This window comes from Paenibacillus sp. 1SOY10 (assembly GCF_056836745.1).
The window spans coordinates 228,058-458,743 of the sequence record NZ_JBXENK010000002.1 but is presented as its reverse complement, the minus strand read 5'-3'; the positions used below and the strand labels follow the sequence as shown (position 1 = coordinate 458,743).

At 49.6% G+C, this 230,686-nt stretch carries 209 protein-coding genes, 1 other RNA gene and 1 other annotated feature (2 of these 211 running past the window's edge); of the genes, 34 read left to right on the top strand and 176 right to left on the bottom strand.

Annotated features, from left to right (window positions below; all coding sequences use genetic code 11):
• Positions 1-760: the 3' portion of a coiled-coil domain-containing protein gene (locus tag AC1VOR_RS07930; protein WP_482617055.1), read on the top strand. Its footprint begins 317 nt before the window's first position; only the last 760 of its 1,077 coding nucleotides appear in the window; the start codon falls outside the window, past its left edge; its stop codon occupies positions 758-760.
• A 16-nt stretch (positions 761-776) separates the two neighbouring features.
• Here AC1VOR_RS07930 and AC1VOR_RS07925 read toward each other — a convergent pair whose 3' ends face one another.
• Both AC1VOR_RS07925 and AC1VOR_RS07920 read right to left on the bottom strand, forming a co-directional pair.
• Positions 777-2,054 carry an ABC transporter substrate-binding protein gene (locus AC1VOR_RS07925; RefSeq protein ID WP_482617053.1) on the bottom strand — a complete coding sequence of 426 codons (1,278 nt, stop codon included), beginning with the start codon at positions 2,052-2,054 and terminating at the stop codon, positions 777-779.
• 201 nt (positions 2,055-2,255) lie between these two features.
• The gene (locus AC1VOR_RS07920; RefSeq protein WP_482617670.1) at positions 2,256-3,587 is read right to left on the bottom strand and encodes a PhoH family protein; all 1,332 of its coding nucleotides are present in this window, start codon (positions 3,585-3,587) and stop codon (positions 2,256-2,258) included.
• Between the two features lie 134 nt (positions 3,588-3,721).
• Here AC1VOR_RS07920 and AC1VOR_RS07915 point away from each other — a divergent pair, with 134 nt between their 5' ends.
• Positions 3,722-4,309 carry a YhcN/YlaJ family sporulation lipoprotein gene (locus AC1VOR_RS07915; RefSeq protein ID WP_482617051.1) on the top strand — a complete coding sequence of 196 codons (588 nt, stop codon included), beginning with the start codon at positions 3,722-3,724 and terminating at the stop codon, positions 4,307-4,309.
• 38 nt (positions 4,310-4,347) lie between these two features.
• Here AC1VOR_RS07915 and AC1VOR_RS07910 read toward each other — a convergent pair whose 3' ends face one another.
• The 6 genes from AC1VOR_RS07910 to AC1VOR_RS07885 form a co-directional block, all read right to left on the bottom strand.
• A complete protein-coding gene (locus AC1VOR_RS07910) occupies positions 4,348-4,800 on the bottom strand; it encodes a pyridoxamine 5'-phosphate oxidase family protein (RefSeq protein ID WP_482617050.1) in 453 nt (150 codons plus the stop codon).
• A gap of 108 nt (positions 4,801-4,908) precedes the next feature.
• A complete protein-coding gene (locus tag AC1VOR_RS07905) occupies positions 4,909-5,997 on the bottom strand; it encodes an LCP family protein (protein ID WP_482617049.1) in 1,089 nt (362 codons plus the stop codon).
• Between the two features lie 97 nt (positions 5,998-6,094).
• The gene (locus tag AC1VOR_RS07900; RefSeq protein ID WP_482617047.1) at positions 6,095-6,394 is read right to left on the bottom strand and encodes a YlaH-like family protein; all 300 of its coding nucleotides are present in this window, start codon (positions 6,392-6,394) and stop codon (positions 6,095-6,097) included.
• A 51-nt stretch (positions 6,395-6,445) separates the two neighbouring features.
• Entirely contained in the window at positions 6,446-8,287 is a 1,842-nt protein-coding gene (gene typA / locus AC1VOR_RS07895) for a translational GTPase TypA (RefSeq protein ID WP_482617045.1), read from the bottom strand.
• 160 nt (positions 8,288-8,447) lie between these two features.
• Positions 8,448-8,942 carry a hypothetical protein gene (locus AC1VOR_RS07890; protein ID WP_482617042.1) on the bottom strand — a complete coding sequence of 165 codons (495 nt, stop codon included), beginning with the start codon at positions 8,940-8,942 and terminating at the stop codon, positions 8,448-8,450.
• A gap of 160 nt (positions 8,943-9,102) precedes the next feature.
• Entirely contained in the window at positions 9,103-9,762 is a 660-nt protein-coding gene (locus tag AC1VOR_RS07885) for a TerC family protein (protein ID WP_482617040.1), read from the bottom strand.
• A 131-nt stretch (positions 9,763-9,893) separates the two neighbouring features.
• Here AC1VOR_RS07885 and AC1VOR_RS07880 point away from each other — a divergent pair, with 131 nt between their 5' ends.
• Positions 9,894-10,589, top strand: a complete 696-nt coding sequence (locus tag AC1VOR_RS07880) for a TerC family protein (protein WP_482617039.1) — start codon at positions 9,894-9,896, stop codon at positions 10,587-10,589.
• A gap of 85 nt (positions 10,590-10,674) precedes the next feature.
• Here the strand turns inward: AC1VOR_RS07880 and thiI are convergent, their stop codons facing one another.
• The 7 genes from thiI to AC1VOR_RS07845 all read right to left on the bottom strand — a co-directional run bounded on the left by thiI (position 10,675) and on the right by AC1VOR_RS07845 (position 18,447).
• Positions 10,675-11,910, bottom strand: coding sequence for a tRNA uracil 4-sulfurtransferase ThiI (thiI, locus tag AC1VOR_RS07875; RefSeq protein WP_482617668.1), 1,236 nt, complete (start codon positions 11,908-11,910; stop codon positions 10,675-10,677).
• A gap of 17 nt (positions 11,911-11,927) precedes the next feature.
• On the bottom strand, positions 11,928-13,067 hold the full coding sequence (locus tag AC1VOR_RS07870; protein ID WP_482617038.1) for a cysteine desulfurase family protein: 1,140 nt from the start codon (positions 13,065-13,067) through the stop codon (positions 11,928-11,930).
• 131 nt (positions 13,068-13,198) lie between these two features.
• Positions 13,199-13,963, bottom strand: coding sequence for a lytic transglycosylase domain-containing protein (locus tag AC1VOR_RS07865; protein WP_482617036.1), 765 nt, complete (start codon positions 13,961-13,963; stop codon positions 13,199-13,201).
• Between the two features lie 185 nt (positions 13,964-14,148).
• Positions 14,149-15,105 (bottom strand): nucleoside hydrolase, encoded by a 957-nt coding sequence (locus AC1VOR_RS07860; protein WP_482617033.1) that lies wholly within the window; start codon positions 15,103-15,105, stop codon positions 14,149-14,151.
• A 273-nt stretch (positions 15,106-15,378) separates the two neighbouring features.
• Positions 15,379-16,212, bottom strand: coding sequence for a carbohydrate ABC transporter permease (locus AC1VOR_RS07855; protein ID WP_482617031.1), 834 nt, complete (start codon positions 16,210-16,212; stop codon positions 15,379-15,381).
• Complete coding sequence (locus AC1VOR_RS07850) at positions 16,209-17,090, bottom strand: carbohydrate ABC transporter permease (RefSeq protein WP_482617029.1); 882 nt, start codon at positions 17,088-17,090, stop codon at positions 16,209-16,211. The genes AC1VOR_RS07855 and AC1VOR_RS07850 overlap by 4 nt, the downstream gene beginning before the upstream one ends.
• A 4-nt stretch (positions 17,091-17,094) precedes the next feature.
• Positions 17,095-18,447, bottom strand: a complete 1,353-nt coding sequence (locus AC1VOR_RS07845) for an ABC transporter substrate-binding protein (RefSeq protein WP_482617027.1) — start codon at positions 18,445-18,447, stop codon at positions 17,095-17,097.
• 175 nt (positions 18,448-18,622) lie between these two features.
• Here AC1VOR_RS07845 and AC1VOR_RS07840 point away from each other — a divergent pair, with 175 nt between their 5' ends.
• Complete coding sequence (locus tag AC1VOR_RS07840; RefSeq protein ID WP_482617026.1) at positions 18,623-19,372, top strand: helix-turn-helix domain-containing protein; 750 nt, start codon at positions 18,623-18,625, stop codon at positions 19,370-19,372.
• A gap of 71 nt (positions 19,373-19,443) precedes the next feature.
• Here AC1VOR_RS07840 and AC1VOR_RS07835 read toward each other — a convergent pair whose 3' ends face one another.
• From AC1VOR_RS07835 to AC1VOR_RS07825, 3 genes are all read right to left on the bottom strand, one after another.
• Entirely contained in the window at positions 19,444-19,863 is a 420-nt protein-coding gene (locus tag AC1VOR_RS07835) for a hypothetical protein (protein ID WP_482617025.1), read from the bottom strand.
• Positions 19,864-19,886: 23 nt separating this feature from the next.
• Complete coding sequence (locus AC1VOR_RS07830; protein ID WP_082673103.1) at positions 19,887-20,162, bottom strand: DUF1540 domain-containing protein; 276 nt, start codon at positions 20,160-20,162, stop codon at positions 19,887-19,889.
• 87 nt (positions 20,163-20,249) lie between these two features.
• Positions 20,250-20,753: a YpuI family protein gene (locus AC1VOR_RS07825; RefSeq protein WP_482617023.1), complete on the bottom strand. Its 504-nt coding sequence runs from the start codon at positions 20,751-20,753 to the stop codon at positions 20,250-20,252.
• A gap of 177 nt (positions 20,754-20,930) precedes the next feature.
• Here AC1VOR_RS07825 and AC1VOR_RS07820 point away from each other — a divergent pair, with 177 nt between their 5' ends.
• A complete protein-coding gene (locus AC1VOR_RS07820) occupies positions 20,931-22,835 on the top strand; it encodes a S8 family peptidase (protein WP_482617022.1) in 1,905 nt (634 codons plus the stop codon).
• Positions 22,836-22,927: 92 nt separating this feature from the next.
• Here the strand turns inward: AC1VOR_RS07820 and rnpB are convergent.
• The 27 genes from rnpB to AC1VOR_RS07685 form a co-directional block, all read right to left on the bottom strand.
• An RNA gene (gene rnpB / locus AC1VOR_RS07815) (RNase P RNA component class A) lies at positions 22,928-23,333 on the bottom strand.
• A 76-nt stretch (positions 23,334-23,409) separates the two neighbouring features.
• Positions 23,410-24,525, bottom strand: coding sequence for a Nif3-like dinuclear metal center hexameric protein (locus AC1VOR_RS07810; protein WP_482617021.1), 1,116 nt, complete (start codon positions 24,523-24,525; stop codon positions 23,410-23,412).
• A complete protein-coding gene (locus tag AC1VOR_RS07805) occupies positions 24,501-25,265 on the bottom strand; it encodes a tRNA (adenine(22)-N(1))-methyltransferase (RefSeq protein WP_482617019.1) in 765 nt (254 codons plus the stop codon). Before AC1VOR_RS07805 ends, AC1VOR_RS07810 begins: the two co-directional genes overlap by 25 nt.
• A 215-nt stretch (positions 25,266-25,480) precedes the next feature.
• Complete coding sequence (rpoD, locus tag AC1VOR_RS07800; protein ID WP_482617017.1) at positions 25,481-26,605, bottom strand: RNA polymerase sigma factor RpoD; 1,125 nt, start codon at positions 26,603-26,605, stop codon at positions 25,481-25,483.
• A gap of 45 nt (positions 26,606-26,650) precedes the next feature.
• On the bottom strand, positions 26,651-28,471 hold the full coding sequence (gene dnaG, locus AC1VOR_RS07795) for a DNA primase (RefSeq protein WP_482617667.1): 1,821 nt from the start codon (positions 28,469-28,471) through the stop codon (positions 26,651-26,653).
• A 69-nt stretch (positions 28,472-28,540) separates the two neighbouring features.
• Complete coding sequence (locus tag AC1VOR_RS07790; RefSeq protein WP_482617015.1) at positions 28,541-29,029, bottom strand: YaiI/YqxD family protein; 489 nt, start codon at positions 29,027-29,029, stop codon at positions 28,541-28,543.
• A 73-nt stretch (positions 29,030-29,102) separates the two neighbouring features.
• Positions 29,103-31,184, bottom strand: coding sequence for a glycine--tRNA ligase subunit beta (gene glyS, locus AC1VOR_RS07785; RefSeq protein WP_482617013.1), 2,082 nt, complete (start codon positions 31,182-31,184; stop codon positions 29,103-29,105).
• On the bottom strand, positions 31,177-32,064 hold the full coding sequence (gene glyQ, locus AC1VOR_RS07780) for a glycine--tRNA ligase subunit alpha (RefSeq protein WP_482617666.1): 888 nt from the start codon (positions 32,062-32,064) through the stop codon (positions 31,177-31,179). The genes glyS and glyQ overlap by 8 nt, the downstream gene beginning before the upstream one ends.
• Positions 32,065-32,110: 46 nt before the next feature.
• A complete protein-coding gene (locus tag AC1VOR_RS07775; protein ID WP_157686460.1) occupies positions 32,111-32,257 on the bottom strand; it encodes a hypothetical protein in 147 nt (48 codons plus the stop codon).
• Positions 32,258-32,441: 184 nt separating this feature from the next.
• Positions 32,442-33,191, bottom strand: coding sequence for a DNA repair protein RecO (gene recO, locus AC1VOR_RS07770; RefSeq protein ID WP_482617011.1), 750 nt, complete (start codon positions 33,189-33,191; stop codon positions 32,442-32,444).
• A gap of 20 nt (positions 33,192-33,211) precedes the next feature.
• Positions 33,212-33,349 carry a YqzL family protein gene (locus AC1VOR_RS07765; protein WP_482617010.1) on the bottom strand — a complete coding sequence of 46 codons (138 nt, stop codon included), beginning with the start codon at positions 33,347-33,349 and terminating at the stop codon, positions 33,212-33,214.
• 116 nt (positions 33,350-33,465) lie between these two features.
• A complete protein-coding gene (era, locus tag AC1VOR_RS07760; RefSeq protein WP_482617009.1) occupies positions 33,466-34,368 on the bottom strand; it encodes a GTPase Era in 903 nt (300 codons plus the stop codon).
• Positions 34,369-34,424: 56 nt separating this feature from the next.
• Positions 34,425-34,838, bottom strand: a complete 414-nt coding sequence (locus tag AC1VOR_RS07755) for a cytidine deaminase (protein WP_482617007.1) — start codon at positions 34,836-34,838, stop codon at positions 34,425-34,427.
• Positions 34,839-34,855: 17 nt separating this feature from the next.
• The gene (locus AC1VOR_RS07750) at positions 34,856-35,227 is read right to left on the bottom strand and encodes a diacylglycerol kinase family protein (protein WP_482617005.1); all 372 of its coding nucleotides are present in this window, start codon (positions 35,225-35,227) and stop codon (positions 34,856-34,858) included.
• A complete protein-coding gene (gene ybeY / locus AC1VOR_RS07745; protein WP_482617004.1) occupies positions 35,227-35,724 on the bottom strand; it encodes an rRNA maturation RNase YbeY in 498 nt (165 codons plus the stop codon). Before ybeY ends, AC1VOR_RS07750 begins: the two co-directional genes overlap by 1 nt.
• Positions 35,696-37,987, bottom strand: a complete 2,292-nt coding sequence (locus AC1VOR_RS07740; RefSeq protein WP_482617003.1) for an HD family phosphohydrolase — start codon at positions 37,985-37,987, stop codon at positions 35,696-35,698. The genes ybeY and AC1VOR_RS07740 overlap by 29 nt, the downstream gene beginning before the upstream one ends.
• Before the next feature lie 48 nt (positions 37,988-38,035).
• Positions 38,036-39,007 (bottom strand): PhoH family protein, encoded by a 972-nt coding sequence (locus AC1VOR_RS07735; protein ID WP_482617001.1) that lies wholly within the window; start codon positions 39,005-39,007, stop codon positions 38,036-38,038.
• 6 nt (positions 39,008-39,013) lie between these two features.
• Positions 39,014-40,195, bottom strand: coding sequence for a sporulation protein YqfD (yqfD, locus tag AC1VOR_RS07730; RefSeq protein ID WP_482616999.1), 1,182 nt, complete (start codon positions 40,193-40,195; stop codon positions 39,014-39,016).
• Between the two features lie 3 nt (positions 40,196-40,198).
• Entirely contained in the window at positions 40,199-40,486 is a 288-nt protein-coding gene (gene yqfC, locus AC1VOR_RS07725) for a sporulation protein YqfC (RefSeq protein ID WP_482616997.1), read from the bottom strand.
• 120 nt (positions 40,487-40,606) lie between these two features.
• On the bottom strand, positions 40,607-41,050 hold the full coding sequence (locus AC1VOR_RS07720; RefSeq protein WP_482616996.1) for a GatB/YqeY domain-containing protein: 444 nt from the start codon (positions 41,048-41,050) through the stop codon (positions 40,607-40,609).
• 16 nt (positions 41,051-41,066) lie between these two features.
• On the bottom strand, positions 41,067-41,240 hold the full coding sequence (gene rpsU / locus AC1VOR_RS07715; RefSeq protein ID WP_005547957.1) for a 30S ribosomal protein S21: 174 nt from the start codon (positions 41,238-41,240) through the stop codon (positions 41,067-41,069).
• A gap of 187 nt (positions 41,241-41,427) precedes the next feature.
• Entirely contained in the window at positions 41,428-41,793 is a 366-nt protein-coding gene (locus tag AC1VOR_RS07710; protein WP_482616994.1) for a histidine triad nucleotide-binding protein, read from the bottom strand.
• 855 nt (positions 41,794-42,648) lie between these two features.
• On the bottom strand, positions 42,649-46,086 hold the full coding sequence (locus AC1VOR_RS07705; RefSeq protein WP_482616992.1) for an AAA family ATPase: 3,438 nt from the start codon (positions 46,084-46,086) through the stop codon (positions 42,649-42,651).
• Positions 46,083-47,273, bottom strand: coding sequence for an exonuclease SbcCD subunit D (locus tag AC1VOR_RS07700; protein WP_482616990.1), 1,191 nt, complete (start codon positions 47,271-47,273; stop codon positions 46,083-46,085). The genes AC1VOR_RS07705 and AC1VOR_RS07700 overlap by 4 nt, the downstream gene beginning before the upstream one ends.
• 29 nt (positions 47,274-47,302) lie before the next feature.
• A complete protein-coding gene (gene addA, locus AC1VOR_RS07695; protein WP_482616989.1) occupies positions 47,303-51,289 on the bottom strand; it encodes a helicase-exonuclease AddAB subunit AddA in 3,987 nt (1,328 codons plus the stop codon).
• Positions 51,286-54,816 carry a helicase-exonuclease AddAB subunit AddB gene (addB, locus tag AC1VOR_RS07690; RefSeq protein ID WP_482616988.1) on the bottom strand — a complete coding sequence of 1,177 codons (3,531 nt, stop codon included), beginning with the start codon at positions 54,814-54,816 and terminating at the stop codon, positions 51,286-51,288. The genes addA and addB overlap by 4 nt, the downstream gene beginning before the upstream one ends.
• A 148-nt stretch (positions 54,817-54,964) precedes the next feature.
• Positions 54,965-56,338, bottom strand: a complete 1,374-nt coding sequence (locus tag AC1VOR_RS07685) for a class I SAM-dependent rRNA methyltransferase (RefSeq protein ID WP_482616987.1) — start codon at positions 56,336-56,338, stop codon at positions 54,965-54,967.
• A 137-nt stretch (positions 56,339-56,475) separates the two neighbouring features.
• Between AC1VOR_RS07685 and AC1VOR_RS07680 the strand changes: the two genes are divergently transcribed.
• On the top strand, positions 56,476-57,492 hold the full coding sequence (locus AC1VOR_RS07680; protein ID WP_482616986.1) for a Na/Pi cotransporter family protein: 1,017 nt from the start codon (positions 56,476-56,478) through the stop codon (positions 57,490-57,492).
• Here the strand turns inward: AC1VOR_RS07680 and AC1VOR_RS07675 are convergent.
• The 7 genes from AC1VOR_RS07675 to AC1VOR_RS07645 form a co-directional block, all read right to left on the bottom strand.
• Positions 57,483-57,920, bottom strand: a complete 438-nt coding sequence (locus tag AC1VOR_RS07675) for an NUDIX hydrolase (protein WP_059052119.1) — start codon at positions 57,918-57,920, stop codon at positions 57,483-57,485. The genes AC1VOR_RS07680 and AC1VOR_RS07675 overlap by 10 nt on opposite strands.
• Positions 57,921-58,048: 128 nt before the next feature.
• Positions 58,049-59,392, bottom strand: coding sequence for a tRNA (N(6)-L-threonylcarbamoyladenosine(37)-C(2))-methylthiotransferase MtaB (gene mtaB / locus AC1VOR_RS07670; protein WP_482616985.1), 1,344 nt, complete (start codon positions 59,390-59,392; stop codon positions 58,049-58,051).
• A gap of 3 nt (positions 59,393-59,395) precedes the next feature.
• Entirely contained in the window at positions 59,396-60,157 is a 762-nt protein-coding gene (locus AC1VOR_RS07665) for a 16S rRNA (uracil(1498)-N(3))-methyltransferase (protein ID WP_482616983.1), read from the bottom strand.
• A gap of 58 nt (positions 60,158-60,215) precedes the next feature.
• Positions 60,216-60,902, bottom strand: a complete 687-nt coding sequence (locus AC1VOR_RS07660) for a site-2 protease family protein (RefSeq protein WP_482616982.1) — start codon at positions 60,900-60,902, stop codon at positions 60,216-60,218.
• Positions 60,903-60,908: 6 nt separating this feature from the next.
• On the bottom strand, positions 60,909-61,874 hold the full coding sequence (gene prmA, locus AC1VOR_RS07655) for a 50S ribosomal protein L11 methyltransferase (RefSeq protein ID WP_482616981.1): 966 nt from the start codon (positions 61,872-61,874) through the stop codon (positions 60,909-60,911).
• Between the two features lie 120 nt (positions 61,875-61,994).
• Positions 61,995-62,168, bottom strand: coding sequence for a hypothetical protein (locus AC1VOR_RS07650; RefSeq protein ID WP_482616979.1), 174 nt, complete (start codon positions 62,166-62,168; stop codon positions 61,995-61,997).
• A gap of 27 nt (positions 62,169-62,195) precedes the next feature.
• Entirely contained in the window at positions 62,196-62,513 is a 318-nt protein-coding gene (locus tag AC1VOR_RS07645; protein ID WP_482616977.1) for a hypothetical protein, read from the bottom strand.
• Between the two features lie 244 nt (positions 62,514-62,757).
• On the opposite strand from AC1VOR_RS07645, the gene AC1VOR_RS07640 reads away from it, so the two are divergent.
• Complete coding sequence (locus AC1VOR_RS07640) at positions 62,758-63,189, top strand: hypothetical protein (protein ID WP_482616975.1); 432 nt, start codon at positions 62,758-62,760, stop codon at positions 63,187-63,189.
• 3 nt (positions 63,190-63,192) lie between these two features.
• A complete protein-coding gene (locus AC1VOR_RS07635) occupies positions 63,193-63,477 on the top strand; it encodes a YxcD family protein (protein ID WP_482616973.1) in 285 nt (94 codons plus the stop codon).
• A 94-nt stretch (positions 63,478-63,571) separates the two neighbouring features.
• Here the strand turns inward: AC1VOR_RS07635 and dnaJ are convergent, their stop codons facing one another.
• From dnaJ to lepA, 7 genes are all read right to left on the bottom strand, one after another.
• The gene (gene dnaJ, locus AC1VOR_RS07630) at positions 63,572-64,696 is read right to left on the bottom strand and encodes a molecular chaperone DnaJ (protein ID WP_482616971.1); all 1,125 of its coding nucleotides are present in this window, start codon (positions 64,694-64,696) and stop codon (positions 63,572-63,574) included.
• A gap of 155 nt (positions 64,697-64,851) precedes the next feature.
• On the bottom strand, positions 64,852-66,687 hold the full coding sequence (dnaK, locus tag AC1VOR_RS07625) for a molecular chaperone DnaK (protein ID WP_059052110.1): 1,836 nt from the start codon (positions 66,685-66,687) through the stop codon (positions 64,852-64,854).
• 52 nt (positions 66,688-66,739) lie between these two features.
• Positions 66,740-67,366 carry a nucleotide exchange factor GrpE gene (grpE, locus tag AC1VOR_RS07620; protein WP_482616969.1) on the bottom strand — a complete coding sequence of 209 codons (627 nt, stop codon included), beginning with the start codon at positions 67,364-67,366 and terminating at the stop codon, positions 66,740-66,742.
• A gap of 53 nt (positions 67,367-67,419) precedes the next feature.
• A complete protein-coding gene (hrcA, locus tag AC1VOR_RS07615) occupies positions 67,420-68,451 on the bottom strand; it encodes a heat-inducible transcriptional repressor HrcA (protein ID WP_482616967.1) in 1,032 nt (343 codons plus the stop codon).
• Between the two features lie 118 nt (positions 68,452-68,569).
• Positions 68,570-69,037 (bottom strand): N-acetyltransferase, encoded by a 468-nt coding sequence (locus AC1VOR_RS07610; protein WP_059052108.1) that lies wholly within the window; start codon positions 69,035-69,037, stop codon positions 68,570-68,572.
• Positions 69,038-69,236: 199 nt separating this feature from the next.
• Positions 69,237-70,445, bottom strand: a complete 1,209-nt coding sequence (gene hemW / locus AC1VOR_RS07605; RefSeq protein WP_482616965.1) for a radical SAM family heme chaperone HemW — start codon at positions 70,443-70,445, stop codon at positions 69,237-69,239.
• An 84-nt stretch (positions 70,446-70,529) separates the two neighbouring features.
• Positions 70,530-72,347, bottom strand: coding sequence for a translation elongation factor 4 (gene lepA, locus AC1VOR_RS07600; RefSeq protein ID WP_482616964.1), 1,818 nt, complete (start codon positions 72,345-72,347; stop codon positions 70,530-70,532).
• Between the two features lie 179 nt (positions 72,348-72,526).
• Here lepA and AC1VOR_RS07595 point away from each other — a divergent pair, with 179 nt between their 5' ends.
• Positions 72,527-73,720, top strand: a complete 1,194-nt coding sequence (locus tag AC1VOR_RS07595) for an AGE family epimerase/isomerase (protein ID WP_482616960.1) — start codon at positions 72,527-72,529, stop codon at positions 73,718-73,720.
• Here the strand turns inward: AC1VOR_RS07595 and AC1VOR_RS07590 are convergent.
• The 4 genes from AC1VOR_RS07590 to gpr all read right to left on the bottom strand — a co-directional run bounded on the left by AC1VOR_RS07590 (position 73,714) and on the right by gpr (position 78,115).
• Positions 73,714-74,790 (bottom strand): LacI family DNA-binding transcriptional regulator, encoded by a 1,077-nt coding sequence (locus AC1VOR_RS07590; protein WP_482616959.1) that lies wholly within the window; start codon positions 74,788-74,790, stop codon positions 73,714-73,716. The two genes, AC1VOR_RS07595 and AC1VOR_RS07590, sit on opposite strands and share 7 nt — an antisense overlap.
• A gap of 80 nt (positions 74,791-74,870) precedes the next feature.
• Positions 74,871-75,323 (bottom strand): hypothetical protein, encoded by a 453-nt coding sequence (locus tag AC1VOR_RS07585; RefSeq protein ID WP_482616957.1) that lies wholly within the window; start codon positions 75,321-75,323, stop codon positions 74,871-74,873.
• A 19-nt stretch (positions 75,324-75,342) separates the two neighbouring features.
• Positions 75,343-76,650 carry a stage II sporulation protein P gene (locus AC1VOR_RS07580; protein ID WP_482616955.1) on the bottom strand — a complete coding sequence of 436 codons (1,308 nt, stop codon included), beginning with the start codon at positions 76,648-76,650 and terminating at the stop codon, positions 75,343-75,345.
• A gap of 448 nt (positions 76,651-77,098) precedes the next feature.
• Positions 77,099-78,115, bottom strand: a complete 1,017-nt coding sequence (gpr, locus tag AC1VOR_RS07575) for a GPR endopeptidase (protein ID WP_482616953.1) — start codon at positions 78,113-78,115, stop codon at positions 77,099-77,101.
• A gap of 208 nt (positions 78,116-78,323) precedes the next feature.
• Here gpr and rpsT point away from each other — a divergent pair, with 208 nt between their 5' ends.
• Positions 78,324-78,596 (top strand): 30S ribosomal protein S20, encoded by a 273-nt coding sequence (gene rpsT, locus AC1VOR_RS07570; protein ID WP_482616951.1) that lies wholly within the window; start codon positions 78,324-78,326, stop codon positions 78,594-78,596.
• 108 nt (positions 78,597-78,704) lie between these two features.
• Here rpsT and holA read toward each other — a convergent pair whose 3' ends face one another.
• The 6 genes from holA to AC1VOR_RS07540 form a co-directional block, all read right to left on the bottom strand.
• Entirely contained in the window at positions 78,705-79,724 is a 1,020-nt protein-coding gene (gene holA / locus AC1VOR_RS07565) for a DNA polymerase III subunit delta (protein WP_482616950.1), read from the bottom strand.
• A 313-nt stretch (positions 79,725-80,037) separates the two neighbouring features.
• On the bottom strand, positions 80,038-81,273 hold the full coding sequence (locus AC1VOR_RS07560) for an anti-sigma factor family protein (protein WP_482616948.1): 1,236 nt from the start codon (positions 81,271-81,273) through the stop codon (positions 80,038-80,040).
• Entirely contained in the window at positions 81,270-81,818 is a 549-nt protein-coding gene (locus AC1VOR_RS07555) for an RNA polymerase sigma factor (protein WP_482616947.1), read from the bottom strand. Before AC1VOR_RS07555 ends, AC1VOR_RS07560 begins: the two co-directional genes overlap by 4 nt.
• Positions 81,819-82,006: 188 nt before the next feature.
• The gene (locus tag AC1VOR_RS07550; protein WP_482616945.1) at positions 82,007-84,694 is read right to left on the bottom strand and encodes a ComEC/Rec2 family competence protein; all 2,688 of its coding nucleotides are present in this window, start codon (positions 84,692-84,694) and stop codon (positions 82,007-82,009) included.
• Positions 84,695-84,802: 108 nt separating this feature from the next.
• The gene (locus tag AC1VOR_RS07545; RefSeq protein ID WP_482616944.1) at positions 84,803-85,324 is read right to left on the bottom strand and encodes a deoxycytidylate deaminase; all 522 of its coding nucleotides are present in this window, start codon (positions 85,322-85,324) and stop codon (positions 84,803-84,805) included.
• Between the two features lie 18 nt (positions 85,325-85,342).
• Positions 85,343-85,909 carry a ComEA family DNA-binding protein gene (locus AC1VOR_RS07540; protein ID WP_482616942.1) on the bottom strand — a complete coding sequence of 189 codons (567 nt, stop codon included), beginning with the start codon at positions 85,907-85,909 and terminating at the stop codon, positions 85,343-85,345.
• A 343-nt stretch (positions 85,910-86,252) separates the two neighbouring features.
• On the opposite strand from AC1VOR_RS07540, the gene comER reads away from it, so the two are divergent.
• Positions 86,253-87,146, top strand: a complete 894-nt coding sequence (gene comER, locus AC1VOR_RS07535) for a late competence protein ComER (protein WP_482616941.1) — start codon at positions 86,253-86,255, stop codon at positions 87,144-87,146.
• Here comER and leuS read toward each other — a convergent pair.
• Positions 87,143-89,584 (bottom strand): leucine--tRNA ligase, encoded by a 2,442-nt coding sequence (gene leuS, locus AC1VOR_RS07530; protein ID WP_482616940.1) that lies wholly within the window; start codon positions 89,582-89,584, stop codon positions 87,143-87,145. The genes comER and leuS overlap by 4 nt on opposite strands.
• Positions 89,585-89,705: 121 nt before the next feature.
• Positions 89,706-89,922, bottom strand: a binding site (T-box leader).
• A gap of 249 nt (positions 89,923-90,171) precedes the next feature.
• Here leuS and AC1VOR_RS07525 point away from each other — a divergent pair.
• A complete protein-coding gene (locus tag AC1VOR_RS07525; protein WP_482616939.1) occupies positions 90,172-90,321 on the top strand; it encodes a DUF1540 domain-containing protein in 150 nt (49 codons plus the stop codon).
• Between the two features lie 214 nt (positions 90,322-90,535).
• On the opposite strand, the gene AC1VOR_RS07520 is transcribed toward AC1VOR_RS07525, so the two are convergent.
• From AC1VOR_RS07520 to AC1VOR_RS07495, 6 genes are all read right to left on the bottom strand, one after another.
• Entirely contained in the window at positions 90,536-92,803 is a 2,268-nt protein-coding gene (locus AC1VOR_RS07520) for a glycoside hydrolase family 3 C-terminal domain-containing protein (protein WP_482616937.1), read from the bottom strand.
• A 2-nt stretch (positions 92,804-92,805) separates the two neighbouring features.
• On the bottom strand, positions 92,806-94,497 hold the full coding sequence (locus tag AC1VOR_RS07515) for an alpha-glucosidase (protein WP_482616935.1): 1,692 nt from the start codon (positions 94,495-94,497) through the stop codon (positions 92,806-92,808).
• A gap of 60 nt (positions 94,498-94,557) precedes the next feature.
• Positions 94,558-96,057 carry a glycoside hydrolase family 32 protein gene (locus AC1VOR_RS07510; protein WP_482616933.1) on the bottom strand — a complete coding sequence of 500 codons (1,500 nt, stop codon included), beginning with the start codon at positions 96,055-96,057 and terminating at the stop codon, positions 94,558-94,560.
• Positions 96,057-96,881: a carbohydrate ABC transporter permease gene (locus tag AC1VOR_RS07505; RefSeq protein WP_059052088.1), complete on the bottom strand. Its 825-nt coding sequence runs from the start codon at positions 96,879-96,881 to the stop codon at positions 96,057-96,059. Before AC1VOR_RS07505 ends, AC1VOR_RS07510 begins: the two co-directional genes overlap by 1 nt.
• Positions 96,881-97,762: a carbohydrate ABC transporter permease gene (locus AC1VOR_RS07500; RefSeq protein WP_482616930.1), complete on the bottom strand. Its 882-nt coding sequence runs from the start codon at positions 97,760-97,762 to the stop codon at positions 96,881-96,883. Before AC1VOR_RS07500 ends, AC1VOR_RS07505 begins: the two co-directional genes overlap by 1 nt.
• 98 nt (positions 97,763-97,860) lie before the next feature.
• Entirely contained in the window at positions 97,861-99,174 is a 1,314-nt protein-coding gene (locus AC1VOR_RS07495) for an ABC transporter substrate-binding protein (protein ID WP_482616928.1), read from the bottom strand.
• 261 nt (positions 99,175-99,435) lie between these two features.
• Between AC1VOR_RS07495 and AC1VOR_RS07490 the strand changes: the two genes are divergently transcribed.
• Positions 99,436-100,428 (top strand): LacI family DNA-binding transcriptional regulator, encoded by a 993-nt coding sequence (locus AC1VOR_RS07490; RefSeq protein ID WP_482616926.1) that lies wholly within the window; start codon positions 99,436-99,438, stop codon positions 100,426-100,428.
• A 52-nt stretch (positions 100,429-100,480) separates the two neighbouring features.
• Here the strand turns inward: AC1VOR_RS07490 and AC1VOR_RS07485 are convergent, their stop codons facing one another.
• The 6 genes from AC1VOR_RS07485 to AC1VOR_RS07460 form a co-directional block, all read right to left on the bottom strand.
• A complete protein-coding gene (locus AC1VOR_RS07485) occupies positions 100,481-101,416 on the bottom strand; it encodes an ABC transporter substrate-binding protein (protein ID WP_482616925.1) in 936 nt (311 codons plus the stop codon).
• A 39-nt stretch (positions 101,417-101,455) separates the two neighbouring features.
• Positions 101,456-102,487, bottom strand: coding sequence for a FecCD family ABC transporter permease (locus AC1VOR_RS07480; protein ID WP_482616923.1), 1,032 nt, complete (start codon positions 102,485-102,487; stop codon positions 101,456-101,458).
• A 1-nt stretch (position 102,488) separates the two neighbouring features.
• Positions 102,489-103,493, bottom strand: coding sequence for a FecCD family ABC transporter permease (locus AC1VOR_RS07475; protein ID WP_482616921.1), 1,005 nt, complete (start codon positions 103,491-103,493; stop codon positions 102,489-102,491).
• Between the two features lie 118 nt (positions 103,494-103,611).
• The gene (locus AC1VOR_RS07470) at positions 103,612-105,258 is read right to left on the bottom strand and encodes an AraC family transcriptional regulator (RefSeq protein WP_482616919.1); all 1,647 of its coding nucleotides are present in this window, start codon (positions 105,256-105,258) and stop codon (positions 103,612-103,614) included.
• A gap of 146 nt (positions 105,259-105,404) precedes the next feature.
• On the bottom strand, positions 105,405-106,172 hold the full coding sequence (locus AC1VOR_RS07465) for an ABC transporter permease (protein WP_482616917.1): 768 nt from the start codon (positions 106,170-106,172) through the stop codon (positions 105,405-105,407).
• 20 nt (positions 106,173-106,192) lie between these two features.
• Positions 106,193-106,906, bottom strand: coding sequence for an ABC transporter ATP-binding protein (locus AC1VOR_RS07460; RefSeq protein WP_482616916.1), 714 nt, complete (start codon positions 106,904-106,906; stop codon positions 106,193-106,195).
• Positions 106,907-107,161: 255 nt separating this feature from the next.
• Here AC1VOR_RS07460 and AC1VOR_RS07455 point away from each other — a divergent pair, with 255 nt between their 5' ends.
• A complete protein-coding gene (locus AC1VOR_RS07455) occupies positions 107,162-107,251 on the top strand; it encodes a putative holin-like toxin (protein WP_482616914.1) in 90 nt (29 codons plus the stop codon).
• Positions 107,252-107,460: 209 nt separating this feature from the next.
• Here AC1VOR_RS07455 and AC1VOR_RS07450 read toward each other — a convergent pair whose 3' ends face one another.
• Positions 107,461-108,387, bottom strand: a complete 927-nt coding sequence (locus AC1VOR_RS07450) for an FUSC family protein (protein WP_482616912.1) — start codon at positions 108,385-108,387, stop codon at positions 107,461-107,463.
• Between the two features lie 418 nt (positions 108,388-108,805).
• On the opposite strand from AC1VOR_RS07450, the gene AC1VOR_RS07445 reads away from it, so the two are divergent.
• From AC1VOR_RS07445 to AC1VOR_RS07425, 5 genes are read left to right on the top strand one after another with little or no spacing between them, the layout of a single operon-like run.
• The gene (locus AC1VOR_RS07445; protein ID WP_482616910.1) at positions 108,806-110,404 is read left to right on the top strand and encodes a spore germination protein; all 1,599 of its coding nucleotides are present in this window, start codon (positions 108,806-108,808) and stop codon (positions 110,402-110,404) included.
• Positions 110,405-110,411: 7 nt separating this feature from the next.
• On the top strand, positions 110,412-111,518 hold the full coding sequence (locus AC1VOR_RS07440; protein WP_482616909.1) for a GerAB/ArcD/ProY family transporter: 1,107 nt from the start codon (positions 110,412-110,414) through the stop codon (positions 111,516-111,518).
• Entirely contained in the window at positions 111,515-112,756 is a 1,242-nt protein-coding gene (locus AC1VOR_RS07435; RefSeq protein WP_482616908.1) for a Ger(x)C family spore germination protein, read from the top strand. Before AC1VOR_RS07440 ends, AC1VOR_RS07435 begins: the two co-directional genes overlap by 4 nt.
• Before the next feature lie 9 nt (positions 112,757-112,765).
• Entirely contained in the window at positions 112,766-112,996 is a 231-nt protein-coding gene (locus AC1VOR_RS07430; protein WP_482616906.1) for a hypothetical protein, read from the top strand.
• 6 nt (positions 112,997-113,002) lie between these two features.
• A complete protein-coding gene (locus tag AC1VOR_RS07425; protein ID WP_482616905.1) occupies positions 113,003-114,088 on the top strand; it encodes a GerAB/ArcD/ProY family transporter in 1,086 nt (361 codons plus the stop codon).
• A gap of 51 nt (positions 114,089-114,139) precedes the next feature.
• Here the strand turns inward: AC1VOR_RS07425 and AC1VOR_RS07420 are convergent, their stop codons facing one another.
• The 6 genes from AC1VOR_RS07420 to AC1VOR_RS07395 all read right to left on the bottom strand — a co-directional run bounded on the left by AC1VOR_RS07420 (position 114,140) and on the right by AC1VOR_RS07395 (position 119,818).
• Positions 114,140-115,246, bottom strand: a complete 1,107-nt coding sequence (locus AC1VOR_RS07420) for a GerAB/ArcD/ProY family transporter (protein ID WP_482616904.1) — start codon at positions 115,244-115,246, stop codon at positions 114,140-114,142.
• A gap of 17 nt (positions 115,247-115,263) precedes the next feature.
• Positions 115,264-115,488, bottom strand: a complete 225-nt coding sequence (locus AC1VOR_RS07415) for a hypothetical protein (protein ID WP_482616903.1) — start codon at positions 115,486-115,488, stop codon at positions 115,264-115,266.
• Positions 115,485-116,702 carry a Ger(x)C family spore germination protein gene (locus tag AC1VOR_RS07410; RefSeq protein WP_482616902.1) on the bottom strand — a complete coding sequence of 406 codons (1,218 nt, stop codon included), beginning with the start codon at positions 116,700-116,702 and terminating at the stop codon, positions 115,485-115,487. The genes AC1VOR_RS07415 and AC1VOR_RS07410 overlap by 4 nt, the downstream gene beginning before the upstream one ends.
• A gap of 36 nt (positions 116,703-116,738) precedes the next feature.
• Positions 116,739-118,202 (bottom strand): spore germination protein, encoded by a 1,464-nt coding sequence (locus AC1VOR_RS07405; protein ID WP_482616901.1) that lies wholly within the window; start codon positions 118,200-118,202, stop codon positions 116,739-116,741.
• Between the two features lie 133 nt (positions 118,203-118,335).
• Positions 118,336-119,118, bottom strand: coding sequence for an SDR family NAD(P)-dependent oxidoreductase (locus AC1VOR_RS07400; RefSeq protein ID WP_482616900.1), 783 nt, complete (start codon positions 119,116-119,118; stop codon positions 118,336-118,338).
• Between the two features lie 37 nt (positions 119,119-119,155).
• On the bottom strand, positions 119,156-119,818 hold the full coding sequence (locus AC1VOR_RS07395; protein WP_482616899.1) for a bifunctional 2-keto-4-hydroxyglutarate aldolase/2-keto-3-deoxy-6-phosphogluconate aldolase: 663 nt from the start codon (positions 119,816-119,818) through the stop codon (positions 119,156-119,158).
• Between the two features lie 307 nt (positions 119,819-120,125).
• On the opposite strand from AC1VOR_RS07395, the gene kduI reads away from it, so the two are divergent.
• From kduI to kduD, 3 genes are read left to right on the top strand one after another with little or no spacing between them, the layout of a single operon-like run.
• Positions 120,126-120,959 (top strand): 5-dehydro-4-deoxy-D-glucuronate isomerase, encoded by an 834-nt coding sequence (gene kduI / locus AC1VOR_RS07390; RefSeq protein WP_482616897.1) that lies wholly within the window; start codon positions 120,126-120,128, stop codon positions 120,957-120,959.
• Positions 120,960-120,990: 31 nt separating this feature from the next.
• Positions 120,991-121,740, top strand: a complete 750-nt coding sequence (locus tag AC1VOR_RS07385) for a DeoR/GlpR family DNA-binding transcription regulator (RefSeq protein ID WP_482616896.1) — start codon at positions 120,991-120,993, stop codon at positions 121,738-121,740.
• 53 nt (positions 121,741-121,793) lie between these two features.
• Positions 121,794-122,546, top strand: a complete 753-nt coding sequence (kduD, locus tag AC1VOR_RS07380) for a 2-dehydro-3-deoxy-D-gluconate 5-dehydrogenase KduD (protein WP_482616895.1) — start codon at positions 121,794-121,796, stop codon at positions 122,544-122,546.
• Positions 122,547-122,748: 202 nt separating this feature from the next.
• Here kduD and AC1VOR_RS07375 read toward each other — a convergent pair whose 3' ends face one another.
• From AC1VOR_RS07375 to AC1VOR_RS07335, 9 genes are read right to left on the bottom strand one after another with little or no spacing between them, the layout of a single operon-like run.
• The gene (locus AC1VOR_RS07375) at positions 122,749-123,561 is read right to left on the bottom strand and encodes a metallophosphoesterase (protein ID WP_482616893.1); all 813 of its coding nucleotides are present in this window, start codon (positions 123,559-123,561) and stop codon (positions 122,749-122,751) included.
• The gene (locus tag AC1VOR_RS07370; protein WP_482616890.1) at positions 123,558-124,556 is read right to left on the bottom strand and encodes an ABC transporter ATP-binding protein; all 999 of its coding nucleotides are present in this window, start codon (positions 124,554-124,556) and stop codon (positions 123,558-123,560) included. The genes AC1VOR_RS07375 and AC1VOR_RS07370 overlap by 4 nt, the downstream gene beginning before the upstream one ends.
• On the bottom strand, positions 124,553-125,548 hold the full coding sequence (locus AC1VOR_RS07365; RefSeq protein ID WP_482616889.1) for an ABC transporter ATP-binding protein: 996 nt from the start codon (positions 125,546-125,548) through the stop codon (positions 124,553-124,555). Before AC1VOR_RS07365 ends, AC1VOR_RS07370 begins: the two co-directional genes overlap by 4 nt.
• 13 nt (positions 125,549-125,561) lie before the next feature.
• Positions 125,562-126,380 carry an ABC transporter permease gene (locus tag AC1VOR_RS07360; protein ID WP_482616888.1) on the bottom strand — a complete coding sequence of 273 codons (819 nt, stop codon included), beginning with the start codon at positions 126,378-126,380 and terminating at the stop codon, positions 125,562-125,564.
• Positions 126,381-126,389: 9 nt separating this feature from the next.
• Positions 126,390-127,334 (bottom strand): ABC transporter permease, encoded by a 945-nt coding sequence (locus AC1VOR_RS07355; protein ID WP_482616886.1) that lies wholly within the window; start codon positions 127,332-127,334, stop codon positions 126,390-126,392.
• Positions 127,335-127,351: 17 nt separating this feature from the next.
• Positions 127,352-128,932: an ABC transporter substrate-binding protein gene (locus AC1VOR_RS07350; RefSeq protein ID WP_482616885.1), complete on the bottom strand. Its 1,581-nt coding sequence runs from the start codon at positions 128,930-128,932 to the stop codon at positions 127,352-127,354.
• A gap of 50 nt (positions 128,933-128,982) precedes the next feature.
• A complete protein-coding gene (locus tag AC1VOR_RS07345; protein WP_482616883.1) occupies positions 128,983-129,774 on the bottom strand; it encodes an MBL fold metallo-hydrolase in 792 nt (263 codons plus the stop codon).
• Complete coding sequence (locus tag AC1VOR_RS07340) at positions 129,753-130,610, bottom strand: MurR/RpiR family transcriptional regulator (RefSeq protein ID WP_482616882.1); 858 nt, start codon at positions 130,608-130,610, stop codon at positions 129,753-129,755. The genes AC1VOR_RS07345 and AC1VOR_RS07340 overlap by 22 nt, the downstream gene beginning before the upstream one ends.
• Positions 130,597-131,367: an HAD family hydrolase gene (locus tag AC1VOR_RS07335; protein WP_482616881.1), complete on the bottom strand. Its 771-nt coding sequence runs from the start codon at positions 131,365-131,367 to the stop codon at positions 130,597-130,599. Before AC1VOR_RS07335 ends, AC1VOR_RS07340 begins: the two co-directional genes overlap by 14 nt.
• Before the next feature lie 212 nt (positions 131,368-131,579).
• Between AC1VOR_RS07335 and AC1VOR_RS07330 the strand changes: the two genes are divergently transcribed.
• Positions 131,580-132,122, top strand: a complete 543-nt coding sequence (locus tag AC1VOR_RS07330; protein ID WP_482616879.1) for a methylated-DNA--[protein]-cysteine S-methyltransferase — start codon at positions 131,580-131,582, stop codon at positions 132,120-132,122.
• Between the two features lie 59 nt (positions 132,123-132,181).
• Here the strand turns inward: AC1VOR_RS07330 and AC1VOR_RS07325 are convergent, their stop codons facing one another.
• The 25 genes from AC1VOR_RS07325 to spoVAC all read right to left on the bottom strand — a co-directional run bounded on the left by AC1VOR_RS07325 (position 132,182) and on the right by spoVAC (position 156,107).
• Positions 132,182-132,673, bottom strand: a complete 492-nt coding sequence (locus tag AC1VOR_RS07325; protein ID WP_482616877.1) for a PTS sugar transporter subunit IIA — start codon at positions 132,671-132,673, stop codon at positions 132,182-132,184.
• 24 nt (positions 132,674-132,697) lie between these two features.
• Positions 132,698-134,578, bottom strand: coding sequence for an oxidoreductase (locus AC1VOR_RS07320; protein WP_482616876.1), 1,881 nt, complete (start codon positions 134,576-134,578; stop codon positions 132,698-132,700).
• A gap of 5 nt (positions 134,579-134,583) precedes the next feature.
• Complete coding sequence (locus AC1VOR_RS07315) at positions 134,584-136,035, bottom strand: 6-phospho-beta-glucosidase (RefSeq protein WP_482616875.1); 1,452 nt, start codon at positions 136,033-136,035, stop codon at positions 134,584-134,586.
• A gap of 13 nt (positions 136,036-136,048) precedes the next feature.
• Entirely contained in the window at positions 136,049-137,083 is a 1,035-nt protein-coding gene (locus AC1VOR_RS07310; protein WP_482616874.1) for a LacI family DNA-binding transcriptional regulator, read from the bottom strand.
• 115 nt (positions 137,084-137,198) lie between these two features.
• A complete protein-coding gene (locus tag AC1VOR_RS07305) occupies positions 137,199-138,593 on the bottom strand; it encodes a PTS transporter subunit EIIC (protein WP_482616872.1) in 1,395 nt (464 codons plus the stop codon).
• A gap of 293 nt (positions 138,594-138,886) precedes the next feature.
• On the bottom strand, positions 138,887-139,861 hold the full coding sequence (locus AC1VOR_RS07300; protein ID WP_482616870.1) for a sugar kinase: 975 nt from the start codon (positions 139,859-139,861) through the stop codon (positions 138,887-138,889).
• Positions 139,862-139,944: 83 nt separating this feature from the next.
• Positions 139,945-140,565 (bottom strand): Fic/DOC family protein, encoded by a 621-nt coding sequence (locus AC1VOR_RS07295; RefSeq protein ID WP_482616868.1) that lies wholly within the window; start codon positions 140,563-140,565, stop codon positions 139,945-139,947.
• On the bottom strand, positions 140,562-140,741 hold the full coding sequence (locus AC1VOR_RS07290; RefSeq protein WP_482616866.1) for a hypothetical protein: 180 nt from the start codon (positions 140,739-140,741) through the stop codon (positions 140,562-140,564). Before AC1VOR_RS07290 ends, AC1VOR_RS07295 begins: the two co-directional genes overlap by 4 nt.
• Positions 140,742-140,891: 150 nt before the next feature.
• A complete protein-coding gene (gene rnjA, locus AC1VOR_RS07285) occupies positions 140,892-142,610 on the bottom strand; it encodes a ribonuclease J1 (protein ID WP_482616864.1) in 1,719 nt (572 codons plus the stop codon).
• Between the two features lie 24 nt (positions 142,611-142,634).
• Positions 142,635-143,285 carry an SGNH/GDSL hydrolase family protein gene (locus AC1VOR_RS07280; protein WP_482616861.1) on the bottom strand — a complete coding sequence of 217 codons (651 nt, stop codon included), beginning with the start codon at positions 143,283-143,285 and terminating at the stop codon, positions 142,635-142,637.
• Positions 143,286-143,316: 31 nt separating this feature from the next.
• Positions 143,317-144,090 (bottom strand): class I SAM-dependent DNA methyltransferase, encoded by a 774-nt coding sequence (locus AC1VOR_RS07275; protein WP_482616859.1) that lies wholly within the window; start codon positions 144,088-144,090, stop codon positions 143,317-143,319.
• Between the two features lie 36 nt (positions 144,091-144,126).
• The gene (locus AC1VOR_RS07270; protein ID WP_482616857.1) at positions 144,127-145,032 is read right to left on the bottom strand and encodes a CvfB family protein; all 906 of its coding nucleotides are present in this window, start codon (positions 145,030-145,032) and stop codon (positions 144,127-144,129) included.
• Complete coding sequence (gene rsfS / locus AC1VOR_RS07265; protein WP_482616855.1) at positions 145,029-145,376, bottom strand: ribosome silencing factor; 348 nt, start codon at positions 145,374-145,376, stop codon at positions 145,029-145,031. The genes AC1VOR_RS07270 and rsfS overlap by 4 nt, the downstream gene beginning before the upstream one ends.
• Positions 145,377-145,964 (bottom strand): bis(5'-nucleosyl)-tetraphosphatase (symmetrical) YqeK, encoded by a 588-nt coding sequence (gene yqeK, locus AC1VOR_RS07260; protein ID WP_482616854.1) that lies wholly within the window; start codon positions 145,962-145,964, stop codon positions 145,377-145,379.
• Positions 145,948-146,541, bottom strand: coding sequence for a nicotinate-nucleotide adenylyltransferase (locus AC1VOR_RS07255; protein WP_482616853.1), 594 nt, complete (start codon positions 146,539-146,541; stop codon positions 145,948-145,950). Before AC1VOR_RS07255 ends, yqeK begins: the two co-directional genes overlap by 17 nt.
• A 15-nt stretch (positions 146,542-146,556) precedes the next feature.
• A complete protein-coding gene (yhbY, locus tag AC1VOR_RS07250) occupies positions 146,557-146,853 on the bottom strand; it encodes a ribosome assembly RNA-binding protein YhbY (RefSeq protein WP_059052042.1) in 297 nt (98 codons plus the stop codon).
• 44 nt (positions 146,854-146,897) lie between these two features.
• The gene (gene aroE / locus AC1VOR_RS07245) at positions 146,898-147,797 is read right to left on the bottom strand and encodes a shikimate dehydrogenase (protein WP_482616851.1); all 900 of its coding nucleotides are present in this window, start codon (positions 147,795-147,797) and stop codon (positions 146,898-146,900) included.
• 50 nt (positions 147,798-147,847) lie between these two features.
• The gene (gene yqeH, locus AC1VOR_RS07240; protein WP_482616850.1) at positions 147,848-148,975 is read right to left on the bottom strand and encodes a ribosome biogenesis GTPase YqeH; all 1,128 of its coding nucleotides are present in this window, start codon (positions 148,973-148,975) and stop codon (positions 147,848-147,850) included.
• Positions 148,972-149,499 carry a YqeG family HAD IIIA-type phosphatase gene (locus AC1VOR_RS07235; RefSeq protein ID WP_059052040.1) on the bottom strand — a complete coding sequence of 176 codons (528 nt, stop codon included), beginning with the start codon at positions 149,497-149,499 and terminating at the stop codon, positions 148,972-148,974. Before AC1VOR_RS07235 ends, yqeH begins: the two co-directional genes overlap by 4 nt.
• Positions 149,500-149,606: 107 nt before the next feature.
• Positions 149,607-151,886, bottom strand: coding sequence for a DUF4129 domain-containing transglutaminase family protein (locus AC1VOR_RS07230; RefSeq protein ID WP_482616848.1), 2,280 nt, complete (start codon positions 151,884-151,886; stop codon positions 149,607-149,609).
• Positions 151,883-153,115 carry a DUF58 domain-containing protein gene (locus AC1VOR_RS07225; protein WP_482616846.1) on the bottom strand — a complete coding sequence of 411 codons (1,233 nt, stop codon included), beginning with the start codon at positions 153,113-153,115 and terminating at the stop codon, positions 151,883-151,885. Before AC1VOR_RS07225 ends, AC1VOR_RS07230 begins: the two co-directional genes overlap by 4 nt.
• 2 nt (positions 153,116-153,117) lie before the next feature.
• On the bottom strand, positions 153,118-154,074 hold the full coding sequence (locus AC1VOR_RS07220) for an AAA family ATPase (protein WP_059052037.1): 957 nt from the start codon (positions 154,072-154,074) through the stop codon (positions 153,118-153,120).
• A gap of 153 nt (positions 154,075-154,227) precedes the next feature.
• Positions 154,228-154,578 (bottom strand): stage V sporulation protein AE, encoded by a 351-nt coding sequence (gene spoVAE, locus AC1VOR_RS07215; protein ID WP_059052036.1) that lies wholly within the window; start codon positions 154,576-154,578, stop codon positions 154,228-154,230.
• Complete coding sequence (gene spoVAD / locus AC1VOR_RS07210) at positions 154,578-155,597, bottom strand: stage V sporulation protein AD (protein WP_482616843.1); 1,020 nt, start codon at positions 155,595-155,597, stop codon at positions 154,578-154,580. The genes spoVAE and spoVAD overlap by 1 nt, the downstream gene beginning before the upstream one ends.
• Before the next feature lie 3 nt (positions 155,598-155,600).
• Positions 155,601-156,107: a stage V sporulation protein AC gene (gene spoVAC, locus AC1VOR_RS07205; protein WP_059052035.1), complete on the bottom strand. Its 507-nt coding sequence runs from the start codon at positions 156,105-156,107 to the stop codon at positions 155,601-155,603.
• A 417-nt stretch (positions 156,108-156,524) separates the two neighbouring features.
• Between spoVAC and AC1VOR_RS07200 the strand changes: the two genes are divergently transcribed.
• Complete coding sequence (locus tag AC1VOR_RS07200) at positions 156,525-157,598, top strand: M42 family metallopeptidase (protein WP_482616841.1); 1,074 nt, start codon at positions 156,525-156,527, stop codon at positions 157,596-157,598.
• A gap of 88 nt (positions 157,599-157,686) precedes the next feature.
• On the opposite strand, the gene AC1VOR_RS07195 is transcribed toward AC1VOR_RS07200, so the two are convergent.
• A complete protein-coding gene (locus AC1VOR_RS07195; protein ID WP_482616840.1) occupies positions 157,687-159,717 on the bottom strand; it encodes a beta-galactosidase in 2,031 nt (676 codons plus the stop codon).
• A 348-nt stretch (positions 159,718-160,065) separates the two neighbouring features.
• Here AC1VOR_RS07195 and AC1VOR_RS07190 point away from each other — a divergent pair, with 348 nt between their 5' ends.
• The 3 genes from AC1VOR_RS07190 (at position 160,066) to AC1VOR_RS07180 (ending at position 161,859) form a co-directional block, all read left to right on the top strand.
• Positions 160,066-160,899 (top strand): AraC family transcriptional regulator, encoded by an 834-nt coding sequence (locus AC1VOR_RS07190; RefSeq protein WP_482616839.1) that lies wholly within the window; start codon positions 160,066-160,068, stop codon positions 160,897-160,899.
• A 164-nt stretch (positions 160,900-161,063) separates the two neighbouring features.
• Positions 161,064-161,309 (top strand): WYL domain-containing protein, encoded by a 246-nt coding sequence (locus tag AC1VOR_RS07185; protein WP_482616837.1) that lies wholly within the window; start codon positions 161,064-161,066, stop codon positions 161,307-161,309.
• Between the two features lie 145 nt (positions 161,310-161,454).
• Positions 161,455-161,859: a VOC family protein gene (locus AC1VOR_RS07180; protein WP_482616836.1), complete on the top strand. Its 405-nt coding sequence runs from the start codon at positions 161,455-161,457 to the stop codon at positions 161,857-161,859.
• A gap of 94 nt (positions 161,860-161,953) precedes the next feature.
• On the opposite strand, the gene AC1VOR_RS07175 is transcribed toward AC1VOR_RS07180, so the two are convergent.
• The 6 genes from AC1VOR_RS07175 to yicI all read right to left on the bottom strand — a co-directional run bounded on the left by AC1VOR_RS07175 (position 161,954) and on the right by yicI (position 172,546).
• A complete protein-coding gene (locus tag AC1VOR_RS07175; RefSeq protein ID WP_482616835.1) occupies positions 161,954-164,323 on the bottom strand; it encodes a glycoside hydrolase family 95 protein in 2,370 nt (789 codons plus the stop codon).
• 102 nt (positions 164,324-164,425) lie between these two features.
• Positions 164,426-166,156 (bottom strand): ABC transporter substrate-binding protein, encoded by a 1,731-nt coding sequence (locus AC1VOR_RS07170; protein WP_482616833.1) that lies wholly within the window; start codon positions 166,154-166,156, stop codon positions 164,426-164,428.
• 176 nt (positions 166,157-166,332) lie between these two features.
• Positions 166,333-167,235, bottom strand: coding sequence for a carbohydrate ABC transporter permease (locus AC1VOR_RS07165; protein ID WP_482616831.1), 903 nt, complete (start codon positions 167,233-167,235; stop codon positions 166,333-166,335).
• A 13-nt stretch (positions 167,236-167,248) separates the two neighbouring features.
• Positions 167,249-168,229, bottom strand: coding sequence for an ABC transporter permease (locus AC1VOR_RS07160; protein ID WP_482616830.1), 981 nt, complete (start codon positions 168,227-168,229; stop codon positions 167,249-167,251).
• 92 nt (positions 168,230-168,321) lie between these two features.
• Positions 168,322-170,100 (bottom strand): sensor histidine kinase, encoded by a 1,779-nt coding sequence (locus AC1VOR_RS07155; RefSeq protein ID WP_482616828.1) that lies wholly within the window; start codon positions 170,098-170,100, stop codon positions 168,322-168,324.
• Between the two features lie 127 nt (positions 170,101-170,227).
• On the bottom strand, positions 170,228-172,546 hold the full coding sequence (yicI, locus tag AC1VOR_RS07150) for an alpha-xylosidase (RefSeq protein WP_482616826.1): 2,319 nt from the start codon (positions 172,544-172,546) through the stop codon (positions 170,228-170,230).
• 149 nt (positions 172,547-172,695) lie between these two features.
• On the opposite strand from yicI, the gene AC1VOR_RS07145 reads away from it, so the two are divergent.
• Complete coding sequence (locus AC1VOR_RS07145; protein ID WP_482616824.1) at positions 172,696-173,589, top strand: AraC family transcriptional regulator; 894 nt, start codon at positions 172,696-172,698, stop codon at positions 173,587-173,589.
• A 13-nt stretch (positions 173,590-173,602) separates the two neighbouring features.
• Here AC1VOR_RS07145 and AC1VOR_RS07140 read toward each other — a convergent pair whose 3' ends face one another.
• From AC1VOR_RS07140 to arfA, 13 genes are all read right to left on the bottom strand, one after another.
• Positions 173,603-176,446: a glycoside hydrolase family 3 protein gene (locus AC1VOR_RS07140; RefSeq protein WP_482616822.1), complete on the bottom strand. Its 2,844-nt coding sequence runs from the start codon at positions 176,444-176,446 to the stop codon at positions 173,603-173,605.
• A gap of 425 nt (positions 176,447-176,871) precedes the next feature.
• Positions 176,872-177,369 carry a hypothetical protein gene (locus tag AC1VOR_RS07135; RefSeq protein ID WP_482616820.1) on the bottom strand — a complete coding sequence of 166 codons (498 nt, stop codon included), beginning with the start codon at positions 177,367-177,369 and terminating at the stop codon, positions 176,872-176,874.
• Between the two features lie 37 nt (positions 177,370-177,406).
• Positions 177,407-178,063 (bottom strand): hypothetical protein, encoded by a 657-nt coding sequence (locus AC1VOR_RS07130; protein ID WP_482616818.1) that lies wholly within the window; start codon positions 178,061-178,063, stop codon positions 177,407-177,409.
• Between the two features lie 664 nt (positions 178,064-178,727).
• The gene (locus tag AC1VOR_RS07125) at positions 178,728-180,284 is read right to left on the bottom strand and encodes a response regulator (protein ID WP_482616816.1); all 1,557 of its coding nucleotides are present in this window, start codon (positions 180,282-180,284) and stop codon (positions 178,728-178,730) included.
• A 212-nt stretch (positions 180,285-180,496) separates the two neighbouring features.
• The gene (locus AC1VOR_RS07120) at positions 180,497-183,046 is read right to left on the bottom strand and encodes a LamG-like jellyroll fold domain-containing protein (RefSeq protein WP_482616815.1); all 2,550 of its coding nucleotides are present in this window, start codon (positions 183,044-183,046) and stop codon (positions 180,497-180,499) included.
• A 21-nt stretch (positions 183,047-183,067) separates the two neighbouring features.
• The gene (locus AC1VOR_RS07115; protein WP_482616814.1) at positions 183,068-184,570 is read right to left on the bottom strand and encodes an alpha-N-arabinofuranosidase; all 1,503 of its coding nucleotides are present in this window, start codon (positions 184,568-184,570) and stop codon (positions 183,068-183,070) included.
• Positions 184,571-184,597: 27 nt separating this feature from the next.
• Positions 184,598-185,443 (bottom strand): carbohydrate ABC transporter permease, encoded by an 846-nt coding sequence (locus tag AC1VOR_RS07110; RefSeq protein ID WP_482616812.1) that lies wholly within the window; start codon positions 185,441-185,443, stop codon positions 184,598-184,600.
• Between the two features lie 47 nt (positions 185,444-185,490).
• A complete protein-coding gene (locus AC1VOR_RS07105; protein ID WP_482617665.1) occupies positions 185,491-186,366 on the bottom strand; it encodes a carbohydrate ABC transporter permease in 876 nt (291 codons plus the stop codon).
• 2 nt (positions 186,367-186,368) lie between these two features.
• The gene (locus AC1VOR_RS07100) at positions 186,369-187,622 is read right to left on the bottom strand and encodes an extracellular solute-binding protein (protein WP_482616811.1); all 1,254 of its coding nucleotides are present in this window, start codon (positions 187,620-187,622) and stop codon (positions 186,369-186,371) included.
• A 64-nt stretch (positions 187,623-187,686) separates the two neighbouring features.
• Positions 187,687-188,520, bottom strand: a complete 834-nt coding sequence (locus AC1VOR_RS07095) for a carbohydrate ABC transporter permease (RefSeq protein ID WP_482616809.1) — start codon at positions 188,518-188,520, stop codon at positions 187,687-187,689.
• Positions 188,521-188,522: 2 nt separating this feature from the next.
• Positions 188,523-189,416 (bottom strand): carbohydrate ABC transporter permease, encoded by an 894-nt coding sequence (locus AC1VOR_RS07090; RefSeq protein WP_482616807.1) that lies wholly within the window; start codon positions 189,414-189,416, stop codon positions 188,523-188,525.
• A 445-nt stretch (positions 189,417-189,861) separates the two neighbouring features.
• Complete coding sequence (locus tag AC1VOR_RS07085) at positions 189,862-191,193, bottom strand: ABC transporter substrate-binding protein (protein ID WP_482616805.1); 1,332 nt, start codon at positions 191,191-191,193, stop codon at positions 189,862-189,864.
• Between the two features lie 182 nt (positions 191,194-191,375).
• On the bottom strand, positions 191,376-192,902 hold the full coding sequence (gene arfA, locus AC1VOR_RS07080; RefSeq protein ID WP_482616803.1) for an arabinosylfuranosidase ArfA: 1,527 nt from the start codon (positions 192,900-192,902) through the stop codon (positions 191,376-191,378).
• Between the two features lie 314 nt (positions 192,903-193,216).
• Between arfA and AC1VOR_RS07075 the strand changes: the two genes are divergently transcribed.
• From AC1VOR_RS07075 to AC1VOR_RS07065, 3 genes are all read left to right on the top strand, one after another.
• Entirely contained in the window at positions 193,217-194,134 is a 918-nt protein-coding gene (locus AC1VOR_RS07075) for an ArsR/SmtB family transcription factor (protein ID WP_482616801.1), read from the top strand.
• A 269-nt stretch (positions 194,135-194,403) separates the two neighbouring features.
• The gene (locus AC1VOR_RS07070; RefSeq protein WP_482616799.1) at positions 194,404-194,619 is read left to right on the top strand and encodes a heavy-metal-associated domain-containing protein; all 216 of its coding nucleotides are present in this window, start codon (positions 194,404-194,406) and stop codon (positions 194,617-194,619) included.
• Between the two features lie 18 nt (positions 194,620-194,637).
• Entirely contained in the window at positions 194,638-196,503 is a 1,866-nt protein-coding gene (locus AC1VOR_RS07065; protein ID WP_482616798.1) for a heavy metal translocating P-type ATPase, read from the top strand.
• A 35-nt stretch (positions 196,504-196,538) separates the two neighbouring features.
• Here AC1VOR_RS07065 and AC1VOR_RS07060 read toward each other — a convergent pair whose 3' ends face one another.
• The 14 genes from AC1VOR_RS07060 to AC1VOR_RS06995 form a co-directional block, all read right to left on the bottom strand.
• Positions 196,539-198,842 (bottom strand): glycoside hydrolase family 3 N-terminal domain-containing protein, encoded by a 2,304-nt coding sequence (locus AC1VOR_RS07060; RefSeq protein ID WP_482616796.1) that lies wholly within the window; start codon positions 198,840-198,842, stop codon positions 196,539-196,541.
• 40 nt (positions 198,843-198,882) lie between these two features.
• Complete coding sequence (locus AC1VOR_RS07055; RefSeq protein ID WP_482616795.1) at positions 198,883-200,541, bottom strand: response regulator; 1,659 nt, start codon at positions 200,539-200,541, stop codon at positions 198,883-198,885.
• Positions 200,531-202,336 carry a sensor histidine kinase gene (locus AC1VOR_RS07050; protein ID WP_482616793.1) on the bottom strand — a complete coding sequence of 602 codons (1,806 nt, stop codon included), beginning with the start codon at positions 202,334-202,336 and terminating at the stop codon, positions 200,531-200,533. The genes AC1VOR_RS07055 and AC1VOR_RS07050 overlap by 11 nt, the downstream gene beginning before the upstream one ends.
• 97 nt (positions 202,337-202,433) lie before the next feature.
• Positions 202,434-203,264: a carbohydrate ABC transporter permease gene (locus AC1VOR_RS07045; RefSeq protein ID WP_482616792.1), complete on the bottom strand. Its 831-nt coding sequence runs from the start codon at positions 203,262-203,264 to the stop codon at positions 202,434-202,436.
• A 17-nt stretch (positions 203,265-203,281) separates the two neighbouring features.
• Entirely contained in the window at positions 203,282-204,157 is an 876-nt protein-coding gene (locus AC1VOR_RS07040) for a carbohydrate ABC transporter permease (RefSeq protein ID WP_482616790.1), read from the bottom strand.
• Positions 204,158-204,266: 109 nt separating this feature from the next.
• Positions 204,267-205,583 (bottom strand): extracellular solute-binding protein, encoded by a 1,317-nt coding sequence (locus AC1VOR_RS07035; protein ID WP_482616788.1) that lies wholly within the window; start codon positions 205,581-205,583, stop codon positions 204,267-204,269.
• 358 nt (positions 205,584-205,941) lie between these two features.
• Positions 205,942-206,961, bottom strand: coding sequence for a glycoside hydrolase family 130 protein (locus AC1VOR_RS07030; protein WP_482616786.1), 1,020 nt, complete (start codon positions 206,959-206,961; stop codon positions 205,942-205,944).
• Positions 206,962-207,224: 263 nt separating this feature from the next.
• Entirely contained in the window at positions 207,225-207,938 is a 714-nt protein-coding gene (locus AC1VOR_RS07025; protein ID WP_482616784.1) for a GntR family transcriptional regulator, read from the bottom strand.
• Between the two features lie 11 nt (positions 207,939-207,949).
• Positions 207,950-208,969, bottom strand: a complete 1,020-nt coding sequence (locus AC1VOR_RS07020) for a sugar kinase (protein ID WP_482616783.1) — start codon at positions 208,967-208,969, stop codon at positions 207,950-207,952.
• Positions 208,962-209,717: a 2-dehydro-3-deoxy-phosphogluconate aldolase gene (dagF, locus tag AC1VOR_RS07015; protein ID WP_482616781.1), complete on the bottom strand. Its 756-nt coding sequence runs from the start codon at positions 209,715-209,717 to the stop codon at positions 208,962-208,964. Before dagF ends, AC1VOR_RS07020 begins: the two co-directional genes overlap by 8 nt.
• A 1-nt stretch (position 209,718) precedes the next feature.
• Positions 209,719-210,825 carry a DgaE family pyridoxal phosphate-dependent ammonia lyase gene (locus AC1VOR_RS07010; protein WP_482616779.1) on the bottom strand — a complete coding sequence of 369 codons (1,107 nt, stop codon included), beginning with the start codon at positions 210,823-210,825 and terminating at the stop codon, positions 209,719-209,721.
• A complete protein-coding gene (locus AC1VOR_RS07005; protein ID WP_482616777.1) occupies positions 210,791-211,909 on the bottom strand; it encodes an amidohydrolase/deacetylase family metallohydrolase in 1,119 nt (372 codons plus the stop codon). The genes AC1VOR_RS07010 and AC1VOR_RS07005 overlap by 35 nt, the downstream gene beginning before the upstream one ends.
• Before the next feature lie 202 nt (positions 211,910-212,111).
• Complete coding sequence (locus AC1VOR_RS07000) at positions 212,112-213,023, bottom strand: oxidoreductase (RefSeq protein ID WP_482616776.1); 912 nt, start codon at positions 213,021-213,023, stop codon at positions 212,112-212,114.
• Between the two features lie 127 nt (positions 213,024-213,150).
• Entirely contained in the window at positions 213,151-213,312 is a 162-nt protein-coding gene (locus tag AC1VOR_RS06995; protein WP_482616774.1) for a Spo0E family sporulation regulatory protein-aspartic acid phosphatase, read from the bottom strand.
• A 213-nt stretch (positions 213,313-213,525) separates the two neighbouring features.
• Between AC1VOR_RS06995 and AC1VOR_RS06990 the strand changes: the two genes are divergently transcribed.
• Positions 213,526-213,873 carry a helix-turn-helix domain-containing protein gene (locus AC1VOR_RS06990; RefSeq protein ID WP_482616772.1) on the top strand — a complete coding sequence of 116 codons (348 nt, stop codon included), beginning with the start codon at positions 213,526-213,528 and terminating at the stop codon, positions 213,871-213,873.
• 220 nt (positions 213,874-214,093) lie between these two features.
• On the opposite strand, the gene AC1VOR_RS06985 is transcribed toward AC1VOR_RS06990, so the two are convergent.
• The 19 genes from AC1VOR_RS06985 to AC1VOR_RS06895 form a co-directional block, all read right to left on the bottom strand.
• Positions 214,094-215,449 (bottom strand): helix-turn-helix domain-containing protein, encoded by a 1,356-nt coding sequence (locus AC1VOR_RS06985; protein ID WP_482616771.1) that lies wholly within the window; start codon positions 215,447-215,449, stop codon positions 214,094-214,096.
• 165 nt (positions 215,450-215,614) lie between these two features.
• On the bottom strand, positions 215,615-215,893 hold the full coding sequence (locus AC1VOR_RS06980; protein ID WP_059051993.1) for a holin: 279 nt from the start codon (positions 215,891-215,893) through the stop codon (positions 215,615-215,617).
• A 17-nt stretch (positions 215,894-215,910) separates the two neighbouring features.
• Positions 215,911-216,846 (bottom strand): peptidoglycan recognition protein family protein, encoded by a 936-nt coding sequence (locus tag AC1VOR_RS06975; protein WP_482616769.1) that lies wholly within the window; start codon positions 216,844-216,846, stop codon positions 215,911-215,913.
• A gap of 23 nt (positions 216,847-216,869) precedes the next feature.
• On the bottom strand, positions 216,870-217,103 hold the full coding sequence (locus tag AC1VOR_RS06970; protein WP_482616768.1) for a hypothetical protein: 234 nt from the start codon (positions 217,101-217,103) through the stop codon (positions 216,870-216,872).
• A gap of 103 nt (positions 217,104-217,206) precedes the next feature.
• Positions 217,207-218,400 carry a tail fiber protein gene (locus AC1VOR_RS06965; protein WP_482616766.1) on the bottom strand — a complete coding sequence of 398 codons (1,194 nt, stop codon included), beginning with the start codon at positions 218,398-218,400 and terminating at the stop codon, positions 217,207-217,209.
• Positions 218,393-218,968, bottom strand: a complete 576-nt coding sequence (locus AC1VOR_RS06960) for a YmfQ family protein (protein ID WP_482616764.1) — start codon at positions 218,966-218,968, stop codon at positions 218,393-218,395. The genes AC1VOR_RS06965 and AC1VOR_RS06960 overlap by 8 nt, the downstream gene beginning before the upstream one ends.
• Positions 218,961-220,079, bottom strand: a complete 1,119-nt coding sequence (locus AC1VOR_RS06955) for a baseplate J/gp47 family protein (RefSeq protein WP_482617664.1) — start codon at positions 220,077-220,079, stop codon at positions 218,961-218,963. The genes AC1VOR_RS06960 and AC1VOR_RS06955 overlap by 8 nt, the downstream gene beginning before the upstream one ends.
• On the bottom strand, positions 220,079-220,540 hold the full coding sequence (locus AC1VOR_RS06950) for a DUF2634 domain-containing protein (protein ID WP_482616762.1): 462 nt from the start codon (positions 220,538-220,540) through the stop codon (positions 220,079-220,081). Before AC1VOR_RS06950 ends, AC1VOR_RS06955 begins: the two co-directional genes overlap by 1 nt.
• Positions 220,533-220,910 carry a hypothetical protein gene (locus AC1VOR_RS06945; RefSeq protein WP_482617663.1) on the bottom strand — a complete coding sequence of 126 codons (378 nt, stop codon included), beginning with the start codon at positions 220,908-220,910 and terminating at the stop codon, positions 220,533-220,535. Before AC1VOR_RS06945 ends, AC1VOR_RS06950 begins: the two co-directional genes overlap by 8 nt.
• A gap of 13 nt (positions 220,911-220,923) precedes the next feature.
• Positions 220,924-221,925 carry an XkdQ/YqbQ family protein gene (locus AC1VOR_RS06940; protein WP_482616760.1) on the bottom strand — a complete coding sequence of 334 codons (1,002 nt, stop codon included), beginning with the start codon at positions 221,923-221,925 and terminating at the stop codon, positions 220,924-220,926.
• A complete protein-coding gene (locus tag AC1VOR_RS06935) occupies positions 221,922-222,575 on the bottom strand; it encodes a LysM peptidoglycan-binding domain-containing protein (RefSeq protein WP_482616758.1) in 654 nt (217 codons plus the stop codon). Before AC1VOR_RS06935 ends, AC1VOR_RS06940 begins: the two co-directional genes overlap by 4 nt.
• A gap of 16 nt (positions 222,576-222,591) precedes the next feature.
• On the bottom strand, positions 222,592-224,220 hold the full coding sequence (locus tag AC1VOR_RS06930) for a hypothetical protein (protein ID WP_482616755.1): 1,629 nt from the start codon (positions 224,218-224,220) through the stop codon (positions 222,592-222,594).
• Positions 224,221-224,873: 653 nt separating this feature from the next.
• Positions 224,874-225,347 (bottom strand): phage tail assembly chaperone, encoded by a 474-nt coding sequence (locus AC1VOR_RS06925; RefSeq protein WP_482616754.1) that lies wholly within the window; start codon positions 225,345-225,347, stop codon positions 224,874-224,876.
• 457 nt (positions 225,348-225,804) lie between these two features.
• Positions 225,805-226,221 carry a phage tail tube protein gene (locus AC1VOR_RS06920; RefSeq protein WP_059051979.1) on the bottom strand — a complete coding sequence of 139 codons (417 nt, stop codon included), beginning with the start codon at positions 226,219-226,221 and terminating at the stop codon, positions 225,805-225,807.
• 22 nt (positions 226,222-226,243) lie between these two features.
• Complete coding sequence (locus tag AC1VOR_RS06915; RefSeq protein WP_482616753.1) at positions 226,244-227,701, bottom strand: phage tail sheath family protein; 1,458 nt, start codon at positions 227,699-227,701, stop codon at positions 226,244-226,246.
• A gap of 2 nt (positions 227,702-227,703) precedes the next feature.
• Entirely contained in the window at positions 227,704-227,958 is a 255-nt protein-coding gene (locus AC1VOR_RS06910) for a YqzN/YkzM domain-containing protein (protein ID WP_482616751.1), read from the bottom strand.
• Positions 227,959-227,963: 5 nt separating this feature from the next.
• Positions 227,964-228,470, bottom strand: a complete 507-nt coding sequence (locus AC1VOR_RS06905) for a hypothetical protein (RefSeq protein WP_482616749.1) — start codon at positions 228,468-228,470, stop codon at positions 227,964-227,966.
• A complete protein-coding gene (locus tag AC1VOR_RS06900) occupies positions 228,467-228,622 on the bottom strand; it encodes a hypothetical protein (RefSeq protein WP_482616747.1) in 156 nt (51 codons plus the stop codon). Before AC1VOR_RS06900 ends, AC1VOR_RS06905 begins: the two co-directional genes overlap by 4 nt.
• 282 nt (positions 228,623-228,904) lie before the next feature.
• The gene (locus tag AC1VOR_RS06895) at positions 228,905-229,408 is read right to left on the bottom strand and encodes an ArpU family phage packaging/lysis transcriptional regulator (protein ID WP_059051975.1); all 504 of its coding nucleotides are present in this window, start codon (positions 229,406-229,408) and stop codon (positions 228,905-228,907) included.
• 302 nt (positions 229,409-229,710) lie between these two features.
• On the opposite strand from AC1VOR_RS06895, the gene AC1VOR_RS06890 reads away from it, so the two are divergent.
• On the top strand, positions 229,711-230,064 hold the full coding sequence (locus AC1VOR_RS06890; protein ID WP_482616745.1) for a helix-turn-helix domain-containing protein: 354 nt from the start codon (positions 229,711-229,713) through the stop codon (positions 230,062-230,064).
• Positions 230,065-230,149: 85 nt separating this feature from the next.
• Positions 230,150-230,686 carry the 5' portion of an ImmA/IrrE family metallo-endopeptidase gene (locus tag AC1VOR_RS06885; protein ID WP_482616744.1) on the top strand. The gene runs 57 nt beyond the window's last position, so only the first 537 of its 594 coding nucleotides appear in the window; the start codon lies at positions 230,150-230,152; its stop codon lies off the right edge, out of view.

The window sequence follows — 230,686 nt, the reverse complement described above, 5'->3', positions numbered from 1 at the left end:
GGCCGGCAGCTTAAAAGATTTCTTTGCCATGATTGATTATTATGCCATTATTTTAGAACGTGACCGTATCGTACTGCAGGACTACAAAAATGAGTATGCCTCACTGTCGACCATCAAACAGCAGCTAGAACATCGTCTGCTTGAATTAGAGCGATCGAAGGGCGAACTTCAGCACCAACGAAGCAGAGTAGCCTCATTACGACAATACGTAGATGAGTCAGTAGCACTTAGTGCAGATCCCGAGAAGCTGCAAGCCATGATTGAAGAGTTGACTGCCTACTGGGAGCATACCGGATTACTTGAGTTGCGCAAATATTTTCAAGCCTTGGCCTCTGCGATGTCACAGTTCCCGAGCTTCCTCTCTCAATATGAGAACAGTCTTATCTCTGAGAAGGGCGGATACCAGCTTGTGATCCAAGAACATGAACTTAATGAATTTCTACATCGTCAAAATGAGCTTCTGCAAGATATGAATTTCCAATTTGAGCAAGATAAAATTGTTGTCCAAGGCAATCAGGAGGGGTTAGAGCTTCGGGTCGAGGGCCATTACACAGTTGAGCAGGAACCGGTGAACTCCATCACCTTCCATGTTAACCGCTTGCTGTTCAACGGGCTCGCCTTGCCCGATACGACACGCCGGGAGCTGGAGCATGATTTTGATTTGGGCTTTTATCCCAAAAAAATAGTCCCCTTTGTGGAGGCAACTGCCGTGGCCGTCTCTAAGGGAACTCTAATTGTTAAGCTAAAATTATCATTATAATTACGACTGCGCTGAGCTATTTACCAATTTGAATTAATGAAGCGCGATATTGCTTGGCATTAATCTCCGCCAGAAGATAAGTTGATGTGACTTGTGCCAATTGCTCCATTTGCTTCGGCAATGAAGGCCCAGCAGGCAAAGCCCCGCCAGAACCAGCAGCGAGCGCAGGTGGAACCCAGCTTGGCATGATAGGATTGCCTGCTTCATAATACATGGTCTTCAATACAGGAAGATGTCCTGTAGCCTCATACCAGCGAGGCTGATTTAACGCAGAGGTCATCTCGGAAATCCATTTCCCTGCGGCTTCGGGATGATCTGTCTGCGAGGATACTACATAACTTCTTCCGGAGATCCACGTTGTTCTCATGTTCGGTTTGATATCAGGTAGCCAAATCGATACGGAAGCCGGGCCGGCCATTTGCTTACTTATCTCTGAGGCTGGGGCCAGAATCATCGGCAATTCACCAGTCAATAAGGGCTGCCAGGCATCCGCTCCGAATGATTGCTCTCCGTTCAAATCAACCATGCCGGGCCGCAGCAGTTCCAACTGTTGCACCAGCAAGGGTACATTCTCCTCCGCTACAAAGGGAAACGTCGTATATTCTGAAGCCACACCGCCTCCAAGCTGCCACAATAAGGTCATAGCCGCATACGGATCGTGATAATCCAGACCCAGGAGAGGCTTGTCAGGACTTTGTTTCTGATAAGCTGTGATTAGTGTTGTCCACTCCTCCTCCGAGGACGGGACTTGCTCCAAGCCAAATGGCTTTAACTGAGCAACGTCGTACACAAACACATAAGGATCTATATCTAGCGGTACTCCCCAAACATACCCATTCCATTCGTTAGGAAGTAAAGATAAGCCAAGTACCTCCCCCGACAAGGAACCCGCATAGTAACCTTCCGTCGGCAACAGGTATCCATCCGCCGCAAACCGGCGAATTGATATATTATTCATTAACAGCACATCAGGAGATTCCCCCAGCTTCATCAATCGCCGTTGATAAGTCTCATAGGTCTCCGTAGAAGGAACGTTAATCAGCTCGACTTCTACCGTGTAAGTGTCCATAAATTGACGGTTCATCTCGTCAAGCCGCCTGAAGTCAGACTCGTCCATCTGTACAGCTACTCGAATTCGACCCGTCTCCTCCTGAATTTGCTGCTCTTGAGGGCGAACAGGCTGAGACTCTCCACGATCTTCGGAACGGATCAATGTGGTTTCTTCGCTAGGAGACAAGCTAATCAATGCGAGCAGCAAAACAGCAAACAGCAATCCATGGTTTTTTCGCTTCACACCAGTTCTTCCTCTCCGCAATGTAGGAGCGTGAGCCAATTTGTTATCCGATACTCCACATTGTAGCAAATCGAAGCTTGCCTTGTCCCGTAAATAATTGCTATATCTCCTAATAGATAGAGCCCGGCAAAAGGCAATGCTGCCAATTTGTCAGGCTCTTTTATACAGGAAATGTATTTAAACCTTTGTATCAAGTAGTGTCTACAATAAATCAGCAGCTTGTTGCGCCAGCTTGGAGCGTTCCCCTTTCTCCAGTGTAATATGCCCACTAAGCCCCTGATCACGGAAACGGTCCACCAGACTCGTTAGTCCATTGCTGGAGAAATCCAGATAAGGGTGATCAATCTGTTCAGGATCGCCCATCAAGATTATTTTACTCCCCTCTCCAACCCGTGATACGATGGTCTTCACTTCGTGACGTGACAAGTTCTGTGCTTCATCCACGATAATGAATTGTCCGGGAATCGAACGTCCCCGTATATACGTCAACGCCTCAACCTGAATGCTGCCGAGTCCCATCAGAATTTTATCGATGTCCCCGGATTTCTTGGTATCGAACAAAAACTCCAGGTTATCATAGATCGGCTGCATCCAGGGCCGCAACTTCTCCTCTTTCTCTCCCGGGAGGTAACCGATATCCTTGCCCATCGGGACAACCGGCCGGGCAATCAACAATTTCTTATACTTGTGCTCATCCTCGACCTTGAGCAGCCCGGCTGCCAAGGCTAGTAATGTTTTCCCTGTTCCTGCCTTGCCAGTTATGGTGACCAAGGGAATATCATCATTCAGCAGCAACTCCAGAGCCATTCGCTGTTGGGCATTCCGCGCGCTAATTCCCCAAACTGGCTCATTACTTAAATATAGCGGCTCCATCCTGGTAGCATCTTCGTTAACCTTCAGCAAAGCAGATTTTCCACTGCCCATTTCATCTTTTAAAATAACAAACTCATGAGGGTAAAGGGTATAATTCAAACCCATCGGCTTGATTGGTAATGAACGATACGTATAGAACTCATCAATGACCGATGGATGCACCTTAATGGTTGAATAGCCTGCGTACATATCGCTTGGTCCTACAGTACGGTCGGACAGATAATCCTCGGCGGTCAGCCCCAGAACATCGGCTTTGATTCGAACCAGGACGTCCTTGCTAACGAGCACTACCGCACGGGGCTCAGGTTGCTCGGCTTCCTCCATATGATAATTCAGAGCCACGGCAAGAATTCGGTTATCATTCGTGGCTTCACCAAACATTTCCTGAACCTTGACGAAGCTGCGATGATTCATCTCTACCTTGATTCGTCCGCCCCCCTTAAGCGGGACCCCATCATGTAAATGACCCGTCTCACGAAGTCCATCCAGCAAACGGGATACGCCCCTAGCGTTGCGTCCAATTTCGTCCGCATTACGTTTCTTGGTATCAATTTCCTCCAGCACAACGGCCGGAATAACCACCTCATGCTCCTCAAAGGCGAATATAGCATTTGGATCATGCAGCAGAACATTGGTATCCAATACAAAGATCTTTTTCACCATTATCCCCTCCACCGCGGTCATTGCAGCCTCTTTGAATTCGTACATAATTTTTGCCGTCCCGGGAAATCTAAGCTTGACTGTTAGAACCTGCGAATATTCCAAGAGCTCAATTCCGAAAGGACGGATGAAATATGCGAATTTGGCTGTGTTTGCTATTGTTGGCTTCCCTGCTGACGAGCTGCGGTACTAATACTGAAAAGGCATCACCCTCTCCAAGAGATCAAATGGAGAACGTTCCCCGGGCACAAAGTGCAGATATGAATACCTACAATTTGACCGACCAAGAGAACCTGAAAGATCGAGACAAACAAATCTATTTAGAGGAGCTTGTCACCAAGGTACCTGGCGTTCAAGGCGCACATTGTGTCATCATGGGCAAGACCGCCGTCGTTGGCATCGATGTAGACAGCAAGCTTGAACGGGCTCGCGTCGGAAGCATCAAATATACGGTAGCCGAAGCTCTGCGCAAAGATAAACACGGTGCTAACGCCATTGTTACAGCGGACATCGATTTGAATCAACGGATTGCAGAAATTGGGCAGAAGATTCGGGAAGGTCACCCGATCTCCGGCTTCGCCACCGAGTTGGCAGACATCATTGGTCGAATTGTACCTCAGATGCCTAGCGATACCCAGCCACCAGAAGGTATAAACCCGAAGCAACTGCCTAAAACCCCCGGAGGGATCAAACAACAACAGAATCCGAAGAATCAACGTTAGTTTGTTCCTTAACAGGAAAAAGCCCGGCGAATAAATCGCTAGGCTTTTTTCATTGCGGCAAAGACTTGAGCATCCAGCATGTCCGCAGCACGCTGATCATAAGTTTTAGAATATTCCGGAGCAGACACCAACTGCGCACCGTAGAACAGCGCATTGCGCACCGCATCGATTTGAATGTCAAAGCAACACATCTGGAAGGACACTCCCTCCAGCGGGTCCTGAACTACCCTTGCCTGACCGTTAATAGCATAAATCGTATCCTTGCCAAACACCGTCACCGTCACACGTGGGTTGGCCTGAATGTTGCCAACCAGCCGGGAGCGATGATCCAATGCCAGACGCAATGTGGCAGGGTCGGCTGCATAAATCCAGGATATAGCACTGGATGTAGGCCCACCGGATTCCTGATCAATCGTGTTCAGCAAAACAAATGTTTCGGACTGGAAAGTGGCAAGAAGTGAATCGGATAATTGAGTAACAATCTCAGACATAACGACCAGCCCTCCTGTACATAGCCATTCATGGATTGAACTGAAGACGTGTAGCTGTCCTGTTAAGTTAATTGTATTATATCATGGACCAAAACTTGCATTCAATCGTCAGTTGCCTGCCGGAGGTTCCGCACCTTCGCCATCATCCGCTACGTTTACCGTCTTTGTCCCGGCAAGCTCATTGCTCAAAGCTTGCTTTGCCGCCTCCAGTTCACTCTGATGCAAGTAAACATAAGGGCTCTTCCAATCACCTGTAACCGGCATAAAGTCAACATTTTCCTTCGATATGCTCCAGTACGCCTGAATCATATTTTTCATTTGCTGCGATTCCAGATCGGTCTCCATGTTCTTACCGACCGACTCAATCACCTTTCCGGCCCCCATCACACCGTTTAATGATTTAGCCTGATCGATCAAGCCATGAAGCACCTCATTCTGACGACGGTTGCGATCGAAGTCGTCGGACCCCTTGGTCTTTGGCTTACAGTTCGACTTACGATAGCGCACAAAGCCGAGGGCATCTTCTCCATCCAAATGCTGTGGACCTTGCTTCAAGTTGATGTCCGTGCCGTCAGCACGATCCCGATAGCACATATCCGCATCAACATTGACATCCACACCACCCAGGGAGTCCACTACATCGCGGAAGCCCTGAAAGTTCAACACGGTAATATAATCAATCGGAATATCAAAAAATTTGCTCATCATCGTCTTCATTTCCTGCTCCGCAGAAATTCCCGTTTTCTTCTCGGCTGCCAGGAAATTCGGATAGAACGCATTAATCTTGTTCGTCTTATACCCGTCAAGTTCAAGCTTGGTATCCCTCGGCAATGAAACAACCGTTGCCGATTTGGTCTCCGGATTCATCGAGATGACCATCATGACGTCGCTGAGATGCGTTCCCGTCTCCGGGCGATAATCTGTACCCAGCAGTAGCATTGTAATGGGCTTGACCTTAGCCGATTTCTCCGGCGCCACGTTCTCAGACGTACCGGTCGCATCTATCACTTGATCAGCCGTATAAAATAAATACCCCGCATATAATCCAACCCCGATTATTCCGATGATCATGAGCGTCAGCACAAATTTCAAAAAACGAGCAAAACCGCCGGATTTCTTTCTTTTTCTTCCCGGTTTTTTTGAAGGGCTTTTTTGCCCTTTGCCCCGGGGAGGTAGAGCCTGATGGTTAGAACTCATGAAATCAAACACCTTTTTCTTTAAAATTATGTCGCATTTATAAAGACGTGATTATCATCGGAAAAGTTACCGGGTATACCTCAGGGCTAATCACACTCTAACTACCGGAAGCCGAATCCGATTTGTCCCGTTTGCTTCGACGTCCCTCGACAAAGTAGCGAATGCGCACCATTAGCATGAGAATAACCGCGACAAGCAGACATTGAATAATAGGCAACTTGTCTATTTGGAAAATAAGCAGCATAAATGAACCGAGCGCCATCAGAAGGTACAGGATGATCTCTTTCCACAGCGGAAGTTTCTGCTGCGCGCGGAACACTTTGTTATAGACAAAGACCACTAGCAAGAATATCAACACATAGGAAATCACCGGATGTTGCGCAAGCCAAGCCTGCAAGACAATCCCCCTCCTTCAAATGGCGCATCAAGTTTTCGTTATATATAATTATTATAGATTGGACTCGGACATTTTGCGATGTTTTTCAGCCCGTTCACGTTCATTCTTGTTCAGGATCTTCTTACGCAAGCGAATGGATTTAGGCGTAATCTCGCAATATTCATCATCGTTTAAATACTCCAGAGCTTGCTCCAACGAGAACAACCGTGGTGTTTTCATCTTGACCGTATCATCCTTGGTAGCCGAGCGAATATTCGTCAATTGCTTTTCTTTACAAATATTTACGACGATATCGTTATCCCGGGTATGCTCGCCCACAATCATGCCTTCGTAGATATCCGTAGACGGCTCTACGAATAGAATACCACGATCCTCAATGGACAATATACCATATAGCGTAGACACACCATTATCATTTGAGACAAGAACTCCTTCATGACGTCCACCAACCTGGCCACCAACAAGCGGACCATAGCTGTCAAAGGCATGGTTCATGACACCGTAGCCACGGGTCAAAGTAAGGAAGTGAGTGCCATATCCAATCAAACCGCGGGCAGGAATAAGGAATTCCAGACGGACTTGGCCATTGCCGCTATTGATCATATTAACCATCTCAGCCTTACGGGAACCCAGGCTTTCCATAACAGCGCCCATGCTCTCTTCAGGAACATCAATCATAAGACGTTCAATTGGCTCCATCTTGGCGCCATCGATTTCCTTCACAATAACCTCAGGTTTGGATACCTGCAACTCATAGCCTTCACGGCGCATATTCTCAATCAAAATACCAAGGTGAAGCTCACCACGACCGGATACGATAAAAGCATCGGGGCTGTCTGTTTCATCAACGCGCAGGGAAACATCTGTTTCCAGCTCTTTGAACAAACGTTCACGGAGCTTCCGGGAGGTAACCCATTTGCCTTCGCGACCAGCAAACGGACTGTTGTTTACGAGGAAGGTCATTTGGAGCGTAGGCTCGTCGATCTTTAATACAGGCAAAGCTTCGGGTTGATTCGGATCGGCAATGGTTTCACCAATGTTAATATCCTTAATCCCCGCGATGGCCACAATGTCACCGGCTCCCGCTTCTTCAACTTCTACGCGGCGCAAGCCTTGGAAGCCGAACAACTTCTCAATACGGGCTGATTTCTTCCCGCCATCTCGGGTCATAACAGCAACGGCCTGTCCTTGGCGAATCACGCCACGGTTAACGCGTCCAATCGCCACCCGGCCAAGATATTCATTATAATCCATCAGCGTCACCAGGAACTGCAAAGGCTCCTCTACGTTCTCTGTTGGAGCTGGAATATGTTCAATAATAGTCTCATACAAAGCCAGCATGTTATCATCTTGCTGCTCTGGAACCAGACTTGAAGTCCCGTTCAAGCCGGAGGCATAGACCACAGGGAATTCCAATTGATCGTCACTGGCTTCCAGTTCAATGAACAGGTCCAATACTTCGTCAATGACTTCAGCAGGACGCGCGGCAGGACGGTCAATCTTGTTAACCACGACGATCGGTGTCAAATGATGCTCCAGGGCTTTGCGCAATACGAATTTCGTTTGTGGCATACAGCCTTCGTAAGCGTCAACGACCAACAACACGCCGTCAACCATCTTCATAATCCGCTCCACTTCGCCGCCGAAATCGGCGTGCCCTGGGGTATCCACGATGTTGATCAAAAAGTCTTTGTAAGTAATCGCCGTATTTTTGGCCAAAATCGTGATCCCGCGCTCTCGCTCTATATCGTTGGAATCCATAGCCCGTTCCTGAACCGCTTCATTGTCCCGGAAAATACCAGACTGTTGCAACAGCTTGTCAACCAGGGTTGTTTTCCCATGGTCAACGTGGGCAATAATCGCAATGTTGCGAATGTGTTTTCTTTCATGCATAGGTTTATCTCCAAATCCTTTCCATCTATCTGTATTTGACACCAACTGACAAAATGTATCAACATGACCACAAAACAAAGCGTCGACGAAAATGCCGACGCTCTTTCACATCCCCTATATTATACGCGAAATTTCGAATAATTCAAGAACTTGGCAACCATCACCAAAAACTTCTACGATTTCCGCGAGCCGCAATCAGCCAAACTCCTCCAATGATCAGCAATGCCGCCAGTAAATAGATCACAGGCAAGGAGAACAATGTCCAGCCCAGCAGAATTAACGATAGAGCACCCAGGATCAACGAGACTATCAGAAGGCCTTTTTGCCGTCGGGGCGAGAAGTAATCATATTCAAATAATCCCGCCGCAATTCCGAACACGAAGAATGGCCAAGTGAATTTCAAAGTTTGAAAGCCGCCGATAACTCCGATGAAGAACACCACACTATAAACGACCAGCACCGCGCCTGGCAACAGCAACTCGGAGGGTCCCTTTCGCCAGAAATACCATAGATGCAACAGAATGCCCGGAATCAGCAACAGCAATGGCCATAACGCTTTTCCAAGAAAGCTGAACACCCCTAATTTCCCGAGCAGGATAATAACTCCGGCAGCCAGAATCAGTACGCCTGTCATTAGCTTGTTGTTGTCGGACATATCCACCACACACCTTCCAGAAGACAATGAGGGACAAGTCACAGCAAAATGCGACACCCTCTTTACTTCCAGTCTATATGAAAATGAGTCAAAAAACCACTATCCCGGTAATCCGGGACAGACGTTTTTTTGTGGTGAGTATGGTAAATGACCCATCCCCTTAGCCTCGTCCGGCGTTATATTTCTTCAGCCACCCGACCATAATCACGGTCACGGCCAGCATAGAAGGAACGGCCTGATCCAGCCGGGGAACAAGAGAGGCAATGATCGGCCCAAGCTGGGGATCTTGCAGCAGCATATCGCCAGCCGTGTAACCAAGAATTCCCGCTCCGGCATACGTCAGAATAGGGAAGCGCTGCAGCCAGCCCGCAAGCAGATTGCTGCCCCAAACTACAATTGGAATACTGATGGCAATGCCGATGACGAGGATGGACAAGTCGCCCTTGGCTATTGCAGCTACAGCAAGTACATTATCCAGACTCATGATGAGATCGGCCGCCAGTATGGTACGTATGGCTCTCCACAATGAATCCGCACCCGTCACTCGGGAATGTTCCTCTTGGGGCAGCAATAGTTTGAACGCAATGGCGGCCAGCAGCACCCCGCCAGCAGCATGAATGAATGGAATCTTTAATAAGATGATGGCAATCCAGGTCAATACACAACGCAGCAACACCGCCCCCATGGCCCCCCACCATACCGCCTGCTTTCTTTGCTTTAACGGCAGGTTTTTGCTGGCCATCGCTATGACAACGGCATTGTCGCCGCTTAGCACTAAGTTGATGATAAGTATTTCGGATAACAGTAGTATATGTTCCACGCCTATCCCTCCCCTACAACTTGTATGAGGAAATAGACCAAGCTATACCAATTTCAAAAAAAGATCACTGGACAAATGAACCCTTTTGATTAATAAATACGTATATACATCTACAGAGGAAGTGACCTAAAGTGGAATTATTTAGTGCTGCATTTTTCCTTTCGCTGATTAATATCGTTTTTATTGATCTTATCCTCGCGGGAGACAATGCAATTGTAATCGGAATGGCGGCGAGAAAACTCCCCCATACCGTTCAGAAAAAAGCGATCCTGTATGGAACGGGCGGAGCTGTTATCCTTAGAATCGCGGCAACTCTTGTCGTCGTCTGGCTGCTGGGGATACCGTGGCTGCTGGCCATCGGCGGGCTAATGCTCATTTATATCGCCTACAAGGTATTGGCGGATGATGGCAACCACGACAACATCGAAGCCAAGGACAAATTATGGCCGGCCATTCGCACTATCGTCGTGGCAGATGCTGCCATGGGACTCGATAATGTGATTGCCGTAGCTGGTGCCTCTCAGCAGCACACCGTGCTCGTTATCATCGGCCTTCTGATTAGCGTACCTATTGTTGTCTGGGGCAGCACCTTATTCATTAAGTTGCTGGACAAGTTCCCCTGGATCGCTTACGTTGGAGCGGCTGTACTTGCCTACACTGCTGCCAAGATGATTACCGAGGAGCGGCATTTCCTTCATTTCTTCGAAGCCCATATGGTCCTCCGTTATCTGGTCATTGCTGTGGTCGTCTTGACTGTCCTGTTAGCCGGATATCTTAAGAAGCGCCAACAAGCAGCCCATAGCCAGGTCCATCCGATTCCGCGGTAACTCTGATATAATGACAAAACCTCGCGTGGGATCACATCTCGATGATGTGTTTCCACGCGGGGTTTTGCTATATTTATTTACTGTCCTAGAACCAATTTTCTTGAATCACGTTATCTTCGGTGAGTTCACGGCGTACAACGCTGCGCCCTGGACGAATAACTAACGTCTCCGTATCCTCCACCGCCTTGATAATCATTTGCTCCAAGTCGGGCAGCGTTTGCTCGGTATTCTCCAGCACGCGCAAGTTAGGATTCGTGGAAGGAGATTTCGGGACAAACAGAGTGCAGCAATCCTCATAGGGCAAAATCGATAGCTCATAAGTGCCGATTTGCTGAGCCATCGCAATAATATCCGTCTTGTCCGTCATAACCAACGGACGGAGCAACGGCAATTCTGTGGCACGTCCTATGGCATTCATACTGGATAAGGTTTGGCTGGCAACTTGCCCCAGACTATCCCCGGTAACCAAGGCCAACGCCCCGTTCTGATCAGCTAACCTACTGGCAATGCGTAGCATCGCTCTACGCATCAACGTGATGATCAGGCTCTCTTGTCCCGTTTGTGCGAGCGAGGTCTGAATGTCCGTGAACGGCACGAGATGCAGCTTGACTGATCCGGCATAGCGAGCTAATACTTCGGCCAAGTCAATGACCTTCTGTTCCGCTTTTTTACTGGTGAACGGGTAGCTATGGAAATGAACGCACTCAATCTCCAAGCCACGCCGTAGCGCAGACCACCCAGCCACAGGACTGTCGATGCCTCCGGACAATAGCAACATCGCCTTGCCATTGGTTCCAAGTGGGAAGCCTCCCGCTCCCGGAATGACTTCACAGTACATATAAGTCCCTTGCTCACGAATCTCCACACGCAGATTCAGCTCAGGATGATGCACGTCCACCTTAAGGGCAGGACAAGCATTCAAGATGGGACCGCTAACCAGTCGATTCATCTCCTGCGTCGAGTGAGGAAATGGCTTCCATACCCGGCGGGCGCTCACCTTGAAGGTCGTGTCTGGAGCAGCGTTATATTGCTGCATAAATACCACGGCCGTTTGGAGGATATCGTCCAGCCGGGAGGGAGTTACCTTTACCGGGGAGATGGAAGTAACGCCAAACACATTTTTCATAGCTTCAATTATGGGCTGCATAGGTTCTCCATTCAGCACCACATAAATCCGGCCGTATTCCTTAATGATCTCTGTCCGGGGAAAAGGATGCAGCAACGCCTTGACATGGTTGTAAGCTACCTTCTCAAAGCGCGAACGGTTGCGTCCCTTAATCGCAATTTCCCCAAAACGCAACAGCAGCATATCATATTCCAGCATATTTCATTTCTCTCCTATCGTAAAACCTGCAACCGCTGAACCGATTGTCTCAGCACGGCCAACAAGGCATCAATATCCGCTTGCTTATGTTCATCACCCAGGCTGATGCGTATGCCCGACGAAGCCACTTCTTTAGATTTTCCCATCTCCAATAAAATTCGGCTTGGTTCACTTCGCTTGGAAGAACAAGCCGAGCGGGTAGATACATAGAACCCTTCCTCTTCCAGCATATGCAGTAAAGCCTCAGCCTTCATACCCGGAAAAGAGAAATTCACAATATGTGGTGCTCCTTGCTCCGAAGAGTTAATAGTAAGTTGTGGCACTTCCTCTAACCCACGCAGCAATCGGTCCCTCAATTTGTAATACTTCTGCGCTCTCTCCTCCTGACCTTCCACTGCCAATCGCAGCGCCTTGGCAAAAGCTACGATATAGGGGACATTCTCTGTGCCGGAGCGGAATCCCCCCTCTTGGCCTCCGCCCGCCATCAATGGCGTAAGCTTCAGACCTTCACGGATATATAATAGCCCGACACCTTTGGGTCCCCGAAGCTTATGTCCAGAGAGGCTATACAAATCTATACCACTCCCCTGGATCGACAATTTCAACTTGCCGAATCCCTGTACACCATCTACATGAAATAACACTCTTGGTGAACAACGCTTAAGCATTTGCCCGATATCTCTAACAGGCTGAATCGTGCCCGTTTCATTATTAACATGCATGACGGACACCAGGACCGTGTCCTCTCGCAGCGCCTCCTGAACTTGTTCGGGGAGGACTTGCCCTTCAGCATTGACTGGCAAATAAGTCACTTCCCAGCCCATGGACTCTAGCTGCTTCATACTTTCCATTACTGAGGGATGCTCTGTGCGTGTGGTAATCAGATGCTTGCCTCGATGGATAAACTGCCATGCAGCTCCCTTAATGGCAAGGTTATTACTTTCCGTAGCCCCGCCGGTAAACACCAGTTCTTGTGACTTCACTCCAAGAGCCCCTGCACTAACTGCCCGTGCTCTATTGAGCAGCTTCTCGCTGTCTTCGCCCAGCCGGTGCAGCGATGAAGGATTCCCATAATGACGCGCCATCACCTCTGTTACCGTACGAATGACTTCTTCATCCGGCGGCGTCGTGGCAGCGTGGTCGAAATAAACCATGGTCAACTTCACCCCTTTGCTTAATTATCTCAAAAAAAGATCAAAAGAAAAAACGCAAAAACCTGGAGAAGCCGGTTTTCAAACGTTTTCTCGATTGATCTTCCGTTACAACGCCATATCAATCAAGCATCTCAGACTTCAAACTTAGCCTGAGCATTCATAATTTTACCGATGTAGTTTTGTGTTTCTTGCGGCAACAGATGGAGCTTCTCCATCAATTGCTCATCATTGCTGATACCAAGGCGTTGCAAGCGGCCTGGTCCAGCGTTGTACGCCGCGAGTGCTGTCTTCACTTCACCGCCAAAACGGTTCAACTGATAGGATAAGTATTTCGTCCCACCGTCAATATTCTGTGCCGGATCAAATGAATTGGTAACACCAAGCCCCCTGGCCGTTCCGTCCATAAGCTGCATAAGCCCCTTGGCTCCCGCTGAAGACATGGCCTGTGGATTAAAGGAAGATTCCGTCGCAATAACGGCTTTGATCAAACTTTCCGGCACACCATAATTGCGGCTAGCCTTAGCGATAAGATCCTGCAGGTCTCCCGCACCTGCGCGAGACCATCCGGAGATTTCCTCACTTGAGAAATCCGTCATGCCGGATGCAGACGACAATGTGCCAGACAGCAGACCTTCCCAATCGGAAGTGCCGTCCAGCCCGGCGGACAACATATAATTTTGCAATAAAGAAAGCATGGAGGAGGAATCCGGCTCAGTAGCAACATTAGCCTTATCTCCTTGCTCCGAGAGCATCATCTCTTGCAACAATATATCAAACAACGAACCCTCGGTATCGCCGGTCTGACTTTGGCTTTGTACCGCAGTTCCTTGCAGATCGATCTGGTTCATAGATTGAAGCTGAATCATCTGTCCTAGCGTGCGCGGGTCTATTTGCATCGCAACTAAAGCTCCTCTTGTTTTGGAAATGACAAGCTTGATGCTTCCATTTTACACGTTATGTGCTGGGTTCACCACCACTTTTTTGTGAACACGCATTAAAAGCAAAACGAGGTTATCCGGCTTGGTCAGCTTTTCCTGCCTGCCGGATAACCCCGATAACAAATATGTTCTTACGAATTCGCCTAAGCCAGTACGGTGGTCATAACGAGCTTCAAGAAGCCTCGATAATCGGCCTCACAGGCCACCTGCACGTCCGGTAGATCGTTCCAGACATGATGATGCCGCGAATCCATAACCGTCATACCCAGCGTCAATTTTCCCTGTGTCTCGACGCCAACCTTAGCTGTAATATACTGAACCAGTGTAGGGTCGATGACGGCAGCTACGGCCATGGAGTCGATTAACACGCAATACGATTCAAATCCCCGTCCTACTACGAAGGATATCATTCTCCGCAACACGTCTGCTTCTGCTCTTGGCGATGCCTCCAGCTCCAGCAGCTCCGCCTCGGTGAAGTTCACGTCGAAGTGCGTGGATACGTCCAGACCGATGGCCTGCAACGGAATACCCGATTTGAAAATCATTTCAGCGGCTTCCGGATCAACGTACACATTCCATTCACTTTGCGGATTATCGCCAGTAGCGTTAGCCGTTGAATATTTATTCAAGCCATAGGAGCCGGCAATAGCTGTAATGCTAGCGATCATAGGTGCGATTTCAGGGGCCTTCATTAGTGCCATTGCAATATTGGTTAATGGACCTAGAGCAATCAAATGCATTTCTCCCGGATACTGCTTAACCTTCTCCACAATCAAATCAATAGCATGTCCGTTATAGAGCGGGGTCACCGGCTCTGGCAAATGCACTTCAGCCTGGCCATCCGAGCCATGTGAGAAAGGGTCTGACGCCAAGTCGCGAACCAGCGGCTTGCCCATCCCTTTGGCAACAGGAATGTCGGTGCGTCCCATCAACTCCATAATTTTAAGAGCGTTGATACTCGTGACCTCAATCGGATAGTTGCCTGCAACCGTCGTAACCCCTTCGATCGACAGTTTGTCAGATTTCAAAGCAAGAATAAGGGCCAGAGAATCGTCCATTCCCGGGTCACAGTCAATAATTACTTTTTTCAATGATTTCATCCTTTCAATGCGTGTTCAAAAAGTCGGGTTTTCAGAACCGAGAAGATTGGATGAAGCTAGGGACTGAGTAGCGGAGCTACACGTTTTCGCAGAAAACGACTTCGGAAGCATGGGTACGTGAGCAACTCAAATGTTTCTGCAAGAAACATGCTACGTAAGCATAGGCTAGTCCCGGCTGAATTCAAGATTCGATGTCGAATGTACTTCTCGAACAGCTTCGTTCTGGGAAGACGAATTTTTGAACAACTTCTTTCAAGTGCCTAATCGAGATGACTATTTTAAGCTCCCCTGTGTCAGCCCGTTAACCAGATAGCGCTGGAAGAATACGGTGAGCAATACGATCGGCAGGCTGGATACGACACCGCTTGCCGACATCAACCCGCGATCCAGACCTTTCTGACTGACAAACGTACTGGTCAGAACCGGCATGGTTTTGGTCTCCTGACCCGTCAACGTGACAGCAAAGAGGAATTCGTTCCAGCAAAAAATAAAGCAAATAAGTGCCGTTGCGGCAATCCCCGGCATAACCACCGGCAGCACGATCCGCCAGAAAGCATGTAGGCGTGAGCAACCGTCAATCATGGCTGCCTCCTCCATGTCCGCTGGCAGCGAGGCAAAGAACGAACGCAGCAGCCAGATAACAAGTGCCATATTCAAGGCCGAATAAGCGGCAATAATGAGAAAATAGGTGTCCAGCATTTGCGTGCGGAAGGCCATCAGAAAGATAGGCACAATAACGACCACAGGCGGAATCATCCGGGTCAGCAGCAGCAAATTGGGCAACAACGTTCCACCAACACGGAAACGTTCAATGCCATAAGCCGCCAAGGCGCCGAACAGGACCGTGATTAATGTGGCTGTACCGGCAATCAGTAGACTGTTGAGCAAACTCGTCACAAAGTCGGGATGCCGAAACAGTTCAAGATAAGCATCAAATACCGGGTTCTCCGGGAACCAGACCGGCGGAATAGCCATCTGATCCACGGGGCGTTTGATCGAAGTCAGGAATACCCAAAGAATCGGCAGGGTGAAGAAAACAAGAAACAGGCATAACACGGCGGTTCTCAGTCCCGTGCCTAGATTTCTGCGAATGACTTTGGCCCTCATCTTGTTTTCCCTCCCCGGTTCGCCAAGCTAAGCAAGGCAAAAATCACAATTCCGACTACAATCATCACACCGGTCGAAACGGCAGATGCGTATCCCATATCATAACGACTAAATGCAATTTTATAGTTGTAGATAGAGACCAATTCGGTAGCCGTTCCCGGACCACCACTGGTCAGAATGTATACAAGGTCAAATGTCCGCATCGCGTCCATGGCGCGCAGGATGCCTACAGACAGCATACCCGGCAAGACGAGCGGCAGTGTAATCCGCCAGAATTCCCGCCATTTGGAAGCACCGTCCATTTGTGACGCTTCATAAATCTCATGCGAAATCCCTTGTAGATTAGCTAGCAAAAGCAACATCACAAACGGCGTCCACTGCCACACATCGGCAAGAATGACCGAGAACATCGCCCAGCCGGGTTCAGTCAGCAGCCGTGATGGATCAAACGGAATACCTAGCCGATCGAAGATAGGTCCCAGCGGAGTGAAGTCCGGCAGCAGGAATAGCCGCCAGGACACCCCAACCACGACAGGCACCATCATCATCGGAATCATAAATGCCACCTTGAAGATGGATTTCCCCCATACCCGGCCGTTCAGCAGTAAAGCCAGAATCATCCCAAGCACCAACTCTCCAGCTACGGCACCTAAAGTGAACAGCATACTTTTGCCTAACGAGTTGGTAAAGCTACGGTCAGACAGCAATTTGATGAAATTATCCAGCCCCGTAAAGCGAATGCCCAAATCGGGACGTTGCAGTGGATAAGAGAAGAAGCTAAGCCCGAGCGCCGCGCCAATCGGAATCAGCAGCACGATCACGATAATCAGGACGCCGGGCAGCACGACGCCCCATTTTTTCAGTGCTTTAGATGACACGATTTTAATACCCTCTGGAGCTCATAAGCTCGTCATATTCCGCAGCAGCCTGCTTAAGCGCATCCTCGGCCGATTGCTCTCCGTTCAGGAACCTAGAGACCGCACTTGGCAAGATATCACCAGTCACAGTTGCGCCTTCTGGAATCAACGGTAACGGCTCAAGACGGAATGAATTCATAATATCCGCATGGGGCTCATAGAAGCTGTATTCGGAAGCCAGCGCGCCTGTAAGTGCGGAGGTGCGTGCAGGAATGTTGCCGACGGGTGCCGCCTTCTCCATCATTTCCTGGCTAGTAGCAAATTCAATCCAGTCGAACGCCTCGTCCTTTAACTCTGAGGAGCCAGTTACAACAAATCCAAATGGCAGGTAGAAGCGTTTCACGTCAGCCGTATTCTCATCGACACCCGGAATCGCCGAGAAGCCCACCTTGCCAACCACTCGGGATTGATCCGGATCTTGCGCGACTTGAGCAATGGTTGTAGCCATTTCCGCCATAGCACTGCGTCCTTGCAAGAATTCACCTGAAGCATCAGACCATCCATATTGCTTGGATGCAGCAGAGGTGAACTGGAACAACTCCTGCAGATCGTTCAGCGCTTTGACGCCCGCTTCGTTGTTGAATTGTTGCTTGTAATCCGCGTCGTACAAGTCCCCTCCATAATTAAAGAGACGGTTGTAGAAAGCAAAGCCGAGCAAAATGCTCTTTTCACCCATGAGAGTTACGCCGCTCAGGTTTTCGTCTGGACGGTTAAAGAATTCGGCGATTTGCTTGTACTGCTCAATAGTGGCAGGCGGAGCCAGTTCATAACCGTATTTTTCTTGGAAGGCTGCCTTCTCTTGCTCATCCTCGAACAAGTCCGTCCGGTAAAGGATGCCTTGCGTTTCATTCATGTAAGGCACGAAGTATAGCTCGTTGTTTTCGCCAAAATAGGCATTTTCAATACCCGGAAAGTCGTCCAGCTCCAGTTCGGCCAATTTGGCTTCATCCGTGCTAACAGGTACGATATAGTTGGGAACTTGAAGTTCAGGCACCCAACCGATTGGCACATACGCCAGATCAAAATCGGCTGAACCGGAGGTATATTTCAGCGTCAATTGCTGATGGTATTGATCATAAGGCAACTCAACTACGTTCACCTTTACGCCAGTTTTGGCTTCAAAATCTGGAATAATGCTCTTGAACGCGTCAGCGTGCGAGCTTTTTTCCGCCATAATTGTCAAGGTTTTGGACTCTCCGGCAGTCGAATTACCTGTAGTACCCTCACCAGGCGATGCGTTATTGCCCGAGCATGCGCTGAGAACGACCGTTAAGCCGAGCACAAGCGACATCATCCATCCCATTTTCTTTTTGTTCATTTCTGCCCCACTCCTCATGTCGTTTACGATGTAAGATTAGCTGACATAAAACCTGCATTTATTGCGGTTTATTGCAGCAACTGTTAGGATAGTACCAATAAAACGCGCTTCGCAGTACCCCAATTCGGCCGCTTTTTTTAATGATTCGGCTAACCTGTGCCTATGGAGGCCTAATATGGATAAATTATTGTTCCTGTTTCATACAAAACATCCCAAAAACACCTATATACAGATGCATCACCACGAATGCTACGAGTTGGTTTATTATTTCAGTGGTAGTGGAATAACCAATATCGGCTCGGATAGTTATCGTATCAAGCCTGGCAGCTTTGCTTTCATCTCTCCGCGAGTCCTGCACGACGAGAAACATAACGAGGAATCAGAGTTGCTTTTTATTGGCTTTCACAGTCAGCAAGACTACGCTGTTCGGCATGGCAACAAGCTGTTTGAAGATGACGAGAAGCAGACGATTCGTCAGTTGCTTCTGCGAATGGAACACGAGTTCAATGAGCAGCAAGAAGGTTATTTTGCGATGCTGAATCTGCTTGTCTCTGAGCTTACCACACAGGTTCAACGGCTATCCCAGTGGAACAAGCCAGTCCGTTTTTATGGTGAAAGATTGCAATACGTTATCAACTTTATGGACGAGCATTTCCGGCAGCCATTATCCGTGGAAACGCTGGCGAAAATGTCGGGCTACAGTTACGACCGCTTCCGGCATCTATTCAAGGAAACGGCGGGCGTTCCCCCGCAGCAGTATTTGCAGCGCAAACGGCTGGAGTACGCCAAATTGCTGTTGCTGCGAACTGAGCTTCCCGTGTCCGAAATAGCGCAAAAGTCCGGTTTCGTTAAGGATTCCCAATTTTGCACCATTTTTAAACGGGAAACTGGTCTGACACCGCTTAAATTCAGAAAAGCCAATTAGCTGTATTGCAAACGGACCGCTTCCATTAAGAAGCGGTCCGTGCAATGAACGGCAACTTGCCGCACCCTTGATTAACGAGTAAACGGCATGAGTACGAAATAGCTTAAGGTGGATACGATGCCAAGTCCGATGCCCCAGGCTCCGGATGTCTTGTGGCCTTGACTATAGGCGTAGAAGCCCATCACCGCTGCAAGTGGACCCAAAATAATCGACCACATGAACAATGCGGCGATCCCTAGCCCTACACCGACATAACCCACCGTACGGCCTGATTGGCTTGCCTGCACGGGTTCATGTGAGTCCGCGGCGTGGGCATCAATCTCAGCACGCTCAGTCCGCCCTTCACCTATAACGTTACCGCTGTACGTACCCGCAGGCGTTACCTCGGCAGCATATTCTTCGAGATGCTGCCGATCTGCTTTACGGGGGTAATCTACGCGTTCCTTATCCGTTGAAGCTGGGGTCGGTTTGCCATGTTCGGATTCAGTCATTGCTTATGTCCCTCCTTCTAACTTTACGAAGATGCTGCTGCTTTGGGCTTAAACGTGTGGCAACAGGTGGCTGAAGATGTAGATGCCTCAGACTGATGCTCGGTGTCAAAGGTTTCGCCCGCAAATTCTTCCTGATAACGGCTGTCCGCATGTCGATCGATATCAATCATGATGACATCGGCGTTGCATACGTTTTCTTCTCCCCAATAGCTGCAGTTAGCTACACTGCATTTCACCATCGGTTTATCGCCATTTGGCATATTGATCACCTCGGATAACATTTTCCCCGCTTGGACCATGCCTTATGCAACTCCACACTTAGTAAATGGTACAAAAAAAAGATGCCAACGCGGCATCTTTTTGTAAACTTCCATCCTGTAGTTATTTTAATTGGAGGCTGCCTTCTTCAGGCGAAGCTTTGTCAAATAATCGCTCTCATAATAAGTCAAATCATCACGCAATTCCTCAAAAATGCCCGTGATCTCCAAAATGATATCACGCGCCGGCCGGACCGGCTTCTTGCGGAAGCGAATCGCATCCTGCCCTGTGTAGGCATACCTGCCATCTTCAGAATAACATTCGCTCTTGGGGTAGAAGAACGTATTTACACAGTCATGGTACACCTGATACAAAATTTTCTCGCTTGCCTCTTCATCAAAAGTACCGCGTCGCAGAGCTACCCCCAGCTTCTCGTAGCAAACCTCTGAAAACACCAGGAGATGTCGTAAGTCCGACAGAAATCCGGCATAAAACAACATCGTTTCTTCATTGTCTTCTGTGAACTGTGTTAACGAAAAATGATTTAAAAAGGCTTCAAGTTTCTCCTTTGCGCTGTTGAGCTTCTGTCTCGTGGCTTCACACAGCGGCCTGATGTTGTTGGCTTGTGGCATGCTTACGATTCTCCTTCACTTGTAGTGATCGGTATGCTCATGTCGGTTGCTGATTTTTGTTGAAAATATCGTAACACAATTCATGGAAATTCGGTATCCCTCAAGGAATAAAATCGGCTGGTTCACCTCACGCTATAGCCAATACAATACCAATACCCTTGTAGGAGGTTTTGACCGATGAACAGGCACAAACCGCTCCTGAACAGGATAGCAGGTATCATCGTGCCGATGATGGTGCTTACCCTGCTAGTTCTGCCTGCATGCAGCAATCGATTCTCACAGCAATCCAAGCAAGAGACGGTTCCCAAGCCAGCCGAGGAACAAAGATTAAAGCAGAACATGCTGAGAAGAGACATGACAGCCACGGAGCGATTATCCCGCATGGATGCCCGGGGACATCTTCGTGAGCTTGCCAGCTCGCTGAAACCAGGGGCTCCTGATAAGCTATCTTCCTTGGTAAAATCTCTGCAAAAGGATCATAAACAGTTCCAAGCTATTTTGTCTTATAACGCAACGACGGGGCAGGAGAATCAGTTCCGCCGTGCAGATTTCTCCCCGAGCTCCAAGCAGCAAAAGGAGTTAAATACGTATGTGTCCTACGCCAAACGAGCATTGAAACAATCGAAATCTTATGAATCCCCGGCCTTTCCGGAGGATCAACCTAAATATTTTGTCGCTGCCGAACCATCCAAGCAGGGCAAGCAAGGCATCATCGCGGTGATGGATGTCCGCATTCTTCAACGGGTCCAGGATCATCAACACAAAAATTTACGTCTCATTCCTTATCCTAAGGAAGGTAAATTCAAAATTGAATCCGTGCATGCCGACACATTGCAAGATATTACAGTCAAGACCGGACATGACAATGAAAAAGCCAGTCACTACTATGAAAATGAACTCGTAGTCACTTTCCGGGAAAATCCGAATGGCGCGCAAATGCAAAAGATCCAGCAAGATATCCAAGGTTCTGCACCAAGCCAATTGAGGAACACTTACATTTTTCGATCAAAGACCATGAGCATGAAGCAGCTCAAACAGTATTTCGAGAAGCGATGGAATCCGCAATATGTTGAGCCCCATTATTTGTACCTGACTAACGAGAGCATCGATAGCAGCTATGGCTCAACATTTGAGGAATCGGCCCCGGAAATCCCTAACGACCTCTTATTCTCGGAATATCAATGGAACCTGCCAGTCATTGAAACCAACCGGGGCTGGCAGCTATCCAAGGGCAACGATAATATCATCGTGGCCGTGGTGGATACTGGAGTCGACTTGAACCACCCCGATCTGCAAGGGAGACTGCTGCAAGGTTACAACGTAATTAATCCCGAGCAGAAACCCTTCGATGACGTTGGGCACGGCACCCATGTAGCAGGGATTATCTCGGCTAATGTCAACAACGGTGAAGGAATTGCCGGAATGATGTGGGGAGGCAAGATCCTACCAGTCAAAGCGCTTGACCAATCGGGAGCAGGTACGACCTATTCCGTCGCTCAAGGGATTATCTGGGCGACCGATCACGGAGCCAAAGTCATTAACATGAGCCTGGGTAACTACGCGGATGCCGAGTTTCTGCACGAGGCAATCAAGTATGCCTATGAACGTGATGTCGTCCTGATCGCCGCCACCGGTAACGATAATACAGAACGTCCTGGCTATCCTGCCGCTTACCCAGAGGTTCTGTCTGTATCAGCAACCGACTATAATTTGCAAAGAGCTGCCTTCTCCAATTATGGGGATTATATCGATGTAATGGCTCCGGGTGAAAGTATAGCCAGTACCTACCCTGATAATCAGTACGCAGCATTGTCAGGCACCTCCATGGCCAGCCCTCATGTGGCTGCTTTGGCCGCATTAATTCGTTCGGTCAACCCCGATCTGAAGAATACGGAAGTCATGGAGCTTATTCGCAGTAGCGTCATCGATTTGGGGCCAACCGGACGGGATAAATATTATGGCTACGGTCAAATTGATGTCTATGCAGCACTGCAAGCGGCCAGAGGAGGGAAAGCTCCCCTCCAGTTCTGGCCCCAAGCTATTCAACGTAAGATGGAACGCGTGATAGAACGTCTGAAATAGCATTTTGCCAAAAAAAAGCCTTCGCTTACCGGAACAAAATTCCGAAAAGCGAAGGCTTTACTCATAGATAAAAACATGATGTTCCCTTTAGTGTTGAAAGCTTGCCGTAAGCCGGGTTCTGTGCTCATTGCGGTATAACGGGAACAACCCTCCCGCAGTCAAGCGACAATCATCTATCTAGGCCGCACATTACTGGGCGGCTCCAGCAACCAACCCGGACGCGCCTCGGGCTAAGGCTACTTCTGTTAAGAAGCTGCGTCCCATTAGGTCTTGCTCCAAGTGGGGTTTACCAGGAACGAAGTCACCAGCGTTCCTCGGGGTCTCTTACACCTCGGTTCCATCCTTGCCTGTACGCGCCTAAAGCGCGCCATCGGCGGTCCATTTCTGTGGCACTATCCTTCAGCTCGCGCTGACTGGACGTTATCCAGCACCCTGCCCTATGGAGCCCGGACTTTCCTCCCGCGGCTTAACGCCGCCGGCGATTGTCTGTCAAACTTTCGAAGGCAACACTTGTATAGTATACAGACATTGCAAGGCATTGACAAGAGCGATTAAATGGCAAGGCTTGAAATGGCTACATGAATTGAAATGGCTCGGTGTTGACCGCCGAGATATGCACCTCGGTAGCATATTTGCCTGCCTTCAGTTGCTCTGCAAGCCAGGCCGCCACACGAGGCTTCATGATCTTCTCTGCGTTATGGCCGGGATCAATCAAAGCAATTCCTGCCATCTCGGCATCCTGAGCCGTGTGATAATCCACATCCCCCGTGACCAGTACGTCTGCACCACGAAACTGTGCATTCTTCCAATAACGACCACCTGAGCCACCCAATACCGATGCTTTCTTGAGAATTCGGTTCGGGTCGCCAACCACTCGCACCACCGGTACGTCGAACTGTTGCTTGACTTGTTCTGCAAATTCCTGAAGCGTAACCGGCTCCTTCAGCTTGCCAACCCGGCCAAGACCCAAGGTACGGCCTTTTAAATCCAAGGGATACAGATCATACGCCACCTCTTCATAGGGATGCTGTCGTAGCATCGCCTGCACGACCTTACTTTTTAAGCTCTGGGGTACGACGGTCTCTAAACGTACTTCCTGAACCCGCTCCAGCTTGCCTTGGCTGCCGATATAAGGCTCGCTCCCTTCACCAGGCTTGAAGGTGCCGTATCCCTCCAGATTAAAGCTGCAATGGCTGTAATTGCCGATAGCACCGGCTCCCGCCTGTAGCACGGCATCCAGCACCTTCTCATGATGGTCCTTAGGTACAAATACCACCAGCTTGTACAGTTCGTCCGTGTGCAAGTCCTCCAAAGAGCCTGTGCTATCTATACCCAGCACCTCAGCCATCCAGTCATTCATCCCGCCGTCCGTGATATCCAGGTTCGTATGGGCAATATAAACGGCAATTTCATGCTTGATCAGCTTCTCGTACACCTTGCCCATCGGAGTATCACTTTGTAAATTGGCAAGTGGGCGATAAATAATGGCATGATGGGCCACAATCAGATCCACTCCAAGCGCGATGGCTTCATCCACTACAGCCTCGTTCACATCCAGAGCCACCAGCACATGCCTAATCTCTTTCTGCAAACTACCTAGCTGCAGACCGATCTTATCCCCCTCCATCGCTACATGTTTGGGGGCCAACTGCTCCATATATTGTATTATGGTTTGACCTTTGGCAAACATGCCAGCACCTCCTTAAGCTGTCTCGATAATTGGACTAACTCTGCTTCCTTCTTACGTGATGCCTCCAGATTTGAGGCTGTCAATGAACGACGTATCTGTTCCAGCTTCTCCAGTTCCGAATCCCATTTGGCAAGGAAGGCTTCATTAGGTGCTGCCGTCAAATGAGGGCCCATCATCAGCAGCAATTCCTTCGTTAGCTGTACATTATTACCCCCTGGCAGTTCACGCTCCCGGTAGAGCTCTTCATTTTGTCTAGTCACATCAGAAGGCCTCTCTGCCAGCATGACTTCATAAATCTTACCGTCTTGCTCCAAAATCGCTTCCTTGGCCAAAAACCATCCGTGCCCGAGCAGCCAGCGACGCACGAACTCTCCCCCGACATTGGGCTGCAATACAAGGCGCTTCACGCCTGCAAGCTTCTCTTCACCTTCACCTAGGATAGTGACGATCAGAGCACCACCCATCCCTGCTATCGTAATAGCATCCACCTCTCCTGGGGCAAGGACAGCCAAGCCATTTCCTTTACGAACTGAAATTCTCGCCGATTCACCAGCTTCCGCTACCTGGCGACGTGCCGCTTCCAGAGGACCATCATTGACTTCTCCGGCGATGGCAAAGTTGGCCTTGCCGCTTTGCACAGCGGATACTGGCAATAGCCCATGATCGGAACCAATGTCAGCAAATCGACATCCACTGGGAAGCCAATCGGCAATTAGCTGCAATCTAGCTGATAATTTCATAACCGGTCTCCACCACCCATAGCTCGTTTTTCCCATGTACTAATCATCAACGCAAGCCATTTGCATTGCCCGAGAAAAAACGCTAAAATAAAATCAATAAAGAAAAAGAAGGAAAAACATCCAGAATATTCTTCCGGCGGATTCCTTCCTGTATGTAACAAAAATGACCTTGCTGCTTCGCAGCAGAAGGTCAAAGTTGCCTGCCCGCATCCAGCTTATTCGAGGAAATCTTTCAGCCGTTTACTGCGGCTGGGATGACGCAGTTTGCGAAGTGCCTTCGCTTCGATTTGCCGAATTCTTTCGCGCGTCACGCCGAAGACTTTACCGACTTCCTCCAAGGTTCTTGTCCGTCCGTCATCAAGACCAAAGCGTAAGCGAAGTACATTCTCCTCGCGTTCCGTAAGCGTATCGAGTACGTCCTCCAGTTGCTCCTTAAGCAATTCATAGGCGGCTGCATCCGCAGGAGCGAGTGCTTCCTGGTCCTCAATAAAGTCGCCCAGATGAGAATCGTCTTCCTCCCCAATCGGCGTTTCCAATGAGACCGGTTCTTGGGCGATTTTCATAATCTCTCGTACCTTCTCCACGCTGAGTTCCATCTCGGCTGCAATCTCTTCGGGTGCCGGTTCACGGCCCAACTCTTGTAACAGTTGCCGGGATACCCGGATCAGCTTGTTGATGGTCTCCACCATATGCACGGGAATCCGAATCGTTCTGGCTTGGTCGGCAATCGCACGCGTGATCGCTTGGCGAATCCACCACGTAGCATAGGTACTGAACTTGAAGCCCTTCTTATGGTCAAATTTCTCCACGGCTTTAATCAAGCCCATATTGCCTTCCTGAATGAGGTCTAGAAATAACATTCCTCGACCCACGTAGCGTTTTGCAATGCTGACCACAAGCCGCAAGTTGGCTTCAGCCAGACGCCGCTTGGCCTCTTCATCCCCATTCTCGATACGCTTGGCAAGCTCCATCTCGTCATCTGCCGACAGCAAGGGTACCCGCCCAATTTCCTTCAAATACATCCTTACGGGGTCATTAATCTTGATTCCCGGGGGTAGCGACAGATCATCTTCGAAAGTGAACTCTTCTCTTTCATGGGATTCGTCCCCATCTCCACGCCGCCGTTCTTCATCGCCCTCACCCGTGACGTCAACACCAAGGTCAGCCAATTGCTCAAAAAACTCATCCATCTGGTCGGGATCCTGATCAAAAGGCGAAAGCTTCTCCATAATTTCTTTATAAGTTAAAGAAGATCTCTTTTTGCCTTGTTCTATCAGTTGATCCTTCACCTGATCAAGTGTCAATTCCGTTTCTAGTTCAGTATGCTGGTCATTCGTCATATCGGGCTCCCTCCTCCCTAGAAACATCGCCGAAACTCCATCGTCTTACTGTCTCTCTAGGGCAATAATTTCACTTGCTATTTGTGCCGCACGTATAAAATCCCCGGCTCGTTCGGCCGACACCATTTCTTCCTTCTTCTGTTTGATCTGTGCAAGCAGCGGTACCCGCCTAATCTCCCGAATGCAACCATCCAGTTCTTCGGTCGTCCAATCGGCCGGAATTTCCATCATGGCGATAGAAATTGCCGTCTGCTCCAGCCGTTCATCCTGAAGCGTCTGGATGAAGCGACTTGCATCCGGGGTCTTCCCTTGTGCATAATAGGCGTATAGATAAGCGGCAATAGCCACATGATCTTCAATGTTAAAGCCGGTTCCCACCCGTTCACTAACATAGCGGGACACCTCTTCGTCCTGCAACATAAAAGCGAGCAGTCTCCGTTCTGCTACATGATAAGCAGGTAGCAGAGTTGGCATTGACGGCTGCCTTTTTTTATGCCTACCATTATTCCACCTTTCGGGCTTATTATCCCCAGCGCTTGCCTTTTTTTGCATAGCAGTCCTAAGTTCATTGCATTCCTGCTTCAAGCTTTCGAAGGAGACCTGCAAATCAGCAGATAATTCCTTCAAATAAATTTCACGTTCGCTTGGCGATGAAAGCCCTGCAATGACGGGCATCGCTTCTTTGATATAAGCTACCTTTCCGTCTTCTTCTAGCAGTATATGGTTCTTTTTGAGATATATAAGCCTAAATTTGACGGATGAAACGGCACCGGCCAAGACCTGCTCGCGAAATCTCTCAGCTCCGTGCTTTTGAATAAATTCGTCTGGGTCCATGCCTTCGCTAAGCAGGGCAATTTTGACCTGGAAGCCGACGTTTTCCAAAATCGGAATACTCTTCAATGCAGCCGCTTGTCCAGCAGAATCGCCATCATAGCAGACCATAATCTCCTCGGCCATCCCTCTCATAATCGCCGCATGACTTTCCGTCAATGCAGTTCCCATGGTGGCCACACCATTATGAACACCGGCTTCCCAAGCGCTGATAACATCCCCGTAGCCTTCAAAGAGCACGATCTGGCTGGTTTTACGGATTTCATTCTTTGCCAGATGCAGGTTGTACAGGATGCGGCTCTTGGTAAACAGCCGACTTTCCGGTGAGTTCAGATATTTGGGTTGTCCTTCGCCTAAGACTCTGCCTGCAAAGGCAATCACCTTGCCACTCCGATTGTGCAATGGAAAAATGATTCGGTCGCGAAACCGATCCACGAATCCAGAACCATCCTGCCTGGAGGACAATAAGCCACCCTTCTCCATCTCTGTCAGGTCAAAGGAGCGTTTCTCCAAGAACTGCACCAGCGTATCCCATCTGGAAGGAGCGTATCCGATTTGAAACGTGTCGATTGCTTTGTCCGTAAACCCCCGGGATTTCAAATAATCCATCGCTGGTTTACCGAACTCCGTATTTTTCAGCAAATAATGATACAGCTTGGAGGTCCATTCATAAGCCTGTAGCAGTTGTTCAAGCTCCCGACTTCGAGGAGTATCCTCAAAGGTCCTTCCCTTATCTTCATAAGGGATGTGCGCCTCGTCTGCCATGATTTTTACAGCTTCGGGAAAGGTTAACCCTTCGATTTCCATCCTGAATTTGATGGCGTTCCCGCCTTTGCCGCAACCATAGCAATGAAATATTTGGCGATCGGGAGTCACAGTAAATGAAGGGGTTTTCTCCGAATGGAACGGACATAATCCCTTCATGTACTTCCCCTGCTTTGTCAGATGAACGTGCTTGCCGACGGTATCGACGATATCATGCTGACGCAAGACGGCTTCGATAACTTCCTCCGGTATACCACGCCCGGTACTCATCCAAACCACCTTCATCCTTGGAACTTTCCTTGTGCAATGCTCCTTGACGTAAATAATAATTCGCTAAAATTATACATTCTCCTGCAAATGTTCTAAAAGTTTTGTCAGTTGAGCTGAAAAATGCTCACGATCTGCTGCTGTAAACGGTTTAGGCCCTTTCGGGTAACGTCCGCTGCGCCGCGCTTTGGCATGAAGGTGTCGACTTTCCAGTAATTCGTCAATTTGATCGGGGCGATAGAGTCGGCCCCGTGGAGAAAGACACTGGCAAGATTTGGCGATAACCAAAGCGGCCAAACCATAGTCCTGTGTAACGACGATATCTCCCTTGGACACATGATTGGCAATGTACATGTCGGCACTCTGGCTGCTCCGGTCCACCTGAACCACCGTAACACCTTCTTCGGCCTGCAACACATGGTCATAGGAGGAAACCATCAATACCTGTACACCAAACCGACCCGCAATTTCGACAATTTTCGCCTTTACGGGACAGGAATCCCCATCGACGACGATCTGCACCTTCTTCCCTCCATTCTGCGAGCTTGCTTGTTCAACCATACACCCAGCTTGTAAGTGAGGCGAGCGCAGTGACTGAGCTAATCGCAGCCACCGCGCCGTCTCCCTCGTATTGTTATGCCCAAACCAGCTTGCTAAAGTCAGCAAATGTCTTCAAATCATCATTGATAACGGATAGCAAGGCCAGCCGATTCGCACGTACCGCCTCATCCTCAGCCATAACCATAACCGCATCAAAGAATACGGTAATGGCTTCCTTCAACTCGCTAAGCCGTTCCAATGCTCCCACCGCATCACGTGCAGCCAGAGTCTCCCGGTAATGACTTGAAACGGACTGCCAAGCTTCATACAAGGCCTGTTCCGCAGACTCTGTCAGAAGATCTGAGCGGACCTTTCCTCCAGTCGATTTAGCGGCAAGATTACTAACCCGTCCAAAGGATTCGACCGTCAGCTTGAAATCCCCCTTGGCATGAACTGCCTCCATCAAGGCTTGCCCTCTGGCAACTACGGAGACGACATCATCATAGCCGGCAGCGATCACCGCATCGACCACATCATAGCGCAGTTCACTGTCTGCCAACGCTTTTTTAACACGAAGTCCGAAGAATTCCATCATATCTTTCAGGATTTCTTCTTCCCCACGCTTCAAGCCGTGGAATTGCTGATGAGTCTCCAAAGCCAACTTGAACATATCGCTTAGAGAAATCGACAGTTGATGTTCCAGTATAATCTGCACGATACCAGCCGCCTGACGGCGCAGTCCATACGGGTCCTGTGAACCGGTTGGTATAATGCCGATTGAGAAGCATCCGGCAATGGTATCCATCTTATCAGCAATACTTACAATAGAGCCTACCGTTGATGCTGGTACTGCATCATCGGCAAAACGAGGCTGATAATGCTCGAACACGCCACGAGCAACAGCTTCTGCTTCCCCCGCCTTGCGAGCATAGTCCTCGCCCATAACGCCTTGCAATTCAGGGAACTCGTATACCATTTGCGTAACGAGGTCAAATTTACAGATTTCTGCGGTGCGTGCAGCAGCTTCGGATGTTCCCGAATCTACCTGAAGCATACTTGACAGCTTCTCTGTATTGCGGCGGATACGCCGAACCTTGTCGCCTACCGTACCCAATTCATCGTGGAATACGATGCTTTCCAGCTTGGACAAGGCATCCTTGATGGCCAATCTCTGATCTTCTTCATAGAAAAATTTCGCATCGGACAGACGTGCACGGAGCACCTTCTCGTTCCCACGGGCAATGACATCAAGCGACGCATTGTTCCCGTTACGCACCGTGACGAAGTAAGGCAACAGACTGCCTTGATTGTCAAGGACAGGGAAGTAACGCTGATGCTCACGCATAGAGGTAATCAACACCTCCTGCGGAATGTTCAGGAACGATTCCTCAAACGTACCAAAGAGCACGGTTGGCGTTTCGACCAGGAATAAGACTTCCTCCAGCAAATCATCCTTGACTGCAATATCCCAGCCTTTTTCTGCCGCAAGGGTGGCAATCTGCTGCTCAATCAATGCCTGACGTTCATTAACATCGGCAATAACGTGCTGAGCGCGCAATGTCTCTACGTACCCGGCTGGCTCGGAGATCATCGCTTCGCTGCCCAGGAATCGATGACCACGAGTCACGTTACCAGCTTTAACCCCGGTAATCTCCACATTGATGATATCTTGTCCGAACAAGGCAACCATCCAGCGAATTGGGCGAACAAATTTGAAATCATGGTTGCCCCAACGCATATTTTTCGGAAAATTCATTGCTTGTAAAATACCAAGCAACCCCTCAGCCACGATACTCGCTGTTTCAACACCAATACGGCTCTTGTTGACGTACACGTATTCTGTGCCGCCAAGCTCGCGGAAGGTAAATTGTTCAGGACTTGCTCCCTGACTACGGGCAAAGCCCAGCGCTGCCTTGCTCCAGTCCCCGTTCTCATCCAGAGCGATTTTGCGAGAAGGTCCCTTTACTTCCTCATGTACGTCATCTTGCTTCTCCGCAACATCCTTCACCAGCACCGCCAAGCGCCGCGGAGTTGCATAGGTCTCCACCGGTCCATGAGCGATGACGGATTCCTCTAGCCATTTCACCGTGCGATCCTTCAATTGCTCCGTTGCATTGCGAATGAAGCGGGCCGGCATTTCTTCCAGGCCAATCTCGAACAATAGATCCTTAGCCACGAGCAGCGCCCCCTTTCTGAAGCATCGGGAACCCGAGCTTCTCACGCTCTTCCAAATACGTAGCTGCCACTTGACGGGCCAAGTTCCGCACCCGGGTAATGTAACCGGTCCGCTCCGTCACGCTGATCGCTCCTCTTGCATCCAGCAGATTGAACGTATGCGAACACTTAAGCACATAATCATAGGCAGGGAATACCAGCCCCTGATCCATCGCTTTACCGGCTTCTTGCTCGTACATATTAAACAAAGTGAACAGCATCTTGACATCGGAAATCTCAAACGTATATTTGGAATGTTCAAACTCAGCTTGGTGGAACACATCGCCATAAGTTGTCCCCTCAACCCATTCCAACTCGAATACATTTTCCTTATCCTGAATGTAAGAGGCCAGGCGCTCCATTCCGTAAGTAATTTCTACAGCTACTGGATTAGCCTCGATTCCACCTACCTGTTGGAAATACGTGAACTGGGTAATCTCCATTCCGTCTAGCCATACCTCCCAGCCAAGTCCCCAGGCGCCCAGACCGGGATGTTCCCAGTTATCCTCAACAAAACGGATATCATGCTCCAGTGGATTGATCCCGAGGCGCTTCAAGCTCTCCAAATAAATCTCCTGAATATTGTCCGGGGATGGCTTCAGAATCACCTGGAACTGGTGATGCTGGTACAGGCGGTTCGGATTCTCCCCATAACGGCCGTCAGCCGGACGCCGGGAAGGCTCCACGTAAGCCACATTCCATGGTTCAGGACCAATGGAACGCAGGAACGTCATAGGATTCAGCGTACCTGCCCCCTTCTCCACATCATAGGGCTGAACGATAATACAGTTTTGTTCCGACCAGAACTGCTGCAGCGTGAGAATCATTTGCTGAAAGTTAATACTCATTGAACCACATCTCCTAACCTCTAATGGAATCAGCTAGCTGTTACGAGGCAATATAAAAAGCTCCCGCCTCTACGCCTGCTGTCAGACGTAGGGACGAGAGCTGTAAGTTCCCGCGGTTCCACCCTACTTGATTTGCCCCGCTGCGAAGCAGCAGCTTTCCCAGGCAAATCCGCTTTTCAAGTTCCATTCATGCTCCGGGGATGCCATGTTCACAAGGACGGCTTGGCCGGGCTCTCACCATTCCCGACTCGCTAGATCAGTACGCTAGGTGCTGATTTTAACAAACTTCAACCTCGTTACTTTTCCCGTTCAACGCATGGACTCTCTATGAAGAGAAATCTTATATATATTACCTAATATTATGCCATTCGTCAAATCTCATATTTATCGAGTTGATCAAGAAAATGTTGCGATTTTAGCTTAAGGCCAAGCTGTACGTCCATAAAGGCACGCATCAACGTTTGCAACTCTCGCTTCGTTTCCTCTTTGACCTCCACATTGCCCAGCCGTCTTAAATCTACCTTCTCGAACAAAATCAGCAGCTTCAGCACACCGGGAGAAGCCTTGGTGGCCGCCGGGTCCTGATGCCGGCACTTCCGGCACAACCTGCCGCCAAGCCTTGGACTTATGTAGGGTGAGTCATCACTAATCCCGCAGGAGACGCAGCTTGCAAAGGATGGACCATACCCCGCTGCCTGCAAAATTTTCATTTCGAACAAGTGTATTACAACTTGCGGGTCCTTGCCCGCCGATAAGCCGTCAAGACAAGCTTTTAATTGGGAGAACCAGAAGCTTCCTACCTCATCATCCTGCAAAGTGCGGTCCAGCAGCTCGCAGGCATAAGCAGCATAAGCCGTCAGGAATAGATCTTCACGCAAAGAAAAGTGAGATTCAATGATCTCACCTTGATTCAGGGTTCCCAAGCCACCGTTCTGACGGAAGAACATATACTCTCCATACGTAAAAGGCTGCGTCAGCGCGGCATGGCGGCTTTTGACCTTTTTTGCTCCCCTTGCCAAAATCCCGATCTTACCGTGCGTATCCGTGCTCAAAGTAATAATTTTGTTGCCCTCGCCATAGTCCATGCTACGGATGACGATGCCTTGCACCCTGTAGAGCATGTCTCTTCCCCCAAACGGAATTACTCGGCCTCTTCCACCGCAGCTAGTTCATCTGCAGCTACGTTCTCCTCTTCGGAATTGCCGTCAACTTCTTTATAGAACAAGTAAGCATCGACATCTCCAGTTATTGCAAAATACTTCCACGAAAAATCTCGCATTCGTATTCACCCTTTCTTCGGAAATGACGCCTGCATCTTCAAAGATAGGATGTGCGCATAGAAGCGATCTATGCGTTGCAATAACTCCCAGTACCAGATGACCCGGCCCAGCTTATTTAAGCATCTTTATGAAAGCCTAAATCCTTCAGCACGCGGTCCTGGTTACGCCAATCCTTCTTGACTTTAACCCACAGCTCCAGGAAAATTTTTGAGCCAAGCAACTTCTCAATGTCATGACGAGCCAGCTTGCCGACTTCCTTCAGCAAAGCTCCCTGCTTACCGATAATAATTCCCTTTTGCGAATCTCGCTCGACGAAAATAACTGCCGAGATATAGACTACACCGTTCTCCTCCGCTCGCATGTCCTCAATCGTCACAGCGATGGAGTGTGGTACCTCCTCGCGGGTAAGATGCAGAATCTTCTCACGAATCAACTCGGCGCATACAAATTGCTCAGGGTGATCCGTCACTTGATCTTCCGGGTAGTATTGCGGGCCCTCTGGCAAATATTTGCCGATCTGCTCCATCAACGTGCTGACATTGTTGCCCAACATCGCAGAGATTGGTACAATTTCGGCGAAGGGATAGAGCTTACTGTATTCCTCAATCAAAGGCAGAAGTTGCTCCGGCTCAATACGGTCAATCTTGTTCATGACCAGAATGACTGGCGTCTTCAAATCCTTGAGCCGCTCAATAATATAGCGGTCTCCCCCTCCAAGTCCTTCAGCAGCATCTATAAGAAACAATACTGCCTCTACCTCGCCAAGTGTACTCAAAGCCGTTGTATTCATATAATCGCCCAGCTTCGATTGACGTTTGTGGATACCGGGTGTATCCAGGAAAACGACTTGCATCGCCTCCGAAGTAAAGACCCCATGGATTTTGTTCCGCGTGGTTTGCGGTTTATCCGACATAATAGCGATTTTCTGACCTATGATTTGGTTCATGAGCGTGGATTTACCCACATTCGGCCGTCCAATGATCGCCACAAAGCCTGATTTGAATTTTGCTTTTGCCATTAGCACACGATTCCTTTCCGTTCATATCGGCTGTTCCGCCTATGTTCAATCCATCTTCAAGATTGAGGCTCGTCCAAATGGGACGGAGCAAATGCGAAGGGAAGCAGTTCCCCCACCGTTGTACGGCGGATATTTCCCTTAAGATTACCCAAAATCACCGGCATATCCGGTCCGCACAATTCCAGCAATACCTGCCGACAAACCCCGCAAGGTGCAATGGGTTCGTCCGTATCTCCCACTACAGCCAAAGCGCGAAATGTTCCTGGTCGGTGGCCGTCGGCGATGGCCCGGAATAATGCCGTCCGCTCCGCGCAATTCGTTGGGTTATAGGCAGCATTCTCCACATTACATCCGCGATGAACTTGCCCCTTTTCATCCAGTAAGGCGGCCCCAACACCAAATCCCGAATAGGGAATATAGGCCGCCTTCCGGGCTTGTATTGCTTCCTGTATCAATTGATTGTCATCCATCGATTTCTTCCCTCTCCTCACAACCCAAGCAGGCGGGTTACCGGTTCATAAAATAACAGAAGGCCGATCACCACGGCAAACACCGCGGCAACCAGCACTGCTCCGGCTGCAGCATCCTTGGCGATCTTCCCCAAACGATGCCAATTCGGCTCGGCTAAATCCACTGCCGCCTCAATAGCCGTATTGACCAGTTCCAGCGAAATGACCAACGCGATGACCAGCAATAGCAAAGCCACATCTCTGACAGGCAAAGATAAAGCGATGGAAGCGATAATCACCAGCACCGCAACCACACAATGGACTCTTAAATTGCGTTGAGTTCTGAGGGAAGATACAATTCCCTCCAGCGCATAACGAAAGGTTGAGCTCCAATGGCGGGTCGGCTTCATCAGCGCATCAACCCGACGCGGGCCAATGCCGCTTCTTGCTTGCCCATCATTTCCGCCTCACTCTCGGCATCCTGATGATCATATCCAATCAAATGCAAGAAGCCGTGGACAAATAGAAAGCCTATCTCCCGCTCCAGGGAGTGCCCGTAATCTTCACTTTGCAGCTTGGCCCGGTCCACCGAGATAATGATGTCCCCCAGCACATCGGTCAGACCATCCACTTCCTCATCTTCTTCCAGTTCGTACACAATTTCCAATTCATCATCCATCGATTCATTCATGGCAAAGGATAGCACATCGGTAGGCCGGTCGATTCCCCGGTAGTCCCGATTCAACTCATGAATAGCCTCATCATCCACAAAGGTCAGTGCTACCTCACCTTCCGAAATTCCTTCCGCCTCAGCGGCGATTTGCAACGCTTTATTCAGCAGATCAATCAGATGCTCATCGATCTCCATCTTATCCTGCTCATTGCTCCAAGCCAGTTCCAGGCTCATTCAGCTTCTGCCCCCTGTCTTTCTCCTCGTTCTCCTTATGCTTCTTCATTTCTTCCGGGTATTCAATCCGAGAGTGGAAGATCCCCATTACCGTCTCCTTCAACGTCTGGGCAATCAAATCAAGCTCTCTCATCGTCAAGTCACATTCATTAAATTGATGATCATCAAGACGGCTCTTAATAATCTTCTCAATCATCGACTCTACTTGCTCCACCGTAGGCTTGCGTAAGGACCTAACTGCGGCTTCCACACTGTCGGCGATGCCGACCACTGCGGCTTCCTTGGACTGTGCCTTAGGACCCGGATAACGGAAATCATCCTCGGTAAAATCAGGCTCAACCCCTTGCTCTTCGGCCAGACGCAACGCTTTATGATAGAAATAATGCAAGAACGTTGTCCCGTGATGCTGCTCCGCAATATCCCGAATCGGCTTAGGCAACTTATAATCCTTCTGCATTTCCACGCCATCCCGGGCATGGGCGATAATAATCGATTTGCTTAACTTGGGATCGATAAAATCATGCGGATTTTCCATATTGTTCTGATTCTCAATAAAATAACTCGGTCGCTTCGTCTTGCCGATATCATGATAATAGGACCCGACTCGGCAAAGCAGTCCATTGGCACCAATTGCTTCAGCAGCCGCCTCTGACAGATTGCCTACCATGACACTATGGTGATACGTGCCCGGCGTTTCCGTCAGCAGCTTACGAAGCAACGGATGGTTCGGGTTCGACAGCTCTACAAGCTTAAGTGCAGATAGAATGCCAAAGGATGCTTCGAAGAACGGCATCAGACCGATAACCAGAATGGTCGTCAATAGGCCCCCCGCAATGGAGAAACCCAAGGCATACAAGGTGCTTTCCTGCGTCCAGTCCTTATTTCCGATCAACAGTATTGTAAAGATCGACAAGGAACCGAACAGGCAGATCATGATCCCCGCCTTAAGTAGTGAGGAACGCTGGCTTGCCCGATGAATCGCAAAGATGGAGGCAAACGAAATCACAAAGGCAAAGAAGCCAAATTGAAAATCAAAGATTTCATTTTGCCGCTGATTCAAAATAATGCTTGCCAGAATACTGAACAATATCGAGCAGATATAAGCCAGCGGCAAATCCAGCAATAAGGTAATCAGCATGGCCCCGGTAGCGATAGGAGCCAGATAACCGATATATGGCCGCTGCTCATTCTGCAAAATATTTATAACATGCATAGAAGTAATGGTGATCAGGATAATCAACAACAGCATGACAAACTGTGAGTTGTTATACTTGAACCGACTTGCCCCCTCGGACTGACGGATATACATAATGAGTCCGATAGCCATTAATAGGGAAAACAACACCAAGCCAAACTGTGGTGAATAATTGACCTCATCCTTCAACAGTCCGTTTTTTTCCAGCAGCGTGTACATTTCCTGGGTAATTTTCTCACCCTTGCCGACGAGCACATCCCCTTGCTTGATATAAACGGTCGGCGTATTCTCCCGTGCCTCTACCTTCGCTGCCTTGGTCGCCTCTTCATCGTAGAACTTGTTGGCTGTAATCGATAGACGGGCCAACTCTTGCACGACTTCACGTGAGGTTCGCTTACTCAGTGAGCTTGTACTCACCATCTCCGCTACCTTGGCGCGTGCCGCCTGAGCCTCCACAATCGGATCAGCAGTAAGTCTGGCAACGATATCTGCAGCAACCGGCTTCATCTCATTGATGTCCTCGGCTGTCAGACGCGGAATTTTGATAAAGGTTTCCTCCGAGATGTGATATTGCTGCTCATCGACTCGTTGCGTAACCTCTTCAAATAGCGTCGCAGAGTATGTACTGGAATTGCGATTGTTCATAATAAAGTTCTGAACATGATCCTTGACGCGCTGTGGCAATTCCTCGCGATAAATCTTGATCTTGTCATCCTCAGACACCTGATCGTCCTGATTCAGACGAAAAATCCGGTCAAGCATTTGCCCGACCAACGCTTCATTACGAAGAGGAAGAATGGTAAACACCTGGCCTTCTTTCTCAGCCGCTTCCTCCTGCGCCTTCAATGTAGCCTTGGTGTCCGGAATGTCCATAGGTGCCATAATTTCCTTGTCGCTTGGCATCCCTATTGCAAGATCATAAGTTTCCGGAAGCAATTTGGGCGCCAGGCTGACGTACAGCATAATAACAAGCACCACAAACAAAGCATAACGGACCGCTACACTATGTTTCCAACCTGTAATTTTGGAAGGAAAATTATTTTTCTTTTGCTGATCGTGATTCGTCATAAAGACAGCCCTCCTGAACAAAGCAAACCTCCAGCCGCAACCCGAAGCTTACCCTTGATTTTCGGCAGCACGATCGTATGCAACGATGATCTTCTGCACCAGCGAGTGGCGAACAACGTCGGATTCGTCAAAATACACAAACCCGATCTCTTCGATCCCGCTTAAGATAGTCTTTGCCTCAACAAGCCCGGACTTCTTCCCCTTGGGCAGATCAATTTGTGTGACGTCGCCGGTAATCACCATCTTGGACCCAAAGCCAAGACGGGTCAAGAACATTTTCATTTGCTCCGGCGTGGTGTTCTGCGCTTCATCCAAAATAATAAACGAATCATCCAGCGTCCGTCCGCGCATATACGCAAGCGGCGCAATCTCGATCAATCCACGTTCTAGCGCCTTGGCCGTCTGCTCCAGACCCATGACATCGTATAACGCATCATATAACGGCCGCAAATACGGGTCTACCTTCTCTTGCAAATCGCCTGGCAGAAAGCCCAGACTCTCCCCGGCCTCTACGGCAGGGCGAGTCAACACGATTCGCTTGACTGAACCCTCCTTGAGGGCAGTAATCGCCAAAACAACAGCAAGGTAGGTTTTCCCCGTCCCTGCCGGTCCGATACCAAATACGATATCCCGTTTCTTGATCGTCGTTACGTAATGCTTCTGACCGATCGTCTTGACCCGTATAGGCTTGCCTCGGTAAGTAACAGCAATTTCACCTTTATATAAATCCAGCAGTTGATCGGCTCGGAAATCCTTGGCCAAATCGATGGCATAAAGCACATCTCTTTCGGTCAGAATATAGCCGTTCCGAATCAACTGGAGCAATACCGCAAACAACTGCTCCGCCTTTTCTGCTTCCCGTTGTTCCCCACGAATCACAATTTCGGATTCCCGTAAAACAATATTCGCCTGCATATGCTGTTCGATTAATTTCAAAAACACATCCTGAGGGCCGAACAATGACAGTCCTTCAGCCGCACTCTGAAGCGATAATTTAAGGTTCACCAGTTGTTCCGACAAATAGACTCATTCTCCTTGATCTTGTACTATAGGCACCTCTTCAGCAATATTTTGCTCTACTTCGAAATGCACTTTCATATAAACTTTACCATTGTCCGTCTTCTCATGCAAAATTTTTTGGTTCAAAATAACGCTATCGACCCCATATTTAGCCAGAATATCGCGTTTCACCCGTTCGATTCCCTGCTGCCGTGCCTGCTCGTCCGTACGCTTTAACTCCATCTCTGCCGTCTCCAGGATCTTTTCTGACATCCAGCCGATCGGAAGCTGGAAGCTGCGCCAGGTTAACGGGTCCATTTCGGTTAACGTTTCCGCTTGAGCAAAGGGCACCTTGCCATACCCGGTTAACTGAACTGCCGTTTTGCCGAAATATAAATAACCGCGTTGCTTGCGGTCGCCTGTATATACTTTTTGCTTATAGACTAGCGGTACCTCAATCTTATATTCATGCCAAACCAAGCCACGGATCTCCGCCTTGGATACTACAGCCTTCCCGCCTTGAATTCCCGATACAAGCACCTGACCTTTTTTGACCCGATCATTCTTGCCCACCTCGGGTTGCCCCTTCTCTGCATAAATATGCGTAATGACGGCATCATACTTGCTGACTAAATGATGCGGATTACGCAGCGCCTGCTCCTTCGGTCGGGTCGACTCTACCAATTGAATTGTAATCCGGGTGCCGCTTCTCGTCACCCCAACCCAGGATGCCCCAGGCAGCTTACGAGTCATACTTGCAGATAGCTTGTCCTGCTCAGGCAAACGAAATATCCATTGAAATGGATATACCCCCTCCTGCTTGGCCACCTGAAGAACGTCCTCGACAGGAATTAACTCATTCCCTTTCACCTCAACGTCCCATACAAGCGAAGACAAACCTATCACAGCGGCAAGGAATAGCGCAAAACCGATAATAAAGCCTTTCCGTTTCCACATCTTGGCCCACATAAAGGGCAGACCAGAGCGATGGCGCACTCTCATACGACAGCCTGTCCTTTTCAGAAGCGGACGCAAGCGAAAGAAATCAGCAAGCGGAAGCTTCATGTCCATCCGCCCTTCAGACAAAGGCTTGACATCCCATACGCCGATCCCTTGCCTGGACAGTTCATTGACAAACCCCTCAAGCGACTCTCCACGAATCGTGATGGTAACGACGCCTCGGACTAAAGAAAGAATGGATGATTTCACGGGTTATTCCTCCGTTTCACGATATTTAATGCCGAAGATTCGGCCTTCCACGACCACCTCTTCAGGCATAATTGCCTTAATCACTAAGTCCTGTCCCTCTACTTCCAAAGTCCCTTGACGCAGTGCCAGCTTCAGCACCTCGGCAGAGAAATGAATCACGCCCCGATGATTTTCTATGTAAAGCTGCCGTCCTCCAACTAAGGTGAGCCTGGGCAGATCAAATACGAGATCGCTGGGCAGGTCGAGCGCATCGACCGTCCATTTACGGATTTTCCGGGCAAACCGGCTCATATGAGGCAATCCTCCTTCCCCTACTGTACAAATTATGCGAGGGCTCGCAAATTTATGAGAAAGGAGCGCAAACCAAAAAACACCTCCTACATAAATGTAGAAGGTGTTAATCTGTGAGAGTTATGGCAGGAGTTGCTGAACTACCTGATTGACAAGTCTGCCGTCCGCCAGGCCTTTGACCTTAGGCATCAAGGCACTCATCAGTTTCCCCATTTCGGCTTTAGAAGAAGCACCGGTTTCCTGGATGGTCTGCTGTACAATGACTTTAATTTCTTCTTCAGAAAGCTGTTCCGGGAGGTATTCCGCAAGAATCTCCGCTTCCGCTTTCACTTGCTGGGCAAGATCGTCACGACCCGCTTTTTCAAATTCTTGGAGGGCATCTTTGCGCTGTTTGATTTCACGACCTAGGATATCAAGCACTTCGTTATCGTTCAAAGTTCTTTTCAAATCTATTTCAAGATTCTTTATCGTAGCACGAACCATTCGTATGGTGGAGAGCTTGAACTTGTCTTGATTCCTCATCGCCTGCTTCATATCTTCGTTCAATCGCTCGCTAAGATTCATCGTTGACTAAATCCTCCTAAAACTTTCTCTTACGAGCAGCCTCGGACTTTTTCTTGCGCTTAACGCTTGGCTTTTCATAATGCTTGCGTTTCTTCACCTCAGCCAATACTCCATCTTTCGCGATGGAACGTTTAAAGCGACGAAGTGCAGCATCAATTGTCTCGTTTTTGCGAACTTTAGTTTCAGACACCAGTTTTCCCTCCCTCCGACCAGACCGTCCAAGAGCATAACACGGTTCATCAAACTTCATTATAGGGGAAAGGGAAATAACGTGTCAACCTGGGCGCCCGGTTTTTTCTCTTCCAATTTCCCTAGTAGTGTGTGAGTTCAAAAAGTCACAGCGAATCTACTTCCAGAATCATTTCGTGATCAATCATTCATAGTGCATGCGAATTTGAGGACTGTACCAACGCGCCAAGCTTGGCGCCCCCTAGCAAATGATAATGAATATGCTGAACGGCTTGTCCACTATCAGGTCCGCAGTTATTGATAAGACGGTAACCACTCTCCGCAATCCCCAGCTTGCCAGCCAGGTCTTGGGCAATTCGATGCATCTCCCCGATAAGGACAAAATCCTCGGGAGCAACCTCATTCATCGATCCGATATGCTGCTTGGGAATAATCAATACGTGAGTCGGTGCCACCGGCTGAATATCATGAAATGCCAGAAAACGTTCATCCTCGTAAACCTTGTTTGATGGAATGGATCCTTCGACAATTTTGCAAAACAAACAGTTATCCATGAGAAAGTCCTCCTAGTTCTGTTACTAGGGCGTTCTCAGACACGCCCCAACACCACTACTCGTATGATACCGAAAAAAGGCAAAAAAAAGAAGCACCCTGCCGCCTCAAAAATGAGTTGGCTGATCGCACGGACGTATTGGACGGAAAATCAAGCATAGCTCTCTGTAACCAATACGTCCGGCGGGGTGCTTGCAAAATATGATGTCGGCTAACTGTAGTATAACAGGGGGGTGATACTGTATCTGTGATATACATCACCCCGAAGAATCTATTTTTGGATTACTACAAGTACCTGTTCAAAAAATCAGGTTTTCAGGACCGAAGCCTATGCTTCCGTGGTGCGTTTTTTTCAAAACGCTTGAGCCCCGATGAAGCCAGGGACGTCAGTAGCCGAGCTACACGTTTTCGGAGAAAACAACTTCGGAAGCAGGGATACGTTAGCAACTCAAATATATCGGCTCAATTTAAAAATGATCGGTTGACCGTTAGCGAGAGCGGATAAGCAAACTCACGTAGGGTCAATGAACTGGAGATCGCGTTTCCCCGAGGCCTATCCGGGCTTCTCTTTTCTGATTATAGGGAAAAACTCCCGTTAAACCGCTTAAATCCGCCACAAAGCGGGGTTTATATGGATTTCCTCCTGCTAATCTTGATAGAATCGTCTATTGCTGGGAAAATCTCAAAATTAGCAGGAGGATTTCCCGTTAAATAGGATATTGAGTGTAATATAGGGAAATTAGAGGGATGGTTTCCTGTTACAGAAGCATATACTAGGCCCGGCTGAATTCAAGATTCGATGCCGAATCCGCTTCCTGAGCCCCTTCGTGATCAAAAGTTGACTTTTTGAAGTACCTCTACAACCGTTCTGTTTCGATGCGTGAGCCAGCGCCTCCACTATCCGCCGGAATCACAATCAGCTTACGCGCCAGCCTTGACCGTAGTTCAGCTACATGGCTGATGATTCCTACAGACAGATGGTCGTGATGCAAATGCTCCAGAGAGGTAATCACCGTATCCAATAATTCAGGGTCCAGCGTTCCAAATCCTTCGTCCAGGAAGAAGAATTGCAGCGGATACTGACCACGAAGTTGAATTTGGGCGGATAAAGCCAAGGCCAACGCCAACGAGGTCAAGAAGGTCTCGCCGCCCGACAAAGTGGCCACCGGACGTTTTACACCCCCATTGGCATCATCACGGATCACAAACCCGCCTCCGGAATCGGTCTCAAGTGCATAACGCTGCTTCGTCAAGGAACGTAGGCGCTGGGAGGCGGCATGGCTAACATTCATCAATTGCTCTTCGGCGACATATTCAACGAAGGCATTGCCGCGCAGCGAGGATTGCAGTTTGCCTAGCAGGCCGGATTCCCGCTCCAGCTCGCTACGTCTTTGCTCCAGCTCTTGCCAGCGGACGTGGCGAACCTGCAACTCCTCCCAATCTCGCTCGGTGCGCGCCTGGAGTTGCAAGGCTGCCTCGTCCAACTGCTTGGCAGCAGCCAATGCATCCACACTCGCTTGCCACTGTTCACTGCCAAGCGTCTGTCCCTGCAGCTTGGCATCCAGTTCGCTGATTGACAATACCAGTTCTTGTTCCCTGCGCCGGTGATGCTGGACCTTTTCCCCCAGTTTCTCAGCCTCACCGGGAGCAAGCAAGCTCTCTAATACTTCTTCCTTCACCGTAAACGGTGAAGCTTCAAGCTCGTTCAGCCAGCGCGTCTCAAGTTGCTCAGCTTGCTCCTTAGCCGTTAATGCTGCCTGAAGGGCAAGAGCCTCCACTTTGGCCCGTTCATGGCTTTCAGCTACTGCTGTGGCCTGCTGGTGACGTGTAGTCTCTACCTTGCGGCGTAGTTCTGCCAGCCGCTCCCTTGCTTCGCCAAGCTGCGCCTCAACCGGACGTTCTCCAGCCCAAACATGCAGCCGTTCTTGTTTCTCACGCAGCAGTTCTCCCTTGCCCTGTTCCTGTGCCTCCCATTGGACCAATTGCTTATCCAGTTCTATCGCTTTCTGGGCCAGCGCTTGCAGTTTGGCTGCTCTCTCTTCAAGGTAAGGAATACTGGCATCCAGGCGTTGCCGAAGCTGCTCAGCCAACCGATCCTTGGCCGACAGCTCCTCCAGATAACGTGATGCTTCGTCCGGCATGATTCCGGGGAATAAGCCCTCCCATTCCTGACGTCCCTGAACCAGGGCAGACTCAAACCCGGCGCTGCGCTGAACCGCCTGCTCCAAAAGCTCGCTGGCTGCGGCTACAGCGGCTTCTGCGGCAGCACGCTCCGGCTGCAAGGCCGCAAACGCACCTATAGTCTCGCGGACCTCAAGTTGCAACGCCGCTAATTGTTGGCGCACGGCCTCATGCTGGCCGGCATAATCATCGGCCTGCTGACGCAGTTCGGCCAGTGAGGAATCTGCCAATTCCAGCAAAGAAGGGGCCAAGGTTGCTGCCACTTCAACTTCGCCAGTGGAAGCAGCCTGTGGTTCTCCTCCGTCCTTCCCGCCCTTCTCGACACCAAGGGAATCAAGTAATCCCTGGCAATTCTCCCGATCTCGGGATACGACCAGCAGAAGATCACGGCAACCGGAGATCAGCGCAGTCCATTCCTCCAACTCGCTCTCCCCGATTTGCTGCGGTCCTTGCTCCTGTCCAGCAAGAACAGGATGATGCGCTGAGCCGCACACAGGACAAGGCTCCCCTTCGGCCAGCTCTTCCGCCAACCGTGACGACCATAGCGAGCGTTCCTGTTCTTTCAGCATCTGACGCAATGCGGTTTCATGCGCAGTCCATTGCCTTATTCGGGCGACCAGCAGCTCTTCCAGTTCGGCAAGCTGCTGCTCTGCAACAACTACTTGTCGACTCAGGGCCTCCATGGCATCCTGAGTCCGCTGCGTATCTTTAACGACACGTGCCAGCCTGTCGTCTGTCTCCTTCGCTCTCAAGCGGCTCTGTGTCTCCTCCGCAGCCGCCTTGGCCCACTGCTCCTGAAGTCCTGTGAGTCGCTGTGCATGTTGAACTGCCGCTTGTCTCCGCTCCCGCTCCTCAGACTTGACAACTGCTCCCTGCAATTGCTGTTCCAGTTCACGCTGAAGCCCCTTGGCCTTGCCGAGAAGCTCCTCTTCTTTCGCCGTCTGCTCCGTCAGGGCAAGCCGCTGGCGCACACCTTCCTCGCGTCGCGCGGCCAACTGCCGCAATTCGGCAGCTAGTCCTTCCGCTTCCGTCTGCAGGCCACGGGCCTGCTCCAGTTGCTCCAGCTTCACGAGCAGCTCGGGTTCGCTCTGCTCCAGCGCCTGCGTGGCGGCCAGAGCATCGGCCTCCGCCTGCCGAGCCTGGGCTGCGCTAACCTGCGCAGCCGCCTGCGCCTCGGCAGCACGCTGCTGCCGCTCGGCCGCGCCGCGCCGGGCGTCCTCCCAGGCCGTCAACACCGGCCTGATCGTCTCCGCGGCGGCTCCGCGCGCCAGCTTCGCTTCCAGCGCCGCCACGGCGCCGTCCTGCGCGCGAAGCGCAGCAAGCTGCTCCACGCGCTGGCCGCGCTCTACAGACAGCTCGCGTACGCGAGCGAGCTGTTCATGGCGCTGCTGCGCCTCCAGCAGCTCGCGTCGCCGCTGAGCGGCCTGCGTAGCCGCCTCTCGCAGGGCAGCCACCGCCTGCTCCAGCGCCTCAGCCGAGGCATGGCCCAGCCCCTGCTGCTCGGCTGCTGCTTCTGCCCGGCGCTGCTCGGTCTCCTTCACGCGCCGCGACAGCTTCTGCGCCAGCAGGTCGCCGTATTGCTCCAGATGGAACAGCCGCTGTAACATAGCGCGCCGTTCGGCTCCCTTTAAGGATAAAAATTCAGCGAACTTGCCTTGCGGAAGCACAACCGCCCGCGTAAAGTCATCCATCTTCAGTCCAATCTTCTGCTCGACATAACGCGTCACATCAGCCAGCTTATCGGCAAGCACCTTCTCCCCCTCTGGCATTACCTCAATAAAACGGCTGATTGTATTGCTTACCGTCAATTCGCTTTGTCGTTTAAAGCGCCGCTCCACGCGGTAGCACTCCACCCCGGCCGCCGAAGCCAGCTCAAAGGTGAAGGACACAAACAAGCTATCTTCCGCGTGGTTCATGATGCCTTGCGTACCGCCGGAGGCTCGTCCCACCTTACCATAAAGGGCCAGCGTAAGTGCGTCCAGAATGGTCGATTTGCCGCTTCCCGTAGGACCAAAGATACCGAACAGTCCTGTCTCACAGAGTTCAGTGAAGTCGATGGTCTGTAATTCCCGGTAGCTCTGTAATCCCGATAATTTTAACGTAATTGGCTTCATCCCCGGTCCACTCCTTCCTCGGAAGACTCGTCCTCATTGTCCTCAGACACCAGGGACATAAACAACTCCACCAATTCCGCTTCGGGCTCAGCTCCACCGGTCTGCCGTTGGTAGAACTTACGGAACAGCTCCGGCACTGGCATCCCCGCCCGGGATACAAAGGCTTCCTCGGCATCCCGTCCCGGGTATACTGGACGAATATGTACGATTCCTTCATGTGCCTTGCGAAGCGCTTGAATGTCGCCCAGAGACATCGCCTCGCTTAAGCTGAGCTCAAGGTCAATAAATGCCTCGGCATCTCGTCCTTCCGCAAGCCAGCGGTACGTTTCCTCCAGACCACCGCGGCAATTCCAGCGAACAAGCGGTCGTCCGCTGTGAAGGAACAACTCTTCAAGCTGAGGCTCGCGCCCTGGCTGAATATCCAGCAGCATTACTGATTTGGCTTGTCCCGCTTCGGAGAAGGAGTAAGCGAGCGGAGAGCCGCTGTATCTCGCAAGGCCTGCCCCCTTCACGGCTTGTGGCCGATGGAGATGGCCGAGCGCAGTATATTGGGCCCCTGCATCTAACGCTGAAGGATCAACCGTATATGCCCCTCCGACTTGAATCGGACGTTCGGAATCCGACTCAAGTCCCCCCAGAACGTAAATATGGCTCATGGCCAGATTGACCGTATCCGGGCGAAACGCCCGGGCCAGCTCCTGCATCAGCTTGCCCACCTTGGCGCTATAGGCCAGTCTGAGGCCAGATTCATCCTCGTCCCCCGCAAGCACTTCCGCTAGCCTGGCCTCCGATGGATAGGGCAAAGCTGCAATGACGGCCAGTTCCCCGGTCCGTGCCACAGGAATTCGCAACGGCTCAGCGGCAGGTAATCCCACCAGCGAGATGCCTTGCCGGAATACGAGCGGCGACACAGCCGATACCCGTTCCGGCTGATCGTGATTACCGGCAATCACCGCCAGATGCCCTCCCGCATCGGTCAATCTGGCTGCTGCATCATAGAACAGGGCCTCCGCTGCCGCCGGAGGGTTGACGCTGTCATACACGTCTCCCGCCATCAGCACGAGATCAATCTGCTGTTCCCTCACGATTTGCACCAGTTCATCCAGGAACTGCTCCTGTTCCGCCAGACGGCTGCGCCCTTCGAGCGTACGTCCCAGATGCCAATCACCTGTATGCAATATCCGCATGTTTTTCCTCTCCCCTCAAGACCACACTTCTATAACCGAACGGCTTCACCGCTATCAAAGAAATACAGCCATTTCTCATCTATAGTAAGGCCCGTAATTTGTCCGACCGCCCTCGCGTACAGCTCAAGCTGGAAACGATACGTTTCCGTGAGCGCAGCTACACCACCACGATGCTCCAGCACACGATCACTCTTGTAATCCAGCAAAAAGAGCTTCCCATCCACGGAGAACAAGCAGTCGACAATCCCCTGAATCAGCACGGTTTCCCCTGCCAGTTGCCGAGCCTCAAACGCTGAATCATTCGTATTCTCCGTAACCAATCCTCCTAATTGAGGCGTCGCTTCCGCTGCTGGCAAGCCATAGCTGAACGGGAGCTCTCGCTTCACCCAATCTGCGCGGCGTAATAACTGACCGAGCGGGCTTTGCAGCAGCCCCGCAATCGCTGTCCCATTAATAGCAGCGACTTGCTCCGTAGTCATGATTTGCCGTTCAATTAGGCGATTCAAGGTGGCCTGGACGATATCTTCTGCTTCTCCCTCACCAAAGGGCAGATGCTGCATCAGTGTATGGTAAGCCGTCCCTCGTTCGCTTGGGGTAAGCTTGCGCTGCTCCATGAAGCGCGGGCGGCGTAGATGGAGGGTAAGCTCAGGCTCGCCCGATGCTTCCTCTCTACTCAGTTGCTGTTGCAATTCCACCTGGGCCATAGCATCATGAGCAGGCTCCTCCTGCATGGCCAGCAATGCCTTCATCTCGGTTACGGTCGTCTTCGCAGCAATACGGCTGGCAGTCTCATAAGGATAGCTCCAGCCCAGCCGATCTGCTACCTGTGTACCCAGCCCGGCTGTCCCAGGATCTTGCGGTAACATGACCGATGGCTGGCCGGTCAAGAATGCCTGAAGTTGCGCCGGATCAAAACCGGCATGCTCAGCGGTTGGCGCCACGGCTTCCGTCCCGCTCGTCCGCCCCGCATCACGTGAAGATAGAAAAGCGATGTGCCAGTCCGAAGGACTGTCTGCAAGTACGGAGGACGCCATCTCTGGTAATCCCGCAAACCGGCGCAACTCACCCGCACTCCGATGACGAATCAGGGACGGACCTATCCAGTCCAGATAACAACGTCCTCTCGCCAGCACATAGTCAGGCAACTGCTCATCTTCATCTTGCAGCACACTGGTCCACGATTGAATGGAGCGCGATAAATTTTTCACCGAAGACACCAGCACCAGCTTATCCTTTGGACGGGTTAACGCCACATACAGCACACGCATTTCCTCGGCCAGAAGCTCCATCTGTGCCCGCTTCCGAATCGCAAGGTTGGGTAATGTAGGGTAGCTGACACGGGTATCCGCATCCACAAATTTGGGACCAAATCCCATTTCCTTATGCATCAAGAAGGGAGCGTTCAAGTCCTGACGATTGAACTGTCTGGACAAGCCTGCCACAAACACAACCGGGAACTCCAGTCCTTTACTCTTGTGGATGGTCATAATCCGTATCCCGTCTCCCTGCTCTCCCGCAGCGGATGCAGCCCCGAAGTCGCCCCCATTCTCACGCAAACGATTGACGTACCGCAGGAATCGGAACAGACCCGGTGCAGCGGCGGACACCTCATATTGCCTTGCCCGATCGAGCAAAGTCAGCAGATTGCTCTGCCGCTGGCTTCCCCCAGGCAAGCCGCCAACCCATTCGGGGTAGCCAGTTTGCCGGTAAATATCACGTATCAGGCTGACCAATTCGCCCTCCCTGGCCATCGTACGCCAAGCGTGTAGTTGCTCCAGAAAAGTCTGCAAGCGAATACCCAGCTTGTCCGCAGGCGCTTCGGGCAACGAGTTCAATTCCTCCTGTTCCGGTTCGCTGCCGGAATAGGCTGGTTCTCTTTCTGAACGGGCCAGCACCGCTTCATAGTATCTGCCGCTAGGAACTGCCAGACGAATATCGGCCAGTTCTTCTTCAGAAAAATCATATAAAGGTGATCGCAGTACCGCTGCTAGTGGAATATCCTGCAACGGATTATCAATGACTTGCAGCAAAGATAAGATCGTCTCCACTTCAGATGCCTGAAAGTACCCCTGGCTCAACTCCCCGTAGGCGGGAATCCCCATAAGCCGCAGTTCCTCGATGATTGCCGGAGCCCAAGTCATCGTTGATCTTAGCAAAATGACCATGTCCCGGTAGGCCACCGGACGCATGACTTCAGCTTGCTTGTCATAAATATGCAAGGGCTCGCCGCCCTCACCCAGCATCCCGCGAATACGTGAGGCTATAGCCCGTGCCTCCAGCTTCACCGCCTCAAGCAAGGCAGTCTCATCCTCACTGTCAGCCCCCGAACCTTCCTCACCAGCATAATCACTGCTGCTCCCGGCATCCCGGCCTTCTTCACCAGTGCCACCCGTATCCCGATCCACCAGCAGTAATTCTGGACGATAATCCTCTGTCGTGTTTGGCAGGAAGCCTTCCCCATATACCAGTTCCGCCCGAACATCGTAAGAGATTTCCGCCACACTTTCATTCATGATTTGACGGAACAACAAATTAACCGCATCCACCACTTCACGGCGGCTGCGGAAGTTCCGAGCTAGGTCGATACGTAGTCCTTCACCAGCAAAATCTTCACCGTAAGTCTGATATTTTGCCTGAAACAAGCCTGGCTCGGCCAAGCGGAATCGATAAATGCTTTGCTTCACATCGCCAACCATAAAGCGGTTCCCCGGACCAGTTCGGGAAATCAGACGTACGATATTTTCCTGCACAGTGTTCGTATCCTGATATTCATCGAGCAGTACCTCTTCAAACTGCTGCCGGTATTCCATAGCCGCATCGGATGGCCGCAGCTCGCCAGGAACGGAATCGGGATGACGCAAAATTTTCAGACAATAGTGCTCCAGGTCGGAGAAATCCAGCCAACCCTTCGCCGCCTTGTGCAGGCGATACCGTTCCCCAAACTCAATAACGAGTGTAGACAGGCCCGTAAGTAACGGAGCCATCGCATGCATCTCCTGCAAGAATACCTCCGCAGGCCGACTGTACAGTTGAACTCGCAAATCCGCTACGGTCTTCTTGGCTTCTTCGCGCATCGCTTTGACCCTCTCTTGCATCTCCGGATCGGTCTGATCCTTCTTGCAAGGCTTCAGCTTGCCAAACTGCACCGTTTGAAACTCCGTGTATAGGGAAGCCCAGGTCCCCGCATGAACGGCATCCCGAAGCGTCTGTACCATTTGCATATCTTGTTCCAGCGTTATGGCATAGGGTTCCGGTCCTCCCGGCGATAGGGCTACTAATTTCGCTTGAGAGAGCAAACTGTACGCCCCGTTCAAGGACAAGGCTGTATCTGCCAAAATACCAGCTACCCACCCGCTTTGCTCCAAAGCGGAGGCATCAGGCACCAAAAAAGCTTCTGCCGACTGGCGAAGCCAGTCCTCAGGCCATGGATGACTACGGGCGAAATCATACAGTCGCTGAATCAGCGCAAACACAGCTTCATCGCTCCGCTCTCCTCCGAACAAATCGACTAGAGCCCAAAAGGGACTGTCTGCCGGCTCGCTACCGTATTTATCCTCCAGCAATTCTTCCAGCACCTCTTGACGTAGCAAGGCCGTTTCATTCTCCGCTGCGATGCGGAAGCCAGGATCGAGAGGAATCAGGGTATAGTATCGCTGAATGACCTCCATACAGAACGAATGAAGTGTCGTAATGGAAGCTCTGCCCAACATGGCAAGCTGACGACTTACATATTCATCACCGGGGTCTTTGGATAGTTCCTTCTCCAGCGCCTCCGTAATCCGTCCTCGCATCTCGGCAGCGGCCGCTTTGGTGAACGTAGCTACGAGCAACCGATCTACGCTCAGCGGCCGCTCGCGGTCCGTCAACTTGCGGATAATCCGCTCAACCAATACAGCGGTTTTACCCGAGCCCGCCGCAGCAGCCACCAGCATGTCTCCGCCAGACAAAGCAATAGCGCGCCACTGGTCGTCACTCCAATAGCTTCCCTGGGGTTTTGGTTTCATTGTCATGCTCATGATCGATTGTTCTCCTTTCCGTCATCTTCACCAAGAAGTTGCCATATTTCCTGCTTGCCGGGCTTGTTCAACACATGGTACGAGCTGCCCTCCAGCGATTCTTCAAAGCGGCATACCGGCTTGTAAGGACAGAAGGTACAAGCCGTCTCCAGCCCCAAGCGATAGGGAGCTATTTGTACGTCCCCATCCGTAATACGCGTACCGATATCAGCAATCGTATGGCGCACCGTCCCGAGCAACGTCTTCCACTGCTCAGGCGTGGCTACCGATGCGCTGCTGTAGAAGCCGCCATCGGCCTTAAGAGCCACAGGCAAAATATCTGAATGCCCCTTCTCCAAACCACTGTCCATCTTGGCAATAACCTCACGGTCCGCAAGAAGCAGTCCCTTCATTTTAAAGCGTTTCAACAGCTCCTGTCGGGCTTGTTCGGGGCTCATGCCATTGCTGCTTTGCAGCAGCGGATTGTGCACATGGAAATACAACGTTCCCGCCGGTAAGGCACTTTCGCCCAGCCATTCCTCTGCTGAGGACACCAGCACATCCAGATACGTCAGCATTTGCAAGGACAGACCGTAATAGACCTCATGCAACTTGAGATCAGTCTGGCTTGATTTATAGTCAATAACCCGCAGGAGCAAGCCTTCTTCGCCCTCGGCCACATCCACCCGGTCAATTCGGCCCACAATTTCCATTACGCAGCCGTTGGGCAGCTCGAAGATTAGTGGCGGCAGCGGTCGGCCCGGCCCAAAATCCAACTCCAGGCCAATAGGTTCAAAGCTACCGCGACGCGCCTGCTCACCGAGAATCAAAGAGGCCCGGCCCACGATATTCTTCAGCTTGCGTGAGATGTAGCCATAACGCTTGGAACTGAGCAATATTTCCCCTTGCAGCTTCGGAGCCAGATCATCCACTGCCGCATCGGCTTCACGCAACACTTCCTCCGGAGTCAGACTTCCCCAACTGAGGTTCTGCTCCCGAAAGTTAATGGCCATCTGGCTAAGTGCAGCATGGAACAGTTGGCCGATATCCGGCGCCTTAAGCCGGTAAAGCTGTCTTTCTTTCAGCTTCAAGCCATGGGAAGCGAAATGCGCGAACGGGCACGCAGAAAATTGCTCCATGCGTGATACGCTGGTACGTAGCCGCTTACCATATAGCTTGCGACTCGTAGCCGGGGTAAGTCCACGCACCCGGTTGCGGTAATTGAGCGATCCTACCAGTCGCACCGCCCGACTCTCCCATTCCGGCTTGTCCTTGTACCACTCCAGCACATGCCACCAGAGCGGCGATATCGATTCGCCTGACTTCCAGCGGCGCAGTTGCCTGATCAAGGTAGCCAGGGCAGGTCCAGGCTTGGCAACAAAAGCAAGCTCCTCCATGTCTGTTCCTCCGATGGGAGACGAGCTTATCACCTGCTCCTTTAAGGAGGAATGGGGGAAAATCCGCTTCACCTGCCGAATCACTTCCGACGGCAGCAAGGCTCCACCTTCTCCGTCAGATATCGCGTAGCTCAGCCACAGAGAGTCACTGGCTCCGGCCAGCGCTCCATAGATCAGGTAGCGCTCATCCAACAGATCCCGTGTTAGTCCCGGAGCCAGCTCCAGACCAACTTCGGACAGCCGCTGCTTCTCCTGTTCGCTGAGCAAGCCTTCTTCCTGAAGCCCGGCTGGCATTACTCCTTCATTAATGCCCAGAAGGAACAGATGCTTGATGCGTCCTGACCGCGTGCGGTCCGTACTGCCGACCAGCACCTGGTCCAGCGAAGGCGGTACAAGTGCCAGCTTGAGTCCCTTCATGCCTGTCTCCAGCACTCCGGCGAATAGCTCTGGCTCCAGACGCTCGTCCCCCATCATTTCTGTGATCTGATCGAGCAAATCAAGCACCGCTCCCCACAACTGGCGGTGTTCCATCGCCTGACGTGGTTGTCCGCTTTGGAGCAACCGATGCGCCAGAAGGTCAAGATGCTGAGCCGCTTCCGCATCTACCAGGAGCTGATAAACCGCCGCACACATCTCGGTGGCTGTAGCGGCCTGCTTCAACCGCTTCTCAAATTCGTATAGCGGGGCGACCACCGTAGATCGGCAGCGTTCCAGCAAATCCAGTTGCTCCTGTGCCTTGCCGGAAGCCGCTGCCTCTCCCTGCTCCAGTGACAGGCTTGGAGCGCCCTTCCAGGGCCGTCCATCGAACCAGCGATAGCCTTGAATGCCACTGGCAAGCACATAATTCTCCAGGACGTCCATATCCTCACGAGTAACTCTGCCATCCAAAGGCAGTAGAAATTCACTCTTGATGCAACGAAATACATCGTCGTATTTCCAGAAGCCCAGTACAACATCCAGGGCCGAGCGAATAAATTCAATAAGCGGGTGATGCAGCATGCTCGTTTTTTGGTCGAGAAAAAAGGGAACTTCGTATTCTTCCATCAGCGGCGCAATGAGTTGATCATAATCCTCAAGGCGGCGCACCAGCAGACCCATCTCCCGCCAGCGTACCCCTTCTTCCCGCGCCAGACGAACCATTTCCCGTACCGCCCCTTCCACTTCAGCACGGCGGCCGTCGGCCCGGTGAATGGATAAGGCGCGGCTCAAGTCCTTTGGCGGCTCCGTATGAGGCCACGGGGTTCGCCGCTCATAGGCGGATTCCAGGAACCCCAGTGTCTCGCTGCGCTGAAACCGGGGGTATGGGCGCTGATCGAGCAGTTCCGCTGCAGCAACATCAATTCCTGCTTCCTGCGCCAACTGGCGTAGCTTCATATAAGCCGCCGCGGGAGTATGGAACAAGTTCAATTCCTGAGGCAGGTTGCCATCATTATAGGGACGATTCAAAGTCAAGGATACCGTTACCGAAGCAGAAGCTTTTAACAGGGCAACGATGGCTGTGTATTCCTGGGGGGTAAAGGTATGGAAGCCGTCAATCCAGATTTTAGCTCCGCGTAAGTAGGCCGACTCTGGCGCTCCCTGAGCCAGCTTGACAACATGATCCTCATTGTCGATGTACAACTTGGATAATTCCTGGTCAAATTCGGCAAAAAGGAGAGCCAGGTCATGCATTTTATCTATAAGTAACGGGGATTCGTCGATCCGGCTTTCAAGAACAGTCTCAAACCCGGATAAATCGGCAAAATCCACGTTGTATTTCTTCATCTCCGTATATAAACCAGCGATTCGTTCAATAAGGCCAAACTGGTCGCCACCTTGTCCAAACAACCTCAGGTTATCGCGGTGCCTCCGCAGCAGCTTGTACAGCAGCATTTTCTTGCCTTCATCATGAATAGGCACGAGCGCCGAGCCGCCAGTCTCCTGCATAACACGTAACGCCAAACGACGGAAACCCAGCACCTGTGTGCGCACGGTTCCAGGCAAGCCAGAGGCTCCGGCAATTTGCTGCTCCATTTGGAAGGTACCTTGCTCCGGTGTCAAAATAATGAGCGGTGGACCGGTCGGGTCCGCTTTGAGCTCCTCCGCTACCCGGGACAGAATCAAGCTGCTTTTACCACTGCCAGCGCGGCCAATTATGAAATGTAAAGACATGGAATAACCTCCTGCAACGGACAATTCTATCGTTCCCAGTATAGCACAGATGCGAGCAAACATTCGCATCCCTTACAATTGCTGTTTCCTCAAAAAAAAGCCCGTCCCGCATTCATTCACGCGAGGACGGACCCTTTGCAGCCATATATCAATAAGCGTTCTTACTGCGAACTTCAAAGATAGCAAACTTCAAATAATGTCCTTCGTCTACCCCCAGGATTTGCGGATGGTCTTTCCCGGCAGCCCGCCATTCCACAAGTCGCAGCACTTTGCCTGCATCCTCAGCCGCATCCAGAATGGTCTCCAGGAACAAGTCCGGACGCATGTGATAGGAGCAACTGGCCGTGACCAGATAGCCTCCCTCATTCACCAGCTTCATTCCGTGAAGGTTAATATCCTTGTATCCACGAACTGCCCCCTTGACTGCCGTCTTCGTCTTCGCGAAGGCTGGAGGATCTAGAATGACAACATCCCAGGTCTGCCCTCCTCCGGCCGTCAATGGTACGGAGGTATCGACCTTGTTGGTACCTGCTGCTCTAAGATGACGCTCTTCCAAGCCCTTTACTTGACCCCGTAAATACTCAAAGGCATCCGCTACAACAAACTCCACGCGATCGGTAAAATCATTCAACTGCACATTGCGCTTGGCACTTTCAATGGCATGCTCGGAAATATCCAGGCAAGTGACCTTCTTGGCCCCATACTCACAGGCGTGCAGCGTGAAGCTTCCCGTATGCGAGAAGCATTCCAGCACTGTAGCACCATCCCAATACGGGAAGCCAACCTCTTTTCCCTTACGGTTCACGGGTACACGCCGTACCTCGCCCACCTCATTAGCGATCTCCTGTAGTGTAATGCCACTTTTAGCGCCCCAGCCCGTCATAAGTGGCCGAATGGAGGCCCTGTTCTCACGCTGGTCGAAGAAATACCCCGTCTTCTGTCCTTGTTCAATATCCACCTCAATCTTCAGCCCGTTCTCCGTTACGGTTACATAGCGAGGAGGTTCACCATAAATGGCTCCCTTCACCTGTTCCAGCCCCTCCATTTGCCTTACGGAGACATCGCTGCGCTCATAAATTCCCACAGGCCGCAGCACTTCGGTAAGCGCGGTAACAATTTGCTCGCGGCAACGGTCCATGCCTAATGTCAGCAATTGCACCACAAGTACATCACCAAATTTGTCCACAATCAGTCCGGGCAGAAAGTCAGCCTCTCCGTAGACAAGCCGATAAGAAGATTCGTTGACAAAGCGTTCCCGGTGCTTGAGACATTCGGTAAACCGGCGGACAAAAAAGGACGTATCCATCTCCGTTAATGGTATATAGGATACGACCCGTACTGTAATTTGCGAGGCCGGGTTGTAGTATCCCGTTGCCAGGTAACGCCGCCGATAATCCATAATCTCGACGAGTCCACCAGGTACGGGCTCACCCTCTACCGTCTCGATCTCATTTTTGAATACCCAGGGATGCCCCTGCTCCAATCGTTTCTTCCGGCTGCGCTGTAATACGACCGTTGCCATTCATTATTCACTCCTAAACAAGATTGTAAATTCCAATAACTATATCTTCATGCGGGACTACACAGGTATGATCGTTATCCCGGCATCATATACGTAACTTGTACACATTTTTTCAAGGAAAGGGGGGCAACGCCGCCATGTTTCAGGAAATCTGGTTGCCCGTAACATGGGGTCTGGTCCTATTCCTGCTTGGCATGAAAATCATGGAATCTGCCCTGCACACCTGGGCTGGCCCCAAACTGATGGCCTTCCTGCACCGGACGACTCGCACTCCCTGGACCGGACTTGTCTCCGGTACGTTTATTACGGCCTTGCTTCAGAGCAGCACCGCCGTCACGGTAATGACCATTGGACTTGTCAACGCCGGACTCCTCTCCTATGCTCGAACATTAGGGATTATTCTAGGGGGCAACATCGGCACCTGTCTCACGACAGAACTCATTGCCTTGAACCTGACACGCCTCGGTGCTCCCCTGCTTATTATATCGCTAATATTGTGGGCGACAGCCGTACTTGCCGAGGACATGTTGCCCTCCTACATCAAGCGCAAGCTTCCATTTCTGCTGCCTTTACAATATGGGGCCTTGGCCGGCGCTGGCTTCAGTCTGGTCATGGTTGCCATCCGTATGATGCAATCCATTGGTCCCGCTCTGGAGGAACGAGGTATCATTTCCTGGCTGCTGACGCATGCCACTGGCAATTTACTCTGGGGTGCGCTGGCAGGTGCCACACTTACAGCCATCATCCACAGCAGCGCAGCCGTTGTCGCCATGACCATGGGACTAGCAGCCAGCGGTGTGTTACCGATTGAATTCGGCATCGCCATTGTCATCGGCTCCAATGTAGGCACCTGCCTCACAGCCTTGATTGCGGCGATTGGAGGAACCCGGTCTGGGCGGTTTGTTGCCTGGTCGCACGTAATCTTGAATGTGCTGGGGGCCATCTTGTTCCTTCCATTAGTACCTCTATTAGAAACGGCAGCTAGCTTGCTGACCAGTGATCTTGCGGCACAAATTGCTCACACGCAGACCATCTTCAATGTCGTCTGCTCCCTGCTTGCCTTGCCAATTTGCTATCTGCCGATTTGGTCCAGACTAGACTCCCCTCGTCAGGGCTCCCCCAAGTTCGGACCTGGTAACGCCCATCAGACCTGAGGTTCAATGCCCAGTAGCCTTAACGCTTTCTCCAAGATAAAGTCATTGTTGTCGTACCCTGCCTTACATTGCTGGCGCCAAGCCTCCTGCGGCTCGTACCAAGACACACTGCGTATCTCTTCGAGTTGGGGGCACAGGGCACCACTTTGCCACTTCACGAGGTAATAATGCACTTCCTTGTCTACACTGCCAAGCTGAGGATGGTGATACGTATAAGGGATGATATCTATCAGTTCATCAATTTTGCCTACGATCCCCGTCTCCTCCAATATTTCACGAAGCGCTGTCTGCTCTACAGTTTCTCCCGCTTCCTGCTTTCCTTTGGGGAACGAAATTTTCCCATATCGGTCGGTAATGAGCTGAACTTGCATCCGGTTATTCTCGATGCGATAGACAACGCCCCCCGCAGAGATTTCTTTGAATGACATTCTGGCTGTACCTCCTTCAGTAGTAAGAACGCTGGCCGGGCGTAAAAAAGCATAAACATATATGTAACAACAAGGATTTCAGCTTGGGCTGAAATCCTTGTCATGCCCAGAGAAGCGGGCAAACCTTATTAAGCCAAGGCTTCAGAAGCCTTGGCCAGAACACGGACAAGTTCGCCTTCACTTGTGTTAATATCCGCCTTGGTCAGCTTGACCCGACATATTTTACCCGTCAATGCAGAGGTTCCCGGGAATCGAACCTGCAAGTAATTGTCGCTAAAACCAGTCACAAGGCCATCGCCCGAAGTCCCCTTCTCATCATTCTCGGGGATAACGTCGAGTACCTGACCTACAAATTGCTGGGCATAGGCTAGTTGCATTTGCTCCGACAAATCGATCAATTCATGCACACGGGCATGCTTGACCTCCTCGTCTACCTGATCCTCCATCCTGGCTGCCGGCGTGCCGGTCCGCTTGGAATAAGGGAACACGTGCATCTCAGAGAAGCCGATGCGCTTAATGGTCTCAAAGCCCTCACGGAATAACTCGTCAGTCTCTCCGGGGAAGCCGACAATGACATCGGTCGTGATGGCTACATCCGGCATGAACTTGCGAATCATAGCTATTTTCTGCTCAAATTCCTGGGTGGTATATTTTCTTCTCATCCGTTTGAGCACTTCATTGCTACCAGCTTGCAGCGGAATATGAAAATGACGGCACATCTTGGCAGAGCCCTTCAACACCTCAAGCATACGTTCGTCAATTTGGCTAGCTTCAATAGAACTGATACGGATGCGACCCAGTCCTTCTACCTTGTCCAATTCCCACAACAGGTCTGCCAAACGGTAATTCTCCAAGTCATCCCCATACCCACCAGTGTGAATACCCGTCAGCACGATCTCCTTATATCCAGCAGCCACTAACTGACGTGCTTGTTGCACAACACTTTGGGGCTCCCGGCTACGGGACAAGCCCCGTGACCACGGAATAATGCAGAAGGTGCAAAAGTTGTTGCAGCCCTCCTGTATTTTGAGGAACGCACGGGTATGATCGGCAAAGTCCGGTACATCCAGTTCCTCGAACTCCCGCGTCTTCATAATATTGCGCACAGCATTGATCGGCTTACGCTGATCCTGTATTTCCTTAACATAAGGAATTATCTTCTCACGATCCTGGGTGCCGATTACGAGGTCGACACCGGGAATATCAAGAATTTCCGCCGGGGATGTTTGTGCGTAACAGCCTGTTACCGCCACGATGGCATCCGGATTACGGCGCACGGCACGTCGAATAATTTGGCGGCTCTTCTTATCCCCCGTATTGGTTACTGTACAAGTATTAATCAGATAGACGTCCGCAGCAGACTGTTCAAAATCCACCTGCTCATAGCCTTCATTTTTAAATAATTGCCAAATGGCTTCGGTATCATAGAAATTCACTTTACAACCCAAGGTGTAAAAAGCGACTTTTGGCATCGCTTATCCCCCCATTTCTCCAGATTCATACATGATGCAAGTTAATGCAGCCATCGCTGCTGTTTCCGTACGCAGAATCCGTCGGCCCAAACCAACGGATTTGGCCCCTGCAGCCTCTGCTTCCTGAACCTCTTCTTCGCTAAAACCGCCCTCTGGACCCACTACAACGGCGATGTTGTAAGTTTGTTCAGCATCCAGTTCCGCCACCATTGGCTTCAGGACCTCCCGCAAGGCGCGGCCATCCTCTTTCTCATAACATAAGCATACCAAATCATACTCTTTAAATGCAGCAAGCAGCTCATTCCATTTTACAGGCCCATCTACCCCAGGAATTTTGCTGCGATGTGCCTGCTCTGCCGCTTCCTTGGCGATTTTCTGCCAGCGAGCAAGACGTTTCTCTTCTTTCTTCCTATCGTATTGCACTACCGTTCGTGCGGATAGAAACGGAACAAAACGCGAGGCGCCAATTTCCGTACATTTCTGAATCACGACCTCCATCTTGTCGCCCTTTGGCAAGCTTTGCGCTACCGTCACTTGCAGCCAAGGCTCTCCCGAGGAAGGCAAGACATCCAGAATCTCTGCCGTCACTTCATGAGATTCTATCGTCTTAATTTCCACCAGAACCTCACGGGACACGCCATCGCTTACTATTAATTTATCTCCCGGCTTGGAACGCATGACTCGCCCGATATGGCGGGCATCCTCACCGGTAATCATTACATCTTGCACGCCGAATTGTTCCGGTTCCACAAAGTAACGCTGCATCTTCATCCATCCTTACTCTACAATGTTAAAATCCAGCTTGCCATACGCTGACGTGCTACTAGTAGCCCCCGAACAGAATCAGGAAAAAATCAGCAAATTGAAAATACATCGTCTGAGCTGCTTGATACAACGGCGTGATGGTGTACGCTTGCAATACAGGAATAAACAAGATCAGCAGGAAGAGCAGCATTGACCATTGCTCAAATTGATGCAATTTGCCCTGCACCGAACGCGGCGCTAAGTCCTCTAACAGCCGATAGCCATCCAGAGGAGGCAACGGAATCAGATTAAACAAGAACAAGAAGAAGTTCAAAACAGTAAATACATTAAAAAATATTAAAATCGCTTGCAGCAATCTTTCATTGCTTATAGTATCAAGGACACCAAACCTGGCCAGCATCACATAGATCAACGTCCCCAAAACACCCAGCAGCAAGTTACTAAGCGGACCAGCTACAGATACAATAGCCCCCATCAAGCGAGGATTGCTGAAATTCTCACGATTGACAGGAACCGGACGAGCCCAGCCAAAACCGGCAATTAGCAGCAATACAATACCAAAAAAGTCAAAGTGCACAACGGGATTCAAGGTTACTCGGCCCAGTAGCTTGGCCGTAGGATCTCCAAATTTATTAGCAAAATACGCATGGGAAAATTCATGCAGTGTGAAGGCAATGACCAGAGTAATCAGGTAAAAAGGAAGCTCGTGCAACGGGACCCGCAATATGCGATCCAAAAAATCCATGGCTGGTTACCTCTTTCTTGCCACAAAAGCTACCCAATCTTCTTCCCGGGCGGTCTGTTCCAATTCAAAACCCGCGGCAATTAGCGCTTCTTCTACGGCTTGTTCTTTATTTTTATAAATACCGGAGGCAATATAATAGCCCCCAGGCGTCAAAGCTTGATAAACATCATCAATAAAGAGCAAAATAATTTCGGCCAAAATATTGGCAACCACAACGCGGACCGGTAACTGTACCATAACGTCTGCGCTGCCTTCACCCTTAATGACAGACAACAAATCGCTTTCTACGACCTGAATACGCTCTGCAAGCTTGTTTAGACGGCTGTTCTCCGTCGCACTGGATACCGCTACAGGGTCCAGGTCCAGGGCAAGCACACGCGATGCGCCAAGACGACAGGCACCAATCGCCAAAATGCCGGAGCCTGTGCCGACGTCAATCACTTCGTCTCCCTCGCGGATAACATCCTCCAGCGTGCGCAAGCAAAGGGAAGTCGTAGGGTGCGCTCCTGTACCGAAAGCCATTCCCGGATCGAGCTCGATAATTTGCTCACCTGCTTCGGGAGTGTAATCTTCCCAAGTTGGCTTAATGGTCAGTCGTTCCGACACGCGCAGGGGCTTGAAATATTGCTTCCAGTTGTTCGCCCAGTCATCTTCGCTGACACCGCGGACAGAGATTTCTGCAACCCCGGGGTCAATATCATACCCCTTAAGTTCTTGAATCCGGGTGCTTACCTCCTGAACGACTTCTTCAATGTTAAGTCCTTCCGGGAAATAGCCGCTAATCTTGGCCTCTCCTTCAGGAATATCGTTTGGCGGAATTTCGAACCATTGTCCAAGCGAAGTATCCCGCGGTTTATTGTTATCAACATGTTCCTCGATGGTCACTCCACCTGCTCCCGCTTCATGCAGGAAATTTGAAATCATCTCGACGGCTTCTTCCGTTGTATGTATAGTTATTTCCTTCCAAATCATGATATGTTTTTTCCTCCTTGACTTACATGCATAAGATTTATTGTACTATAGAATGAACATAGTGACAAAGCAAGGCGGAGGCAACCGGGACTCCGGTTCCTCCGCCTTATATTTAGTCTGCTACAGCTTCAACCGCTCGCGCTTCTGTGCTTCCGTCCGTTCATCACGCTCCAGCGTCTCCCAATCCTCATAATCTGCAAGATCCTCCAGAGCTTCAGGCTCCCTGTCATAATCTGCGAACGGCTTGTCCAGATTAATCTTTACCTGGCGATTCCGTCGTTCTTCGCGGCTCATACCTGCTCCCCTCCTTCCGGTCGGTATTTATACCATGCCCCCTGCTTCCTCAATAATGCGAAGGGCCTGATGATGAATGGCATCGTTCACGACTACCGTGAGTAAAATATCACGCCCGTTTGGTCCGCCTTCTCCATCATGACTGAGTCTGCTTACGGACGAATCCGCTACCTCCACTATCCCTGCCGTAAAATGAGTAATCCCGGCTGAATGCTCCGCCTCGGCACCGTACCGCTGAAAACGGTCAATAGTCAAATCCGCCACCCTCAAAGTGCTTAACTTACGAGCCACTCCCTCCGCTTCCTCTGGGCTTTTGAAATAAGCGAGTATGTTCTTCTCGGTCATACTACCTCCCTGCCTTCCTCGGGGCTTCATGGGACTTCGTACAAAACAGTCCGCTACGATGATAGGATGCAGCCAGTGCAGTAGCTTTATACTTTATGAGGTTGTTCAAAAAGTCGACTTCCCAGAACGAAGTTGTTCGAGGAGTGGATTTTATTTAAAATTTGAAACTTACCTAGAACTTACCCCGTATTACTAGCTAGGAAACAGAAGAAATCTATATTTCACAGGAGGGTTCCTACGTCCCATGATGAAGAAAGTAATGTTAATTGTAATGGCTTTTACTGTACTATTTACCTTCGTTGCTCCGGATTTAGCGGATGCCAAACGAGGGGGCTTCAAATCAGGACCACGCAGCTATAATCCGGCTCCCAAGAAGCCCGCACAAAATGAAAATCAGAACATGACCGGGAACCGGGCCGGAGCCAATACGGCAAATACGACCGCAAACCGTGGCTTTTTTAGCGGAGGCAGCTTGATGCGCGGGTTGATTGTTGGCGGCCTTGCCGGGATGCTATTTGGCAGCTTGTTCACCAACATGGGCTTTTTTGGTAATCTATTGGGACTTGCCGTGAACCTGCTAGCTATCTATCTGTTAATTATTGCTGCCATGGCTTTATACCGTCGCTTCAAAAAACAACCAAGTCACGACGATTACCGTCGTGGAGGTAGATACTAAGCCATGATTTTGAGCATGGATGAAATCATCAATGCCGTATGCTTGAATACAGCCGAGCGTGTTGGCGTGCGCCCCACCGATGTCCAGGTCGAGTTAAGCTGGGATGAGGATACGGGATATACCGGTGAAGTTTGGGCAAACGGGCGTAGCCGTTACCTGGTTGAAGCCAATCTGATGGAAGCTATCATGCAGTACATGCACCGGGAATACGGTCGCCGCGTATTTCGGGACGACATTCGTCTGGAATTGAATGAAGAGATTATCGCAGTCATTCAGGATAAGGCTTAAAGTACAAGATCAAAATATGTAAAGTCTCTCAAAACAAACAAGCGCGAGTCCAGGAATGAGATTCCCCTGGACTCGCGCTTTTGTTATAGTTCGACTAATCTCCGCGAAACGCCCGTTTCATGCGGTCAAAGAAAGATTCCTCATGTTCTTGCGTTTGCTCACCATCAACAGAAGCAAATTGGCGAAGCAGTTCTTTTTGCTCTTCACTCAGCTTACGTGGCGTAACAATCACCACTTTGATATGTTGATCGCCTTGACCAACCCCTCTAAGCCGCGGGACTCCTTTGCCTTTGAGGCGGAAATAAGTCCCGGTCTGGGTTCCGGCAGGAATTTTCAGCTTAACCTTCTCCGTTAGCGTAGGTACCTCAATCTCATCACCCAGTGCCGCTTGAGCAAAGGTCAGCGGGAATTCAAGATAGATGTCATCGCCTTCACGCTCAAAGAATTCATGGGTTTTGACGCGAATAATAATGTAGAGATCGCCAGCAGGACCGCCGCGAAGTCCACCTTCACCTTCCCCTGACATCCGCAATTGAGCACCGTCATCTACCCCCGCAGGGATGCGAACGTGAATTTTACGTTGTTTCTTCACGCTGCCGCTTCCTGCACAGGTTGGGCATTTCTCCTTAATGACTTGCCCCTTGCCACCGCAATGGCTACATGCCCGGCGATTGACCATCCGGCCAAACGGCGTATTCTGTACAACTTCCTGTTGTCCCGAACCATGACAGACCGAACAGGTCTCCGGTTTCGTTCCTGGCTTGGCACCTGTACCAAAGCAGGTATCACAGCCTTCCGTACGCGGAATATTAATATCCGATTCTTTGCCGAATACCGCTTCCTGGAATTCAATCGTCATCGTATATTGCAAATCATTGCCGCGCTGCGGAGCATTCGGATCGCGTCTACCCCCGCCGCCGCCAAAGAACATATCAAAAATATCACCGAAGCCGCCAAAATCGCCGCCTCCGGAAAACCCACCGCCCATGCCTCCATTAGGATCGACATGACCGTATTGATCGTAACGCGAGCGTTTCCCCGCATCGCTCAGGACATCATAGGCTTCCTTAACCTCTTTAAACTTCGTTTCCGCATCTGCGGCTTTATTCACGTCTGGGTGATACTGACGAGCCAGCTTGCGGTAAGCCTTCTTGATGTCATCGTCAGAGGCATCCTTGCCCAGACCCAGCACCTCGTAGTAATCGCGTTTATCTGCCATCCTTCCACCCCCGTCTGACTAATGAGTTCTACTGCCTTCTTTAAGACAGCGACCCCTATATCCGGCAAAAGGAAAGTCAAAGTGCGGAACAGCCCGCGCTTTGACCTTCCCAGATTACAATCTATGTGCCTGCTTCTACTTCGTGAAGCTTAACCTTATTTCTTGTCTTCGTCAACCACTTCATAATCGGCATCAACGACGTTGTCGCGGCCAGGACCACCTGCATCCGCTGCCCCGCCTTGAGCTTCCGCATCTTGTGCCGCTTGCTCATACAACTTGACGGACAACTGCTGAACGATCTCGGTCAATTTCTCGGAAGCTGCGTTGATTTGCTCCAGGTCTTCGCCTTCCAAAGCCTTCTTCAACTCTTCCTTGGCTGCATTGGCTTTATCTGTCTCAGCAGCATCTACCTTGTCACCAAGTTCCTTGATCGTTTTGTCCACGCTATAAATCAATTGGTCTCCATTGTTCTTCGCTTCAACCAATTCTTTGCGCTTCTTATCTTCATCAGCATGCAATTCAGCATCCTTCATCATGCGTTCTACTTCTTCGTCGCTCAAGCCGCTGGACGAAGTGATTGTGATCTTTTGGCTCTTACCGGTACCTTTGTCGGTCGCCGAGACGTTAACGATCCCGTTAGCATCAATGTCAAAGGCCACTTCGATTTGCGGAACACCGCGCGGTGCCAATGGAATATCCCCCAGCATGAAGCGTCCCAGCGTTTTGTTGCCAGCGGCCATCTCACGTTCCCCTTGCAGCACATGGATCTCAACACTTGGCTGATTGTCTGCGTAGGTAGAGAACACTTGCGATTTGCTGGTAGGAATCGTGGTATTACGCTCGATCATCTTCGTAAATACGCCACCGGCTGTTTCAATACCCAGGGACAATGGTGTAACGTCCAGCAATACGACGTCCTTCACATCCCCAGTCAATACGCCCGCTTGTACGGCTGCGCCCAACGCAACAACTTCATCAGGGTTAACGCCTTTATGAGGTTCCTTGCCAGTCAGCTTCTTAATTGCTTCTTGTACTGCAGGAATACGGGTAGAACCACCTACCAGTACAATCTTGTTGATATCAGCAGGAGTCATGCCTGCGTCGCTCAAGGCACGACGAGTTGGTCCCAAAGTACGTTCTACCAGGTCTGCTGTCAATTCTTCAAATTTGGCACGAGTCAGGTTAAGCTCCAAATGCTGAGGAACTCCGTCAGCCACAGTAATAAACGGCAAGGAAATCGTGGTCGTCAATACGCCAGACAATTCCTTTTTCGCTTTTTCCGCAGCATCCTTCAGACGTTGAACCGCAGCTTTATCCTTGCTCAGATCAATGCCTTGGTCTTTCTTGAATTCGGCTACCAAATAATCAATGATCTTCTGGTCGAAGTCATCGCCGCCCAAGCTGTTGTCGCCACTGGTTGCCTTTACTTCGAAGAATCCATCGCCCAATTCCAGGATGGAAACGTCAAATGTACCGCCCCCAAGGTCATATACGAGAATGGTTTGATCTTCCGACTTCTCCATACCATATGCCAAAGCTGCAGCCGTAGGCTCGTTGACAATCCGCAATACTTCCAAACCGGCAATTTTCCCGGCATCCTTGGTTGCTTGACGCTGGCTGTCATTGAAATAAGCTGGAACCGTAATAACCGCTTGGGTTACCGGTTGACCCAGGTAAGCTTCTGCATCACTTTTCAGCTTCTGCAAAATAATAGCCGAAATTTCTTGCGGAGTATATTCCTTGCTATCAATCGACTCTTTATGATTGGAACCCATATGTCTCTTAATGGAACTAATTGTGCGGTCCGGGTTAGTGATAGCTTGACGTTTGGCCGTCTCCCCGACTACCCGTTCTCCGTCTTTCTTGAACCCTACTACAGAAGGGGTTGTACGCGCTCCTTCTGGGTTAGGAATGACTACCGCCTCGCCGCCTTCCATCACGGCAACACAGGAGTTAGTGGTTCCAAGGTCAATTCCGATTACTTTGCTCATTTGCTTATGTCCTCCTTAAAATGGGTGCTTATCCCTATAATATCTGTGTAAATTAACCGCTAACCTTAACCATAGCAGGGCGCAATACCTTATCCTTCAGCATGTAGCCCTTCTGAACCTCTTCCACAACAATGCCTTCCTCATGTTCCTCAGACTCGACCTGCATAATGGCTTGATGGAACTCCGGATTAAACGGTTGTCCTACAGCCTCCATGGCAGTAAGTCCTTCTGCACTCAGTACACCTTCAAGCTGGCGGAATATCATTTCCACGCCCTTCACATAGGAAGCAGACTCGGGATGATCTCCTGCTGTACTCAGCGCTCTCTGGAAATTATCAATAACGGGCAATAGCTCCGTAATCAGCTTCGCAGAAGCGTATTTCCCCAGCTCTTCCTTCTCCTTAAGAGTACGACGCCGGAAATTATCAAAATCAGCCTGCGCCCGAAGCAACCGTTGTTGTCCTTCTTCATTCTCAGCACGAAGCTTCTCTACTTGGGCAGACAAATCCGCCGTATCTTCCACTTGATCGTGACTTGTCGGCTCCTGACTGCTCGTTTCTTCTTGCCTCACATCCTCATCGGAAGATTGGCGCAAATCCTCTTGTACCTTATCATTCATGTTCAATTCGTCCTCTTCACTGTGATTGATGTTGTCTTGAATCGGCTGTGATTCCTTCAAGATGTTCACCTCCTTAAAGCACATGCGTTAAACTTCCAAGTTCCAAGTCGTTGTTATTGCATTCTGGACAGAAATTCACTCAAATCCTTCGATAAAATATCCAGAATCCGAATGACTCTGGCATATTCCATACGCGTTGGTCCCAAAATACCAATCGTTCCAACCGCCTCGCCTTCAATCCGGTAGGTTGCCGTTATCAGGCTGCAGTTGGCAAAGGCTTCATGATCATTTTCAGTACCAATACGCACCTGGACGCCTGATCCGGCAGATGCGGATGATATCATCTTGGTTAATGTCGGCGTTTCCTCAAGCAGGTCAAGAATGCTCTTCACCTTGTCAACATCACGGAACTCTGGCTGTGTGAGCATGTTCGTCGCTCCACTCAAGAACAACCGTTGCCCCTCCAGGCCCGCACCCAGCACTTCGTCCAGCATCTTCATCAATTCTTCGAAATGCTCGATATGTCGCTGCATTTCCTGCCCGATCTCGCTATACAAGGCCGCCTTCAGCCTGTAAATAGGCACGCCGGCAAGCTTGCGGTTCAGCAGGTTCACCACCCGCTCCATTTCAGAAACGGAAACCCCGGCTGGCAGTGTAACTGTCTTGTTCTCCACCTGCCCGGTATTGGTCACTACAATAGCTACCGCCGTATCTTCATTTAACGGAAGGAGCTGGAAGTGGCGCAAAGACGTCTGGAAAACCTCCGGTCCCAGCAAGATGGAGGTATAGTTGGTCATATGGGATAATATCGTTCCGGCATGCTGAATCACCTGTTCCGCCGCATTCAGCTTCTCGGCAAAAAAGGTTTTGAGCGTAACAAGCTCTTCCTTGGCCAAGAGATTAAACGGAGTCAGATGATCTACATAATAACGGTATCCCTTATGTGAAGGAATTCGACCGGCCGACGTATGCGGCTGCTCCAGAAAGCCGAGTTCCTCCAGATCGGACATTTCATTACGGATAGTAGCCGGGCTATACCCGACATCGCCCCGTTTGGAAATGCTTCGGGACCCCACCGGCTCCGCCGAACGGATATAGTCATCCACAATGGCTGTCAATATCATTCTTTGGCGTTCCGTTAACATGGCAATCCCTCCTGAATTTAATTGATTAATGACCCATCTCTTCACTTCGTTAGCACTCGTTAACGTTGAGTGCTAATCGCTAATACAAAAATACCAAACCGACCTGACGATTGTCAAGTCAGTCCAGTATCTTAAGTACGGCTATTTCATCGCAGCAAAGTTGCTTCGCACAATTCACACAATCCGTCCACACTTTTTCAGGGAAAATCTCTTTGCTTACAACATCAAATCCGTTCTTTACAAAGAAGGAAACCTCATAGGTCAAGGCCATGAGCTTGGGAATCCCCTGCTTGCGCGCTTCTTTCTCCAATTGCTCTACTAACCGCGAACCAAGCCCCTTACCCTTATGACCTTCGGCAATACCAAGCGAGCGAATTTCCACCAATTCATCACCAAGCTTGCACAGCGATCCGCAGCCGACAACCTCGCCATCTACTTCCGCAACCACGAAGTCCTTGATCTGGCGCTCCAGCACCGCCCGGGAACGAGGCAGCATAATCCCGCGCTTGGCATAATCCTCAATCATAATATATAGAGGCTCAACGTCCATTAAATTCGCTTGTCTGCATACAATCACCGCTGGCATGCCCATTTCCCCCTTGCACTTTCAAATAATATGAATAAATATACATGATACAGTATAAAACTTCAAGAGGGTTAACAACCGTTGTCACAAAAAAAATAGCCCGTGCATTTTTCCCCAAGTAGGAAAGCACGGGCTCCATATTCATAATCCACTTCCCGAATCGCTTCGTGATCAAAGATTACTTTTTAAACAACCTCTATTATGGTACGAGGACGCCTATAAATTCGGCGAATACCTCATTACCGAACAGCACACCTTGATGACTCAGCTTATAACCTCCGTCATCTTCATGGGCTTCCAGCAAGCTGGTCTTCAACATTCTGGTCAGCGGTCCCGTAAACACATCATCAAGCTTCTCGCCAAATTGTTTGTAAAAGTCGGCTTTGCGGATGCCATCCAGCATGCGCAGACCCACCATTACAAAGTCCTCCATCGCTTCCTCGCGGGATACTTCGAACTTCTCCAGTCGGGGTAATCCCTGCTTCGCGGCCTCTACGTAAGGATTAACGCCCTTAATGTTAATATGGCGTTGTCTGCCCAGGTAGCCATGCGCTCCGGCCCCCAGCCCGTAATAGTCCTCATTACGCCAATAGGTGATGTTATGGCGGCTCTCATAGCCAGGCTTGGCGAAATTACTGATTTCATATTGCTTGCGCCCTGCGCTCTGCATTCTTTCCATCAGCAGCAAATACATGTTCAGCTCATCCTCTTCGCTTGGCAACGGAAGCTGGTTCTTATGATACATGGTATGGAACAATGTATTTTCCTCCACCTTCAAGCTATAAATCGAGTAATGCGGCAAGCCCAGTTCAAGCGCTCGCGTAATGCTGTAATCTAGCATCTCCACCGTCTGGTTAGGCAACCCGAACATTAAATCGATGGACAGATTATCAAGCCCAACAGCATGGGCATTCTCCAGACTTCGGTAGACATCGTCCGTATTATGAATTCTGCCGATTCCGCTCAGCAGCTCATTTTGAAATGCCTGCACGCCAAAGCTAACCCGGTTAACTCCCCCATCCTTCATCACGCGCAGCTTCTCGCGATCAGTAGTACCAGGATTGGCCTCCATCGTAAATTCAATGTCATCCGCCCAGCGAGGATAGTGGCGTTTGATAGAGGCGAGGAAGAATTCCATTTCCTCCGGCTTCAGCACCGTTGGCGTTCCGCCTCCCACGAAGATGGTACGAATCTCGGCAGGCGGGGTCTGTTTAACTGTGAGTTCCATTTCCCGGTCCAGGGCCTTCAGATAATCCATCACCGGTTGATCCTTCAATACGTAGGAGTTGAAATCGCAATAAAAACATTTATTGGTGCAAAACGGAATATGAATATAGACAGCCTCCGGTGCATGCGTCGGCACTCCCTGCGCTGCTCCTTGTTGGTTATACTGGTTCACTTTGGTCATGCCCCCTCTATACTAATAGTAGATAAAACACCGGACTTTCTTAACCAAACTTGGAAAAAAGGAAAGCCTTGCGGCTTCCCCCTGTTAATCTTCGTCAATTTTCAGTACAGCCATGAAGGCTTCCTGCGGCACTTCCACGTTGCCGACCTGCTTCATCCGCTTCTTGCCTTCCTTCTGCTTCTCCAGCAGCTTACGCTTCCGTGAAATATCACCGCCGTAACATTTGGCAAGCACATTCTTGCGCATGGCCTTTACGGTTTCGCGGGCGATAACCTTCTGTCCGATCGAGGCCTGAATAGGCACCTCGAACATTTGACGCGGTATAAGCTCACGTAGCTTCTGGCAAATAATCCGTCCGCGATGATATGCACGTTCACGGTGTACGATGAAGGACAAGGCATCAACCTGTTCTCCGTTCAGCAAAATATCCATCTTCACCAAGCTAGACTGGCGGTATCCGGATATCTCGTAATCAAACGAAGCATACCCCTTCGTGCTTGACTTCAATTGGTCGAAGAAATCATAGACGATTTCTGACAGCGGCACCTGGTAAATAATCGTTACCCGCGTCGTGTCGAGATACTCCATATTTACGAACTCGCCGCGTTTGTTTTGGCAAAGCTCCATAACCGTGCCTACATAATCGTTAGGAACGATAATCGAGGCTTTAACAAAAGGCTCCTCGACATATTCAATCTTGCCGACCTCAGGATAGTTGGACGGATTGTCGATGGTGATCATTTCTCCATTAGTCAACGTAACGTGATAGATAACACTTGGCGCCGTCGTAATCAAGGGAATGTTGAATTCCCGCTCGATTCGCTCTTGAATGACGTCCATATGCAACAGGCCCAAGAACCCGCAGCGGAAGCCAAAGCCAAGCGCACTCGAAGTTTCCGGCTCGAAGCTGAGCGAAGCGTCATTTAATTGCAGCTTCTCCAGTGCTTCCCGCAAGTCGTTATAATCCGACGTCTCAATCGGATAGAGACCGCAATACACCATAGGATTAATCTTACGGTAACCCGGCAACGGTTCTGGTGTCGGATTCTTCGCATCCGTTACGGTATCCCCGACACGAGTATCACCGACCGTCTTGATTCCGGCTACGATAAAGCCAACATCACCAACGTTCAGTTCGTCCACTGCCGTCATGCGTGGCATAAAGGCCCCAACCTCGATCACCTCAAAGGTTTTGTTCGTCGCCATCATGTGAATTTTGGAACCCGCCTTGATCTGCCCGTCAATGACGCGGACATAAACGATAACCCCTTTATAAGGGTCGTAGTGGGAGTCAAAGATCAAAGCCTTCAGAGGGCTTTCAGGATCTCCCGTTGGAGCGGGAACCTTGTGAACAACCTGCTCCAGAATCTCCTTAATGCCGATCCCTGCCTTGGCCGAAGCGTGTACTGCCTCGCTGGCGTCCAGGCCAATGACATCTTCGATCTCTTCCTTTACCCGATCAGGATCAGCGCTTGGCAAATCAATTTTGTTGATGACCGGCAAAATCTCCAGGTTATTATCCAGTGCCAGATATACGTTGGCCAAAGTTTGTGCTTCAATACCTTGAGCCGCATCCACGACCAGCAAGGCCCCTTCACAAGCAGCCAAACTGCGGGACACCTCATACGTAAAGTCTACGTGTCCAGGAGTATCGATAAGATTAAGCAGATACTCCTCACCATCGTCAGCACGATAGCTCAGACGCACCGCCTGCAACTTGATCGTAATTCCCCGTTCGCGCTCCAAGTCCATCTTATCCAGTACTTGCTCCTGCATTTCCCGGGATGTAAGTGCACCGGTAAATTCAAGAATACGGTCAGCCAAGGTCGATTTACCATGGTCTATATGTGCAATAATACTGAAATTCCGAATTTTCTCTTGTCTTGCCTTAATATCCTTCATCCTTACCCCCACCAAAATCCTCGAAGTAATACAATCAATTTATTATATCAGTTGCAAGGGCAAGCAGCAATCACAGTAGCAATTTAGCGTAAAGATCGTAGTAGATGATGGGGTTCATTTTTGTTATCCTATATTATATAAAATATAATAACAAAACAAACAAAGGAGGTTTACCGTTAGTGAACCAACTAGTGTGGAGCGAACAACTACAGCAGGAATTGCAAGCAAATATTTTAAAATTCTGGGCAGAACGTACCGTGGATAACAAGAATGGCGGTTTTATTGGCTTCATAGATTCCTTGGGGATGATTGATGACCAAGCGGACAAAGGGCTGGTACTCCATGCCCGGATTCTCTGGACATTTTCTGCTGCGAGTCGCCAGTTTTCTTCCGTCCCTTATTCGGATTTGGCCGAGCGGGCTTACTTATACCTTCGTGATTATTTTCAGGATCAAGAACATGGAGGGTTCTATTGGATGCTCAATGCCCAAGGTCAGCCTGTTCAGGATAAGAAGCAAGTCTACGGTCAAGCCTTTGTCATTTATGCTCTCGCCGAATTTTACCGGGCTACTTCGCGGCAAGAGGCGCTGGATCTGGCTATGGAGCTTTACCGCTTGTTGGAGAAATTCAGCTACGACCCGGTGCATCAGGGATATGTCGAAGCTTTGGCCCGAGACTGGGGACCCACCGATGATTTGAGTCTGAGCGATAAAGACTTGAATGAGAAGAAATCCATGAATACTCATCTGCATGTGCTGGAAGCCTACACGGGGTTATACCGGGTCTGGCCGTCTTCTCCTGATTTACAACGCAGCCTGACCGAGCTTATTAACGTCACACTAGATCATATCGTGGATTCGCAAACAGGTCATTTTCATCTCTTTTTTGATGAAGTCTGGCAAGTGAAGGGGCATCATATCTCCTATGGACATGATATTGAAGGAAGCTGGCTGCTGGTTGAAGCAGCCGAAGTGTTAGGCGATACAGCTCTGCTCCAGCGGGTCAAACAGACCGCTCTACAGATGGCCGAAGCCGTATACACCAAGGGGATTGACGATGATGGGGGCATTTGGAATGAAGCCGATCCCAGCGGTCTTACCGATGCCAACAAGGATTGGTGGCCGCAGGCTGAAGCAATGGTTGGTTTCTATAATGCCTACCAGTTAACAGGGAATGAGAAATACCATCAGGCGGCAGAGAACTCCTGGAGCTTCATTCAGAACCACCTGATCGACAGTGAATATGGGGAATGGTTCCTTGCCATCGGTGAGGATAAACTTCCTGTACCGAACCTGCCCAAGGTCAGTCCCTGGAAATGTCCTTACCATAATAGCCGTGCTTGTCTGGAAATGCTGGAGCGCTTGAATTATTGAGTTCCGGTGATCGGTGCGGCTGTAGTCTTGCGATACACCGCTTCTACAGAAATCATAATTTTCTCTTGCGGGGCTGAGGGCTGATTCAGCCGCTCCAGCAGCTTTTTTACCGCCCGCTGCCCCAATTCCTCCTTCGGCACATTTACGGTCGTGACCGGAGGAATATGCTGAGCGGCATCAGCAATATTATCAAAACCGCTCACCGCCACCTCATCTGGCACGGCTATCCCTAGCTCGTCCAGTACCGAACAGGCGATTAGAGCGACAGCATCATTCGCGCATACCAAGGCCGTTGGCATGGTTCCTGCCTGCTTGCGCTCCCGTACCCAGTCACTCAGCTTCTCCCGATATGCGCCATTCTCGATTCCTTCCAGCTTGAGCATGGGATCATGCCCCGCCTCAGGGAGCAAACCGTTCTCTTCCAAAGCGCTGCGAAAGCCAAGCCAACGATCCCGGAAGCTTCGAGAGAAAGAGGAATTGCCGAGAAAGTACAGTTCCCGGTGTCCAAGACCAATCAAGTGATTGGTCAGCCTTGCCATGCCATCCAGGTTGTTGGCGAAAATGGTATCGCAGGGAATGAGCGGGTCCTCATGGTCAACCAGCACCATCGTCAATCCAAGGCGATGGACCTCAAGCAGAAAAGGCGTGGCAATTTGTCCAACGCCAATCATCCCCAGGATGCCTGCCGGATTCAGAATATTAATAAAATGATCACTGCGGGGATCAGACACGATAATCATCCCGAGTTCCTGAGCCTCCAGCTCTCCGGAAATCCCCTCCAGCAGCCTTCCCCAATACAGGGAATCCTTATTTTGAAAACGAATATTCGGCATCAGCACCAGCACGGACTGTTTGCCTGTCTGAGCTAGCTGAATGGAAGTGGTAGGTGCCGGTATCGTATTTTTGACATACCCGTTCTTCTGATTGAAATACCCGAGCCTTGAAGCGGCTTGAATAACTCGCTCCCTGGTCGTCTCATTTACGCCTCCCTTGCCGGATAGCGCTCTGGAAACAACGAATTTGGACACGCCCAGATGATCGGCAATTTGTTGCATCGTAATTTTCTTCAAAATTCATAACCTCCGGGTTGACCCGTAACACTAACGGTTTTAATAACAAGCTAACAACATTATAACATAGGCCAGCCTCGTTATTCGTTCGGATCAAACCATGAAGCGACCCAATGAATGCTTTGTTGTGATACGCGCTGTAACAAATGAGCCGCCTTGTCGGCAAAACGGTCCACAGCCGGTGCAGAAGGGGGTGGCAGCAGTAAATCTGCAGGAGTTTGCATCACCTGATCTCCACCCTGAGGCTGCTTCTCAGTTCCGACTTCGTAGTCCTGATCGGGAGGGGTTAATACCTGCGGCTGACCCGAGCTAAGGGGGGCGTTGCTCTGCACCATCACGTCTCCTTGCCCATTGGTCCAGACGTAAGCGGGATTCAGGCCTTGCACCGTCTGCTCGGTAGAAGCCGTCCTGTTCGTATCAAAAGAGGGTCCATAGATGGAGGCTGTTCCATTCTCCGCAAGCTGCATGCCAAGCGTCACTCCCCCGACCAGTAGGAAGCCATATAATAAAGTGTTACGTAGCATTTTTGCCATAACAGCCTGTCTCCTTCACTCAGGATTTTTTGTTCGATGCTTGATCGGTCGCCTCGGCATCTCCGCTCCGCGTCAACGTGCCTGCCTTCTCGGCATCCTGGTTCTCCCAATACAAATCAGCAATGATGCTAGCCAATACCTTGGCCGTACGCTCCAACTCTTCCTGGCTGTTATCTATGCCACCAACTTCAATCAGAATGCTGTTAGGAGATAACGATTGGTTATATTCTCCGTTACCCTGAGAAGAGGTCTTCCCCCAAATGCCGCGTGAAATACCGGGGTAGCTCCGCTCCAGACGATCATGAATCGAACTTGCGAACTTCTCGTTCTCCCTCCAGTTCTCGTTGCCATGACCGATGATAAAATAGACCTGCGCATAATTAAGCCCGTCGATAGATGTTGTCGTTTTGTCGTGACGCTGTGAATCCCGGTGAATATCGATGAAATATTGGAGCTTGCCGTTCTCAGCCATGGCTCGTTTGACTGTCTCTCGTGAATATTTATATGAGTAGTTATAGCTATAATTGCTTACCTTGGCTGCATAATTCTCGAAGGAGTGCAGAGCAGCAACCCCTTTACGCTCCAATTCCTTTGTCAAGGCCTCTCCTACCAGCCCTACATTCTTCATATTTTCAGCCGAGCTCGGGTTGTCTATGTCCGTTCCAAGCACAGGGTTAAAGGATTCCTGCGGATGTGAATGGTAGACCATAACGATGTTCTTGTTCCCCGGCTGCACGGAAGGTTCCCCATTCTCTTCCCCTGCACCGTTGCCCGGTGTGGTGGTTGATGGAGGGACTTCACTTCCACCATCCTGCCCTGGTTCTGCCCCAGGATCGTCTCCCTCATCCGGATCAGAATGATCAGGTGCGCTTCCGTCTGCTCCGGTGCCTGGCCGGTAATCTTCTGGCGCACGAGCTGTATGATTCCCTGAACCCGTCCGAAGTAAGATTGGATTATCCGCTCCAAGTCCCGGAACCTCTCTGGCTACCAAACTTTTAGGATCAGTAGGATTTACGTCTGTTAAGAGCTGAAATACAAAATTCGTCATTTGCTTCCCCGAGATGGTGGGGGTCTGCTTCTCACTCGCGACATGAGGGACTTCCATGCCAACCATATCCATAAAGAAACCGCTGGACAGCGAAGCCGCCAGGCCCTTCATGGAAGACACCGGCGATGTATTCAGGCTTTTCTCGGCAATTCCCAGGACGCCCAGCATGATAAAGAAGATCATCGACATGACCGCCAAGAGCAAGAAGGTCCGTCCTAGCGCCAAGGCATGCAGCAAATTTCGTCTCATCTTTCCTACGTTCCAAGCTTTAAATCTCATAGGTAAAACCTCCTCCAGCCGCTTTCAAACTGTATATTCCAAATCTATGAACCTAGTTTGGCGGCTAGAACCCCGAATCTCATAAAAAAAAGAAATCCGCTAGATTTGCGGATTTCCATATATTTGGGTTGGTGCGATGCCGAATTCACTTCCTGAGCCGCTTCGTGATCAAAAGATGACTTTTTGGACTACCTCTTAATTATAATGTTCAAAAAGTCAGCTTTTCAGCACCGAGAAGGTTGGATGAAGCTAGAGACTGAGAAGCGGAGCTACACGTTTTTGGAGAAAACGACTTCGGAAGCACGGGTACGTGAGCATCTCAAATGTTTCTGTAAGAAACATACTACGAAAGCATATGCTTGGCTCGGCTGAATTCAAGATTCGACGCCGAATTCACTTCCTAGGCCGCTTCGTGATCAAAAGCTGACTTTTTGAACTACCTCTAAGATTAGTGGGTGTAGGAGGCTACATTATCTGGGGTTACCGCCTCATGCAACGCAATATTAAGGCCGCTGGCAATCACGTTGGCTACATCTTCGATGAATTCATCGATTTCCTTCGGCGTAACGATAAGGTCATGTCCGAGAGGCTCCAAGACCTCCCTTACTAGCCCCAAGCGTTCTCCTTCACCCAAGTCATTGAGCATACCCATGATTTGTTTGGTGGGTGCCTCATCGTCACCGCTTTCCTGATTAAAGTGATTTTTCATTAAATCAAACACATTGTTGACGATAGTAGACGCGTAACAGACGGTGGGAACTCCGATCGCGATACATGGCACGCCCAAAATTTCCTTGGTAAGCCCCCTCCGCTTATTGCCGATGCCCGATCCCGGATGTATGCCGATATCAGCGATCTGAATGGTCGTGTTCACCCGTTCCAGAGAGCGGGATGCCAAGGCATCGATAGCAATAATCAAATCGGGCTTGGTCCGGTCAACGATGCCCTGAACGACCTCGCTGGATTCAATCCCCGTAATTCCAAGCACTCCCGGTGCAATGGCACTCACCTCGCGATAACCCGGAGCTACCTGGTCCGGCGTCAACTCAAAGTAATGACGGGTCACCACGACATTCTCCACGACCAAGGGTCCCAGCGCATCCGGCGTGACGTTCCAGTTGCCCAGCCCCACGATTAAGGCTTTGGCTCCGGGAGCAACACCGATCTTGGGCAGGAATGCCGTAAATTCTTGGGCGAACGCAGCGGATACCTTCTCCTGAAGTTCTGTATCTTTGTTCCGCAGGCCGGGCACCTCCAGCGTGATGTAATGCCCCTGAATTCTCCCAATTTGCCTGGAGGCAGCCTCACTGGTTACGTCCAGACGAGTGATTTTGATGCCTCCATCCAGTTCCTCAATCTGTTCATGAACACCTGGCACAGGTCCACCATGGGCCGTCTCTGCTATTTCCTTCGACTCGACAGCAAGATCAGTGCGTACGGAATATTTGCGCAAATCCAAATTCATGCCATAAGACCTCCATTTGCTCTTGTTGCCTTTATTGTGCGGGAGAGGGAATCCGTTTATACATACAGCCTTTTCAGCGGGCTGCTGGCTTGCCAGAAAACGAGAGATTAAGTATGATGATCTTATTGCTTTTTGCTACCTTGCGTGATAAACTATTTTAAGTTGTGAATCATCTGGGTTGATATATGCTTTACAGGAGGTGAATGCAATGCCAAACATTAAATCCGCAATCAAACGTGTGAAAACAAACGACAAGCGTCGCGCTTTGAACGCTTCGCAAAAGTCCGCCCTGCGTACAGTAGTGAAAGCTGCTGATTCCGCACTGGCTAACAACGAAGTAGAAGCAGCTAAAACTGCCTTCGCTGCTGCAGCCAAAAAATTGGACAAAGCCGTAACTAAAGGTTTGATCCATAAAAATGCAGCTGCCCGCAAGAAATCCCGCTTGGCTAAAAAATTGAACGCCCTTACGTCCCAAGCGTAAGCGTCGTTATTATATCAAGTTTAAGCTCAAGAAGACCTGGACGATGTTCGTTCAGGTCTTTTTGGTTCATCCGTTGATTTTGAGATTATCGCTAGGCCTTGGGGGGGATTAGGCCCCCAACTTCAACAAGAACAGTTCCAAGCCTAGTACCTTGTCAACCTTCCCGCTCTTCATGCGGTAATCCAACTCAGCGAGGTCAGACATAATTGTGCGCAACCGTTCGGGTTCGAATTTTCGCGCCTGCTCTCCTGCCAGCTTGACTACATAAGGATGCAAACTCAGCCTGGAAGCAATCTGTTGCTGCGAATAGCTTTGTCGTCCCAGATCCTTAACTTGCAGCATAATCCGGAATTGACGAGCAATTAATGCAGCGATCTTGATCGGCTCCTCACGTTGCTTAAGCAGCTCATAGAAAATGCCCAAGGCCTGCTCCAATCTCAGGGCGGCAATATGTTCAACCATAACAAATACATTTTGCTCCGTACTTCGGGCTACCAATTGCTCTACGGCAATGGTATCAATCATCCCGCCCGCTCCAGCATACAAGCATAGCTTGTCCGTTTCGGCCGCCAACACCGCCATCTGCACACCACTGACGGCGATTAGTGCCTCTGCGGCATCTGCGGCGATTCGGCAGCCTCGTTTCTCCACCTCTTGCACCACCCAGTGGACAAGCTCACGCCCTCCCATCGGCATAAAGGACAAAGCCGTACCAGAGGCCTTCATGGCCTTGACTACCTTCTTCCGCTCATCCAGCTTTTCATGATGCACAACAAATACAATCACGCTATGGTCAGCGGGGTTACTTATGTAGGATAATAAAGCCTCTACCTTATGCTCGATCTTCCCCCCGTCCTTGCCTGCGGTGAACACGGACGAATCACGAACAATAATCAATTTGCGCTCCACCAGAAACGGCATCGTCTCCGCTTCCTCCACCACCATCTCTATCGGTGTTTCTGCCAAGTCGAAGGAGGCTAAGGCAAAATCCTTCTGTTCCCGATCCACCAGCTTATCCTGCAACAAGCGGGTGAACTCCTGAATTTGATATTTCTCTGTGCCGTAGCACAAATATAACGGGGAGATACGCCCCTGCTTAATGTCTTTTACCGCTTGCTTTGCGTCCATCCGGCTTCTCCCTTTCGTCTCTTGCCTCTTACCATCATACTTCGAGTCCCCCTTGTTCTTCAAGGTCTCTGCCGATTACGCAACAAAGGGACCTCTGCCTCACGGCGAAAGATCCCTTTGTCCCGGAGCATCTATATAAACGCACGCCGAAGAGCTCTAGAAACTCTCCGAATGGCGGTCATACGACGATCAGGGGGATATAACATTGTCTCTACTCTATATAACCTATTCCATATCTCCTGAAAAGGTGACTGCTTTCGCATATTTAGGAAATCGCCTGAGCTCGAACCCAGCTAACCACCATGCTACAGTTCTATGGCTGTTCTCCCTCAGCATTTGTCTCGGCCCATTTGCCTGCCTCAAACTTGTGATTAATCGCAGCTCCATCTTTCTCTGTCTGATACGTAAATATATGGTCTTCCGCTGACCAGCCACCGGTCACCCAATCCCCGCCAAGTGGCTCGGCATGAACCTGCTTACGCTCCTCGGATTCCCATTTGTAAATATACAAATGTTCCTCTTTCACTTCTGCCTCAAAGACTCCGTCCGGAGAAGACCAGACAAGGGGTTGCCCGGTGAGCAAATAACTACCATCCGCCGTGTCACCGACTATAGCCTTATCACTTGGCTCCTGTTGCTGCGTCTGCTGATTCGGATCAGCAGAGTCTGCACCCCCCTCGGCATTCTTAAAAATTTCTGTACGCATGGCTTCCTGATCTTCAGGTTCCGCCTGATCTGCTCCTGACGAATTCCCGCCAGAGGAATTGCCCGGCGAACCCATCTGAAGCTGATCTGAAGCCGAATTGCCACCGGAACGCGCATTAGGTTGACTGGCTTGCGGCGGATTATCCGGCTGGTTAGAATCTCCCGCTGCCGGACTACCATCCGTGGAACTTGGCTGCTTATCTAACACAGGCGCTTTCGCCGTTTGATCCGGTAATTCAGACGACACCTCATGATTAGTATTACTGCTCTCCTCAGCCTTGAACTGAAGAGACATCTCCTCGGTCACCTCATCGGCTGCCGAATCGTTGCTGGTATGCTGGTCATTCAGACTTTCACTTTGCTGTATGGCAGAGGACACCTCGGCGTCCGACAACGTGCGTGGCTCATACTGATAAATAAACACGCTTAAAATAATAACTGCCGCCGCCCCAAGTGCACCATAACGGTATATCCAGCTTCGTTGCAGTGTTCTTCCACCACTCCGGCGTCGCACATCTCTGCCACTCGGGTCTCCCGGGACTTCGTCCGATGCGCTCTTATCCAGCGACATGATCGGCAAAGCCGAAGTCTCAGCAGTGCTCCCTTCCTCCAGTCGGGCCCGGTCGATTTCTTCCAATTGCGGAAGAATTGCGTCCACAAGACTAAAGTTAGGCATGACTTGGGGCAACTTCTCCAGCCGGGCAGACAGATCGCTTAATCGTTCAAACGCTTCGGCACAAGCCTCGCAACCGTGAATATGCTCGAACAGCAACGAGCGATCTTCTTCATTTAAATCATGGTCCAGATACCGCTGCATCCATTCCTCCGCCTCCTGGCATTTCATCCTGATACACCACCCTTCTGATAATCTTGGAGTAGATGCTGCAACTGTTGCCTAGCCCTGAATAAATAGGATTTCACTGTATTCAGGGGTAAATTCAAGCTGTCAGCAATTTCGTTATACGAGAAATCCTGCAAATATCTAAGCACAACCACCGACCTGTGATGTTCCGGTAATTGCTCAATAGCATCCCGAATATCCTCGGCCAAATATCCCGCCATCACTTCCCGCTCCACACTTTCCTTACCTTGGAACACCATTTCATGCTCGTCAATGGATACGGTTGGCTTTTGTCTACGGAATTTATCAATGCAGATGTTGGTCACAATCCGTTGCACCCAGGTTTTGAACTGCGCCTTCTCTTCATAGGAGTCAATTTTGGTATAAATACGAATAAGGGCTTCCTGAGCCGCGTCATGCGCATCCTGCTCATTGTTCAAAATATAATAGGCCGTCCGGTATACGTGATTCTCGATCTTGCGCAATAGGGTGATTAGAGCGTCGCGATCGCCCGTTTGAGCGGCTCTGATGAGATCCTGCTCTACCACTAAAGGCTCCCCCTTCCTTGCATCTTTACAGACGCTAGAGTCCAACAATATGTTGCAATGTTGTTACTATATAATTAAACTTTTAATCCATGCTTCATGCTCTCTTAATCTCACCTTAGAATATCAGAAAAGAAAGGCCCCGTCATCCTGCTGTAATAAGCTAACCGTTTTGCTTGATTCTGCTCCCTTTACTCGGGCTGTACGGGCAGTTTGAACCTTGCTTCAATGGGTCGACCCCTGCGTACTTTCATCTGTACCTCCCCTTGCTGATCTGTACGATAAATCTGCACCTTATGCTCGGCCAGCCGCTCAACTACGGTTGGATGAGGATGACCATAAACATTCGTCGCTCCCGCCGAAATGAGCGCACGCTCCGGCTGCCAGTAGCCAAGCCATGCCGCTGATGTCGATGTTTTGCTGCCATGATGAGCGACCTTCAAGACATTAACAGGTCTCTTGTAGGCAGGGTTCTCCACAGCATTCTCCAGAGCTATCGCCTTTCTCTCTGCTGCCTCATCCATATCTCCGGTAAATAAAAAGGAAGAGTGGTTCATTTGAAGCAAAAAGACAATGGAGCGGTGGTTTTGCTCTTTATCTACAGGTAGTGTTCGGGATTCTCCGATGTCTGGCTGCGGATACAGAAACTCCAATCGGGTATCCTTGTCGGGCTTAAGCTGCATCCCCCGGCTCACCGAATAGACAGGGATCCCCTTTGCTATAGCCGTTTCCATCAGTTTTGTCATGGTCGCCGATGGAGACAGGCTGCCATTAATAAGCAAGGATTCGACACGAAATTGCTCCAGCACGGCCTGTATCCCACCGATATGATCCTGGTCGCCATGAGTCAGAATTACAGCATCCAGTCGATGGATACCTCGCTTTTTCAGCAGGGGAGCCAAAGTCTTGGTCCCCACCTCGAAGGGCTCCCGGCGTTCCCTCCAGTTATCCTTGGCTTTGCGAAAAGAAACGGTACCTCCACCATCCACCAGAATGTGAACCCCCGAAGGTGTTGTAATCAAGGTGCTGTCTCCCTGACCTATATCAATAAACTCCACATATCCCGTTCCCTTCACATATGCCGTGCCATAACCAACCACAAGTAACAGTACCAGCCCGGCAATAGCGGCTAAGCGTAGCAAAGGGGTGGTTCGTCCCATAGCCAAGCGATAGATAGCCGATGTCCATTGCCTTGCACCCCGTGGGAACTTTCGCCCCCTTCCATCCCTGGCTATTCCAAATCCGTAGGTTGTAGAAGGTACAGAGTCGGCCGCAGCCTGTTCACAGGCTCCTGCTGCTCCTGGTCCGAGAGGAACCGTATCCCCCACCATTCCTCCGTTTACCCGCCAAATATCCGCTTGCTGTTGACGCTCCCTGCCCTTAGCCAGCACATAATAGCAAAACCCGTAAAAAGCGAGAATCCACCCTATATTCGGTGATCTCCAATAGGTCATAAAGCCACTACGCCCGCTAAACCATTCTGTAACTATAAAAGTAGCGCTATTTAGCCAACGTACCGGTATCGCAGCCCATAATCCCAGTTTGGTAGGCAGGAAGCTAAGTAACAGTGCTCCCGTGCCAAGCGGTAATGCAATTGCGCCAATAACCGGTACCAGCAACAAATTAGCCAGAATCGACAGAAGGGAAAATTGATTAAAATAAGTAATCGTTAGCGGAAATGAAACCATTTGTGCTGCTAACGTAATGGCTACAGCGCCTCCGATCTTGGGAGGCAGCCACCGGAAATAACGACTTAATAGAGGAACAAAGATAATTAACCCCGCAGTAACAGCAAAGGATAGCTGGAAGCTGACATTCAGTAAAAAGTAAGGCTCCCACAACAGCATAAGCCAAGCAGCGGTAGCTAATATGTTCAAGCTATCCTTCCATCGACCTTGCTGCAGCAAGTATATCCCGAGCATCGTCATGAGACCGGATCGGATCACGGACGGGGAAAATCCGGTCAACAGCATGTAAATCGGAACAAAACCCATGACGACATTCAGCGAGGTTTCCCTGGTCGCCCGACATAACCGCAGCAAACCAAACAGAAGCCCCACGTTTATAGCTACATGACTGCCGGAAATAGCCAGAATATGTGTCAATCCAAGGTTAGTAAACTCGGTGTATTTGTCAGGCTCAAGCTCATCCTGCAGGCCGATCAGCAGCCCCTTCATATAACCAGCCTGCCAACCTGGGAACAGTCGCTCAATGCGGTCACCCAAGGCGTAGCGAACTTCGTCGACCTTACCGAAGAAACCGGCTATTCCATAGCTGCCACCCTCTACCCTCAGACTCGAAGCTCCTTCGGCTTTGAACAGCCAGTGGATACGTTGAATATGTAGATAGCGACGATAATCAAAACCACCGAAATTCCGAGCGACTTGCGGCTCCTGCAAGCTTCCATTTAAGCTGATTCGCTGACCCCGCTTCCAAAGCCTTGCCGTTTGAATCTCTTCTTTTGCAGCAAGTCTCAATTGTACAGCCACCCGTTCTCCGCCTCGAATTTTTTGTTCTGTCTCTTGTCCTCGTACCAGCCGAAATACCTCCAGGGTAAAATCAGCCCGGTCGCCATCGACCTCTACCATCGAGACAACCATTCCTTCGACGCGCCCCTGCCATATCTGCTCGTTTGACGGCATTTCTATATGAGTAATATTACGTGCCTCATTATAAAGCCAATAAGAAGCTCCCAGCGTAAATACCAGCCATAATAAAATAAGCTTGCGCCACGGCATCCTTAAGACAAGCACTGACACCAGCACCAAGAGCGAGACGCCCAGCCACAGCCACCAGAATATCCCACCGCCGCTCCCTGCCGCCAGACCGCTGCCAAGCAGCCAACAAACCGTCATCGCTGTTAAGGGTCTTCTTCTCATCTTCACTTCTCCTCCCTTCCCATTGAATCACTAGCAAGCCCCGCCAACTAAAAAAAGCACCCCATCCGCCTTTAAGCGAATGAGGTGCTTCCCGCATTCCAGTCCTACTTATAATAAGTCAATTTGCTCGGCCGTTTCCTGTGGGGGCTGATAAGCCTCCAAACGGCGAAAGGTAATACCGATTTGCTTCATCATGGCCGTAACCTTTCCGGTATCCTTCGGATAAGGACGATGGAACACGATTTCCGTAATGCCGCTGTTAGCTAGCATATTGGCGCATGTCCAGCAGGGCTCATCGGTAACATATACGCTTGCCCCTTCCCGATCCGTACGATCAGTGAACAAGAGCAAATTCTGCTCGGCATGAATCGTACGAATACAACGCTGCTTCTTGACCATCTTCTCCTGCCCGTCTTCTTGCACCAGCTCAACTTCTTCCGAAATCATGCAACCCGCCTCCGAGCAGTCAGGCACGCCAGAGGGAGCTCCATTGTAGGCCGTCCCCAGCAATTTCTTCCCTTGCACCAGCACTGCCCCCACATGCCGCCGGCTACAACGTGAACGCGTAGATACCATATAAGCAATATCCATGAAATACGTATCCCAATCTTTGCGTTTGTCCGGATTCATCTCCTAGCTCCCCCTGTCTTACAGCCTAATGTATGGCTTCATCTTCGCCAGCATCTTATCTCCGATTCCCTTCACTTCCGTCAGTTCCTCAATCGAAGTGAACCCTCCGTGTGTATCGCGGTAATCCATAATGGCCTTGGCCTTCTTCTCGCCGATACCCGGAATATCCTGCAATTCCACCAAACCCGCCTGATTGATACTGATCAAGCTAGCATCAACGACTGGCTGATTTGTCCCTGCCGTATCGCCGGAAGCGGTGACGCTGCTTGCCACTCCCATATTCTCCTGACTGCCGCGTGGAGCAGCCTCCTCAGCAGGTAGCCGGGGAACTTCTACGGATGTCGGGGGAGACTGGCCTTCCGGGGTCTCCACCGTAGCTGCTACCGTCGCCTTCCCATTAACCTGAACTTTCCCGCCAGAAGCAGCCTGCTCACCCTCGGCAGCTTCCTCCAACGTGGCAGCAATTGCAGCATTAACAGGAGCCCAACCTTCAATGCCCGCAGGTTTACTTCCTCCTGTTGCCAGCAGCATCAGGCCCGCTCCGATCATTGCAGACACGGCGGCTGTCATGACCAACTTGCGCATACCCACACCCCAATCTTAAGAGGTAGTTCAAAAAGTCATCTTCCCAGGACGAAGTTGCTCGAGAAGCAAATTCGACATCGAATCTTGAATTCAGCCGGGCCAAGCGTAGGCTTCCGTAGTATGTTTCTCGCAGAAACATTTGAGTTGCTGACGTACCTATGCTTCCGAAGTAGTTTTCTCCGAAAACTTGTAGCTCCGCTACTCAGTCCCTAGCTTCATCCAACCTTCTTGGTCCTGTAAACCTGACTTTTTGAACTCGCATTTAAAAGAATCTACTCTTATGTCATGAAGATCCAATCAAGATGCATACATATTGTTACAAGTGGAATAAACATGCCTAGACATGCTTCATACCAGAAAGGTGCAACAACGCACGGAAAGGGGAACCCGGATGAAAGTCGCCTTCATCGGAACCGGATCCATGGGAAGCTTGCTCATCGATGCTTTTTTGCGTTCAGGCGCGCTGCTCCCGCATCATATTTGTGCCAGTAATCGTTCTCCCTCTAAGGCCAAATCACTCGCTTCACGCCACCCTGGACTGCAAATTAGCGATAGCAATACCCAAGCGGTGCAAGGAAGCAAAATCGTCTTTCTTTGCATCAAACCTCTGGATTATCCCGATGTCATCGCGGAAACCCGGGATAGCCTTGATGAGAAGCAAATCATCATATCTATCTCAAGTCCTGTTCAAATTGAAGCATTGGAGAACTGCATTCCCTCCAAAGTTGCCAAGATCATCCCAAGCATTACGCATATGACCCACAGCGGAGCTTCACTTTGTATTTATGGTAGTCGAATCCTTCCGGAGGATCGGCTGCTGTTAGAGCAGCTCATGTCCTCCATCAGCGTCCCGCACTCTCTGCGAGAAGGCGAAACGCGAATTGCCTCGGACTTGTCCAGTTGCGGACCCGCGTTCATGGCTTATGTACTGCAAATCTGGACGGACACCGCCGCCGAGCTTACCGGCATCAGCCAAGCCGAGGCCCGTAGGCTCGGCTCAGAGATGCTGTTAGGAACAGGCAAGTTGTTGACCGAAGGAGGACTCACCGTAGAATCACTCAGAAAGCGAGTGGCAGTACCGGGTGGAGTTACCGCCGAAGGCATCGCCGTTCTTCAAGATGATTTACAACGTTTGTTCGCTCGCTTGATCCAAGCAACTCACCGTAAAAACGATGAAGACGTCAACAAGCTTCAGGAACTGTTCCGTTCCGTCGTCAAAGAAGCTGCTCCGGATTAGCCAACGACAATGTTAACCAATTTGCCAGGAACCGCAATCACCTTGCGGATGGCTTTACCTGCCATAGCCTGCTGCACATTAGGCAGACCCAAGCTATGCTCTTGCATGGCCGCCTGATCCAGATCCTTGGAAATTTTAGTGCGATCGACAATCTTACCGTTCACCTGAACGACGATTTCCACTTCCGCTTCCACGGTCCAGACCTCATCATAAGCTGGCCATGGTTCATAAGAAATCGTACCTTCATGCCCAAGCCGCTCCCATAATTCTTCCGATATATGTGGAGCTAATGGGGAGAGTAGTTGCACGAAGTTCTCGGCTGCCTCTTTCGGAACTGCGTCAGCCTTATAGGCTTCGTTCACAAAGATCATCAATTGGCTGATCGCCGTGTTGAAGCGCAGATTGTCAAAATCTTCGGTCACTTTCTTGACCGTCTTATGCCAAGTCCGTTTCATCTCGTCGCTGCCGCCATCTGCCGTAATTTTGGCGTTCAGGCTTCCATCCTCAGCCACGAACAAACGCCATACACGGGACAGGAAGCGGTGAACCCCCTCCACTCCATTGGCATTCCAAGGCTTGGTAGCTTCTAGCGGCCCCATGAACATTTCATAAACGCGCAGCGTATCCGCTCCGAATTCATTCACAATTTCATCTGGATTAATGACGTTGCCGCGGGATTTGCTCATCTTCTCATTGTTGGTGCCAAGGATCATCCCTTGGTTCACCAGCTTGTGGAACGGCTCCTTGGTAGACACGACGCCCAGGTCGTAGAGTACTTTGTGCCAGAAGCGGGCATACAGCAGATGAAGCACGGCATGCTCGGCTCCCCCGATGTACAGGTCAACAGGCAACCATTCCTTTTGCTTGTCTTGAGAGCACAGCTCTTGATCATTATGCGGGTCAATGTAGCGCAGGTAATACCAGCAGCTCCCCGCCCATTGCGGCATCGTATTCGTCTCACGACGGGCTGGAAGCCCTGTCTCCGGATCGGTTGTGTTGACCCAGTCCGTAACGTTAGCCAGTGGCGATTCTCCTGTACCTGATGGCTTGATCGCATCCACATCCGGCAGGACAAGCGGGAGTTGGTCCTCCGGTACCGGCTTCATCGTGCCATCCTCCAGATGCAAGATGGGAATCGGTTCGCCCCAATAGCGTTGACGGCTGAACAACCAATCCCGCAGACGATAGGTAATCTTGCCTTTTCCTTTGCCGTTCTCTTCCAGCCAGCTAATCATCTTCCTGATGGCTTCCTCATTGTGCAAGCCGTCGATGAATCCGGAATTAACGTGGGCTCCGTCACCGGCATAAGCTTCCTTGCTCAAATCGCCGCCGGACACCACTTCAATAATCGGCAGCTCAAATTGCTTGGCAAAGGCATAATCACGTTCATCATGTCCCGGGACAGCCATAATCGCTCCCGTTCCATATCCTGCCAGTACATAGTCGGCAATCCAGATCGGCAGCTTGGCCCCATTCACCGGATTGATAGCATAGGCCCCGGTAAAGACGCCCGTCTTGTCTTTGGCCAAATCCGTCCGCTCCAGATCACTCTTGCGAGCAGCCTGCTCTTGATAGGACTCAATGGCTGCACGTTGCGCTTCGGTTGTAATCTTGCTAACCAATTCATGCTCCGGCGCCAGCACCGCATAGCTTGCTCCGAACAAGGTATCCGGACGCGTGGTGAACACGGTCAATGCCGCGCCTTGCCCTTCAATGGCAAATACAACCTCGGCTCCTTCCGATTTTCCGATCCAGTTACGCTGCATATCCTTGATACTTTCGGACCAATCCAGTTCCTCCAGATCCTCAAGCAAACGTTCCGCATATTCAGTAATCTTCAGCACCCATTGACGCATCGGCTTGCGAATGACCGGATGGCCCCCGCGTTCGCTCTTGCCATCAATGACTTCCTCGTTGGCCAGTACTGTTCCCAGCGCCGGACACCAGTTCACTGGTACCTCGGCAACATAGGCCAAGCCGCGTTTGTAAAGCTGGATAAAAATCCACTGCGTCCATTTATAGTAAGACGGATCGGTCGTGCTAATTTCACGGTCCCAATCATATGAGAAGCCCAGCGACTTAATTTGACGCCGGAAATTATTAATGTTCTTTACCGTAATATCCCGGGGATGTTCACCCGTATCAAGCGCGTGCTGTTCCGCCGGAAGTCCAAAGGCATCCCAGCCCATCGGATGAAGTACGTTGTAGCCACGCATCCGTTTGAAGCGGGAGACGATATCCGTCGCCGTGTAACCTTCCGGGTGGCCTACGTGCAGGCCCGCACCCGAGGGATAAGGGAACATATCAAGCGCATAAAATTTCGGTTGACCCTGTTCCTCCCGTGTTTTGAACGTATGATGCTCATCCCAATAAGCTTGCCATTTCGGCTCGATGGCCTGAGCCCGATAGATATCTTGGGGCACGTTATGATCCGCCATATTCCAAAATCCTCCTTGATTAACCATAGTTTTGTACAAAATCCAGGATCGTGGTACCGCTATAAGTGTTGAAGAACCTCCTGAGATAAATAAAAAACCTCCCGATCCATAGCGTATCATCGCTAGGGACGAGAGGAAATTTCCCGTGGTACCACCCTAGTTAGCATCGGACATACTTTGTCCTAGCTCACTTTGACCCTTAACGCGGGCAAGACGACGATGCTTTTGAGCATCATGACTCCAAGGCGAGTTCATTTTCATTTCCCAACCGACTTGCACCTGACGTCGGCTCTCTGAATGGTGAAATTAAAATTACTGTTCCTCTTCAAAGTTATCGTGATGTATGCAATTTTGGCTATCAGTTATTATATCCAATTTACCGCTATAAAGTCAACGGCGGACCCGGTTTATCCGGTAACCGCAGTTGAAGCCTTGATTATTCTATCTAAATTTTGTTATTATAAAGATGTGTACACAACGCAAAAAACCTCGACAATTCGAGGCAGACTCCTGGACAAGCACCACCTTGCCCGAGGACCTTTATTTTGCAGTGTGTTTTACTTTATATAGAGAGGAGGTTATCACTCATGGCAAAGGATGTTCTCTGCGAAGTGAATTCATGTCGTTTCTGGGACAGCGGTAACAAATGCGCTGCTTCCTCCATCTACATCGTTTCTCATAAAGAAGCCAAAACTTCTGAGGAAACAGATTGTAAAACATTTGAGCACAAAGCATAATTGATTCATTGGAGAAGGGACAACCCATGTTCCTTCTCTTTTTATTTTACCAAAGCTGAGAATGATTATCAAGATCTAAATGCGATTTTGTATTCATGCTCTGGCCGCAAGGCAGTCTTGGACGCCAAAACCCAAGGAACTAAGCAAGTAAATCGCTTTAGCTTCTTGGGTTTTGCCAAATACTTCTCTATTTTGTTACTGTGGATGTTCTATATTAAATACGATTGATTCGAGCGAGCAGGGTCTCCATATCACTCTCGCGAAGCCCCCTCTTGCTGAGCCATACCAGCGCCCGTAGCGGCAGGAAGTGCAGGTCCGCCTCGGCGATATCCGCCGGCTTGTCCGCCGGGAATATGCCACTATTAGCTTTGAACTGCTCAATGAGTTCCAGAGTAGCCGAGTCTGGATTTCCCCAAGTCAGCAAATCCCCCAAGGTTGAGTTGCGAGTGAAAACACGATTTCGCTGAGTCCCACTCTCCACAAAGACTTCTGCCGTTGCGGCGATATCACGGGACGAACGCCCAACCATAATGTCAAACAGGCCACTCTCCACATGCCAATCCCCTAACTCGACGTCGTAGAAGGCAAACGCTCTTTTACTCAATTCGAAGGTGACGGTCTTCTCTTCCCCTGGCTGAAGTTCGATTTTCTCGAAACCCTTTAGCTCGCGAAGCGGGCGAGCAACAGAAGCTTCGCGATCTCCCACGTACAACTGGACGATTTCTTTACCTGCAAGCTCGCCCGTATTTCTCACTTGCACGCTCACCGTTAAGGTGTCTGACTCCTGAATACGCGTACCACTCAAGGATAGGCCAGTGTATTCAAACCGGGTATAGCTCAAGCCATGTCCGAACGGGAATAAAGGCTCCAAGGCTTTGGTGTCATAGTAGCGATATCCGACAAAGACTCCTTCACGGTACTCCGCCCGGTCATGCTCTCCCGGGAAGAACAGGTACGATGGGTTATGCTCCAGCGCAGCGGGGAAGGTCTCGGCTAATTTACCGCAAGGGTTAGCATCACCGAACAGCAAATCAGCCAGTGCCCCTCCACAGGCTTGTCCACCAAGGTAAGCTTCCAGCACAGCCTGGGTCTTGCCAATCCAAGGCATTTCCACAGGTGAACCATTGCTTAGAATAACTACCAGGTTAGGTTGAACCTGAGCTACTTCCTCAATCAGGCGGATATGATTCTCCGGCAGACGCAGATGCTTGCGATCATACCCTTCCGTCTCATAACGGTCCGGCAAGCCGGCGAATATCACGGCTACTTCCGACCGCTTGGCAGCTTCGACCGCTTCGGCCATCAGCCCTGCATCCACTTCGTCCTCATTCGTCCGATACCCTGGCGCATACGACAGTTGTGCCGTATTCTCCATTTTGCGATGGATTTCTTCGAAGGCATTGTCCAACTGAGTAGGTACGATGTGTGAGCTGCCGCCGCCCTGAAATCTTGGTTGCTTGGCAAAACCACCGATTACAGCAATATTGGCAGACTTGGAGAGCGGCAAAATAGCTTGCTCATTCTTAAGCAATACCATGCTTTCCCGCGCCACTCTTCTAGCCAGACGATGATGCTCCTCCGCGTCAAAAGAAGCTTGCTCCCGCTTGGCTTCATGTCCCTTGAAGGCGAGCTTCAATAATACGGTGACAGCTCTGTCTAGCAGTGCTTCATCCAGTTCGCCATTTTGCACAGCCTGGACAATCCTGGCATCGCCTTCTCCTAGGCTGAACGGCATCTCCAGATCAAGACCAGCGCGCAGGCCAGGTACCCGTTCATTAATCGCACCCCAATCCGATACGACCACGCCTTCAAAACCCCATTCATCCCGCAGAATATCGGTAAGCAAGGTCTTGTTCTCGGCGCAATATTCGCCATTGACCCGATTATATGCTGTCATTACGGTCCATGGCTGGCCCTCCTTAACAGCCCCTTCAAAGCTGGCGAGATAAATCTCCCGCAACGTCCGTTCGTCCACAACAGCATCCACTGTCATCTTGCGGTATTCCTGATTGTTCAAGGCGAAATGCTTAAGCGAAGTGCCTACCCCTTGACTTTGCACACCTTGAATATGACTGCCCGCCATCTCTGAGGATAGGTAAGGGTCTTCCGAGAAATATTCAAAGTTTCTGCCGCACAGCGGGCTGCGCTTGATGTTGGCACCCGGGCCCAGCAGAACGGATACGCCCGCAGCCTGACACTCAGCACCTAACGCCGATCCCATCTCGCGGATTAATGAACGATCCCAGGAACAAGCCAAGCCAGCGGCAGAAGGAAAACATGTAGCCGGAATACTTTGACCCGCAATCAGATAATCTGCATTCTCTACTTCCTTGCGCAACCCGTGAGGGCCATCCGCAACCATAATGGAGGGAACTCCCAAACGCTCCACCGTCTTCAACCGCCAGAAGTCCTGACCCGAGCAAAGGCTGGCCTTTTCCTCTAAAGTCAATTGGCGGACAATTTCCTTAATCGACCGTTCCATTCTTATTGCTCCCCTCCTGTTCCGGCGGCTGACTGGAACACCAAAGCCTCATAAGGCTGCAGCACGTCTGATTTCCGTTCCTTATAATTAGACAGAAGCAGTTCCCCAACGGATGAAAGCTCAGCTAATTCGGTCAGTGCTACTTCGTGATCCGTAAAGTTGCAAATAACAACGAATTGCTCGTCTCCATAAACCCGGCGGTAAGCTCCAATTTCATTGGATTCTTCGTAAAGGTCCTCGTAAAATCCGTAGACCAGAGCCGAATGTTCCCGTCTGAGTGCAATTAACTGGCGATAGAACTGGAGAACAGAATCCTGATCCTTCATATTGTCATCCACGTTAATTTGTTGATAGTTAGGGTTTACCTTGATCCAAGGTTCACCGCTGGTAAATCCAGCTTCTGCATCACTGCTCCACTGCATGGGGGTTCGCCCCTGATCGCGGCTGCGCCGGCCCAGATAATCCATAATTTCTTCGGCCGAACGCCCCTTCGCCGTTTCCTCGCGGAACAGGTTGATGCTGCCGATATCACGATATTCATGGATGGATTCGAAATGACAATTCGTCATGCCGATTTCCTGACCTTGATAGATAAACGGAGTACCGCGCATGAGGAAATAATAGGCTGCCAGCATTTTGGCCGCAGGCTCACGATATGGACCGTCACTCGCGAATTTCGATACTGAACGCACATGATCGTGATTCTCCAGGAACAACCCCATCCAGCCTTGACGATTGGATTCCTTCTGCCATAGCGACAAGGCATCCTTGAATTTCTTCATGTCCCAGTCAATAAATTCCGCCTTGCCACCAGGCTTGATATCCAGATCCACATGCCCGAACTGGAACAACATCGTAAATACTCCATCCGTTTCATCCACGAAATCCGGAATTTGCTCCAGCGGTACGCCGGGTGCTTCAGCCACTGTAATTGCCCCGCGAGGTTCCAGGGCCTCCTGCTTCATTTCCCGTAAGAAATCCAGAATACCATCCTGGTTCAAGCTAGCCTTCTCGATTGGAGCAAAGGAGCGACCATTTTCAAGTTCAAGCTGAGGATAAGCAGGGTCCTTCTTGATGTAAGTAATGGCATCAACGCGGAAGCCTGCGATGCCTTTATCCATCCACCAATCAATCATATTGTAGATTTCCCGCCGAACCTCTTCATTCTCCCAGTTCAGGTCCGGCTGCTTCTTCGAGAAGCAGTGAAGGTAATACTCGCCGCTCGCCTCATCCCATTCCCAGGCAGAGCCCCCGAATGCGCATTCCCAGTTGGTTGGCTCCTTGCCGTCCTTGGCCGGACGCCAAATATACCAGTCTCTCTTGGGATTATCCTTGGAAGAACGCGACTCGATGAACCAGGCATGCTCATCCGACGTATGGTTAGCCACCAAGTCCATAACGAGACGAATGCCTCGTTTCCCCGCTTCTTCCAGCAACTCGTCCATGTCTTCCATCGTTCCGTACTCCGCCAGAATGCCATGGTAATCCGAGATATCATACCCGTTATCATCGTTCGGGGAATCATAAACCGGACTTAACCACAACAGATCAATCCCCAGATACTGCAAATAATCGAGGCGCTGGATAATCCCTCGCAAATCCCCGATTCCGTCTCCGTTGGAGTCTTGAAAGCTGCGTGGATAAATCTGGTATGCCACGCTTTCCTTCCACCACTGCTGCTTTTGCTCTCTCATTGTTCGTACCCTCCGTACCCGATGAAATCATGAAATTCAAAAGATAATACCATGTATAATTTACAGCCAGCAGCTGTCCATTTCCCATTTATTAAGCTTCTCCAGTACGGCTGATCCGTCGCCAAAGAACAAAATTCCGTCGGAGTCTTCCCCCGGATAAAATCGAGCGCTCATTACCTGCTCGCCATCATTAATGAAGATTTCGATGCATGAGTTGTCAATAAAAATACGCAAGAGCAAACGGCCATCCTGCAATTGCACCGGGGCTTTGCGTATTCCTCCCACTCCTTGTCCAGAACGAGTGCGGTCCAGAATCAATTTGCCTTCCGGTCCGTTAAAGGTTAATAACGTCTTCTCCATACCATCCGGACTACAGCCGATCTTCACCCCAAACACCGAATTGGCCTCGGCCTCAATAGCCAGTTCCAATTCAACACTATTCCCCCGGACACCATCAAGTGCAAACTCTTGGTCCAGAGTTATATTGCCATGACTGACATACTCCTTACGCAAGCTCTCCATTTCGGGTAAAGGCGTGCTATACAACTGCTCACCCTTCAGCGTTAGCATCCGCGGCATCGTCATTGCTCCTGCCCACTCATGGGCTTCTTCCGGCTTATCTCCGTCCCATAAGGACATCCAGCCAATCATGACTCGTCTTCCTTGGCGGTCCAGCACCGTCTGTGGTGCATAAAAGTTAAAACCGTAATCCAGCAAATGAAAATCATGATGCTCGAACGAACCCTGCATTTCATCAAAATGTCCAATCAGGTAACCCGATTGGCTTTTGTTATGATATAGATCGCCTTCCGGCTGCATGCCTTCCGGCGAAATAATAAGCACATGTTGATTGGCCAGATCGAACAGATCGGGACATTCCCACATGAAACCCAGACGCTCATCCCCTTGTGCCAACACGTTAACAAACTCCCAGTCCAGCAAATCAGATGATTTATACAATAAGGCCTGTCCACGGTCATCCTGGCTACGTGAACCAAGCACCATGTAATAATGTTCTCCTTGCTGCCATACCTTGGGGTCGCGGAAATGATAAGGATGAATATTGCCCTTCGGCGCCGATTCGATCAATGGATTTTGCTCCAGCTTGGTGAAGGTGATGCCGTCTTCGCTAACCGCCGCGCACTGCACCTGAAGCAATTCCTGCGTCCAGTCTGAACCGGTCCATACATTGCCGGTATACAGCAAGTACAGCTTGCCGTCCTTCTCGATGGCACTCCCGGAGAAACAACCGTCCTTGTCGTACTCCTGGTCTGGCGCCAAGGCCACGGGCAGATGCTCCCAGCGTACCAGATCACTACTCTTCATATGACCCCAGAACATATTTCCCCATTTAGGAGCGTAAGGATGATGCTGATAAAATAAATGATAGTCTCCCTTATATGCGCTGAATCCGTTCGGATCGCTCAGCCAATTGGCCGACGCGGAAACATGATAATTGGGCTTCCACCGGCTCTCATCGGCCACGGGCTTAACCCGTTCCAGATATTCTTCCGCCTTCATGATGGAATTGTCCAAATAATTCGTTGGTTCATATGACATTATTTAACTGCTCCTTCAACGACACCGCGAATAATTTGTTTTTGCATAAATAAATAGAAGAAAATAACCGGAATCATGGATAATACTAACGCCGCCATAGCTACTCCGTAGTCGGATGTGTATTTCCCGAAGAAATAGAAGGTGGACAACGGCAAGGTTCTGTCGTTCTCCCCAATCAGGACCAAGGATGGCAACAGGAAGTCATTCCAGATCCACAAGACATCCAAAATAGCCAACGTGGTTGAGATAGGCTTAAGGATGGGGAAGACAACTTGGGCAAATACACGTAATTTACCCGCTCCGTCGATCAAAGCAGCCTCTTCCAATTCCTTAGGCACACCTTTGACAAAGCCGTGGAACATGAAGGTCGCCATGGCCAGTCCAAATCCCAAGTAGAAGTAGGCCAGCCACCACTTGCTGTTCAGCATGTTCAAATCCCCATAAATCGAAACAAACGGAATCATAACCGCCTGAAACGGAATAATCATTGAGGATACGAGCACCATCAGGATATAGTTATTGAGCTTCCATTTCCAGCGAACCAGAAAATAAGCGAGCATCGCTGCAAACACAATAATGAGTGCCACCGATAGTACCGTAACGATGACGGAATTAGATAAAGCATGCAGAAAGTTCATCGTTTCAAAGGCTTCCTTGTAGTTGCCGAAGCTCAGGGTTTCGGGCAGACTCAGCGGGTCCCGAACGATATCCAGGCGTGGCTTCAAGGAATTCAAGAAGATCATTAATAACGGGAAAATGAACAAAGCGAGCATCAGCGCGCTTACGACAAATAACAGTGACTTTCTTATGACTTTGCCGCTCATCACGCTTCCACCTCCACTTTTTTCATCGCTCTAACTTGCAAAATGGCAATCAGTGCCACGATCAGGAATAATACAAATGCCTTGGCTTGTCCTGGCCCGTAATTCTGATACACGAACGCTTCATTGTAGACGTGCATCGCAATCATTTCCGTCGAACGGAACGGTCCCCCCTTGGTCAGGGACAAGTTGGTATCATAGACCATAAAGCTGCGTTGCAGCGTCAGGAACAAGCTGATTGTAAAGGCAGGTACCATCAACGGGATGCGTATGCTAATCAACTGTCTGAAGTAACCGGCACCATCCAGATTGGCCGCTTCGGTCAGCGATTCGGAAATCCCCGTCAACCCGGCAATGTAGATCAGCATCATATAACCTGCATTTTGCCAAACGCCAACCACGACGAGAGACCAGAAGGCCGTACCCGGGTCGGCAAGCCATGATGAAGAGAAGATGCCTAAGTGCAGTTCAGTACCTACATATACAAGGACTTTGGTGAAAATAAACTGCCACACGAAACCGAGAATGATTCCGCCAATCAGGTTGGGCGTGAAGAATCCGGCACGGAAGAAGTTCTGGCTGCGCAGCCCACTAGTTACGATGAGTGCGAGGGCAAAACCAATCACATTAGTCAAAATCAACGTAAAGAATACATAACGGATCGTTAACCACATGGAGTCCCAAAATATAGCATCTTGCAGAGCCGTTACGTAGTTGCTCAGGCCCGTAAATTCGAAACTGCCAGTCCCCTGCCAGTTCGTCAAGGTCATGAACAGCCCGGCAAAGAAGGGCACGATGATGACCGTGGTGAATGCAAATAGCGGGATGGCCGCAAACAATCCGAAAACTTTTAATTTACCTATCCAAGTTTTTTCATTATACATAGGGTTGGATAACCTCCAAGAAGGGCTCTGAATAATAAGGTAGGGGAAAAGCCGGATGGCCTTTCCCTCTATAGTTCAACTTTGTTATTTCTTTTTTGTTATTTCTTTGTTTTCCAATAATTCTCGAATTCCTTAGCAACACCGTCACGGTCAAGCGCACCTGTCAGATATTTCTGCAAGGCGGCTCCCATGGTTGGGAAGCCATCTGGTGGGAAGTACAGGTTCATCCACTCCAGAGTTTGCTGCTTGTCCATGTAATACAACACCGATTGCGACAAGCTATCTTCCGGTTGGACCTGGAAGTTACTGAAGGCAGGAATTGCGCTGAATTGGTTCACGTAGTAATCCTGACCTTCTGCACTGCCAATCATCCAGTTCAGGAAATCTTTAGCTGCGGCTTGCTCTTCAGGTGTGGATTGCTCTTTGTCAATTCCCCAGTACAAGGATACACTGGCCGAGATTTGGCTGTTACCATAGTCATCAGCATTATTGCTAATTGGTACCGGCAGGAAGCCGTATTCGCCATCAGGATCGGCTTCTTTGATCTGTGGATATGCCCAGTTGCCCATGAACCACATCGCTGCGCCTCCATCAGCGAGCAACAATGGAGCTTCGTCATATTGCGCTGCCAGTGGAGCATCTTTTGCCGTGTTATATTGCTTCATCAAATCGAAAGTGTCCATCCAGCCGTTGAATACGGCGTTGTTAGCAAGATCTACGGAGCCTGCGGACACATCTTCGAGGAACTTATGACGCGCATCCCGATCCTCCGATTGAGTAGCGAACAGAATATTCGAGAAGTGAGCACCAAGCGACCAATCAATTGGAGTTACCGTAATCGGTGCAACGCCGCTCGCTTGAACCTTTTCAAAAAGCGCTTTCAAGTCGTCAATAGTTTTGATTGTTGCAGGATCAAAGCTACCTCCGGTTGCTTTGTCCAAAATAGCTTTGTTGTAGATAAAACCAAAAGCTTCTACGGACATTGGCATACCGAGTACTTTACCATCAAAGGTTGCGTAATCCAGCGTACCGGCAGATGCATTCTTGACCCACTCTTCATTGGTCAGATCCAGCAACTTGTCCTTCATCAGCGGCATTTCTTGCCCGATACTGATTACTGTTGGCGCATTGTTCGCGGCATACAAAGTTGTCATTCTTTCGTATCCGTTTGCACCAGACAATGGAATGATAGTGACTTTCGCCTTATCTTGCGATGCATTGTAATCCTTGACCATCGCCTCAAAAGGCTTGGCAATTTCCTCTTTACCAACCAGCACCGTAATATCTACAGCCTTACCAGTCGTATTACCAGCCCCTTGGCCTTCAGTACCTTCCTTGCCATTTCCTCCACAAGCCGATAGCACTGTAACAACAAGTGCCAAGGCAATGGAGAGTGACATCCACTTCTTCATTTTGTGTTCCCCCAGTCTGCTTTTTTTGAAATCGGTTCATGAACGAACTCATGAACTTATTATATTCCTTTTTGATTTTATGTCAAACGTTTTCATATAAAAAAATCGACATAAAACAAGGACATTAGGAAATAATATGACGCATAAACCATAAAAATGTGGTAACGTTAACACATCGATGCTATAGTTTACAAGGAAGGATTTAAGCCCCTTCTATAGAATTTTTACAAAGGGCAACAACAACAAACGAAGGATGATCTTATGTCAAGTATTAAAGATGTGGCCAAAAAGGCCGGAGTTTCCGTTACGACTGTATCCCGGGTAATTAACAATCGCGGCTATATCGGCAAAGAAACGCGCAGAAAAGTGGAGGCGGCTATGGAAGCCGTGGATTATCATCCTAATCTGATTGCCAGAGCTCTGCAAAAAAGCCAAACCTTCTTTATCGGGGTCATCGTCCCTGACTCCAATCACCCGTTCTTCTCCGAGCTCATCAAATATATCGAAATCCAGGCCAATGACCGTAATTATAAAGTGCTGGTCTGCAATTCGCTGGACGATCCCGAGAAGGAAGCCAATTACATCAGCATGCTCCGGCAAAATCAAGTTGACGGTATCATCATGTGTAGTCATACCTTGGATATTGACCAATACAAGAAGGCTACCTTGCCAATTGTCTCCTTTGACCGGATGATCTCCCCCAACATTCCATGTATCGGCTCAGACAACTATCGTGGGGGGGAGCTTGCTACCGAGCATCTGATCAAGCAAGGCTGCAAGCGGATTCTGCACATTTCCGGTCCGCTTGATCTGGATATGCTCTCCAACCGACGGGGAGATGCCTTCATCCTTACTTGTATGAAATACAAGGTGGATTACGACTTTGTTGAAGGCGCCCGCAATAAATTGACCTTCGACTATTTCTGGGATTTCATCACCCATGAATTGTCTACAATTGAGTTGTCTGGTTACGATGGGGTTTTCTGCAGTAATGATATTGTGGCATATGCCCTCTATATTTATGCACAGCAGAAGGGGATTAAAGTCCCTGAACAGTTGAAGATCGTCGGCTATGACCATCATAGCTTCACCCGAATGCTGCAAAATCCCAAGCTGACAACCATCAAGCAGCCTATTGACCGAATCGGGCGCCTGCTATTAAATACGCTCATTCAAATGATTGAAAATAAAGATGATGAAATTAACAGCACGACCATTGTGGACGTAGAATTAGTTGTTGGGGAAACGACCTAGGCAGCAGCTTAAAGGGGAGCCACAATGTGGCTCCCCTTCTGTATCACAATGATTACTTACTAAATAATTTCTCAGCATCATCCAATGCCATACTATGTCCAATGGAGGAGTAATCCAGCCATTTCTGTCCGTCAAGAACATAGACATGATTATTTTTTACCGCTTTGAGATTTTGCCAGATTGGATTTTTTGTTAACTCTTCATAATTACTCTTTGCTACATCACCGGTACTAACGATTACAAAGATAGCATCCGCATCATAATCTGGTAATACTTCTCTGGATATGACTTGGTAAGGCTCGTCGGCAGGAATTTTCTCCACCCCATCTGCCATCTTCAATTCCAAATCCTCAAACATTATAGGTCCGAGAGGCCGTCTTGTCCCCATAACGCGTAATTCCTTTGCGGTCATCCGAACTGCCATTATTTTGGCATCTGCTCCTAGTTCATCTGCTATTAACCCTTTAACCCGCTTTGCTTTTGCCTCGTAATCCTGAATAAAGTCCTCTGCTTCCTGTTCTCGTCCAACATGCTCGGCAATACGTTTTAAGTGTTCCCGCCACGTGCCACTATCCATATCAATCGTAATTGTTGGAGCAATCTTCTCGAACTTTGCTAAATCTTGTCCAGAGTACACTTCATCAATGTATACAACATCAGGCTTTAGCCCCAGCACAGCCTCCATATCCGGATCTGTAACTACCCCAAACTTAGCGACTCCTTCTAACCGGTCTTTTACATGAGGTAAAAAGTCTTTGACATCTCCTCCAACAACAGACCCCGCTGGAGTAATTCCGAGTGACAGCAAATTGTTAGTGATGTGAATAGACATAGACGCAATCTTGGCATTTGGATCATGTGAAATGATATCTGCCTCCGAATTAGTCGGAGTCGAAGACGAAGATTCAGTCTGCTCGTTAGATTGCCCACAGGCAGAAAGTATCGCAACCAGCAAAAATGAAACAAACATAAATGTTATCTTTTTCATATGAAATCAGTTCTCCCAGCATAATTATTGTGTATTAAATCAGTTTTTACTCTTAAATAAAAGATATAAAAAGTAGGGACCACCAACAAGTGCAACTACCACACCTGCCGGTATCGCATTCGGCCGAAATATGGATCTGCCGATGGTATCTGCCGACACCAAAATAACAAGCCCAATCAATGCGGCGACTGGTAAGAAGTAACGATGCTGTGGACCTGTCAGACGTTTCGCAATATGAGGAGCAACCAACCCAATAAATCCGATTCCTCCAGCCACCGACACGCTCGCGCACGTTAAGGCAACCGCCGTACCCAAGAGAAGTAGACGCTCACGGGTTACATGACTGCCTAGACTATGAGCTATTTCATCACCTAGAGATAGAATGTCCAACGTTTGAGAGCGACTATATATACATGGGACAAGTAGAGCAACCCATGGTAGTAGTGACCATACATGAATCCAGTCTCTGCCCCATACACTGCCGGCTAACCAGCGGGCAGCGAACGAATAAGTTTCTTCATCCAGCTTCAAGGATAATATGAGAGTAACTGCACTAATTCCGGCAGCAACTGCGATTCCTACTAGGATTAGACGGATAGGTAATATTCCATGGTGGCGATCATAAGCAAAAAGAAAAATGATGAATGCTGACAAAGTTCCCCCAGCAAACGTGAATATCGGGATTAGCAGTGATAAGGGCCCCTCCATCGTCCGAAAAAAAGAAACGAAAATAATAAGACCCAATGCAGCTCCAGTATTAATGCCCAGGATACCCGGATCAGCAAGAGCATTTCTGGTTGTCCCCTGAAACGCGGCACCTGAAACGCCAAGACCAATTCCCGCCAACATGGTTATAATAATTCGGGGCAAGCGGTAATCAAATAAGATCATTTTCTCTTCGTTCGTTCCGTAACCCATCATCGTCTGCCACACGGAAGCAGGGGACAGCGAAATACTGCCAGTGTTCAAACTGATTAAAACAACAATGACAGCAACGAATGAAAAAATGAGGCTAAACGCTACCGCACGCCGAAATCTTTTTCTCGCCAAGATTTCTTTGTGTGCATTCATTTCAAAGCTCCCTCCCTTCTTTACGCGCCAGGTAAAGGAAGAAGGGAACGCCAACCAACGCTACCATTGCACCTATTGCAAATTCTTGAGGAGGATTAACCATCCGCGAAGCGAAGTCAGCCCAAACCAACAATACGGCTCCAAGCAATGCAGAAAATGGGATTAAGACACGATAATCCGGACCCAGCAATCTGCGTGCAATATGAGGAACCACCAACCCTACAAAACTAATTGCTCCAGCCACGGCGACCGAAGATCCAGCAAGAATAACCGCAATGAACAATCCGACAATTCGTATTCGTCCAGTGTTCACCCCCAAATTGACCGCGGTTTCTTCTCCAAGAGACATGAAAGTAATCGGTCTTCCTATCATAACTGCCCAGAAAATAGCTAGCAGAACAATGGGAGTGATCACTCGTAAGTGCTCCCAGTTAACCCCTGCTACTCCGCCGGCATACCAGAAAGCCAAGTCCTGGCTGAGATCGAAATAAATGGCAATTCCTGTACTTAACGAATGTAAAATAGCTGCTACTATCGCACCTGCAACCGTCAACCGCAAGGAGGTCAACTGCCCTGGTGTTGATGAACCCAGTACAATAATGAACAGGGTAGTAACAGTCGCTCCAATGAAGGAAAAGAAAATAATCCCCCAATAAGACAGCCCTGGTGCTATAGCAAAACATATAGCAACTGAAAAGGCAGCCCCTGCATTAACACCAAGAATTCCACTATCAGCCAAGGGGTTACGGGTTACACCTTGCATAATGGACCCTGCTACGGAGAACGCCATTCCAGTTATCACTGCCCCAAGAACCCGAGGAAGCCGAAGTTCATGTATGATTTGATGCGCGGTTAGGGATGAATCATACTGAAAAACCGCAGCCCACACACTCTGAAGCGATATATCCTTGGCCCCATAAGACACCGCTAAAAACATGGAAATTAACAAACTTATGGCCGCCGCGATAAACCATAGATAAGTACCTAATCTAGAATATGATTTCATTATCCTGCGCTCTAAGTGGCTCCCCCTTCCTTTTGATTATGAGAATCATTATCATTAATTGTATCCATTATTTCAGTGGGGTACATATCAAATTCTTAGATTTCCACATGGATTTTTCTTAGATTGATTCTCTAAGGCTAGGAGATTGCATAAGCAACCTTACTGCCTCATCCATTTGTTGGCCAATTACATGAGGTGCGTAAATAAGCCATTTGTTCCAATCGATAAAAAAGAAGCGCTGTTTGTGTATAGCCGAGTGCCGCCTCCAGGCTGGAAGCCTTCTTTGCATCTCCAAGACGCGACGTTTATCCCCTTCTGTTTCCACAGCGAAAAATATAAAGTCTGAGTCATATTCTTGGAGTTCATCGGGTTGAATGGCAGTCCAGTTATAACCCGTTCCAGCGGAATGTTGACTTATCTGTTGCTGTATCTTTTCAGGTGGCTTTAACTGCAGGGACCGATACAGCACATGCCCGATATTTCTGGCTCCATACATGCGAAGTTCATGTTGACGGCAAACACACACAGCAACAGTCCCTGAACCTGTTACAGAACGAAGCTTTTTACGGTAACCTTCAGCCGTCCGTTCATGTGCCTGAATCCATGACTCCGCTTCTTGTTCCCTGTTTACCAGTTCAGCAATCTTAAATAAATGGCCGTACACGTCCAGGCTAAGCCAAGGAATAGCTATAATAGGCGCAATATCATTGATATGCTCTCTGGCTTTGGACAGCACATTATCCTTGCATAAAATCAGGTCTGGCTGTTCGCTTAAGAAGGCTTCTCTGCTAATCCCCCAGGGATCCGCGGCATGCTCAGGCAATGTCAGACCTTTAGTTCTTAGTGGAAGAAAGCGGTGTAGCTGGGCGGCACAGGGTGTCAGACCAAGAGTATATAAATGATCTGTATATGCTTGTGAAAGAGAAATTATCCGCTTATCCCTCTTTCGGGCAAAAGACTTTGGAGCAATGCCACTTGTTTCCTTAAATCGCCTGCTGAAGTAGAATTCATCTTTATAACCAACCTCAGTTGCGACATCTCGAATTGTCTTATCCGTCAACAAGAGCATTTCCTGTGCTCTATTTATCCGTAAATGCGTTAGGAAGGATACTGGAGATTTGTTCATTAATTGCTTGAAGAGTTGTGAATAATACGAAGGGTGAAGTTCTACCATTTTGGCCAACTCATTGACCCTGATATCTTCACGGTAGTGATTCTGCAGATAATCCAGTGTTACTTTTAACCTCATATCCGAATCGCTTAGAATCGGCTCCGCGTAACGTAGCAGACCATCCAGCATATCATGCAGGTATTGCTGACTAGAAAACGGATTTTGATCTCGCCATAGCTGCCCTTCTGCAACCAGCAAGTCAAATAACTGTTTAAATTGGCTGCCTCCTAGGCGAATAAGACCTTGTAAAGGAAATTGAGGTTCACGATGGTATTCCCTTACTTGCTGTTCTTTCTTCATAAGCCTATAAATGTCAAAGCTGATCCAGTAGAGCTGAAGTTCCTCTTTTGTACTGACACTCATTTTTATTTCAGTGCCTGGAGAATATATATAAAGAGCTTGTCGCGTCTGCTTCTCCCATCGTCCATCCGCCTCAAGCTTAACGTTTCCTCGAGCTATATAGATCAATGTATGATGCTCCATCTGTCGACCGTCTGCCCATGTTGGAATCTGTGAAGCTTGCCACGCTTCTGCAATTTCATACACCACCCCTTGCAGAAAAGGGCTGCTATTCACAAGAGTAATCGTAGACATAGACTTCTATCCTTTCCTTATTCAAAAAATGATAAAACACCACCCCATCGGGTAGTGTTTTGTAAAAAAAATCTTGATAATAATAATCAATATCAATTATAAACAATCTACAAATTTGTGTCCATCATATTGTAAGTCAAGTGAAGTTAAAGGATGTTCCCACTTGCAGGTATCCTAAGACGCAGATCTTTAGTGAAGAAGAGGGGATAAATTAGGGTACTGATCAGAATGCTTGTCATGGCAGCCGATGCGGTAAAAGAAAAAACGATTAGAATCTGATAACGTACTGCTATGACAGGATCAGCTCCGGCAACAATCATCCCTGTCATCATTCCCGGCAGTTGAACAAGCCCTACCGTTTTCATTCCATCAATCGTTGGAATCATGCTAAATTTTACAGCACTTGTTCTGACCCTTTGCATAGCTTGCTTCGCGGTTGCCCCTAAGGATAGCAGCGTTTCAATTTCTTCTTTGCTTGCAGCAACAGCCTGCTTTAAATGATTAATGAACAAACCGGAGACCACCATGGCGCTACCGATTGTCATCCCGCTAAGTGGAACAATATATTGCGCTGTAGGTTCAATAATATGTAAGCCAAGCAGAATGCTCATCATCACAATCTCTGAGGCCGAAATTGCCACAGCTATTTTCAAATACAACCCGGGCAGTCCCTTGCCACGCTTGGTTGCGTTCCATGAAGCAATATTAATCATAAGAAATAGGATAAGAACGATAAGCATAAAATGATCAGATTGAAAAATGAATTGTAAAACATACCCTATAATTAATAACTGCGCCGCCGAGCGAATTGTACCAACAGCAATATCCCTCTCCAAACCAAGCTTCTGCCAGATTGAAACAGCCATTGTTCCTATAATAAAAAGAAGTGTAAAGCTAAGTGCGGTTAATGACATGGCTCTTCTCATCCTCCATGCTATGAAAGCTCTTCCTTGGAATGCTGAAAAAATTCGGAAGTGTTATATTCCCTCATCGTCCTATTCTCCATAAACCATAATCGATGGCTACTTCTGCGAGCCTGTTCCAAATCGTGTGTAACCCAAATCAGAGAGGTTCCTTCCTGAGCATGCCATTGCGTGAGCAGTTCCTCCACTTTTTGGGTGCTGTTCACGTCAAGGGAGGCCGTGATTTCATCTAATAAAAGGATACTGGGCCGCATGAGTAGAGTACGTACAAGCGAAATGCGCTGTTTTTCACCACCAGAGCAACTCTTTGCTTGTTTATTAAGGTCCAAATGATCCAGTCCTACCTGTGCCATGAGTTGCGAAGCAAGTGTGGAATCATAGGGGAAATTATGCAATCTGCTCACTGTATATAAATTGTCATTTATACTGCCCGGTAACATTACAGCCTGTTGCGAAACATAAGCAACGGCCATTCGCCACAAACGCGGATCAGTGTCTCGAAATGAAACCCCATTCAATAACAAGTCGCCTTCATCAGGCTGATCCAGTAAAGCCATTATCCGAAGCAACGTGCTTTTCCCTTGACCAGATGGACCAATCAGCGCAATTTTTTCTGGTTTTGTCCATTCAGCAGACAACCCCGAGAATAGCCAGTTATTGGATTGTTCCCCTTCCAGGTTCCAAGCTAATTTTGCTATGTTATGCATTGTAAATATAGCATTCATTAGAAGATCCTTTCCTTACATATCTTAATTCGCCTATATTATAAGCGCTCTTTTTCTGATACGCCATGGAACATTTAAAGATAATAACTTGGATTTTCTTCAGACCAAGAGGCGCAATTCAATCCTGTTGCCTTGATTTTTGAGAATTTAAAAAAAGCGGCCAAAGGGCCGCTCCTCTACAATATATGGTATAATTTAGAAAGCAATAGAACAGGGCTTATATGGGCGGTCGGCTAACCTCTCGGAAGGGAGGTGATGCCTGTGGACATTAAGGACACTCTGACGCTAATGATTTCATTCGCGACATTGGTCGTTCTTATATTGTCATTTCACAACAAAAAGTAGACCGCCCGTGACAAGGTAATTGGCCTACTTTTCGTCCATCATCCTTTGGTTTAAGCCACCGCCCTTAAAAGCGGCTATTGCTAAGGAGTCGTGTGTCCAGCACGGCTCCTTTTATGATCTAGTTCAAGTTTAACTCAAAGTTGAGTTACTTTCAATCCGGTTTCCCTTGAACTGTATATATTTACCTTCTTTTAATTCAAAATGTATCTCTACATCGCTCTCCCGGGGAGTTGCTGTAGATCAGGCGCCCAATGAATTCGCTCCTTGAGCGGGACAGGAAGGCCCAATTGCTGCAACTCGTTAAAAATCCAATTCACATGATAGTTATATACGATATCAATTCGTTGGCTTATATCCTCATCCATGCTGTCAACCACGCTGTGATCTGCACCATCCTCTAAATGAAGCACCGGATGGGACTCATTAACCAGTCGCCAGACGATGATCAAGTGCTCATAAATATGTCGATAAGACTCAATCTCCTCACCGATTTGGTCCATGGTCGCATTTTGGTCCTTTGTCAGATGGAACTCTTCCTTACAAAGACGATAATACTTCTCCAGCGCATTCAGTTCGTCGCGCAGTCCTTTTAGATTAGCTCTCTCCCCACGTTCTACCACCTGGTCAAATACCTCGGCCACCTTCTTGGCCGCTGCCTTTCTTGCCTTTTGCAGATAAACCTCATGCTTGGGTGGAAAGATCACCAGGTTAACCACAACAGCCACAGCGATGCCGATGAGTGTATCCGTAATACGATTTAACCCATAAAATATCGCACCTTCGCCAACATCCAAATTTAGCATAATAGCCAAAAACACAATGCATCCAATCGATATCGATTTATTCCATTTCAGCACGTTACAAATATATATGACAATAACTACGCCAATGGCGCAGTACACCGCATTCCCTGGAGCAACCATAGCAAAGGAAGCGCCAACGATCGCGCCAACAAATGTCCCCATCGTCCGATGCTTGCCAGCGGTAAACGAATTGGTCACCGAGTTCTCCATCGAGATGATGGTGGCAATGGCTGCGTAGAAGGGATATTCCAGGCGCAATAAAGCCGCCACGATCACACAAATGCAAATGGCCAACCCTGTCTTTAAGTTACGCAAACCAATCGTCCATCTCACCAAAACTCAGCTCCTCACCTTAGCTCAGAACCGTATTATATCGGATGTGCTTCAATTGCTCAAACTCCAAATAACACTAGAAGACGAAAACAGGCTCATATCACGAAAATTTCATGAAAATTTCATTAATAGTGCGTGTTCAAAAAGTCGAGTTTCTAGGACCGAGAAGGTTGGATGAAGCTAGGGACTGAGGAGTGGAGCGTACGTAGTGGGTACGTGAGCACCGGAAGGCCCGGGTGAATTCAAGATTCGATGTCGAACCCACTTCTCGAATAACTTCGTTCTGGGAAGACGACTTTTTGAACTACCTCTAATAAGCAAATACACGCTTCCTCTGTTGCTTGCTTCTTCTCTTTCAGGAAGGATAAGGGACTCACTCCCGGGTATACTACAACATCATAGAGGAAGGAGGATATCCATGAAGCCGCTCTTCTCGTTCAGTAATACGAAAAAGAAGCCCAAGCATGAACAGGGAAATACCTCGGTTCCCTCCTCACGGGCCTTAACGCATTCGTTGGCCTTCAACTTGCAGCATTTAAGGGATACGATCGGACAAAGTTCCGACGTCATCTTCCGCCGCGTCAATGAGCCTGGAATCAAGCCCGAAGTGGCCTTGGTATATATCAGCGGACTGGTCAATCAGGATACGCTGAATCAGGATATCCTGCTGACACTGACCAAGCATCCCGCTTTGCGGGAGCCTGATATGTCCCCGGAATGGATGCTCGCGAAGATGAAAGACGAGGTGCTCGCCATTGGCGAAGTATCGGAGTGTAAAACCTTTGAGGTCCTCCATGCGATGCTGTTCGAAGGACATACCATTATTCTCATCGACGGGACCAATCATGCCCTGTCCGCAGATACCGCAGGCTGGGAGAAGCGCAGCATCAGTGAACCCAGTTCACAAGGTGTTACTCGTGGGCCGAAGGAATCCTTCACCGAGGATCTCCGTACAGGCACTTCTCTCATGCGCCGCCGAATCAAATCGTCTGATCTGCGGATTGAAGAGTACAAGATCGGACAGCGTACGCATACCGATATCGCCCTAGTTTATCTGAAAGGGATTGCCAGCGACAAGGTGCTGGGCGAAATCCGCAAACGACTGAATGCCATCAATACCGATGCCATACTGGAGAGCAATTATATTGAAGAATTGATTCAGGACGGAAGTCTGACTCCGTTCCCGACCATACAGAATACCGAACGTCCGGACGCCTTGGCCGGAGGAGTGCTGGAGGGACAAGTCGGCATTTTAATTGACGGGACTCCCTTTTCCTTGCTGGCCCCTTCGACCTTCTTTAGCTTCTTCCAGTCGAGCGAGGACTACTATCAACGCTTTGATATATCCTCTTTCCTTAGAATGATCCGGTTCACATCCTTCTTCGTATCGATGATGCTACCGGCATTATATATCGCCATCACGACCTTTCATCAGGAAATGCTCCCGACCACGCTTCTGGTCAGCCTGGCCGCCCAACGTGAAGGTGTTCCCTTCCCTGCGCTGATTGAAGCGCTAATGATGGAGTTAACCTTCGACGTGCTGCGTGAGGCGGGCGTTCGGATGCCGCGGGCCATCGGTCCCGCCATATCTATCGTAGGGGCACTAGTACTTGGACAAGCCGCTGTGCAGGCCGGGCTGGTCTCTGCCGCCATGGTTATTGTGGTATCGTTTACCGCGATATGCAACTTAGTTATTCCGGCACAAGTCATTGCGAACTCCATTCGGCTGATTCGCTTCGTAATGATGCTGATTGCAGGGTTCCTGGGGTTGTTCGGCATGATGTCTTTCCTGATCGTTTTATTAATTCATATGGCCGGACTACGCTCCTTTGGCGTGCCTTACCTGTCGCCAGTTGCACCACTGACCTTCCGATACTGGAAAGATATTTTCATTCGTGCTCCGCATTCCATGATGAAGATCAGACCCCAGATCTTTGCCGCTGAAGAGGCAAGAAGACAAGCTTCACCAAGCAGCAAGCATGCCAATTCGAGCCATCATAAGCAACCGGAAAGGTGATTTGAACATGGATTCCAAAATCAGCTCGTGGAATGCAGTCCTCTTGATCTTTAACGCGATTGTACCCACGGCCTTTATCGTTCTGCCCACAATTATTGTGACCTATCTTGACCAAGATTCGCCTTGGGCGGTCTTGTTTGCTTACGCAACAGGAATTGCCATGGCGGTCATCATTGGACTCATCATCAAGCATAACGATGGTGCTCCGTTCCTCGAATGGGTCAGCAAGGTCAGTTCCCCGGTTGTATCTACGTTGTTGGGACTGATTTTACTGCAGTATTACCTGGATGCTTCCTCCTCCATTTTGCGGGAGTTTGTTAATTTCCTTAAAGACAACGTATTGTTTAAAACTCCGGTATTCGTGATCATTATTATTTCCCTACTGATTGCTGCCTATATGGTGCACCAGGGAATTGCCACACTCAGTCAAGTCAATAGCATGATTTTTTTGCTATACTTCATTGTTCTGCCAATTTACTGGTTTGGGTTGAAGAATTATCTGGATATTCATCGGCTGCTTCCAGTCTTTGACCATTCCTATCGGGAATTGCTACTGGGCAGCATGACTCCGGTGACCTGGTATTCCGAGGTGGCAATTTTGCTGTTCCTTGCCCCTTATCTGAAAGATCCCAAACAAGCAGGACGCATCGGCCACAGGGCCCTGCTCATTATTACCGTACTTATGACTATGAACCTGTGTGAAATGCTCATGATTTTTGGGTCCAACTACATCAAGGCTACTTCGTATCCTGGCTTTATCTCGCTGAGCGTCGTCCATATCGGCAACTTCCTGGAGAATCTCGACATTTTGTTCATATCCTATTGGATGCTCTCCATCTACTTCAAGCTGGGTATCTTCTTGTTCGTTACTCTCGAATGCTTCAAGCAGACGTTTCGCGTCAAAGAGAAGGAGCCCTACCTCATCGGTATTCTCATGGTCATTTGCGCAGAATGCCTGTACACCTGGAAGGACCCATCCAAGCTGACCGCCTTGAATGCAGAGGGGCGTTTTCCCATCATGATGCTGGTGAATCTGATCCTGCCCACACTTATCTATTTGTACAGTTTAATGGCTGGCAAATTAAAATCCAAAAGAAAGGAAACTCCATCATGATAAAGCTGACTTGGGCACGCGGCCAAAAAGTCCTGTACCTGGGTTTAAGCCTATGTCTAGCGGCAGTAACGCTCAGTGGTTGTTGGGATGACCGTGAGCTTGACGAGTTAGGCATTGTCTCGGGCACGGCATATGACTGGGAGGACGGCCAATGGCGCGTCACCTACCAGATCATCAACCCCAGCTCGACCAGTAGCATGGGCGGTTCTAGTGGAGGCTCGTCGATCTCCCCACCCTTTCTAACCTTCACCGAACGAGGATCAACAGTGACCGAAGCGGTGGCCCGAAGCAACCTTACAAGTACCCGGCAGCTCTTTTTCTCCCATTCACGTATTTCTATCATTAACGTCAAAGCGGTGGATCAGGGCTTACCTGCCCTGCTGGATCTTTTCCTGCGTAAGCCGGATGAAAGCGAAACCCTGTTTGTCTTCTTGAGCGAACGGGAAGCCAGCGATGTGCTGGAACAATTAATGCAGGTAACGAAGAACCAGGGAATGGGCATTCAATTAATGATTCAGCAGGAGAGCAGGCTGACCTCCTATTATCCTGGTACACGAATGTTCGAATTGACCATGGCCCTGTCTTCTGATTCACATTGTGCCACGGTGCCAGAGATTAAGCTGACGAAGGCCGAAGTCATGGATAAGGTCGAGGATACTCAGGTCACGGATTTACCTAGCCGTATCACCTTGGGGCGGCTTGGGGTATTGAAGGAAGATCGTTTTGTCGGCTGGCTGAATACGAAGCAGGCATTCGGCCTAACCTTTCTGCGGAACCAGATCAATGCTGCCAGCATTCCGTTCTCTTCGGACCCCAAGAAGGAGAAGAAGGACTCGACCTTCTCGTTGGTAGAATCCAAAACCGTGGTCAAGCCCGTTTGGGACAATGATCATTTTGTTATGCATGTTGGCATCAGAGGAGAAGGCATGTTGATAGAGACCGGAGGTAAGGCTGATTTGAGCAAAGCCAGCGAATTAGCCCGGCTGGAGAAGAGCATTGAAGAAGAAGTTCTGGAGTACGTCAATGCGGGATGGCGGGCCGTGCAGGAGCTTAATGCCGATGTCACGGAATTTGCTACGTTAATTCATTCCAAATATCCGAAACGCTGGAAGCAAATTCAGGCGGATAACAGTTGGGATCAGGTATTTAAGGAGATCGAAATCCGTCCCTCCGTGTCCATAGATATCAATCGTTTCGGCCTAAGCAGCAAGTCTTATAAATCGGTGGAACAGAATTGAGGATTGGCCATGCTGATTTGGATTATCGTCATTGATGCTGCCCTGCTGATATGGGGATTTCGAAAAATTAAAGGTAAGCGGCGGTTGTTAAAGTGGTTGCTATACACTGTCTTGATTGGCTGGAGCACTTACCTGCATGTATGTAACATCATCGGTGTGCCACATATTAGCTTGTCCACGCCTTACTTAAATGTGTTCCAACCCCTTGGACGAGCGATTATCCGTTGGTTAGGAGGATAAAGTCTTGTGAAAGAACATCAGGAGAGGATCAGCTCTGTTCAAATCTTCTTTATGGTCATTTTATTTGAGATTGGCAGCACCCCCCTGTTTCTGTTAGGCGGGAAAGTCAAGCAGGATTCCTGGATCGCCATGTCTATTGGTTCGCTTGCCGGCTTCCTGCTGCTGCTGGTGTTCCTCTGGATTCAGCAGCGTTCCCCCCGTTCAAGCTGGATAAATATGTTGCAGCGCGGGTTCGGGCGTATTGCCGGTATCACAATCGGGATACTTTACTGCCTTTATTTTGCCTATGAGTCCATGCGTAATGTGCGTGACCTGGGAGAACTCGCCAAGCTGGTGATGCTGCCGGAGACCCCCATGTTTCTTACTATGCTCATCTTTGTCAGCATAGGAGGATATGCCATTTCTAAGGGAGCGGAAATCGTATTCAATTTGCCTGAGTTGCTGCTCCCCTTTATGATGTTGTCGTATGCTGTGCTGATTACCTTGCTACTGACGTTAGGAACCGTTGACTTCACCAAATTGCAGCCGGTACTGGAGCAAGGCTTCCTCCCTGTCGTCCGGGCTGCCCTGCCAGACATTGTTTCCTTTCCCTTCGGTCAGATGCTGGTCTTCCTGATGATATGGCCCTTGTGGAATCAAGATGGAGTCCCTGTCAAAAGCACGCTGCTCGGCTACTTCACCGTCAGCCTGTTCTTGATCTTCATGAACGTCCTGAACATGGCGATTCTGGGTCCAGCCATCGCGACAACAAGCCAACTTCCCTTTTTGAAGTCGGCCCGTACATTATCCCATTTTCTGTTCATTGAACGGCTGGATTTAGTGGTTACGATTTTGCTGTTCTATGGACTGCTTATGAAAATGACCTTATTTTTCTTCTGTGCTGTTCGTGGCATCGCTGAGCTTACTCAGCGTTCGGGCAAGCTCTGGGTCATTCCCCTTGGCTTGCTCATCTATGCCTCTTCCTTTATTGAACGGAATTATGCGCAGCACTTCGCCGTAGGTCTGGGCCCTAGCCTGAAGGTGGACATGCTGTTCCAAATCGCCATTCCTGTGCTCATTTTATCGTTGCTGCTAATTCGTAGACGTTCGTGACATTTACGTCTAAAAGTGTGGCTAACAGCCTGGATGTCCCGCTTTTTAGATCTAGGCTTTTTGCCCTTTGCGATGCCTTGCCATCCGAGTACGGACGAATCCAACCAAAGCAAGGGCGAGCGGAATGAGCAACAGATGTAACTGGGCGTAACCAGCCCATACGCGCTGAATGATATCAGCGACATACACGGTGTTAATATACGTATGCCAGGCAACTAGTAGAAAAAGAACAGCCATCGGCGTAATCAAGGAACGACTATCTGATAATCCAAATACCTTCTCTAGGCCTTTCAATAAAGAGAGATAGAGCAGTGAAATTTTGATGAAAAATGTACAGATCCAAATCGTAATTAAAATGCCCTCCAAGCGTTGTAGAAAGTTGCCGACATTGATTGTCTTGGCCAGGGCATAAGTCGGGAACGTGGCGTTCTCCGCTTGCTCAATACCCAGAACCAGCACGCTCAGTACCACAACAATGGCCAGGAACAGAGCCCCCAGCAAGGACCCTCCCAAAAATCCTGCCTCCGCTTTCTTCCCTCCGCTGCTCATCGGCAAGAACACCAGCAGCACAATAAGCTCCTGGAACATTGCAGAATGATATCCCGCCTTCAGAGGGGGCATCGGGCCCGCTTCGAGAACTGGCTTGATATGATTCCATTCAATTTGCGGCAGTAAAGCCAGCACCAAAATCAAGAACAAAACCACGATCCAGGGGAACATCAGCTGACTAACCCGCGCCAGAATGACCGTACCTAGCCGAGCGCACATGATTGCGGCCATAAGAAAGATGATTTGTACAGCCTCGATGGGTGTCTCCGGCATCATCTCGCTCGTCAGAAAGAAGCCCAGATTTCCTAGCAACGTGCCCGTCAGAATCAAAAAGTAAAAGAGATATAGCAGGGAAAGCAGCTTGCCTACCCATTTGCCCATAACAGCTTCGTTGATTTCGAACAGATTCTTACCCGGATACATCCGTGACAAGAGAATGTAAAGGCCCACCAACAGCAAATTGATCAATAAGCTGAACAAGGAAGCAAGCCAGGCATCCTCCCTGGCGACATGCGCCAGCCCCGACGGCGTGACCAATATCGATGTACCCACCGTAAGCCCGAACGTAAGTATGAGCATCTGGCCGGGGGAGATTTGCTTAGATTTCATTGAGATATCTCCTGACTTTATTTAGGGTTGAGCATGTTAAGAGGCTCCATGGCAATACGAATCCAATCCAGCGGCCTGAGGCTGGGTCCCTCAACAAGATCATTGAACAGCCATGCTATGGTTATCCCCAGGAACACACAAAACAGAACAAGATCACGTTTGGAGCGGTTCTTAAGCAAAAAAGGAATTTGCACAGCTCCGGCAACCACCAGCAGCAGTAATAGCATCAATCTCCACATCATCTGCGTTCCATCTCCCTTCTGGCGGGCTGAACGATGGAACCAATGCGGCGAATTTCTGCATCAGCATATACTTGAACCTTCATACTGCGGAAGCTGTCCTCCCAACGTTCTCTATATTTCTCCCACACTTTGGGATACTTTCGGTGTAGCGCTTCTCCAAAGCCGAATATATCTGCACCGTATTTCTGCTGAACTTCATGGATGCCGCCCTCCAGCAAAGAGGTTAGCTTATGTTCTAAATTTCTGCTGATTTGCTCGATAGATTCTACCTTACTCAAATCGGCAGAGCATTGAGCGGCATCCAGATTGGCTTCAGCCTTCAAACGAACAACGAACTGCGGGCGCTCCTCCTTGTCCAGGTGAACTTCCAGTTTGCTCCTCGCGCTGGTGATTTCAACACCGATGATGCCTCCGCCGGGACAGGGCACGTATCCTGAAGTCATCTCTACTTCATTCAAGACATAATTTGTAGCCTTGCTCCCGGCTTCCCCCACCCAGCCAACTAGGCGATCCTTAACAAATACCGCCAAGCCCGCATTTTCCAGCATGGTATCCGGTTTAATTTTCTTCACGTTGTTCAGCTTGTTACCTGTCTTCGGGTCCCCATGAAGTTCGACCCCTGACATAATCGGATTGGAGCCGCTTTGATCCAGTTCCGTAATGAATTGTTGAAGTGTAATCTTGCCCATCGCAGCCCATTCCTTGTTGGAGATCAATATGGAGGAATACAATGAATTCGATGGAATATGCTCGAAGGGCGTAACGACCTGAAGAATCTCCGCAGCATCCATCCCTTTGGCTACCAGCAAATAGAAGTCTGTACGCAGCTCATGATTACGTGAGATGTAATCCAGCACATCGCTGATGCCTTGACGGGCCATCTCCTCACCGAATACCAGCACACGCATATGCGATAAATACAACATCCGCGGCGTAACATTAAGCATACGCTGAAGGGCATCCGGAATGGTCTTGCCCACTGCACTATACGTAACGGCTGGCGAATTGCCTGAGGAACCCGACTGTTGAGAACCGACCTCGCTTGGGTTCATCACTTGGGCAGACACCACATAGCCGCCATCTTCCTGCAAATCGACCCCGAGCGCCATCACCACAGCCAATTCATTAAGCTCCTTCTTACTCCAACACCCTGGTAAAATAGCAAGACTGGCACAGAGTATCACCGTTAGCCAGGCATATCTCTGCATCTTCATTCATCCATCACCCGCTTATAGAGGTTGTTCCTTATATTAAGCTTTGCCGAAGTATTTCTTCGCCTCCCGGCGAGATACGCGCAGCAAGGTATCCTTCTGAGCCTTCCAACGAAACGGAGCCATCGATGTCATATAGGGTACCCCCAATGATTCCAGGCTGCACAGGTGCATCCCCAACACAATCAAGGCAATAATAATACCGTACATCCCGAATGAAGCGGATATTGCCATAAGTATAAACCGTAGCATCCGGGCCGATATCCCCACGTTAAAAGCTGGAAGCGCAAAGTTGGCTATCGCCGTAATAGAGACAACAATGACCATGGCTGCCGAGACCAACCCCGCTTCAACTGCCGCTTGGCCTATAACGAGTGTCCCTACAATCGATACGGATTGACCGATGGACTTGGGCAGACGAATACCGGCTTCCCGCAATATTTCAAATGTAATCTCCATAATCAAAGCCTCAATAAATGCGGGAAAAGGAACCCCCTCGCGCTGACCGATCAAGCTCACCAGCAGATTAGTAGGGATCATTTCCTGATGGAAGGTAGTAATGGCGATATACACCGATGGTGTGAGCAGGGCGATACCGAAACAGAGGTAACGGAGAAGTCGGACCATACTGGCGAAATCACCGCGCTGATAGTAGTCCTCACTGGATTGGAAGAATTGCGGGAACAGGGCCGGGACAGCAAGAACAAAGGGAGAACCCTCCACAAATATGGCGATGCGTCCCTCCAGAATTGTTGAAGCAATGACATCCGGACGCTCGGAGTTATACACCGTTGGAAACGGACTGTATCGCCGATCCTGAATCATTTCTTCAATATAATTACTCTCCAGAATGCTCTCCAACTGAATTGCGTCCAGCCTCCTTCTTAATTCCTCCAAAACACCCTGATCGGCCACTCCATCCAGGTACATCACGGCCACATCCGTTTGAGTCATTTCACCCAGCCTGCGCTCTTCAATTCGCAACCGGGGGTTCTGAATTCTTCTACGTACCAGCGCCGTGTTCTCACGCAGCGATTCGGTGAACCCTTCCCTGGGGCCACGAACCACAGATTGCGAAGTAGCCTCCTCTACGCCGCGCTGTTTCAAATCACGGGTGCCCACACTAATCGCGCATGCAGCTCCATCTATGTAAACGATCGTATCTCCGGATAGAAGCTCGGCGGTTATCTGCGAATAAGAATCGACGCCAGCTACCCGTCCCAGCGGAATCATCTCTGTACGCAATACCTCAAGATAGCCTGCGGGAGAATGCTCTTGAGGTGCGAGCCGACTCTCATGATCCAAGATAGCCTCCAGCAAATGTCTGGGCTCAGCCATGCCATCCACATACACGATAACAGCCTGAATTCCCCACACCATCATTTCCCGGTAAATAATATCCGGACTTTGCCCCAAAATGCCCTGCACATCTGCGATAAAGCGACGAATATCGGCCGAAATGCCTTTCTCTTTCTGTTCTGAGTGCGCTCGCCCCTTCGGCATATCGTCTCCTGCCTTTCTTTTTTTGCTATTATCACCCGGGTACGAGCTTCGTATGCATGAATGAATCGGGCAATACAAATAGTCCCGCCCTCTCCCGGGCGGGACTACGTTGTCTCATCATTCTATCAGAAAGCTACAAGACGGCAGATGTTCCCCCGTCAATATTGACCGCTGTCCCCGTAACGTACGAGGCGGCGGACGATACCAGAAAAGCGATGACTCGCGCAGCCTCCTCTGTCTGGCCTATGCGCCCAAGCGGAATACCGTGGCGCGGATCGGCGGCGAACTGCTCCCAGGTGAGCTGAGGCGCTATCTTCTGCCATCTTCTCTCGATTTGGGCACTGCGAATCAGACCGATGCAGACAGCATTCACACGAATGTTATCGCGGGCCAAATCCTTGCTCATCGCCTTGGTCAAGGCCAGGCCTGCCGAGCGGCTGACAGAGGTAGGCAATGAGGAAGCTCCCGGCGTTTTCCCGCCGATGGCGGTCACGTTCAGGATAGAACCGCCACCAGCCTTCCGCATATATGGAATAGAAGCCTTAGCGAAATGAATACCTCCAAATACTTTAAGATCCAGATCAGCAGTCCAGGCTGCCGCATCAAGCTGATCGAACGGCTGGGCAGCAGAAGTACCCGCGTTGTTCACCAGAATATCAATGCCTCCGAATTCTCTGGCCGCCTGTTCAACAGCACGCCCAGCCTCCGCTTCCTGGGAGACATCAGCCGTGATGAGTAGCGGCGCTGTTCCTGTCCGCTCCCGAATGAGCTCCGCCGCCTCTTGCAACGGCCCTTCGTTCCGAGCTACGATAGCAACCCGGGCTCCTTCTTCGGCCAGCAGCAATGCAGTGGCTCGGCCAATTCCCTGGCTACCACCGGTAATGATGGCTCGCTTGCCACGTAGGCCTAAATCCATGCTCTATCCCTCCTTAGCCTCTACCCTTTAATTTGCATTAACCCCTTGCTTTCAGGTAAGCAGCTTTATAATCCGCCGCCTTACGGGCAATGAGTGAGAAATTCTGCTGTTTGACTGCTTCGTTGGTCAGATCCGACCCGATCCCGACGGCAACTGCACCCGCGGCAACCCAGTCGCCAAGATTATCGAGCGACACGCCGCCGGTAGGCATAATGTTCGCTTGCGGCAATGGACCCTTGATGGCTTTGATCATGGATGGATCGTACAGGTTGCCCGGAAAGAGCTTCACAATGTCCGCACCCAGTTCCAGCGCCTCTTGGATTTCCTTAATAGTCATGCACCCCGGCATAACCGGCACGCGATACCGATTACACAAAGCAACCGTCGCGGGATTCAAGGATGGGCCTACGACGAATGTCGCCCCGCTCAGGATGGCTGCCCGAGCCGTCTCCGGATCAAGCACAGTTCCTACGCCAATGATGGCATAAGCCGATTCTTCCTCAGCATCCCAGGCATATTTGCGGGACAATTTCTCAATAGCCTGCAAAGCAAATGGAGTTGTCATCGTGATCTCAATAACCTTGATCCCGCCGGCAATCGCTTGCTCGGCCATCAACACAATTTCTTCGGGAGAGTTACCGCGTAATACGGCGACAACGCCTTCCTCCACAATTTTCTGAACAAGTTGCAGCTTCTTCATCTGACATTCCTCTTTTCCCTATGAAATATATGTAACCCTATTCATGATGAATGAATAGCACGCCATTTCCGTTGTCTTGCCAATATATCATTCGCTGCAAGCGGCTATTTTCCTTCTGAAATATTGCGGACCTGAAGGACAAGCTCAAAAGGTCAGGTTTTCAGCATCGAGAAGGTTTGTCTTCTATTTTAAATATTAATTATCTCCTTGTCAGTGTGTAAAGCACTTGTCAAATAAACCAAAAGAGATTAATATGAACATATATAAACAAAATAAACATAAACGAACATAAAGAGGAGGTTTTCGTATGGAACGGCGTTATGCTTCCCATCCGAATGAAGTCAAGGCATTTGATACTGAGCGTTTGCGTAAGGAATTCCATGTACCCAAGCTGTTTACTCCTAACCGTCTGGAGCTGGTGTTGACTCATGAGGATCGCTTCATTATCGGCGGAGCCGCACCGGTTGATCAGGAAGTTAAGCTGGAGACAGACTTGAAGGAACTGGGAGTGTCCTTCTTCCTTGAACGGCGTGAACTCGGCGCGATCAATGTAGGTGGCCCTGGACTGGTTGATGTCGATGGCAAGGAATACGAGTTGAACAACAAGGATTGTCTGTATGTGGGTCAAGGCTCGAAGGAAGTAATTTTCAAGAGCAAGGATGCCGCTAATCCGGCCAGATTCTATTTAAATTCCGCTCCGGCGCATCAAGCGTTCCCAACTGCCATCACCACGCTGAATGACGCAGAATCCGGCGCCCTGGGCTCTATTCAGAACTCTAACGAGCGGACGATACACCGTTTCATTCATGAGACGGGCATTCAAAGCGCGCAACTGGTTATGGGCATGACTCAACTCAAGACCGGCAACATGTGGAATACGATGCCTGCCCATGTCCATCCCCGCCGCATGGAAGCTTATATGTACTTCGATCTGCCAGAGGATGCCGTTGTATTCCATCTTATGGGTGAGCCTGACGAGACCCGCCACATCGTTATGCACAATGAACAGGCCGTCATTTCGCCAAGTTGGTCGATTCATAGCGGAGTAGGCACCAGCAATTATACCTTTATCTGGGGAATGGCCGGCGATAACAAGGCGTATGCCGACATGGACAGCGTTGCCATGAAGGACTTAAAATAAGGGCATTACCTGATGGAAGAGTGAAGTAGATATGAGCCAAATTCGACGGCACGAGAAAATTATGGAGGTTCTGCTGACGCACAAAGAAGTAACAGTGGCAGAATTAAGCGAACAGCTAGGCGTTACCGGCAAGACCATTCGCGAAGATCTGGCCAAGTTGGAGGAGCAAGGCTTGCTGATGCGGGTGCATGGCGGCGCGATACTCGCCCAAAGCGATCAGTACGGCATTTTACCCTCCAGGGAGCCGCTAGCCAAGCATGGCGAGGAGAAAAAAGAAATTGCCCGCAAAGCGCTTCTTCATATTCAAGATGGGGATATCATTGCCCTGGATGGGGGAAGCACTACGCTGGAGATCGCCCGGCGACTGGATAATCGGCCGCTCACCGTGGTCACTAACGACGTCTACATTATCAGTGAGTTGGCTGCCAAGGATCAGATTCGGCTGGTCGTACCCGGTGGCTACCGGGTTCGCAACATGCTGGCTGGTCCGGAATCTGCGACTTATATCCGGCAGCTTAACATTCAGAAGGCGTTCGTCTCAGCAACGGGCATCCATCCGGAGCATGGCTTGTCCATCTATACCGGCGATCTCATCGCCTTCAAGCGTGCCTTGATCGAAACCTCCCGCGAGGTCATCGCCGTTATGAACCACCAGAAATTCGGCCAGACGGCACTACGTACCTTCGCTCGGCTAGACGAGGTGACCCGCATTATTGCGGATCAAGGATTAACTCCCGCAACAGCTCGGTTATACGCAAACTCCAACGTGACCATCGAATAGAAATACATGCTGAAGGCACTAATTTATCATTTTGAAATGGAGAGTGTAAGCCAATGAAACTGTTTGACCTGTCAGGAAAGACAGCTCTCGTTACGGGAGCGGCAAGCGGACTCGGACAAGGCATTGCCGTCGGACTAGCTGAGGCCGGTGCCCATGTTGTGAATGTTTCTCTGGGCAGCAGTGCAGAGACAGTGGGCAAAATTGAAAGCTTGGGGCAGAAGTCTACCGAGATTATTGCGGATTTGAGTAACCATGACCAGCTTCAATCCATTTTTGATCAAGCCCTTCAATTGACCGGGCAGATTGATATCCTGGTCAATAATGCAGGGATTATTCGCCGCGCTCCGGCGAAGGACCATCCGACGAAAGACTGGTTCGATGTTATTGATCTGAACTTGAATACGGTATTTCTACTATCTCAAATCGCCGGTCGCCATATGATTGAACGTGGCAGTGGCAAGATCATTAATATCTGCTCGATGCTATCCTATCAAGGGGGCATCAATGTTCCGGGCTACACCGCCAGCAAGCATGGCGTAGCTGGCTTAACCAAAGCCTTCGCCAATGAATGGGCGGCCCATGGCTTGCAAATCAACGCCATCGCGCCAGGTTATATGGCCACGGATAACACGGCCCAAATTCGCGCGGATGAGAACCGGAAGAATTCTATCACCGATCGCATCCCCGCAGAGCGTTGGGGAACCCCTGAGGACCTTAAAGGTCCGGCGGTATTCCTGGCTTCCCCGGCTGCCGATTATCTGAACGGCCATATCCTCTGCGTGGACGGCGGCTGGATGGCACGCTAGTTCTTACATTTACACTTACACTAACGTTTAAAAGTGTGATGAACCCTTGGTCGAAGAGCCGATATGGAGCTGGAACAGCGAATGCGGTCGCCTTTAAACTCGGATTTTACCCTTGTCAGATTCAAGCATTGAAGAAAATCCGGGTTTAACAGCGAGTGGAAGCCCATATCGGCCGCAGGCCCCTAATAATTCATCGCGCTTTTTAAACAGAGATTATTTGCAGGCAGCTCCGTATCTCTTCGACGGCGGCTGCCTGTTTCCATTCTCTACGATATCCCAGGCAAGCGCAGATCATCTCCGTATTCTGATGAACCTGCTGCTTCCGATAATGTACATGCCCCATCACAGCGTATCGAACATTATACTTTTCATATAAATCCGTGTATTCTGTACTCCCGAGAAAGGCATTGAAGTATTCCCAGCGTGGATGCGGCATCGGCACCTTGAAGAAGGGATGTCCCAGCATATGGGTAACGAGAATAATCTGCTTGCCCTGATGCTTGATCAACTCCTGCTCCAGCGTTTCGTAGAAATAACGATGCATCTCCACGTTGCTTCTTCCCCATTTTACGTAAATGCTATCCTGCCAGGTACGTTCCCCCAGCATCATTTCCTCAAAATCAGCCGTTCCATATTTAGGCTCCCCCATCGTGTAATCATACCATCCGGTATTACCAATGACGGCCCATTGCTCATTCAACGTATAAGAACGTTCGCTTAAACAGCCGGAAAAGTTCTGATAGGCTCTATAAATCTCCCAGGTATCCGTAATTCCATTTTCTTTGCTCCAGTAATCATGGTTGCCAGGCACGAATAATACCGGAATGCCACTGGCCTCACGCAACTCCTCAAGAACCTTCAAGCTGATGTGCAAGTCATTGGATATATCCCCGGCGATAATTAATTGATTCAATTCCCGTTCCCGGACTACTTGCAACAACGCTTGCTCAATCGGGATATCTCCTTGCTGTTCGTTTAAATCTACATGAAGATCTGATATAACTCCGATGTTCATCCTATCTCTCTCCTTAGGTCTGATTCTGTTCCTGCATATAGATGGCAACTCACCATATTCCCTGCCGATTGAGGCGTTAGCTTGGGCTGGTCCTGCCGACATCTCTCCATGGCAAAAGGACACCGCGGATGAAAGGCGCAACCGGGGGGTGGGTCAACCGGACTTGGCAGGTCCCCCTGGAGTAAAATGCGCTCGCCCGCGACCTTCTTAACCCGGGGAATCGCGGAAAATAAGGCTCGCGTATACGGATGCAGAGGTTCGTGACTTCCTTGCGTCACATCCATAATCTCCACCATCTTCCCCAGATACATGACTCCAATCCGATCGCTCATATACTGCACGACATTCAGGTCGTGGGAGATAAATAGATACGTCAGCCCCAGGCTCTGCTGCAACTCCTTCAGCAGATTGAGAATCTGTGACTGAATGGACACGTCCAAGGCGGACACGGCCTCATCAATGACGATAAATTTGGGATTGAGGACAAGGGCTGCGGCGATGCCGACCCGTTGCCGCTGCCCACCGCTTAACTCATGGGGATATCGCTTCAGATAGCTCTGATCCAGTCCTACCTGCTCCAAGGCAGAAGCTACAATTCTCTGTCTTTCCTCCCTATCACCCATCCGGTGAATGACCAGGGGCTCTTCTAAAATCCAGCCAATCTGCTTCTTGGGATTCAAGGAGGCATACGGGTCCTGAAATACAATTTGCAGGTCGCGGCGCAGCGCCCTCATTCCCCGGCGGTCCAATCCGCCGATATCTGTTCCCTGGTAACGAATACTGCCTTCCGTCCGCTCTAGTAGCCGAACCAGCATTTGCCCTGTTGTAGACTTGCCGCAGCCACTTTCTCCCACTAGACCAAAGGTCTCCCCTGAATGAATCGTGAACGAGACATGATCCACCGCTTTGACATATTGCTGGCTTTCCCACAGACCTTGCCGGGGAACCGGATAATATTTAACCAGTTCTTCCACCTCGACCAAGGCGGTACTCATAAGCTCACCTCCATCTCCATAGTCGCCCCTTCGTACAAATGACAGCGAACCCAGTGATTGCCCGTTGGCTCCGTGAGGGAGGGAACCTTATCAGCGCAAATGTTCTCTGCATGGGGACATCGCCCAACGAACGGACAGCCGCCCCCGCGTTCGGCAAGAGCAGGTACACGGCCCGGAATAGTATGCAGCGGCTGATCTTTATGGCCGATATCCGGAATAGACTTGAGCAAGCCGACGGTATAAGGATGTTTTGGATTGTTCAGCAATTCTTCCACTGGAGCTTCTTCCACCACATAACCAGCATACATAACCATCACCCGGTCACTAATCTCGCGAATGACGCCCAAGTCATGGGAAATGAACAGCATGGCTGCTCCGGTCTCTTCCTTCATGTCCCTCAGCAAGCTAAGGATCTGCGCCTGGATGGTCACATCTAGTGCCGTTGTAGGTTCGTCCGCAATCAGTAATTGCGGCCGGCAAATCAGTGCCATCGCGATCATGACCCGTTGCCGCATCCCGCCCGACAATTGGTGAGGGTATTCGCGAAATAGCTGCTCCACGCGCGGCAAGCCAACTCGCTTCATTATATCCAGGGCAAGCTCCCGTGCTTCCTGGCGTGAGATTCTCATATGAATCAGTGCTGTCTCGGCAATTTGCTTGCCAATAGGGACTAGTGGATTTAGTGCCGTCATGGGGTCCTGAAAGATCATGGCCGCCTGCTTGCCTCGTACGTTGCCCCATTCCTCCGCACTTAAGGCATATAGGTTCGTCCCCTCCAACCAGATTTCTCCTTGGGTGACTTCTGCCCCTCCGGGCAACAACCCCATAACGGACAATGAGGTCAGGCTCTTGCCACAGCCGGATTCTCCCACGATTCCCAGCACTTCTCCTTCGTACAAGGTGAAGGAAATGCTTTGCAATGCCGGATATAAGGTTTTCCCGCCGGAGAAGGCCACTTCAAGATTCCTTACCTCCAATAGTGCCGTTCCCATCGCTTTTCCCCTCCTAGCCTTTCTTGTTGTAAACATCTCGAATGCCGTCGCCCAGCAAATTAAAGCCCAGAACCATAGCCGTCAGCACTACCCCGGTTAAAATGACATACCACGGCGCATTAACAATGAACGGCTGCGCTTCACTTAGCATTCGCCCCCAACTTGGGTCCGGGGGCTGGACACCCAGCCCCAGATAGCTAAGCCCAGCCTCTGCCAACACGGAGCCGGAGAAGCCCAGGGAAGCTGCAACGATCAAGGGAGAGACCATGTTCGGGAGAATATGCCGAATGATGATTCGCCAAGGCCCTGCCCCTTTCGCAATAGAGGCCTTCACAAAATCAAATTCCTTATATTGGATAAAGCCACTGCGAGCAATCCGTGAGAAAGACGGAATACTCATCAACCCAAGCGCCAGTATCGTATTATTCAGCCCAGGGCCAAACACGGAGACCAGCATGATCGCCAGCAAAATACCAGGGAATGCCTGCATGGCATCAATAAACCGCATGATTACCTCGTCCAGCCAGCCGCCGAAATAACCCGCAACAGCGCCGATAATTAGCCCACAGGCCAAACCGATGGACACAGAGGACACGCCGATGAGGAACGCTGTCTGCGCTCCCTCCATAATTCGGCTGAAAATATCCCGGCCAAAGTTATCCGTTCCCCACAGATGACTGGCTTGCGGCGGAGCCAGCCTCATCGCCGTATTCATTTCATTAGGTTCATAAGGGGTATAGAATAACCCCGTCACCATAAAGAGCAGTAGCAAGATGACCAGCATTCCGCCAATGATCAACGGTTTGCTGCGAAGCCAATTTTTAACGTTCATGATGGGTTCTCACCTTTTTAATCGAATACGGGGATCAATCACCTTATACAACAAATCAACAACGAAGTTGATCCCGACTACCAAAATAGCAATATACAATACCAGCGTCTGTACCAAGGGCAAATCACGTGTCCCAATAGAAGTAATCAGCAGATTACCCAGCCCCGGCAGTGCGAACACATTCTCCACCACAATACTGCCTCCAAGCGTATCGGTAATGATGAGACCAATGATCGTCACTACCGGAATCAGTGCATTACGCAAGATGTGACGGTACATAATGCCCTTCTCCCTCAGCCCCTTACTTCTGGCAGTCCGCACGTAGTCCATCCGGCTTTGATCCAGCAGCGTATTGCGCAGATATCTCGTGACAACAGCAATCCCGGGAATGGCTAGCGCCAGGGAAGGCAGGAACAGAGAATGCAACGCCCCCAACGGGTTTTCGCCCCAGGGGATGTAGCCGTATGTCGGGAACAGGCGGAAAGTAACCGAGAAGACCAGAATCAGGATAAAAGCAAGCCAAAAGGACGGCATCGCTACCCCCAATTGCGTCAGTGCCGACAGCCATACCGCCGGCCACTTCCCGTCATTTCTGGCGACGAGAGTCCCCAGGGGAACCCCTATCGCCAAGGTTAGCGTCAGAGAAAATAAGGCCAGAGAAACGGTAACGGGTACCCTCTCAGCTAAAATATCTGCCACCGGTCGTTGGTAGCGCAACGATTGACCCAAGTCACCTACAGCGGCGTTCTTAATCCAGGTCATATAGCGCTCTGCCACCGGACGATCAAGACCCATCGTTTGCCGCAACGCAGCCAACTGATGCGGATCAGCATCCACGCCCAGAATAATCTGGGCGGGATCACCGGGAAGAACCTGAAATACGAGAAAGGTAATGACTGATACGAGCAGCACAGTAGCGGCTAGCATGATCAGTTTCCGAATATAGAATCTCAAGATGCATGTCCCCTAAACTATTCTTCCGTAAAATACATGGCGGCGAAGTCATACTTTTGCACGGGATACATTTTAAAGCCTTGCAGGTTCTGCTTCATGGCTACATTCCGGCTCGGGTCCATAATAAATACTGCTACGGCTTGCTCTGTCAGTAATTCCTGAGCCTGCTTGTAGAGATCGGCGCGTGCCGTCTCATCCAGTTCCGTACGAGCTTGCTCAATCAGAGCATCAAATTCGTTGTTGCTGAACTTGTAAAAGTTCTTGGCATAAGTGGACTCATACCGTCCCAGCACCTCATGAGGGTCCAGCTTACCAGTCAAGCCGATAATAGTAGCTTCATACTTAGCATTGTTATATACGTCCTCCAGCCAACTGCTCCACTCAATCTGCTTCAGCGTTACACGTATACCTACCTGCTTAAGCTGCTCACTAATTACCTGGGCTGTGTCCACATGGAATTGATAATTGGAGGGTACGGTGATCGTCAAATCAAATCCGTCCTCATAACCCGCTTCCTTCAGCAATGCCTTGGCTTGCTCCACATTTGGCGCGTAACGGTCCTCCAGTCCTTCCTGATAATACATCTTCATTGCCGGGCTCATGTTGGAGCCGAGTGGAGTCCCATTCCCATCAGATACGGTTTGAATAATGACATTCTTATCTACGGCCAGATTAATAGCTTGGCGAACCTTAACGTCATCCAGCGGCTTTACCGAGTTGTTAAGTGCCATCAACTGCACCATATTTTGTGGACCAGACACAATGTTATAACCGTCTCCCAATTGCAGAGCGCCTTGCGCGCTTACACCAGGGACCATATCAATATCACCGGCTTGCAGCGCCAGCACTGAGGAATTCGCATCCGGCATGATTTTGAATTCTACACGATCTAGCTTGGGAGTCCGTTCTTTATCGTAAAAGTCGGCGTTCTTCTCTAGCACTAACTGCTGTCCAGGTTGGTATTCTACGAATTTGAACGGTCCCGCCCCTATGGGCTGCTGGCTTTGCTGGTCATAATCTTTCGGGACGATGGCTGCGATGTTTGCCGCCAGGAAGGCCGCATCCTGACCCTTAAGCTTGATGGTCACCGTATGATCGTCCGGCGTCTCTATACTGTCTACACCGGAGAATTTGGACGACAGCGGTTCTTGTCCATCCAGTCCTGCCAGCTTGGCGTAAGAGTAATAGACATCTTCCGAGGTCAAGGCAGAACCATCATGGAATACTACGCCTTGCTTTAATTTGAATGTATAAGTCAGACCATCCTCCGAGACTTCATAAGATTCTGCAATGGCCGGAACCAGCTCTCCGTTCTCTCCCGCTTCAAATAAGCCGTCAAACACGTTATCCATCATGGAGTTCGTATCGGTAGCCGCCGAGAGGTAAGGGTCCAGATTATCAGGCTCTGTAGCAATGGATACTCTGACTGTTCCTCCCTCCTTAATCTTTGTTTGCTCCTTCTCTGTCGCTGCTCCCGTGTTTGCGGGCTGATTGCCCGTTGGAGCAGGCTGAGTGGCGTTCCCTCCGCACCCTGTAATAATGATCGCTAGCAAGGTGACTGTCGATAATCCTGCAACCCACTTCTTGTTCCAATTCATGATGATTTGCTCCTCTCCATGATCCAATATGTTTTTTGAACTTATAACTGTTATAGTTGCAAACTCCACTTCAAGCCCGTACGGGCCAGTTCAATGGGACCCTCATAATAGCGTCCCGCTTCTAACTTAAGTTGCTGATGTTCGCCGTAATGCGGAAGATGCGTCAGAATCAAATGACCAACGTCAGCCAAGCGGGCTACCTCACCCGCTTCCCCTGCCGTGAGATGTCCTGACATCATCCCCTTCTGCACTTCGTAGAAGCTACTCTCCAGCACAAGCAGATCAGCGTTTGAGGCAAATTCAATGAAGCTCTGACAGAATCCCGTATCCCCCGAGTACACCATCTGCCCCTCTTGGGACGTCGCTTTGATAGCGCAGCAGGGGACCTCATGTACAGTTTCCTGGAATGAGAAAGTGACTTCTCCAATCCTTACGGTCTGTTCTATATCAATGGCGTGTACCCTGACATATTCCGGATAAGCAAAATGCAGGCTTTCCGTAGCAGTGCCATACACATATACATCCAGCGGCTTTGCGCGTTTGCCAATCTGCGTCAACACCAAGGCAGCAAATTCAAGGGCATAAGCATCCGCAAAATGATCAGCATGCGTATGGGTGATGAACACCGCATCCAGTTGCTCCAATTCGATTTCATTTTGCAGCAGCGACAGCACACCACTACCACAGTCCAGCAACACGGCACACTCCTTATGTCTCAGCAAATAACCTGAAGTCGCTTCATTTTTGGCAGGGAATGCTCCCCAATACCCGATTACCGTAAGCTCCATTCCGTTCCATCCCTTACTGTTGTCGTTAAGTTCTACCGCGATTTGTGCATCCATTCGAAGCTGTCCTGGAACTCCTTGAACATGAATTCCATCCGTTCCAGATTGCCCTGTACCCGGTCCTTGTCCAGGTAGGAAATTTCATTAATAATTGCATTTACCACCGATAGAGAAGCCGTATACGAGTCAAGAAAGCCCGTAGACTTACACTCCGCCAGCAATACCAGGTCAGCAAGCTTGGCAAAGGGGGATAAGCCCGAATCGGTAAGCACAATCAATTGGGCCTGCTGTTCCTTGGCTAATCTGGACAGCTTCAGAGTTCTGGAACAATATCTTGGAAATCCGCAAGCAAATACAACATCTCCCGGCTTAATGTACGGTGCGTATTCCGCAACACCCCCTTGTGGAATCAACTCACAGTTGCCCAGCATGTATTTCATCACAAAACTGAAGAAAGCCGTAACTGACAACCCCATTCTCCATCCGACCACCCAGATTCGATCAGCCTGCAGGAGCAAACGGGCTGCCTCATGAATATGGCCTTGCTCCAACTGCAGCATCGTTTGCCGAATATTCTCTGCTTCCTGGTTAAAGTGCTTCTCCAACCAGGACTCCTCCTGCCGGGAGGTGGACTGAATGAAGTTATGGACAGCTCGCCGGTCGTGAATCACAAGTTGTCTTAAATCCTGATGCATTTCAGAAAAGCTCGAATACGCCAGCGCCTGGGCCAAACGATGAACCGTAGCTTCGCTCACCCCCGACTTCTCAGCAATTCGCTGTGCCGATTGCAGCGCCGCTTCTCGCAGATGACTCTGAATATAGTGAGCCACCTTCTTCTGGCTTAAGCTCAAGCTCTCGAACTGTTCACCAATACGCTCTTCAATTCTCGACATGCCCTTGTCTCCCTACTCCAGATTCAGACAATTGCCCCGGCATTGCCGGATGTCCCAGATAAGCGGGAAGCTCATGGACCCCGGATATGACCTGTCCGTAGCTCAGTTCTTCAATCCCTTGCTTACCGTAAGGATTAATGAGCAGACAGCTCATCCCGACCTGGCTGGAGCCAATATAATCGTCGTAGTAATTATCGCCGACATAAAGAGACTGCTCTGCCGTAATACCGGCTTTCTGCAAAGCATGAATGAATATAGCCGGATCAGGCTTCTCTATTTCCAACTCTGAGGAAATGACAATGATGTCCAACTCCTCGTCGAGTTGATTTCTCCGCAGGACTTCACGAGCAGTCTTGTCCCAATTGGAGATCAGACCCACACCGTAACCAAGCTCTTTCAAATACCGCAGCGTTGGCTTACTGTATGAGAAGGCGCTCCAACCGGTAGCCTGTTCCTTGATCACTGTGCGGTGTACTTGCAGCACCTCTTCAATCGGCAAGCTCAATTGCAAATAGTAGTTCAACACGCCAATATACCAAGGCATATACGATCTGCTATCCCTGCCCAATACCCCCCGAAATTCTCGCATAAATAGCTTGTCCGCCAAATGATAGGCTATCGTAATTTCGTTCAGCGTTTTCACCACGCCAAGACCCTGCAATGTTTGCAGATAGACCTCTTCACGGTTCGTCCTCACCAAGGTATAGCCAAGATCAAACCATACATATCGAATCATAGATGCCTCCGTTTTTCTCATGTAGCCTTTCCTTCATGCACTACACAAATGTTTGTTTTCCTTCATCCATGACTCCATCTTAGAATTAAAGTATTTGCCCGAAATCAATTCAAATGATGAATTTCGTAAATGTCCCCCATCGGAAAAATTTACTAAAGTAGCTAATTGATAGAGTTGGCAGTTATACTGTGATTAGAGCTTGTTATAGATCATTCATGAAGGGAGCGTATAACATGATTCAACAGAAAAGGAAGGACGGGGCCGCCCCTTTATACTGGTCTCTTCTCAGCGATGAAGGCAGCCCTCTGTATATCGTGGCCACGGCGAAGGGCCTTGCTTACGTAGGCTCTCCCCATCAGCCGTTAGCTGATCTGGAAGCCTGGGCTTCCCGCTGCTTCCCCGGCTCCCCGCTTGAGCGCAACGATCAAGCATTATCATCCTATATAGCTGAGCTAACAGCCTATTTGCAGGGGGAGCAGGAGTCATTCACCCCCCAATTTGATGTGAGGGGAACCCCGTTCCAGCTTGCTGTCTGGCAAGCCCTGCGTGCCATTCCCTATGGTCAAACCCGGTGCTACGCGGACATTGCAGCAGGGATTGGCAAGCCAGCCGCAGTTCGCGCCGTCGGGACCGCCATTGGCGCTAATCCCGTTCTTATCGCCATCCCCTGCCATCGCGTGATTGGCAAGGACGGGACGCTCACCGGCTACCGCGGGGGATTGGACATGAAGAACCGATTGCTTGAACTCGAACAAAACGGCTGCTCCCCGAAGTAACTTCGGTAAGCAGCCGTTTAGGTTTCATTGCATATAGTACATATTGAAAATTAGATTTGTCAGCATTGAATGGTTATGACAGCTTGGGCAGAATCGCTCTGACTTGCAGCTACCTCCACTTGCTTCACACACTCCTGACCATTCGGTACAATGACAGGCGTAATCACGGGATAACCCGCTTGCCCAATCAAGGCGATATCAAATTCCAACAGCAATTGTCCACGCGTTATGTTGTCCCCGGTTTTGACGTGTGCTGTAAACCCCTCACCCTTCAGAGACACGGTATTCATTCCAACATGAATCAGAATTTGCGCGCCGGAGGCGTGCTCCAGCATAATCGCATGCTTGCTCTTCTCCATCAAGTGAACAACCTTACCATCAAACGGAGCGATGACTTTCCCCTCCGTGGGCTGAATAGCAATGCCTTCCCCCATCATTTTAGCGGCAAAGGCTTCATCAGGCACTTGCTCCAAGGCTACCAACGTACCGGGCACTGGAGACGGAATCTCCACCACTACCGGAACTGCTTGCTTCTTCTTCCAACCAAACACAGTGACTTCCCCCTAGGTGAATTTCTACAGATTTTTGGCGATGAAATAACCTTCTCGGGTGGCATCCATCACGTTTCTTGGTTTATTGGCGTCCCCGATGACAAAGGTGTCCGGCACGATGCCATAGAAGGAATCGATAAGTGCCGGCGTAGTTCTCATACCTGTGGAGAGAATCACAGTATCCGCAGAGATATGCTTGCGTTCTCCGGCTTCCTCATAAATGACCCTATCCGCGGTAATTTCTACAATCTTCACGTTCAACCTGGTATGCAATGTCTCTTGCTTACCCATCGCCTGCCGCAAGCCAACGCGATAAAGGATATTCCCGTTCTTGGCCAGCAGATCTCCCGCCTCCATGATGGTAACCTGCTTTCCATGCCGGGCCAGTTCAATACCAAGCTCGCAGCCCGTGGAGCCGCCGCCAACCAACACGACCTCGTTCCCCACTTCATCCATACGAGTGTAGACTTCCAACGCACCCATCACATGGCTTTGCTCCACACCCTTGATCGGAGGTGTGAACGGAACCGCACCCGTAGCCACAATTATGGCATCCGGTGACAGTTGCTTCATCTGCTCCGGCGTTGCTTCTACACCCAGCTTCACCGTAACTCCGGATTTACCAATCTGGGTAATCAAGTAGTTCATATAGTTGTACAAATCAATCTTTAGCTCTTCATATGCCGAGTAACGCAAGGCCCCACCCAGGGATTCGTGCTTCTCCAGCAATGTAACTTCATGGCCCCGCTCATCAGCAACCAAAGCAGCCTTCATCCCTGCCGGGCCACCTCCGACAATAACAACCTTCTTGCTTTGCTTCGCCTTCGGCAACTCCAGAGGAACCATATCGTAGCGCGTATATCGCGGGTTGACCGAGCAGCCCACATTTTTGCGTTCCGTAGATATATGGTAGCAGTATTGGCAACGGAGGCAAGGGACGATATCTTCATCCCGACCTTCCTTGGCCTTCTGCGGCCAGAACGGATCTGCGATCAGTGGACGCCCCAAAGCTACAAAATCAGCCTTGCCTTCGGCAATAATTGATTCGGCTTCCGCCGGACTCATGATGGCTCCTACCACGGACACAGGAATCTTGACGTTACGCTTCACCTCGGCAGCCCACTCGACGTTTGGCATATGCTCCTTAAAAATCGTCGGAGCCATATGCACGTTGCCCTCATAGTTAATATCGAGCCCCGCCGAAATATGCACCATATCCAGCTTGTCCTCAACGATCTTGATAAACTCCAGCACGTCTTCAAACTCGATAGATCCATCCACGATTTCAGAGGCACTGATTCTCATGTCCACGATAAAATCATGACCAACCGCTTCCCGTACACGGTCAATGATCATTTTCGGGAACTTAATCCGGTTCTCAAAGGAACCTCCATATTCATCAGTCCGCTTGTTAAATAGCGGTGACAGGAATTCAGCAGGGAGCCAGCCATGGGCGAAATGCAGCATAACCAGATCAAATCCGGTTTCCTTGGCCCGCTTGGCCGTCTCTGCCCAGTCGTTAGCGACCTCTTCCATCATTTGCTCGTCCATCGCTTTGACGATGGTGCCGTCCGCTCGAACAAGGTCCACAGGACCGATGGCATAATCATCAACACGAGCATATTGGCCCGAATGAATCAGTTCCAGTGAGGCCTTGGCTCCCGCCTGATGAGCGACAATTACACGATTTCTCGTTGCTTCAATCTGATATTTATCGAAGGCATAGGGCTCGTCCGGACGAGAATAGCTGGCTCTCTTGCGGCTGACGTTAACACTCCCCGTGATGATGACCCCGGCTCCACCAATAGCCTTATCATGATAAGGCCCCGCAGGCGTCGCGATAATCCGGTTATTAAACACTGTATTTTTAATACGAATCGGCTTGAATAGATTCGGAAATTTCATCCCTATCACTCCTCTGTCTGCTCTTCTTGAGGTTCATCCAGCATCTCGCCGTTTGATGCAATCACTTGTTTGTACCAACCAAATGATTTTTTGCGCTCCCGATTTAACGTGCCTTTGCCATGATCATCACGATCCACGTAGATTAGCCCGTAGCGCTTCTTCATTTCTCCGGTCGAGGCGCTGACCAAGTCGATGCAGCCCCAGACGGTGTACCCCATAACCTCGACTCCGTCCAGAACAACCGCGTCTATCATATGAGTAATATGTTTTTTCAAATAATCAATTCGGTAATCATCCTGAACCATTTCGCCTTCACGCTTCTCATCTACGGCACCCAGCCCGTTCTCAACAACGAAGATTGGCAACTGGTAACGGTCGTACAAATAATTCAAAGCTATTCGCAGCCCCAAGCCGTCAATCTGCCAATCCCAGGCACTCTTCTCCAGGTACGGATTAGCAATGCCATCCAGCATATTGCCCTTGACCCGGATCTTCCGGTCAGGGTTGGCACTGGTGACCAGGGACATATAATAGCTGATGCCTATATAATCAACGGTACCGCGCAATAAGTCCTGCTTATCTTCTGATGTGATATCCAGCGAGATCTGACGTCGTTCCAGAAATTTGATGGCTTTCGGAGAATAGTATCCCCGGACCTGGACATCGGAGAAATAATAATGAAGATCCATATTGTGCATATTTTCCAGGTTGTCTTCCGGGGAACAGGTCTCTGCATAGGATAACGGATATAGCATCATCATGCCGATTTTGAAGTCAGGGTTGATCTGACGACCCAACTGGACAGCTCTTGCGCTGGCAACCATCTGGTAGTGTGCCGCTTGATACATCATTTGCTCGGGATGCTCCGCCTGCTCGATGCTAATACCCGCTGCAATGACGGGATTTAGAGTAATGACATTAATCTCGTTGAAGGTCATCCAGTATTTCACTTTCGTACGATACCTCTGGAACAGAACTTCACACAAACGAACATAAAAATCAATCATTTGGCGATGGGTCCACGAACCATATTTCTCTACTAAATATAACGGGGTCTCATAATGGGAAATCGTCACAACCGGCTCGATGCCATATTTCAAGCATTCATCAAACAGGCGGTCATAGAAGGCCAACCCTTCCTCATTAGGCTCTGTTTCATCGCCTTGCGGGAATATTCTCGTCCAGTGAATGCTGGTGCGGAAGCATTTGAAGCCCATTTCAGCAAATAAAGCCACATCCTCAGGATAACGATGATAAAAATCTATGGCCTCGTGATTCGGATAATACACCTCTTCCAGAATGCCGTCCGTATATACTCTCTTCTGCCCGTGCTTGCCAGCAGCAGCGACATCTGCGGTGCTTATTCCCTTACCTCCTACATTCCATGCTCCTTCGGATTGATTGGCCGATATGGCCCCTCCCCATAAGAAATCATCAGGCAACTTCCCAGTTGACATACGGTTCCTCTCCTTACTCTCTACTTTTCACCGAATTTCTTTCTATAATTTCCGAATGGAAAATAGCCCCTTGCTGCAATTTCTGCACCAGGTCGGCCTTGGCCTTGTTCCCTTCCATCATAGCGATTAAGGATTTGGCCACTCTGCGCATAATTTGCTGTTGGTGCAGGTCCACCGTCGTAATCGGTGGGGTAACCATGCGAGAAATCGGATAATTGTTGTAGCCTACGATTGATACGTCGTCCGGAACAGAAATCCCCTTCTCCAGCAGCTTCTGCAAACCTCCAACAGCCAGATCATCCGTAGCGTAAAATATTCCATCCACCCGCCCGCAAGCAATCTGTTCCACCATACTCTCGGTAATCCCGTAGCCATGGTCATAATCGCTGCCGCGCGCTTCAAATATAAGCTCCTTGTCCAGTTCCAGTTGATATCTCTTCAAAGCTCTCAAGTACCCTTTATACCGATAGTTCGATCCAATCGACGTCCTGCTTCCTCGCACGAAGGCAATCTTGCGATGTCCCTTGGCAATCAGATACTCGGTAATATCCTCCCCGACGCGCTTGTAATCGAGGGGAACGTTGATAACATATTCATTCGTAATCAGCTTCGCTGCCCGGCCGAGTACAAAGACCGGCATATTTTTATTGGCGTACAGATTAATAAATTCCTCAGAGATAAATTTGGACATGCAGATGACTGCGTCCGCCCGATTTTCTGAAATAAACCGTTCAGCCGTTCCTTTATGCTTGTCATTGGCCGTAATAATCACCAAATCGATATGCTTCACAATCAATTCCTGCTGGATAACCTGCAATGAATCCGTAAAATAGGACCGGGTCGGATTATCGGTAATCAGCAGGACAATGTTGGTCTTCTGCCGCTGCAAATCAATCGCGGAGCCATTCTTGATATAATTAAGCTGCTTGGCAGCTTCTCTCACCTTAGTCTTGGTCTTCTCGCCAATTTCCGGACTGTCGTTCAAAGCCATGGAAACCGCCGAAACTGAAATATCGAGCAATTTTGCAATATCTTTAATCGTTGCCATGTTGTCTCACACCTCGCGCCTATTGTTCCGTTTTTCTTTATATTATAGAGTACGCCCAAGGGATTTGCAGTTTCGGTTGCTCTATGGCTTCTAACTGAGCTGGAAGCTGATGCTACTAAGACTTCTGCTTCTTGAACTGAATGTTTTGCTTGCTTAATAGAATCGTGGTAAAGAACGACACCGCCAGGGTTGCGCCCACCGCGATAAAATAAGTCGTTGCTGTTGGTGAAGACAGGAAGGCCGGCAGGCCGAACAGCCCCGTGAACGCAAAGTTCGTGATATAGGACTTGGTCACGCCGCAGATGATACCGCCAACCAGACCACCTAACGTGAGCGAAATGAAGTATTTCTTGTTCTTCATGACAACCCCGTACAATCCCGGTTCAGTCACCCCCGACAAGAAGTTGACGAAGGCGGAGGAACTGGCAATTGTCTTTTCCTCCTTGCTCTTGGAGATCACCATAACGGCTAGACACACCCCGAGCAGCGCATAATTCCCCATTCCGCCCGAACCCAGGCTGTACTCCATACCGTGTTCAGCCAGATAGGACAGTTGCAGAGGCAACACCACCCAGTGAATGCCCAGCATGATGACGTAAACGAACAGAGCACCAAATATGGCGTTAAAAATAATAACGTTAGAGTTCAGGAAGAATTCGTACCCATCAGCCACCAGATTGGCTAGCAACCCGCCAACAGGGCCAAATACCATCAGAGTCAAGGGAACCATGATCAGCATGGACAAGAGCGGCACAAAGATAAATTGCAGCATCTTGGGCAGAAATTTTCTTAGCAGCTTATCCAGATGGGAGTAAGCCCAGATCGCCAAAATGATCGGAATTACCGTACTGGAAAAGTTCATCGCCGTAAACGGAATGCCCAGGAAGTCGATCACATTCCCCGTTGTCGTGATGCCCGTAATGTTTGGCTCCATTAATGCCGCGCCAATCGCTGCCCCGATGTAAGGGTTAGCTCCAAACTTCTGAGCCGCTGTGAAGGCAAGCAAGATCGGGAAGAAATAAATGAGGGCATTACCCGTACCAGCCAATATCAAATAGGTATTGCTGGTAGCCGGAAGGACACCTGACTGCGCCAGAATATCAATAAGCCCTTTGATAATTCCCGATGTCGCCAGGATAGGAATGTACGGCGTAAAGATGGCGGAAATCGTCGCCAGCAGCTTATCAAACCAGGACTTCTTACTACCCTTGGTATTAGCCTCAGAGCTGGCCGAGTTAACCGCGGCTCCTTCCACCACCGTACCACTCTGCAATTGCTGCATGATTTCAGCGTGCATCTCATTGACCATCGGCCCGATAATGACCATGGTTTGCCCTTGGGCATCCATCACTCCCAGCACCTTCGGCAGGGCTTTGAGTGCCTCGCGGTCCGCCTTGGAACTGTCATGTAATTCAAAGCGCAGCCTTGTCGCACAATGAACCAAGCTGGAAATATTTTGGCTTCCTCCGACGAATTGGATGATACTTGTTGCCGTTTCTTTGTTACTCATTTACGTCACCCCAGTAACTTTATCATGTACTAAAATCCGTTTACTGAAACGTTACAGTAAAAGTTCAAAAAAATATTTTGAACAAACTGAAACGTTTCAGTAATGCTCAAAAAAATAAATCCCTGCAGGTATGTGCCTAGTATAAGTGACAAAATTCGACTTGTCAATAAACCGTTTTCAAAAAATAATGACAGCCTTTTGACAATCCTTGTCCGGTGATCCTCAACAAAATAAGGCATCATCGGCGGCTGAACTTCTCCCAGCTTATAGCCAGCCGATGATACCTCAGGTCATTATCGTTCCACATGCCCTTTCCCGGACAACAGTTGCTCAATCTCCACCGCACTTGGCAGGCCTTCCCAATCGCCCACAGCTTGAATCACTTGCGAGCCAATGAGATTACCAAGACGAACAGCTTCCTCCATGCTATAGCCGCGGACTACACCGGCCAGAAATCCGGCGCAAAAGCCGTCTCCTGCCCCCACCGTATCAATGACCTGGTCAACCTTGAAATAAGGTACTGAGGTCAATTTATCCTTCTCCAGAACATAGGTGCAATCCTCGCCACCCTTGATAATGCTGATTCCTGGAAGCTTCTTCAGCTTGTCTGTAATAGACTCCATGGAATCGGTCTGATACAGCAGCTTCAGTTCATCCAATCCCGGCAGGAAATAATCGGCTTGCTCCGCAAGCGGCAGGAGCACCTTCCGTGCCTCCTCCAAGCTCCACAGCTTGAGGCGCAGATTAGGGTCAAAGCTAACCTTAACTCCATTTTGCTTGGCCATCGCGACCGCCGCATGGGCCGTTTCAATACAAGAAGCGCTTAGCGCCGGCGTAATCCCCGTCAGATGCAGCACCTTGGCGCTAGCGATATACGCTTCATCCAGATGCTCCGGCCGCATGAAGCTGGCCGCAGACAGCTTGCGGTAATAGTAAACCGAGCTTTTACCTGCCACATTCTCGCGAACCATCAAGCCCGTAGGTGCTTCATCCGTTAATTCTGCCCGGGATACGTCAACCCCCTCACCACGGATCGCCTTAATAATACGGCGCCCGAAGGCATCATTTCCCAAGCGGCCGCACCACCCGGAAGCCTGTCCTAGACGCGCCAGCCCAATCGCTACATTGGATTCCGCTCCGCCAAAGGAAGGGGATAGATTACTGGCATATTCCAGCCCTTTGCCCCCTTCTGCAATCAGCAACGCCATGCTTTCCCCAAAGGTTACAACATCAAGAGTTCCCTTGTCCTGCTGTTTACTCCCACTCATCGTTTCAAATTCACCTTCCTCTAATCTTCGGTACATGAGCAATTCATATACTAATCGTGTATATATGTATTTCTCTGAACCGCTTACATTTCCCTTTTTTCGCAATGAAATAAATCGTCAGAATAAGGGCTAATGATCGTCCTCAACATCTCTTCCATTTTGGTATAATCGCATAAAAAAGAAGCAGCGCTTGCTTCAATCATTTGCTTGCTTGTCACTTGAGATATATCCAAACTGTAGCCTGCCTGTTCCGCCAGATAATCAATGAACAGCCTTTGTACTCTCCCATTTCCCTCCCGGAAGGGATGAAGGGCGTTGATTTCACCAAGATAATAGGCCAGCCTGAGGACTGCCTTATCTATAGAGGTCCCTCTCAAATAATTATCATTTTTTAGCTGCATGAACAAAGAATCTGCATTCGAAGAGATAAATGAGTAATTACAGAACATATTCCCCTTGGCGATATTAACCCGTCTGATCTCCCCCGCCCACTCATAAATGTCCCCGAAAATGTACTTGTGAATCGCTCTTAAATGATTCAGATCAAACTGGCCAGGGATGACCTTCAATTTCGCGTGGGCCATTCTCAAAGACGTGATTTCCCGCTCAGCAATGTGAAGCTTGTGCGCATCAGTAATACCCAATTTGTTAATCAGAACATTCGACTGAGGATAACAGTAACTCTGATCCCACTCGCTGCTCATGAGGATGCTTCCTTAGAAGAAGTATGCTTCTTGACGAGTTCTGCTATCGCTTCCTCAACCTTCGCATCATTCCCGGCATAATGCCTGATTCTTTCTTTATCACTTTCCGCAAGTGGCATTCCTTCTATCGACATAGAACCGTTAACCTGCTCAATCAACTTCTCTAGGTTTCTCAAATAAAGCACCACCTTTTGTTCCTATTATATCATGCTAAGTTGTGCCTTGATAAATTACGCCAATGCCCGGTCTTCCTTATAACAAACAGCGATAGGCCGCAACCTATCGCTGTTTGCTTCACTTCAACCAGAGTAACTACTCGGTAAAAATCATATTTCAAGAATAGACGGCATGATGTGAGGGGTGCGACCAACTTCTTTAATGAAATAGCGGCGCAGCACCTGCCGGGTGGCCCGCAACCAGACGGTCCGGTCATAGGAATCCTTCTGGGTGCCCAAGCGATTGAGATTCCGCTTCAGCATCGATTCAGCCCGTCGTAATAACGGTCTGGCATCCTGCATGTACACGAAGCCACGTGTGACGATATCCGGTCCCGCCATAATTTGCCGCGTCTTGCGATCAACGGTCATAACCACGATGACGATCCCTTCCTGTGCCAGCTCCATCCGTTCGAGGACCAGCTCATCTTCATTGGAGCGCATTTCTCCATTGCTGATTAATACTTCTCCGGACGGAATTGTTTTGCCCCGTTTGGCTCGATTACGATACACCGATAAGCTATCTCCGATGTTCATAACGAAGATGCGATCATCAGGAATACCAGTCTGTAAGGCCAGGTTGCGATGGCTCAACAACATGCGGTACTCACCATGAATCGGAATGAAATACTTCGGACGGATAAAGCTGAGCATCAGCTTCAAATCTTCACGGCAGCCATGGCCGGAAGTATGAATGTCGAATACCGAGCCATAAATGACGTTGGCTCCGGCCCGGAGCAGCAAATCGATGCTACGATTGATATTTTGCCCGTTGCCTGGAATTGGCGACGAGGAATAAATCACCGTATCCCCAGGATACACCTGTACATTACGATGCGCCCCCGAGGCGATCCGGCTAAGAGCTGCATTCGGTTCACCTTGGCTACCGGTGCAGACAATCAGCACTTGATGGTCAGGATAACGATCAATATGCTTCACGTCAATAAGCATCCCCTCAGGCAAACGGATATAGCCTAATTCCTGACCGATGTTGAATACCTTCTCCATACTGCGTCCAATGACGGCGATTTTCCGTTTGCATAGGGCTGCCGCTTCCACAACCTGCTGCAAGCGGTGTACATTCGAAGCAAAGGTCGCGAACAATATCCGACCATCGCAATCCTGGAACTGCTTTAGGATGGCATCGCCAACCCGCCGCTCCGAAGGGGTGAACCCTTCCTTCTCGCTATTCGTACTGTCCGCCAGCAACGCCAGCACGCCTTCCCCGCCAACACTAGCCATTTTGAACAGATTGGCTGGGCGGTCTTCGGGTGTAAAGTCAAACTTGAAGTCCCCGGTATGTACTACCGAGCCGTAAGGCGTATCCACCACGATACCGAAGGCATCGGGAATGCTGTGTGTCGTGCGGAAGAAGTGAACCGCCAGATGCTTGAACGCATAGCGATCTTCCTCTTGATAAACATGCAGTTCAGCCTGCCCAAGCAAACGATGCTCCTCCAGCTTGGCCTTCACCAATCCAATCGTGAGCGGCCCGCCATAAATAGGCAGTTGTAGCTGACGCAGCACATAAGGAATAGCACCGATATGGTCCTCATGTCCATGGGTCAGGAACAACCCCTTCATTTTGTGCTTGTTTTCAATCAGATAACTGATATCAGGCACAATACAATCAATCCCCGTCAGACGGGAATCCGGAAATTTCAGCCCGGCATCAATGAGAATAATTTCATCCCTATACTCAATACCATACATGTTCTTGCCGATCTCCCCGATGCCCCCAAGCGAATAAATTCGCACGGGTGGTGGAGAAGATTTAGGCCGACGATGACTTTTGACTGGTTTAACTGGTTTGCTAGCTGCTTCATTCATTAGGTTGTTAATCCTCTCTGACAATTACTGAAAAATCCCGCTGCTACCTACGACCTCAAGCCAGCGCTTAGCGACCAGATCATGACCCGCTGCCGTGGGATGAACCCCATCCCATAACCAGTACGCAGGGTCTGCAACCTTTGCCGCTTGATCGAATGCATCCTGTAATGGGACATGCACCGCACCAAACTGCTCGGCCAGACGCAATACAATCGCTTGATAGCGAGATACGAGCCCCATCCACTCCTCCCACTTTTCCGCAGGAGCACCTGTGTTTAGTATAAAGGGTTCACATAAGATCAACTTCGTCTCCGGCAGGACTTCCCGCGTCTCCTCGAGCAAATGCAGATAGGCGCGTTCAAAACGATCCGTTGCTCCGCTAGGCTCGCCATTCATCTGCCGCCAGGCATCGTTCACGCCGATAAGAAGACTGATTACATCCGGCTTGAGACTGATGGCATCCTCATTCCAACGAGCATACAAATCCGAGGCACGATCCCCGCTTACCCCGCGATTAATAAAGTTAGGGCGCAAATGGGCATATTCATGTCCCAACTTGGCAGCAATAATATAAGCATAGCTGTGTCCCAAAATATGATTCAGATCGCTGCCGCGATCCCGGTTACCATCCGTAATAGAATCCCCTTGAAATAACAACGTCATCGACTTATTCATCTCGCCGCACTCGCTTTCCCCATGAATTCATTTATTTTACCGCCACAAAAAATATCCGGGCCGCTTCATCCATGGCCTCAACCCACTCGAAATCTGCGTAGCAGGTAATTTGGCTGAATCCACAACGCCTAAGCTCTTCCTTCATCCAGAGTGGATCGTATGCCCGCTGAGTATGCGTCTCTTCAAAGCGACGGTATAACCCTGGCCCCTGTTCTTCCTCGCGTGCGAAGATCGTCAGGTGATGTTCAATCTCGTTAAGACGAGCATCTCGCTCACAAGTCCAGATATAAGCCACGCCGGATTCATCCCATATGAACGGCTGCTCTTCCTCATATCGGGCCAGGGTATTTGGATGATGTACATCAAACAAGAACGTACCACCTGGCTTCAGGTTCTCATAGGTGCGGCGAAAGGTTCGCACGATCTCGTCCTCTTTCAACAAGTAATTCAAGCAATCGCAAAAAGAAATTACGGCATCCACCGGCTCCGGCACGGCCCAATCTGTCATGTCCTGCTGAACCCAGCGCACGCTTCCCTCACGCAGCAATCTGGTTCCCTGGGGAGTTGCATCCATCTTGCGCCGGGCCACTGACAGCATGTCCGAGGACAAATCGATACCTGTCACCTCAAACCCTGCGTTCACGAGTGGAATGGTAATACTCCCTGTTCCGCAGCCCAAATCAACAACGGTTCGGGGCATCCCGTGGCGTTCCCAAGCTGTCCTTGCGAACCGTATCCAATCCGGGTACGGCATATCCTCCATTAACTCATCATACACGTAAGCAAATTTCCGATAGGAAGCCATCGTTGTACTCGTCACCGCTTTCTATAGATGCAAATATTACTCCTCGGTCTGGTTGCCTGCCTGCGGCTCCTGTACCAGATGCGTCCAGTTCTCTCGCTGCACAACCTTGCCTTCCTTCATCAGCTTGCCCAGCGCCCGCTTGAACGCGGCTTTGCTAATGGAGAAGCGCTGCTTGATCAAGTCCGGCGGAGTGTTGTCAGAATACGGCATGCTGCCGCCAGGACGACTTGTCAAATAGGCCATAATCTGCTCTGCATCCTGATCCATACCAATCTCCTTACGCGGCGCCATGGCCAGGTTCACCCGCCCATCCTCACGGATATGGGCAATACGTGCCTGCACCCGTTCACCTAACCTCAACAAGCGATTACGCTCCGACGAATGAATCATACCGATAGCTCCAAAACCAAGCACGCCTCCCTGCACAACGACAAAGGTCCCCATTTGCAGCGGCTTGTACACAATCGCATCCAGCCATTCGTTCTTCCAGGATTCAGGAGCATGGAACGCGTGGGGGGCAAGCTCCTGCTCACCCGCGAGTTTGGCTTTAAGCCGCCCTTGCTTGTCATGCTCCATAATCACATAGACATGGTCTCCAACCCGTGGATGCAATTCCTTCATTTCAGGAAGCTCGCGGATGGGAAGTAACAATTGACGCCCCAGCCCCATCTCCAGGAAGCAGCCAAGCCGCGGATGAACATCGGCTACCTCAAGTAGCGCCAGTTCACCCAGCGTTAGATAAGGGCGCTTCATCGTGGCTGCTATCCGGTCTTCCGTATCATAGAACAGAAATACTTCCACCGTCTCGCCCGGCTTCACCTGGCGGGTTAATTCTGAATAATGCAACAACACATCCTGATCGCCTACACTCAAAAAATATCCGTAGGGAGAAACCTCGCGATCAATTGGCAATTGTACGACGGTTCCTGCGATCAAGCTCATACCGTCTCCACAACTTTGGCGTCTGACCACAGGCGCTCAATATTATAAAATTCGCGTTCGTCGCGGTGGAAGATGTGAACCACAACATCACCCAAGTCCATTAACACCCAGCGAGCCGAATCCATCCCTTCTATACCACGGATATTTACTCCCGCCTCCTGTGCTCTTTTACGAACCTCAGTTGCAATTGCTTGAACCTGGGTATCCGAATTACCGTGACAGATCACGAAGTAATCAGCAATCAGCGAAATCCCTTTCAAATCCAAAGCTACGATGTTCATCGCTTTCTTATCATCCGCAGCCTGAACCGCCAAATTCAACAATTCATGTGAATTTACAGCCATTCACTCAGCCTCCTTAAATTTTGTTCTTTGCTTAATCAAATCATTACGTGCGAGCACAGTAAGGGGGAAAATCGGCTTACCCTTCTCCAGTAAAAAAGAAATCGTCGAATCGAATCCGGCAATCAGCGCGTCCTCCAGACTCTTCTCCGCCAGCTCACGAATATGGTCCACACCGGGGAACTCTCGCCCCGGCTCAATATAATCAGCCAGACAAACGATCTTGTCTAACAAAGTCATCCCGATTCGCCCGGAAGTGTGATAACGTACTGCATCCAGAACTTCGACATCCTGTACCCCATACTCCACACGGGCGATATAAGCGCCTACCTCGGCATGTAGCAATTGCTTATCATGCTCTAACAGTTCCGCATTGAGCCCCTGTTCCCGAGCAATCGCCTCTTGCTTGTCAATCGGCCAAAACTTGGCCAGATCATGCAACAGCGCAGCCAAATCCGCCTTTACGGGATCAGCTCCATACCGCTTCGCCAGGAGAACAGCGCTCTCCATCACGCCTTCCACATGCTTCCACCGTTTGGCGGGCATGCCCGCCGATATGGCAGCTATCAATGCATCACGGTTGTAATCCATACAATCCGCTCCTTGTCATATACTCATACACGGAGTCAGGCACCATATAACGGACCGAGCGTCCTGCCAGTAATCGGCTGCGGATCAGACTGGAAGAAATATCGACCAGTGGCATCTCAGCCAATTGAACTGCCTGCTGAATGAACGGTGGCAACACGTCCAGTTCGAGGAAGCTTCCGGGACGCTGTAACCCGATGAAAGACAGCATCTTGACCAAATCCTCAATCCCCTCCCATTTGGGAAGGTAATTGACCATGTCGGCTCCGATGATAAAATACAGCTCCAGCTCGGGGTACAGTGAGCGGATCTCCCGAATAGTCTCCACGGTATAAGATACGCCACCCCGGCGCAGTTCAATGTCAATTGGCTTGAACCCCGGATGACTTCGTACCGCTGCCTCGACCATCTCCAGACGCTGTTGCCCGCTGACACCAGCCTGATGCTTGTGGGGAGGAATATGCGAGGGCATGAACCAGACCTCTTCCAATTGATACTGCTCCCTTGCGGCTTCAGCCGCGAGCAGATGCCCCAGATGAATGGGATCAAATGCCCCACCCATAATTCCGACCTTTTTCATGTACGGCCCCTCCTATCAGTTCGAGGGCAATACGATTTGCTTATATTCTCGTGATTCCTTGTACAGAATCACCGTACGGCCGATCAATTGCACCAGTTCTGCCCCTGCGCCAGAGGCCAACTCTTCAGCAATCTCCTGGGGAACTTCCAGGTTGTTGTTCAGTATGGACACCTTGATTAACTCTCGACGTTCCAGTGCCTCCGCGATCTGTTTGATCATGTGCTCGTTGGTGCCGCCCTTGCCCACTTGGAAAATAGGCTGTAATTCATGCGCCAAACCGCGCAAATATCGTTTTTGTTTTCCTGTTAACATGTTATGCAAAACTCCTTACCTTCATATAGGTCATTTATTACCTGCTACTGAGACATGCTCTCCATAACCACGGCTCGCATCGCTTCTACAGGAGCAGGCAGACTCGTCCAGTGTTCGAACGCATAAGCACCTTGGTATACAAACATCCCCAGACCCCCATGGACCGTACAGTTTCTAGCTTCGGCCTGCACAAGCAGCTTGGTCTTGAGCGGATTATAAATCAAATCACTAACGACAATCCCGGATGGAATCGCATCCACATCCAGTGGACATTCATCCACATGAGGATACATACCCAGGGTCGTTGTATTAATGACGATGTCGCATTGTTCCAAGAAATTGTTCGCTTCTTCCATCGCACAACCGATCAAATGACCGAGATGCGCCCATTCCGCAGCGAGCTCGCGCGCTTTAGCCTCCGTCCGATTAGCCACAACCACCTGTTCAGGCTGCTCTTGGAGCAGCGCATGAATGATACCGCGAGCCGCGCCACCCGAACCCAACACCAAGATTCGCTTGCCTTGAAGCTCCGGTACGGCTTCTTCTTTCAAAGAACGCACATATCCAATCCCGTCGGTATTGTAGCCCGTCAGGATACCGCCGTCATTCACAATGGTATTAACAGCACCGATCAGCTTGGCGCCTTCGTCGATATGATCCAGGTAATTCATAACTTCCAGCTTATGTGGCACGGTCACATTGATCCCGCGGAACCCGAGTGCCCGAATGCCCCCAATAGCTTCACCCAACCGCTCCGCCTTGACGTGAAACGGCAGATACGCACCAGTCAGACCACAGGATTGCAGCGCTGCCCTATGCATAATCGGTGATTTGGAGTGGACAATCGGATCACCCAGGACTCCAAGGAGCAGCGGCAGCTTGTCTTGCCCGACTTCCTGCCCGTCATGCAGCTTGAGCTTGGTATGAGTTGCTTGCTTCTCCATGTTGTCTCCCCCAAATCGACTAGAATTAAACGATCCCGACACGTCTTTCGTTAAATAAGCGAAGGACGTACCAGCACCTTCACGCCCTTAGGCACATGTGCGGCGATAACGGCACCCGAATCATTATTGATCTTGATCCAGCCTAATCCCGAAATGAACAGATCGCTACGACTTCCCTTGGGAATACGGAACTCATGACGCGTCCACTCCGGCAAGGTCTCAAAATTCTCCCGGCTTGGCGGAGACAACATCTCTCCAGCATGATTTGCGAACAGTTCATCAGCCCGTTCCAGCTTCGTGCGATGAATCGGCAAACGCCCACTGATGAAGCAAGTAAAGGACTGCCGGTCCCCCTGAATAAAGTCAAAACGGCCAAACCCGCCGAAGAAGAGCGTTTGTCCCTCGTTTAATTGGTATACGGCCGGCTTGGGCGTCTTCTCTGGCATAAGCACGGCCAAATCGACCGGGGCTACTAATTCAGTATAGCGCGAAGGATACACGATTCCCGGTGTATCAATAATAGCCCGTCCATCATCAAGCGGAATATGAACCATATCGAGCGTTGTTCCCGGATAACGGGAAACCGTAAGCTCCTGCTCCAAATCGCTATAGTCGCGAATAAGCCGATTGATTAATGTAGATTTGCCCACATTGGTTGCTCCCACAACATACACGTCACGATCTCCACGCCGTCCGGCTATGGCATCCAGCAAGCGGTCAAACCCGCTGTTCTGCTTGGCGCTGCACAGGATAACGTCCTCAACCTTCAGCCCCATATCCTTAGCTTCCTTCTGCACCCAATTGCGCACTTTGTTCCAGTTCGTCACCTTGGGCAACAGGTCCGTCTTGTTGACGGCCAGCAGCACCGGATTACTGCCCACAAACCGCTGCAAGCCAGAAATTAAACTACCTTGAAAATCAAACAGATCGACAATATGAATGACCAGTGCTTCCTTCTGTCCAATCTGTGCGAGCAGACGCAGGAATTCATCCTGCTCCACTGTGACTGATGAGGACTCATTGTAGTTCTTAATCCGGAAACAACGCTGGCAAATCACCGGTTCCTTCGATAACGCCTGCTCCGGGGCAAATCCCGGCTTTCCGGGGTCCTCACTTTGCAGCAAAATGCCACAGCCGCTGCAATGAAGCGCGCGATCCGCGCTCTCTACCTCCGTCATTGCTTGCTTTCCTCCTCCAACCATAATCCTATTTTGCTAAGCCGCCGTTTTACCACTCGTTCCAAGCGACGGTTAATTCTTGTACCCATACCTTCATCTTGCACCGAAATCGGCAATACCAGTACCGTATACAGCCCTTGGCGATTGCCTCCGAACACGTCAGTCATCAACTGGTCGCCGACAACAATCGTCTCTTCCGGCTTCAACCCCATCATACCTACCGCCCGGCGAAAGGCCGCGCCTGAAGGCTTCTTGGCTGCATGCACAAATTCAATATTTAAAGGGCCGGCAAAGACCGAGACCCTGTTCAAATTATTGTTTGATACAATGACGAGTTTAAACCCGTTTTCCTTCACTTTCGCGAACCATTCAATCAATTCCGGAGTTGCGAGCGGCGCCTTGGCTCCGACCAGCGTATTATCGAGGTCGGTAATAATTCCACGGTAACCTTGGGCATATAGCTCTTCCAGATCGATGTCGAATACGCTGTCCACACGCATATCCGGTAAAAATTTCTCGAACAAGTATATTCACCTCAGTTTCATACGACAAACTATACCATAATCTTGACCTGACTTCCTTATATTTTAAAAAAGAAAACGCCTCCCGCGCAAGCGCAAGAGGCGATTGTTCATCGCTTTGTTTCATTACGCCTGCTTAAGCCAGGTAAAGAAGTAAACCGCTGCCAGCCTACGTCTCCGGCAACCTTGACTGCCTGCTTGACCAACGAGCGCGTAGTGAGCCAGTCGCCTGCTGTTACTGTCCCGGAGCTGTAATTAGCCCGTTCAAATTGCTGTAGCAGCAGATCAAGCGTTTCGGCCAGTTGCGGACGTTCCACCTTCCAACGCCCGAAGGCCTCGCGTAGTGTTTCTTCCTTCGTTCGCGTGAAGCCCTGGCGGCCAAGCCGCTTGACCAAACGTAACGTCTCGTAAATCGTCTTCTCTCCCGGCGTTAGTGGTCGACCTAGACGCAAACGCAGCCACAGGAAGTATAGCTCAGAGCGCCATTGATACAGGTTCCAGGCCACCAGCACGCTGATGACGGAGAAGAGCACACGCCTTACAATCTTCGGATCAAACTGAGAAAAGAAGCTCTCTTCCCTGGATACCGCCTGTTCCTCCTCCTCCACTTCCGGAGCCAGCGTTTCCTCGCTTTCCTCAGGAGCCAGCATAATCGGTGCATCAAAGCCCGGGGTTGCCTCAAACGTAATCCAACCATATTCACCAAAATACAGCTCGGCCCAGGAATGGGCGTCCGCGTTGCTAACCTGATAGGAACGTCCCAACTCCGGCGATCGAATCATCATCTCATCGCTTGGCTGGCTACCCGGAGCATAACCTTTGACCCATCGTGCCGGTATTCCCAGCGAGCGGGCCATCATCACCATAGAAGTAGAGTAATAATCGCAATAGCCTTGTTGAATTTCAAATAAGAAACTGTCAACGAAATCATCGCTTTGCTTTCTCGTCAAATCCGGTTTGTTGGTGTATTCAAAGTTCTGGCGCAAATAGACCTGCAGCAAATCCATTTTTTCATAAGGCGTCGTTCCTTCAGCCGTGATTTCTTCAGCGAGATTCCTGACCCGTTCTGGTAAGCTGCCGGGAATCTGCAAGTATTCCTCCACGTCATTCGTGCCCTCCGGAAACAGAGTTTCCAGGCTGGCTGCCTTCAACTCCTCCAGCGGAATGAGCGGGATATTGGCTACCACCTTGTATTTCTGTGGGTAATCCGGCAATTCTCCAGGACTACGGTAGCCGTTCCAGAACATCTCCGCCTCCTGGCTGGCCCATCGCATATTCCCCGCTTCCCGTTCATCCAGCAGTTCTATGCTCTCCATAGCGTACCCACCGAACAACACAGGATAATCCTTCTCGGTACTCATGGTTACGATTTGTTCAACCTGCATCGTCTCCACCTTACCCGGCTGACCATTTACCAGTAACTCGGCATTGGGGCCCCCCTGATAACGTTCGGTATCCCGACTTTCTTCCTCCAGGTCGGCCCAGCCTTTACCGGAATAGATTCGCCGGGTCTCCCCCCGCCAATACGATCTCACCGGCGTCTCAATCGACATCACCGGGTTGTAACTGAACTCAAACCCGTCACCAAGGCTCGTATCGTCGCGGCTATAACCGGAGACAACCTCATTGGGAGCAGAGGAGGATGAACTGCCGCCCCCTGATCCGGACAGAAGGGTTGTGCCATTTCCCGTCCCGCCGCTGCGCTTGATCCACGCCGTATAAGGGTCCGTTAAGGTAGGAGATATCTTGGGCATGCTGATACCAATCAGCAACACGCAGGCAAATACCAGCATGACGTTAACGGCAATCTTCAGTGGCCGTCTACGTAGCTTTTGCCACCCCTGCGGATACTCTAGCTTATATTCATAGAAATGAATACTAACCAGCCAACCTAATCCGGCAAATACCAGCCAGGCTACATTTGACCATAGATGATAGGAAGTAAATGAATCCAAAATGGTGAACGCCAGCAAATGCGCCCCTAGAAGGAATAAAATCCGGCGACGGCTCGTCATGGAGTACAAAATAGCCTCCATTAATAGCCAAGCCGTGAGCGAGAACCAGATATAAGGTGTGAACGTAGCCGCCATATCCCGAAGCTGGTCCGGGAAGAAAGGCCCCTGCGGCTGATAAATCTGGGATTCCATCATCATGACTCGCCAAATCAGGAGGAGCAACGGAACCTTGACTGCCCATTTCCAGGCCGTTCTGAAGGGGAGGACAAGCTCAGCCAAAGCCATTACCACCACGGTAACACTGACCAAGTTGGTCGTTGCGGTCAGCCAGATTGGCTCGGTAAAGTCAACCCATTGGAACGCAATAATTACAACCCAGAGCAAGGATAATAATCGGTAGGAAAAAGATTGCGTGCCCTTCACAGCTTGCTTCATAGCTTGGCACCTCCGATCGCCACCGGAAGTTCGCTAAGGGAGGATACGCTTACTCCGCGAAGTCCCCGTTCCTGCAACACGCCTTGCCAGCCCGAATGGGGTTCCCCGATTTGAATATGATAGGGAATCATTTGCCGGGATTTGGCCCACCGCAGCATGGCCAGGGCCTGGTCATCCGCTAGCGGGGTAATCAGGATGAAGAAGGAGCTGGGCTGGAAGAGTTCCTGGTGCGCTTCCAATTGCTCTTTATGGCGGCCCCGCCCGTCGGCATTGATGTCCACCAGATGATGAAGCATTTGCTGACGCTCCAGATAACCTTCCACTGGCGGAAAAGAGCGAAGTACCTTGCCCATGGTATACATCCCCATGCTGATCCGCTCTCTGGCCCCATATTCCAGTAATGAAGCTGCCGTAGAGACAGCAAGTTCGAACAGCTCGGGCCGCACATAACCGGACGCATGAGCATCCAATACCAGCATGGTCTTCGGTAAGGATTCGTGCTCAAACTCTTTGGATTTCCAAGTACCCGTCTTGGCCGTGGCATTCCAGTGAATCCGGGAGATGCGGTCGCCATAGACGTAATCCCGCACTCCGTTGATTTGCGTGGTTTCCCGGCGCGACAACGTAATTGCCGTTTCCGGGCCAGCCATACGCGAGTTGCGACTATAGAGACCCCAATGGGGAATAAATACCGTCCGGGGCAATATACGAAACTCTCCTTCGGCGTGGAATACGCCGGTATGCTCCATGAGCCCGAAGATATCCTCGGCACTACACAAGGTGCCATTGAAAGTATATTTGCCCCGCTCCAGCGGAGGTGTCTTATAAATCAGTTCTGAACGAACGCGAAATTGGGGAACCACGCTGTCTTCAAACGCCCAGGTATCTCCGTTATGTCGTTGAAGCGATTCCTTGACGATAAAGTAAGGAATCGCAGCGAAGGCCGGAAGCTGAAGATTTAGCCGGACCAGCACTTGATCTCCGGCTTGCAGCAGGCTCCCATGTTCCCCATCCAGCGACAAGCTACGTGTCCCTCTGATTCGCTTTACCCCGCCCAGGCTCCCGAGTAGCCAATAAGCGGCCAGCAACGAGACCATCATGAATAGCATGAGCGAGGTTTTCCCGCCCTGAAATAGTACGTAGAATAAGCAAATCAGCCATACCATAGTCACGACCCAGAACTTGCGTGAGGCCAAGCCTGCCTTGATGCCTTCAGCCAAAGCCCGCATCGTTATCGGCCTACGCTCACCGGCACATGGATCTGCCGCAGAATTTGTTGCAGGACCTCGCTTGCGTTTCGATGACCCAGCCGTGATTCAGGTCTAAGTAAAATTCGGTGCCCCAGCACATAAGGCGCCAAGGTTTTGATATCATCAGGCAATACGTAATCTCGCTCTGCCAGGAACGCATAGGCTTTCACGGCCATCATAAAGGCTAGTGTGGCGCGTGGTGAAGCTCCCAGCAATACATCGGCATGCTCCCTGGTCTGACGAACAATATCCAGCAAATAGTCGGACAAAGCATCGCTAAGATGCACCTGCTGCACCTCACGTTGTATCGCCGCGATCTCTTCCATCGTCGTCACCGACTCTAATTGTTCAACCGGCTGTCCCTGGCTATGAGAGAGCAACATCGCCTTCTCCGTATCCGCATCGGGATAACCAATACCAATCTTCATCATGAAACGGTCAAGCTGTGCTTCCGGCAAGAGATACGTTCCCTCAAAATCAATAGGATTTTGCGTTGCGCACAACATGAAGGGATGAGGAAGGGCGTAGGTTACACCATCAGCGGTTACACTACGCTCCTCCATGACCTCCAGCAAAGCGGACTGCGTCTTGGTCGTGGCACGGTTAATCTCATCAGCCAGCAGAATATGGGTCATGACCGGTCCGGGCCTGAACACGAACCTCTCCTCATGGGGATGGAACACCGATACGCCTGTGATGTCGCTAGGCAAAATATCCGGATTACACTGTATCCGCCGGTAATCACCACGCATGGATTTGGCCAAAGCCCTGATTAGTTGAGTTTTCCCTGTACCCGGCACATCTTCAATTAATACATGCCCTCCGGCTAGCAGCGCGGACAGCAAGAGATTGATTTCAAAAGACTTTCCCAAAATGCAAGATTCCAGATTATTTCTTACGGCGGTCAATATTCGTGTCGATTGCTCATTTACGGGCACGTGTCTTTTCCCTCCCAAATAAACCTGTCTATGTCGGACAGTTGAGGAAATCGTATTGCTCTCTCAACAGTCTGACTATATCTACCTATTTTACATGAAGATAGATAGGGAGTACACTTATGCTCTGTAAATGCGCCAATTTATTTCTAATGATTAGCCCTTCGGCCGGACCACCAGTGCCGCCAGGAAGGAAAAGATGATCGCCGCAGAAATCCCGGCGCTGGTCACATCGAAAATCCCGGTGATGACCCCGATCCACCCGTCGCGCTGCAATTCGGTTAATGCCCCATGCACCAACGAGTTACCAAAGCTCGTAATCGGAACCGTCGCTCCAGCCCCTGCAAATTTGACCAGTGGGTCATACAAGCCCAGTGCATCCAACACCGCACCAGCAACAACCAGCGAGCTCATGGTATGTGCAGGCGTTAACTTTAACACGTCAAACATCAACTGGCCGATCACACAAATCAACCCGCCAACGATAAAAGCCCATACGTAAATCATCAATTGGTTCCCTCCTGTTCAAGTGCTACGGCATGCGCAATGCAAGGAATGCTCTCGCCTTGCTGGTATGACAACGGAGACAGAAGCGCCCCTGTAGCTACTACCAGCACACGGTTAAGCTCCTTGCTCTTAAGCTTCTGTAAAATATGTCCATAGGTGACTACCGCTGAGCAGCCGCAGCCACTCCCGCCGGCGATGACAAAGGGCTGCTTGTCCCGGTCATAGATCATCAGACCGCAATCATCAAAGTGTGTCGATTCCATAGACACACCGTCCCGTCCCAAAATCTCCTTCACAATGGGATGGCCAACCGATGCCAAATCCCCCGTTACGATTAAATCGTAATCCTCGGGCTTTCGCCCCGTATCGCGAAAATGCGATACCAGCGTATCGGCCGCCGCCGGAGCCATGGCTGCCCCCATATTGAACGGGTCCTTCACTCCCAAATCCTGAATTCGCCCAATTGTCGCATGAGTAATGCGTGGACCCGAGCCTTGACGTGCCACTACAGCACAACCCGCACCGGTAATGGTATACTGGGCGGTCGGTGGCTTTTGAGAGCCGTATTCGGTCGGGTAGCGGAATTGCTTCTCCACGGTGCAGTTGTGGCTGGCCGTTCCGGCCATGACATAATTTGCTCCACCCGCATCCGCCAGAAATGCAGCCAGCGCCAAGCTCTCCATCGAGGTTGAGCAGGCCCCAAACACTCCCAGATAAGGTGCCTGGATCTCCCGAGCCGCAAATGTGGCCGTAATGATCTGGTTCATCAGGTCACCGCCAATGAAGAACGACAAGTCCTCCTTATTGATACCGGCATGAACCAGGGCCAGGGATGAGGCATGTTCCAATAGCTTACGTTCGGCCTTCTCCCAGGTCTTCTCGTCAATTTCCAGGTTATCGTATACAAAGTCAAAGGTATTTGACAGCGGTCCGGCTCCTTCCTCTGGACCAACTACTGTAGCGGTCCCGATAATGGCCGGCTTGGTCTTGAACTCCCAGGTTTGTTTGCCCATCAGCATCACTTAATGCACTCCTCCCAAGCCAAAAATAACGTGAATGACACCGATAATAAAAGCGGCCACCACGCCAAAAACAATGACTGATCCCGCCAGTCTGAACATATTCGCCCCTACCCCGAGCACCAACCCTTCGGACCGCGCTTCAATGGCCGCCGAGCACATCGAGTTGGCAAAGCCGGTAACCGGTACAGCCGAACCCGCTCCCGCCCACTGGGCAATCTTGTCGTAGACGCCGAGACAGGTCATAACGACGGAGATCAGGATTAAGACGGCCACGGTGGGACTTGCCGCCTCGCGTGATGTCATGTCCGCGAAGGTCATGAACAACTGTTGAATGCATTGACCAATCAGGCAGATAAAGCCCCCGACCAGGAAAGCCCGCAAACAGTTGCCCCAGATTTTCTTCTTGGGCTGGTGCCGATCCGACACCTGCTTGTACTCTTGCTCCGTTAATGACAAGCGGTTTAGCTTGATACGGGCACCTGATGAATTTTTGCTCTTTGCTGGCAAACGATACCCCTCCTTATTTTCCGATTGAAAACGGTATACTCATCATTATTTGTCATTTGTGGATTTGTTATGTTTGGAAAATGATAAGAACATTAGAAAAGAAAAAAATGAAAACAAAAAAAACCGCCGGAGAATCTCCGGACGGATACATGAACAATGCATGCCATCAGCTTTCCTTTACAAATATTGAAGGATAATGACCAGCAGGATGAACAGAAGACAGATCACGAGCCAATCCTTGGAATATCGCTCCATTATGCATTTGCCTCCCTTAATTCGCCCAGCGAAGTGCTGCTTGATACAGTATATGCGTCCATATATACAGGGTGCCTATCTTGACATGAGCTGAAACATGGACAATCGAAACGAGGTAGTTCATACTTAAGATTATTGTTAAGGTAAAAGGAGAATTAGAGCATGAATAATCAAACACGGGAGTTGTTCAAGCAACTTACCGAATTCCCCGCAGCCCCGGGATTTGAGCGAGAGCTGCGCGCCCTCGTCAAAGAGAAAATGTCCGCCTATACTCAGGAATTTGTCCAGGATCGGCTAGGAGGACTGTTCGGCGTTCTGCGCGGAGATGAACAAGGCCCGAAAGTCATGGTCGCCGGACATTTTGATGAAGTAGGATTCATGACTATCGGAATTAGCGACAACGGAATGATTGCCTTCCAACCCCTCGGTGGTTGGTGGAGCCAGGCTGTACTGGCCCAGCGTCTGCAAATTATTACTCCAAATGGCCCTATCGTAGGTGTAGTCGGCTCCATTCCGACACATCTGCTAGACGAATCGCAACGTAGCAAGCCTGTCGATCTGAAAAGCATGTATCTGGACATCGGCGCAGATAGTCGGGAACAGGCCGAAGCTGCTGGTGTACGACTGGGTCAACAAATCGTACCTATTTGTGAATTCACCCCCCTGGTGAATCCGAAGAAAATCATGGCTAAAGCATGGGATAACCGTTACGGGGTTGGACTGGGCCTGGAATTGCTAGAGGCCGTGCATCAGGACAAACTGCCGAATACGCTTTACGTCGGTGCCAACGTTCAGGAAGAGGTAGGTCTACGCGGGGCGCGCACCGCCGCCAATCTAATTCAGCCAGACATCTTCTTTGCTCTGGATGCCAGTGCAGCCAACGACATGACCGGAGATAAACGTTCCTTCGGAAAGCTTGGTGAAGGCGCTCTACTGCGAATTTTGGACCCGACCATGATTACCCATCGCGGCCTGGTAGAGTATATTCAGGACACCGCAGATACCCATAAGATTAAATACCAATACTTCGTGTCACCTGGAGGAACGGATGCAGGACAAGTACATCTTAGTGGCATCGGTGTCCCTTCCAGTGTAATCGGGATATGCTCCCGCTATATTCACACCTCTACGTCGATCATTCATACGGATGATTATGAAGCCGCCAAGGAGCTGCTCATCCGTCTGGTACGCGGATTGGACCGAACGACATTGAACACGATTTTGGAGAATAGCTGATCGTTGGCTCGTCCAATGAGATTGAAGGGTACACAAAAACAGGCAATTTCGAGGGAGCTATCCCTCGAAATTGCCTGTTTTATCTAGTCTATGATTTGCTGCCTTCCAGAATGACAACACCACGTCCCGGTACGGTTACCGTGCCAGACACCTCAAGGCCTGTCAGTGCGTCCTTCTTCCCGGAGCCTACCTCTACTTCCGCTGCTTCTTCATGATGATTGAGCAGGAACAAGAAGGCTTGATCGTCCTTCACGCGGCGAGCTACTTCTACGCCAGTCGGAGTCTCAAGTAACGGCTGAATCCCTTTTTCTTCGCACAGGTTCTTCAGGAAGCCTTGCAGGAAAGTAGCTTCCGGACTGCTGGCGAGATAATAGGCCCGCCCTTTCCCGAAGGAATTAACGGTTACGCCTGGCATGCCCTTGTAGAAGTCAGAGCCATACTCAGCCAAAACTTCAGCCCCCTCCGCATGGATTAAGTCGCACAGGAGTTCACATTGATATTGACCGGAGAGCTCACCCCAAGCCTGCTTCATCACCAATTGATTGCTTCGTCCTGGCAATAGCGCATCGATTTCCTCCGCCCAGATGCCAAGAACCTTACGTAATTCACCCGGATAACCACCGGTGGTTACCAAATCATTTTCATTGACAATGCCGCTAAAGAACGTGGTCAAGAAGGTGCCACCTCTTTCCACAAACTTCTCCACTTTCTTCGCGAAGCCTGGCTTCACCATATACATGACAGGTGCAATCACGACTTCGTATTTATCAAAATTTTCTTCAACGGAAATCATGTCACTTTCCACGTTCATCTGGAACAAAGCATCATAATATTTATGCACTTCGTTCGCGTAATTAAGAGCTACGCTTGGACCGCTGGACAATTCAATGGCCCATCGGTTCTCCCAATCGTACACGATCCCGATCTTCGCTTCCGTCCGTGCATCCAGCAATTTGTCGCCAAGCTGCTGAAGCTCCTGCCCAAGTTCGGCGACCTCGCGGAAGACTCGGGTATGCTCATGACCCACATGTTCAATGACTGCCCCGTGATATTTCTCGCAAGCTCCGATCGAACGGCGAAGCTGGAAGAAGAGTACCGTATCTGCTCCACGGGCTACCGCCTGGTAACTCCACAAACGCATAACACCTGGACGCTTGAGCGAGTTGTATGGCTGCCAGTTTTGTTGGCTTGGTGTCTGCTCCATTAGCATGAATGGATCGCCACCCTTGAGTCCCCGCATCAAATCATGGGTCATCGCGGTTAAACTTACCGGAGTATCGAGGGAAGGATAGTTATCCCAAGAGACAATATCCAGATGCTTTGCCCACTCAAAGTAATCCAGCTCGGGATACAAGCCCATCAAATTGGTCGTAATCGGAATATTTGGCGTATGCTTCTTGATTTCTTCATATTCCAGCTTATAACAATCCAGTAAAGCCTGCGATTGAAAACGACGGTAATCCAGCGAAATCCCTTGGAAATTCGTACGATTGCCGTTCCATTCCTCACTTAACTCGCTAGGCACCACAATTTCCTCCCAATCATAGAAGGTATGGCCCCAGAAGCGTGTATTCCACACCCGGTTAAGCTCATCCAGCGTCTTGTAGCGTTCCTTCAGCCAGACCCGGAAGCCAGCAGCACAATTATCGCAATAGCAGTAACCACCATATTCATTGGATACATGCCAAATCAGTAGTGCCGGATGGTCCTTGTAGTGTTCGGCCAGCTTGCCCGCCAGCTTGGCTGAATACTTGCGGTACGTTGGGGAGGATGGACAGGAATTATGCCGTCCTCCAAATTTCCGTTTTCTCCCTTGAGTATCCACTCGCAATACATCGGGATGACGGTGCGCCATCCAGGCAGGATGAGCCCCTGTGCTGGTCGCCAGACATACGTGAACTCCACTCTTGTACAAGCGGTCAATAGTTGCATCCAATTGGGTAAAATCATAAGTATCTTCACTCGGCTGATTCAAGGCCCAGGCAAATACGTTCACCGTAGCAACGTCGATGCCCGCCAGCTTGAACATACGTTCATCCTCTTGCCAAGCATCAGGCCCCCATTGCTCCGGATTATAGTCACCGCCGTACCAGATTTTCGGTAATTTATCATTTATCATTCAGGTACACATCCTTTATTTGAGTGTGTATTCAAAAAGTCGAGTTTTCAGGACCAAGAAGGTTGGATGAAGCTAGGGACTGAGGAGCGGAGCGTACGTAGTGGGTACGTGAGTACCTCAAATGTTTCTGCAAGAAACATACTACGTAAGCCTACGCTTGGCCCGGGTGAATTCAAGATTCGATGTCGAATCCACTCCTCGAACAGCTTCGTCTTGGGAAGACGACTTTTTGAACAACCTCTCTAATATAATTATAACCTCATTGTAATTTGTATCATCTCCGCTTTATATATAATATTCACGTTTTGTTATATAATAATATGGACGAAGCAAGGAGGAATACATAAGATGAATCCACGGGCCTTTACCCGTTTTGCATTTTCGCCCGCCGCCACACCCGATCTCCCGCTGCTGATGGAGAGCGTGGGCTATAATCCCCATCAAGAGAAGATTACTCGCCCGGATGGCTATCCTTACTATCATTGGCTGCAAACCGCTGAAGGAGAAGGGCGCATTTCATTTGGCAGTGGCACCGTGCCCTTGCCCCCTGGTAGCGGCATCCTGTTGCCTCCCGGCATGAGCCATGCCTACGAGGCCAAGCGGGGTACAAGCTGGAAGACCTATTATGTAACCTTCGGAGGAGGGGCAGCCGCAGCGATTTTAAATGCATTTGGCATTCAGGAAGCCGCTCTGTTCCGCTGGGAGCCGGAGGCACCCCTGACCCCACTGCTTGCCGAGTTGTTGAATAAGTTGGAGAACACACAGGATTTGTTTGGCCTGGAGACCTCGACAGAGGTGTATCGATTTCTGGGCGTATTAAGCAAGTTTGGCCATGTCAGTAACAGTGCCGTTCCCCGCAATATGGAGAAGCTTGGTCCTCTACTCGCCTGGATGGAGCAGGAATACGGGAATCCCGATATCGGCCTGGATACCATGGCTGACATCATCGGCATGTCCGGCCGACATCTGAGCAAGCTGTTTCAGCAGACATTTGGCATAGCGCCTTATAGCTATCTGACTCAGATGCGTATACATAAGGCGAAGGAGCATCTGGCGAGCGAGCCCGGAGTGACCGTGTCCAGCATCGCCGGAAAGACCGGCTTCCGCGATGCCAGCCACTTTGTAGCCACCTTCCGCAAGCACACAGGCATGACACCGCAACAGTTCCGCAGACTGCATTAGCACAATGTTTCGCATTAGGGTTCAAGGGGGCAGTCCATGAACAAGACAGATCGTTTGTTAGCCATCGTGCTGGAGTTGCAGAGCAGGCAAACGGTACGTGCCGAAGATTTGAGCTTCCAACGGGCTTTGACTTAAGGGAGTATGTCCCTCCAGATGATCGCTACTTGCAAGTCTTCCTTAGATTTAATCTTGATATAGCAGATAAAATCAAGGAATCGAACTATCATTACATAGATGAAATGAATGAGCATCAAGATGGGCTGGATGTGATCTTACGTGTTCGTCATGTGAATGATTCGCTGCAGTGGGTGCTTGGCTGGGGAGCGAACGTCATTGTGCTTAAACCGGAGACATTCCGGAATCGGATTTGCGAGGAAGCCCAAAAACATTTTAAAACGCTACTGACATAACGCTGTCAGTAGCGTTTTTTTATAATGGACAGTGTATACAAGTTGAATTAAAGAAAAGGCAAAACAAGCAAGCGAGAAGATGGATTTCTACCTTATAGGAATTTATTATTCAACTGTCAAACCAATATTGGAAGGATGTTATGTTATGAATTTTACTTCTGTACGCATCATTACTGACGATGTAGATCGTCTAGTTAAGTTCTATGAACAAGTTATGGAGATTTCGGCGGAGCGTCTTGCGCCTGTATTTGCCGAACTCGTTACGCGATCCTGCACCCTTGCAATTGCTCATTCTCAAACGGCGCAGCTATTCGGTGCCGATTCCGTAGTGGCGGCCAATAATCGCACTGTCATTATTGAGCTCCTCGTCGACGATGTCGAGGCCGAATATGTACGGCTGAAGCCAATTGTCGATCATTGGGTAAATGAACCGACCACGATGCCATGGGGTAATCGTTCCATGCTGTTCCGCGATCCTGATGGTAACCTCATCAATCTCTTCCAGCCAGTAACAGAGGATGCGATTAATCGGTTTAAAGACAGACATTAAAGAAATGACGAAATAGAATTTATTAACCATTCCAATTAAACTCAAACAGCGCGCACCCGTGTATCGGTACGCGCTGTTTGCAGATATCCACATATTAGGCATGAATAGAGTATGTTGCTCCCGCTTCCGTCTTGAACCGCTTGCCTTCGCTAACAGCCGTACCATCTGGCTTCCATAGCTGCAGTCCGTTCAAACCCCGCACCGTACATTCGCTTCCTACTACAGATACGAGAGTCGCTGACGTTAGTCGACCGTTCTCCCAAGCCAAATCGACTGTAAATCCCCCCCGAGCTCTCAGGCCGCTAACGCGTCCGCAATCCCAAGCTCTTGGCAGGGCTGGCAGCAGATCGATTCCATCCATATGGCTCTGCACCAGCATTTCCACGATTCCCGCCGCACCGCCAAAATTGCCATCAATCTGGAACGGAGGATGATCGTCGAACAGGTTCGGATAAGTGGAACGGGACAGCAGTGTATTGATAAACTGATGGGCCGTTTCTCCGTCTCCCAGGCGAGCATATAGATTGATTAGCCAAGCACAACTCCATCCTGTATGTCCACCGCCACTCTTGATCCGTGCGTCAAGCGTCTTTCTGACCGCTTCGGCCCATTCCGGTGTATCCCTTACGGTGATTGCGTCCCCCGGGTAAAATCCGTACAGATGAGACACATGCCGATGCCCTGGCTCCGCCTCAGCAAATGGTTCACTCCATTCCTGAATTCTCCCGTCCTGCCCAATCTTTGGCTTGACCATACGCTCCAGCACAACTGACAATTCCTCGCGCCATTTCTCATCCAGATCAAGCAACCTGGCAGCACGAATCGTGTGCTCCAATAACTCGCGAATCAGGAACAAATCCATACTGCTTCCTGCCGACACACTACATGGCTCCCCCTCAGGCGTGAGAAATTTGTTCTCCGGCGAGGTGGATGGAGCCGTAGTCAGTCTGCCATCAGGGCCTTCAATCAGCCAATCCTGACAGAACTCGGCCGCCCCCTTCATCAAGGGGTACGCCGTCTCCCGCAGAAATTCCTCGTTCGGCTCAAAGGTATAATGCTCCCACAAATGCCGGCATAGCCATACGCCACCCATGGGCCAAAAAGCCCAGCTTGCTTCACCATCGGATGGGATGGATTGACGCCATACATCTACATTATGATGTGCTACCCAACCCCGGCTACCATAATGAATTTTGGCCGTTCTTGCCCCGGTGACACTGAGATCGCGAATCAGTTCAAACAACGGCTCATGACATTCGCTCAAATTGGCTATTTCCGCAGGCCAATAATTCATTTGAACATTAATATTACTGGTATACCCGCAGTTCCATGGGGGCTGAACCCGTGGATTCCATATTCCTTGCAAATGAGCAGCCTCTGTTCCGGGTCTGGAACTGGTCATCAGCAGGTAACGCCCATAATGAAAATAAAGCGCTTCGAGCCCTCCATCCCCGCTCCCCTTGCGGTAAGCTTCCAGACGTTCATCCGTTGGCAGATGGTTGCCAGCGTGAGATAACTCCCCTATCTCGAACTCCACGCGATTGAACAAACGCTGATGGTCCTGAATATGACGTTGCCGAAGCTCCGCATAGCTTAGCTTGGCAGCAGATGCAAGCACCGCGCGGCACTTCTCTGCAGGGTCTACATCTCCCCTGCCTGGCATCACATCGTAACCAGCAAAATCCGTCGCTGCTGCCAGCAGCAGGGTCAGTTCCTTCGCTCCCTGTACAATTAACTGACCCGCATCCTCATCAAACGATACTGTTCCGCCGGTAGGAAGAACTTCTAACTGCACCTCAAAGGATACGCCCAAGCCCTCCTCATATAGCACTGATTGTGGATGATCCTCACGGTAGTTGTCGGCAACATGACTGGGCGCTTGTCCTTGCATTTTGAGATAAGCTGCCTGCGGCCCTCTTCCTATACGATAGGGTAACAGCGAATCAAGCGATGCCGAGATATCGAGCGGTTGTTCCCCTGTAGCCTTTACGTGCACTGCCAACACCTGATCCACTGCACTAACCAGCACCTCACGAATATATTCAGCTTGTCCAACCCGATAGGTGGTAGTAGCAATGCATGTCGTCAAGTCCAGCTCCCGCTGATATTCTGTCTCATCACCTGCTGCCAAATGCTCGACACGCAAATTGCCAAGAGGCTGGTAGGACTCTGTACCGCGACCCAGCATGCCCGCATCAATTAATTGCTCTGCCTCTTTATATTTCCCGGTAAATATTAATTCCCTTGCCGGACCCAAATGCCGCAATGCATCATAATTCTGAGGGTCCCGCGGAAAGCCAGACCATAATGTATCTTCATTTAGAGCAATCAGTTCCTGGCGGGCGCCTCCGTATACCATTCCGCCGATTCGCCCGTTTCCAACGGGAAGAGCCTCCTCCCAACGGGAAGCAGGCTGCTTGTACCAAAGCTTCCATTGCCTTTCGCGCTGATCTAATCCCGTCATGCTGCATGCCTCCATAGGTTCAATAATTAAGAGAAAAAAAGCCCGAAACAAACGGGCCTTTTCTCTAATCAAAATATGCGGTTTTTGCTATCAAGTCAAGAATTATTGAACATCTTTTCCTGTGAACAAGGATACTCTCTTCTTAACAAGTTCCGTGTATTCAGCTTCCATTTTCTCAGCACCGGCTTTATCCAGCTCTGCCAGGAAGTTATCGAACACGGTGTCAAATTTGTCCGGTGTAGTCAATACAGCCTCAGGAATCCGTTTACGGATAATATCCTGGGTTTTTTGATAGATGACTTGATAGTCTCCATCTGTTGGCACTGGCATATTGTACAGGGCGCCCCATTCCTTCGGTTTAAAATCGCTTTCTTGAGGGAACAGGTCCTTCCATGTGGTTGCGCCATAAGCGGCCAAAGTTTCTTTTTCAGCTTCGGTATAGCCAGCAACGATTTGGTCAGGGAAGTTCGTCGTGTAATAGTTACCAGATGGGTCCTTGACACCGTCACCATAGTGAACAGTCATCGCGGTATACAAGCTGATACCCGATTCTTTATTGAAGTTGTTTGTATCGTTAACTTTTCTGTTCTGGATTTCTTCCGGAACTACGCGCACACCGTTCTCAACATTGTAGTGCTTGCCTTCGATCCCCCAGTTCATCAGCACTTGCCCTTCATCGGAAGCAAGCCAATCCAGGAATTTAATCAGGCGAACCGGATCTTTAGCAGCCGTCGTAATGGCGATACCCGATCCATCCAGACCTGCTGGCTGGAAGGAATGATCCACATAATCTTCATTCAGCGTGACAGGGAAATGCGCATAAGTGTAATCATCCTTGCCCGCTGCCTTCAGTGCATTTTCACCGTCTTGGTATTCCCACTCCTGGCTGATCAGGCCAAGTACGCGTCCACTAGCGATCTTCGCTTTGTACTGGTCATCCTTTTGGATAAATGTATCTTTATCAAGCAGGCCTTCGTTGAACATATGGTTCAACCAACGGAAATATTCTTTTTCCTCAGCACGCTTGTAGTGCAATTGCGTCTCATAGGTTTCAGGGTTTACATAGTACTCACCATCATCCGGAGCGCCTGTTGCCAAGAAGGCCGGGTTTGTTACGGTGATCATGATCTTCCAGTCGTCTGCATTTAATGAAAGCGGGATGGTTGGCTGTCCATCGGTTTCAGGATATTTTTCCTTATATTTTCTAAGGATGTCCTCAAAGTCCTTCACTGTGCGAATTTCTGGATAACCAAATTCCTTCAGCACGCGCTGCTGGATTTCAAAACCACCACCTGCATCAAAGGATTGCTGGTCAACCCCCATATTCGTAGTAATTTGATAAATGGAAGGATCGTCATTACTGTACTTCATACGATTGATATTATCGCCTAGAATTCTCTTAATATTAGGGGCATGTTCTTCAATCAGATCAGTCAGATCAATAATGAGACCTGCATCCACAAGCTTGGACAAGCTGCCTTTTGCAAAAATGAAATCAGGAACATCGCCGCTGGCCGTCATCAAAGCAATCTTTTGTTCGCCCCCGCCAGAGCCTACATCATATTCAGCCTGGATTGTAACTCCTGTTTTCTCCGTGATCGCCTTACCTACATCATCCTGCATATTGTTCCAGTTCGGACTTGCATCGGCTCCAAAGAAGGTAAAGGTAACCGGACTGGTATCCTCTGCACTTGCGTTCTGACCATTGTTCCCTGTCCCTGTGTTCCCATTGTTGCCCTCGGAAGCACTTCCCCCATTACTGCCACAACCACCAATGAGCAATGTCGTTGCCAATAAAAGCGCGGCAAAAGTTCTTGGAGTTTTCCACTTCATATCTGCTTGCCCCCCAATTCATAATTTGTGATGCATATTGTATATCAGGCTTAGCCTGGGTATACCGCTACTAATCTAACTCGCCCAAAAGTAAGGGCTTACAAAATGCATGTTTTTTTGTCAACGTCCTTCTCGATTTGCAGGGCTGGAGGCTCTGCAAATCGAGGAGAAATAACCTAGGCCTTAACTGCTCCGAGCGTCATACCCGATACGAAATATCTTTGAAGGAACGGGTAGACCAGCAAGATCGGCAACGTTACAACAATCGTGATCGCCATCTTGATTGATTCAGGTGATACTTGAGCCATCAGATTGGCCATATCATTAGCGTTAACCATCCCCGAGCCTTGATTGGTACTAGCCAGAACCTTCATCAATTCATACTGCAATGTCGTCAAATGAGGTTTATTTCCGTTATACAGATAAGTATCAAACCAAGAGTTCCATTGTCCTACCGCCAGAAATAGTGCGATCGTCGCCAACACCGGTTTACAAAGCGGTAAGATGACTCTGTAGTAAATGGTGAAATCATTAGCACCGTCCAATTTGGCCGATTCTTGCAAGGCATAAGGTAATCCATCAATAAAAGAACGAATAATGAATACGTTAAATGCACTTACGATACCTGGTAATACGTAGATCCAGAACGTGCCAATCAAGTCCAGATGGCGCATTAACATGTACCCTGGAACCAGACCACCCGAGAAATACATCGTCAGAGCGAGAAAGGTCGATACAAACCTTCTGGAACGAAAATCGGGGCGGCTAAGTGTATAGGCCAACATAGAAGAGCTGATTAACCCGAATATGGTACCGACAATTGTTCTTAACACAGATATTTTGAAGCCTTGGATCAAGCCCGTGTAGTTGAAAATCGTCCTATAGTTCTCCAGTGTAAACTCGCGAGGCCAGAGATAAATACCACCTCGTACGGTATCCGTCGAATCGTTCAAAGAAATCGCAAGCACGTTCAGGAACGGATATAAAGTGACGATAAGAATAAGAGTCATTAAAATGATGTTAAAGATATCAAACAATTTTTCTGATTTTGTAGCGTTAAATGCTTTTGAAGCCGCCATCTTTTCTCCTCCTTTACATGATGCTTTCCTTCGTAGTTTTCTTCATAATACCGTTTGCCGTGAGTAGCAACATAACACTTACGACGGAGGTGAACATACTGATTGCTGTACCGTAGGAGAATCGACTAATCTTTATGCCGTAATTTAAAGCATAAAGGTCTAGCACCTCGGAATAATCCAGAACAAGCGAATTCTGAAGCTGAAATTGCTTCTCGAAGCCGATCCCAATCAAGTGACCGATCGACATAATCAACAATACCGAAATCGTTGTTCGAATACCCGGGAGCGTAATGTTCCACATTTGGCGCAAACGCCCTGCTCCATCCACGCGGGCCGCTTCGTATAACTCCTTATCAATCCCGGTAATCGCTGCCAGATAGATAATCGCGTTCCAGCCGGTCTCTTTCCATATATCTGAAGCGGTTACAATTCCCCAGAACCATTTCCCTTGAGCCATAAACTGAATCGGCTCATTGATAATTCCAGTTGTCAGCAGAAGTTCATTCACAATCCCACCGTCAATGGAGAGCATCTTCGTGATAATCCCACCGACGACAACCCAGGATACAAAGTGAGGCAGGTACGATACGGTCTGAACTGTACGTTTGAACATCGTTCCTTTTAGTTCATTCAGGAATACTGCAAAGAAGATAGGAACGACAAAGCCAAATATCAGACCCATAATACTCATGGCCAAGGTGTTTCTTAACACCAGATAAAAACGTTCATCCTGGAACAAGGTAACAAATTGCTTCATTCCGACCCATTCTTGTTCACTGAACGATTTGGAAGGCTTGTAGTTCTGAAAAGCCATGGTCCAGCCCCAAATCGGTAAATAGTTAAAAACAAAACACCAGATTACAAATGGTAAAGACATGAGATAAAGATATTTTTGTTGGACGAGAATCTGCCAGAAACCTTTCTTCCGCTTTTTCTGCGGAGAAGGGGTTACGCTTGAGAAATCAGATTTATTCTTAGCTGACAGCGTTTCCATTTGTCCAATCCCCCCCTTCTTTTATAGTTTAATCTTAGAGAAAAAAAGCGTTTTCAAATACCTGGTAGATTGATGCAAAAACCATATAAAAATTAGAGATTCAGGGGTAATGTAAAAATAATCAGGGTTCCTTCTCCATACGTGCTATCAATATTCAATCCATGTTTCTCTCCATAAGTGAGGACCAGTCGCTGATAGACATTGCGTAGGCCGATTCGATTTTTCTCTGATTCTTCGGAAGCCATGATGGACTCCCTAACCTCTTGCAGACGCCCCGGCGTCATCCCCATTCCGTTATCCTTGACCCGGACTTCAAGCATCTCTTCCAGCCTCCGGATACTGACCACTACCTTGACTCCGTCTTCCTTATTTTCAACTCCATGTACAACGGCATTTTCCACAAGCGGCTGAATAATTAATGGAGGAATGCGAAAGTTCATGACTGAGGAATCCACGTCAATTTCATACTTGAGGCGATTCTCGTAGCGGAATTTTTGAATCTCCAGATAGGAGCTGACCATTTCAAGTTCTTCCTTAAGCATGATGTTCTCCCGGCCGACCTCCAGGCTTTTGCGCATCATCTTCCCTAATCTGCGAACCACGTTGGCAATTTCCTGATCTCCCTTAAGATGCGCATTCATCCGAATGGATTCAAGGGCATTGAACAGAAAATGAGGGTTAATCTGGCTGGCCATCATCTTGAGCTTGATCTCCCGCTGAGCCAGTTCAAGCGAATTGTTTTGCTCTGTCTTCTCTACAACCTGGTCCATCAGTCGACGTATGCTTTCTACCATATAGTTAAATTGGCGGGATAGCTGACCAATTTCATCCTGACCATCAATTCGCGAGACAACCGTCAAATCTCCCAAGGCCAGTCGATTCAAATGCCGGCTCAATCGAAGCAACCGGTTTGTCGTCAGGAAAGAAACGGTATAGACAAAGATGAAGGCAAGCAACAAGACCAGTAGAATAATGAACAACCCCATCAAGCTAACGGCATTTGCGTCCTTAACGATAGATTCGGTGGTAAATACTGAAATAAACCTCAGACCGTTCATGCTTGAATCCGGCGTTAGCGTGTCTATGACAAGATAAGCAGGCTCGCCTTGGCTCTCCACCTTGAGTGTTTCCTTTTGCTGAGTTCTAAGATCAATTCCATAATCAAGTTCGTCCAACGTTTTGCCGACAAGAGACGGGTTCTTGGCCGCAACGACCACGCCCATATCATCAGTAATCAGTGTCTCGAAGGGCTCCTGCTGTAGCATGCGATTCAGCTCTTCCTGATTAATAATGACCATCAAGACACCGCTTTTTCGCGTACCTTCAAAGGATATCTGCCTTACCAAGCTAAGGCGCTTGACAGGAAACTCCTCAGCATCGTCGATGTAAAACCAACCTATACGCTTGCTCTCCATCGCTTGCTTATACCAATTCGCCTGTTCAATCTCCTCATTAATCGGGATGAATTCCAGATTGTTGATCAAAGTCGGGTTATCGTAATAGAAACGAATGCCTGAAATTTCCCGATATTGGAGAATATATTCACGGAAATTATCGTAATTCAAATAAGACTTGGTCAATTCAAGCACGTCAGGATATTCTGTCTTGACGGCTGTCGCCAGTTCCCGATCCAGCATAATCATATCGGAAATATCGCTGGGCACCCGCAGCATCATGGCCGTACGCGTCTTCACCTTCTCCACGTTGTTCGTGGCTTGGGCAATCGCACGTTCCATAGCCTGATGGCGAAAATAAGCGGTAACGCCAACCCCGACGATAAGTACGGGAATCATCACCACCACAATATAAGAAATAAGAAGCTTATGCTTAAGCTTCAGGTTGTTGGTCGAACGAATTATTCTGTTCAGCATGGCATCGCCCCCTCAAAGAGGTATTTCAAAAAAGTTATCTCTTGATACGAAAATATCCCCTAACACAAGGGGAAAGGGGATATTTCGGTTACTTCTAATATAATGTCGTTCAGCATAGCCGAGCTACTTATTTTAAGGTAATGACCACTTCAGTTTGTCCGCTGAAGCTACCTACTTCAATGACACCGTTGCTGGCAAGCGCGCCGCCTTGCACGGAGGAGGCCTCGCCTAGCCCGTGAAGGGCAACGTGGAACGGTTTGCCTGCACCTTCTGCGGATAAATTCACTGTATTCCCATTGCGCGATACAGATACCTTGAGCTCACTTTCTCCCTCCATGTTCCGGACTGTACGCGATACGGTAGCCCCATCCTGAATTTGATAGAGGCCGAGTTCTACGCCATCCGCAAAGTCATAATCCGGACGGGTGTCGTTGGCACCCTTTGCCACAATTGAATTCTCTCGTACAAACAGGGGTAAACCGAAGAAATCATATTTTTCTTTGTACCATTTGCCACCTTGGGCCGCTTTCCCGGTAAGAAGATGCGTCCATGTTCCTTCTGGCAGATAGTAAGTGACCTCACCATGCTCGCTGAATACCGGTGCCACCAGGACAGAATCTCCCAGCATATACTGACGGTCCAGTGTTTCACTGCCCGGATCATTCGGGAATTCCAGGAACATCGCCCGCATCGTCGGCACGCCTTGCTCTGTGGCTTGAACAGCGATATCAAACATATACGGCATCAAGCTACATTTCAGCTTGGTGAAGAACCGTGTAACATCAACTGCTTCATCATCGTAAACCCAAGGTACCCGGTAGGAGCTACTGCCGTGCAACCGACTGTGACTGGATAGCAGCCCAAAGGCCAGCCAACGCTTGAATACATGCGCAGGCGCCGTATTCTCGAAGCCACCAATGTCATGGCTCCAGAAGCCGAAGCCAGACAGACCCAGGGACAAACCTCCGCGCAGGCTTTCCGCCATGGATTCATAATCGGCGTAACAATCCCCGCCCCAGTGAACCGGGAATTTCTGTCCGCCAACGGTAGCCGAACGGGCAAACAATGCGGCTTGATTCTTGCCAACCTTCTCTTCCAAGGCTTCAAATACAACCTTGTTATAAAGATAAGTGTAGTAGTTGTGCATTTTCACAGGATCAGAGCCGTCATGGTAGACCACATCCGTTGGAATCCGTTCACCGAAGTCGGTTTTAAAGCTGTCCACGCCCATATCAACCATCTCGCGCAGATAGCCCGCAAACCACTCACAAGCAGCCGGATTGGTAAAGTCCACCAAGGCCATCCCCGGCTGCCACATGTTCCATTGCCATACATCGCCGTTCGCTTTTTTCACCAGATAGCCGTTGGCTTTGCCTTCTTCAAACAGACGAGAGCGCTGGCCAATGTAAGGATTGATCCATACGCAAATCTTTAAGCCTTTTTCCTTCAGGCGTTTCAGCATCCCTACAGGGTCGGGGAATACACGCTCATCCCACTTAAAGTCCGTCCAGTGGAATTCACGCATCCAGAAGCAGTCGAAATGGAATACATGCAGCGGAAGATCACGTTCAGCCATGCCATCCACGAAGGAGTTCACCGTGGCTTCATCGTAGTTGGTCGTGAAGGAAGTAGTCAGCCACAATCCGAAGCTCCATGCCGGTGGCAGCGAAGGCTTACCTGTTAGAGCCGTGTATTTGTTCAGGACCTCCTTCGGTTCAGGACCGTCAATCACGAAATATTCAAGCGATTCGCCAGGAACGCTGAATTGTACTTTTTTCACTTTTTCCGAAGCCACTTCAAAGGACACTGCACCCGGATCATTGACCAGCACACCGTATCCTTTATTGGTCACAAAGAAAGGAATATTCTTGTAGGATTGCTCGGAGCTTGTGCCCCCGTCCTTATTCCAGATATCCACGACTTGACCGTTCTTGACGAAGGATGTGAAGCGTTCACCCAAGCCGTAAACCCACTCGCCTACACGCAGATCCAGTTCTTCACGCATGTAAACGTTCCCATTGTTCTCCGTAATATGAGCCATCGATTTGGCCCGGCTACCGGTGATACGCTCTTCACCACGATAGAAATCAACCGCCCATTGCGGACCTTTCTTGATACGTACACTCAAATTGCCGCTCTTTAATTCAGCATATTCCTCATGTTCGGCAATCTCCACATGGGCCCCGCCCTGGGCTATCTCAAAATGAGGACCATGATCAATGGTTCCGGCGAAATGGATCAGCTTGACCCCAATAACACCTGGAAGCGGAGAATGAAATTGCATAGTCAGCAATGTCGTATTAATCATGTTACCCCGGCCAGCGATTGGCGTCGTTGACGCTGAAGCGACCAACGTATTGTCCTGAATCATAAAATCATAAGCCTGTACCGCAGTATCAAGCGTAAATTCCTCGCGTGTCATCCAGTTGCCATCCGTAAATTTCATGTTACTTAGCCGCCTTTCTGATTTACATTGATAGATGGACATTGTCTTCCAGTGGAAAACGTCCTATACTTGCATTATACTGACACAACGGCTTATTAACTAACATAATCAAACGAAAATATAACACTATCTTGACGAGGTGAATTCACATGGATCAAGCACTCCGCCGTTCATTGAAGGAAGTCAAGGATCATGGCAGCCAGCAGCTTCCTTTTGGTACTTACTGGTACCGATACGGCCCCGGTGAACATGTCATCGATTGCCATTGGCACGATGAGCCTGAGTTCTTCTATTGTCTGGAAGGCGAAACGCTGTTCCAGGTAGATACCGATTACTTCCCGGTACGCGCCGGAGAAGCCGTCTTCATTGATGGTGGCGACATTCATGCCGCCCATACCCATGGCAACGAAGGTTGTACCTTCTTCTCGCTTGTGTTTGACACGCAGCTTCTGGCCAGTGCTCATTATGATGCCGTTCAGGAGAATCTGGTGTTACCCTTACAGGAGCGCAGAGCCACCTTCCCTCGCCATCTGCGCCGTGAATCGGCTGCAGACATCTCCCTGCTAGAGCATCTTGTGGCGATGATGCATAGTTGCAGTAATGAGACGCCTGGCTATGAAGGCGTAGTCAAGGGGCATCTTTATTTAATGCTTGCAGAAATCGCCGCCGAAGGCCGGGCTGTCAGCCGGGCCTCCATGGCCACCCGCAGCGAGTCCTCCAAAATCGATCGGCTTAAAACCGTTATTCTTCATATACAGGATCATTATAGCCAGCCGATTCGTCTGGCAGAATTGGCTTCCTTGATTCCTATGAGTGAAGGCCAGTTCTGCCGCTTCTTCAAATCAATGACCCGGCAAACCCCGGTGGATTACATCAATTCCTACCGTATTCGGCAAGCAGCCGAAATGCTGCGCAATCCGGAGCGTAAAATTTCGGATGTAGCGCTGGAGGTTGGATTTGATAATATCAGTTATTTTATTCGCGTATTTCGCAAAGCGATGAATTGTGCACCCTCTGAATTCCGCAAGAAGCTGAATTCATAATTCATGTTCCATTCTATTCCACCTGGAACCAACTGATCTGTACCTCTCCTTGAAGATGTAAGTACAGACTGCGTCGACCAGACCAGCCGGATTCTGCTTGCCCCACCACTGTAGTCCAGCCTTGACGGCCGCCTGTAGGAAGCACCTTGCATTCAAGCACTTGTTCACCATCCGGCTTATCCAGCGTCAGCACAATTTGGCCTCCGTGCTTATTTCCCGAGACCCGGGCAGTAAAGCGAGAGGCTCCTTCCCCAAACTCCACGTCATGAAAGGCAATCCAGCCACTCTCCTGCACCAGTCTCACGGTGTCCCCACCCTCGCGGCATTCATCCAGAAATACACCGCTATAATCATCATAGTTGGCTGCCCTCACCCGCTCACAGAGCGAACGAGGTGGAACGATCTCGCCTTGAACCTGGAACGTAGCCGACTCTGCTATAAGTCCGGAAGATGGTCCAACCAGAATGGTGTAGTTCCCCGTCTCCACACAATAACGTTCCCGAGTAACATCCCAAAATGCCAGGTCTTCAGCCTTCAGGGTGAAGGATACAAGCTTTGCTTCTCCTGGAAGCAGATGTACTCTCTTAAAGCCCTTCAATGTTTTTAGTGGCCGAGTAACTCTGGATTGTTCAGCCCGAACGTACCATTGCACCACTTCATCCCCGGCCCGATTCCCGGTATTGCGGATTTGCACATGAGCTGTAACCTGACCGTTCGCTGCCACTTCAGCTTGATCCAGTGAAAGCCCACTATACTCGAACGTTGTATAGCTAAGTCCATGCCCGAACGGATACAGCACCGGTCCATCAAAGTATTGATAGGTGCGTTTCCCCTTGATAATGTCATAATCCATCAGGTCTGGCAGTTGGTCCACTGATTGGTACCAGGTCATGTTCAAGCGCCCCGCCGGATTGTAATCCCCGAACAGTACATCAGCGAGTGCCCGGCCATGTTCTTGCCCGCCATGCGACATGAACAGCATGGCGGGTACATGCTCCTGTTCCCAATTCACCGCAAATGGATAGCTACCAACAATGACAACCACTGTTCGCGGATTGGCTGCATACACCGCTTGGATCAAAGCCTGCTGCGCCGGAGGCAACACGATATCCTCACGATCAATAGTCTCCTTGGCGTTGATGAACGGGCTGTTGCCTACAAATACAACGGCTGTCTCCGCCGCCTTTGCCGCTGCAACCGCCTGATCAAGGCCATTTTCTACAATCTCGACGAACAACCGTCCAGCTTCCCCCTCCGGCAATCGGCCATCTTGGGCAACCATCAAACGAGCTTGCCCGTCCAGTATAATGGGCTTACCATCCCATGATTTCATGGCTACCTTGCCCGACTCTTCTGCATCAAACCCGAATACTTCCTTAACAAACCACCCACTCACATCCACCGAAGTGGCTGTCAACACACTGTCTTCAGTGAGAGTAACAAACTTTTGGCTGGTCAAATCATACAAAGTGAACTGTCCCCAGCCCCAGTCATTACGCTCAAACACAGCCGCTTGTGATGCATCGTCCACGTTGGCTGTTAACACAGCTTCCATCCCTTCTCCAGAAGCTACAGAAATGTACTTGCCAGTAGCTGATGAACGCAGACGAATCCGTTCCAGCCCGGTCCCGAAGTGGACTTGCCCACTGCTTACCTTCTCCTGTACTCCTTGCAGTGGCGTAACTCGGTAAGGCGGCGTTCCACTGTACCAGTCAGTGAACACTTCACCCGCAAGCGGGCCAATCAAGGCAACGGAGGAGCCTTCCTTCGTAAGCGGTAGAATGCCATCATTCTTAAGTAATACAATGGACTCGCGAGCTGCGGTTAAAGCCAATTCCGCATGCTCCGGTGCGCATAATTTCTCTGCTGGTGTCTGTCCATAAGGATTCCGCTCCACGGGATCGAAATCTCCCAAGCGGAATCGAACGCGGAAGGCATTACGCAGCGCACGATCCAGGTCTGCTTCTTCCAGCAAACCCTGCTCCAGTGCGTCGTGCAAAGCCTGGAACATGATGGGCTCGTCATCGGTCAGGCTATCCAGTCCTGCCTTGATTGAGCCAGCTACAGCCTGAGCATAGGAATCTACATATTTATGCTCCAGCACGGTCCCCATCACATCGCCGGCATCGCCTACGACAAATCCGTCCATTCCCCACTCGCCCTTGACGATCTCATTCACTTCCGTGTTGAAATTACATGGGATGCCATTAATGCTGTTATAAGCTGTCATCATCGACCCGGCTCGGCCTTCACGGAAGACTTGCTCAAATACCTTCAAATAATATTCCCGCTTGTTCCTTGGATCGATGCTGACGGAAGCACTTCCCCGATCTATTTCATTATTATTGCCATAGAAATGCTTCAGGGAAGCAACTGCCTTATAATAGAAAGGATCATCCCCTTGCAGCCCCTTAACTAATTCCGTAGCCAGAGTTCCTGTTAACTGAGGGTCTTCGCCATAAGCCTCTTCCGTACGACCCCAACGCGGATCCCGTTCCATATCAACTGTTGGTGCCCAAATGGTTAATCCGTTTACGACCGGGTCCCGGTCAAAATACACCCGTGCTTCATCCCCGATGACGGAGCCGATTTGATGCAGTAATTCGGAATTCCAGGTGCAAGCGAGTCCCGTATTTTGCGGGAACACCGTCGCTTCGCCCAACCAGGCCACGCCATGCGCCCCTTCCGTGCCTTGCTTATGCCCCTTCACGCCAAGGCGCGGAATGGCTACCTGATGCTGGCACATCAATTGAATTTTCTCGTCCACTGTAAAGCGGGATACCAAATCGTTCACCCGTTCATCTAATGGCAAATCCGGGTTTTGAAAAGGATACTGATTCGTATTGGCGGCTGTCATAAAGTTACCTCACTCCTAAACTATAAATTTACTGTAAGCGCTTAACAAAATAACGTCCTCACAGGCATATGCTTTTACTCCACCCTATCATAACTTGCTATTAGAGCGCTTTATACACGGCAGATTAGATATGTTTTCATGTGAAAATATCGCATTGGTCAAGCCCTGAATTTTGTAGGCATTAAAATGAGCCTCGGGCTACAAGTTGGCACCATTGCTCAATCAAACCTTCTTCTCGTCAAATGCAATCGTTTCTCTTTTCAACAATTCTGGATACCGTTAAATTTTAAAATTTTCATAAAAAGGCACCCCTTAGATTTCATCAGAATAACCCGGAGGGTTCCAATGTTTATCCGAAGGGGTGCACTTCATTAGTAGGACAAGGGCTTCTTTGAGCTTTGTATGAATTTATAAAAACTGATGATTTAGAAAATGATTTTAAATTCAGTCACTGTAATCGGATCTGAAGAATAGTTATGTAAGTAACCAAAATAATAATCAGATTCCAAGGCATCTAAAGTACCGCTTCTACTGCTCCAAGTACCTGTAACAGACCATTCTAAACCGAAAGGGTTATATGCTCTAACTCTTGCATGATGACTAGCAGATCTGTCCAATTGATAGTAAATATTTATTCTAGTTCCTTTGACAGCATAAAGTCCTTGACTACTATGTGTTGGAAAAAAGGAAACACCTTCGTCATTATCTAAAGTTATTCCTTCCCACGTATACATGGGAGATATTAATTCTGAATTAGGAATGATTCCTTCTTCTACTACTACACCATTAGAATCATACTTTATATAACTCCAGCTTATATTAGATGCATTATTTGGAGTGAAACTTTCTGAAGCACCTACACTTGCAGATAGTAACAACGAGGCCATAAGCAACAATACAAAGCTCATCATCTTCTTTTTCATAACTATCCTCCATATCAAATTATAATATTCAAGTAAGCTATTGGATTATTAAAGTTCCATTTTTCAGGGATATCGGGTCCGAACTTACATTAATAAGATACAAATAATAAACGCCAGGATCAGCAACTTCTAAAGCATATTCACCATTTAATTGCTCAAACACCTGTCCTTCATTCAAAATTCCATCTTTTACATAACCTATCATTATTTTTTGATTTTCTATTACCTCTGAAGGGTATTTAGTCAAATCAAATCTAATTTTATTACCTTTCTCCAATTCCCACCCCTTTCCATCAGACTTAGTCAGGATGCTTACAGAATTATTTATAGTTATTATTTCTGGTGAAATAAACATCCCATCTTTGGAGTCAGTTTTAAACTCCACAATTGAGGAAGGTACAAAGTTCTTAAGATTTATATTCTGAACTATCCTGTTTTCTGGAATTTCATCTTGCGATTTACCTAATAGTTCATCTTTTGATAATTCTTTTCCATTAGAATCAATGTATTTACCATTCTGGTAAATAACATAATAATTTGAGATAGTTTCTTTTCCTATTAAATGCCTGTTATTATCTGTTAACAACTCTGATTTAGTGAGTGGCAGATGGTTAGATGCTAACACTGACGATAGAACGATCAAAGAAATCGTACAGACAGAAATTAATATAAAAATTAGTTTTTTACGTGACACTAGATTCACCCCATTACAAGTTTGTCTTATAATTCAGCTTAACCAACGCCCTTCCAACTTTGAGTTAAATATAGTCAACCATAACACTATTGTCAATATTATCCTTAAAAATTTACATTTTTCTACAATGTAATTTACATATGTAAGAAGAAAGAGACAAACCCATGGATAAATACTCTTATCCTGTTCGTATATCTATGTGTTTGTCTCTTCTTGCTCTAATTATCTATGTTTGGGCAATTCCCTCCTATTCCCCAAATGTGACACCTAAGACTCCCTAAACTTCAAGAATTAAAAAAGGCACCCCTTATATTTCATTGAAATACCCAAGGGTTCTGGGTTCTCCAATGTTTATTCTAAGGCGTGCATTTTTGACACTTCCATTTACCAAGGAATGGCTTCTTTTTTTGCTTTACGATTTAAAGATAAGGCATGCTTGAATGATCTGATTCGTTGAAATAATACATATGCATAACAAGCAAAAGAGAAAATGATTCTGGAAGAAGCGAAGCGTTCGCCTTTGTGAATGGATTTCTACCTCATAATAATTAATTAAATAAGAGAAATCCATGAGCAACAGCGATCGGAAGAACATTTTCTCGTCTGCTTCTTTGTATAGTTTATATATTAAACGAATTGGAATGACTTATAGGATAATCTCGTCTTATGCATGATGGGACTGCTTGCGGTAAGCAGATGGGCTGGTGCCGACATACTTGCGGAATTTGCTATGGAAATAGTCCACGTTCGTATATCCAACCTTCTCAGCTACCTGATAGACCTTGAGTCCTTCCTCCAAATACGTCTTGGCCTTCTCAATCCGAACCTTATCGATATACGTATTGAAGTATTCTCCCGTCGTATTCTTGAACAGTTTGCCTAGATAGGCGCTATTATAATTAAAGATGCTTGATAATGTCTCAAGCTTCAAGCTTTCATTGTAGTTACGATGAATCAGATCTAGCATAATCTTGACCTCGCGATGCTGGCTATCTTCACCAATCTGGCTCATGAGCTGCTCCAGCAAGCTTTCCGCCTTATCGTACAAATTAAGAATGGTGCGTGCCTTCTGCATTTCTGCAAAGGCCCCAGTGAATTCCTTTTGCCGACCGGGCAGCCCCGAAGACTGATCAAGTACCTTGTGCATAATCGTTGTGAGCAGTTCAACAAACCGATCTTTGATATCGATCTCGGACAACGCCTCATCCATATACAACCGTCCCAATTCCGGCAACAGCGTCTTCACTGCTGTACGATTACCGATATCCACTGCAAAATATAGCTGATCCCCTAATTCCTCAGCCGTTCGTACTTCTCCCTGTCTGGCGGACGCACCCACCTGCAGCATAGCTGGCGTCAATACCTCTCCGCAATCCAGTACAAACTGCTGCCGGATTAGCTCATATGCGGTGCGATATGAATGGCGCGCTTCGACCAGATTGGTCACCTTGTCGCCCAAGGCTATGGAGAAATATGCGCCATATCCACTAAGCGCCTGACTGATACTACGGTAAATCCCCTCGGTCTCCACTGACAATAACGGCTCCTTAAGCAGGACGCCCAGCTTGGCATGGATAGCAAATACCCAGCCTCGTTCGGATTCCTCAAATAACTGAATTAGAGCCTTGCGAGCAGCTACGTCGATACGCGCTTCCGATTCTTCTTCGGCCTGAAGCGAAAGCAGCATAATCTGGAATGCCTTGCCTTCAATGCCTACTTGCCCTGCCCGCGCATATAGCGGAGCCGACTCCTCTTCTACAAGACCCTCATTCATAAGGATCGATTGAATCAGCGCTTCGCGGTTCCAGTCAGAGGTCACGCGCTTCCACTGCTCGGAAGCTCTCTCTTCCTCGATGATTCGTTTGATCTTGCGCAAATAATCCAGCAGTTCATCCTCATCAACTGGCTTGAGCAGATAGCCATCGGCACGTTGTGTCATGGCGGTCTTGGCATAATTAAAGTCTGCGTAGCCGCTGAGAATTAAAATATGCAGGAGCGGGTCCTGCATACGCAATCGCTGAATTAATTGAAGTCCATCCATGCCAGGCATGCGTATGTCAGCTAGCACTAAATCCGGATCATGTAATTTATATTTATCCAGCGCATCGTTCCCGTTAACCGCCGTATCAACAACCTGATACCCCTCGGCTTCCCAATCAATGAAAGTTCGCAAGCCTTCACGAAGTTTGGGTTCATCATCAACAATGAGCACTTTAATCATCCTACATTCCTCCAGCCGGAAAATGATATTGGACCTTCCAGCAAGCGACATAAAACGTTTACATTTAATTATAAAATAATTTTGCAATTCACAACAAACATTATCATGTTCATTTGTAGCACTATTTTGATGAATACTAACTCAAATCAGACATAACAAACAAGGCTGCCCTCGCCATTAGCGATTAGAGCAGCCCCGTACATTTTTAACAATTATTCCTCGAACAGCTTCTGAACCACCGCCTCGGTTACGGGCAGATCATAAATACGAAGCTCATCCATTAAGCCCTGATAGGGAGGGTCCCACCAGTTTACGCCCAAGCTGAATATGCCTGTTCCTTCCGAAAAGACATCCGGGAACCCGTTCCCGCTAAACGCAAGTGCTCCGTTCACATATACCTTCACTGCACCGGCGTCTACCGTAAAGACAAGATGATGCCATTGATTAGCAGCCAGCCGCGAGCCCGTACTGCCGTCGTACCAAGCTTCTCCTGACCAGAGCATGGTATTGTTGTCCCAGGATTCCGGAACAAGACTAATCCAGCTAGCATTGGATCTGGCACCGAAGAAACTCGTTGTAAATGGAGTGAACTGCGCTGGGTTCAACCATAACGAAACGGAGTAATGAGGACTCATGATTAAGCCATCCGCAAGACGGACACCTGAAGTCCCGTCAAATTGTGCAGCCCGTCCTCGCACTCCATCCGTATAAGTCAGCGTTCCCCCTTCTACATCCAGCTTCTCTCCAATGATTTGCCCCGCAGTAAAGCTCCCTGTCGATTCAGACAAATCCCCATTTAGTCCATAATGTGCTACTAATCCGTAGTTGATATCAATCGGAGCTACTACAATAGAGAAGGATTTCGTCAAGCAGGCCTGCCCCTTGCTAATCTTAGCCGTCAGTACCGCCTTCGCCTCTCCGTCACCCGGGTCTGGCGGATAAATGATGCCTGTATTTGAAATGACAGCCGGATTGGACGTTGTCCATGAAATTGTGGACCCATGAGTTCCTTGCGTCGGCAAGTTTAAGTTACTCATCACTTGACTGGTATCACCAAGACTCAAATCCTTCTCCACAGCCTTCACAACTTGCCAGTCACTCCGTTCCGGCTTCTTGATGCCCCATAAGGTCTGACCTTGCTCCGTCATCGTTGTAAAAGTCAGCGTAGTCGCGCCCCTATCGGCATCCCAGCCGCTGGCAAATACTCCATCATACACAATTCCATCGATTGTAAGTACCGCTTCATAAGCATCGTTCAAGGCCCATGTCCCGGTATGGGCACCCGAGAGGGTATGATCTTTATTCAGAGAGATATACACGGATGTCGGGATTTCTCCGGAATAATCAAGGCCATGGCGAACCACCTCATAGTCCCCCACAATCTCGGACTTCTTGATCTCCCGTAGAGCTTCCCCGGAGTATCGCAGTGGAGCCATCACCAGCCAGTCATTCTTGGTCATGAACAACTGGTGGACCCTGAGTTCATGCCGTTCTCCTTGCTGCGGGAATCTGGTATGGAAGACGGAGAAATATTTGCCCGACTCCTCATCCTTATACAGCGAGTTGTGACCGGGGGATGCATAGCCGTACCCGATTCCCGTGCCGGGAGCGCCCGCTTTACGGTCAAACAAGAAATTACCAACCATTTTGATACCGTAATGGGTATTGTCGGTATTCGCAGGCAGTACCGCGTCCTGCCCCGCAGCATCAAGATAAGGGCCATCCGGCTGGTTCGCCCGGAACTGGCGAATATTATAACCGCCGTTCGCGCCCAACCAACCATACGATACATTTAAATAGTAGTAGCCCGCTTGGGCATCGTACAGAATATAGGGACCTTCACCAGACTTGGTATGCCCTCCGGCAATCTTCGTACCAAAATACCGATCCACTAATCGTCCATCAGACGTGACTCCATCCTGGCCGGGATAAATGACCTGCCCGGTGCCAGGGTTCAGCTCCACGATGAAGATTCCACCGGACCAAGACCCGTAGGTCATCCACAGCTTACCATCAGCATCAAAGAATAGGGCAGCATCGATAGCATTTGGATACAGGGCATTATTGTAAGACCCGTCACCATTGAACCAATCCGGATTGGTCTCCGTCAGTTTGCCTTCCTCCATCAACGCCTTGATATTGGTATTCGTCCATTTCTTATCAACCTGACTATCAGGATCAAACGCCGTATCTTTCGTAAAGCCAGAATACAACACCGTATCTACGTACGTGTATGGCCCTTCAATCTTCGGGGCTACGGCATAACCGATGGCCGAGCGGATATAGGTGGACGACACGCTATAATACATCATGTACGCTCCCCGTGTCCCGTCCTCATTCGCATAATGCTCGTTCCACATGACAGCCGGTGCCCATACAGCGTATCCTCCTTTGCTATCGGCATCATTTTCCCCCGCCCATAAGAATGATTCCGCCAGATTGGCCGACAAATCACCAAAGAGCTGATTCTCCGGCGTTTGATAGCCATTCGTAAAAGAGGTCCACTGTAGAAGATCAGCAGACTTGGCTGCCTCGATATGCGAGCCAAAGGCATAATAAGAGTCTCCTGCCTTTACAATGTTCGGATCATGAACCGATACGTTCCTGAATTCAGGCGACATCGTCTCCAACCACACACCTCCATTCTTCACCTCATCTGCTTCCTGCGATCCGCCAGACCTACCATCGCTGGCCCAGCCTTCAGCAGGTAGTAGCAGTGTAAACAGCACAAGCACAGCCAGGCATCTGCTAAGACTTCTCATCCTTCATCCCTCCTTCTTGGACTAAGACCCTTCTGCTGTTAAGTGGATAATCAGAGTCACCAGTGACATTGGTGGTAGCTTGGTATACAGCAAGCCCTCCTCAATTCGGATATCCCGGAACGGAGCGGGTACGACCGCATTGGGCTGGTCGAACGTGTTGTGAGCATTCATTGTGTTAGCCGTCAGCACCGTACCCTTGATTGACGACGGCTTCGCTTGACGACCACGAAGCTCCAGACTGACAGGCGCTTCATGCCGAGGACTCATATTGACCAAGCTGATTTGGACATCCCCTGCTTTGCTTCGGGAGGCAGAAGCTGAAATCTGCGGCAGCCTCTCGTCCTCTTCGATATAAACCTGCGAAGCCAATACCATCTCCAGCCGCTCTGCGCCCTGGTGTACTTTGAACATATCGAAAGCATGATAGGTCGGCGTCAGCAGCATGTTTTCCCCTTCCGTTAATATCATCGCTTGCAGAACATTGACGGTCTGGGCAATGTTCGCCATATGCACCCTGTCGGCATGCTCATGGAAAATATTGAAATGAAGCCCCGCCACAACCGCATCGCGAATCGTATTTTGCTGATACAGAAAACCCGGATTTGTGCCCGGCTCAACGTCGTACCATGTACCCCACTCATCAATGATCAAGCCTACCCGCTTGTCAGGGTCATATCGATCCATAATAGTGCTGTGCTTGGTAATCAATTCGTCCATATGCAGCGCTTTCTGCATGGTGATGAGCCATTCCTGCTCCTCAAACTTCAGCGCCGAGCCTTTACCAACCCAAAAATCTCCGGGAATCGTATAATAGTGCAAGCTTAATCCGTCCATCAGCCCACCGGCTTGCTGCATCAGTACCTCAGTCCAGTGGTAATCGTCAACATTGGCCCCGCCGGCTATTTTATAAATCCGCTGATCACCATAATGGCGTACAAAGGTTTGATATCGCCGATAAAGATCAGCATAATATTCCGGTCGCATATGACCACCGCAGCCCCAGCTTTCATTACCTACCCCAAAATAGGTCAGCTTCCACGGCTCCGTCCTGCCATTTTCCTTACGCCAAGCCGCCATGGGCGACTCGCCGTCAAAGGTCATGTATTCCACCCACTCCGACATCTCCTGTACCGTTCCGCTACCCACGTTCCCGCAAATATAAGGCTCGCATTCCAGTAGCTCGCAAAGCAGCAGAAATTCATGGGTTCCAAAGTGGTTGTTCTCAACGACTTCCCCCCAGTGGGTATTGACCATACGCTTGCGATTCTCCCGAGGGCCGATCCCATCCTTCCAGTGGTATTCATCGGCAAAGCAGCCACCGGGCCAACGAAGCACAGGCACTTTAATTTGTCTGAGCGCATTCAGCACATCATTGCGAATTCCTTGTGTATTGGGAATGGGTGAGTCCTCCCCCACCCAGATTCCCTCATAAATGCATCTCCCTAGATGCTCAGCAAAGTGACCGTATATATTTTTGCTAATAACTCCCCTGGTTACGTCCGTTTGAATGATTATCTGGTTCATAAGTTCCTCCTCCAAGTGCAAGTTCACTTATCCCTTGATTCCTGAATTCAGGTTGATGGATTGAATGAAGTATTTCTGTGCAAAAATAAACAGTAAAAGTGTAGGAATAATTGCTAGCATGGCCGATCCCATTAGTTGTCCGATCATACGGTAATTCCCGTAGATATCCTGGAGCAGCAACAGCCCTGCGGTAATCGGCATTTTGTCCACGTCCGTATACACAATGACAGGCCAGAGAAAATCATTCCACGAGCCCACGAACGAGAACAGCCCGCATACGATAAGAATCGGCTTGATCAGGGGCAAGATGACCCAGAAATAAATGCGAAAATCTCCTGCCCCGTCAACCCGGGCCGATTCATCCAGTTCCGTCGGAATTCCCCTCAGGAATTGTCTGACCAGGAAGATGTTGCCCATACCGGCCAAGCCAGGAATAATCATCGCCCAAGCCGTGTTCACCCAGCCGAGAACATCAATGATTTTGTAAGAGGGAATGATGTTGACGACCCCTGGGAAAAAGGAAATGCCAAGCAGCGTAAAAAACAAGGTGTCCCTTCCTTTAAATTTCATCCGCGAATAACCATACCCGGTCACGGAGATGATGACGAGCACCAGGAAGGTGTGCATCACCGCAATAAACACAGAATTACTTAGCCACCGCAAGATCGGGGCTGTCGAGGTGTTCTCCAAAATTGTTACATAATTATCCAGAATCCAATTCACTGGAAATAGTCGGAAGCCTGTGGATACCACCTCTGCTTGAGAGCGGAACGAGGTCGAAATTCCGAATAGCACGGGGATGACCCATATGACGCACAGTATAATCAGATATAAATACGCGATATATTTGGAAATGCTTATTCTTTTCAACATCTGCCTACCCTACCTCTCGGTCTCCATAATCCCATAGCGGTCCCTCGTTAATGAGCATTCCGGTTCATCACATAATATTGCAATGCCGATATGACCAAAATGACCAATCCCAGCAGCACCGCCATCGCTGAAGCCATGCCGGCTATAGATTCACCGTGGCCAAATGCCAACTGGCGAATATACATCATCAAGACATGAGTGGTTTGCCTTGGCCCTCCGTCCGTCATCATCAGAGGTTGGCCAAATACGTTAAATGCTCCCGCCGTAGTCATAACAAAGGTGAAGATTAGCGGGAACCGGATGGACGGCAGCGTGATGCTTATAAACTTTCGGCCGGCCCCGGCCCCATCCATCTCGGCTGCTTCATACAAATCTTTGGACACCCCGGCGATGGAAGCCCGGTAGATGATCATATTCCCGCCTACGCCACCCCACACCGTGATGACAAAGATAATAATCCATGCATAAGGCTGCGTCGCTGGCCAGGCCGCCTGAGAGTGGAACAGATTGCCCGTAATCCCGAGTTGCTTGTTGAAGATCAACAGCCAGATCAAAGCCGCAGCCGAAATGGAGATCAAGCCGGGAATATATAACAGAGCTTGGATGAAGCCCTTCAAGCGAACCTTCTTATGCTCCAGCGCAACCGCTACGGAAAGCGGGATGACGATCAGCAAGGGAACGCTAATGCCAACAAAAATCAAGGTGTTGCTTATTCCGTTCACGAATTGGTTGTGGAAGGTGGAGCTTTCATCGAACAGGATCGTTTTGTAGTTGGCCATTCCTACCCAGACAGGATCATTCATCAGATTCCATTGTGTGAATGAAGCATAAATCCCATAAATGGTTGGAATCAGGATAAAGATCAGGAACAAGATTAGATGAGGGCCGACAAAGATAAAAGGTGCAATGGATTTCTTGTTCATCATCACGGGGTTCCTGCCGCGCCACTGCTCTCTGCAATCTTGTCTTCCACAAATTTCTGCATCGTTGCCAGTGTCTCATCCAGGTCCACATTACCGCGCACAATGTCGGCACAATACGTATCCACTGCTTCCGCCACATAAGGGTAATATTCATAGGTGTAAATGTAGAGCGATTTTACTTCCTTTTCGTTCGAGGTAAAGAAAGATTGCATAAATTGATCATATTCGGGACTTTCAATGACCTGCTTACTGGCAACAATTTGCCCCGCCTTGGCCCATTCCAGCGAATTCTCACGGATAAATTCCAGGAAGGCACCAACCCCCGCCTCTTTCTCATCCGTACGATGATCATTCTTTAACATCGCAAATAAATGGGATGAAGCCCGGTTTGTATATTTATCCGGTGTTGCCGAATAAATGTTAGTAACGCCAAAGTTCAAGCCTTCCACCGCCGCATGAGCCGTTGAACTCCATGTCCCGTCGGTAGAGAACAGCACATTGCCAGCCTGGAACATTAGATATCCGTCCTCACCAAAGGGAGTCATTAACCCCGCATCGGCAATTTTCTTCACTTCCTCGAAGGCCTGCTTCATGACCGGGGTATTGACCGCCGGCTTGCCATTCTCCTGAATATCCCCGCCCAGGTTCTGAATCTGTGCCATGATGACCCAGCCAAGCAAGGCATCGTTAACCACGTATTGATCCGGCTCCATCTTGCCTTGAAGGGACAGCATTTCCTCGATTGTGACTATATCATCGTCCAGAAATGACTCCACTCCGTACTGCTTAAGCAGGTCCTTGTTGTAGTACATCGTGTTGCTATGAATATCAAGGGGAACGGTATATTGCGTACCCTCGATATTCCCCGTTGCCCAGGCCTGTGGCAGATAATTCTCTTCGGTGATCTCCGGCTGTGCCGATATGGCTGCCCCCATAGGCTCCAACACTCCTTGCTTGACAAAGCCAGGGACACGATCGGCATGAATGATAGCCAAATCAGGCACGCCCTTGCCCGAGTTCAGTACGGTGGAGATTTTGGTATACATATCCGCGGTAATGACATGTTTGATCTTAAACTCCGGTTCGGTCGCGTTGTAATCCTTGACCAATTGATCCATATAAGCGCCATCATCACCGGTCAGAGGTGTCCAGAAGGTAATGGTATTCTTGTCCGATCCACTTCCGCAGCCTGCCAATATCGTCATGCTGCCAAGTAGAAGTACAACCATAATCATTGCCATTTTCTTTGCTTTCATCGTCTTACCCCCTATTGCAATTTAGGAATGTGTATGGATAGGCGGAGCAGCACCGCCTGATACGTTAGCCTTTGACTGCTCCGGCCGTCATCCCGTCGATAAAGTATTTCTGAAAGGCCACAAATAACAGGAAGATAGGAATAATGGAAAAAAAGGAACCGACAATCAGCAGATCGTAGTTATTTCCGTAAGGCGTAAGCAAGGTTTTCAAGCCGATAGGCAATGTGTATTTATTGGCATCACTCAGCACCATGAACGGCCAGAGGAAATTATTCCAGCTATTCATCCCGTTGAGGATTGCCATGGCTGCAAAGGAAGGCTTCATAATCGGCAGAATCAGACGAACATAAATGGCATATTCATGGGCACCATCTACTCGCCCCGCCGCAATGATCTCCTTGGGCACTCCTCGCAAATACTGGCGGAAGAAAAATATCGTAGCTGCGCTGGCTATCCCAGGCAACACAATGGCAGAATAGGAATTCATAAGCCCCAGGTTATGGGTGAGTGTATATAAAGGCAGCAGCAAAATTTCGAAGGGGACCATCATAATGAGCAGCACACAAACGAAGAGAGCATTTTTCCCTCGAAATTCATAAGCCGAAAATCCATAAGCTACGGTGGCACTAACGAGGAGGGTTAGTACGACCTGCACTACCGTTAGCAGCAGTGAGTTAAAGAACCAGACGAAATAAGAATGAGTACCGGTAAACAAGTAGATAAAATTATCGAAGCTCATGACCGACCCGTCGAGACGCAGGTTCAAGCCATAACGTATCAGATCCTCTCCAGGCTTAAAGGAAGCCAGCGCAACAGCATAGAAGGGAATCAAGATCAAGACACACAACACGGCAAAGAACAGGAACAACAGAATTCGAAGTGGCAGTCCTTTTCTCATGACTAATCCTCCTTCTTGAACATGCCGGTAAAGGCCAACTGAGTCAGGTTAATGACCATGGTAATCACAAGCAGGACAATACCAACCGCTGCGGCGTAACCAAGGTTGTTCTTCTCGATCCCTTGCCGGTACAGGTAGCCTACAATGGTGAGACCGATATTTTTGGGCGAGTTGTTGCCGTTCCATAACATCATGCTCTCAATAAACATAGCCAGCCCGGCATAAATACTAATGGTAAGCACATAAATCGTTGTTGGTTTAAGCAGAGGCATTGTAATTCTGGCAAAACGTTGAAAGGGGGACGCTCCATCAATGGAAGCGGCTTCATAATACTCCTCGGGAATGTTCTTCAGGCCCGCCAGGAAATAGAGCATGTTCACACCGGTCCATCTCCAGGTGGCCAAGGCCAGCAAGGCGATAAATCCCGTCACTTGCCCTTTTAAGAATTTGAGCGGCTCGATGCCGAACCAGCCCAGGACACTGTTGATCAGTGAGCCCTCCATTTCACCGAACATTAACCGGAAGATCGTCCCGGCAACTACAACTGAGGTTAGGGCAGGAAAGAAAAACGAGGATTTAAAAAACTCCCTGGCCCACATAAATTTATGATTGATTAAAACGGCAAATAGCATGGGGAATGGAATGAGGATTGCTAAAGTCAACACCATATAAATCGCACTATTGATGACAGCCTTGAGGAAAATACCATCGCCCATTAACTTATCGTAGTTATCCAGACCCACCCAGGCTGCTTCCTGCCCCAGCGTTACCTTCTGGAAGCTCATCAGGGCGGAGCTGCCCAGCGGGTAGACCCAGAACACAAGGAAGACCAGCACGAACGGAACGACGAACACATAAGGGGCAACCTTCTGTGAGTACAGAAATCTCTTAACCATCGCCCTACTCCCTTCTAAACGAGCTACTCTTCGCAGAGTAGCTCGTCAATCTTACCTTTTAGTGCATGTTCAAAAAGTCAGGTTTTCAGAATAAAGCCAGGGACTGAGTAGCGGAGCTACACGTTTTTGGAGAAAACGACTTCGGAAGCATGGGTACGTGAGCAACGGAAGTCCCGGGTGAATTCAAGATTCGATGTCGACCCCCTCCCTTGAGTAGCTTCGTCCTGGGAAGATGACTTTTTGAACTACCTTTCAAATGAGTGTTCAAAAAGTTAGGTTTTCAGGACCGAGAAGGTTGAATGAAGCTAGGGACTGAGTAGCGGAGCGTACGTAGTAGGTACGTGAGCAACGGAAGTCCCGGGTGAATTCAAGATTCGATGCTGAACCCCTCCCTCGAGTAGCTCCGTCCTGGGAAGATGACTTTTTGAACTACCTCTTTTATATGCTATTTCAACTCCTGCTCAATCTGGGCTTGGGCATCCTCCAAGGCCTGCTTGACATCCTTGCCATCCTCAAAAATCTCGTTCAGCGTCACCGTACATAAGACATTATTAATCGTTGGCGAAGCCGAGACCGATTTGATTAATTGAATCTCATCCTTAATCTCGTTAAGCACATCAAATGGATTGTTAACGAAATACTGCACGAATTGATTGTCTGCATTATGCGTGACATCGTTCATATCCCACACATCCATATTAATGGGATCGAAGCCGAGCGTATTCCAAATCTCGATATTGGCATCCAGGGATAGCTTGGCATACGCGATGAACTCCTTCGCTAACTGCACATCCTTGGCTGTCTTGGACACCACTGTCGCCGTCCCGCCACCACCGTAAGATCGAGGCATGCCTTCTTCCATCACAGGCAAGGGAGCAATCGCAATTTTCCCGGACAAATCCTTCATGTAGTTGGTATAGCGAGACATTTGCCATAATGGCATAAACGCGCTGACGAAATTGCCCGAATTATATTCCCCGTAAGCTTCCTCGGTATCCGGCTGCCCTCCGGCAATCGTCGTAATCACGTTATTGTCCTGCAAATCCTTTAGTATCGAGAGGCCTTTGACCAGAGCCTCCGAGTTCACCTGAGGGTTACCCGCATCATCCGTAAAGTCGGCCCCTTGCTGCGCCAGCAGCATGGAGGATTGCCAGGTCGCACTGGTATCCGCCGTCCCCATGGTCTTGCCTGTCTTCTCATAAACCTGAATTCCGGCCTGCTTGAAGTCCTCCCAGGTGACGATGGTCTTGTAATCTACTCCGGCCTCTTCCAGAACCTCTGTATTGTAGAAAGCGACAGTTGCCCCAACATGGGTGGAAAGTCCATAGAGAGTTCCTTCCTTGCTGTAAAGGTCCAACTGCGACTGAACGACGGTTCCTTGATAAGGCTCAGCCACGTCATTCAGCGACTCTAGCTGCGGCGTGCCCTGCATGAAGTCAGGGTATTTGCCAAGCTCAATATCAGCAATATCCGGAGCTCCTACCCCCGTCTGCACCGCGATGGACAGCTTGTTATGCATGTCGTCATATGGCATTACCGTGACGTTCAGCTTAATCTGGCGATCCGGATTGGCCTCATTCCATTTCTCCAGCATTTTCTCGAAATGCTGGCCATGCAGTTCAACAAAGGTCCAATAGGACAACTCGGTCGCACTTTCCCCCGCCCCTCCGTCCAGCACCGAGGTCTCCCCTCCTGCTGCTGGCGTTGATTTACCGCAGCCCCATAAGAAGGTGACCATAGACAAGATAATGAGTAACACCAAACCTTTACTTTTCATAAAGACCCTCCCTGACATTTGAAATTCCACACTTCTATCTACAGTTGGTTCCTCTCACTTCTGTGAAAAACATCATTACTTATCCAGTGAAGAAAGCGTCCGCCTGTTTGTGTGAAGCTCGTGCAGTTCTGTCTGATAGTGTCGGTTTGGGCCCCGATGAAACTAGGGACTGGAGGGCGAAGCTACACGTCAACTTCGGAAGCTTGGGTCAGCCGGATTACGTTCCAGGAAGCCTTACCCAACCGGGCTTTGACATAGCCACCATCACATTTCGCATCGCCACCGCCATGCGGTCGTACCTGTTCTTGATCCACCGTATTAACGGCTTTTAAATCCTCATGCTCCAGCACGATATGTTCTGCTACACGATATCCCTCGAAGCCGCGAATGTCACAGTCCAGTTCCAGACTTTCCTGCAAATGCCGGTTAACAGCGAAGATCGTCAGTTCTCCCTCCGCTTCATTGTAGACGACCGCACTATCCAGATAAGGAACGTCAGTGTAGTCCTGGGCATCGTATACTGGTGAATCGACAACGGGCTGCAGCGCAACCCCCCGCCCATAAGTTGATACATGCATATAGGGATAGAAGATCGTTTGCTTCCAGGAACGTCCCCCGTTCTCTGTCATAATCGGAGCAATGACATTAACCAACTGGGCCATACAAGCCATCTTCACCCGGTCGGCATGACGGAGGAACGTAATCAGCATACTGCCCACCAGCAGGGCGTCCTCGAAATTGTAGATATCCTCAAGCTGCGGTGGTGCTACGCCCCAAGGCTCAATCTGGCTATCGGCATGATTAGAGTGATACCAGACGTTCCATTCATCAAAGCTGAGATACATCGTCTTCTTGCTTCTCTTCTTGGCCTTCACATAGTCACAGGTCGCAATAACTGTCCGGATAAAATGGTCCATATCCATCGATCTCGCCAAATAGTTGGCGGAATCATGGTCACGGTTGCCATAGTATTGGTGTAAAGAGATATAGTCCGCAACTTCATAGGTATGATCCAGAGTAACCGCCTCCCAATCAGGGAAGGTTGGCATCGAGGAACTGGAGCTGCCACAGGATACTAGCTCAATATTGGGGTCAAGTAGCCGCATGGCCTTGGCCGTCTCATAGGCCAATCTTCCATATTCTTGCGGCGTCTTCTGCCCCACCTGCCACGGTCCATCCATCTCGTTACCCAGACACCACGTTTTGATTCCATGGGGTTGCTCGTAACCATGGCTACGGCGAAGATCACTCCAATAGCTCCCCCCCGGATGATTACAGTATTCCAGCAGATTTCTCGCGTCATCAACGCCCCGTGTACCCAGGTTCACCGCCATCATGACCTCGGAGCCTACCTCCTTGGCCCAGGCAGCGAATTCATTGGTGCCGACCCAATTCGGCTCGACTGTTCTCCACGCCAGCTCCAGGCGTCTCGGACGCTCTTCAACAGGGCCAACCCCGTCTTCCCAGTTATAACCGGATACAAAGTTGCCTCCCGGATACCGAATGATTGGAACGTTCAACTCCTTGACGAGTTCCTTTACGTCGTTCCGAAACCCAAGCTTATCCGCCTCGGGATGGGAAGGCTCATAAATCCCCCCGTATACTGCACGGCCTAAATGTTCAATGAAGGACCCATAAATTCGCTTATCCACTTCTGCAATTCTAAAGGCTTTGTCGATCACCATTTTTGCTTTGGATGCTGCTGACAAATAGATCACCTTCCGTTTAGTAAAATGTTAAATGATTTGAATATTGTTAAATGAATCCGTTTACAGGTATAAAATAGCATAAGGAGATATCGTTGTAAATATATAAACCTAAATCTTTTTAAACTTTAATAAACCTATTAAGCGTTCTATTGTGAAGACTATTTTGTATAATATATAAGCCGTGCTATCAAATATGCCTATTAATATAAGGCTTTTGATTTGTTTCTTTATTAAACGGCTCAGTTAGTTTATAATAACCTAAAATAAAGCGAATTAGATTTACGATCTCCTATCGGAAGAGGGTTGACTATAAAATGATTTATATTAAAGAGCTTATGAGCGGCATTGATATTTTCAAGGCACTAAGTTCCGAAATCAGAATTCAAATTCTCCAATTACTCGCGGACAACCAATCTCTGAATCTGAACGATCTGGCGACCCGGCTGAACTTGAGCAATGGAGCCATTACAATGCATATCCGTAAGCTGGAGGAAAGTGGACTTATCGAGATCAACACTTCGGTTGGCAAACATGGTATCCAAAAAATCTGCTACCTCAACAAGGATAAACTGATGGTTGATCTGCGTAGCAAGGATGTGGAGAATCTTTATGAGGTGGAAATTCAGGTTGGTCATTACAGCAATTATCAGGTTATTCCCACCTGCGGCCTGGCAACCAAAGACAGCATTATCGGCGATTTCGACGATCCCCGGTATTTTGCTGACCCGCAGCGTATTGATTCGGAGATTATCTGGCTCTCCGAAGGCTTTCTGGAATATCGTATTCCCAACTATCTCAAGCCCAACCAATCATTCCGGGAAATCCAGTTCTCCATGGAGCTAGGCTCGGAAGCCCCCGGCTTTTGCGACAATTATCCCTCCGATATTTACTTTTACCTAAATGGGGTAGAGATCGGCTTCTGGACCAGTCCGGGCGACTTCGGAGACATTCGAGGTACCTTCAATCCAGAGTGGTGGCCACCTCATCTGAATCAATACGGAATGCTGAAGCTGATCCGAATCAATCGGGAAGGCAGCTTTATCGACGGCTGTCGTATTTCCGATGTCACCCTTGACCAGATTAATCTGGATTACAAGAGTGAGCTTACCTTCCGTATTGCCGTGACCGATAAGCCAACCAACAAACGTGGGTTAACGATCTTTGGCCGCAACTTCGGCAACTATAGCCAGGATTTACTGGCACGGGTCCTGTACGACGTGCATCAGACGTAATCGTAAGCATGAAGAAGTTCTTCGTTTCCACTTTTATAAGTGGTTATGAAGGGCTTCTTTTTTTACGTTCGGGGGACAATCCCTAGCTTCTAGAGGTTGTTCAAAAAGTATCTTTTGATCACGAAGCAGTTCTGGAAGTAAACTCGACATCGAATCTTGAATTCGGCTGGACGAACACGCACTTCTAGATAAAGCTTGATTTATATCAAAGCTGTTCTCCACTTCCAGCGGTAAACTGAACACATAAACCAAACAGGGAGGGTTTCACAATGAGTCATATGACGTTCCAATTAGAAACAGTATCTTGCCCAAGCTGCATCAACAAAATCGAAGGCATGCTGAGCAAGACAAAGGGCATTAAGCGGGCAGAGGTCCGATTCAATACTTCGAGGGTGCGGGTTGAATTTGATGGGGACATCGTATCCTCTAGCGAAATTGGAACGAAGATCGAAAAGCTGGGCTACCGGGTCTTGTCCGGAATGTAAAGGAGAGGGGGAATTTTGGTGTTGAAATGGAGCCAGAAGCAGACTGTACAAATTTCCGCCTTACTGATTACCATCTCCTTCATTTTGATGAAATGGTTGGGGAATGAACCTGTCACTATTGTATTGATGTTGATGACAAGTGTTGTAGCCGGGGCCTCCATTTTCAAAAAGGCTATAGCCGCCCTTCGCTATCGCATCATTGGCATCGATACCCTCGTTACCCTTGCAGTGATTGGGGCAATAGCCATCGGGGAGTATTGGGAGGCGGCTGCCGTCACCTTCTTGTTCACGCTGGGCAATTATCTGGAAGCCCGTACATTGGAGAAAACACGCTTTTCCATTCGCGCTTTGATGGACTTGGCTCCTGATATTGCAAGAGTCCAACGGGATGAAGGTGAGATCATAGTCTCTCCCGAAGAAGTCAACTTGGGCGAGGTGGTCATCGTCAAGCCTGGAGAGAAGGTTCCGGTGGACGGTACCGTGATAGAAGGAAACGCCTATGTAAATCAAGCTGCGATTACTGGAGAAGCACTTCCGCTTAGCCGTAAGAACGGAGAGTCAGTATTCTCAGGTACAATCATTGAATCAGGATATCTGCTGGTCTCAGCAGAGCGTGTCGGGGACAATACAACCTTCGCCCGGATTATGCACCTGGTAGAGGAAGCACAGGACAATAAGGCCAAAGCGCAAAAATTTCTCGAAGCCTTTGCTCGCTACTACACCCCCGCTATCATGCTGCTTGCCGCCCTTCTTCTGATCTTAACCAGAGATGTTCACTTGGCACTCACCATCCTGGTCATTTCTTGTCCCGGAGCCTTGGTTATCTCAACTCCGATCTCTATCGTCGCTGGCATTGGAAACGGGGCGAAGCACGGGATTTTGTTCAAGGGTGGAGAAGTCATGGAGAAGCTGGGAGCCGTACGTGCCATCGCCTTTGACAAGACAGGAACCCTCACTGAGGGTAAGCCCACAGTCACCAAAGTCACCGCTTACGGTATCGACGAGCTCACCTTGCTACGTTATACAGCTATTGGCGAGGCCTATTCGGAGCATCCGCTTGCTGCAGCCATCGTGGCCGAAGCCAAACATAGGAATGGCGGTCCAATCCAGGGGATGGCCGAGCAAGTTCGCATGATTACAGGCCAAGGAATCTCTTTTCTCTACCAAGGACGCATTTATTACGTAGGCAACCGCAAGCTCTTTGCCCGTAGGGGCTGGACTATGGAAAAATATGAAGCTTATTTGCAAAGCGAAGAGCAACAAGGCCAGACCGTAGTCATGGTAGGAACGGAGGCCGGAATACTGGGGATGATTTCAATAGCAGATACGGTTCGGTCCGGGGCTGCCAAGCTGGTTACCGGGCTGAGGGCACAGGGAATTTCCAATATGACCATGCTAACCGGGGATAACGCGCGGGCAGCTCAAACCATAGCGAGGACGACAGGACTTGATGCCTGCTATAGCGAGCTACTCCCGGAGGATAAGGTGCATATTCTGAAGCGCTTGGCTCACCGACACGGTTCCATCGCCATGGTGGGCGATGGAGTAAATGATGCTCCCGCGCTGGCTTCAGCCGATTTAGGCATCGCGATCGGTGGTGCAGGCAAGGATGTTGCAATGGAAACAGCGGATGTGGTACTGATGGGCGGAGAAATTGACAAGTTATCCTATGCCGTGGGTCTAAGCCGTGCTGCTGCACGTAATATCAAGCAAAATATCTCCTTCGCCCTGCTGGTAGTAGGCCTGCTCCTCACAGGCGTCCTGCTCCAGACCGTGGATATGTCCCTAGGCATGCTGGTTCATGAAGGTTCAGTGCTTCTTGTCATCCTGAACGCCATGCGGTTATCCCGATATGGGCGAACAACGAACAAACGCGAGACTTGAAGCTGCTGCTCCAGGTTCTCGCGTTTGTCTATTTCTTAAGCTGTTACGTTCAATTCTATAGATATGGTATCCCGGCTGTTCCCGCCGACCTGCACGCTTACCTTGCATGGCTCAGCCGCAAAGTTCATCTCCCGGTTCCAAATCCCCAGTTCCTCCCGGCCCAAGGTAAACTCTATCGTTTGTTGTTCCCCTGGCTCAAGCGTCACTTTGGCGAAGCCCTTCAGTTCAGCAAACCGCCGGGTAATCCCGGACTCAGTAGCCTGAATATACAACTGGGCCGTTTCCGTACCAGTCACCGCGCCGGTATTCTTCACTTCTACGCGGACGGTTACTGCTTCATCGCCCTCCAGCTCTCCCGCAGATATCGCGGTACGAGACAAGGACAGATTCGTATAGGCAAAATCTGTGTAGCTCAAGCCGAAGCCAAATGGATACAATGCCGCCGACGGCATATCGACGTATACACGTGGCCGCGATGGCGTCTTCTGGTTGTAGTAAACCGGCAATTGTGCCGAAGAACGTGGCAACGAGACTGGCAGCTTGCCACTTGGCTGCTCTTGTCCGAACAGAACTTCGGCCACTGCCCGTCCCCCCTCCGTACCTGGATACCAGGCACAGAGGATAGCCCCGCAAAGCTCCTCAATGTCGGTTAGCGCATGCGGCCGACCCTGAATAATGACAGCGACAACCGGCGTACCGGTAGCGGCTACCGCTGCGGCCAACTCGCGTTGAACGCCGCCAAGCGATAAGTCGGCCAGGTCCACGCCTTCGCCACAATCCATCTCCGAAGGACTCCCTTCCGAGAGGATCGCTGCCCCGTTGCTGTCGAAGTCGCCGCCGAACTGGCGGGCACTGCTTCCGCCTAGTACCAATACAGCAACGTCAGCTCCCTTCGCCGCTTCCACCGCTTCGGCAATGCCCGATGTAGAGAGATCGCGAATGCCGCAGCCCAGTGCATGTACGATTTCTGTGCCCTGCGGAGCTAATGAACGAATGCCTTGCAGCACCGTCGTTCCACTCCCCTCAGGCTGTACGCTGGTGTAGTCGCCCAGTTGGTTGTACAGACGATCCGCATTAGGGCCAATGACGGCAATGCGGCGAGGTGAAGAAGAGAGCGGCAGCAAGCTGGCTTCATTCTTAAGCAATACCAGCGATTCTCTGGCGATTTGCAGGTTGACCGCCTGATATTCCGGTCTTCTTGCCGCCGAGCCAGACTCGTCAACATACGGCTGGTCGAACAGACCCAACCGGAATTTAAGGCGCAAGACACGTGCCACAGCACGGTCGAGATCCGCTTCCTTGACTAAGCCCTGCTTCACCGCCTCTTCCAGCGTAGAGAAGGCCGTATCCCACAGGCTGAGGTCCACGCCGGACTTCAAGGCCAGCGCCGCCGCACCCTCGTAGCTGCCAGTCAACGTCAAGAGGCGATCCACAGCCTGACCATCGGCCATGACAATGCCATCAAATCCCCATTCGTCACGCAGAATGCCCGTCAGCAAATCCGGGTTAGCGTGGCAAGGCACGCCATCAATCTCATTGTAGGCGGCCATAAAGCCCGCAGCGCCAGCCAAAGCCCCGGCCCTTGCAGCAGGAAGATGGATCTCCCGCAGCTCACGCTGTCCGATAGCAGCCGGCCCCGCATTACGGCCTCCCTGGGCGGCCCCTTGAGCACATAGATGCTTCAGGACTACTGCCAGCTTATCCGTCCCGGCCAAATGCTGTGGATCGTCTCCTTGCATACCGCGCACCGCGGCTTCGGCAAACTGCGAAGCCAGATAAGGGTCTTCGCTGAAGCATTCCTCCGAACGGCCCCAACGAGGCTCTTGCAGCATATCAAGCGCAGATACCAGACCGATATGTGCACCGCGGCTGCGAATTTCTGCGGCCATCATGCCATAAGCCTGTTTCATCAATTCCGGATTCCAGGTCGCGCCTGCGCCCAGATTGACGGGCAGCAAGGTTCCATCCAGCGCCTGGTGTCCATGTGGACACTCCTCGGTTAACAGCACAGGAATACCCAGCCTTGTATGTTCAAGCACATATCGCTGCACCGCATTTGCCGCCTTGGCACTCTCCTTGGCCGTAAAACCGTTGGTATAGTTGACTCCTGACCAAGGATCGCTGCGGAACAAGCCGTACAAGGCTCCCATCCCGCCCCCACGGGCCACCTCGTCCTTGAATGCGTCCGTCAATTCGAAGTGTTCACCTTGACGAACATAGGCATCCCAACCATACATCCGTTGGTTAAGCTGTCCTACCTTTTCTGCAATCGTCATGCGTTCCAGCAAATCTGCAATCCGCTCCTCCAAAGGAGCAGATGATTGTTTGTATTTCTCCATGTGCTGTTTCCTCCCGTATGTCGATACTTTACGCGGTGATTCATTTGTCTTCTGATGACAAATGACGTTCTTGCATTTCCGTACCTTCCAAAGCCGTATCCTTGCCAACTCGCAGCCCTCGATACTCCTTCGGAGTCATGCCTGTGTGCAGCTTAAAGACGGAAACGAAATACTTGTATTCCTTATAGCCAACTTTATCAGCAATCTCGAACACCTTGTCATGGGTCGTAGCCAGCAGGTCTTTAGCCTGTTCAATTCTCATTTCGTTCATATACTCCGTAAATCCTCTGCCTGTGCTTTGCTTGAAAATATAACTAAAATAACTTGGCGTAATCTTCAACCAGGCAGCAACTTCAGAAGCCTTCAGGTCCGTACGGTAATGATCGACGATAAATTTCTTGGCCTTCTCGACAACCCAATAGGATTTGTCCATCCCGGTCTTGTCAATCAACTGCTGCAAGGCCTGCATGTCCTCCATGACCACAGCCTCCAGGCCGGCATAGGAATTATAAATATTCGGGTCCGGCTGTCCGGGATGACCATAATCAAGCCCTGTCATCCCACTTTGACGCAAGCGTTGACGAAGCAGGGCAAAAGCCTCCTCGTAAATCTTCCATATTTCCGGCAATAGGTAGCCTGAGTCCCGGAAGAAGCGAAACATTCCGGCAACGATGGTCTGTACCTCCTGACGATCCTGCTTGAACAACGCGGCAACCAGATGTTGCACCGTATCTGAAATATCCAGGCTTGGAAGCTTCCGCTCCCTCATGATCTCATCGTAGCGCCCCGCTATCAGTACCTGGTCTTGACCAAGTACATGCAGCCCTAGCAGACGAATAGCCTCTGTACAGCGCTCGGCGGTCTCCTCCAGTTGCACATAAATTCGCGAAGCACCACCATAGATGCGTCCCTCTTCAGCCGGAGACAGCGATGCCACCGCCCGCTCCAGCAACTCGTCCCATTCGCGGAGTTCCCATTCCTTCTCTGCCGCCAGCAATGTAATTAGTAGATTCTCATGATCAAATACAGAAACCGCCCGAATGGCTTGACGCTCCAGATGACGCTGCAAGCCCTCCAGCCACGCCCGCTGCACCTGCTCATAAGATTCGCCCTTCACATTAGCGTAACACTGATGGAATTCAGCAAGTTGAGTGGTCAGTATCCGAAATTGAACGCCGCGCAGCGATGCAGGCGGCTCTTGCCCATAAGATAGGCCATGGCGGGCCAGGCCCGACAGCCAGAGCTGAATGTCCTGTATCGCTCCCTCTTTGTCCACTTGGTGGATATGCTCAACAATCTTGCCCACGACCGTAGTCAATTCCTCAATATCTACCGGCTTAAGCAAATAATCGTTGACGCCCAAACGAATGGCTTGACGCGCATAGCTAAAATCCTCATAGCCACTAATCATGACAACCTGCACATGAGGATGATGCAACCGAAGTTGCTCCGCAAGCTCCAGACCATCCATGCCTTCCATACGAATATCCGAAAGCACCAGGTTCACACCATGCTGTTCTACCAGCCGTAGTGCCTCTCTGCCGTCATGGGCCTCTCCCACAACTTCAACGCCTAACTCGGCCCAATCAATAGTATAGCGCAAACCTTCGCGAATCACCGCCTCATCATCAACAATGAGCATTTTTATACGTTTGTCCTCGCCCACGAATGTCAAGTCTGCCCCAAAATCAGGACTCATGTGGTTCACCTCCCGAATGACTGGTCTCGGCGTAAGGGAAGCGGAGACGAATCCATGTCCCCTTGTCCGTTGTCTCCACAATTTGCAGCCCATAATCCGATCCGAAGAAAATGGAGAGTCGCTCATGGATGTTGTTCATGGCCCCTTCTCTGCCCACGCTCGTCTGCCGCGGCTCCAGAGCCGTGCGAATTTCCTCTGCCCGGTCCGAACTCATCCCTCTCCCGTTATCAATCACGTCAACCCATATCTCATTCTCTTCGGTATAACATCGGACCACTACTTCGTTCACCAAATGATTACGGTGTAACCCGTGCTTAATGAAGTTCTCTACCAACGGCTGAATCGTTGCTTTGAGAGTAACTGCTTCTTCGATTCCCGCCTGTATATACAGTGCATATCTTAACCGCTTGTCCCCCAATCTGCGTTGCTGCAAATACAGATAGGAGCGGGCAAATTCCAATTCCTTACGCAAAGTTGTTTCATAGCTGCCCGTACCCACGCTGGAGCGAAAGAATTTGGACAGCATTTCAATCAATTGGCTCGATTGGGTCGCCTTCTCCAAACGTGCGGTCCAGCGAATCATATCCAATGTATTATAGAGGAAATGCGGGTCCATCTGGTTCTGCATCAGCTTGAGCTCCGACTCGCGTTCACGTAGCTCCAGCTTGTATTTATGCTCGATCAACTGCTGAATGGTATGCACCATCTCGTTGAATTTCCGGTTGAGCTCAGAGATCTCATCCTTGGAATTAACCGGCACCCGGGCATTAAAATCCCCGTAAGCCACCTTGTTCGTTTCCTTCTTCAATCGTAGAATAGGACGGATAATGGTGTAATGGAATCCGATCAAGGCGGTTAAGCCCAGCAACAGGATAGCCCCCAAGATAAATAGCATGATCAGCTTGACTCCGCGAAATTCCTCCGCCACCTCGGCTTCCGGAATCATCGCAATCACCTTCCATTCCGTATTCTCCATCTGATCGTAAACCGTCAGATAACGGACATGGTTCACCTCATAGGTCAAGTCGCCCCGACCGGAAGGCAGCTTATCCAGTAAGGAACGGTCCGGCTTAAATTCCTCCGGCATCTGATTCGTCGAGCCGAGAATAACTTGTCCCTGGGGACCGACAATGAATACGCTCCCCGTTCCTTCCTTGAATATCCCTTTCTCCAGTGAATTCACCACACTCGCCTCATCCAAACGAATGATTAACCGGCCCAGCGGTCTTGTAATCTGGCTATAGGAATTAAGTACCCGAAACATAGACAATACACGAACTTCTCCGTTCCAGCCACTCTGGAGCGGGTATCCCTCGGTCCAAACAATCCCGCCCTTACGTTCCTTCGCCTCCTGCTGCCATCTCCGTTCATCCCCGCTAAACGGCTCGCCCATCTCAATAAAGCTGCCATTAAAGCCCGTAACTTCAATCGCCCGGATATATCCCTTAGACATCAATTGAAAAGTAAGGAAGTCCTCGATATTGCGCTTGAGGTTAGCCTGCTGTTCACTCGTCAGCGGTGGAGCTGACCTGAGGAAGTTGCGCATATCCGGATTTAATATCAAATAGTTAGCAATATCCTCAACCATCTTGGTTTGCTCGCTAAGTTGATTGACCACATTGTCCAGATTGCGTTTGGTGGAATTGATGAACTGATCCCTCAGCACAACATTAAACTGATACTGGACAACGACACCGACCCCAATGGTCGGCAAAATGATGAACAGCAGGAAAATAACAAGTGCTTTACGCTTTAGGCCAAAGCTGCCAAGAACTCTTCTATAACCTGCCATCATGCTGTCGCCTCCGCCTGGTCTTTGATGCAAATTGACCGCCTGTCCGCCGTCCGCAAATTCTTTGCAAGGACGGCTTACAGCCGGTTTTTGTTAAATGTTATCCTTTTACCGCTCCCGCCGTCATACCGGCAACCAGTTGTTTTTGCAGCAACAGGTAGAAAATAACGATTGGAATCAGTGCCATCGTCAGTGCGGACATTTGCAGAGTCATACTTGCCGTTTCAATGCCAACGAAGTTAGCCAGCCCAAGTGGTAATGTCTTCAACTCGGAGGAACTGATCAGCACCAGGGCAAACAAGTATTCATTCCAGTTATATATGAAATTGAGGATGACGACGGTCGCCATCGCCGGTCTCGTTATTGGCAAAATAATTGACCAGAATATCCGGAAGATACCGGCGCCATCCATCACGCCCGATTCTTCGAGATCCTTCGGGAATCCTCGCATGAAGCCCTCCAGAATAATGATCGTTAATGACAGATGAAATGCCGTATACGGCAAAATCAGTGATAAATGAGTATCCAGAAAATGTAGCTTCTGCATAATCAAGAAGATAGGAATCAGCGTAGCATGAATCGGTACCAACATGCCAAGCAGGAATACCCCATACGTCAATCCACGAAGCTTAAACTGAAAACGTGAAAGAAAATAGGAGGCAAGCGCCCCAAGAAGCACGGTCACAATCAGAGATGCGAAAGTTACAAATAAACTGTTCAGAAAATACACGTTCATGTTCGCGATCTTCCAGGCTTCCGTATAGTTGGAGAATTGCAGAGTCTCCGGCAACGAGAACGGATTGGCTGCATATTCCTGTTCCGTCTTGAAGGAGTTCACCACCATCCAGAATAGCGGAACTATATTTATAATAGCCAATAGACTTAGAAATGTGTATGCAAATATGCGAAAACCAAGTGACTTCTTATTCATGGCAATTCCCTCCTTCCTTAAGCATCTTTTTCTCTACCCAAGCGATTGATTAGCGAGATGACGACCAGGCTGAACAGCAGGATCAGAATGGACACCGCACTACCATAGCCGTAGCGCATGTTCATAAAGGCACTGTTGTACATATGAATGGTCATGACCTCCGTCTGATGCGCCGGACCTCCCCCCGTCAAAATCTGAATCAGGTCAAATACCCGGAAGGAGTTACTGATGCTATACACGACACCGACCATCAAGGTGCTGCGAATCATCGGAATCGTAATGCGGAAGGTGCGCTTGAAGCCGGTAGCCCCGTCCAGTTCGGCGGCCTCATTCACCTCATCAGGAATATTTTGCAGCGCCGCCAGGAAGATAACCATATACAAACCGCAGTTTTGCCAAATGTACGCGATACTAATTGACAGCATGGACAAGCGGTCATTACCAAGCCAATTCTGCTGCCAGCTCTCCAGTCCAAACATGCCCAGCAGGTTATTCAGCATACCATATTCTGTATTGTAGATCATGCCCCAAATGAGAGACACCATGACCGATGAAATAACTACCGGCATAAACCCTACGGTGCGGAAAAATCCCGAGCCCTTGATTCCCCGGTTGAGCAGGAGCGCAAGCAGCAGGCCAAGGGGAATCTGCCCCACCAGACCGGTAATCATGATAATCACGTTATTCTTGACGGATAACCAGAAGATATCGTCGGTCAAAATTCTTGTATAGTTCTTGAGTCCAACGAAATCCATGGCTCCGATGCCATTCCAATCCATTAATGAATAGTATAATGACAAGCCGATGGGAACGATCGCGATCCCCAGGTAAATGATCAATGCTGGCAGCAAGCCGATAAATATCGCCAGCTTCGTTCCACGCAGCGTTTGCATGTCAGGTTCCTCCTTTATGTCGAAGCCTTGCTTCACACCCGATGAATGAAGAAAACCCGGAGTCGGGTTTTCTAGCAAACATCGATTTTGAAACGTTGAATTACCTTAATTAATTCATGTTGTCCAGTGCTTCCTGTACGTCCGCAGCCAATTTCTCCGGCGTTGTACGTCCCACCATCAGGGCTTGCAGTCCATTTTGCAGGACATCAACCACTTGAGTCGGGATCAAGCTATCGAATACCGGGGAAGTGCCATTGCCGGTCAGAGCCAGCATTTCTTTCAGATATGGGCTGGCATCCTCAGGAATTTCAACCTTGGCCGGTACAACGACGCCATTGCGGATCAGTTCCTTGTACAAATCTTCGTTGACGAAAAATTTAAGGAATTCTTCGGCAGCTTGTTGTTTCTTCTCATCCAGTCCACTCTTGATGGCAATCCCGTATTGGAGAACGCCTGCACTCTTCTTCGGATCACCCTTGCCACCCTCTACGCTCGGGAACAGGGCAATACCGAATTTGTCGCCTTCTTCGTTATTAATGCGGACACGACCATCTACCGTTGCGGAAGAAATATGCATCGCCGCTTTACCTTGAATGAAATAATCCTGGCCCTGTACAGAGTCCATGTTATTGGCATCGGTATTGAAAGCATCCAGCTTGGACAGCTCATCAATAACGCCTAGGGCCTTAACAAATTCAGGATCGGTGAATTTGGCCTTGCCTTCGAGAACAGCCGGCAAGAAATCACTGCCTGTAAAACGATCGCCAATAATAGAGATGTAAGAGGATTGCATTGGCCATTGCTCTTTATTGCCCAGTGAAATCGGGGTAATTCCCGCCGCTTTCAGCTTGGTTACTGCATCAATGAATTGGTCATAAGTTTCCGGGAACTGATCGTAGCCCACTTGTGCAAACATCTCTTTGTTGTAATAAATAATATCTACGAAATTCTGCTTGGTTGGGATGGCATATTGTTGTCCATCTACGTTGAACCCGCTCAACGCAGCTTCTGGCAAAATAGTTCCCCAGTTATCCATCATATGGTTAATAGGCTCCACCAGACTGCCGGCTACAAGCGGTGCCAAATCGGCGCCCGGCCATACAACGTTGATGTCGGACAAGTTGTTAGCTGCCGCCAGTGTCCGGAGCTTCGTCTTGTACTGTGCGGATGGAACTCCGTCCTGCTTGATTACGATATTCGGATGTTGCTTTTCAAATTCCGCAATTCGTGCCTTGTACACTTCGTTATCCACGTTAGGCGAAGTCCAAGGATGCATCATGTTCAAGGTGATTGTTTCTCCCTCACCCGATCCACCGGTGTTGCTGTTGCTCGCCGCGTTATTATTGCCACAAGCCGCGGTGAACAGGGTCAGTACCGCAATCAAACCAAGCAGTACCGCTTTTTTGGTTCTGTTTCTTTTACTCATAATCAACCCTCTTCTCATATGATTTGGAATCGCTCCACCACCATAACAGATGATGATCTCTTATATGTCTCTATCTGTTATATTATCTATTATAAAAGCAGGAACGATTCGACTATATCCCATAAAACTTCGATTATATCCGAAATATATAAATAACTTCGTCATAATAACCCATATTTTAGGATTTATATGTTAGATATTATTACATAATAATTTGAATTATTTATTACTCCCTTGCCCTTTTATTTCATTATCTTTCAGTAAGCGTTTGCATATTAGCTCTTTAGATAACCGCTATATAGCGGTTATCTATGAGAGGTGCAGCCAACTAGCAATTCACTAGTTAAATGTTACGCTTCTAAGCTTGTGAATCTTTTAGAATATGATCGACCAATTCTTCTACTGGCACGGTGGCCAGCGCAATCGCGGTATCGGTCACTCCGTAGTAGATATACAGCAGGCCGTCCTTCACTACATTCCCGGTCGGGAATACCACGTTGGGAATTTGATAGCCGAACTTCTCATAATACGTCTCTGGCTCCATGATGAAGTTATGCGTCCGCGCAATTACCTTCTCCGGATTCTCCAAATCCAGCAGCAGCGCACCTACCCGGTACACGATCTCATCATCCACCCCGTGATACAAGACCAGCCAACCCCGGTCCGTCTTGATCGGCGGGGTTGATCCTCCGATCTTCCGCGATTCCCACGTCATATTCTCCGCCTTCGCCAGCAACTTCGGCTCTTCCCAGTGAATCAGGTCTTCCGAGTACGTGATCCACATTGCCGCCTTCTCTGTCCCGTACTTCTCACCGATGTATTCCTCCGGACGGCGCAGCAGCACGAACTTCCCGTTAATCTTCTCCGGGAACAGGATGTTATCCCGGTCGTTGATATCCAGCGGCGTCGTATCGGCGACAAACTCCCAATCGATCAGGTTCTTCGAGGACAGGATCGATGAGCGGGTCAGCCAGTGTCCTTCCTCTTCTCCCCAGCCATCCGGATATTCCGGAATCGAACGTTCCGGTACGCCCCGGCCGGTCGGGTAGTAGCTCATCGCGCAAGGACGCAGCGCGTAGTTCAGGTAATACGTATCGTCAATCTTGACGATACGCGGGTCCTGTACGCTTCCGTACGGGAAGCCCAGCATATCTGGGGTCACGATCGGCTCGTCCTTCACATGCGTGAAATGCACTCCGTCCTCGCTCTCCAGCAGGCCCAGATAGTTCTTGCAAGGGGTCAATGAACCCGCCGTCCGTTCGATCATATAGAATTTATCATTATCCAGAATCACCGCCGGGTTAAATACGGTCACCATTCTCCACTCATATCCACCAGGTACCACGATCGGGTTCTCCGGATGTCTTGTAATTTTCATCTCTTCTGCCTCCTCATGTAAGCCCTTTATTTCTTCTTTAATGTTATTATAGCCTTGGCTTCCGGGATGAAATATCCCATAAAGTTTAGAAAACATCTGAATATTGCCGATGGTTTTTTGTACCACCACCAACCGGGGTCTTATGAAGCAAAAAAGCCTGACACAACGCGTAAATTCAAGCAAGATACACATTGAAAAAGGCTCTTCGGAAACAGGGTTATCCCTGACCGAACAGCCTTCGCTTTTACTCAAATAAGAACGGCCTACGCATCATAGTCGACGACATAATTTTGCAGCTCCGTGTTGTAATAACCAATGCTGTATTCGACCACCTGGCCCTGGGCATCCCGGGAATAGCGGGACCTCTTCAGAACAGGAGTTGCCTCTGAAAGACATAAAATCTCCTTCACCTTATCGGGCGGTATGGACACAGCGAATTCATCGCGCAACTTCTCCGGAGAAATTCCCTGCTCCTCCAGCAGCTCATACAGCGACGACTCGCGCACATCGCTCAGCTCCCACTCTTTTCCGGCCAGGATCACGTAATGATCATAGTAAATGTATGGAGCATCGCCAAGATAATAAACCCGTTCCAGCTTCATACAGCGCTCTCCGAATAGCTGATAGGCCTCGGAGCCTTCTTCAGTCCAAACCATCGTGGCACTTAACCATTCCTTCCGAATACGGTGGCCGTCCTCAACCAGAATCTCGGTAAAGTGCTTCCACTTAGACCATTTGGAGGCCGCTTTATTGCGGATGACCTTGGTCCCCTTGCCGCTACCCTTCTCCAGAAGCCCCTCTTGAACGAGCTCCTGAATCGCGCCGCGGACGGTGATCTTGCTCACCTCGAACTCCTGCTCCAACTGGGGCTCAGAAGGAATATTTGTACCTAACGGGTACACGCCGTACAATATCCGTTCCTTCAAAATGCTCTTAATCTGCAAATATAACGGTCTATCTTTGCGGGATAAACTCACGATCCTGCTCCCTACCTTTCCACATCACCGGCAGAGGTCTGCTCCATCGTCCGCACGATTTCAGCCTCCGTTGCCATAGGCGTATCGCCAGGCACCGTATGTGCGAGCATCCCCGCAGCGGCCGCAAACCGCACCGTCCGTTCCGGTGCAAAACCCTCCAACTCTCCATGGATAATTCCGCTAGCAAAAGCGTCTCCTGCCCCTATTCTATCATAGACAGAAAAGGTTAAGCGTTCCGAGAAGGCCCACAATCCATCCTTGTAAAGAAATCCGCGCAGTGAGTGACTATTGTCCCCGTTAATCTCACGATGAGTTCCGGCAATTGCAGCAATATTATATTTCTGGGCAACGGCAGGAATCAATTCCTTAAGCTGCTGCTCACGTTCATGATGCTCCGTAGGCATGCCCAGCGTAAATAACGCATCCTTCTCGTTCATCAGTACAATGTCGGCCAGATGGAGCATTTCTTCCATATGAGGTCTGGCCTTGGCATACCCGCCCTCACCCCACAGAGATGGACGGTAATTGCAGTCAAAGATGACTTTCCCACCCTGCTGCTTGACTTGCTTCGCGAAAGCTTTCATCTGTGCGCGCACACTGTCATTCATCGCCAGTGTAATACCGCAGAAGTGAACAGCCGCAAGCCCGGAGGCGATTTGCTTGAAATCGTAAGCCGCCGCCGGGGCAGTGTTAAAGCTGCTCTCCAGGCGATTGGAATAAGTGACGCGGCTGGCTCGTACTCCAAAGCCGTTCTCCAGGAAATACATGCCCAGATATTTGCCACCGCTGGCAATACGATCTGTAGCAATGCCCAACTTGCGCAAGTAGGTTGCGGCCGCGGCCCCGAGCGGGGTATCCGGCAAGCGGGTAATCAAAGCCGCCGCATGTCCATAACGGGACAAGGCTGACACGACGTTAACCCCCGAACCGGAAAAGGAATATTTCAGCGTATCCGCCTGTGCCAGCGTTTCATATCCCGGCACCTGCAGCCGCATCATCACTTCACCAAATGCCGCAATCTGCTTAGGCATAATGATCCGCCAGCTTCTTCATGATTTTGGTCAGCAACACTACATCCTCGGTACGCGTATTGCCTGTACTCGAATCAATAATCGAAGTGTACACATGCGGAATCACTTGCGGAACTCCCGCTTCCAGCGCAATGCGCAGTACGGCTTCAAAATTATCGAGATCAATGCCCCCTGTTGGCTCCAGGGCAAAATCAGCTTTGGCACAAGCGGCTGCAACCGCACGCAGCTCATCTTCGCGGCTAAGACCTTTCATCGGAAAATACTTCAAGGCATTCCCCCCCATGTCGCGAACAAGCGCAATCGCTGCTTCAACAGGAACGATGGCTTGCTGCTCTTCTGCTGCACTCACAGGGCCTGTCGAAATATTCACATAACCAACCTGTCCAGTTGGAGACACCAAGCTGTTAATCCAGCTATCCTTCGCTCCAAGGTTAGCACGGGTCGCACCCACAGCCGGGAAGACCTGGTTAATATGGCTGCCTGGATATTGCTTAGCAATCTCTGCGACCACGGCGGCTTGACGGTTATCTCCCGCGCCCAATCCGATGGATACCGCATCATCAATCTCCTGACCATAGGCCTTCATCGCCGTTACCGCTTCTTCAACGGTGGCATAGTCCTTGGACAGCACACCAACCAGTACATAGCCTTCTGCCGCTTCAAAAACTTCCTTGGCATTGGTAATATCCTTGGCCAGTACATTCAGAGCGACGCGTTTCTTGTAAAATCTCTTTGCGATTTGCGACATATTAGTTTCCTCCTGCGAGTTCTCGTATTTTTGCAGCAATAACCTCGATATCATCACCTAGCAGTGGACGCGGATCAATATCGAAGAAGCCCTGTCTTACCCCGTAATCACGGGTATAAATAGCAATATCCCCATTTTGCAGCGCATGGACCATCTCCTTGGCATTCATGCCCACCTGCTCGGCATCAATCTGCACCCGGGCCCGATAAATCGCGCGGCCCGCTTCATCCTGCACGATGGATACTTTTATCCCTGGAAGTTCATCCAGCGGCACCAAAACATCTTGCAGCGCCGCCTTCTCCCTTGCGCTGTTATCCTGCTTCACAGCGTATTCGTCTAAGGCTTGCAACAGCCCGAAGGAGGTTTCCTTCCCAACCTTCATGCTGCGTCCGATGCCATGAAGCTGTACCTTCACCCATTCTACCTGCTCGCGCTTTCCGGCTACGATCCCCGAGGTTGGACCTTCAATCGCCTTGGAGCCGCTGTAAATGGCCAGATCGGAATATTTGACATACTTCTGCAAGTCCTCTTCGGCAGCCGCATCCACGATCATCGGAATCTGATTACGCTGCGCTACCTCCCAAGCTTCTTCCACAGAAATCATGTTCTTCTGTACGGCATGATGAGACTTAACGTACAGAATAGCTGCTGTTTTACTTCCGATCGCATCCTCGATATGCTCCGCTCGGCCTTCATTGGCATATCCTACCTCGACTAGCTTCCCGCCACCAAGATAGACCATCGTTTCAATAGGGGCACCGTATTGCACATTGTGGCCCTTCAAGATAATAATTTCATTTTGCTCAATAGCTTCCTGATGAAGGCGCAGACTTCTTCTCCGCTCCCCCTTGGTCACGATGGCCGCCACCGACAGGGCAATGCCGCTGGAAGCCGAGTTCACAATGACTGCCGCTTCCGAGCCGGTATGCTTGGCCACATAGTTGCCGGCCTTATCGACCAGATCCGCAATCTCCACATAGCTCTGTCCACCCTGCTTCATTGCATCCATGACGCTATCGCTCGGTGCCGAGACTCCCAGGATACTCATCCGCCCACTGGCATTGATGACCCGCTTAAGCCCGTACTTCGCATTCAATGAATTTCCCATGAACAATCACTCCTTTGGCTTCTATGCAGCGGTCCGCAGTCCGCTTCTCTCCTTCAGAATCCACTAGCTCGGTAGCCTGCTCCTTGACGGCAAACAGCGTTAAATTTGCAGGATCACCGATCTGAATCCGGCCTAACTCTTCCTTGCCCAGCCAATTCGCCGCACGCGAGGTCACCGCCGCGATCACCTCTTCCAGCGAATAGCCAAGATACAGGAATTTGCTGAGTACGCTTGACATACTGTATACCGGACCGTTCAGCCGATTACCCCGATAAATGTCGGTGCTGATTGTATCCGGATGTATTCCATGTCCCTTAGCAGCCTCTGCCACACGGAAAGAAAAGCTCGCCGTTCCGTGGCCCACATCCAGATGAACGCCCCGACTTATGGCTTCAGTCAATACTTGCAGCGGCTCACCCGAGTCATCAAACAGATTATTGACTTTTCCGTTGAGATAATGGGTGATTATGTCCTTGCGCTCTAATAGCGGAATGACGTCCCGAATATCCGGCGGAGCCGAACCAATATGAACCATTAAGGGCAACCCCGTCTCTTCCGAAAGTCCCCGTGCTATTCTGAGCGGCTCTGTTCCGTTCCCCTTCACCACGCTTTGGCTAATTCTTGCCTTCAGTCCAATGATGGAATCACGGTGATTTGAGATCGCACCCTTCACTTCTTCCCGGTCAATCCACGACAGCTCGGACAGTTCATCGATACGTTTAAGACCAATACGGGAGATATTCAAAAAGGCCAGCAAATTCGTATCTGCTTGCTTCCCGCTGGCTACCAGATCACCGATCCGGTCCGCGCCGCAGCTTCCCGCATCCACAATGGTAGCTACGCCTTGCTTGACACCGATTTCATCAATTTCATCGCCATAGGGATCAAACTCTGGAAAAGCATGGACATGCATGTCAATCCAACCGCTGGACACGTAAGCAGGCCGAATATTTCCATCCCACTTTACATCCCCTAGGGCTTGACTGGCACCGGTAATCTGCACAATTTTGCCGTCTTCCACCACAATGTCGATTTCTTCTCCGCTTACCCGCTTGAGCCGACGAAGAACGTATCTTTCTTTCATTTTAGGTTCGCCTCTTTTTTGGATATCACGCTGTATTTGTTGAATCGAGATCAGCATAACATGATTAAACGCCGGAGTAAATATAACGTTATAATGTTTTAGGGGTAAAAATTTGTACTGAACAGAGATAGATGTGAACCACGCGCAAAAAACCAGCTAACGCCTGATAAGCATTAGCTGGTTAAGTATTACCCTTGTCCCCTTATGGATAGCAGATCCCGGTGGCCTCTTCACTGATTTCCCATAGCCGATCACATTGGGTTTTATTCACTGCTCTGGATGGCATTTTCACTTCCGCAGGAGCTCCCGTTAAGCCAAACAACCCGGAAGGTGCCCAAAAAGAGCCGTTGGCCGCCTCAGGATCGCAAGCTGCGCGAAGAATGGGAAGAGCGCCTTGGGATGGGGGATGGGAGGTTAAGGGAGTTAATATCCGCCGGAAGAAGAAGCCTCCGTTCTGCTGCAAATTTGTCGGAGAGCCACCAGGGTGTGCTGCAACCGCGATCGTATCAGAACCTATATTTTTTAATCGGTTCGCCAGACTGTTGGTAAACATGAGATTGGCAAGCTTACTTTGTCCATAAGCGAGCATTTTGATATAACGTCGACGTTCATAATTAAGATCGTTCAAGTTAATTGATCCTGCCACGCCAGCCAAGCTCGACATGGAGGCAATGCGTGAGCCTGGCGTTTGTAGTAAGAGTGGGAGCAGTTGACCTGTTAGGGCAAAATGACCCAAATGGTTTGTGCCAAACTGAAGCTCATAACCCTGTTTGGTATGGGAAAATGGGGGGATCATTACACCGGCGTTATTGATAAGCAAATCAAGACGCTTAAAATTCCGTTGAACTTCTTGTGCACATTTGGCTACAGAATTCAGATCAGCTAAATCCAGCATAACCAAAGATAGCTTTGCGTCAGGAGCTTGCTTGGCTATTGCTTTTAAAGCCGCATTCATCTTTTTGCTGTCACGCCCTGCCAGGATGACCTCTGCTCCCTTTAAGGCCATCATAAGCGCCTCCTGATATCCCAACCCGGAGTTGGCTCCCGTAATCAGGACGACCCGCCCGTTCTGGCCGGGAATGTGATCATATGTCCATGTTCTCTTCCCCATCATCTTCTCCTTATTCAAATAAAATGAATTTAAGTTATGTACAATTGTATACCGGACGGGAAAGGATTCAATTCTTAAAAAGACAGATTACGTGCATTACTGCACGGATGCTTTAAAATTGTGTAATGCATTAGGGACAATTCCTCGCTTCGGCAAGTACATTTAACAGTTGATCCAGTTCGCGAGATTTTTCAAGCACTCTTTTATCCTGCAATCCATACAACTGAGCCAGTTTGTTTAATTCAGTCCGCACTAGTTCGATCTGTTGTTGTATTACTTTTTGCCTTCTCAAAGTCTTCGTCCCCTCTTATGTGGTCGCCTCTTGGCACTTTATAAATGTGTTCAATTGAACTAACATGATTAATCTACACTTTAATTAGGCCAGAAGCACGCCGAAATAGTCCTTAAAAGGACTATTATAATTGAAAAAGAGATGTTATAAACACCTCCACCCCTTAGCAACCTTTGTCTACACTTAAATATTAGAAGGCGCCTGGAGGTCAAAATGAAGAGTTTAAAGCTAGAAACGACAACGATTATAGGTAAAAAAATTCGTTACTATCGCACACTACGCAATTTGACTCAAGATGAGTTAGCAGAAAGAATTGGCAGCACCGGTTCTTATATTGGCCGAATTGAACGTGGTGAACAAAACGTCAAGTTAGCAACCATTGAAAAAATTGCAACGGCACTAGACCTAAATGTCTTTGTTATATTAAACCAAGATATAGAACCACTCCAAGAATATCCATGGATTCAAAAAATCATTGGATTGTTGGTAGAGCAGCCTGAGTACAACCAGCAAAAAGCTTTTCATATTTTGAAAGAGGTTTTTACAAATAGAGTAGAATAGCTCTCTTTGTAATATTTTAGGGGTAATTTCCAAAAAATCCAGTGGAAGAATTAAGGCAATATCAAACCGTAATAAATAAAAGCCCAAGGATGCTTTTTGGGCATTCCTGGGCTATCTAACTTTTCTAAAAAGAGACCCTATAAAATAATTCAATTATCCCCAGCCGATTCCGTGACTCATTGTTGTGATAGTTTGTGTTAAAATGACTAAAACAAAAATACTACTGATAATTTTTTTGGGCATTAACACGATTCACCTCACTTGATAATTCTTTGAATTTTTGCTTTGATTTGGCGCACGCATAATTACGATATTTTTCAAACAAAGTAATACTATTAATTATGTTTCGGGTACTATCTATTTTAATCGATAATTGTAATCCACTCAGTATAAGTTTTATTGCAACACTGGGATCTTGTCCAACCTTGTATATAGCCAAATCACAATAAAACTGAGCGGTTTTCTCAAGCATGATGGTAGAATTATACTCACCATGCATAACTTCCTTGGATACCGTAGGAATGTATTGAGCAAATTTTTCAAGAATATAATCCAGATTGAAATGATATTTGTTAGCTGCCTCCACCATATACGCCAATGCAATGAAAATTTCGTCAGGACGTGTTTCAATATAATGATAATATTCATGCAATGCCTCTTCCTGCCCGGACAACATCCGATACAAATACGTGTTTGCCATTGACCATTCTGAAAATTGATTGATATACCTCTGTGCCAATGAATCCTGCGGAGCAATCCAGTCTTCCCCATGTGCATATTGTGTTACATATTCCAAAGCACCTTCATAATTTTGAAGCTTAGCACACACCTCTCCTCGCACCAGCCAAGCATACAAGATGTAGAAATACTCGGGATGCTTAGGCCTTCTTTCCATATGTTGTTTCTGCTTATATTGAATAGTAGACAATTGCAATAACTCCTGTGCTAGTTCATCTGCCTTGACCCAATTATGTGTTGTTATCCATACATCAATTAATTGTTTTGTAGCATCCAATTGGTCAACTGCATCCAGTCGGTTAACATACCCTTCAAAAATGATTGCCGCCTTAACCCGCTTCTCAATTTGATTTTTTGAAAGCTCAATGCTAAAAAGACGATAGTGACACAGGGCCAATCGTTCAGAATGCTGGTACTTTTCTGAATTGCTTACTTGTTCATAAATTAATGCTGCTGCCTTTAAATTGTTATCACTAAATAAGGTTTCAGCTACCTCAAAAAGCGAAGCACCATACGATAAGTTTTCAAGTAATTTCACTACTTCACTGTGAAGAAGGTCTAAATCATTAATTTCCGCACAACGTATTAGAAAAGGACGAATTCGGCGAAAGCTTGCCGGAAATTCAGAGATTTCATGAATATAATCTTTGTAGAAATGGCCTTTTGGTAGATTCATAGCCTCAGTTAGCAAATCTAATTGTCCAACGGAAATAGGACGACTCCCACTCAAGATTCTACTGAGCGTTCCTCCGTTCACTCCAGATAGGCGCACTAATTGTGTAGAACTCATGTTGTTTTTGCTCATAAATTCACAAATAGCTTCACGAATGAATACCAAACCGGCACCTCACACTAAATATATATTTAGGAATAATATGTATATTATTGTAATTGTTTAATTAGACATTGGTCAATGAAATAATATGTACTAGGCATATAAAAGAAAACAAGGCTGCTCCTTATAAGGAACAGCCTTCTAAGCGTCACACTTCATATTTTCCCTTTATTTCTGCTTCGTCGTTCCGTTGCGGTTGTTGCCTAATTCAAAGAGTCCCGTAGCGGATAGCCCAGCTAGGCCTCCCGCCCACAAGCGCAAAACGAGTTCCATCTCTGTGAACGGATAAGCCGCCGCACCCACCAGTACGCCGATGAGTACACCAATAAACGGAATCCAGTTCTTCGGCAAGTTGACCGTCGTCTTGACGAGTTGAACCAAAGCCAATACAAAGACCGATAAGACCGAGGCAAAGGCCAGTACATTAGTTAAAATCTCATTTTGCATCAGGTGTTCCTCCTTTCTTACTCCTCGGGAATGCCTGCCGCGCGGCGCAAATAATTGGCCAGATTATTAAAATGCTGCGCCCGCTCCCGATTGCCCTCGTCCCTCGCCTTAAACCACGCCGGAGATAACCAGCGAAAGATAATCTCCTGAGCATTACTCTTTGGAAGAGGGATAAGCGGACCCGCTGAAGATGCGGAAGAGAGGGGAATCCCGGCAGCCACCCGCAGATTATTAGCCAAATTGTGAAAATGCGTCATCCCCACGCGGTCATTTTTCTTTTGCGAGACAAACCAGGCTGGAGATACATAGTTATCAATGAGTGCTTGTGCGATGGAGGCCGGTAGAGGCGCTTGCGAAGTCCCCGCCCCGGGAAGCGGTACGGAAGGCCGCTCGGTGGCACGCATTTCCGCAGCAACATCATCCAGTAGATTTTTTAGCGTTTTCCCCCCGGTGGCCAAGGCCTGATCGGGATCACTTCTCCGTGCAGGGTCCAACTGACGATGTGAGGGAATGAAGGTATAGGGATTTTTGCTCCATTTGTGGCAGCAATAGGCCAAATACCAGACATACCGCTTGTACGCCTCCGTAAAGTTTATGCGCCCGCCGTAACATAATTCCACACCCAGCGCTACATCGTTGGCATCGTAGCCAAACCGCTCGTTATCCGTTCTTACGTCATACCGCACATGCCAGGCCTTTTCGGCTGCGTCAGCCCCCGTTCCCGTCGGAATAATCTCCAGAATGCGAGTTCCATCAATAAAAACATGAGCGGAGGCCGCCCGGTCCCGCTGTGTGTTGAAGTAGTTGTAGTGATTATCTGCGGTAGCCCCGGGATTGCCGGTGTCATGGGCTACAAAGAAAGCGGGTGTCCCGGTCGATAGCCGAGTGCCCGGTCGCACATTAGACCTCTTGTTGATATACCGCCGTTCAATCTGATACTTTTTGATATCCATCTGGCTCACCCCTTTCATCTATATTATTCTTCCAATCGATCAATTCGCTTGTGCGCTTGCTTGGTGGATTCCTCCACCCGCGTGAGCCGCTCGGAGAACGCTTCGAACCGCTGCCCTTGCAGCTTCTGTTCGACCTTCATATCATCCACGCCACGCTTGATATATTCGACGTCTGCGCGTTGCACAGCTTCGGCTTCGGCCGTCTCCTCGGCCTCCTGCCGCACCGCCTTGGCGCGCCCCGCCCACCCCAACGCCACACCGCTAATCGCCGCCACCACCGACGTCGCCGCCGTAATGATCGTTATGTCCATCTGTTCACCTGCTTTCGGGGAAAGCTAGAATCTTATTTAATCCTTTAATTTATGAAAAGAATTGCCCACCTAAGTCTGAAGAGGTTCTGGTTTGGCCAATCCAAACGTTACCGAAAACAATTGCCATAGTTGCTTCAATTCCTGTTTTTATTCGAGAAGCTGCTTGACTAGAACTTACATCATCAAGATATAAGGTGCCCCCCTTGATTGAAATACCAGTTTCCAATGTATAACTTCCTTCTGCATTGATTCTGACACGCTCCATTCGTACCTGTGGAATATTAGTAAAAGCCAGGCCAACGTTATTTCCAGCAAATACAGTAGTATGTCTAATATACAAAGTGCATCCCGGGCAATCAGACACCATCAAACAAGGATATCCAGCTGCTTGTCCTACACGTGCAGGACTCAATATCCATTTATCAATCTTGTTGTTACCATTAAAAAAAATTTCACAACCTGTACATTCTGAGATGTTAAGCATTCCAAAAGTGACGGTTTCAACTAAAGGTAACAACTGAATAGCACCTCCTGAGAAATATTCAATTTTAATATCTTCAGTCAGACTGATAGGAGTTCTATTAACGAAATAAATAGACCGGTCATATGCAGAAACCTTAGGCAACGATGCTAAGGCACGAGTCACTGTCTTAAAAGGCATTTCAACGCTCGACACTTCAATGTTATCGTTTCCTATATTCGGATCTACATATGCCGAAACATCCCCCGTAGGTAACACATCGACCTTCTTCCAAGCACTACCTTCCATATATTCAAACTGCCCGTTATTAACACGAGTAGGTAACCTTGTACTCGATAAATTATTCACACCCGATTGTGCATTATTCGCAGTAGTTAAGGCAGTATTAGCGGCAGTTTGAGCTGAAGTTGCAGTAGACTGAGCCGTAGTTGCCGCAGTTCTAGCGTTATTTGCTGCTGTCTGCGCTGCCGCCGCCACTGAATTTGCCGCATTCGCCGTGGTCTGCGCAACGGTACCCGCATCATTAGCTGCTTTCACCGCCTTCGGCGTAGCCGCCCTGTCCTCAGCCTCACTATTTACAGCGCTGGAAAGCTGTACCTTCCCCTTCACATCCAGGGAGGCATCAGGAATATCGATTCCCCCCATGGCTGCATCAATCTTGTCCCAGTTGTCGTTCATCATCGTTTGGATATTAAATGTGTCATTTCCATCGGTTACAGGGTCTTTCTTATGCAAATTAAGATTGGGCGTTTGACTAGCCAACTGGATCACCTCCTGCAAATTTGTTTAATAAAATTTGTTCCAACTCCTGAATCGTCAATACTTCATGGATATCTCGAATAAGCATATAGTTAAATTCAAAGTTAGCCTTCAAGTGCGCTGGCTTCACTTCTTCAATGGCTCTTTTCAGATCCTCCAGATTAGGCGGCGTGCCCAAGGTGTCGATAAACTTAACGGTAAAACTCCACTCCTGGGGCTGAAAAGTAACTTCTACCTTCCCTCCGTCATAAGCCTCCGCCACACTCTTCACCAGTTGCCCCGAGAACTTTCCGCTGCCGCGAAGTCGGGATTCTACCACCGCCCGCCGTTGCTCCAACGGTTTGCTCAGGTCGGTCTCAATACCGAGCTCGCTTTCCCAGCGGTCCAGCCCCCAGGTCGCTGTTCGGACAAAAAACTGCTGCAACGTCTCATCAAGCGCCGTAAACAGCAGGTCAAGCTCCGCTCCCTTGGCATTCATGTCCGCCCGCATTACTCGCGAGCCTTCATAATAAGCCGGCAGGTAGGTCAACATTTCCCGGCCTCTCGGACTGGTCATTCCCGCTTCATTCATAAGCATCCACCGTACCTAGCACAGCTACCTGGCCTGTGTAGATCTCCGAGTTCGTATCGGCATTGCCGTTCACGGTCAGGTCCGAATAGTCGATGATCGGCGGAATATCGAGCAGAATGGCTGCGATGCGAGTGAAGCGTACTAAGGGATCGGCAAAAGCAAGCTGCTTCAAATAAGCACGCACCCCATTCTCAATTCTTGCCTTCACTTCAGCCATCGTGACCCCACTCGCCAGCGTCAGCCTCACACGAATTTCAATAGGCACCTCTTCGGCAGGCATAACCGTAACAATCGCCCCAGCCGGAGCCATGCCTTCCCCTTGCCCGTCCATCGTGGGATCAATGTAAGCCTGAGCCGAATCCACAATTTCCTCACTGGCCGCACGCTTATCGACATCCAGTAGATAGATGCCCACGGTTCCGGGGCCTTGCCATAAAGGCTCTACCTGCGCACCGCCTACCCCGGGCACTTCACCCGCCCATTTCAGATAATGGGCTTTATTGCCGCTGGTGCCCTGATTCCGTACCTGGGAATAAAAGCGTTCCACCAGCAGTTCATCGGACTCTGTATCCGATCCGCCCCGCGTTTCTTCGGGGTTCATTACGGCCCTCACCCCGCTAATGGGCTCAGCCAACACCGTGATGACCCCTGCGGGAACTACACCAGCCCGCCCAGGCACCATGGCCCGAATTGAAACCTGGCCTTCTCCTTGCTCATCCAGCGTAATCGCAGCCGTCGTCATAAATTCCACAGACGCTTCTGCGGAAAATTCATCCGCCGGAGTGGCGACTAACGTGCCTGCCGGAATCAATTTGCCCGGCTCGCCGATGAATCGTACAACTCCGGTAGCTGCTACGGCCTCGCGCCGAGTCACCCCATGCTCAGCAACCCTTAGATCGAGATATTCCCCGAAGGTTGTCCCGGCAAAGCCGCGCTCCAGCACCTGCTGCGCCCATATCGCTGCTTCCGACAGCATAAAGGCCGCTGGCGCCTCTGCATCCCAAATAAAAGAACCCTCGGATTTATCTATGTCCGAAGGCACTCGGTCCAGCATCCGTTGCATGATTCGCGCTTCCGTCTGGTCCTGTAAATAAAGCGGGATTTCCGCCATCATCCTGCACTCCCTTCCAGCCTGATTTCTTCGTCACGACTATTTTTCACCTGGCAGGTGAACCTACAACCATCCTCCTGCCAGACAAAAGTAAACCCGTCCACACTCAAGGTGCGAGGGTCTGTCAGCAGCGTCTCCTCGGTCATCCGGCGTATTTCACTTTCCTGTACGGCCCGGCTATAGCCTTGACCAATCAGGTCCTCGAACTCCTGCCCATACGTGCGAGAGTAAATGACATGCCGATAACGCGGTGTACGAATGGCCTTGTCGCACCACATTCTCCATGAGGCGATCTCATCCGCTATGGCTATTTTTCCGGTGGGAGTCACCACAAACTCACCAGCCGTAAAATCATAACGCCAGCTCCGTCCAAACTTGACTTCATCAAGGGTAGCTTCTGAGAGGTCTTGCTCGACATTTTCCCAAGCATCAGCTACAGATTCAGGAAAAAGATTAGCCATTTCCACTCACCACCCTGCATAATATGATAGCGTCGTTCCCACCGTTCAACGGCAGCGCGAGCACGCGATCTCCCGGCTTATAGGTCAGCGCCAGCACCGCGTCCTTGGTTTCAGATGCTTCATAGGAGAAGCTCCCTTGACCTGTGACGCTGCCCCCGTCGCTATCCTTAAGACCGCTCACGTTGCCGTGGAGCGCAAGCTGCGGAAGTCTTAACGTTCCCGGCAATTCTGCTACAAAATAGTCCGGGATCTCATGCTTGAAGCCATCCAGCTTCAGGCCTGTCGCCGTAATCCGTCCCAACTCTGCGGATACTCCGCTTAACACCTCGGCCGCTTTTTTTGCCGCATTTTCACGCAGCGATACGGCCAACGCCGCAAATGGATCAATACTCAAGGAAATACCTCCTTTTTACATCCTCTGGCGTGGCCAGTTCCAGCATCATATGCCCCGGCTCGCCCAATTCATGGGACACCGAGGTCGCAATCAGATTCATTCCGTTAAAAGAAACCCGATCCCCCGCCCGCACCGTATTTAAATCCAGACAAGTGACACTATAGCTATGCCCCTGTCCATTCAACATGGATTCGGCGTATTTCTTCGCCGCTGCAGCCGTCTTGACGTTCTCATCCTGCATAATCCGTTGCAACACCCCGTATTTGCCGGTCTCCCCACTGGCAACGGCCAGTACCTTGGACAGCGCCTGTTCGCTTCGCGCCTCTGTACCGATCACCTTCACCTGCGTCACGGCCCCCTCCAGGGTGCGGGTCTGCGTGGCTTCCTCCAGTGCTTCCAGCCGCCAAACCACCTCATTGCCCCCGACGGGAGCAAGGGTCAAGCCCGATGGCGTCATCCGCGGAATATACATCGAACCCCCAGCCTTCACCGTCTCCTTCAAGTCCGACATTATCATGTTATAAATGGTTTGCGGACGGTAAATAGACTTCTTCAGCTTGGTTTTCGTATCAGGGACCTTGTCCAGCTTGATATTCCAATCGGCAGCATACTTTCGCAAGCGTTCCGAAGCCGTTCCCCCCGCCGGAAAAAGACGCTCATCCTCCGACTTGGCGAGGTAAATGGTACGGTCGTAAACAGTCACCGTCATATGCTTGGCCTGCTTGACTGTACTGGAGCATTCCCATACCACGCCCGGATGGAGCAGTGGAACCATTCCCTTGCTCGTACCGCCGGGTTCCCCTCCATTTGCAGCATAGGGAACTCCGCTTATCCGAATTTCCTGTCCAGGCTCAATCCCCGGAAAAGAAGCCGGAATCGTCAATTGAATCGTGCCTTGATACGAAATCTGGTCCAGTGAATCCTTCAGCGAAATACTCTCTACTAACTCTCGCAGATAATATTTATTTTGCAGCACCACTTCATAACTCATTGCGGCATCACCAGCTTCTGACCTGGCTTAATGCGGTTCGGGTCCTTCCCGATGGTCTGCTGATTGGCGCTGTAGATTTGCCGCCATTTGGCGCTATCTCCAAGCTCCAGTTTGGCAATTTTAGATAACGAATCTCCCGCTTTAACCACATAGGTCTTGGAGGGCTGCTTCGTATCAGGTCGGTTGGGCTTGCCCGCCGCCGCTCCGGAGGCCGATGCTGCTGCATTCGTATGCACCTTCATCTCCCGCCAGGTTCGCGCGGTCAAATCAAAATAAACCTCCCCTGGCTCACCGCCCCTAAAGCTGCTGCCATGCGCAGCCAGCGTCACCAGCACATTCACCGCCGTGCCCGAAATAATCAGCCGCACCGGAGATTTGCTGTTCATCAGCGTCGTTAGGTGGTTCATCGCCTCCTGGGGATCGGGGAGATTTTCATAGTTGCAGTAGCCCGGATCATACGCCACAGGAAAAAAAGAAGAGAAGGCAATTTCCTTCACCTTCTCTCCACCCGAAACATCGTACTCGCCAAGCGACAAAATGCTTACAGTCTCCAGCCCCTTACTACGGGAGATCGTGATCTCATCCGGATTAACGGGTAAATAAAAATCATTGCCCGCCCCGTCAATCAAATGTATCTCTGTTGTACTCATGGCTCAGGCCTCCCCCCTACTTCACGTTTTGCATGGCCATCCGCATGGCGTCAGCCAGTTTGATCCCCATCTTTTCCGCCAGTTCCCTATAGTTGATCTCGTCCTTGTTCACTGTCAGACTGAGTGCGCCGGGAGAAATAGTGACGTTGATTGGGTTTGGAGGAGGAAAAGTGGGTGCCGGTTTATACGTTGTTGTCCCTCCATATCCGGGGATCTTCTCCCTCACGGACTCAGGCAACTCGTAGTAATCCGAAATCGGCGTCCCCATAACCTTAGGTACGGGCGGCTGTGACGGAGCCGTGGTCCCCTGCACGCTTGGTGCCATGACTCGGTCACTGTAGTCAATAATCATATTGCTCGAATTAGCTTGTTCTTTATTATTAGAGAACCATTCATTAATTTCATTCCAGCGGAATGGAGATGTCGTACTATCATAGACCTCTGAAGGAAAACCAAATACAGGATTTCTATATTTTCTATCTCCTTCTTTATGACCCATTACAAAATCCGTTAGTTCCGCAAGAACGTTATAACTATCGTTTAATAATAAGGTGGCACCAATAGGGCCCAAAATACGACTGAATCCTTTGGCTGACCCACTTAATAATGTTGAATTTGTTTTGTTCTTTCCTATATTGGATAGCCAAGAGGGGATCTTTTCTAGCCATTTTCCAGAACTCGTCGGAGTTGCCTTAGGTGAAATTTTAGGATCAATGAGGCTTTTTTGTGGAACTTTATCCAAATTAGTTAACAATTTTTTACTGAGATTTCCACTTGTCTTAACAAGAAATTTCTCTATACGATTTGTGATGAGAGAGACACCAATATCCTTGACTATGCCCAATAAGCCTTCGTCCCAATTGATCTGCTTCTCCTTGCCCGTCCCCCCAGATGTACTCAGGTCACTTAGCTTATCACCAAGTTGGTTTGTATCTATAGTAGATAAAAATCCTTGAAAAAAAGATTGACCTGCTTGTACGCCTGCTTCTGTATAGATAGACCCGTTAGCGGAAAATCCCTTAGTTGAGTCTGCATTTGAAGAAGCGTTAGCTGTCATATTGGTAAGCAAATCAATGGCCCTGAATCCCTCGGGGCCAAAGAGAGGTGGCTGTTTCACCGTTGGTATGCCGGGCGTGGTTCCCTGCCCCCCAGTTGCCGTGGAGCCACCGGAACTCAATCCAAAGGACTGCATCATGCTATCCTTCATACCATCTCCCAGCGCTTTACTAATAGAAGATGAGATGCGCTGGAGCGTCGCTTTTCCGTCAGAGCTCATCCATGCTGTGAAGGAGTCTCCCACCGCTACTTCCCAATCGACTCCTGCCACAGAAACGCGCCAAGGCGTGCCTGTCAGAGAAGCCAGCGATCCACGAAGCTCGCGAACGGAATTTATCGCTTGATTTGCACCTAGTCGGACTACAGGCATAGCCTGAGTTTGATTTAGTCTTTTTAAAGAGTCACTGATTTTGCCAGCGGCTGAACTGAAACGATCAACCAGGGTAATAGTCGGATTCATTCGAGTTTTACCCAACAAGACGGCCCGTCGCCGCGTTTGCTCCAACAGCCGATCCAACCCGCGAAGCTTCCGGTCGATATCCGAGCTATTGATTTGTATATCAAGCTCATTGCTCTGATTTTCTGCCATAAGTTATGATTACCTCCCTTCTCTACTCAACAACTGGGGCGCGGCAGCTTCTACATAACTTATAAGTAAACGTAGGTAGTTTGCGTTGACCAATAAAGATGCCCCATACGTTGATTTAACTGGACAAACTCATGCTAATTTCACATATTTCCCGCCGTGGGCCGACTTAACTGGAAAAGCTCCAGCTAATTTTGACCAAACTAGCCAAAAACAACGATTTTCAAAATATTAACAGGAGAAATTCCAGTTAATTACCCATAATCCACCGAATTCGGTGAAATAACAGGAGGATTTCCCTATAATTCGTCCAACAGGCTGCACTCTTCACTTCATTCCATAAAGTGATGTCCATCCACCAAGCCGGCTGCCAGTCACTTAATCCTCCAATGCAACTTCCAGTCAGCGGTCTCCGTTGCAGCTACTAATCCCTCAACGCAACGTCAGCCACCAAGCCCGCCGTCGCACAATACGACGCCGAGCCACATGCGGAAGTGCATAACGCCTCTCCGTTATTCACATCAGTTCCAATTCCCGCTCGGTAAAGGCCCGCAGCAGCAGGCGCTCTCCTTTGGGCAATGACCAATATTCTCCGGGGCGCAGATGGTGCCGGGTCCACATGTGGAACAGCAGCGTGGTCTGGCCACCGGAGCTGATTAGTTTTTTACGTCTTCAATATCCACGCCGAAGCCGGAGATTTCCAGCACCTTATCGCCCACGGCGTCCAGTTCCCCGGCAAGCAGCAAACGGCGCACGGCTTCTTCACCACCCGATAGCTTCAAACGGCTGACCAGACGATCGTCACCCCAACCGCTCAGCTTCACGCCACTAGTCGTCTCCCCGGCGGAATCCTTCTTCACCACTTCGAGCGCAGAGGTCGCTTCCTTAATCAACACCGCATTAAACAGCTCACTGTCGATTTTTTCAGTAATATGGCCCTTCGTTGTCTTGCGAATGGTGCAACGCTCGCGGATGGCGTCCACCTTGCTGGATGTCAGCCCTCGTAAAGTCACGCGCAAGCCTAAACGACCGATAAAGACCGTCTCTTCGGGTAAATTAGCGGCTGTCTCAAACAGCCCGTCCAGAATTTCCTGCTCATTTACAGGATCATAGGGTGTATGTTCACTCAAGATCAGTTCCTCCTTTTTCACTTCAGAAATTACAATTTTTAAATTCAAGCCTCTTCCATACCATAAGCAATCCCATCTATTAAGACGTATGGTCCAGGCAGACAGAAAGCTCGCTTAAAAAGACGGAGCAAGACAGCAGGAGGAGCTTGGGAGCTTGGGAGCTTGGGAGCTTCAGAGTTTAGGAGTTTGGGAACTTCGGAGTCCTGGTACCGCCCCAGCACTCGGTGCTGCTTCACTTGCATGACACCAAGCTCCATCGTTCTACCTTACTTCCTAGCCCTGACGAGCTACTACCGTCTCTTCCTCAAACAAGCCATCCCTCGTGCCTAAGCCTACTCTTCAGGCATCATCACTTACGCCCATCCCGTAGCCAACAGGCCATCCCTGCTGTCTCCCCTGCTCCATCCGTCGCCTTTTCTGTTAAGCCGCGCTTGCCGTTACCCGGTCATCTTCACCATTAAGAAGCGACAATCGGGTCAAGCAGTTCGTAGGATTCAAAAGTAAACGGCGTTTCCTCCACGATCTCTTCGCCTGCGGTCCAGTTCGCGAGTTGAATGCGGTCGACCATGCAATTATTCAATTGAATCCGCTCAAAACCATAGGCTTCGGGATCATCCAGCTTATGAATGATCGAGAACTTCTGGAAGCCACGGACGATCATATCCGAGGTCACCTTATAGCCGCTCATCGTGCCGGTGCCTTTTTTGCGTCCCAATTTGAATACCGTGTATTCCGTACCAACGAGATTAAGCTCCTTCTTCTCCGCTTCCACATTGGCTTCCAGGTGGTTCAAATTGGACTGCCAAGCCCCTTCGATAAAAATCTGGCCGAACGTACCCATGACTACGCGGCCGGGATCAAGAAATTGTGCCATTGTTTTGTTCCTCCCCTATTCTTTATTGCACGTAGAACGTGCCGAAAATTTGTTCCATCACATCGGTGTCGTCCGCCGTCCAGGACAGGAAGACCTGATCATCTTCCGGCGTAAATTGTGGTGCTGTGCCGTAAAAGCGTGGGTCCAGCGTCACATCAAAGCCGGTGCCTTCAATGACATTTTCTGCGGCCAGTGTTTGCAAATACTGCTTGCCTGCGCCAATCAGCGCGAGTCGACCTTCCTCGGTATTGTTAACCTTACCGATATAGGCATCCTCGGCCGTACGTTGCAGGTCTGCATTAATCTGGTCGATGACACGAATCTTGCGAATCTTCTTCCAGCCTTTGTTCTGACCTTCAAGCGGGGAAATTAAGCTGTTCACACCGCGCAACACCTTCACTCGGCGTCCGTCATGCACCAGCAGGAATACTCCGCCCTTCACAGCCTGCTCCTGCTCGGAACGCGTCCAACGCCGGGTCACATCATCAAACGGGGAAGCCGCATAAGTCGTCGATGCCTTGAGTGGTTGACCCGCAATGAGACCTGCCACCCAAGCTGCCACCTGGGCAGATGAATACGAGGTTCCATTCAATACAGCGCCCGTCCCCACATTAATGATGCCTTCATAATCAATTACGGCGCTACGCGTCACCGCTTTGCTAACGGCATCGGCAGCCGCGTCATCCATAGCAGAGCCACCAAGTACGGCAATAATACCCTTGCCTTCCTCGCGAACACGCTTGACCCATGCCACAACACTAGTGTGCAATGCAGCCTCCGTAACTCCATCAAGTGTCAAGACATGGAAATCTTGAGTTTCAAAAGCGGACAGAGCGCTTGTGTATTCCGCATGAGTAATGCCCGAAATACCACTCTCACCACCGCTCAAAGCAGCCCCGGATACATCCGCCAGCACGCCGTCACCCGTCACCTCAGCCGTAATCCACAGATTGGCCGGATCTCCGTTAATAGCCCCAGCCACCGCTACAGTCGAGCCGTCTCCGGCCACAAACGTACGCAGCAATGTTGTTCCTTCATACAGCTTCAATTCCTTGCTACCCGGAACCGTCAAGCTAGGCTGTAGCGTCACGCGGAAGCCATTCCCCCGTTTGCCGGGATACTTGGCTTTGAGCGCCAATACGCCCGCAGCAGCTTCATCCGCAAGCGTTACAGATGCGGCGGCAGCGGTGTTGTCGGCCAGTCGATAAGCCAGCAGCTTCTGTGGCCCGCCAAGCAAGGCCAAATATAATGTAGTGAACGCGGTTGCTCCCTCCGAAGCATCCTCCGAGAACAACTCGCGAATCGCCGCTTCATTAGACACCTCCACGAATTGTCCCACCGGACCCCAATGGGCCTTGACCGGAGCGACCACAACCCCTCGCGCCCCCGCTTGAATCGCATTTCCTGCCGCACTCACAAAATTCATATACAGTCCCGGCAACACCGGCTGATCCGTTAAACTCCAAGTTCCTCCTGCCATACTTAACGCACCTTCCTTCCCAAAAATTGTTTGACTAAACGTTTGGCTACATCCACACGCAGCTTTTCCTCTTCCAAACCTACCGCTGCTCCGGCAAATACCTCCGGCTTGACGCCAAGCAGCATCTCCGAGGCAGCGAGCAGCTCGCTATACGCATAACTTGGCAGCGGGCTTGCACTTCTGCGCTTCCCGGCCAATGCGGAATTAACCGGCGCCTTATTCCGGGCTGCCGCTAATTTCACCTTCTGAGTTGCCAACCTCTTCACCTCATCTTCGATTGATATTGTACATATTGCATAAGCGGGGCTTCCTGCACAGGCCCGGACATTCGCCGCACCAGCGTAACGGTAATCCTGCCGGGTACAGCCGCCCCTTCTGCGGTCTCGTCCAGCGGCAACGCCAGCCTTGGCTCCTCCACCCGCATATAAGTACGGTCCGCTTCATCCAGCGGAACTTTGACCGTAGCGCCCAGGGCCTCAAGCAATCCGGCCAATGCCGTTTGCTCCTGCTGGGCATCCTGTCCCCGCACCCAGGCCGACATTTGGCTGCGCACCTCAAAGGATACTGGGCCAATAGGTATGACCTCCATCCCCATGAGCTTCCATAGAATCGCTGGACGCTCCATGTTTTCAGGCCAAAGAACGGTATAGATCTTCCACTCCGGTCCAAGCGCATGTGTTGACCAATCCGCAAGTGCGGTCAGCCAGGAATCCCCCAAAGTTAAACGCGATGCGGCGGCTCCATTTATCGCTTCGCCAATGATGATCACCTCCTTTCCAGCTCATCCAAATCAAGTACACAGCGCGGCAAGACGCAGAACTGCTTGGTCCCTTCCAGCCGGCCCCAAATACAGCCCTGGCACTTTAAGGGCTGAATCCATTCATCCGTGGACTCCGGCGGCGTTTTATTTTTATTTCGCATCCTGTAAGCCTCCCAAATCAAAAGCCGCCAATTCTTTTGAAGAATTACAGCGGCTTTTCCTTATTCTCTATTGCCGGAGCGGATAAGATTGGGTTACTCAATCATCTGTGCCTCCGCTTCCCACACTACCAATTTAACACCCTGGAAACCGAGCGGAGGGCCATCCAGCGGACAGCTATCGGACAGCAACCGGACAAGTGCCCACAACCGCCTATATTAATAGGAAGAATAGCGGTTGCCCTTCACGCAAGCCTCCTTTTCAGCGCGCAAAAAAAGCCGGCCTCAGCCGACTTCATGCTTGGTTTTCCTATGCTCAGTACGTGACCGTTCTTCTTTCTCATAGACTTCAAGGCCCATAGCTGCAGCCAGAAGTCGGATGGCGCTAGCTTTGATTCGACGATAGGTCCGATCGCTAATGCCCATCTCCCCGCAACTGATAAAATCATATTCGCCCTCCCGGCTGAGATAGCTCCGCCCAATAACCTCCTGCTGATCCTCCGATAGCCGTTCCATCGCCAGCTCAAGCAGTTCAGACTTGCGAATCAGTTCCGCTTCCTTGTCCGCATTCATAATAGCCAATCGTTCTGTAGGGTTGCTGACTCCCCCTCCTCCTTGATATCGCGGCTCGTATTTAGCCGTAACAAAAGCCTCTTGGCGGATCAACCCGATTTGCCGGTATTGTCGCACCTCCTCCAAGCGCCGTTCCACGGCTGCCCGGGTGGCTGTCTCGTCAACTGGCAATGGACTGAACAAAGCATGATATACATGTATACGTCTTCTTCCCATCTGAACTCCTCCTTTAATATACTATTGTCAATTCGGCAATAACCGTGTGTCATTTTGTCCCATAAACAAAGCTTGTCTCCATCAATCCATCTTATTTATTACCATTTCGGTAACCTTATTCTCACTATATATTGCCATATTGGTAATGTCAACCCATTTTATTACCAATTCGACAATAGATTATTAAACAGCTCATTCCCCCTTTACCAATTTGGTAACATGTGATAAACTAATTAAAAGAGAGGCCATGTTTTGTTTTATGGTCATCGTTCTGTTGGTATCAGAAGAGAAGAGGAGTAGCTATGCATACGTTAGGCGATCGGATCAAACACCTCCGAGAACAAAATAACCTTACGCAAAAGGATTTGGCCGCCAAAGCGGATATTTCTATCGTACAGTTGTCCAGATACGAGACCAATGACCGTAAGCCCGATCCCGAAGTGCTGCGCAAAATCGTAGATGCTTTGGATACAAGCGCCGACTATTTGCTTGGACGGACCACCGATTCCGCGTCTGCATCGGACAAGGCTATGAGTTTATCCTTTTTTGGTGGACCTGAAGCCTATACCGCAGATGAAATTGCCATGATGGAAGCCGCGCTCAAAGCCTATCGGGAGCAGAAAAAAAAGCTGCTGAACGAGGACAGTTCGAATTAATCTTCAAGTCGTCATTACGGCCCCGGCCAGGGGCTTTTATTTCGGCCATTAAACCGAACATACATTCTTATTCGAGGTGGTTGGATTGTTATATACCTATTATCGTGAGACCCTTCTGGAGCAGTGGATTAACAACAAATGTCTAAGCCAGGGAATCTTGAAGCCGTCTGATCTGGATATTTCGCGCATTGCTGAAGCCTTTGGCGTTGAGGTGCTTACAGGGGAGTATCCATCGTTCTCTGACAATGAGGAGAATGTTATTTTCCTGAACAAGCACGCCGATCCCGCCGAAGCCAGGGTCATCTTCTTCCATGAATTATGCCATGTGCTGAGACATGCGGGAGACCAGCGGAGAATGCATGCTTTGTTCAAAAACGCGCAGGAAACGGAAGCCGAACAATTCGTGCTTTACGCAGCCATTCCTTTTTACATGTTCGTCAAGCTCCCCGTTCCAGATTACCGGAATGAAGCCGTGGCCTATATCGCGGAGCAATTTGGTGTTCCCGAAGGGCTCGCTGAACAGCGGCTGGATCAAATACAACGCCGAGTGCTGCATGGCAGTCTGTTAGCGGCTGCACAGGATACGAAGCGAAGAGAATTCGAACATCAGTGGTCACCCGAG

What these genes read in the sequence shown, in the direction of transcription:
- hrcA (WP_482616967.1), bottom strand. Translation starts at nt 68,451, where the DNA reads ATGTTAACGGAACGCCAAAGAATGATATTGACAGCCATTGTGGATGAC.
- aroE (WP_482616851.1), bottom strand. Translation starts at nt 147,797, where the DNA reads ATGGAGAAGCAAGCAACTCATACCAAGCTCAAGCTGCATGACGGGCAG.
- comER (WP_482616941.1), top strand. Translation starts at nt 86,253, where the DNA reads ATGCTTCATACCAGAAAGGTGCAACAACGCACGGAAAGGGGAACCCGG.
- AC1VOR_RS07070 (WP_482616799.1), top strand. Translation starts at nt 194,404, where the DNA reads ATGAGTCATATGACGTTCCAATTAGAAACAGTATCTTGCCCAAGCTGC.
- AC1VOR_RS07700 (WP_482616990.1), bottom strand. Translation starts at nt 47,273, where the DNA reads ATGCGGATATTGCATACAGGTGATTGGCATCTGGGACGTACGCTCGAA.
- AC1VOR_RS07705 (WP_482616992.1), bottom strand. Translation starts at nt 46,086, where the DNA reads ATGAAGCCAATTACGTTAAAATTATCGGGATTACAGAGCTACCGGGAA.
- holA (WP_482616950.1), bottom strand. Translation starts at nt 79,724, where the DNA reads ATGGACGCAAAGCAAGCGGTAAAAGACATTAAGCAGGGGCGTATCTCC.
- AC1VOR_RS07610 (WP_059052108.1), bottom strand. Translation starts at nt 69,037, where the DNA reads ATGCCAGCGGTGATTGTATGCAGACAAGCGAATTTAATGGACGTTGAG.
- era (WP_482617009.1), bottom strand. Translation starts at nt 34,368, where the DNA reads ATGGCAAAAGCAAAATTCAAATCAGGCTTTGTGGCGATCATTGGACGG.
- AC1VOR_RS07860 (WP_482617033.1), bottom strand. Translation starts at nt 15,105, where the DNA reads ATGAAATCATTGAAAAAAGTAATTATTGACTGTGACCCGGGAATGGAC.
- AC1VOR_RS06955 (WP_482617664.1), bottom strand. Translation starts at nt 220,079, where the DNA reads ATGGCGGAAATCCCGCTTTATTTACAGGACCAGACGGAAGCGCGAATC.
- AC1VOR_RS07665 (WP_482616983.1), bottom strand. Translation starts at nt 60,157, where the DNA reads ATGCAGCGTTACTTTGTGGAACCGGAACAATTCGGCGTGCAAGATGTA.
- AC1VOR_RS07485 (WP_482616925.1), bottom strand. Translation starts at nt 101,416, where the DNA reads ATGAAAAAGATAACATTTATGTTTGTTTCATTTTTGCTGGTTGCGATA.
- AC1VOR_RS07650 (WP_482616979.1), bottom strand. Translation starts at nt 62,168, where the DNA reads ATGAGCCGCGAAGAACGACGGAATCGCCAGGTAAAGATTAATCTGGAC.
- AC1VOR_RS07145 (WP_482616824.1), top strand. Translation starts at nt 172,696, where the DNA reads ATGGATCAAGCACTCCGCCGTTCATTGAAGGAAGTCAAGGATCATGGC.
- AC1VOR_RS07010 (WP_482616779.1), bottom strand. Translation starts at nt 210,825, where the DNA reads ATGGGAAATTCATTGAATGCGAAGTACGGGCTTAAGCGGGTCATCAAT.
- AC1VOR_RS07490 (WP_482616926.1), top strand. Translation starts at nt 99,436, where the DNA reads ATGTCAAGTATTAAAGATGTGGCCAAAAAGGCCGGAGTTTCCGTTACG.
- AC1VOR_RS07835 (WP_482617025.1), bottom strand. Translation starts at nt 19,863, where the DNA reads ATGACTGAATCCGAACATGGCAAACCGACCCCAGCTTCAACGGATAAG.
- AC1VOR_RS07865 (WP_482617036.1), bottom strand. Translation starts at nt 13,963, where the DNA reads ATGCAAATAGACCCGCGCACGCTAGGACAGATGATTCAGCTTCAATCT.
- AC1VOR_RS07740 (WP_482617003.1), bottom strand. Translation starts at nt 37,987, where the DNA reads ATGACGAATCACGATCAGCAAAAGAAAAATAATTTTCCTTCCAAAATT.
- AC1VOR_RS07140 (WP_482616822.1), bottom strand. Translation starts at nt 176,446, where the DNA reads ATGACAGCCGCCAATACGAATCAGTATCCTTTTCAAAACCCGGATTTG.
- AC1VOR_RS07315 (WP_482616875.1), bottom strand. Translation starts at nt 136,035, where the DNA reads ATGTCAACTGGGAAGTTGCCTGATGATTTCTTATGGGGAGGGGCCATA.
- AC1VOR_RS07580 (WP_482616955.1), bottom strand. Translation starts at nt 76,650, where the DNA reads ATGAGATTTAAAGCTTGGAACGTAGGAAAGATGAGACGAAATTTGCTG.
- AC1VOR_RS07775 (WP_157686460.1), bottom strand. Translation starts at nt 32,257, where the DNA reads ATGGAACTTGAAAAGCGGATTTGCCTGGGAAAGCTGCTGCTTCGCAGC.
- AC1VOR_RS07230 (WP_482616848.1), bottom strand. Translation starts at nt 151,886, where the DNA reads ATGAAGCAAGCTGTGAAGGGCACGCAATCTTTTTCCTACCGATTATTA.
- AC1VOR_RS07765 (WP_482617010.1), bottom strand. Translation starts at nt 33,349, where the DNA reads ATGCGAGATTTTTCGTGGAAGTATTTTGCAATAACTGGAGATGTCGAT.
- AC1VOR_RS06940 (WP_482616760.1), bottom strand. Translation starts at nt 221,925, where the DNA reads ATGAGTTATGAAGTGGTGCTGCAAAATAAATATTATCTGCGAGAGTTA.
- AC1VOR_RS07225 (WP_482616846.1), bottom strand. Translation starts at nt 153,115, where the DNA reads ATGCGGGCTTTGGCTGAAGGCATCAAGGCAGGCTTGGCCTCACGCAAG.
- AC1VOR_RS07270 (WP_482616857.1), bottom strand. Translation starts at nt 145,032, where the DNA reads ATGAGCTTGATCGCAGGAACCGTCGTACAATTGCCAATTGATCGCGAG.
- AC1VOR_RS07105 (WP_482617665.1), bottom strand. Translation starts at nt 186,366, where the DNA reads ATGAACAAGAAATCCATTGCACCTTTTATCTTTGTCGGCCCTCATCTA.
- AC1VOR_RS06980 (WP_059051993.1), bottom strand. Translation starts at nt 215,893, where the DNA reads ATGCAAAATGAGATTTTAACTAATGTACTGGCCTTTGCCTCGGTCTTA.
- AC1VOR_RS07030 (WP_482616786.1), bottom strand. Translation starts at nt 206,961, where the DNA reads ATGAAAATTACAAGACATCCGGAGAACCCGATCGTGGTACCTGGTGGA.
- AC1VOR_RS07310 (WP_482616874.1), bottom strand. Translation starts at nt 137,083, where the DNA reads ATGGCAACGATTAAAGATATTGCAAAATTGCTCGATATTTCAGTTTCG.
- AC1VOR_RS07085 (WP_482616805.1), bottom strand. Translation starts at nt 191,193, where the DNA reads ATGAAAAGTAAAGGTTTGGTGTTACTCATTATCTTGTCTATGGTCACC.
- yqeH (WP_482616850.1), bottom strand. Translation starts at nt 148,975, where the DNA reads ATGACGGAGGTAGAGAGCGCGGATCGCGCGCTTCATTGCAGCGGCTGT.
- AC1VOR_RS07750 (WP_482617005.1), bottom strand. Translation starts at nt 35,227, where the DNA reads ATGAAGCCGACCCGCCATTGGAGCTCAACCTTTCGTTATGCGCTGGAG.
- AC1VOR_RS07475 (WP_482616921.1), bottom strand. Translation starts at nt 103,493, where the DNA reads ATGAAATCATATTCTAGATTAGGTACTTATCTATGGTTTATCGCGGCG.
- AC1VOR_RS07545 (WP_482616944.1), bottom strand. Translation starts at nt 85,324, where the DNA reads ATGAATCCGGACAAACGCAAAGATTGGGATACGTATTTCATGGATATT.
- AC1VOR_RS07810 (WP_482617021.1), bottom strand. Translation starts at nt 24,525, where the DNA reads ATGTTTGCCAAAGGTCAAACCATAATACAATATATGGAGCAGTTGGCC.
- AC1VOR_RS07635 (WP_482616973.1), top strand. Translation starts at nt 63,193, where the DNA reads ATGATTTTGAGCATGGATGAAATCATCAATGCCGTATGCTTGAATACA.
- AC1VOR_RS07020 (WP_482616783.1), bottom strand. Translation starts at nt 208,969, where the DNA reads ATGCCTAAGCAGATTGCGGCATTTGGTGAAGTGATGATGCGGCTGCAG.
- addB (WP_482616988.1), bottom strand. Translation starts at nt 54,816, where the DNA reads ATGTCTTTACATTTCATAATTGGCCGCGCTGGCAGTGGTAAAAGCAGC.
- AC1VOR_RS07155 (WP_482616828.1), bottom strand. Translation starts at nt 170,100, where the DNA reads ATGCTGAACAGAATAATTCGTTCGACCAACAACCTGAAGCTTAAGCAT.
- dnaK (WP_059052110.1), bottom strand. Translation starts at nt 66,687, where the DNA reads ATGAGCAAAGTAATCGGAATTGACCTTGGAACCACTAACTCCTGTGTT.
- AC1VOR_RS06895 (WP_059051975.1), bottom strand. Translation starts at nt 229,408, where the DNA reads ATGGGAAGAAGACGTATACATGTATATCATGCTTTGTTCAGTCCATTG.
- AC1VOR_RS07675 (WP_059052119.1), bottom strand. Translation starts at nt 57,920, where the DNA reads ATGTCATTCAAAGAAATCTCTGCGGGGGGCGTTGTCTATCGCATCGAG.
- AC1VOR_RS07550 (WP_482616945.1), bottom strand. Translation starts at nt 84,694, where the DNA reads ATGAGAAGAAGACCCTTAACAGCGATGACGGTTTGTTGGCTGCTTGGC.
- AC1VOR_RS06890 (WP_482616745.1), top strand. Translation starts at nt 229,711, where the DNA reads ATGCATACGTTAGGCGATCGGATCAAACACCTCCGAGAACAAAATAAC.
- kduI (WP_482616897.1), top strand. Translation starts at nt 120,126, where the DNA reads ATGGAACGGCGTTATGCTTCCCATCCGAATGAAGTCAAGGCATTTGAT.
- AC1VOR_RS07585 (WP_482616957.1), bottom strand. Translation starts at nt 75,323, where the DNA reads ATGGCAAAAATGCTACGTAACACTTTATTATATGGCTTCCTACTGGTC.
- AC1VOR_RS07005 (WP_482616777.1), bottom strand. Translation starts at nt 211,909, where the DNA reads ATGAAAGAAAGATACGTTCTTCGTCGGCTCAAGCGGGTAAGCGGAGAA.
- dnaJ (WP_482616971.1), bottom strand. Translation starts at nt 64,696, where the DNA reads ATGGCAGATAAACGCGATTACTACGAGGTGCTGGGTCTGGGCAAGGAT.
- AC1VOR_RS06950 (WP_482616762.1), bottom strand. Translation starts at nt 220,540, where the DNA reads ATGGCTAATCTTTTTCCTGAATCTGTAGCTGATGCTTGGGAAAATGTC.
- AC1VOR_RS07515 (WP_482616935.1), bottom strand. Translation starts at nt 94,497, where the DNA reads ATGAGAGAGCAAAAGCAGCAGTGGTGGAAGGAAAGCGTGGCATACCAG.
- rpoD (WP_482617017.1), bottom strand. Translation starts at nt 26,605, where the DNA reads ATGACGAATGACCAGCATACTGAACTAGAAACGGAATTGACACTTGAT.
- AC1VOR_RS07435 (WP_482616908.1), top strand. Translation starts at nt 111,515, where the DNA reads ATGATAAAGCTGACTTGGGCACGCGGCCAAAAAGTCCTGTACCTGGGT.
- AC1VOR_RS07000 (WP_482616776.1), bottom strand. Translation starts at nt 213,023, where the DNA reads ATGATGGGGAAGAGAACATGGACATATGATCACATTCCCGGCCAGAAC.
- AC1VOR_RS07480 (WP_482616923.1), bottom strand. Translation starts at nt 102,487, where the DNA reads ATGAATGCACACAAAGAAATCTTGGCGAGAAAAAGATTTCGGCGTGCG.
- AC1VOR_RS07200 (WP_482616841.1), top strand. Translation starts at nt 156,525, where the DNA reads ATGAATAATCAAACACGGGAGTTGTTCAAGCAACTTACCGAATTCCCC.
- yqeK (WP_482616854.1), bottom strand. Translation starts at nt 145,964, where the DNA reads ATGGATTACAACCGTGATGCATTGATAGCTGCCATATCGGCGGGCATG.
- AC1VOR_RS07465 (WP_482616917.1), bottom strand. Translation starts at nt 106,172, where the DNA reads ATGTCATTAACCGCACTTAGCTTTACACTTCTTTTTATTATAGGAACA.
- AC1VOR_RS07360 (WP_482616888.1), bottom strand. Translation starts at nt 126,380, where the DNA reads ATGAACGTTAAAAATTGGCTTCGCAGCAAACCGTTGATCATTGGCGGA.
- AC1VOR_RS07295 (WP_482616868.1), bottom strand. Translation starts at nt 140,565, where the DNA reads ATGAGCAGCGAGTGGGATCAGAGTTACTGTTATCCTCAGTCGAATGTT.
- AC1VOR_RS07100 (WP_482616811.1), bottom strand. Translation starts at nt 187,622, where the DNA reads ATGAAAGCAAAGAAAATGGCAATGATTATGGTTGTACTTCTACTTGGC.
- AC1VOR_RS07455 (WP_482616914.1), top strand. Translation starts at nt 107,162, where the DNA reads ATGCCTGTGGACATTAAGGACACTCTGACGCTAATGATTTCATTCGCG.
- AC1VOR_RS06960 (WP_482616764.1), bottom strand. Translation starts at nt 218,968, where the DNA reads ATGAATGAAGCGGGAATGACCAGTCCGAGAGGCCGGGAAATGTTGACC.
- prmA (WP_482616981.1), bottom strand. Translation starts at nt 61,874, where the DNA reads ATGATTTGGAAGGAAATAACTATACATACAACGGAAGAAGCCGTCGAG.
- AC1VOR_RS07055 (WP_482616795.1), bottom strand. Translation starts at nt 200,541, where the DNA reads ATGAGTCCTGATTTTGGGGCAGACTTGACATTCGTGGGCGAGGACAAA.
- AC1VOR_RS07160 (WP_482616830.1), bottom strand. Translation starts at nt 168,229, where the DNA reads ATGGAAACGCTGTCAGCTAAGAATAAATCTGATTTCTCAAGCGTAACC.
- AC1VOR_RS07165 (WP_482616831.1), bottom strand. Translation starts at nt 167,235, where the DNA reads ATGGCGGCTTCAAAAGCATTTAACGCTACAAAATCAGAAAAATTGTTT.
- lepA (WP_482616964.1), bottom strand. Translation starts at nt 72,347, where the DNA reads ATGAAGGATATTAAGGCAAGACAAGAGAAAATTCGGAATTTCAGTATT.
- AC1VOR_RS07845 (WP_482617027.1), bottom strand. Translation starts at nt 18,447, where the DNA reads ATGAACAAAAAGAAAATGGGATGGATGATGTCGCTTGTGCTCGGCTTA.
- AC1VOR_RS07440 (WP_482616909.1), top strand. Translation starts at nt 110,412, where the DNA reads ATGGATTCCAAAATCAGCTCGTGGAATGCAGTCCTCTTGATCTTTAAC.
- spoVAE (WP_059052036.1), bottom strand. Translation starts at nt 154,578, where the DNA reads ATGATTTACGTATGGGCTTTTATCGTTGGCGGGTTGATTTGTGTGATC.
- AC1VOR_RS07790 (WP_482617015.1), bottom strand. Translation starts at nt 29,029, where the DNA reads ATGGTTGAACAAGCAAGCTCGCAGAATGGAGGGAAGAAGGTGCAGATC.
- AC1VOR_RS07910 (WP_482617050.1), bottom strand. Translation starts at nt 4,800, where the DNA reads ATGTCTGAGATTGTTACTCAATTATCCGATTCACTTCTTGCCACTTTC.
- AC1VOR_RS07560 (WP_482616948.1), bottom strand. Translation starts at nt 81,273, where the DNA reads ATGAAATGCCAGGAGGCGGAGGAATGGATGCAGCGGTATCTGGACCAT.
- AC1VOR_RS07685 (WP_482616987.1), bottom strand. Translation starts at nt 56,338, where the DNA reads ATGGCAACGGTCGTATTACAGCGCAGCCGGAAGAAACGATTGGAGCAG.
- AC1VOR_RS07430 (WP_482616906.1), top strand. Translation starts at nt 112,766, where the DNA reads ATGCTGATTTGGATTATCGTCATTGATGCTGCCCTGCTGATATGGGGA.
- AC1VOR_RS07680 (WP_482616986.1), top strand. Translation starts at nt 56,476, where the DNA reads ATGTTTCAGGAAATCTGGTTGCCCGTAACATGGGGTCTGGTCCTATTC.
- rsfS (WP_482616855.1), bottom strand. Translation starts at nt 145,376, where the DNA reads ATGGCTGTAAATTCACATGAATTGTTGAATTTGGCGGTTCAGGCTGCG.
- AC1VOR_RS07420 (WP_482616904.1), bottom strand. Translation starts at nt 115,246, where the DNA reads ATGAAATCTAAGCAAATCTCCCCCGGCCAGATGCTCATACTTACGTTC.
- AC1VOR_RS07660 (WP_482616982.1), bottom strand. Translation starts at nt 60,902, where the DNA reads ATGGATTTTTTGGATCGCATATTGCGGGTCCCGTTGCACGAGCTTCCT.
- AC1VOR_RS07335 (WP_482616881.1), bottom strand. Translation starts at nt 131,367, where the DNA reads ATGAGAAAAACGGAGGCATCTATGATTCGATATGTATGGTTTGATCTT.
- hemW (WP_482616965.1), bottom strand. Translation starts at nt 70,445, where the DNA reads ATGACCAAAGTGAACCAGTATAACCAACAAGGAGCAGCGCAGGGAGTG.
- yhbY (WP_059052042.1), bottom strand. Translation starts at nt 146,853, where the DNA reads ATGTTAACAGGAAAACAAAAACGATATTTGCGCGGTTTGGCGCATGAA.
- AC1VOR_RS07280 (WP_482616861.1), bottom strand. Translation starts at nt 143,285, where the DNA reads ATGAATAAGTCGATGACGTTGTTATTTCAAGGGGATTCTATTACGGAT.
- rnjA (WP_482616864.1), bottom strand. Translation starts at nt 142,610, where the DNA reads ATGAATGAAGCAGCTAGCAAACCAGTTAAACCAGTCAAAAGTCATCGT.
- AC1VOR_RS06990 (WP_482616772.1), top strand. Translation starts at nt 213,526, where the DNA reads ATGAAGAGTTTAAAGCTAGAAACGACAACGATTATAGGTAAAAAAATT.
- AC1VOR_RS07180 (WP_482616836.1), top strand. Translation starts at nt 161,455, where the DNA reads ATGAATTTTACTTCTGTACGCATCATTACTGACGATGTAGATCGTCTA.
- yicI (WP_482616826.1), bottom strand. Translation starts at nt 172,546, where the DNA reads ATGAAATTTACGGATGGCAACTGGATGACACGCGAGGAATTTACGCTT.
- AC1VOR_RS07110 (WP_482616812.1), bottom strand. Translation starts at nt 185,443, where the DNA reads ATGTTGAAAAGAATAAGCATTTCCAAATATATCGCGTATTTATATCTG.
- AC1VOR_RS07190 (WP_482616839.1), top strand. Translation starts at nt 160,066, where the DNA reads ATGAATCCACGGGCCTTTACCCGTTTTGCATTTTCGCCCGCCGCCACA.
- recO (WP_482617011.1), bottom strand. Translation starts at nt 33,191, where the DNA reads ATGCTCTACAGGGTGCAAGGCATCGTCATCCGTAGCATGGACTATGGC.
- AC1VOR_RS07125 (WP_482616816.1), bottom strand. Translation starts at nt 180,284, where the DNA reads ATGATTAAAGTGCTCATTGTTGATGATGAACCCAAACTTCGTGAAGGC.
- AC1VOR_RS07755 (WP_482617007.1), bottom strand. Translation starts at nt 34,838, where the DNA reads ATGGATGACAATCAATTGATACAGGAAGCAATACAAGCCCGGAAGGCG.
- addA (WP_482616989.1), bottom strand. Translation starts at nt 51,289, where the DNA reads ATGAGCATGACAATGAAACCAAAACCCCAGGGAAGCTATTGGAGTGAC.
- AC1VOR_RS07365 (WP_482616889.1), bottom strand. Translation starts at nt 125,548, where the DNA reads ATGGGAACGGCACTATTGGAGGTAAGGAATCTTGAAGTGGCCTTCTCC.
- AC1VOR_RS07720 (WP_482616996.1), bottom strand. Translation starts at nt 41,050, where the DNA reads ATGAATCTTAGCGAGCGATTGAACGAAGATATGAAGCAGGCGATGAGG.
- AC1VOR_RS07540 (WP_482616942.1), bottom strand. Translation starts at nt 85,909, where the DNA reads ATGCGCAAGTTGGTCATGACAGCCGCCGTGTCTGCAATGATCGGAGCG.
- leuS (WP_482616940.1), bottom strand. Translation starts at nt 89,584, where the DNA reads ATGGCGGATCATAACGTGCCCCAAGATATCTATCGGGCTCAGGCCATC.
- typA (WP_482617045.1), bottom strand. Translation starts at nt 8,287, where the DNA reads ATGCATGAAAGAAAACACATTCGCAACATTGCGATTATTGCCCACGTT.
- AC1VOR_RS07445 (WP_482616910.1), top strand. Translation starts at nt 108,806, where the DNA reads ATGAAGCCGCTCTTCTCGTTCAGTAATACGAAAAAGAAGCCCAAGCAT.
- AC1VOR_RS06930 (WP_482616755.1), bottom strand. Translation starts at nt 224,220, where the DNA reads ATGGCAGAAAATCAGAGCAATGAGCTTGATATACAAATCAATAGCTCG.
- AC1VOR_RS07305 (WP_482616872.1), bottom strand. Translation starts at nt 138,593, where the DNA reads ATGAGTAACAAAGAAACGGCAACAAGTATCATCCAATTCGTCGGAGGA.
- AC1VOR_RS07300 (WP_482616870.1), bottom strand. Translation starts at nt 139,861, where the DNA reads ATGAGTGGGAGTAAACAGCAGGACAAGGGAACTCTTGATGTTGTAACC.
- dagF (WP_482616781.1), bottom strand. Translation starts at nt 209,717, where the DNA reads ATGTCGCAAATCGCAAAGAGATTTTACAAGAAACGCGTCGCTCTGAAT.
- AC1VOR_RS07400 (WP_482616900.1), bottom strand. Translation starts at nt 119,118, where the DNA reads ATGGATTTAGGCCTACGTGGCAAGCGAGCCATCATTACCGGTGGTAGC.
- AC1VOR_RS07370 (WP_482616890.1), bottom strand. Translation starts at nt 124,556, where the DNA reads ATGAGTACCGCCTTGGTCGAGGTGGAAGAACTGGTTAAATATTATCCG.
- AC1VOR_RS07645 (WP_482616977.1), bottom strand. Translation starts at nt 62,513, where the DNA reads ATGACCGAGAAGAACATACTCGCTTATTTCAAAAGCCCAGAGGAAGCG.
- AC1VOR_RS07195 (WP_482616840.1), bottom strand. Translation starts at nt 159,717, where the DNA reads ATGATAAATGATAAATTACCGAAAATCTGGTACGGCGGTGACTATAAT.
- AC1VOR_RS07135 (WP_482616820.1), bottom strand. Translation starts at nt 177,369, where the DNA reads ATGAAAAAGAAGATGATGAGCTTTGTATTGTTGCTTATGGCCTCGTTG.
- AC1VOR_RS07330 (WP_482616879.1), top strand. Translation starts at nt 131,580, where the DNA reads ATGATTCAACAGAAAAGGAAGGACGGGGCCGCCCCTTTATACTGGTCT.
- AC1VOR_RS07905 (WP_482617049.1), bottom strand. Translation starts at nt 5,997, where the DNA reads ATGAGTTCTAACCATCAGGCTCTACCTCCCCGGGGCAAAGGGCAAAAA.
- AC1VOR_RS06920 (WP_059051979.1), bottom strand. Translation starts at nt 226,221, where the DNA reads ATGGCACAATTTCTTGATCCCGGCCGCGTAGTCATGGGTACGTTCGGC.
- AC1VOR_RS07320 (WP_482616876.1), bottom strand. Translation starts at nt 134,578, where the DNA reads ATGAAATTTCCGAATCTATTCAAGCCGATTCGTATTAAAAATACAGTG.
- AC1VOR_RS07410 (WP_482616902.1), bottom strand. Translation starts at nt 116,702, where the DNA reads ATGAAGATGCAGAGATATGCCTGGCTAACGGTGATACTCTGTGCCAGT.
- AC1VOR_RS07470 (WP_482616919.1), bottom strand. Translation starts at nt 105,258, where the DNA reads ATGTCTACGATTACTCTTGTGAATAGCAGCCCTTTTCTGCAAGGGGTG.
- AC1VOR_RS07340 (WP_482616882.1), bottom strand. Translation starts at nt 130,610, where the DNA reads ATGTCGAGAATTGAAGAGCGTATTGGTGAACAGTTCGAGAGCTTGAGC.
- AC1VOR_RS06900 (WP_482616747.1), bottom strand. Translation starts at nt 228,622, where the DNA reads ATGCGAAATAAAAATAAAACGCCGCCGGAGTCCACGGATGAATGGATT.
- AC1VOR_RS07275 (WP_482616859.1), bottom strand. Translation starts at nt 144,090, where the DNA reads ATGGCTTCCTATCGGAAATTTGCTTACGTGTATGATGAGTTAATGGAG.
- AC1VOR_RS07170 (WP_482616833.1), bottom strand. Translation starts at nt 166,156, where the DNA reads ATGAAGTGGAAAACTCCAAGAACTTTTGCCGCGCTTTTATTGGCAACG.
- AC1VOR_RS07095 (WP_482616809.1), bottom strand. Translation starts at nt 188,520, where the DNA reads ATGAGAAAAGGACTGCCACTTCGAATTCTGTTGTTCCTGTTCTTTGCC.
- AC1VOR_RS07415 (WP_482616903.1), bottom strand. Translation starts at nt 115,488, where the DNA reads ATGATGTGGAGATTGATGCTATTACTGCTGCTGGTGGTTGCCGGAGCT.
- AC1VOR_RS07820 (WP_482617022.1), top strand. Translation starts at nt 20,931, where the DNA reads ATGAACAGGCACAAACCGCTCCTGAACAGGATAGCAGGTATCATCGTG.
- AC1VOR_RS07510 (WP_482616933.1), bottom strand. Translation starts at nt 96,057, where the DNA reads ATGTCATATGAACCAACGAATTATTTGGACAATTCCATCATGAAGGCG.
- AC1VOR_RS07710 (WP_482616994.1), bottom strand. Translation starts at nt 41,793, where the DNA reads ATGGATAACTGTTTGTTTTGCAAAATTGTCGAAGGATCCATTCCATCA.
- rpsT (WP_482616951.1), top strand. Translation starts at nt 78,324, where the DNA reads ATGCCAAACATTAAATCCGCAATCAAACGTGTGAAAACAAACGACAAG.
- AC1VOR_RS07120 (WP_482616815.1), bottom strand. Translation starts at nt 183,046, where the DNA reads ATGAGAAGTCTTAGCAGATGCCTGGCTGTGCTTGTGCTGTTTACACTG.
- AC1VOR_RS07045 (WP_482616792.1), bottom strand. Translation starts at nt 203,264, where the DNA reads ATGAATAAGAAGTCACTTGGTTTTCGCATATTTGCATACACATTTCTA.
- AC1VOR_RS07870 (WP_482617038.1), bottom strand. Translation starts at nt 13,067, where the DNA reads ATGGTTTATTTCGACCACGCTGCCACGACGCCGCCGGATGAAGAAGTC.
- AC1VOR_RS07840 (WP_482617026.1), top strand. Translation starts at nt 18,623, where the DNA reads ATGGATAAATTATTGTTCCTGTTTCATACAAAACATCCCAAAAACACC.
- AC1VOR_RS07915 (WP_482617051.1), top strand. Translation starts at nt 3,722, where the DNA reads ATGCGAATTTGGCTGTGTTTGCTATTGTTGGCTTCCCTGCTGACGAGC.
- AC1VOR_RS07825 (WP_482617023.1), bottom strand. Translation starts at nt 20,753, where the DNA reads ATGCCACAAGCCAACAACATCAGGCCGCTGTGTGAAGCCACGAGACAG.
- AC1VOR_RS07060 (WP_482616796.1), bottom strand. Translation starts at nt 198,842, where the DNA reads ATGGAGAAATACAAACAATCATCTGCTCCTTTGGAGGAGCGGATTGCA.
- AC1VOR_RS07035 (WP_482616788.1), bottom strand. Translation starts at nt 205,583, where the DNA reads ATGAGTAAAAGAAACAGAACCAAAAAAGCGGTACTGCTTGGTTTGATT.
- gpr (WP_482616953.1), bottom strand. Translation starts at nt 78,115, where the DNA reads ATGAATTTGGATTTGCGCAAATATTCCGTACGCACTGATCTTGCTGTC.
- AC1VOR_RS07350 (WP_482616885.1), bottom strand. Translation starts at nt 128,932, where the DNA reads ATGAATTGGAACAAGAAGTGGGTTGCAGGATTATCGACAGTCACCTTG.
- AC1VOR_RS07115 (WP_482616814.1), bottom strand. Translation starts at nt 184,570, where the DNA reads ATGAACCAGATAATCATTCAAACGGACGTAACCAGGGGAGTTATTAGC.
- AC1VOR_RS07385 (WP_482616896.1), top strand. Translation starts at nt 120,991, where the DNA reads ATGAGCCAAATTCGACGGCACGAGAAAATTATGGAGGTTCTGCTGACG.
- AC1VOR_RS07525 (WP_482616939.1), top strand. Translation starts at nt 90,172, where the DNA reads ATGGCAAAGGATGTTCTCTGCGAAGTGAATTCATGTCGTTTCTGGGAC.
- AC1VOR_RS07050 (WP_482616793.1), bottom strand. Translation starts at nt 202,336, where the DNA reads ATGATGGCAGGTTATAGAAGAGTTCTTGGCAGCTTTGGCCTAAAGCGT.
- AC1VOR_RS06915 (WP_482616753.1), bottom strand. Translation starts at nt 227,701, where the DNA reads ATGGCAGGAGGAACTTGGAGTTTAACGGATCAGCCGGTGTTGCCGGGA.
- AC1VOR_RS07640 (WP_482616975.1), top strand. Translation starts at nt 62,758, where the DNA reads ATGATGAAGAAAGTAATGTTAATTGTAATGGCTTTTACTGTACTATTT.
- AC1VOR_RS07495 (WP_482616928.1), bottom strand. Translation starts at nt 99,174, where the DNA reads ATGAAGAAGTGGATGTCACTCTCCATTGCCTTGGCACTTGTTGTTACA.
- kduD (WP_482616895.1), top strand. Translation starts at nt 121,794, where the DNA reads ATGAAACTGTTTGACCTGTCAGGAAAGACAGCTCTCGTTACGGGAGCG.
- AC1VOR_RS07255 (WP_482616853.1), bottom strand. Translation starts at nt 146,541, where the DNA reads ATGAAAAAGGTCGGAATTATGGGTGGGGCATTTGATCCCATTCATCTG.
- spoVAD (WP_482616843.1), bottom strand. Translation starts at nt 155,597, where the DNA reads ATGCTGATGGGCAAACAAACCTGGGAGTTCAAGACCAAGCCGGCCATT.
- ybeY (WP_482617004.1), bottom strand. Translation starts at nt 35,724, where the DNA reads ATGAGCCTGGAACTGGCTTGGAGCAATGAGCAGGATAAGATGGAGATC.
- AC1VOR_RS07395 (WP_482616899.1), bottom strand. Translation starts at nt 119,818, where the DNA reads ATGAAGAAGCTGCAACTTGTTCAGAAAATTGTGGAGGAAGGCGTTGTC.
- AC1VOR_RS07040 (WP_482616790.1), bottom strand. Translation starts at nt 204,157, where the DNA reads ATGCAAACGCTGCGTGGAACGAAGCTGGCGATATTTATCGGCTTGCTG.
- dnaG (WP_482617667.1), bottom strand. Translation starts at nt 28,471, where the DNA reads ATGAGTACCGGGCGTGGTATACCGGAGGAAGTTATCGAAGCCGTCTTG.
- AC1VOR_RS07505 (WP_059052088.1), bottom strand. Translation starts at nt 96,881, where the DNA reads ATGAGCGGCAAAGTCATAAGAAAGTCACTGTTATTTGTCGTAAGCGCG.
- mtaB (WP_482616985.1), bottom strand. Translation starts at nt 59,392, where the DNA reads ATGCCAAAAGTCGCTTTTTACACCTTGGGTTGTAAAGTGAATTTCTAT.
- AC1VOR_RS07090 (WP_482616807.1), bottom strand. Translation starts at nt 189,416, where the DNA reads ATGGTTAAGAGATTTCTGTACTCACAGAAGGTTGCCCCTTATGTGTTC.
- yqfC (WP_482616997.1), bottom strand. Translation starts at nt 40,486, where the DNA reads ATGAGCCGGTTTGCCCGGAAAATCCGTAAATGGACGGTCGATGCGCTC.
- AC1VOR_RS07500 (WP_482616930.1), bottom strand. Translation starts at nt 97,762, where the DNA reads ATGTATAATGAAAAAACTTGGATAGGTAAATTAAAAGTTTTCGGATTG.
- AC1VOR_RS07345 (WP_482616883.1), bottom strand. Translation starts at nt 129,774, where the DNA reads ATGGATGCACAAATCGCGGTAGAACTTAACGACAACAGTAAGGGATGG.
- AC1VOR_RS07375 (WP_482616893.1), bottom strand. Translation starts at nt 123,561, where the DNA reads ATGAACATCGGAGTTATATCAGATCTTCATGTAGATTTAAACGAACAG.
- AC1VOR_RS07890 (WP_482617042.1), bottom strand. Translation starts at nt 8,942, where the DNA reads ATGTCCGACAACAACAAGCTAATGACAGGCGTACTGATTCTGGCTGCC.
- AC1VOR_RS07855 (WP_482617031.1), bottom strand. Translation starts at nt 16,212, where the DNA reads ATGAGGGCCAAAGTCATTCGCAGAAATCTAGGCACGGGACTGAGAACC.
- AC1VOR_RS07805 (WP_482617019.1), bottom strand. Translation starts at nt 25,265, where the DNA reads ATGAAATTATCAGCTAGATTGCAGCTAATTGCCGATTGGCTTCCCAGT.
- AC1VOR_RS07405 (WP_482616901.1), bottom strand. Translation starts at nt 118,202, where the DNA reads ATGCCGAAGGGGCGAGCGCACTCAGAACAGAAAGAGAAAGGCATTTCG.
- AC1VOR_RS07520 (WP_482616937.1), bottom strand. Translation starts at nt 92,803, where the DNA reads ATGGAACGGTCGATTAAGGAAATTGTCCGCCAATTGACTTTAGAGGAA.
- AC1VOR_RS07175 (WP_482616835.1), bottom strand. Translation starts at nt 164,323, where the DNA reads ATGACGGGATTAGATCAGCGCGAAAGGCAATGGAAGCTTTGGTACAAG.
- AC1VOR_RS07460 (WP_482616916.1), bottom strand. Translation starts at nt 106,906, where the DNA reads ATGAATGCTATATTTACAATGCATAACATAGCAAAATTAGCTTGGAAC.
- AC1VOR_RS06975 (WP_482616769.1), bottom strand. Translation starts at nt 216,846, where the DNA reads ATGGATATCAAAAAGTATCAGATTGAACGGCGGTATATCAACAAGAGG.
- AC1VOR_RS06935 (WP_482616758.1), bottom strand. Translation starts at nt 222,575, where the DNA reads ATGAGTACAACAGAGATACATTTGATTGACGGGGCGGGCAATGATTTT.
- AC1VOR_RS07830 (WP_082673103.1), bottom strand. Translation starts at nt 20,162, where the DNA reads ATGGTCCAAGCGGGGAAAATGTTATCCGAGGTGATCAATATGCCAAAT.
- AC1VOR_RS07075 (WP_482616801.1), top strand. Translation starts at nt 193,217, where the DNA reads ATGATTTATATTAAAGAGCTTATGAGCGGCATTGATATTTTCAAGGCA.